209 protein-coding genes, 1 tRNA gene and 2 pseudogenes (2 of these 212 cut by a window edge) are annotated in these 227,568 nt (G+C 64.2%); 96 read left to right on the forward strand and 116 right to left on the reverse strand.

Features of this window, described 5'->3' with window-relative positions:
• Positions 1-477 carry the 5' portion of a transcriptional activator NhaR gene (gene nhaR, locus OEL49_RS08405; protein WP_014236254.1) on the reverse strand. The gene continues 444 nt to the left of window position 1, outside the view, so only the first 477 of its 921 coding nucleotides appear in the window; its start codon is at positions 475-477; its stop codon lies off the left edge, out of view.
• Positions 478-581: 104 nt separating this feature from the next.
• Here nhaR and OEL49_RS08410 point away from each other — a divergent pair, with 104 nt between their 5' ends.
• The 6 genes from OEL49_RS08410 to OEL49_RS08435 all read left to right on the forward strand — a co-directional run bounded on the left by OEL49_RS08410 (position 582) and on the right by OEL49_RS08435 (position 7,095).
• A complete protein-coding gene (locus OEL49_RS08410; RefSeq protein WP_014236253.1) occupies positions 582-965 on the forward strand; it encodes an HPF/RaiA family ribosome-associated protein in 384 nt (127 codons plus the stop codon).
• Between the two features lie 24 nt (positions 966-989).
• Positions 990-1,871, forward strand: a complete 882-nt coding sequence (htpX, locus tag OEL49_RS08415) for a protease HtpX (RefSeq protein WP_014236252.1) — start codon at positions 990-992, stop codon at positions 1,869-1,871.
• Between the two features lie 178 nt (positions 1,872-2,049).
• Positions 2,050-2,538 (forward strand): nickel-responsive transcriptional regulator NikR, encoded by a 489-nt coding sequence (gene nikR, locus OEL49_RS08420; protein ID WP_014236251.1) that lies wholly within the window; start codon positions 2,050-2,052, stop codon positions 2,536-2,538.
• Between the two features lie 10 nt (positions 2,539-2,548).
• A complete protein-coding gene (locus tag OEL49_RS08425; protein WP_014236250.1) occupies positions 2,549-3,922 on the forward strand; it encodes a sensor histidine kinase in 1,374 nt (457 codons plus the stop codon).
• Positions 3,923-4,114: 192 nt separating this feature from the next.
• Entirely contained in the window at positions 4,115-4,924 is an 810-nt protein-coding gene (locus OEL49_RS08430; RefSeq protein ID WP_287874407.1) for a nickel transporter, read from the forward strand.
• A 188-nt stretch (positions 4,925-5,112) separates the two neighbouring features.
• Positions 5,113-7,095 carry a TonB-dependent receptor gene (locus OEL49_RS08435; RefSeq protein WP_287874408.1) on the forward strand — a complete coding sequence of 661 codons (1,983 nt, stop codon included), beginning with the start codon at positions 5,113-5,115 and terminating at the stop codon, positions 7,093-7,095.
• A gap of 284 nt (positions 7,096-7,379) precedes the next feature.
• Here OEL49_RS08435 and OEL49_RS08445 read toward each other — a convergent pair whose 3' ends face one another.
• The 4 genes from OEL49_RS08445 to OEL49_RS08460 form a co-directional block, all read right to left on the reverse strand.
• Positions 7,380-8,021: a hypothetical protein gene (locus tag OEL49_RS08445; RefSeq protein ID WP_287874410.1), complete on the reverse strand. Its 642-nt coding sequence runs from the start codon at positions 8,019-8,021 to the stop codon at positions 7,380-7,382.
• 20 nt (positions 8,022-8,041) lie between these two features.
• Positions 8,042-9,370, reverse strand: coding sequence for a malonyl-CoA decarboxylase (locus tag OEL49_RS08450; protein WP_205231281.1), 1,329 nt, complete (start codon positions 9,368-9,370; stop codon positions 8,042-8,044).
• A gap of 61 nt (positions 9,371-9,431) precedes the next feature.
• Positions 9,432-10,217 carry a prolipoprotein diacylglyceryl transferase gene (lgt, locus tag OEL49_RS08455; RefSeq protein WP_014236227.1) on the reverse strand — a complete coding sequence of 262 codons (786 nt, stop codon included), beginning with the start codon at positions 10,215-10,217 and terminating at the stop codon, positions 9,432-9,434.
• Between the two features lie 49 nt (positions 10,218-10,266).
• Complete coding sequence (locus OEL49_RS08460) at positions 10,267-11,880, reverse strand: methyl-accepting chemotaxis protein (RefSeq protein WP_014236226.1); 1,614 nt, start codon at positions 11,878-11,880, stop codon at positions 10,267-10,269.
• A gap of 150 nt (positions 11,881-12,030) precedes the next feature.
• Here OEL49_RS08460 and ilvD point away from each other — a divergent pair, with 150 nt between their 5' ends.
• Positions 12,031-13,890, forward strand: coding sequence for a dihydroxy-acid dehydratase (gene ilvD, locus OEL49_RS08465; protein ID WP_287874411.1), 1,860 nt, complete (start codon positions 12,031-12,033; stop codon positions 13,888-13,890).
• Positions 13,891-14,085: 195 nt separating this feature from the next.
• The gene (gene rpoH / locus OEL49_RS08470; protein WP_014236224.1) at positions 14,086-14,943 is read left to right on the forward strand and encodes an RNA polymerase sigma factor RpoH; all 858 of its coding nucleotides are present in this window, start codon (positions 14,086-14,088) and stop codon (positions 14,941-14,943) included.
• 89 nt (positions 14,944-15,032) lie between these two features.
• Here the strand turns inward: rpoH and OEL49_RS08475 are convergent, their stop codons facing one another.
• The 3 genes from OEL49_RS08475 to OEL49_RS08485 are packed head-to-tail and all read right to left on the reverse strand — an operon-like array spanning position 15,033 to position 17,046.
• The gene (locus OEL49_RS08475) at positions 15,033-15,617 is read right to left on the reverse strand and encodes an SCO family protein (RefSeq protein ID WP_205231275.1); all 585 of its coding nucleotides are present in this window, start codon (positions 15,615-15,617) and stop codon (positions 15,033-15,035) included.
• Entirely contained in the window at positions 15,614-16,102 is a 489-nt protein-coding gene (locus OEL49_RS08480) for a glutathione peroxidase (protein WP_205231274.1), read from the reverse strand. Before OEL49_RS08480 ends, OEL49_RS08475 begins: the two co-directional genes overlap by 4 nt.
• Positions 16,103-16,149: 47 nt before the next feature.
• The gene (locus tag OEL49_RS08485) at positions 16,150-17,046 is read right to left on the reverse strand and encodes an AEC family transporter (RefSeq protein ID WP_205231273.1); all 897 of its coding nucleotides are present in this window, start codon (positions 17,044-17,046) and stop codon (positions 16,150-16,152) included.
• A gap of 123 nt (positions 17,047-17,169) precedes the next feature.
• Here OEL49_RS08485 and OEL49_RS08490 point away from each other — a divergent pair, with 123 nt between their 5' ends.
• The gene (locus OEL49_RS08490) at positions 17,170-17,586 is read left to right on the forward strand and encodes a bacteriohemerythrin (protein ID WP_205231272.1); all 417 of its coding nucleotides are present in this window, start codon (positions 17,170-17,172) and stop codon (positions 17,584-17,586) included.
• 78 nt (positions 17,587-17,664) lie between these two features.
• Here the strand turns inward: OEL49_RS08490 and OEL49_RS08495 are convergent, their stop codons facing one another.
• The 9 genes from OEL49_RS08495 to OEL49_RS08535 form a co-directional block, all read right to left on the reverse strand.
• Entirely contained in the window at positions 17,665-19,272 is a 1,608-nt protein-coding gene (locus OEL49_RS08495) for a methyl-accepting chemotaxis protein (protein ID WP_287874412.1), read from the reverse strand.
• A gap of 131 nt (positions 19,273-19,403) precedes the next feature.
• Positions 19,404-20,570: a CaiB/BaiF CoA transferase family protein gene (locus OEL49_RS08500; protein ID WP_287874413.1), complete on the reverse strand. Its 1,167-nt coding sequence runs from the start codon at positions 20,568-20,570 to the stop codon at positions 19,404-19,406.
• A 92-nt stretch (positions 20,571-20,662) separates the two neighbouring features.
• On the reverse strand, positions 20,663-21,895 hold the full coding sequence (locus tag OEL49_RS08505) for a phenylacetate--CoA ligase family protein (RefSeq protein WP_014236217.1): 1,233 nt from the start codon (positions 21,893-21,895) through the stop codon (positions 20,663-20,665).
• Positions 21,896-22,057: 162 nt separating this feature from the next.
• Positions 22,058-22,894: an ABC transporter ATP-binding protein gene (locus OEL49_RS08510; RefSeq protein WP_014236216.1), complete on the reverse strand. Its 837-nt coding sequence runs from the start codon at positions 22,892-22,894 to the stop codon at positions 22,058-22,060.
• Positions 22,895-22,971: 77 nt separating this feature from the next.
• Positions 22,972-24,300 carry an ABC transporter substrate-binding protein gene (locus OEL49_RS08515; protein ID WP_014236215.1) on the reverse strand — a complete coding sequence of 443 codons (1,329 nt, stop codon included), beginning with the start codon at positions 24,298-24,300 and terminating at the stop codon, positions 22,972-22,974.
• Between the two features lie 55 nt (positions 24,301-24,355).
• Positions 24,356-25,423, reverse strand: a complete 1,068-nt coding sequence (locus tag OEL49_RS08520; RefSeq protein WP_014236214.1) for a branched-chain amino acid ABC transporter permease — start codon at positions 25,421-25,423, stop codon at positions 24,356-24,358.
• 15 nt (positions 25,424-25,438) lie between these two features.
• Positions 25,439-26,332 carry a branched-chain amino acid ABC transporter permease gene (locus OEL49_RS08525; RefSeq protein ID WP_014236213.1) on the reverse strand — a complete coding sequence of 298 codons (894 nt, stop codon included), beginning with the start codon at positions 26,330-26,332 and terminating at the stop codon, positions 25,439-25,441.
• A gap of 15 nt (positions 26,333-26,347) precedes the next feature.
• On the reverse strand, positions 26,348-27,148 hold the full coding sequence (locus OEL49_RS08530) for an ABC transporter ATP-binding protein (protein ID WP_130459446.1): 801 nt from the start codon (positions 27,146-27,148) through the stop codon (positions 26,348-26,350).
• An 18-nt stretch (positions 27,149-27,166) separates the two neighbouring features.
• A complete protein-coding gene (locus tag OEL49_RS08535) occupies positions 27,167-29,146 on the reverse strand; it encodes an AMP-dependent synthetase/ligase (RefSeq protein WP_014236211.1) in 1,980 nt (659 codons plus the stop codon).
• A 254-nt stretch (positions 29,147-29,400) separates the two neighbouring features.
• Between OEL49_RS08535 and OEL49_RS08540 the strand changes: the two genes are divergently transcribed.
• Positions 29,401-30,075, forward strand: a complete 675-nt coding sequence (locus OEL49_RS08540) for a Crp/Fnr family transcriptional regulator (protein WP_014236210.1) — start codon at positions 29,401-29,403, stop codon at positions 30,073-30,075.
• A 38-nt stretch (positions 30,076-30,113) separates the two neighbouring features.
• Positions 30,114-30,806, forward strand: a complete 693-nt coding sequence (locus OEL49_RS08545; RefSeq protein WP_014236209.1) for a nitroreductase — start codon at positions 30,114-30,116, stop codon at positions 30,804-30,806.
• A 357-nt stretch (positions 30,807-31,163) separates the two neighbouring features.
• Here the strand turns inward: OEL49_RS08545 and icmF are convergent, their stop codons facing one another.
• Together icmF and OEL49_RS08555 are read right to left on the reverse strand one after the other, a co-directional pair.
• Positions 31,164-34,445, reverse strand: coding sequence for a fused isobutyryl-CoA mutase/GTPase IcmF (icmF, locus tag OEL49_RS08550; protein WP_014236208.1), 3,282 nt, complete (start codon positions 34,443-34,445; stop codon positions 31,164-31,166).
• 64 nt (positions 34,446-34,509) lie between these two features.
• A complete protein-coding gene (locus OEL49_RS08555; RefSeq protein ID WP_205231263.1) occupies positions 34,510-34,971 on the reverse strand; it encodes a PaaI family thioesterase in 462 nt (153 codons plus the stop codon).
• Positions 34,972-35,117: 146 nt separating this feature from the next.
• On the opposite strand from OEL49_RS08555, the gene OEL49_RS08560 reads away from it, so the two are divergent.
• Positions 35,118-36,203, forward strand: coding sequence for an AraC family transcriptional regulator (locus OEL49_RS08560; RefSeq protein ID WP_205231262.1), 1,086 nt, complete (start codon positions 35,118-35,120; stop codon positions 36,201-36,203).
• Here the strand turns inward: OEL49_RS08560 and OEL49_RS08565 are convergent.
• From OEL49_RS08565 to OEL49_RS08610, 10 genes are all read right to left on the reverse strand, one after another.
• Positions 36,194-37,201, reverse strand: a complete 1,008-nt coding sequence (locus OEL49_RS08565) for a hypothetical protein (RefSeq protein ID WP_205231261.1) — start codon at positions 37,199-37,201, stop codon at positions 36,194-36,196. The two genes, OEL49_RS08560 and OEL49_RS08565, sit on opposite strands and share 10 nt — an antisense overlap.
• A gap of 81 nt (positions 37,202-37,282) precedes the next feature.
• Positions 37,283-39,109 (reverse strand): glutamine--fructose-6-phosphate transaminase (isomerizing), encoded by a 1,827-nt coding sequence (glmS, locus tag OEL49_RS08570; RefSeq protein ID WP_205231260.1) that lies wholly within the window; start codon positions 39,107-39,109, stop codon positions 37,283-37,285.
• 3 nt (positions 39,110-39,112) lie between these two features.
• Positions 39,113-39,421 carry a hypothetical protein gene (locus OEL49_RS08575; RefSeq protein ID WP_014236203.1) on the reverse strand — a complete coding sequence of 103 codons (309 nt, stop codon included), beginning with the start codon at positions 39,419-39,421 and terminating at the stop codon, positions 39,113-39,115.
• Positions 39,422-39,430: 9 nt separating this feature from the next.
• Positions 39,431-40,789, reverse strand: coding sequence for a bifunctional UDP-N-acetylglucosamine diphosphorylase/glucosamine-1-phosphate N-acetyltransferase GlmU (gene glmU / locus OEL49_RS08580; RefSeq protein ID WP_152090019.1), 1,359 nt, complete (start codon positions 40,787-40,789; stop codon positions 39,431-39,433).
• A gap of 57 nt (positions 40,790-40,846) precedes the next feature.
• Entirely contained in the window at positions 40,847-41,536 is a 690-nt protein-coding gene (locus tag OEL49_RS08585; protein ID WP_235832447.1) for a YEATS-associated helix-containing protein, read from the reverse strand.
• Between the two features lie 132 nt (positions 41,537-41,668).
• The gene (locus OEL49_RS08590; protein WP_014236200.1) at positions 41,669-43,135 is read right to left on the reverse strand and encodes a glutamate synthase subunit beta; all 1,467 of its coding nucleotides are present in this window, start codon (positions 43,133-43,135) and stop codon (positions 41,669-41,671) included.
• The gene (locus tag OEL49_RS08595; RefSeq protein WP_130459456.1) at positions 43,136-47,833 is read right to left on the reverse strand and encodes a glutamate synthase-related protein; all 4,698 of its coding nucleotides are present in this window, start codon (positions 47,831-47,833) and stop codon (positions 43,136-43,138) included. It abuts the gene before it with no gap.
• A gap of 265 nt (positions 47,834-48,098) precedes the next feature.
• The gene (gene aroB / locus OEL49_RS08600; protein ID WP_014236198.1) at positions 48,099-49,193 is read right to left on the reverse strand and encodes a 3-dehydroquinate synthase; all 1,095 of its coding nucleotides are present in this window, start codon (positions 49,191-49,193) and stop codon (positions 48,099-48,101) included.
• Positions 49,190-49,762 (reverse strand): shikimate kinase, encoded by a 573-nt coding sequence (locus OEL49_RS08605; RefSeq protein WP_014236197.1) that lies wholly within the window; start codon positions 49,760-49,762, stop codon positions 49,190-49,192. Before OEL49_RS08605 ends, aroB begins: the two co-directional genes overlap by 4 nt.
• Entirely contained in the window at positions 49,759-50,103 is a 345-nt protein-coding gene (locus OEL49_RS08610) for a hypothetical protein (protein WP_014236196.1), read from the reverse strand. The genes OEL49_RS08605 and OEL49_RS08610 overlap by 4 nt, the downstream gene beginning before the upstream one ends.
• Positions 50,104-50,218: 115 nt before the next feature.
• On the opposite strand from OEL49_RS08610, the gene OEL49_RS08615 reads away from it, so the two are divergent.
• Both OEL49_RS08615 and OEL49_RS08620 read left to right on the forward strand, forming a co-directional pair.
• Positions 50,219-51,376: a UbiH/UbiF family hydroxylase gene (locus OEL49_RS08615; protein ID WP_014236195.1), complete on the forward strand. Its 1,158-nt coding sequence runs from the start codon at positions 50,219-50,221 to the stop codon at positions 51,374-51,376.
• 22 nt (positions 51,377-51,398) lie between these two features.
• Complete coding sequence (locus tag OEL49_RS08620) at positions 51,399-52,112, forward strand: DsbC family protein (RefSeq protein WP_014236194.1); 714 nt, start codon at positions 51,399-51,401, stop codon at positions 52,110-52,112.
• Positions 52,113-52,180: 68 nt separating this feature from the next.
• Here the strand turns inward: OEL49_RS08620 and OEL49_RS08625 are convergent, their stop codons facing one another.
• The 7 genes and pseudogenes from OEL49_RS08625 to OEL49_RS08650 all read right to left on the reverse strand — a co-directional run bounded on the left by OEL49_RS08625 (position 52,181) and on the right by OEL49_RS08650 (position 62,903).
• Entirely contained in the window at positions 52,181-54,322 is a 2,142-nt protein-coding gene (locus tag OEL49_RS08625; RefSeq protein ID WP_014236193.1) for a methyl-accepting chemotaxis protein, read from the reverse strand.
• 355 nt (positions 54,323-54,677) lie between these two features.
• Positions 54,678-56,159 (reverse strand): TnsD family Tn7-like transposition protein, encoded by a 1,482-nt coding sequence (locus OEL49_RS08630; RefSeq protein WP_014236192.1) that lies wholly within the window; start codon positions 56,157-56,159, stop codon positions 54,678-54,680.
• Between the two features lie 24 nt (positions 56,160-56,183).
• Positions 56,184-57,263, reverse strand: coding sequence for a hypothetical protein (locus OEL49_RS08635; protein ID WP_238526335.1), 1,080 nt, complete (start codon positions 57,261-57,263; stop codon positions 56,184-56,186).
• Positions 57,264-57,467: 204 nt separating this feature from the next.
• Positions 57,468-57,956, reverse strand: a pseudogene (locus OEL49_RS17405) (TniQ family protein); the annotation flags it as partial.
• Positions 57,957-57,981: 25 nt separating this feature from the next.
• The gene (locus OEL49_RS08640) at positions 57,982-59,481 is read right to left on the reverse strand and encodes an ATP-binding protein (protein WP_014236190.1); all 1,500 of its coding nucleotides are present in this window, start codon (positions 59,479-59,481) and stop codon (positions 57,982-57,984) included.
• A 3-nt stretch (positions 59,482-59,484) separates the two neighbouring features.
• Positions 59,485-61,524, reverse strand: coding sequence for a hypothetical protein (locus OEL49_RS08645; protein WP_157870588.1), 2,040 nt, complete (start codon positions 61,522-61,524; stop codon positions 59,485-59,487).
• A gap of 329 nt (positions 61,525-61,853) precedes the next feature.
• Positions 61,854-62,903: a TnsA endonuclease N-terminal domain-containing protein gene (locus tag OEL49_RS08650; RefSeq protein WP_287874414.1), complete on the reverse strand. Its 1,050-nt coding sequence runs from the start codon at positions 62,901-62,903 to the stop codon at positions 61,854-61,856.
• A gap of 268 nt (positions 62,904-63,171) precedes the next feature.
• Here OEL49_RS08650 and OEL49_RS08655 point away from each other — a divergent pair, with 268 nt between their 5' ends.
• Positions 63,172-63,465, forward strand: a complete 294-nt coding sequence (locus tag OEL49_RS08655; RefSeq protein ID WP_043797791.1) for a helix-turn-helix domain-containing protein — start codon at positions 63,172-63,174, stop codon at positions 63,463-63,465.
• 50 nt (positions 63,466-63,515) lie between these two features.
• Entirely contained in the window at positions 63,516-64,265 is a 750-nt protein-coding gene (locus tag OEL49_RS08660) for a phage Gp37/Gp68 family protein (protein ID WP_014236187.1), read from the forward strand.
• Here OEL49_RS08660 and OEL49_RS08665 read toward each other — a convergent pair.
• On the reverse strand, positions 64,262-65,083 hold the full coding sequence (locus tag OEL49_RS08665; protein WP_014236186.1) for a three-Cys-motif partner protein TcmP: 822 nt from the start codon (positions 65,081-65,083) through the stop codon (positions 64,262-64,264). The two genes, OEL49_RS08660 and OEL49_RS08665, sit on opposite strands and share 4 nt — an antisense overlap.
• 284 nt (positions 65,084-65,367) lie before the next feature.
• On the opposite strand from OEL49_RS08665, the gene OEL49_RS08670 reads away from it, so the two are divergent.
• Together OEL49_RS08670 and copK are read left to right on the forward strand one after the other, a co-directional pair.
• A complete protein-coding gene (locus OEL49_RS08670; RefSeq protein ID WP_014236185.1) occupies positions 65,368-65,760 on the forward strand; it encodes a CzcE family metal-binding protein in 393 nt (130 codons plus the stop codon).
• A 104-nt stretch (positions 65,761-65,864) separates the two neighbouring features.
• A complete protein-coding gene (gene copK, locus OEL49_RS08675) occupies positions 65,865-66,143 on the forward strand; it encodes a periplasmic Cu(I)/Cu(II)-binding protein CopK (RefSeq protein WP_014236184.1) in 279 nt (92 codons plus the stop codon).
• Positions 66,144-66,290: 147 nt separating this feature from the next.
• Here copK and flgB read toward each other — a convergent pair whose 3' ends face one another.
• The 13 genes from flgB to OEL49_RS08740 form a co-directional block, all read right to left on the reverse strand.
• Positions 66,291-66,806, reverse strand: a complete 516-nt coding sequence (flgB, locus tag OEL49_RS08680) for a flagellar basal body rod protein FlgB (protein WP_232058775.1) — start codon at positions 66,804-66,806, stop codon at positions 66,291-66,293.
• Between the two features lie 189 nt (positions 66,807-66,995).
• Positions 66,996-67,313, reverse strand: coding sequence for a hypothetical protein (locus OEL49_RS08685; RefSeq protein ID WP_157870587.1), 318 nt, complete (start codon positions 67,311-67,313; stop codon positions 66,996-66,998).
• A 146-nt stretch (positions 67,314-67,459) separates the two neighbouring features.
• Complete coding sequence (locus tag OEL49_RS08690; RefSeq protein WP_014236182.1) at positions 67,460-68,116, reverse strand: methyltransferase family protein; 657 nt, start codon at positions 68,114-68,116, stop codon at positions 67,460-67,462.
• A complete protein-coding gene (locus OEL49_RS08695; RefSeq protein WP_014236181.1) occupies positions 68,113-68,379 on the reverse strand; it encodes a DUF2933 domain-containing protein in 267 nt (88 codons plus the stop codon). The genes OEL49_RS08690 and OEL49_RS08695 overlap by 4 nt, the downstream gene beginning before the upstream one ends.
• A gap of 742 nt (positions 68,380-69,121) precedes the next feature.
• Entirely contained in the window at positions 69,122-69,376 is a 255-nt protein-coding gene (locus OEL49_RS08700) for a hypothetical protein (RefSeq protein WP_014236180.1), read from the reverse strand.
• 104 nt (positions 69,377-69,480) lie between these two features.
• A complete protein-coding gene (locus OEL49_RS08705; RefSeq protein ID WP_014236179.1) occupies positions 69,481-71,763 on the reverse strand; it encodes a heavy metal translocating P-type ATPase in 2,283 nt (760 codons plus the stop codon).
• A 66-nt stretch (positions 71,764-71,829) separates the two neighbouring features.
• Positions 71,830-72,231 (reverse strand): hypothetical protein, encoded by a 402-nt coding sequence (locus OEL49_RS08710; RefSeq protein ID WP_014236178.1) that lies wholly within the window; start codon positions 72,229-72,231, stop codon positions 71,830-71,832.
• Between the two features lie 19 nt (positions 72,232-72,250).
• The gene (locus OEL49_RS08715) at positions 72,251-75,385 is read right to left on the reverse strand and encodes an efflux RND transporter permease subunit (protein ID WP_014236177.1); all 3,135 of its coding nucleotides are present in this window, start codon (positions 75,383-75,385) and stop codon (positions 72,251-72,253) included.
• A 24-nt stretch (positions 75,386-75,409) separates the two neighbouring features.
• A complete protein-coding gene (locus OEL49_RS08720) occupies positions 75,410-76,996 on the reverse strand; it encodes an efflux RND transporter periplasmic adaptor subunit (RefSeq protein WP_014236176.1) in 1,587 nt (528 codons plus the stop codon).
• On the reverse strand, positions 76,993-78,264 hold the full coding sequence (locus OEL49_RS08725) for a TolC family protein (protein WP_014236175.1): 1,272 nt from the start codon (positions 78,262-78,264) through the stop codon (positions 76,993-76,995). The genes OEL49_RS08720 and OEL49_RS08725 overlap by 4 nt, the downstream gene beginning before the upstream one ends.
• 52 nt (positions 78,265-78,316) lie before the next feature.
• Entirely contained in the window at positions 78,317-78,658 is a 342-nt protein-coding gene (locus OEL49_RS08730; RefSeq protein WP_014236174.1) for a copper-binding protein, read from the reverse strand.
• A gap of 21 nt (positions 78,659-78,679) precedes the next feature.
• On the reverse strand, positions 78,680-79,126 hold the full coding sequence (locus tag OEL49_RS08735; protein WP_109040444.1) for a DUF411 domain-containing protein: 447 nt from the start codon (positions 79,124-79,126) through the stop codon (positions 78,680-78,682).
• Between the two features lie 84 nt (positions 79,127-79,210).
• Positions 79,211-79,765, reverse strand: a complete 555-nt coding sequence (locus OEL49_RS08740) for a c-type cytochrome (RefSeq protein ID WP_235609702.1) — start codon at positions 79,763-79,765, stop codon at positions 79,211-79,213.
• A gap of 218 nt (positions 79,766-79,983) precedes the next feature.
• Here OEL49_RS08740 and OEL49_RS08745 point away from each other — a divergent pair, with 218 nt between their 5' ends.
• Together OEL49_RS08745 and OEL49_RS08750 are read left to right on the forward strand one after the other, a co-directional pair.
• Positions 79,984-80,661, forward strand: coding sequence for a heavy metal response regulator transcription factor (locus OEL49_RS08745; protein ID WP_014236171.1), 678 nt, complete (start codon positions 79,984-79,986; stop codon positions 80,659-80,661).
• Positions 80,658-82,025, forward strand: a complete 1,368-nt coding sequence (locus tag OEL49_RS08750; protein WP_014236170.1) for a heavy metal sensor histidine kinase — start codon at positions 80,658-80,660, stop codon at positions 82,023-82,025. The genes OEL49_RS08745 and OEL49_RS08750 overlap by 4 nt, the downstream gene beginning before the upstream one ends.
• Before the next feature lie 15 nt (positions 82,026-82,040).
• On the opposite strand, the gene OEL49_RS08755 is transcribed toward OEL49_RS08750, so the two are convergent.
• Positions 82,041-82,250 (reverse strand): heavy-metal-associated domain-containing protein, encoded by a 210-nt coding sequence (locus OEL49_RS08755; RefSeq protein WP_014236169.1) that lies wholly within the window; start codon positions 82,248-82,250, stop codon positions 82,041-82,043.
• Between the two features lie 177 nt (positions 82,251-82,427).
• Between OEL49_RS08755 and OEL49_RS08760 the strand changes: the two genes are divergently transcribed.
• The 3 genes from OEL49_RS08760 (at position 82,428) to OEL49_RS08770 (ending at position 86,494) form a co-directional block, all read left to right on the forward strand.
• Positions 82,428-84,647 (forward strand): heavy metal translocating P-type ATPase, encoded by a 2,220-nt coding sequence (locus tag OEL49_RS08760; RefSeq protein ID WP_014236168.1) that lies wholly within the window; start codon positions 82,428-82,430, stop codon positions 84,645-84,647.
• The gene (gene cueR, locus OEL49_RS08765) at positions 84,592-85,095 is read left to right on the forward strand and encodes a Cu(I)-responsive transcriptional regulator (protein WP_232058772.1); all 504 of its coding nucleotides are present in this window, start codon (positions 84,592-84,594) and stop codon (positions 85,093-85,095) included. The genes OEL49_RS08760 and cueR overlap by 56 nt, the downstream gene beginning before the upstream one ends.
• A gap of 142 nt (positions 85,096-85,237) precedes the next feature.
• Positions 85,238-86,494: a hypothetical protein gene (locus tag OEL49_RS08770; RefSeq protein WP_014236166.1), complete on the forward strand. Its 1,257-nt coding sequence runs from the start codon at positions 85,238-85,240 to the stop codon at positions 86,492-86,494.
• 441 nt (positions 86,495-86,935) lie between these two features.
• Here OEL49_RS08770 and OEL49_RS08775 read toward each other — a convergent pair whose 3' ends face one another.
• Positions 86,936-88,141: an ammonium transporter gene (locus OEL49_RS08775; RefSeq protein ID WP_014236165.1), complete on the reverse strand. Its 1,206-nt coding sequence runs from the start codon at positions 88,139-88,141 to the stop codon at positions 86,936-86,938.
• Positions 88,142-88,323: 182 nt separating this feature from the next.
• Positions 88,324-89,562 (reverse strand): murein transglycosylase A, encoded by a 1,239-nt coding sequence (locus OEL49_RS08780; RefSeq protein ID WP_014236164.1) that lies wholly within the window; start codon positions 89,560-89,562, stop codon positions 88,324-88,326.
• A 60-nt stretch (positions 89,563-89,622) separates the two neighbouring features.
• Here OEL49_RS08780 and OEL49_RS08785 point away from each other — a divergent pair, with 60 nt between their 5' ends.
• The gene (locus OEL49_RS08785; RefSeq protein WP_014236163.1) at positions 89,623-90,546 is read left to right on the forward strand and encodes an ATP-binding protein; all 924 of its coding nucleotides are present in this window, start codon (positions 89,623-89,625) and stop codon (positions 90,544-90,546) included.
• A complete protein-coding gene (locus OEL49_RS08790) occupies positions 90,543-91,490 on the forward strand; it encodes a Nudix family hydrolase (protein ID WP_014236162.1) in 948 nt (315 codons plus the stop codon). The genes OEL49_RS08785 and OEL49_RS08790 overlap by 4 nt, the downstream gene beginning before the upstream one ends.
• A gap of 3 nt (positions 91,491-91,493) precedes the next feature.
• Here OEL49_RS08790 and OEL49_RS08795 read toward each other — a convergent pair whose 3' ends face one another.
• From OEL49_RS08795 to glnA, 11 genes are all read right to left on the reverse strand, one after another.
• Positions 91,494-91,703, reverse strand: coding sequence for a DNA gyrase inhibitor YacG (locus OEL49_RS08795; RefSeq protein ID WP_014236161.1), 210 nt, complete (start codon positions 91,701-91,703; stop codon positions 91,494-91,496).
• 214 nt (positions 91,704-91,917) lie between these two features.
• Positions 91,918-92,670: a cell division protein ZapD gene (gene zapD, locus OEL49_RS08800; RefSeq protein WP_014236160.1), complete on the reverse strand. Its 753-nt coding sequence runs from the start codon at positions 92,668-92,670 to the stop codon at positions 91,918-91,920.
• Positions 92,671-92,816: 146 nt separating this feature from the next.
• Positions 92,817-93,434, reverse strand: a complete 618-nt coding sequence (gene coaE, locus OEL49_RS08805; protein WP_014236159.1) for a dephospho-CoA kinase — start codon at positions 93,432-93,434, stop codon at positions 92,817-92,819.
• Position 93,435: 1 nt separating this feature from the next.
• On the reverse strand, positions 93,436-94,296 hold the full coding sequence (locus tag OEL49_RS08810) for an SPOR domain-containing protein (RefSeq protein WP_287874420.1): 861 nt from the start codon (positions 94,294-94,296) through the stop codon (positions 93,436-93,438).
• A 31-nt stretch (positions 94,297-94,327) separates the two neighbouring features.
• Complete coding sequence (locus OEL49_RS08815; protein ID WP_014236157.1) at positions 94,328-95,692, reverse strand: TrpB-like pyridoxal phosphate-dependent enzyme; 1,365 nt, start codon at positions 95,690-95,692, stop codon at positions 94,328-94,330.
• Between the two features lie 108 nt (positions 95,693-95,800).
• The gene (locus OEL49_RS08820) at positions 95,801-96,559 is read right to left on the reverse strand and encodes a type III pantothenate kinase (protein WP_014236156.1); all 759 of its coding nucleotides are present in this window, start codon (positions 96,557-96,559) and stop codon (positions 95,801-95,803) included.
• On the reverse strand, positions 96,556-97,359 hold the full coding sequence (locus OEL49_RS08825; RefSeq protein WP_287874421.1) for a biotin--[acetyl-CoA-carboxylase] ligase: 804 nt from the start codon (positions 97,357-97,359) through the stop codon (positions 96,556-96,558). Before OEL49_RS08825 ends, OEL49_RS08820 begins: the two co-directional genes overlap by 4 nt.
• Positions 97,360-97,491: 132 nt before the next feature.
• Positions 97,492-98,928: a nitrogen regulation protein NR(I) gene (gene ntrC / locus OEL49_RS08830; protein WP_014236154.1), complete on the reverse strand. Its 1,437-nt coding sequence runs from the start codon at positions 98,926-98,928 to the stop codon at positions 97,492-97,494.
• A 79-nt stretch (positions 98,929-99,007) separates the two neighbouring features.
• Positions 99,008-100,063: a nitrogen regulation protein NR(II) gene (gene glnL, locus OEL49_RS08835; protein ID WP_130459471.1), complete on the reverse strand. Its 1,056-nt coding sequence runs from the start codon at positions 100,061-100,063 to the stop codon at positions 99,008-99,010.
• 38 nt (positions 100,064-100,101) lie between these two features.
• Positions 100,102-100,602 (reverse strand): DUF4124 domain-containing protein, encoded by a 501-nt coding sequence (locus tag OEL49_RS08840; RefSeq protein ID WP_014236152.1) that lies wholly within the window; start codon positions 100,600-100,602, stop codon positions 100,102-100,104.
• Positions 100,603-100,772: 170 nt separating this feature from the next.
• Positions 100,773-102,185: a glutamate--ammonia ligase gene (gene glnA / locus OEL49_RS08845; protein WP_014236151.1), complete on the reverse strand. Its 1,413-nt coding sequence runs from the start codon at positions 102,183-102,185 to the stop codon at positions 100,773-100,775.
• 329 nt (positions 102,186-102,514) lie between these two features.
• Between glnA and OEL49_RS08850 the strand changes: the two genes are divergently transcribed.
• The gene (locus OEL49_RS08850) at positions 102,515-102,967 is read left to right on the forward strand and encodes a rhodanese-like domain-containing protein (RefSeq protein WP_287874423.1); all 453 of its coding nucleotides are present in this window, start codon (positions 102,515-102,517) and stop codon (positions 102,965-102,967) included.
• A 3-nt stretch (positions 102,968-102,970) separates the two neighbouring features.
• Here the strand turns inward: OEL49_RS08850 and OEL49_RS08855 are convergent, their stop codons facing one another.
• Genes OEL49_RS08855 through OEL49_RS08865 form a run of 3 tightly spaced genes read right to left on the reverse strand, consistent with a single transcriptional unit; the run spans position 102,971 to position 107,397 of the window.
• Entirely contained in the window at positions 102,971-103,789 is an 819-nt protein-coding gene (locus tag OEL49_RS08855; RefSeq protein ID WP_287874425.1) for a hypothetical protein, read from the reverse strand.
• Positions 103,790-103,793: 4 nt separating this feature from the next.
• Positions 103,794-104,210 carry a hypothetical protein gene (locus tag OEL49_RS08860; RefSeq protein WP_207222253.1) on the reverse strand — a complete coding sequence of 139 codons (417 nt, stop codon included), beginning with the start codon at positions 104,208-104,210 and terminating at the stop codon, positions 103,794-103,796.
• A 43-nt stretch (positions 104,211-104,253) separates the two neighbouring features.
• Entirely contained in the window at positions 104,254-107,397 is a 3,144-nt protein-coding gene (locus OEL49_RS08865; protein WP_287874427.1) for a CHAT domain-containing protein, read from the reverse strand.
• Positions 107,398-107,447: 50 nt separating this feature from the next.
• Here OEL49_RS08865 and nadA point away from each other — a divergent pair, with 50 nt between their 5' ends.
• From nadA to clsB, 3 genes are all read left to right on the forward strand, one after another.
• Positions 107,448-108,545 (forward strand): quinolinate synthase NadA, encoded by a 1,098-nt coding sequence (gene nadA / locus OEL49_RS08870; protein WP_014236146.1) that lies wholly within the window; start codon positions 107,448-107,450, stop codon positions 108,543-108,545.
• Positions 108,546-108,632: 87 nt separating this feature from the next.
• Positions 108,633-109,388, forward strand: coding sequence for an endonuclease/exonuclease/phosphatase family protein (locus OEL49_RS08875; RefSeq protein WP_014236145.1), 756 nt, complete (start codon positions 108,633-108,635; stop codon positions 109,386-109,388).
• A 5-nt stretch (positions 109,389-109,393) separates the two neighbouring features.
• Complete coding sequence (clsB, locus tag OEL49_RS08880; RefSeq protein ID WP_287874429.1) at positions 109,394-110,554, forward strand: cardiolipin synthase ClsB; 1,161 nt, start codon at positions 109,394-109,396, stop codon at positions 110,552-110,554.
• A 25-nt stretch (positions 110,555-110,579) separates the two neighbouring features.
• On the opposite strand, the gene gluQRS is transcribed toward clsB, so the two are convergent.
• The 9 genes from gluQRS to OEL49_RS08925 form a co-directional block, all read right to left on the reverse strand.
• On the reverse strand, positions 110,580-111,491 hold the full coding sequence (gene gluQRS, locus OEL49_RS08885; RefSeq protein ID WP_287874430.1) for a tRNA glutamyl-Q(34) synthetase GluQRS: 912 nt from the start codon (positions 111,489-111,491) through the stop codon (positions 110,580-110,582).
• An 82-nt stretch (positions 111,492-111,573) separates the two neighbouring features.
• Positions 111,574-112,665, reverse strand: coding sequence for a redox-regulated ATPase YchF (gene ychF / locus OEL49_RS08890; protein ID WP_014236142.1), 1,092 nt, complete (start codon positions 112,663-112,665; stop codon positions 111,574-111,576).
• Between the two features lie 13 nt (positions 112,666-112,678).
• Positions 112,679-113,257, reverse strand: a complete 579-nt coding sequence (gene pth, locus OEL49_RS08895) for an aminoacyl-tRNA hydrolase (RefSeq protein ID WP_014236141.1) — start codon at positions 113,255-113,257, stop codon at positions 112,679-112,681.
• Between the two features lie 75 nt (positions 113,258-113,332).
• The gene (locus tag OEL49_RS08900) at positions 113,333-113,935 is read right to left on the reverse strand and encodes a 50S ribosomal protein L25/general stress protein Ctc (protein ID WP_014236140.1); all 603 of its coding nucleotides are present in this window, start codon (positions 113,933-113,935) and stop codon (positions 113,333-113,335) included.
• A gap of 53 nt (positions 113,936-113,988) precedes the next feature.
• Positions 113,989-114,942: a ribose-phosphate pyrophosphokinase gene (locus OEL49_RS08905; protein WP_014236139.1), complete on the reverse strand. Its 954-nt coding sequence runs from the start codon at positions 114,940-114,942 to the stop codon at positions 113,989-113,991.
• Positions 114,943-115,003: 61 nt separating this feature from the next.
• Positions 115,004-115,080 (reverse strand) — tRNA-Gln (locus OEL49_RS08910).
• Between the two features lie 172 nt (positions 115,081-115,252).
• Positions 115,253-116,104, reverse strand: coding sequence for a 4-(cytidine 5'-diphospho)-2-C-methyl-D-erythritol kinase (gene ispE / locus OEL49_RS08915; RefSeq protein WP_287874432.1), 852 nt, complete (start codon positions 116,102-116,104; stop codon positions 115,253-115,255).
• Positions 116,101-116,676 (reverse strand): lipoprotein insertase outer membrane protein LolB, encoded by a 576-nt coding sequence (gene lolB / locus OEL49_RS08920; protein ID WP_152090043.1) that lies wholly within the window; start codon positions 116,674-116,676, stop codon positions 116,101-116,103. Before lolB ends, ispE begins: the two co-directional genes overlap by 4 nt.
• Before the next feature lie 3 nt (positions 116,677-116,679).
• A complete protein-coding gene (locus OEL49_RS08925) occupies positions 116,680-118,419 on the reverse strand; it encodes a tetratricopeptide repeat protein (RefSeq protein WP_014236136.1) in 1,740 nt (579 codons plus the stop codon).
• A 167-nt stretch (positions 118,420-118,586) separates the two neighbouring features.
• Between OEL49_RS08925 and mutM the strand changes: the two genes are divergently transcribed.
• The gene (gene mutM, locus OEL49_RS08930) at positions 118,587-119,414 is read left to right on the forward strand and encodes a bifunctional DNA-formamidopyrimidine glycosylase/DNA-(apurinic or apyrimidinic site) lyase (RefSeq protein WP_287874434.1); all 828 of its coding nucleotides are present in this window, start codon (positions 118,587-118,589) and stop codon (positions 119,412-119,414) included.
• A gap of 122 nt (positions 119,415-119,536) precedes the next feature.
• Positions 119,537-121,492 carry a dynamin family protein gene (locus tag OEL49_RS08935; RefSeq protein WP_014236134.1) on the forward strand — a complete coding sequence of 652 codons (1,956 nt, stop codon included), beginning with the start codon at positions 119,537-119,539 and terminating at the stop codon, positions 121,490-121,492.
• A 78-nt stretch (positions 121,493-121,570) separates the two neighbouring features.
• On the opposite strand, the gene OEL49_RS08940 is transcribed toward OEL49_RS08935, so the two are convergent.
• Genes OEL49_RS08940 through OEL49_RS08960 form a run of 5 tightly spaced genes read right to left on the reverse strand, consistent with a single transcriptional unit; the run spans position 121,571 to position 125,614 of the window.
• Positions 121,571-121,828: a YfhL family 4Fe-4S dicluster ferredoxin gene (locus OEL49_RS08940; RefSeq protein WP_014236133.1), complete on the reverse strand. Its 258-nt coding sequence runs from the start codon at positions 121,826-121,828 to the stop codon at positions 121,571-121,573.
• Between the two features lie 16 nt (positions 121,829-121,844).
• Positions 121,845-122,342 carry a pantetheine-phosphate adenylyltransferase gene (gene coaD, locus OEL49_RS08945; protein WP_014236132.1) on the reverse strand — a complete coding sequence of 166 codons (498 nt, stop codon included), beginning with the start codon at positions 122,340-122,342 and terminating at the stop codon, positions 121,845-121,847.
• Complete coding sequence (gene rsmD / locus OEL49_RS08950; RefSeq protein ID WP_014236131.1) at positions 122,332-122,940, reverse strand: 16S rRNA (guanine(966)-N(2))-methyltransferase RsmD; 609 nt, start codon at positions 122,938-122,940, stop codon at positions 122,332-122,334. The genes coaD and rsmD overlap by 11 nt, the downstream gene beginning before the upstream one ends.
• Entirely contained in the window at positions 122,940-124,235 is a 1,296-nt protein-coding gene (locus OEL49_RS08955) for a M16 family metallopeptidase (RefSeq protein WP_157870583.1), read from the reverse strand. Before OEL49_RS08955 ends, rsmD begins: the two co-directional genes overlap by 1 nt.
• 11 nt (positions 124,236-124,246) lie before the next feature.
• Entirely contained in the window at positions 124,247-125,614 is a 1,368-nt protein-coding gene (locus OEL49_RS08960) for a M16 family metallopeptidase (protein ID WP_287874437.1), read from the reverse strand.
• A gap of 170 nt (positions 125,615-125,784) precedes the next feature.
• Here OEL49_RS08960 and ftsY point away from each other — a divergent pair, with 170 nt between their 5' ends.
• The 4 genes from ftsY to OEL49_RS08980 all read left to right on the forward strand — a co-directional run bounded on the left by ftsY (position 125,785) and on the right by OEL49_RS08980 (position 129,928).
• Positions 125,785-126,789 carry a signal recognition particle-docking protein FtsY gene (gene ftsY / locus OEL49_RS08965; protein ID WP_287874439.1) on the forward strand — a complete coding sequence of 335 codons (1,005 nt, stop codon included), beginning with the start codon at positions 125,785-125,787 and terminating at the stop codon, positions 126,787-126,789.
• Positions 126,790-126,802: 13 nt separating this feature from the next.
• Positions 126,803-127,483, forward strand: coding sequence for a cell division ATP-binding protein FtsE (locus tag OEL49_RS08970; RefSeq protein WP_014236127.1), 681 nt, complete (start codon positions 126,803-126,805; stop codon positions 127,481-127,483).
• Positions 127,480-128,385: a permease-like cell division protein FtsX gene (gene ftsX / locus OEL49_RS08975; RefSeq protein WP_287874441.1), complete on the forward strand. Its 906-nt coding sequence runs from the start codon at positions 127,480-127,482 to the stop codon at positions 128,383-128,385. Before OEL49_RS08970 ends, ftsX begins: the two co-directional genes overlap by 4 nt.
• A gap of 208 nt (positions 128,386-128,593) precedes the next feature.
• Entirely contained in the window at positions 128,594-129,928 is a 1,335-nt protein-coding gene (locus tag OEL49_RS08980) for an FAD-dependent oxidoreductase (protein WP_287874443.1), read from the forward strand.
• 99 nt (positions 129,929-130,027) lie between these two features.
• Here OEL49_RS08980 and OEL49_RS08985 read toward each other — a convergent pair whose 3' ends face one another.
• Positions 130,028-130,378, reverse strand: a complete 351-nt coding sequence (locus tag OEL49_RS08985) for a hypothetical protein (protein WP_157870582.1) — start codon at positions 130,376-130,378, stop codon at positions 130,028-130,030.
• Between the two features lie 241 nt (positions 130,379-130,619).
• Between OEL49_RS08985 and OEL49_RS08990 the strand changes: the two genes are divergently transcribed.
• Positions 130,620-131,525, forward strand: coding sequence for an IS110 family transposase (locus OEL49_RS08990; RefSeq protein WP_238526334.1), 906 nt, complete (start codon positions 130,620-130,622; stop codon positions 131,523-131,525).
• On the opposite strand, the gene OEL49_RS17410 is transcribed toward OEL49_RS08990, so the two are convergent.
• The 8 genes from OEL49_RS17410 to thiS all read right to left on the reverse strand — a co-directional run bounded on the left by OEL49_RS17410 (position 131,496) and on the right by thiS (position 136,919).
• A complete protein-coding gene (locus OEL49_RS17410; protein WP_014236123.1) occupies positions 131,496-131,714 on the reverse strand; it encodes an SMI1/KNR4 family protein in 219 nt (72 codons plus the stop codon). The two genes, OEL49_RS08990 and OEL49_RS17410, sit on opposite strands and share 30 nt — an antisense overlap.
• A 138-nt stretch (positions 131,715-131,852) precedes the next feature.
• A complete protein-coding gene (locus tag OEL49_RS08995) occupies positions 131,853-132,143 on the reverse strand; it encodes a hypothetical protein (protein ID WP_287874444.1) in 291 nt (96 codons plus the stop codon).
• 159 nt (positions 132,144-132,302) lie between these two features.
• Positions 132,303-132,710, reverse strand: a complete 408-nt coding sequence (locus OEL49_RS09000; protein WP_014236122.1) for a hypothetical protein — start codon at positions 132,708-132,710, stop codon at positions 132,303-132,305.
• A 1-nt stretch (position 132,711) separates the two neighbouring features.
• Positions 132,712-133,344, reverse strand: coding sequence for a hypothetical protein (locus tag OEL49_RS09005; RefSeq protein WP_157870581.1), 633 nt, complete (start codon positions 133,342-133,344; stop codon positions 132,712-132,714).
• Between the two features lie 487 nt (positions 133,345-133,831).
• A complete protein-coding gene (gene trmB / locus OEL49_RS09010; RefSeq protein WP_014236121.1) occupies positions 133,832-134,587 on the reverse strand; it encodes a tRNA (guanosine(46)-N7)-methyltransferase TrmB in 756 nt (251 codons plus the stop codon).
• A gap of 17 nt (positions 134,588-134,604) precedes the next feature.
• Positions 134,605-135,852 carry a hypothetical protein gene (locus OEL49_RS09015; RefSeq protein ID WP_287874445.1) on the reverse strand — a complete coding sequence of 416 codons (1,248 nt, stop codon included), beginning with the start codon at positions 135,850-135,852 and terminating at the stop codon, positions 134,605-134,607.
• A 2-nt stretch (positions 135,853-135,854) separates the two neighbouring features.
• Positions 135,855-136,640, reverse strand: coding sequence for a thiazole synthase (locus tag OEL49_RS09020; RefSeq protein WP_014236119.1), 786 nt, complete (start codon positions 136,638-136,640; stop codon positions 135,855-135,857).
• Between the two features lie 69 nt (positions 136,641-136,709).
• Positions 136,710-136,919 carry a sulfur carrier protein ThiS gene (thiS, locus tag OEL49_RS09025; protein WP_014236118.1) on the reverse strand — a complete coding sequence of 70 codons (210 nt, stop codon included), beginning with the start codon at positions 136,917-136,919 and terminating at the stop codon, positions 136,710-136,712.
• An 87-nt stretch (positions 136,920-137,006) separates the two neighbouring features.
• Between thiS and OEL49_RS09030 the strand changes: the two genes are divergently transcribed.
• Positions 137,007-138,176 carry an ABC transporter substrate-binding protein gene (locus OEL49_RS09030; RefSeq protein WP_043798796.1) on the forward strand — a complete coding sequence of 390 codons (1,170 nt, stop codon included), beginning with the start codon at positions 137,007-137,009 and terminating at the stop codon, positions 138,174-138,176.
• Positions 138,177-138,311: 135 nt separating this feature from the next.
• A complete protein-coding gene (locus OEL49_RS09035) occupies positions 138,312-141,692 on the forward strand; it encodes a bifunctional diguanylate cyclase/phosphodiesterase (protein WP_014236116.1) in 3,381 nt (1,126 codons plus the stop codon).
• A 6-nt stretch (positions 141,693-141,698) separates the two neighbouring features.
• Here the strand turns inward: OEL49_RS09035 and OEL49_RS09040 are convergent, their stop codons facing one another.
• Entirely contained in the window at positions 141,699-142,802 is a 1,104-nt protein-coding gene (locus OEL49_RS09040; RefSeq protein ID WP_287874446.1) for an ABC transporter substrate-binding protein, read from the reverse strand.
• A gap of 141 nt (positions 142,803-142,943) precedes the next feature.
• Here OEL49_RS09040 and OEL49_RS09045 point away from each other — a divergent pair, with 141 nt between their 5' ends.
• Both OEL49_RS09045 and OEL49_RS09050 read left to right on the forward strand, forming a co-directional pair.
• The gene (locus OEL49_RS09045; RefSeq protein WP_287874447.1) at positions 142,944-146,789 is read left to right on the forward strand and encodes a PAS domain S-box protein; all 3,846 of its coding nucleotides are present in this window, start codon (positions 142,944-142,946) and stop codon (positions 146,787-146,789) included.
• Positions 146,790-146,910: 121 nt separating this feature from the next.
• Complete coding sequence (locus OEL49_RS09050) at positions 146,911-147,438, forward strand: DUF2242 domain-containing protein (protein WP_014236113.1); 528 nt, start codon at positions 146,911-146,913, stop codon at positions 147,436-147,438.
• A 63-nt stretch (positions 147,439-147,501) separates the two neighbouring features.
• Here OEL49_RS09050 and OEL49_RS09055 read toward each other — a convergent pair whose 3' ends face one another.
• The gene (locus OEL49_RS09055; protein ID WP_287874449.1) at positions 147,502-148,716 is read right to left on the reverse strand and encodes an MFS transporter; all 1,215 of its coding nucleotides are present in this window, start codon (positions 148,714-148,716) and stop codon (positions 147,502-147,504) included.
• Between the two features lie 113 nt (positions 148,717-148,829).
• Here OEL49_RS09055 and OEL49_RS09060 point away from each other — a divergent pair, with 113 nt between their 5' ends.
• Complete coding sequence (locus OEL49_RS09060) at positions 148,830-149,750, forward strand: LysR family transcriptional regulator (RefSeq protein ID WP_014236111.1); 921 nt, start codon at positions 148,830-148,832, stop codon at positions 149,748-149,750.
• A gap of 840 nt (positions 149,751-150,590) precedes the next feature.
• Here the strand turns inward: OEL49_RS09060 and OEL49_RS09065 are convergent.
• The 6 genes from OEL49_RS09065 to OEL49_RS09090 all read right to left on the reverse strand — a co-directional run bounded on the left by OEL49_RS09065 (position 150,591) and on the right by OEL49_RS09090 (position 158,023).
• Positions 150,591-152,210, reverse strand: coding sequence for a hypothetical protein (locus OEL49_RS09065; RefSeq protein ID WP_287874450.1), 1,620 nt, complete (start codon positions 152,208-152,210; stop codon positions 150,591-150,593).
• A complete protein-coding gene (locus tag OEL49_RS09070; RefSeq protein WP_287874451.1) occupies positions 152,207-153,409 on the reverse strand; it encodes a restriction endonuclease subunit S in 1,203 nt (400 codons plus the stop codon). The genes OEL49_RS09065 and OEL49_RS09070 overlap by 4 nt, the downstream gene beginning before the upstream one ends.
• 218 nt (positions 153,410-153,627) lie before the next feature.
• A complete protein-coding gene (locus tag OEL49_RS09075) occupies positions 153,628-155,730 on the reverse strand; it encodes a restriction endonuclease subunit M (protein WP_287874452.1) in 2,103 nt (700 codons plus the stop codon).
• Between the two features lie 29 nt (positions 155,731-155,759).
• A complete protein-coding gene (locus tag OEL49_RS09080) occupies positions 155,760-155,981 on the reverse strand; it encodes a helix-turn-helix domain-containing protein (protein WP_287874453.1) in 222 nt (73 codons plus the stop codon).
• A 534-nt stretch (positions 155,982-156,515) separates the two neighbouring features.
• Positions 156,516-157,424, reverse strand: coding sequence for a LysR family transcriptional regulator (locus OEL49_RS09085; protein ID WP_054019079.1), 909 nt, complete (start codon positions 157,422-157,424; stop codon positions 156,516-156,518).
• Between the two features lie 320 nt (positions 157,425-157,744).
• Entirely contained in the window at positions 157,745-158,023 is a 279-nt protein-coding gene (locus tag OEL49_RS09090) for a hypothetical protein (RefSeq protein WP_211926124.1), read from the reverse strand.
• A gap of 226 nt (positions 158,024-158,249) precedes the next feature.
• Between OEL49_RS09090 and OEL49_RS09095 the strand changes: the two genes are divergently transcribed.
• From OEL49_RS09095 to OEL49_RS09170, 16 genes are all read left to right on the forward strand, one after another.
• Positions 158,250-159,161 (forward strand): LysR family transcriptional regulator, encoded by a 912-nt coding sequence (locus OEL49_RS09095; protein WP_034080694.1) that lies wholly within the window; start codon positions 158,250-158,252, stop codon positions 159,159-159,161.
• Between the two features lie 530 nt (positions 159,162-159,691).
• Positions 159,692-160,453, forward strand: a complete 762-nt coding sequence (locus OEL49_RS09100) for an ATP-binding protein (protein WP_166737322.1) — start codon at positions 159,692-159,694, stop codon at positions 160,451-160,453.
• Positions 160,454-160,571: 118 nt separating this feature from the next.
• Positions 160,572-160,790 carry an AlpA family transcriptional regulator gene (locus tag OEL49_RS09105; RefSeq protein WP_134240529.1) on the forward strand — a complete coding sequence of 73 codons (219 nt, stop codon included), beginning with the start codon at positions 160,572-160,574 and terminating at the stop codon, positions 160,788-160,790.
• Between the two features lie 40 nt (positions 160,791-160,830).
• A complete protein-coding gene (locus OEL49_RS09110) occupies positions 160,831-161,697 on the forward strand; it encodes a ParA family protein (RefSeq protein WP_034050658.1) in 867 nt (288 codons plus the stop codon).
• On the forward strand, positions 161,681-161,917 hold the full coding sequence (locus OEL49_RS09115) for a type II toxin-antitoxin system HicA family toxin (protein ID WP_013982111.1): 237 nt from the start codon (positions 161,681-161,683) through the stop codon (positions 161,915-161,917). The genes OEL49_RS09110 and OEL49_RS09115 overlap by 17 nt, the downstream gene beginning before the upstream one ends.
• The gene (locus OEL49_RS09120) at positions 161,910-163,568 is read left to right on the forward strand and encodes a ParB family protein (RefSeq protein WP_134240530.1); all 1,659 of its coding nucleotides are present in this window, start codon (positions 161,910-161,912) and stop codon (positions 163,566-163,568) included. The genes OEL49_RS09115 and OEL49_RS09120 overlap by 8 nt, the downstream gene beginning before the upstream one ends.
• Positions 163,569-163,587: 19 nt before the next feature.
• On the forward strand, positions 163,588-164,148 hold the full coding sequence (locus OEL49_RS09125; RefSeq protein WP_134240531.1) for a DUF2857 domain-containing protein: 561 nt from the start codon (positions 163,588-163,590) through the stop codon (positions 164,146-164,148).
• 3 nt (positions 164,149-164,151) lie between these two features.
• A complete protein-coding gene (locus OEL49_RS09130; RefSeq protein ID WP_134240532.1) occupies positions 164,152-165,345 on the forward strand; it encodes an STY4528 family pathogenicity island replication protein in 1,194 nt (397 codons plus the stop codon).
• A gap of 238 nt (positions 165,346-165,583) precedes the next feature.
• A complete protein-coding gene (locus OEL49_RS09135) occupies positions 165,584-166,336 on the forward strand; it encodes an OST-HTH/LOTUS domain-containing protein (RefSeq protein WP_166737323.1) in 753 nt (250 codons plus the stop codon).
• A gap of 188 nt (positions 166,337-166,524) precedes the next feature.
• On the forward strand, positions 166,525-167,313 hold the full coding sequence (locus tag OEL49_RS09140; RefSeq protein WP_023434593.1) for a PFL_4669 family integrating conjugative element protein: 789 nt from the start codon (positions 166,525-166,527) through the stop codon (positions 167,311-167,313).
• The gene (locus OEL49_RS09145) at positions 167,310-167,858 is read left to right on the forward strand and encodes a DUF3158 family protein (protein WP_134240534.1); all 549 of its coding nucleotides are present in this window, start codon (positions 167,310-167,312) and stop codon (positions 167,856-167,858) included. Before OEL49_RS09140 ends, OEL49_RS09145 begins: the two co-directional genes overlap by 4 nt.
• Complete coding sequence (locus tag OEL49_RS09150) at positions 167,855-168,238, forward strand: single-stranded DNA-binding protein (RefSeq protein ID WP_003141056.1); 384 nt, start codon at positions 167,855-167,857, stop codon at positions 168,236-168,238. Before OEL49_RS09145 ends, OEL49_RS09150 begins: the two co-directional genes overlap by 4 nt.
• A 294-nt stretch (positions 168,239-168,532) precedes the next feature.
• Positions 168,533-170,548 carry a DNA topoisomerase III gene (locus tag OEL49_RS09155; protein ID WP_134240535.1) on the forward strand — a complete coding sequence of 672 codons (2,016 nt, stop codon included), beginning with the start codon at positions 168,533-168,535 and terminating at the stop codon, positions 170,546-170,548.
• Positions 170,549-171,327: 779 nt separating this feature from the next.
• On the forward strand, positions 171,328-171,564 hold the full coding sequence (locus OEL49_RS09160; protein WP_134240536.1) for a hypothetical protein: 237 nt from the start codon (positions 171,328-171,330) through the stop codon (positions 171,562-171,564).
• A 26-nt stretch (positions 171,565-171,590) separates the two neighbouring features.
• Positions 171,591-171,983, forward strand: a complete 393-nt coding sequence (locus tag OEL49_RS09165) for a hypothetical protein (RefSeq protein WP_134240537.1) — start codon at positions 171,591-171,593, stop codon at positions 171,981-171,983.
• A 250-nt stretch (positions 171,984-172,233) separates the two neighbouring features.
• On the forward strand, positions 172,234-172,950 hold the full coding sequence (locus OEL49_RS09170) for an ABC transporter substrate-binding protein (protein ID WP_287874470.1): 717 nt from the start codon (positions 172,234-172,236) through the stop codon (positions 172,948-172,950).
• A 133-nt stretch (positions 172,951-173,083) separates the two neighbouring features.
• On the opposite strand, the gene merR is transcribed toward OEL49_RS09170, so the two are convergent.
• Positions 173,084-173,491, reverse strand: a complete 408-nt coding sequence (merR, locus tag OEL49_RS09175; RefSeq protein WP_134240539.1) for an Hg(II)-responsive transcriptional regulator — start codon at positions 173,489-173,491, stop codon at positions 173,084-173,086.
• A 72-nt stretch (positions 173,492-173,563) separates the two neighbouring features.
• On the opposite strand from merR, the gene merT reads away from it, so the two are divergent.
• The 4 genes from merT to merA are packed head-to-tail and all read left to right on the forward strand — an operon-like array spanning position 173,564 to position 176,356.
• A complete protein-coding gene (gene merT, locus OEL49_RS09180) occupies positions 173,564-173,914 on the forward strand; it encodes a mercuric ion transporter MerT (RefSeq protein ID WP_134240540.1) in 351 nt (116 codons plus the stop codon).
• 12 nt (positions 173,915-173,926) lie between these two features.
• On the forward strand, positions 173,927-174,205 hold the full coding sequence (gene merP, locus OEL49_RS09185) for a mercury resistance system periplasmic binding protein MerP (protein WP_134240541.1): 279 nt from the start codon (positions 173,927-173,929) through the stop codon (positions 174,203-174,205).
• Between the two features lie 15 nt (positions 174,206-174,220).
• Complete coding sequence (merC, locus tag OEL49_RS09190; RefSeq protein ID WP_134240542.1) at positions 174,221-174,643, forward strand: organomercurial transporter MerC; 423 nt, start codon at positions 174,221-174,223, stop codon at positions 174,641-174,643.
• A 27-nt stretch (positions 174,644-174,670) separates the two neighbouring features.
• Complete coding sequence (merA, locus tag OEL49_RS09195) at positions 174,671-176,356, forward strand: mercury(II) reductase (protein ID WP_134240543.1); 1,686 nt, start codon at positions 174,671-174,673, stop codon at positions 176,354-176,356.
• Here the strand turns inward: merA and OEL49_RS09200 are convergent.
• From OEL49_RS09200 to OEL49_RS09220, 5 genes are all read right to left on the reverse strand, one after another.
• The gene (locus OEL49_RS09200; protein ID WP_191985717.1) at positions 176,316-176,663 is read right to left on the reverse strand and encodes a hypothetical protein; all 348 of its coding nucleotides are present in this window, start codon (positions 176,661-176,663) and stop codon (positions 176,316-176,318) included. The genes merA and OEL49_RS09200 overlap by 41 nt on opposite strands.
• A 309-nt stretch (positions 176,664-176,972) precedes the next feature.
• The gene (locus tag OEL49_RS09205; RefSeq protein WP_134240544.1) at positions 176,973-177,950 is read right to left on the reverse strand and encodes an arsenic resistance protein; all 978 of its coding nucleotides are present in this window, start codon (positions 177,948-177,950) and stop codon (positions 176,973-176,975) included.
• Entirely contained in the window at positions 177,950-179,206 is a 1,257-nt protein-coding gene (locus OEL49_RS09210; protein WP_134240545.1) for an MFS transporter, read from the reverse strand. Before OEL49_RS09210 ends, OEL49_RS09205 begins: the two co-directional genes overlap by 1 nt.
• Positions 179,203-180,189: a CDF family Co(II)/Ni(II) efflux transporter DmeF gene (gene dmeF / locus OEL49_RS09215; protein ID WP_134240546.1), complete on the reverse strand. Its 987-nt coding sequence runs from the start codon at positions 180,187-180,189 to the stop codon at positions 179,203-179,205. Before dmeF ends, OEL49_RS09210 begins: the two co-directional genes overlap by 4 nt.
• A gap of 8 nt (positions 180,190-180,197) precedes the next feature.
• Positions 180,198-180,476, reverse strand: a complete 279-nt coding sequence (locus OEL49_RS09220; RefSeq protein WP_134240547.1) for a metal/formaldehyde-sensitive transcriptional repressor — start codon at positions 180,474-180,476, stop codon at positions 180,198-180,200.
• Between the two features lie 394 nt (positions 180,477-180,870).
• Between OEL49_RS09220 and OEL49_RS09225 the strand changes: the two genes are divergently transcribed.
• The 14 genes from OEL49_RS09225 to OEL49_RS09290 all read left to right on the forward strand — a co-directional run bounded on the left by OEL49_RS09225 (position 180,871) and on the right by OEL49_RS09290 (position 193,424).
• Positions 180,871-181,425, forward strand: a complete 555-nt coding sequence (locus OEL49_RS09225; protein ID WP_134240548.1) for an STY4534 family ICE replication protein — start codon at positions 180,871-180,873, stop codon at positions 181,423-181,425.
• Positions 181,426-181,480: 55 nt separating this feature from the next.
• On the forward strand, positions 181,481-182,092 hold the full coding sequence (locus tag OEL49_RS09230) for a DUF3275 family protein (RefSeq protein WP_134240549.1): 612 nt from the start codon (positions 181,481-181,483) through the stop codon (positions 182,090-182,092).
• An 89-nt stretch (positions 182,093-182,181) separates the two neighbouring features.
• Positions 182,182-182,547, forward strand: coding sequence for a hypothetical protein (locus tag OEL49_RS09235; RefSeq protein WP_134240550.1), 366 nt, complete (start codon positions 182,182-182,184; stop codon positions 182,545-182,547).
• A gap of 84 nt (positions 182,548-182,631) precedes the next feature.
• Complete coding sequence (locus OEL49_RS09240; protein ID WP_134240551.1) at positions 182,632-183,282, forward strand: hypothetical protein; 651 nt, start codon at positions 182,632-182,634, stop codon at positions 183,280-183,282.
• A 65-nt stretch (positions 183,283-183,347) separates the two neighbouring features.
• Positions 183,348-184,457: a DUF6094 domain-containing protein gene (locus OEL49_RS09245; protein WP_134240552.1), complete on the forward strand. Its 1,110-nt coding sequence runs from the start codon at positions 183,348-183,350 to the stop codon at positions 184,455-184,457.
• A gap of 101 nt (positions 184,458-184,558) precedes the next feature.
• Positions 184,559-184,864, forward strand: a complete 306-nt coding sequence (locus tag OEL49_RS09250) for a hypothetical protein (RefSeq protein ID WP_023124349.1) — start codon at positions 184,559-184,561, stop codon at positions 184,862-184,864.
• Between the two features lie 99 nt (positions 184,865-184,963).
• A complete protein-coding gene (locus OEL49_RS09255) occupies positions 184,964-187,237 on the forward strand; it encodes a helicase-related protein (protein WP_166737324.1) in 2,274 nt (757 codons plus the stop codon).
• A gap of 198 nt (positions 187,238-187,435) precedes the next feature.
• The gene (locus OEL49_RS09260) at positions 187,436-188,005 is read left to right on the forward strand and encodes a PilL N-terminal domain-containing protein (protein WP_166737325.1); all 570 of its coding nucleotides are present in this window, start codon (positions 187,436-187,438) and stop codon (positions 188,003-188,005) included.
• Positions 188,002-188,649 carry a hypothetical protein gene (locus OEL49_RS09265; RefSeq protein ID WP_134240555.1) on the forward strand — a complete coding sequence of 216 codons (648 nt, stop codon included), beginning with the start codon at positions 188,002-188,004 and terminating at the stop codon, positions 188,647-188,649. The genes OEL49_RS09260 and OEL49_RS09265 overlap by 4 nt, the downstream gene beginning before the upstream one ends.
• Positions 188,650-188,658: 9 nt before the next feature.
• Positions 188,659-189,378 (forward strand): TIGR03759 family integrating conjugative element protein, encoded by a 720-nt coding sequence (locus tag OEL49_RS09270; RefSeq protein WP_134300499.1) that lies wholly within the window; start codon positions 188,659-188,661, stop codon positions 189,376-189,378.
• Positions 189,363-189,983 (forward strand): lytic transglycosylase domain-containing protein, encoded by a 621-nt coding sequence (locus OEL49_RS09275; protein ID WP_134240557.1) that lies wholly within the window; start codon positions 189,363-189,365, stop codon positions 189,981-189,983. Before OEL49_RS09270 ends, OEL49_RS09275 begins: the two co-directional genes overlap by 16 nt.
• Positions 189,980-190,513 (forward strand): integrating conjugative element protein, encoded by a 534-nt coding sequence (locus tag OEL49_RS09280; RefSeq protein WP_054019004.1) that lies wholly within the window; start codon positions 189,980-189,982, stop codon positions 190,511-190,513. Before OEL49_RS09275 ends, OEL49_RS09280 begins: the two co-directional genes overlap by 4 nt.
• Before the next feature lie 8 nt (positions 190,514-190,521).
• Entirely contained in the window at positions 190,522-192,678 is a 2,157-nt protein-coding gene (gene traD, locus OEL49_RS09285) for a type IV conjugative transfer system coupling protein TraD (RefSeq protein ID WP_134240558.1), read from the forward strand.
• Complete coding sequence (locus OEL49_RS09290) at positions 192,675-193,424, forward strand: TIGR03747 family integrating conjugative element membrane protein (RefSeq protein WP_043496613.1); 750 nt, start codon at positions 192,675-192,677, stop codon at positions 193,422-193,424. Before traD ends, OEL49_RS09290 begins: the two co-directional genes overlap by 4 nt.
• 91 nt (positions 193,425-193,515) lie before the next feature.
• Here the strand turns inward: OEL49_RS09290 and OEL49_RS09295 are convergent, their stop codons facing one another.
• The 5 genes from OEL49_RS09295 to OEL49_RS09315 form a co-directional block, all read right to left on the reverse strand.
• Positions 193,516-196,143, reverse strand: coding sequence for an AAA family ATPase (locus OEL49_RS09295; protein WP_134240559.1), 2,628 nt, complete (start codon positions 196,141-196,143; stop codon positions 193,516-193,518).
• A 109-nt stretch (positions 196,144-196,252) separates the two neighbouring features.
• The gene (locus OEL49_RS09300) at positions 196,253-198,325 is read right to left on the reverse strand and encodes an AIPR family protein (protein WP_134240560.1); all 2,073 of its coding nucleotides are present in this window, start codon (positions 198,323-198,325) and stop codon (positions 196,253-196,255) included.
• Positions 198,325-199,290, reverse strand: coding sequence for a PD-(D/E)XK motif protein (locus OEL49_RS09305; protein ID WP_029133607.1), 966 nt, complete (start codon positions 199,288-199,290; stop codon positions 198,325-198,327). Before OEL49_RS09305 ends, OEL49_RS09300 begins: the two co-directional genes overlap by 1 nt.
• The gene (locus tag OEL49_RS09310; RefSeq protein ID WP_029133608.1) at positions 199,283-201,943 is read right to left on the reverse strand and encodes a Z1 domain-containing protein; all 2,661 of its coding nucleotides are present in this window, start codon (positions 201,941-201,943) and stop codon (positions 199,283-199,285) included. Before OEL49_RS09310 ends, OEL49_RS09305 begins: the two co-directional genes overlap by 8 nt.
• A complete protein-coding gene (locus OEL49_RS09315; RefSeq protein WP_029133609.1) occupies positions 201,940-203,418 on the reverse strand; it encodes an ATP-binding protein in 1,479 nt (492 codons plus the stop codon). Before OEL49_RS09315 ends, OEL49_RS09310 begins: the two co-directional genes overlap by 4 nt.
• A gap of 135 nt (positions 203,419-203,553) precedes the next feature.
• Here OEL49_RS09315 and OEL49_RS09320 point away from each other — a divergent pair, with 135 nt between their 5' ends.
• On the forward strand, positions 203,554-204,012 hold the full coding sequence (locus OEL49_RS09320) for a very short patch repair endonuclease (RefSeq protein WP_134240562.1): 459 nt from the start codon (positions 203,554-203,556) through the stop codon (positions 204,010-204,012).
• On the opposite strand, the gene OEL49_RS09325 is transcribed toward OEL49_RS09320, so the two are convergent.
• Complete coding sequence (locus OEL49_RS09325; protein WP_134240563.1) at positions 204,009-205,628, reverse strand: DNA cytosine methyltransferase; 1,620 nt, start codon at positions 205,626-205,628, stop codon at positions 204,009-204,011. The two genes, OEL49_RS09320 and OEL49_RS09325, sit on opposite strands and share 4 nt — an antisense overlap.
• Positions 205,629-205,689: 61 nt before the next feature.
• Positions 205,690-205,890, reverse strand: a complete 201-nt coding sequence (gene mads1 / locus OEL49_RS09330; RefSeq protein WP_009397209.1) for a methylation-associated defense system helix-turn-helix domain-containing protein MAD1 — start codon at positions 205,888-205,890, stop codon at positions 205,690-205,692.
• Between the two features lie 224 nt (positions 205,891-206,114).
• Here mads1 and OEL49_RS09335 point away from each other — a divergent pair, with 224 nt between their 5' ends.
• The 16 genes from OEL49_RS09335 to OEL49_RS09410 all read left to right on the forward strand — a co-directional run bounded on the left by OEL49_RS09335 (position 206,115) and on the right by OEL49_RS09410 (position 220,183).
• Positions 206,115-206,480 (forward strand): RAQPRD family integrative conjugative element protein, encoded by a 366-nt coding sequence (locus OEL49_RS09335; protein WP_029133612.1) that lies wholly within the window; start codon positions 206,115-206,117, stop codon positions 206,478-206,480.
• Complete coding sequence (locus OEL49_RS09340; RefSeq protein ID WP_010792128.1) at positions 206,477-206,716, forward strand: TIGR03758 family integrating conjugative element protein; 240 nt, start codon at positions 206,477-206,479, stop codon at positions 206,714-206,716. Before OEL49_RS09335 ends, OEL49_RS09340 begins: the two co-directional genes overlap by 4 nt.
• 22 nt (positions 206,717-206,738) lie before the next feature.
• Positions 206,739-207,113: a TIGR03745 family integrating conjugative element membrane protein gene (locus OEL49_RS09345; protein ID WP_108080580.1), complete on the forward strand. Its 375-nt coding sequence runs from the start codon at positions 206,739-206,741 to the stop codon at positions 207,111-207,113.
• A 12-nt stretch (positions 207,114-207,125) separates the two neighbouring features.
• Positions 207,126-207,536: a TIGR03750 family conjugal transfer protein gene (locus OEL49_RS09350; RefSeq protein ID WP_034005115.1), complete on the forward strand. Its 411-nt coding sequence runs from the start codon at positions 207,126-207,128 to the stop codon at positions 207,534-207,536.
• Positions 207,533-208,225 carry a PFL_4703 family integrating conjugative element protein gene (locus OEL49_RS09355; protein WP_134240564.1) on the forward strand — a complete coding sequence of 231 codons (693 nt, stop codon included), beginning with the start codon at positions 207,533-207,535 and terminating at the stop codon, positions 208,223-208,225. Before OEL49_RS09350 ends, OEL49_RS09355 begins: the two co-directional genes overlap by 4 nt.
• Entirely contained in the window at positions 208,222-209,136 is a 915-nt protein-coding gene (locus tag OEL49_RS09360) for a TIGR03749 family integrating conjugative element protein (protein WP_073672131.1), read from the forward strand. The genes OEL49_RS09355 and OEL49_RS09360 overlap by 4 nt, the downstream gene beginning before the upstream one ends.
• Entirely contained in the window at positions 209,126-210,559 is a 1,434-nt protein-coding gene (locus tag OEL49_RS09365; RefSeq protein ID WP_134240565.1) for a TIGR03752 family integrating conjugative element protein, read from the forward strand. Before OEL49_RS09360 ends, OEL49_RS09365 begins: the two co-directional genes overlap by 11 nt.
• Positions 210,540-210,974, forward strand: coding sequence for a TIGR03751 family conjugal transfer lipoprotein (locus OEL49_RS09370; RefSeq protein WP_012584734.1), 435 nt, complete (start codon positions 210,540-210,542; stop codon positions 210,972-210,974). The genes OEL49_RS09365 and OEL49_RS09370 overlap by 20 nt, the downstream gene beginning before the upstream one ends.
• Positions 210,974-213,862 carry a conjugative transfer ATPase gene (locus OEL49_RS09375; protein WP_134240566.1) on the forward strand — a complete coding sequence of 963 codons (2,889 nt, stop codon included), beginning with the start codon at positions 210,974-210,976 and terminating at the stop codon, positions 213,860-213,862. The genes OEL49_RS09370 and OEL49_RS09375 overlap by 1 nt, the downstream gene beginning before the upstream one ends.
• Before the next feature lie 13 nt (positions 213,863-213,875).
• Positions 213,876-214,619 carry a DsbA family protein gene (locus tag OEL49_RS09380; protein WP_132657242.1) on the forward strand — a complete coding sequence of 248 codons (744 nt, stop codon included), beginning with the start codon at positions 213,876-213,878 and terminating at the stop codon, positions 214,617-214,619.
• Positions 214,620-214,814: 195 nt separating this feature from the next.
• Entirely contained in the window at positions 214,815-215,309 is a 495-nt protein-coding gene (radC, locus tag OEL49_RS09385; RefSeq protein WP_003292123.1) for a RadC family protein, read from the forward strand.
• Positions 215,310-215,477: 168 nt separating this feature from the next.
• Complete coding sequence (locus OEL49_RS09390; RefSeq protein WP_134240567.1) at positions 215,478-215,927, forward strand: TIGR03757 family integrating conjugative element protein; 450 nt, start codon at positions 215,478-215,480, stop codon at positions 215,925-215,927.
• On the forward strand, positions 215,924-216,868 hold the full coding sequence (locus tag OEL49_RS09395) for a TIGR03756 family integrating conjugative element protein (protein ID WP_132657246.1): 945 nt from the start codon (positions 215,924-215,926) through the stop codon (positions 216,866-216,868). The genes OEL49_RS09390 and OEL49_RS09395 overlap by 4 nt, the downstream gene beginning before the upstream one ends.
• Positions 216,869-216,878: 10 nt before the next feature.
• Positions 216,879-218,285 (forward strand): integrating conjugative element protein, encoded by a 1,407-nt coding sequence (locus OEL49_RS09400; protein WP_132657248.1) that lies wholly within the window; start codon positions 216,879-216,881, stop codon positions 218,283-218,285.
• Positions 218,282-218,635, forward strand: coding sequence for a hypothetical protein (locus OEL49_RS09405; protein ID WP_003292115.1), 354 nt, complete (start codon positions 218,282-218,284; stop codon positions 218,633-218,635). The genes OEL49_RS09400 and OEL49_RS09405 overlap by 4 nt, the downstream gene beginning before the upstream one ends.
• A gap of 15 nt (positions 218,636-218,650) precedes the next feature.
• Entirely contained in the window at positions 218,651-220,183 is a 1,533-nt protein-coding gene (locus OEL49_RS09410) for a conjugal transfer protein TraG N-terminal domain-containing protein (RefSeq protein WP_019752936.1), read from the forward strand.
• A 28-nt stretch (positions 220,184-220,211) separates the two neighbouring features.
• Here OEL49_RS09410 and OEL49_RS09415 read toward each other — a convergent pair whose 3' ends face one another.
• Positions 220,212-220,580 (reverse strand): DUF3742 family protein, encoded by a 369-nt coding sequence (locus OEL49_RS09415; RefSeq protein ID WP_029133618.1) that lies wholly within the window; start codon positions 220,578-220,580, stop codon positions 220,212-220,214.
• A gap of 223 nt (positions 220,581-220,803) precedes the next feature.
• Here OEL49_RS09415 and OEL49_RS09420 point away from each other — a divergent pair, with 223 nt between their 5' ends.
• The 3 genes from OEL49_RS09420 to mobH all read left to right on the forward strand — a co-directional run bounded on the left by OEL49_RS09420 (position 220,804) and on the right by mobH (position 224,529).
• Positions 220,804-221,562 carry a type IV toxin-antitoxin system AbiEi family antitoxin domain-containing protein gene (locus tag OEL49_RS09420; protein ID WP_013721903.1) on the forward strand — a complete coding sequence of 253 codons (759 nt, stop codon included), beginning with the start codon at positions 220,804-220,806 and terminating at the stop codon, positions 221,560-221,562.
• Positions 221,555-222,475 (forward strand): nucleotidyl transferase AbiEii/AbiGii toxin family protein, encoded by a 921-nt coding sequence (locus tag OEL49_RS09425; RefSeq protein WP_013721904.1) that lies wholly within the window; start codon positions 221,555-221,557, stop codon positions 222,473-222,475. Before OEL49_RS09420 ends, OEL49_RS09425 begins: the two co-directional genes overlap by 8 nt.
• A 203-nt stretch (positions 222,476-222,678) precedes the next feature.
• Positions 222,679-224,529 carry a MobH family relaxase gene (mobH, locus tag OEL49_RS09430; RefSeq protein ID WP_054022056.1) on the forward strand — a complete coding sequence of 617 codons (1,851 nt, stop codon included), beginning with the start codon at positions 222,679-222,681 and terminating at the stop codon, positions 224,527-224,529.
• Positions 224,530-224,555: 26 nt separating this feature from the next.
• Here mobH and OEL49_RS09435 read toward each other — a convergent pair whose 3' ends face one another.
• A complete protein-coding gene (locus tag OEL49_RS09435; RefSeq protein ID WP_003282197.1) occupies positions 224,556-224,855 on the reverse strand; it encodes a helix-turn-helix domain-containing protein in 300 nt (99 codons plus the stop codon).
• 106 nt (positions 224,856-224,961) lie between these two features.
• On the opposite strand from OEL49_RS09435, the gene OEL49_RS09440 reads away from it, so the two are divergent.
• Positions 224,962-225,588: a substrate-binding domain-containing protein gene (locus tag OEL49_RS09440; RefSeq protein ID WP_025991876.1), complete on the forward strand. Its 627-nt coding sequence runs from the start codon at positions 224,962-224,964 to the stop codon at positions 225,586-225,588.
• Here the strand turns inward: OEL49_RS09440 and OEL49_RS09445 are convergent.
• The 3 genes and pseudogenes from OEL49_RS09445 to OEL49_RS09455 all read right to left on the reverse strand — a co-directional run.
• Positions 225,533-225,766: pseudogene (locus tag OEL49_RS09445) on the reverse strand (Tn3 family transposase); the annotation flags it as partial. The gene OEL49_RS09440 and the pseudogene OEL49_RS09445 sit on opposite strands and share 56 nt — an antisense overlap.
• Before the next feature lie 3 nt (positions 225,767-225,769).
• Positions 225,770-226,849 (reverse strand): signal peptidase II, encoded by a 1,080-nt coding sequence (gene lspA, locus OEL49_RS09450; RefSeq protein WP_013721907.1) that lies wholly within the window; start codon positions 226,847-226,849, stop codon positions 225,770-225,772.
• On the reverse strand, positions 226,846-227,568 hold the end of the coding sequence (locus OEL49_RS09455) for a heavy metal translocating P-type ATPase (protein WP_013721908.1). 1,680 nt of this gene lie beyond the right edge of the window; 723 of the gene's 2,403 nt are visible here — the last part of the coding sequence; the start codon falls outside the window, past its right edge; its stop codon occupies positions 226,846-226,848. Before OEL49_RS09455 ends, lspA begins: the two co-directional genes overlap by 4 nt.

The following is a 227,568-nucleotide window of genomic DNA, read 5'->3' on the forward strand; positions in this document are numbered from 1 at the left end:
GGGACGGTCGGTGAGCACCACGTCCAGCTTGTGCAGGGCCAGGTCGGCCAGCAGTTCGTCGAATTCCCCTTCATGGCAGACCAGGCGCACCGGCTGGGGCAGGTCGATGGCGGCCTGCAGCAGGCGGTAGGCGATGAGCTTGGGCAGGGCGTCGGAAATGCCCACGGTCAGCTTCAGGCTGGCGGCGGCGGACTGGAGCTGCAGGGCCTCCTGCAGCTGCTCGCCGAGGAGGAAAATCTGGTCGGCGTAATGCAGGGCGGTGCGGCCCGCCTCGGTCAGCACCAGGCGCCGCCCTTCCTGGGTGAACAGGGCGGTGCCGAGGGACTGTTCCAGTTCCTTCAGCTGGGCGCTGATGGTCTGCACCGCCACCCCCAGGCGCTCGGCGGCGCGACTGATGCCGCCTTCTTTGGCCACCACCCAGAAATAATGGAGATGGCGGTGGTTGAGACTGGCCGGGGAGGTGTTGGGGGCGCTCATGTTCAGTTTTTTACGAAGTAATGATTCGATTCTCTCTGCTTTTTCCTGACAACGAAAGCCCCTAAGCTGCGTTCTCGATTCGCTTTCTGCCACAGGAGGACGCCATGCAACCCACCATCATCGCCCGTCGCATCGACATCGGTGCCGAGATCCGCAGCTACGTCGCCCATCGCCTCGGCTTCGCCCTGGACCGCAGCCGCCATCGCATCCGCGCCGTCACCGTGCGCCTGATGGACCGCAACGGCCACCGCGGCGGCGTGGACAAGCTGTGCCGCATCCAGGTGGAAGTGGACGGCCAGGCCCCGCTGGTGGTCAGCGACGTGGCCGGCGACCTGCGGGCCGCCATCGACGGCGCCGCCCACCGGGCTGCCCAGGCCCTGGCCCGGACCCTGCGGCGCAGCGTCGCCCCCCTGCGCCGCCAGGGCCGTCTGGCCCGCCGCCTGCCCGCCGCCGAAGAGGCGGAGCTCAATCTGCAACCTGCCTTCTGATCCAGTCTTTACCGGAGCAATACCATGAAACGCGTTCTGATCTTCCTTGCCACCAACCTGGCCATCATGGTGGTCCTGGGCCTGGTCATCAATCTGCTGGGCCTCAACCGCTTCCTCACCGCCAACGGCCTCAACCTGCCCATGCTGCTGGGCTTCGCCGCGGTGATGGGCTTCGGCGGCTCCTTCATTTCCCTGTGGCTGTCCAAGCCCATGGCCAAGTGGAGCACCGGCGCCCAGGTCATCGAGCAGCCGCGCAACCCCACCGAAGCCTGGCTGGTGGACACTGTCGCCCGCCTGGCCAAGAACGCCGGCCTGCCCATGCCGGAAGTGGCCATCTACGAAGGCGAGGCCAACGCTTTCGCCACCGGCCCCAGCCGCAACAACTCCCTGGTGGCCGTGTCCACCGGCCTGCTGCAGTCCATGAGCAGGGAGGAAGTGGAGGCGGTGCTGGCCCACGAGGTGGCCCACGTGGCCAACGGCGACATGGTGACCCTGACCCTGATCCAGGGCGTGGTGAACACCTTCGTCTTCTTCCTGGCCCGGGTGGTCGGCTATCTGGTGGACAGCTTCCTGCGCAAGGACAACGAGGAATCCTCCGGCCCCGGGCTCGGCTACATGGTGACGGTGGTGGTGTGCGACATCGTCTTCGGCATCCTCGCTTCCATGATCGTCATGTACTTCTCCCGCCAGCGGGAATTCCGGGCCGATGCCGGCGCCGCCCGGCTCATGGGCAACAACCCGCGCCCCATGATGGCGGCCCTGCAGCGTCTCGGCGGCTTGTCCCCCGAGCCCCTGCCCGCCAATATGGCGGCCTCCGGCATCGCCGGCGGCAAGGGCTGGATGAGCCTCTTCTCCAGCCACCCGCCCATCGAGGAGCGCATCGCCGCCCTGCAGCAACGCGGCTGAGCATCGAGGCGCTGCCCATGGCGGCGCACCGCATCCCCAGGCCCGCTCCGGCGGGCCTTTTCTTTTGCGGCAAAGACCCCGGCGCCGCCGTGAAGCCCGGTGCCTTTTGGTAGACTGGCGGGCATTGCGCCGGCCTGCCGCATTCCGCGGCCTTCCGCCCGCCGGCGAGGGAGAACGCATGGAACGCATCACCATTTCCCTGGACGAGGACCTGGCCCGGGAATTCGACGCCCTCATCGCCGCCCGGGGCTACAGCAACCGCTCCGAGGCGGTGCGCGACATCCTCCGCTCCCAGCTGGAAACCTGGCGCCAGGCGCGCAAGGAATCGGACCACTGCGTGGCCAACCTTTCCTACGTCTACAACCACCACGAGCGGGAGCTGGCGGAGCGCCTCACTTCCATCCAGCACGACCACCACGACCTCACCGTGTCCACCCTGCACGCCCACCTGGACCACGAGCACTGCATCGAGAGCACCATCCTCAAGGGGCCGACGGAGGACGTGCGGGCCTTCGCCCAGGCCCTCATGGCGGAGCGCGGCGTGCGCCACGGCCAGCTCAACCTGGTCACCGTGGAACTGGACGAGAGCCAGAAGCAGCACAGCCACAAGCACAGCCATGCCCACGGCCACGGCTATCGCCACCTGCACCTGAAGCCCAGCCGCTAGTCCCGCCACCATGACCGCCAAGCGTCCCGCCCGCCCCCTGCTCGACGGCAGCCTGCTGCCCGAGCCGGCCCAGCTGCTGGAGGGGGTGAACGAGAAGGTGTGGATCGAGGTGATCCAGAAAATGGACGAGGTCTACAACGACCTGCTGCAGTACGAAGTGGCCCTGGAGCAGAACAACGCCGCCCTGGAGGAGTCCCACCGCTTCATCGCCAGCATCCTCGCCTCCATGTCCGACATCCTGGTGGTGTGCGACCGCCACGGTGCCATCGAGGAGGTGAACCCGGCCTTCCAGCGCTACACCGGACGAGACGAGCCGACCCTCAAGGGCACTTCCATCTTCGACCTCTTCGCCGACGACAAGGCCCGGGACAAGGCCCGCAGCTTCTTCGCCAGCCACAGCCACGACGGCGCCCAGGACGTGGAGCTGCCCCTGCAGGCCGAGGATGGCGGCGCCGTGCCCGTTTCCTTCAACTGGACGCCCCGCCTCTCCGGCACCGGCAAGCTGATCGGCATGGTGGTCACCGGCCGCCCGGTGGGGGAACTGCGCCGGGCCTACCGGGAACTGCGGCAGACCCACGAGGACTTGAAGCGCACCCAGCAGCAGCTGCTGCACTCGGAGAAGATGGCCTCCCTCGGCCGCCTGGTGGCCGGGGTGGCCCACGAGCTGAACAACCCCATCAGCTTCGTGCTGGGCAATGTGCTGGCCCTGAAGCGCTACGCCGGACGCCTGGAAACCTATCTGGAAGCGGTACACAACCGGGGCTGCGACTGCATCCCGGAACTGGAGGAACTGCGCAGCGAACTACGCATCGACCGCATCCTGGAAGACATGTCGCCCCTTATCGACGGCATGATCGAAGGGGCCGAGCGCACCCGGGACATCGTGGACGGCCTGAAGCGCTTCTCCGCCTTGGACCGGGAGGCGGCGGAACGTTTCAACCTGGCCGAGGTGGTGCAGCGGGCGGTGCGCTGGGTGGCCAAGAGTGCCCCGCCCAGCTTTACCGTGCGCACCGAGCTGCCGGCAGAGCTGCCCCTGCGGGGCTCCCCGGGGCAGCTGCAGCAGGTGGTGATGAACCTGGTGCAGAACGCCCTGCAGGCCACCGCCGCCCAGCCCGGGGGAGAGCTGCTGATCAGCGGCGAACTGGGGGACCGGGAACTGCGCCTGATCTTCCACGACAACGGCCCCGGCATTCCCGACGAAGCCCTGGGCCATCTCTTCGACCCCTTCTTCACCACCAAGCCGGTGGGGGAAGGCACGGGCCTGGGTCTCTCCATCTCCTACGGCATCGTCGAACGCCACGGCGGCCGCATCGTCGCCAGCAACCATCCCGAAGGCGGCGCCGTATTCCGCCTGACCCTGCCCCGGGACCTCCCCGCCGCCTGACCCCCCCCGGCGGCGCCCTGCCGCCGGCGCACCTGCATGGCCCCAATCCGGCCGGCCATGGAGCGGCTCGAGCCTGTCGCCCCGGATTTCCCTGCTGCTTTCTGATCCAGGTCAACCCCAATCGTGTGACGGAAAGTTTATTCTTCACACTTTCTAACCTTCTGCCGCCCGCCGGCGGCCCCCTCACGGCCCGTGGATACCCTGCCCGACAACTGGCTCGCCCTCGCTTCCCTGGTGTTGATCCTGGGCATGAAGCACGGCTTCGACGCCGACCACCTGGCCACCATCGACGGCCTCACCCGCTTCAACAGCCGGCGCAACCCGGGCCTGGCGCGCTACTGCGGCACCCTCTTTTCCCTCGGCCACGGCGCCATCGTCGTCGCCATCGCCCTGGCGGTCGGCACCCTGGCGGACGTGTGGCAGGTGCCCGAATGGTTCGAATGGGTGGGCGGCCTCATCTCCATCGCCTTCCTCACCCTGCTCGGCGCCGTGAACCTGCGAGCCGTGCTGGCCGCCGCTCCGGGCGAGATGGTGCGCCCCGCCGGCATCAAGGGCCGTTTCCTCGGCCGCCTCACCGAAGCCGGCCACCCCCTGCTGGTGGCCGCCGTCGGCGCCCTCTTCGCCCTCTCCTTCGACACCCTGTCCCAGGCCGCCCTCTTCGCCTTCACCGCCACCCGCCACGGCGGCTGGGAACACGCCCTGGGCCTTTCCCTGCTGTTCATGCTGGGCATGCTCATCACCGACGGCATCAACGGCCTGTGGATCTCCCGCCTCATCGCCCGGGCCGACACGGTGGCCCTGGTGGCCTCCCGGGTCATGGGCCTGGTGGTCTCCGCCGTCAGCCTGCTGGTGGCCGCCTTCGGCGCCGCCAAGATGCTCTCCCCCTCGGTGGAAGCCTGGAGCGACGGCAAGGAACTAGCCTTCGGCTTCGCCCTGGTGTGCATCATCGCCGCCAGCTTCCTGCTCGCCCTGCGCCTCGCCCGCCGGCCCCTGCCGGCCTGAACCGCCCGCCCTATCCTGCGCTGTCATCCAACCACCTGCCACTGCTCTCGCACCCGGATATGAAAAATAAAAATATCTTCACACCTGGCCAAAACCAACGCCTCCAGGCGGCAATAAGGACGGCCCTGCTGGTCGGCGCCCTGCCGGGAGCCACATTGCTATTGCCGCTCCAGGCAGGGGCCGCAGGCATGCCGACCCTGGACGTGATCGAAGTGAAGGCCGGCGCCCAGGACCTGATCGGCGTCGCCGACGCCGCCAGCGTCGGCACGGTGACGGCGAAGCAGCTGGAGAACCGCCCCCTGCTGCGCCCGGCGGAAGTGCTGGAAACCGTGCCCGGCCTCATCGTCACCCAGCACGCCGGCGACGGCAAAGCCAACCAGTACTTCCTGCGCGGCTTCAACCTGGACCACGGCACCGACTTCTCCGTCGCCATCGACGGCATGCCCATCAACCTGCCGACCCACGCCCACGGCCACGGCTACCTGGACCTCAACTTCCTCATCCCCGAGCTGGTGGAGCGCATCCAGTACAAGAAGGGCCCCTACGCTGCCGAGGATGGCGACTTCTCCTCCGCCGGCAGCGCCCGCATCGACTACCGCCGCGCCCTGCCGGAGGACTACGTCAGCATCGGCCTCGGCAGCAACGGCTACCGCCGCCTGCTCACCGCCGCCGACAAGGAAACCGCCGGCGGCGGCCGCTGGCTGGGCGCCGTGGAGGTGTTCCACAACGACGGCCCCTGGGAAGTGCCGGAGCACTACAAGCGTCTCAACGGCGTGCTGCGCTATTCGGAAGGCACGCGCAACAACGGCCACTCGGTGGCCTTCATGGCCTACGACGGCGACTGGACCTCCACCGACCAGCTGGCGCGACGGGCCGTGGACCAGGGTCTGGTGAACCGCTACGGCAGCCTGGACCCCACCGCCGGCGGCAACACCCGGCGCCTCTCCCTCTCCGGCCAGTGGGCACGGCAGGACGGGGCGGTGCAGACCCGGGCCAACGCCTATCTGGTGGACTACCGGCTCAACCTCTTCTCCAACTTCACCTACGCCATGGACGATCCGGTCAACGGCGACCAGTTCGAGCAGGCCGACCGGCGCCGTTACGGCGGCTTCGGCTGGAGCCGCAGCCAGCCGGTGCAGTGGCTGGGCAAGGAAGGGGACTTCACCTGGGGCGTGCAGGGCCGCCAGGACGACATCGACAACGTGGGCCTTTACCGCACCGCCGCCCGCCAGCGCCTGTCCACCGTGCGCAGCGACAGCGTGAACCAGGGCAGCCTGGGCCTCTACGGCGAGTGGGGCGCCCAGTGGAGCGACTGGCTGCGCAGCGTCGCCGGCCTGCGCCACGACCGCTACCGCTTCAAGGTGGATTCCAGCCTGGCCGCCAATTCCGGCAAGGAAAACGACGGCATCACCAGCCCCAAGCTGTCCCTCATTTTCGGCCCCTTCGCCAACCAGGAGTTCTATTACAACTGGGGCCAGGGCTTCCACAGCAACGATGCCCGCGGCACCACCATCCGCGTCGATCCTTCCAACCCGGGCGACCCCATGTCCCGGGTGCCGGCCCTGGTCAAATCCCGGGGCCAGGAAGTGGGCTGGCGCAGCGCCCCGGCCCCCGGCTGGAACACCAGCGTCGCCCTGTGGCGCCTGGACCTGGATTCGGAACTGCTCTTCGTCGGCGACGCCGGCACCACCGAAGCCGGCCGCCCCAGCCACCGCCAGGGCGTGGAATGGTCCAACTACTGGACGCCCCGGGACTGGCTGACCCTGGATGCAGACATCGCCCTCTCCAAGGCCCGCTTCCGCGATGACGATGCCGCCGGCAAGCACATCCCCGGCGCCGTCGAACGCACCGCCTCCGTCGGCGTCGCCGTGCACGACCTGGGCCCCTGGCGCGGCGGCCTGCGCCTGCGCTACCTGGGCCCCCGGGCCCTGATCGAAGACGACTCGGTGCGCTCCGGCAGCTCGGTGATGGTCAATCTCAACGTGGGCTACAAGCTGGCCGCCAAGAGCCAATTGACCCTGGAAGTGCTCAACCTCTTCAACCGCAAGGCCAGCGACATCGACTACTACTACGAGTCCCGACTGCGAGGCGAAGCGGCGGCCGTGCCCGACGTGCACAGCCACCCGGCAGAACCCCGCATCTGGCGCCTGACCTATACCCAGCGATTCTGACAGGAAGCAGTAGGGGCCCCGGGGCCTACACAGCCCCAAGCCCTCAAACGAGCAGCGTCAGCCTTGAGTGCGGCGTGCAGGAAATGCGCCAAGAGCGCCGCCCGCGCCATCGGCTCCCAAATCGGCCGGGAGATCATCCGCGGGGTGCTGGGGTCGATTCCTGGTGGGGGTAGCAGCCGGCGGCGCTGAACTGCTGGTTAGCCACAGAGGACACAGAGAAAAGCCCCGCACCGGGAACGGTATGGGGCTTTTTCTCATGCGAGGTAAACCTATACCTCATCCAATCAGGTCTCTCTTGGGATATGTAAGAGAACATAGCGAAATTGATCGCCAAGTCCCGTACCAAAAGAAGAGTAGTCAGACCAGTTCACCTGGTATGTGTGCCGCAAGGTGAGCACATCTTGGCGCTTGTCTGTAGTTCCATCGGCAGCTCCATCGCCCCAAGCAGCATGGCCTTGCAATACTCGCCCCTCATGAATGCGGAAAGCAGAATCCACTGCGTTGTGTTTCTTTGATGGATTCCAGTAGGTCTGGTCATTCGTCAAAAAGATCGCCACGCCGCTGGAGCCACGGTGAGCCTGGGTATAGACCTCCAGACGCCCAACATCTTTGATGAAGTCATATCGCCCCAAGTCCTGAGCGCTCTGATTCCGCAAAAGGAAATCCTCTCCTGCGTAGGTCAGATTCGACAGCCTTGTTTTGTACTTCAACTCTATCGCTAATTCTTCACCATCCGACTGGACCAGCAAATCCAAATGCACGCGCTTGCCACTTTCCGCCACCTGCTTCTCCAGCCGAATGCTTGCTGTTGGATCGTCTAGCTGCAACTCCCAAGCCAAGGCGTGCTGAAAATCAGCCTCGGAATGGAATACAGGATGCTTTTTGCCCAGCTTCGCAAGCGTGGCTCGTATCTTATTTATCGGCATAGGCACTCCAACCTATCCAATCACCCCTTCGCCGCATGCCTCACTGCCGCCACCGCCGCCAGGCGGCCTTCGCGGACGAAGGCGTCCACGTTGGCTTCCAGGTCGTCCGGTTCGTACAGGTAGTTGACCATCATGCCGTAGGACTGTTTGAAGCCCTTGGCGGCGGTGTCGGCGAGGAAGTTGAGGCGCTCCACCCGGGCGCCGTTGCCCAGGTGGAAGCGGGCCACCGGGTCGAAGGGCTTGTCGCCGGACTTGCCGGTGAGCAGGTAGCGGGCGGCCAGGCGCACCAGGCCCGGCTCGATGAGCCGCGCCAGACGGGCATCTGCAGCCCATTCGCCCTTGGGCAGCAGGGCCCGCAGGGCATCGGCGTCGGGTTCGATGCCGGCCTGCTTGGCGATCTTGGCCAGATCGGGCGCGAAGCAGGCAGCGAACGCTTCCGGGTTGCGGTCGGCCCACAGGCGCAGGGTGGGCAGGGGTGAAAGGGTGGCGAAGGTCTTGAGGCGAGGGAAGTCCCGCTTCAGGTCGTCGATCACCCGCTTCAGCAGGAAGTTGCCGAAGGAGACGCCGCGCAGGCCCACCTGGGTGTTGGAGATGGAATAGAAAATGGCGGTGTCGGCCCGGTGCGGGTCGGCGGTGGGGGCGTCCTCGTCCAGCAGGTGCTGCACCGAGTCGGAGAGCTTATTGACCAGGGCCACTTCGACGAAGATGAGGGGCTCCACCGGCATGCGCGGGTGGAAGAAGGCGTAGCAGCGCCGGTCCGAGTCGAGACGGTTTTTCAGGTCCTTCCAGGAACGGATCTCGTGCACCGCTTCGTACTGGATCAGCTTTTCCAGCAGGGCCGCCGGGGCCTGCCAGGTGAGGCGGGAAATTTCCAGGAAGCCGACGTCGAACCAGGAGGTGAGACGGTTCTCCAGCTCCCGGTCCAGGGCCTTCAGTTCCGGGTCCTTGTCGAGAAAGCGCAGCAGGTCGGCCCGCAGGTCCACCAGGAATTTCACGCCCTGGGGAATGGCATTGAACTGGGTCAGGATGCGGATGCGGGAAGAACGCATGGCAGCCCGCAAGGCGGCTTCCGCATCCCACTGGGCGGGGCTGCCGACGGCCTGCTGGTAGGCGCTGTGGGCGGAGGCGACGCGCTTGGGATCGGGGCCGAACTCCAGGGCGATGACACGCAGGAATTCGTGGCGGCCCCCATCGTCCAGACCGAGATAGGTTTCCGCCAATTGGGCGGCCCGGGCCCGGGCGGAGACTTCGCCGCCCAGGCTGGCGGCGCATTCCTTCAGTTGTTCGCGGATGCGGGCCAGCTGTTTGGCTGGCAGGGCGGCAGCGGTTTTGCTGGGGGCGGTGGCCATGGGGCTTCTCCTTGTTCTTCCGGCGGGGGTGTCCCCGATGGTAGAGAAGCCCCGCGGCAAGTCAAGGCTGGCGCCGGGCCCGCAGCAGGATGAAGACGCCGATGGCAACCATGGGCAGGGACAGCCACTGCCCCATGCTGATGGCGTAGCTGTGGCCGAAGATGCCGGCATCGGGCTCGCGGAAGTATTCGGCGATGAAGCGGAAGGCGCCGTAGCCGATGAGGAAGACGCCGGAGACGGCGCCTGTGGGCCGAGGCCTGGCGGAGTAGAGCCACAGCAGGACGAACAGGCACAGCCCTTCCAGCCCGGCCTGGTAGAGCTGGGAGGGATGGCGCGGCTGGCTGTCCACCTGGGGGAAGATCATGGCCCAGGGCAGGCTGGCGTCGGCCACCCGGCCCCACAGTTCGCCGTTGATGAAATTGCCGATGCGCCCGGCGGCAAGACCGAGGGGCACCAGGGGGGCGATGAAGTCGGTGACGGTGAAGAAGGACTTGCCGTGCTTGCGCCCCCACCAGGCCATGGCCACCAGCACGCCGAGGAAGCCGCCGTGGAAGGACATGCCGCCCTTCCACACCGCCAGGATTTCCGCCGGATTGGCGAAGTAGTAGCCCGGCTCGTAGAACAGCACCTGGCCCAGGCGCCCGCCCAGGACCACGCCGAGGACACCCCAGAAAAGCAGGTCGTCGAGCTGTTCCAGACTCCAGCCGCCGTCGGGCCGGCGCCGGATGCGCTGACGCCCGAGGAAATAGAAGGCGGCGAAAGCCACCAGGTACATGAGACCGTACCAGCGCACGGCCAGGGGGCCGAGGGATACGGCGATGGGATCGAACTGGGGATGGATGAGCATGGAAAGACCGGGAGGCGAGGCGTAAGGCCGCAAGCCTAGCAGTATCGGCTCAAACCTTGAAGCGTTCCGCCGTCTGCCGCATCTCCTGGGCCAGGGCCGCCAGATTGCCGGACAGCTGGGCGGTGTTCTCCGCGCCCCGGTTGTTTTCCTCGCTCATCTGGGCGATCTGCTCCACGTGGCCGGCGATCTGGTTGCTGGCTTCCCCCTGCTCCCGCAGGGCGCCGGAGATGGCATTCACCTCCTGCTCCACTTCCGCCGCCCCGGCGGTGATGCGGGTCACTGCACCGCCCGCCGTGTCGGCCAGGGTCACACCCTGCTCCACCAGGCCCACGGCCTGCTCCATGCCGGAGGAGGCATGGTCCACGCCGGACTGGATGGCGGCGATCTTGGCGGCGATGTCCTGGGTCGCCAGGGCGGTGCGCTCGGCCAGCTTGCGCACTTCGTCGGCCACCACGGCGAAGCCCCGGCCCTGCTCCCCGGCCCGGGCGGCTTCGATGGCGGCGTTGAGGGCCAGCAGATTGGTCTGGTCCGCCACCTCCTTGATCACCTGGACGATGCCGGAAATTTCCTGGGAGGCCACGCCCAGTTCCCGGATGGCGGCGGCCGTCTCCTCGATGCGGCGGGCGATGCCGCCCATGGAGTCCACCGCATTGGCGATGACGCCGCCCCCTTCCCGGGAGGCCTGGCCGGAGGCCTGGGCCAGCTCGAAGGCCCGGCTGGCGTTGTCCGCCACCTGGTTGATGCTCACCGTCAGCTGTTCCACCGTGGCCGCCATGGAGGATGCGGCCTCGGACTGGGCGCCGGAGCCGGCGGAAACCTGGCGCGAGGCCTCGGCCAGGCTGTCGGCGGCAGAGGCCACCTGGGCAATGCCGGCCAGCATGGATTGCAGGGCGGCGCGCACCGAAGCGGTTAGGTGGTTCACCGACTGGGCCGTTTCGCCGATTTCGTCGTGGCCATGGGCGTCGAGCTGGCGGGTAAAGTCGGCGCTCTGTTCGATGCCCAGCACTTCCTCGCGGATCTTCTGCAGGGGCCGGACGATGGAACCGTAGAGCCAGAAAGCCAGCACCGCACCGAGGGCCAGGGCCACCAGATTGATGCCGATGATCCACATCTGGCCGACCCGGGAAATGGTGCGGGCCTCCTGCTGGGCCTTTTCGGCGCCCTTCACGGTGTAGTCCACGATGGCGTCGATGGTGGGCCGCAGGGCGCGGATGGCCTTGCGCGAATCGCCCTCGAAATAGGCGATGCTTTCGTCCCGCCGCCCTTCCCGGGCCAGGGCCACCATCCGCTCGTGGGTCGCCAGATAGGCCTCAAGCTTTTCCCGATAGGCGGCATAGAGGGCTTTTTCTTCGTCGCCATGGATCAGGGACTGGAAGGCCTGGTCAAACTTGCGCAAGGCCTCGAGATTCTGGTTGCCGCGCTTTACCGCGTCGTCGATTTCCGCGCTGTTGCGGGCGATCAGCAGCTGGGTCTCCCGGTTGCGGAAGTCCAGGGACTCGGCATTGATGCCGGAAGCGGCCCGGATGCTGGGCTGCCAGACATCGGAAATCTCGGCCAGGGACTGCTCCAGCCGGTCAAAACGATTCAGGCCGACCACCCCGACCAGGGTGATCAGAACCTGCATGGCGACAAGGGAGAACACCAGTTTTCGGGAAATGCGCATGGCTTTTAACTCCGTCTTTTGCAGCAAAAACCGTGGAACGCCGCCGTTTTCGTCAAGCGGGCGTCCGATCATAACATGCTAGTATTTAGGCCCTGATTTTCAGCCGCCCGGACCGGTTCCGGGCAGCCTACGTTGTCTGGAGACCCGACTATGCCCGCCTATCGTTCCCGCACCTCCACCCACGGCCGCAACATGGCCGGCGCCCGCGCCCTGTGGCGCGCCACCGGCATGAAGGACGGCGATTTCGGCAAGCCCATCATTGCCGTGGTGAACTCCTTCACCCAGTTCGTGCCCGGCCACGTGCACCTGAAGGACCTGGGCCAGCTGGTGGCCCGGGAGATCGAGGCGGCCGGCGGCATCGCCAAGGAATTCAACACCATCGCCATCGACGACGGCATCGCCATGGGCCACGACGGCATGCTCTACAGCCTGCCCTCCCGGGACCTGATCGCCGACTCCGTGGAATACATGGTGAACGCCCACTGTGCCGACGCCATGGTGTGCATCTCCAACTGCGACAAGATCACCCCGGGCATGCTGATGGCCGCCATGCGGGTCAATATCCCCACCATCTTCGTCTCCGGCGGCCCCATGGAAGCCGGCAAGGTGAAGTGGGAAGGCAAGACCATCGCCGTCGATCTGATCGACGCCATGATCAAGGCCGGCGACAGCAACTGCTCCGACGCGGAAGTCGAGGAATTCGAGCGCTCCGCCTGCCCCACCTGCGGCTCCTGTTCCGGCATGTTCACCGCCAACTCCATGAACTGCCTGACCGAAGCCCTGGGTCTGTCCCTGCCCGGCAACGGCACCCTGGTGGCCACCCACGCCGACCGCAAGGGCCTCTTCCTCGAAGCCGGCCGCCGCATCGTGCGTCTGGCCCAGCGCTGGTACGAAGAGAACGACGCCTCCGTGTTGCCCCGCTCCATCGCCAACCAGAAGGCCTTCGAGAACGCCTTCGCCCTGGACGTGGCCATGGGCGGTTCCACCAACACCGTGCTGCACCTCCTGGCCACCGCCCAGGAAGCCGGTGTCACCTTCACCATGGCAGACATCGACGCCATCTCCCGCAAGGTGCCCTGCCTGTGCAAGGTGGCCCCGGCTACCCAGGACTACCACATCGAGGACGTGCACCGGGCCGGCGGCATCATGGCCATTCTGGGCGAACTGTCCCGCGGCGGCCTGATCCACCGCGACACCCCCACCGTGCACTGCCACACCCTGGGCGAAGCCATCGACACCTACGATGTGCAGCGCGCCGGCTCCCAGCGCACCCTGGAATTCTTCCGCGCCGCCCCTGGCGGCATCCCCACCCAGACCGCCTTCAGCCAGGACCGCCGCTACACCGAACTGGACCAGGACCGCAGCAACGGCTGCATCCGCAACGTGGCCCACGCCTACAGCAAGGAAGGCGGCCTGGCCGTCCTGCACGGCAACATTGCCCTCGACGGCTGCATCGTGAAGACCGCCGGCGTCGATGAATCTATCTGGAAATTCACCGGCAAGGCCAAGGTCTATGAGAGCCAGGATTCCGCCGTCACCGCCATCCTGGGCGGCGAAGTGGTGGCCGGCGACGTGGTGGTGATCCGCTACGAAGGCCCCAAGGGCGGCCCCGGCATGCAGGAAATGCTCTACCCCACCAGCTATCTCAAGTCCCGCGGCCTGGGCAAGGAATGCGCCCTGCTCACCGACGGCCGCTTCTCCGGCGGCACCTCCGGCCTCTCCATCGGCCACGCTTCCCCGGAAGCGGCCGAGGGCGGCGCCATCGGCCTGGTGCGCACCGGCGACACCATCGAGATCGACATCCCCGGTCGCCGCATCCATCTGGCGGTCTCCGATGCGGAGCTGGGAAAGCGCCGCGCCGAGGAAAACGCCAAGGGCGACAAGGCCTGGAAGCCCACGGAAGAACGGGGCCGCGTCGTTTCCAAGGCCCTGCAGGCCTACGCCCTGATGGCCACCTCCGCCGACAAGGGCGCCGTGCGCGACCTGGGCCAGCTGACCAAGTCCAAGTAAGCCCGCCCGCAGCGAGGCCACCGGAACCCGGCCCCAGGCACATGCCCGGGGCCGGGTTTTTCTTTGCCGGACCCAGGCCGGCAAGACGCCCAACACGTTGATTCTTATAATGGATGGCTGAACTTTTTGTCCTGTTAGCACTCTACTGATGTGAGTGCTAAACTGTGCACAAGAAGTTCAAGGAGGACCCACCCTATGACCCAAGCTTTGACCCTGTCTCATGGCCTGCCCTCTGCGGTAGGCAACCTGGATGCCTACATCCAGGCGGCTCGGCGCTTCCCGATGCTGAGCGAGGCTGAGGAATTCGCCCTGGCCCGCCGTCTCCGCGAGGAAGACGACGTGGATGCTGCACGTCAATTGGTGCTCTCCCATCTGCGTCTGGTCATCGCCATCGCCCGGGGCTACCTGGGTTACGGCCTGCCCCATGCGGACCTGATCCAGGAAGGCAACATCGGCCTGATGAAGGCGGTGAAGCGCTTCGACCCCAGCCGCGGCGTGCGTCTGGTGTCTTTCGCCATGCACTGGATCAAGGCTGAAATCCACGAATACATCCTGAAGAACTGGCGCCTGGTCAAAGTGGCCACCACCAAGGCCCAGCGCAAGCTGTTCTTCAACCTGCGCAGCCTCAAGGCCAGCAGCGACACCCTGACCCCGGCCGAAGTGGACGAGATCGCCTACAAGCTGGGGGTCAAGGCCGAGGAAGTGGTGGAAATGGAAACCCGCATGGGTGGCCGCGACCTGGCCCTGGACGGCTCGCCGGATGACGAGGACGACAACCGGGTGGCACCCATCGCCTACCTGGCCGACAGTGCCGCCGAGCCGACCCAGGTGCTGGAAGCCCGGGAATACGACCGGCTGCAGAGCGACGGCCTGCAACAGGCCCTGGCCGGCCTGGACGAGCGCAGCCGGCGCATCGTCGAAGCCCGCTGGCTGGACGAGGAAAACCCGGCCACCCTGCACGACCTGGCAGCCGAATTCGGCGTTTCCGCCGAGCGCATCCGCCAGATCGAGGTCAAGGCCCTGCAGAAGATGAAGGGCCTGCTGGCAGCCTGAACCGCCCGGCACCCCACGGCAAAAAGGCCGGCTCCCGTCAGGGGCCGGCCTTTTTCTTTGCCCGATCCTTTGCCCGATCCGGCGCCGGCTCAGTCCTCACGCAGCAGCCGGCGCAGGTCCGCCACCACGGCGGGCACCTGGGCGTTATCCGGAATGAGGAGCCGCAGCCGTCCCTGGGGATCGTAGACGTAGGCGCCGGCCGTGTGATCCAGGGTGTAGCCCAGGCCGCCGCCCACCTCCTGGCGCACCGCGGTGATGCGGAACTCGGCCACGGTCCGGGCCAGGGTTTCCCGGTCACCCCACAGGCCGAGGAAGGACGGGTCGAACCAGGTGACGTACTCGCCCAGGCGGGCCGGGCTGTCCCGCTCCGGGTCCAGGGTGACGAACAGCACCTGCAGCCGCTGCCGCTCCTCCCCCAGGGCCTCCCGCACCGCGGCGAAGCGGGCCAGGGCGGTGGGGCAGATATCGGGGCAGGAGGTGTAGCCGAAGAAGAGGATCACCACCCGGCCGCGGAAGTCCGCCAGACGCCGGGGCTGGCCGCCCTGGTCCGCCAGGGCGCGCGGGAACTCGGCGGCGAAGGTGGCACCGCTGAGATCAGTATGGTGAAAGGGCTGGGGCGGTGAGCAGGCCGTCAGGCCCCAGCACAGCGCCACCCAGAGGAGGAGGTGCTTCACGGCAGCGCCAGCCGGGCCTCGATGGCCCGGGCCAGGGCTTCCGGCTTGGTCATGGGCTCATAGCGCCCCACCGCCCGGCCCTGCCGGCCCACCAGGAACTTGGTGAAATTCCACTTGATCGCGGCCGTGCCGAGCCAGCCGGGCTGCTCCTGCTTGAGCCAGCGGAAGAGCGGATCGGCCTGGGGACCGTTGACCTCGAGACGGGCGAAGACGGGAAAGCTGACGTCGTAGTTGAGGGAGCAGAAACTGGCGATCTCCTCGGCGCTGCCCGGCTCCTGGGCGCCGAACTGGTTGCAGGGAAAGGCCAGCACCGTCAGGCCCTGCTCCCGGTAGCGCCGGTAAAGGGCCTCCAGGCCCGCGTACTGGGGCGTGAAACCGCAACGGCTGGCCGTATTGACGATGAGCAGCACCTGCCCCCGGTAATCGGCCAGGGACTGCTGGCTGCCGTCGGCACGGCGGACGGAAAAATCGAAGACGGTCGTCATGGCGCAAACCCCGGTGGAGAAGCCGCCACTTTACTCCAGCCCGCCCCTCAGCCCAGGAAGCGGCTCATCCAGAGGGGCATGGTCAGCATGGAGGCCAGGGTGGAGGCGGAGATGAGCCAGGCCACGCTCTGCCCGTCGCCCCCCATGCGCATGGCCAGGATGTAGGCCGAGGAGGCCGTGGGCAGGGCGGCGAAAAGGATGGCCACGTGGTAGTAGAGGCCGGACAGCCCCAGCAGGGGACCGGCGAAGATGGCCACCAGGGGCAGCAGCAGGAGCTTTACCCCCAGGATGTAGAAGGAGGCGGAACGCACCTCGGCCTGGCCCCGCAGGCGCAGGGCCGCCCCCACGGCCAGCAGACCCAGGGCGATGGAGGCGTCCCCCAGGCGGGAGAGAAACATCTGCAGGGGCGCCGGCGGCACGAAGCCGGCCAGGTTGAGCAGGAAGCCGGAGGCGGTGGCCCAGATCAGGGGATTGCGGGCCACCTCGCGCAGGGCACCGGCCTCGCCGTGGCGGGCCAGCATCCACACCGCCGACAGGTTGGCCAGGGGCACGGCAGCGCCGACGATGAGGCCCATGGTGGCGATGCCCGGGGTGCCGAAGAGCAGGCCCGCCGCCGCCAGGGCGATGTAGGAATTGAAGCGGAAGCCGCACTGGAACAGGGAGGCCAGCACCAGGGGCTTGAGGCGGAAACACTTGAGACCGGCCCAGCTCAGCACCATGCCCGCGCCCATGGAGAGCAGGGCGGTGGCCAGCAGGGGCGCCGCCGCCGCCAGGTCCAGGCGGGTCTTCAGCACCGCATTGACCAGCAGGGCGGGGAAGAGGATGAAATAGACCAGCTTCTCGATGCCGGCCCAGAAATGATCCCCCAGATGCATGTAGCGGCGCAGCAGCAATCCCAGGAGGATCAGGCAGAAATCGGGCAGGAGCAGGAGGGCGGTGGTCATGGCGACATTCTACCGAGGCCGGAGAAAGCACCCCTTGGCCTTTGCCGCATAGTGAATTCGGTCACGCCGAAGGCTGGTGCCGCCGTGGGAGAATGGCGCCAAACAACATTCAGGGAATCGATCATGCGCGACAACGCCATTGTCCAGTTTGGCCCCCAGTACCACGTGGGCATCCCCCAGGTGGACCAGGAGCACCAGCAGCTGTTCGCCATCGTCGCCCGCATCCAGCAGGCCCTGGAGCAGGACGGCGACACGGCCCAGAACGAAGCCCGCCGGGCGGTGGCCGAGCTGCTGGAATACACCCGCACCCACTTCGCCAGCGAGGAAGCCCTGATGGAGGCGGCCGCCTACCCTGCCCTGCCGGCCCACCGGGAACTGCACCGGGAACTGCTGCTGCAGGTGGGGGAAATGGAACTGCGGGTGGAAGTGGGCGAACCGTCGGCCAGCCTGGATCTTTCCCGCTTCCTGGCCAAGTGGCTGATCAACCACATCCAGGTGGCCGACCAGCGCTTTGGCGCCTTTGTCACAGAACGCAGCTAGGCCCCGGCCTGGCCGCCGTGGCGGCCACCCAGGAAAAAAGGCGCCCGCGGGCGCCTTTTTTGTCGCAGCAGTTCCGGCTTAGAGGCGGTACTGGGCCACCACCTGCTGCATCTCCTGGGCCAGGTGGGCCAGTTCGCCGGCGGTGTCGGAGGTGGATTGGGCGGCGGCGCTGTTCTCCTCGGACATCTGGGCAATCTTCTCCACCTGCTGGGCAATGGCGGTGCTGGCCATGCTCTGCTCCCGGATGGCATCGGAAATGTCGCCCACCATGTCCACCGTCTTGCGCGAACCCTCGCCGATTTCCTGGATCGCCTCGTTGGCCTGCTCGGCCCGGGAGACGCCCTCGTCCACCTTTTCCACCACGGCGTGGATGCCATGGACGGCAGCCTGGGCGCCTGCCTGCATCTCCAGGATGGTACTGGCGATTTCCTGGGTGGACTGGGTGGTGCGCTCGGCCAGCTTGCGCACTTCGTCGGCCACCACGGCGAAGCCGCGCCCCTGCTCGCCGGCACGGGCGGCCTCGATGGCGGCGTTGAGGGCCAGCAGGTTGGTCTGGTCGGCCACTTCCTTGATCACTGCCACCACGTTGTTGATGCGCTCGCTCTGCTGTTCCAGGCGGGCGATCTGCTCGGAGGCGTTGCGCACGGTTTCGGCAATGCCGTTGATGCCCTGCACCGTGTCGCCGATGATGCCCTCGCCCTTGTGGGCCAGTGCGCCGGAAGCGGAGGAAAGCTGGTTGGCCTCGCCGGCCCGGTCAGCCACATGGGTAATGCTGACGGTCATCTCCTCCACCGTGGCGGCCATGCTGGAAGCGGCCTCACTCTGGTGGCCGGAGGCGATGGACATCTGGTGGGAAGCGGTGGCCACCCGGTTGGCGGCATTGTTCACCGCATCGGTATGGTTGCTGATTTCCCGGAAACTGGCCTGCAGGCGGTCCAGCAGGCGGTTGAAGGCGGTGGAGGCCTGGGCCACTTCATCGGTGCCACGGACCTCCAGGCGACCGGTGAAATCCAGCTCCTTCTCGATGCGGGAGAACATGGAGACCATGTTGCCGAGGGAGCTGTCCACATGGCGGTAGACCATGAAACCGAGCCCGGCAACGCCGGCGGTACACAGCAGGATCACCACGATGGAGATCACCTTGCCGGTTTGATAGGCCTCGCCGGCCTTGCGCACTTCTTCTTCGGCCAGATGCTCGTTGTACTTGCTGTGGGCTTCGACGTTCTCTGCCAGGCTCTTGGACACCTCGCCGGCCTGGCCCATACCGTTCCTGGCTTTTTCCCCATGTCCGGCCTTGGTATCGGCGATGGCCGGGTCGATCAGGGCGTAGTACTCCTTCACCAGGGCCTTGCTGGTTTCCAGGTACTGGCGATCCTTGTCGTCGCTGATCAGCTTCTCGTAATCCTGCAGGGACTGGAGCAGATCCTTCTTGGCGCCTTCGATGCGCTGTTCCACCGCCGGCCGCTGCTCTTCCGTGCTGAGGAGAAACACCAGCATCTGGGTGCGCAGGCGCAGGAAATTGGATTCCATGCTGGCCACCTTGCGGATGCTGGGGATGGAGTTCTCGTGGGCATACTCCAGGTTGGCATTGATGGCCCCCATCTCTTTCAGGCCGAAACCGCCGACCACGATGAGGCCGGCCACCGCCAGCAGGATGAGGAGGGCGAGGCGTTTGGCGATCGTCATTTTTATCCCTTTTCCAATCAAACCATGCAATATGGCTATAACTTATCGCATATTACCTGCGATGAGGATAGGGATTATGTCCGCTTTTTGCCTGACCGCACCCTGACATTTCCTGTCATGCCGCCATCTCCTCAAACCACCCCCAGGTTCTGCAGGCGCTGCCATTCCTCCGCCGTCACCCCGAACTCGGCCAGGATGGCCTGGCCATGCTCCCCGGGCGCTGGCGCCGGCCGCACCGGCTCGGCCGGCATGTCGGAGAGGCGCACCGGCGGCCCGTACTGGGTGATGCCGTCAGCCTGGATGCCCATGCCCCGGGCCTGGAAGTGGGGATGGGCCAGGGCCTCGGCCACGCTCAGCACCGGCGTGACGCAGCAATCGACCCGGGCGAACTTTTCCACCCAGTAGGACTGGGGCTGGCTGGCGAACAGGGTCTCCAGCTCTGTCCGCATGGCCCTGGCCTCGGCCCCGGTGGCGCCATGGCGGGCCTTCCACCGGGGCTGGCCGAGGGTGTCGCAGAAGAGGTCCCAGAACTTGCGCTCCAGGGGCGCCACCGCCATGTAGCGGCCATCCGCCGTGGCGTAGACGCCGTAGCCCGCATCGCCGCCGCTGAGCATGTCCCGGCCCCGTTCCGGCACGCTCCCGCTGCCCTGCAGGGCGAACAGGGGAAAGAGGTTGTGGGCCAGAGCCGCATCGCTCATGGAGACGTCCACGAAACGCCCCTGGCCGCTGCGCCGGGCATCGAAGAGGGCCGCCAGGATACCCATCACGGCACTCATGGCGCCGCCCAGCAGATCGCCGATCTGCAGGTTGGGAATGGCCGGCTGGCCACCGTCCACGCCGATCTGGTCGAGGATGCCGGCGTAGCCGATGTAGTTGAGGTCGTGGCCCGCCGCCAGGGCCAGGGGACCGCTCTGGCCGTAGCCGGTGATGGCGCAGAACACCAGGCGGGGATTGAGGCTGCGCAGGGCCTCGTAGCCCACGCCCAGCTTGTCCATGACGCCGGGGCGGAAGCTCTCGACGACCACGTCGGCCTCCGCCGCCAGGCGCCGGAACAGGGCCGCCCCTTCGGGATTTTTCAGGTCCAGGCGCAGGCCCCGCTTGTTGCGGTTCACCGCCCGGTAGAAGACGCTGACCCCCTCGGGGCCGTCGCCCATGGTGCGGGCGTAATCGCCGGCGCCGTGGTCTTCGATCTTGATCACGTCGGCCCCCAGGTCGGCCAGATGCAGGGTGGCCACCGGGCCGGGCAGGAGGCGGGTCAGGTCGAGGATGCGGACACCTTGCAGGGGCTTGCTGGCCATGTTTGCTCGCTGGGACTGAAGACAATAAAACGGGGTGGCGCCGATCGGACGCCACCCCGTCGTTTTCCCGTGGGGTCGGGGTGGGTTTGTATTTATTCGTAGGTGCGGATGTCCTCGATGACCTTGCCGTCGTTGGGCAGGTCGCCGGGGCTGACGAATCTGACTTCGCCGCGCAGCTTGGTGACGTCCCGGATGCTGGCGACCACCGCGTCGCCGAGCACGTCGTCGCCGCGCCCGCTCTCGCAGTGCAGGACCATGCGGTCCTGGCCGAGGGCATTGTCCACCACCAGGCGGGCCTTGCCGATTTCCGGATGGCGCTTGACCACCGCCGCCACCTGGTGCGGATGGACGAACATGCCTTTGACCTTGGTGGTCTGGTCGGCCCGTCCCAGCCAGCCCTTGATGCGCACGTTGGTGCGGCCGCAGGGGGAGATGCCAGGCAGCACGGCGGAGAGGTCGCCGGTAGCAAAGCGAAGCAGGGGGTAGTCCAGGTTGAAGGTGGTGATGAGCACCTCCCCCACCTCGCCGTCGGCCACCGGATCGCCGGTGCCGGGACGGACGATTTCCATCAGCACGTCCTCGTCCAGGGTCAGCCCCTGCTGGGCCTCGGATTCGTAGGCGATCATGCCCAGGTCTGCCGTGGCGTAGCACTGGCGCACCGTGATGCCGCGGGCGTTGAGAGCCTGGCGCAGGGAAGGCGGCAGGGCCTCGCCGGAGACCAGGGCCTTGGTCAGGGACGTGGCGTCGGCCTTCAGCTCGTCCGCCTTCTCCAGGATGATCTTGAGGAAGGAGGGCGTGCCGACGTAGGCCGCCGGCTTCAGGTCGTTGATGGCCTGCACCTGCATCTCGGTCTGGCCGATGCCGGCGGGAAATACCGGGCAGCCCAGCTTGTGGGCAGCCCCTTCCAGCATGAAGCCGGCCGGGGTGAAGTGGTAGGAAAAGGTGTTGTGGATCAGCTCTCCGGCGCGGAAGCCGGCGCCGTGCAGGGCCCGGGCGAAACGCCACCAGTCCTGGCCCCGCCCTTCCGGATCGTAGATGGGCCCGGGGGAGGCATAGACCCGGGAGAGCCCGGAGAGAGGCGTCGCATTGATGCCGCCGAAGGGCGCCTGCTCCCGCTGCAGATGCACCAGGTCGCTCTTGCGCGTCACCGGCAGGCGGGCCAGGGCGGCACGGTTGTGGATGTCATTGGGATTGACCTCCGCCAGCAGCCGCGCGAAGTACGGCGAATGCAGCTTGGCGTGGGCCACCTGCCGCGGCAGCCGCTCCATCAGTGAGCGCTCCCGTTCCTCAGGATCGCGGGTTTCCAGGGAGTCGTAGTATTTCATCTGGCGTTCCTTAATCGACGCTCATCAATTCTGTTTTTGTTCCGACGCGAGACAGGTCCTGAGACGGCCAAGTAGCGCTGCAAGACTAGGCGCGCATCCGCGCCGTGTGCACCGGGCACATAAGCGGATAAGCAACGACGTATTGCAGCGCGCACGGCCTTCTCACGAGAGCCAGCGTTTGCGGCGGCGGTAGTGCTTGACGTCCTTGAAGCTCTTGCGCCCCGCCGACGACAGCCCCAGGTAGAACTCCTTCACGTCCTCGTTGGAGGCCAGTTCCTTGGCGTCCCCTTCCATCACCACCCGGCCGTTTTCCAGGATGTAGCCCAGGTCGGCGTAGCGCAGGGCCACCATGGTGTTCTGCTCGGCCAGGAGGAAACTGACGTTCTCCCGGGAGTTGAGGTCCTTCACGATCTCGAAGATTTCCTCGACGATCTGGGGCGCCAGGCCCATGGAGGGCTCGTCCAGCAGGATCATTTCCGGCTTGGCCATGAGGGCGCGGCCGATGGCGCACATCTGCTGTTCGCCGCCGGAGGTGTAGCCGGCCTGGGAAGTGCGCCGGGTCTTCAGGCGCGGGAAGTAGTGGTACACCATCTCCAGGTTCTGCTTCAGCTCGGCCCGGGAGTTGCCCCGGGTGTAGGCACCGGTGAGCAGATTTTCCTCGATGGAGAGGTGGGCGAAGCAGTGGCGTCCTTCCATGACCTGGATGACACCCCGCTTGACGAGTTCGTTGGGGGTCAGCTGATCCACCCGGGTGCCCTTGAACTCCACGCTGCCCTTGGTGACGTCGCCCCGTTCGGCGTGCAGCAGGTTGGAGATGGCTTTCAGGGTGGTGCTCTTGCCGGCGCCGTTGGCGCCCAGCAGGGCCACGATCTTGCCCTTGGGCACCGTCAGGGAGACGCCCTTCAGCACCAGGATCACGTGGTCGTAGATGACCTCGATGTTGTTGATGCTGAGGTAGTTCTCCGGGGCGGCCGGGGTGGCTTGAGTGGTCGTGTTCATAGGCTTAGTTTCCCTTCTCTTGGGGCGGGGGGACGGGGCCTGCCGGCCCCGTCCCGGGCTCAGGTCGCTAGGGCGCCTCAGCCTTCCTTGCTGCAGTCACGCGGGGTGATGCCCTTTTCCTTGGCGTACTTGCCGGCGGATTCCTCGATCATGGGACGGACCATGTCCTTGTCCGCATCGACCCAGTCGGAAACCACCTTCCAGGCCTTGCCGTCCCACTGCTGGAACTTCACCTTGCCGGAACCTTCGTGGTCGGCGCAGGTGATGGTCAGGTCGGGCATGAAGCCTTCGGCTCCCAGTTCCTTGAGGCGCTTGGCATCGATCTGCAGATGCTCGAAGCCCCAGCGGGCCTGCTCGGCGGTAAGGGGCTTGCCCTTGCCGAACTTCTCCTGGGCGACACGGATGGCTTCCACGGTGATGATGCCGTGCACCACGCCCCGGTTGTAATAGACGGAGCCGACCCGGGACTTGTCTTCCATGTTGCCCTTGTTCTTCTTGTAGACGTTGTCCTGGATCGCCTTCACCACCGGGTAGTTGGTGCCGGCCACGTTGAAGCCGGCGGCGGTGAAGCCCTTGGCGGCATCGCCGGCGGGCACGGTGTCTTCCTCGGCACCGGACCACCACACGCCCACCATCTTCTCCCGCGGGAAGCCGGTCTTGGCGGCGGCCTTGAGGGCTGTCGGGTTCATCACGCCCCAGCCCCACAGGATCACCCAGTCGGGACGCTCCTGGCGGATGGTCAGCCACTGGGACTGCTGCTCGTTGCCCGGGTGGGCCACGGGGATGGTCTTCAGGTTGAAGCCGTGCTTGGCGGCCTGCTTTTCCAGCACCGGGATGCCTTCCTTGCCGAAGGCGGAGTCGTGGTAGAGATAGACGATCTTCTTGCCCTTGAGCTTGTCCAGGCCGCCTTCCTTCTGGCCGATGTACTTGACCATGCCGGTGGCCTGGGACCAGTAGGTGGTGATCATGGGGAAGACCCAGGGGAAGACCCGGCCGTCAGCCGCGTCGGTACGGCCGTAGCCGATGGTCACCATGGGGATCTTGTCCTGGGCCACCTTGTCCAGCACCGAATAGGTGATGCCGGTGGACAGGGGCTGGAAGGTGGTGTTGCCGGTGGCGCCCTTCTTCTTCAGCCGCTCATAGCACTCCACGCCGCGGGCGTTGTTGTACTCGGTCTCGCATTCTTCCCAGGTCAGCTTGACGCCGTTGATGCCGCCGTCCCGCTCGTTGACCAGGGTCATGTAGTCGATCCAGCCGCCGTAGATGCCGGAGCCGCCGGCCGCATAGGGACCGACCCGGTAGGAAGGCAGGCCGATGAACTGTTCCTTGGCCTGGGCCAGGACGGAACCGGAAACCGCTGCGGAGGCTACCGCGGCAGCGAACAGGGCGATGGTTTTCACTTTCATTGTCTTGTCTCCTCTACTGATTATGTGGGTGCTGCTTTGACTTCCAATGCCTGGGTTAGTGGGGGAAAGGCCACAGACGCAGCTTTTCCTTGCCGATCTGCCACAGTCTCGCCAGGCCGTGGGGCTCGACGATGAGGAAGAAGATGATGAGCCCGCCGAAGACCATCAGCTGCAGGTTGGAGCTGATGCTGGGGGGCAGGAGGCCGGTGAGGAAATCCTGGATCAGCACGTCCAGGAAAATCGGCAGCAGCACGATGAAGGCCGCGCCGAGGAAGGAGCCCATGATGGAGCCCACCCCGCCGATGATGATCATGAACAGGATCTTGAAGGACAGGTCCAGGTTGAAACCTTCCGGCTCCACCGTGCCCAGGTAGGCATAGGCGTAGAGGGCGCCGGCGACACCGCAGTAGAAGGAGCTGATGGCGAAGGCCAGGAGCTTGGTGTGCATGATGCGGATGCCGATCACCTCGGCCGCCACGTCCATATCCCGCACCGCCATCCAGGCCCGGCCGACGGAGCTGCGCACCATGTTCTTGGCCGCCAGTGCCATCACCGCCACGATGGTCAGCACCAGCAGGTAGAGGGAAATGGGCGTGTCGAAGCGGTAGCCGAGAATCTGGATCTCCTGGGCGGTGATGACGCCGGAGGAGGAATCCATGGAGAACCAGCCAAACTTGGTCAGGGCCCAGACGATGAAGAACTGGGCCGCCAGGGTCGCCACCGCCAGGTAGAAGCCCTTGATGCGCAGGGACGGCAGGCCGAAGAGAATGCCCACGGCCGCCGCCGAGAGGCCGCCGCCAACGAAGGCCAGCAGCACCGGCATGCCCTCGATGCGGCCCATGAAGTTGTAGGCGGCGAAGGCCCCCACCGCCATGAAGGCGGCGGAGCCCAGGGACAGCTGGCCGGCGTAGCCGGTGAGGATGTTGAGGCCCAGGGCCGCCAGGGAAAAGATGAGGAAGGGGATCAGGATGGCCTTGATCCAGTATTCGCTCGCCACCATGGGCACCACCAGGGCCGCCACCACCAGGATCAGGCCGATGGCGATACGGTCCTGGCGGATGGGAAAGATCTGCTGGTCGGCAGCGTAGCTGGTCTTGAATTGTCCGGCTTCACGGTAAAGCATGGTTTTGTCCTCTCCTTAAACCCGGTCGATGTGCTTCTCGCCGAACAGGCCTTCGGGCCGGATCAGCAGGAAGGCGAGGGCCATCACATAGGGGAACCAGGAGTCGATGCCGCCGCCCACATAGCCCCCCAGATACACTTCCGCCAGCTTCTCGGTGGAACCGATGATGAGGCCGCCGACGATGGCGCCGGGGACCGAGGTGAAGCCGCCGAGAATCAATACCGGCAAGGCTTTCAGGGCGGTGAAGGTGAGCGCGAACTGGACCCCGTTGCGGGCGCCCCAGAGCAGGCCCGCCACCAGGGCGACGAAGCCGGCCACGGCCCAGACGATGCGCCAGATGTTCTGCAGCGGGATGCCGATGGAGAGGGCCGCCTGGTGGTCGTCCGCCACGGCCCGCAGGGCGCGGCCCACCCGGGTGTATTGGAAGAACAGGGCCAGCAGGGTGACCAGGGCCGCGGCAACGCCGGCGGCGAAGAGGTCGAAGCTGGAAACCAGGATGCCCGCCTTGTCCATGATCCACTCGATGGGCTCGTCCTGGATGCCCAGGTCCAGGCCGCGCACGGTGGAGCCCCAGATGCCCTGGGCCAGGCCTTCGACGAAGAAGGTGAGGCCGATGGTGGCCATGAACAGGGTGATGTGGGGCTGGTTCACCAGGGGCCGCAGGACGATGCGCTCGGTGGCGATGCCCAGCAGCACCATGGCGCCGAAGGCCAGGATCAGGGCCAGCCAGAAGGGCGCCCCCATTTCCTGGAAGCCGACGAAAGTCAGGGCGGCGAAGAAGACCATGGCGCCCTGGGCGAAATTGAAGACGCCGGATGCCTTGTAGATCATGACGAAGCCCAGGGCCACGAAGGAGTACATCACCCCCGAGAGCAGGCCGCCGATCAGCACTTCGAAAAAGAATTGCATATTCCGTTCCTCCTTTTAGTGGGCCACGCCCAGGTAGGCGGAAATCACCTCCTGGTTGTTGCGCACATCGTCAGGCGTGCCGTCGCCGATCTTCTTGCCGTAATCCAGGACCACCACCCGGTCGGAGATGTCCATCACCACGCCCATGTCGTGCTCGATGAGGACGATGGTGGTGCCGAACTGGTCGTTCACATCCAGGATGAAGCGGCACATGTCCTGTTTCTCTTCCACGTTCATGCCGGCCATGGGCTCGTCCAGCAGCAGCAGGGAAGGCTCGGCGGCCAGGGCCCGGCCCAGCTCTACCCGCTTCTGCAGGCCGTAGGGCAGGCGCCCCACCGGGGTCTTGCGGATGTGCTGGATTTCCAGGAAGTCGATGACCTCCTCCACCTTCTCCCGGTGGGCCAGCTCTTCCTTCTGAGCCCGGCCCAGGTACAGGGCCTGCTCCAGGAAGCCGCACTTCATCTTGGTGATGCGCCCGGTCATGATGTTGTCGAGCACGCTCATGCCCTTGAACAGGGCGATGTTCTGGAAGGTGCGGGCGATGCCCTGGGTGGCCGCCATGTGGGGCTCCATCTTCTTGCGCTCTTCGCCGTGGAAGACGATGCGGCCTTCCTGGGGGTGGTACACCCCGTTGATGACGTTGAGCATGGAGCTCTTGCCGGCGCCGTTGGGGCCGATGATGGCGCGGATCTCGTGTTCCTTCACGTTGAAGGAAATGTCGGTGAGGGCCTTCACCCCGCCGAAGCGCAGGGAGATGTTCTGCAGGTCGAGGATCACCTCGCCGACCCGGCGCCCATTCTGGTTTTGTTCGCTCATGAAACGCTCCGTTCGGGATTAGGCGGCCTGGCGCACCACGGGGAAGGTCTTGGCATCACGGATCACCAGATCCGCCGCCACCTTGCCGACGCGGCCGTCTTCGAATTTCACCTGGGTCTCGATGAACTGGGATGTCTTGCCTGCGTAGAAGGCGTCGATCAGCACCGCGTACTTTTCCGAGACGAAGTTGCGCCGCACCTTGCGGGTCCGGGTCAGTTCGTCGTCGTCCGGGTCCAGTTCCTTGTGCAGGATGAGGAAGCGGTGGATCTGGGAGTCGGCCAGCATGCCGTCGTGCACCAGCTGGGCATTGACCTCCTCGACGCACTCCTGGATCAGGTTGTACACGTCGGGCTTGGCGGCCAGGTCGGTGTAGCCGGAGTAGGAGATGCCGCGGCGCTCGGCCCAGTTGCCGACGGCGCCCATGTCGATGTTGATGAAGGCGCACACCTGCTCGCGGCCGTTGCCAAAGGCCACCGCCTCCTTCACGTACTGGAAGAACTTGAGCTTGTTCTCGATGTAGTTGGGGGCAAACATGGCGCCGTTGGCCATCTTGCCCACGTCCTTGGCCCGGTCGATGATCTTCAGGTGACCATCCTCGTCGAAGAAGCCCGCATCGCCGGTCATGAAGTAGCCCTCGCCGTTGATGGCCTCGGCGGTGGCATCGGGACGCTGGTAGTACTCCTTGAGCAGCATGGGCCCCTTGACCAGGATCTCGCCGTTGTCGGCGATCTTCACCTCCACCCCGGGAGCCGGCTTGCCAACGGAATCCAGCTTGATCTGGCCGTCGGGCTGCAGGCAGACGTAGGCGCAGGTCTCGGTCTGGCCGTAGAGCTGCTTCAGGTTCACGCCAATGGAGCGGTAGAAACGGAACAGGTCCGGACCGATGGCAGCGCCGGCGGTGTAGGCGACGCGGATGCGGCTCATGCCCAGGACGTTCTTGAGGGGCCCGATCACCAGCAGGTTGGCCACGGCGTAGGCCAGCCGGTCGCTGCCGGAAACGGGCTTGCCGTCCAGGATCTCGGCGCCGCAGCGCTTGGCCACGTCCATGGCCCAGGCGAACAGCTTGTGCTTGATGGCGCCGGCGTCCTCCATGCGGATCATCACCTGGGTCAGCAGGTTCTCGAACACCCGGGGCGGAGCGAAGTAGTAGGTGGGGCCGATCTCCCGCAGGTCGGTCATCACCGTGTCGCCGGACTCGGGACAGTTGATGGTGAAGCCGGCCACCAGAGCCTGGGCAAAGGAGAACAGGTGGTCGCCGACCCAGGCCATGGGCAGGTAGGAGAGGATATCCTCGTCCTGCGTCAGCTGGTCGAACTGGCATCCGCCTTTGGCGGCGGCGATGAAGGCTTGGTGGGCCAAGCAGACGCCCTTGGGCTTGCCGGTGGTACCCGAGGTGTAGAGCATGACACCGGTGTCGGTGGCGACGCCCTGCTCGATTTCCCGTTCGAGGAAATCGGGATGGTTCTGGTGGTGGATGCGGCCCATGGCCATGACGGCTTCGATGTCATGGATGAAGGGCTGGTTGTAGTGACGCATGCCCCGGGGATCGTCGTAGATGATGTGGTCCAGCTGGGGCAGCTGCTCCCGCACTTCGAGCAGCTTGTCCACCTGTTCCTGGTCCTCGACGATGGCGAAGCGGATGCCCGCATCCTGGAGCACGAACAGCATCTCGTTGGCCACCGCGTCCTGATACAGGGGCACCGGCACGCCGCCGAGGCTCTGCACCGCCGCCATGGTCATGTACAGGCGCGGACGGTTGTCGCCGATGATGGCCAGGTTGTCGCCGCGCTTGAAGCCCAGCTCGGCCAGGCCGCAAGCCAGGGCCCGGACGTTCTCGGCCACCTCGGCCCAGGTCCAGGTCTGCCAGATGCCGAGATGTTTCTCGCGCATGGCGGGGTGCTGGCCCCGCACCTGGGCATGGTGAAAGAGCAGGCGCGGGAAGGTCTCACCCGTCAGATTACGGGTGTGCGCCGCCTGGGAAGAAGCCACTTCCGGCATAACATCTCCTCCATTGTTATCCCCGCATAACCGATGCCGGCTTGCGGTTTTGTCCGGCCCTTCCCTGATGGGAAATTCCGGGTTCTGCTTCGGTGTTGGAACGGGGCTCCGGTCTTCCCGGTAACCCTGCTCCGGCTTGTCTCCTCCACCCTGGTCGAACACCTCATCGAGGAGGGTCGCCGGCTGGCATTTGGTCTCAATTTAGCGACGCGTCATGGCTATAATTGTCGTCGACCTGACAATTGGCTAAATAAATGCTGACGCTCTCCGAGTTGTTGCACAGCACCACCTGGGGCAGGGAACTGACTGGCGAGGAATTCGCCCGAATCGAGGCCGGCACTTTTGTGCGCCGCATTCCGGCGGGAGGATTCGTCTGTTACAAGGGTGAGCCCGTGGATTACTGGCTCGGGGTCATCGACGGCCTGGTGAAAATCGCCAGTCACGGCGTCACCGGCAAAACCGCCACCTTCACCGGGGTGCCCGCCGGCGGCTGGTTCGGCGAGGGCTCCATGCTCAAGAACGAACCCCGCCGCTACGACGTGGTGGCCCTGCGCGACTCCCAGGTGGCCTGTATGAGCCGCACCACTTTCCAGTGGCTGCTGGACCACAGCATTCCCTTCAACCGCTTCCTGCTCAACCAGCTCAACGAGCGTCTCGGCCAGTTCATCGGCCGGGTGGAAATGGACCGGCTGCTGGAAACCGACGCCCGCATCGCCCGCTGCGTCGCCTCCCTTTTCAATCCCGTGCTCTACCCGGGCATCGGGCCCCAGTTGCAGATTTCCCAGGAGGAAATCGGCTACCTGGCCGGAGTCTCCCGGCAGCGGGCCAACCAGGCCCTCAAGCTGCTGGAGGAGCACGGCCTGCTGCGGGTCGAGTATGGCGGCGTTACCGTCATCGACCTGGAAGGACTGCGCCGCTTCGGCGCCTGATTCGCTTCACCCCACACTGAGAGAGACAAGGAAAATTCATGACCACCGATCGCCAACGCCTCGTCGATGAAACCATCGATTCCCGTCGTTCCGTGCGGGCCTTCCTGCCCACGCCGGTGCCCCGGGAAACCCTGGAGGAGATCCTGCGCATCTCCTCCCGCGCTCCTTCCGGCACCAATGTGCAGCCGTGGAAGGTGTACGTGCTGACCGGCAACGCCAAGGACCAGCTGTCCCAGAAAATACTCGCCGCCTACAACGATCCGGAAGAGGCCCAGACCCATACCGAGGAATATCCCTACTACCCGGCCAAATGGGTCTCCCCCTACATCGACCGCCGGCGCAAGGTGGGCCTGGATCTCTACGGTCTGCTCGACATCAAGAAGGGCGACGCCGCCCGCATGCATGCTCAGCACGGTCGCAACTACACCTTCTTCGATGCGCCGGTGGGCCTCATCTTCACCATCGACCGCATCATGCAGCAGGGCAGCTGGTTCGATTACGGCATGTTCGTGCAGACCATCATGCTGGCCGCCCGGGCCCGGGGCCTGGACACCTGCCCCCAGGCCGCCTTCACCCAGTTCCACCGCATCATCGGCGAACAGCTGAACCTGCCGGAAAACGAGATGGTGGTGTGCGGCATGGCCCTGGGCTATGCGGACGAAAGCAAGCCGGAGAACAAACTGCGCACCGAGCGCGCGCCCCTGGAAGAGTGGGTGCGTTTCTGCGACTAAGGCAGAGCGCGGCGGCGGACTGACATCCCCGCCACAAGAAGGAAAGGACGCCGACCTGCAGGGCCCATGGCCCGGGGCCGGCGTTTTTGTTGCCACCTGGCAATGGCACCGCCATAGCCCAGTATCCGCCTGACTCTCAGGCCAGACAGGCTCAGAAATGCCGTCCCTTCTGCCTCCCGGCAGGGGCGAAAAAAAACCGGGCACCAGGCCCGGTTCGCAAACACAGCAGAGGTTCTTCTTGGAGCCGGCCTGCCCTGGGGCAATGCCGACGCTGTCTCCTTTTTCTCCTTTGGTTTATTCCTTGGACGAGGCCGGTACAGGCGGCCCGCCCGGGCCGCGGCTGCCCCGGCCGGGGCCTTACATGCTGCGCCGGTACTGGCCGCCCACCTCGTAGAGGGCACCGGTGATCTGGCCTAGGGAGCAGACCCGCACCGCCTCCACCAGCACGGCGAAGACGTTGCCGTTCTCGATCACCGTCTGCTTCAGCTTGGCCAGCATGGCCGGTGCCTTGTCGGCATTGCGCTGGTGGAAGTCCTTGAGGCGGGCGATCTGGGACTGCTTCTCCTCTTCGGTGGAACGGGCCAGCTCGATCTCCACCTGGGCGCTGCCCTTGGGATTCAAGAAGGTGTTTACGCCGATGATGGGGTAGGAGCCGTCGTGCTTCTTGTGCTCGTAGTAGAGCGACTCTTCCTGGATCTTGCCGCGCTGGTAGCCGGTTTCCATGGCACCGAGGACGCCGCCGCGGGAGGCGATGGCCTCGAACTCCTTGAGCACGGCCTCTTCCACCAGGTCGGTCAGCTCATCGATGATGAAGGCGCCCTGGTTGGGGTTCTCGTTCTTGGCGACACCCCATTCCCGGTTGATGATGAGCTGGATGGCCATGGCGCGGCGCACCGACTCTTCGGTCGGGGTGGTGATGGCCTCGTCGTAGGCGTTGGTGTGCAAGGAGTTGCAGTTGTCGTAGATGGCGATGAGGGCCTGCAGCGTGGTGCGGATGTCGTTGAAGTCCATCTCCTGGGCATGCAGGGAACGGCCGGAAGTCTGGATGTGGTACTTCAGCTTCTGGCTGCGCTCGTTGGCGCCGTACTTGTTCTTCATGGCCACGGCCCAGATGCGGCGCGCCACCCGGCCGATGACGGAGTATTCCGGGTCCATGCCGTTGGAGAAGAAGAAGGACAGGTTGGGCGCGAAGTCGTCGATGTGCATGCCCCGGGCCAGGTAGGACTCCACGTAGGTGAAGCCGTTGGCCAGGGTGAAGGCCAGCTGGGAGATAGGGTTCGCACCCGCTTCGGCGATGTGGTAACCGGAGATGGAGACCGAGTAGAAGTTCTGCACCTGGTTGTGCACGAAAAACTCCTGGATGTCGCCCATCATCTTCAGGGCGAACTCGGTTGAGAAGATGCAGGTGTTCTGGCCCTGGTCTTCCTTGAGGATGTCGGCCTGCACCGTGCCGCGCACGGAGGCCAGCACCCACTCGCGGATCTTCTCGGCTTCGTCTTCCGTGGGCTCGCGGCCGTTGTCGGCGCGGAACTTGTCCAGCTGCTGGTCGATGGCGGTGTTGAAGAAGCAGGCCAGGATGATGGGTGCCGGACCGTTGATGGTCATGGAGACGGAGGTGGTGGGGCAGACCAGGTCGAAGCCCGAGTACAGCACCTTCATGTCGTCCAGGGTGGCAATGGAAACGCCGGAGTTGCCGATCTTGCCGTAGATGTCGGGACGCACATCCGGGTCGCAGCCGTACAGGGTGACGGAGTCGAAGGCGGTGGACAGACGATGGGCCGGCATGCCTTCGGAGACCTTCTTGAAGCGGCGGTTGGTGCGGAAGGCATCGCCCTCGCCGGCAAACATGCGGGTGGGGTCCTCACCCTCGCGCTTGAAGGCAAAGACGCCGGCGGTGTAGGGGAAGGAGCCGGGGACGTTTTCCTTCATCAGGAAACGCAGGGTCTCGCCATCGTCGGTGAAGCGGGGCAGCACCACCTTCTTGATCTTGGTGCCGGAGAGGGACTCGGAGACCAGCTTGGTGCGGATTTCCTTGTCGCGGATTTTCACCACGTACTCGTCGCCGGAGTAGGCCTTGACCGTGTCGGGCCACATGTCGAGCAGTTTCTTGGCCTTGGCGTCCAGCTCGCTTTCCTTGCAGGCGATGAGCTCGTCGAACTTGGGCAGGGCGGCCTTGGCAGCCTCGTCGTAGCTGTTGAAGAGGTCCTTGGAAATGCGCAGGGACTGGCGCTCCCGGGCGATCTTCACCTGCTCTTCGGTATGCTTGTGGTAGGCGCGCAGGGTATCGGCGATCTCGGCCAGGTAACGGGTGCGCTCCACCGGCACGATGGCGCGGCCGCGGGAGGATTCCTTGACCGTCACCACGGGCAGCTTGCCGGCCTTGGCCTTGAGGCCGAACTCCACCAGCTTGGGCAGGATGGCCTGGTACAGGGCGGTGACGCCGTCGTCGTTGAAGCGGGCGGCCATGGTGCCGAACACGGGCATTTCGTCGGGAGACTGGGTGAACAGCTCCCGGTTGCGCTGGTACTGCTTGCGCACGTCGCGCAGGGCATCTTCGGCGCCCTTGCGGTCGAACTTGTTGATGGCGACGAAATCGGCGAAGTCCAGCATGTCGATCTTCTCGAGCTGGGAGGCAGCGCCGAACTCGGGAGTCATGACGTAGAGGGAGGCATCCACCAAAGGCACGATGGCGGCGTCGCCCTGGCCGATGCCGGAGGTCTCGACGATGATCAGGTCGAAGCCGGAAAGCTTGCAGGCGGCGATGACCTCGGGCAGGGCGGCGGAAATCTCGGAACCGGTCTCCCGGGTGGCCAGGGAGCGCATGAAGATGTTGGGATGCTCGATGGCATTCATGCGGATGCGGTCACCCAGCAGGGCGCCGCCGGTGCGCTTGCGGGAGGGGTCGATGGAGATGATGGCCAGCTTGAGCCCATCTTCCTGGTCCAGGCGGAAGCGGCGCACCAGCTCGTCGGTGAGGGAGGACTTGCCGGCACCGCCGGTGCCGGTGATGCCCAGGGTCGGGGTGGTGGCCACCAGGGCGGCGGCTTCGACGATCTGCTTGCGCAGGCCTTCGGGGTAGGCGCCGTTTTCCAGGGCGGAGACGATGCGGGCCAGGGCGCGGCGGTTGCCGGACTGCAGGGCCGCCATGACTTCCTCGGGCTTCTGGGGCGCCAGGGTGGTGAGGTTGTAGTCGGACTGCTCCACCACGTCGTTGATCATGCCCTGCAGGCCCAGGTGCTGGCCGTCTTCCGGCGAATAGATGCGGGTCACGCCGTATTCGTGCAGTTCCTTGATCTCGGAGGGCACGATGACGCCGCCGCCGCCGCCGAAGACCTTGATGTTCTCGCCGCCGTTTTCCTTCAGCAGGTCGATCATGTACTTGAAGAACTCGACGTGACCGCCCTGGTAGGAGGTGATGGCAATGCCCTGCACGTCTTCCTGCAGGGCCGCATTGACGATGTCGCCGACGGAACGGTTGTGGCCCAGGTGGATCACCTCGGAGCCGGTGGACTGCAGGATGCGCCGCATGATGTTGATGGAGGCGTCATGGCCGTCGAAGAGGGAGGCGGCGGTGATGAAGCGCACCTTGTTCTTCGGCTTGTAGGGGACGATTTTCTTGGCGATGGAGAGGTCGGTCATGATGTCGCTCCAATAGGCGGATGGGATGGAGCCGGCGTAACGGCCGGCGCAGGGTTCGGGAGTATCAGGCGCCGAAGTCGTCGGGCATCTGCAGGGCCACCACTTCGCCGCTGGCCGTGGCCACGCCTTCAGCATAGACGGTGGATTCGATCACCACCTTGCGGCCCTTGATTTCCTTGACGCGGCCGCGGATCTCCAGGGTCACGCCCAGGGGGGTGGGTTTCAGGTACTTGACCAGCAGGGAGCCGGTGACGAAGCGGAACGGGGGCAGGCTGTCCATTTCCCGGCCTTCGGCCCGGTACATGGCGGCCGCGGCGGTGCCGGTGCTGTGGCAGTCGATCAGGGAAGCCAGCAGGCCGCCATAGACGAAGCCGGGTACGGCGGTGTGGTAAGACTCGGGGGTGTAGCGGGTGACGCTCTCCTCCCCTTCCCAGAAAGTCTTGATGCGGTGGCCGTGGTCGTTGCGGCTGCCGCAGCCGTAGCAGTGGGCCACGCTCTCCGGGTAGTAATCCTGAAAGGCTTTCATGGGCAGACCGGCTTTCTCGACGTTTTTCTAAGAATGGCGACATCTTAAAAAGTCCGCCGGCCCAGGGCCATTGCCCGCCATGCCGCAAATCGTGCAAAATCCGCCAATATGGAATTTCAACCAATTCACGGTGTTGCAGGGCAGCAATGAGCAACCCTGACAAAATCGCCAGTCCCCTGCCCCGCCCCCGGGCCACCGTGGCCATGGGCTTCGTCCAGGGCATGCTGGCCGGGGTCACGGCCCGCGGCGGCGATGCCGGCCCCCTGCTGGAGCGGGCCGGCATCGGCCGGGAGGTGCTGCACCGGCCGGATGTGCGGGTGCCGGTCGAGCGTTACGCCGCCCTCTACAACCTGCTCATCGCCGAACTCGGCGACGAGGGTTTCGCCCTTTTTTCCACGCCCTTGCCGCCGGGCACCTTCGAATTCCTCTGCCGCAGCGTCATCAGCGCACCGACCCTGGGCGAGGCCCTGCAACGCAGCACCCGCTTCCTGGGGCTGGTGCTGCATGATCTGTCGGTGCATCTGGAAAGCGGGAGCGCCGGTCAGGCCCTGCTGCGCATCCGGGAGGAGCGCCCCCTGGCCGTCGGCCGGGTCTTTGCCTTTGAATGGCTGCTGCGCCTGCTGCACGGCCTGGCCTCCTGGCTGGCGGGACGCAGCATCGTCCTGGAGCGGGTCCAGTTCCCCTACCCGCGCCCGGCCCATGCGGACGACTATGCGCTGATCTACACCGCCCAGTCGGACTTTGCCGCCGATTCCCTGGCCGCCAGCTTCTCCGCCACCCTCCTGGACCTGCCCATCCGCCGCGACGAGGCGGCCCTGGCCAGCTTTCTTGAAGGCTCCCCGGGCAAGATCACCACCCTCTATCGGCGGGACCGGGAAATGGTGCTGCGGGTGCGCGACATCCTGCGCGCGGCCCTGCCGGAACTGCCCGATCTGGACGGCGTCGCCCGCCAGCTCAACCTGTCGCCCCGCACCCTGCACCGGCGCCTGGAGGAGGAGGGCTCCAGCTTCCGCGCCATCAAGGACGCCCTGCGCCGGGACCTGGCCCTGTCGCGCCTGACCAAGACCAGCCAGCCCCTGGGCCAGATTGCCGCCGACCTGGGCTTTGCCGATCCCTCGGCCTTCTTCCGCGCCTTCGTCTCCTGGACCGGCACCTCACCCAGCCAGTACCGCAAGCGCCTGCGGGCCCAGAAGGAGCGCCCCGGCAGCGGCCAGGAACCGACTCAGGCCTGAGTATTCAACGTGGCGCCGGCCACGGCGGCAACTGCGGCACCGGCATCACCCATGCCGCCCACGTCGATATAGACCTGGGGCACACTGGCGACGCTGTCGCCCCCCTGCCCCATCAACTGGTCCAGCTTGGCCATGCTTTCCTGGATGCTGCGCACATCCTTGTCCTGCTGTCCGAGTTTCTGCTTGAGCAGGGCGGCAACAGCCTTGAGCACCTTGCGCGCCTCTTCCAGGGCCTTGCGCAAAGCCTTGTCCGCATCGGACTGGCCGCCGCTCCTGACCCCTTCCGTGGCGCCCCGGCTTTCGCCGGCCCTCTTGTCTTCGGTCTTTTCCTCCGAATCGGCAGCTACCGCGGCCGCAGCTTCCGCTTCGGCTTCTGCACCGGCTCCGCTGGCTGCCGCGGCCGACGCATCGGCCGCCCCAGCCTCTGCGCTGTCGGCCTCATCACCGCCCGTATCGGCCTGGGCCTCTGCCGCAGTCGCCTGGGCCACGGCGCTCTGGGCCGATCCATCTGCCGTCCCCTGGGCCGCATCGCTGCCAACACTGGTGGTTTGACTGGCGGAACTGTCCGAACTGCTCACGGACAGATTGGCCGACGCACCCGAGCCGCCGCTGTTGCCGCCCAGATTGCCGGCCAGGGAAGCCAGTTCCTTGGCGATGCTGCGGACCTGCCGGGCCAGCGCCTTGGCCTGCTCCGGCGTCGCCCCGACCAGCATGGACTTGAGCATTTCCAGACGCTTCTTCAGCATCTCGGCCTTGTCGGCCGCCGCCTGCTTGCGGGTCGCCTGGGCCGACGGCATGGAGCGCAGCTGTTGCAGCAAACTGTTCATCTGCTGCGCCCGCTCTGATTGTCGCTTGGCCTGCTCGTCTTCCTTGGGCGAGAGGATGGACTGGGCCAGGGCTTTGGCACTTTCCCTCGCCTCGTCCGCCCCTCCCTGTCGTTCGCTGCGCTTGGCGGAAGCGGCAGACGCGGTCGTCCAGCTAAGGGAAGTGATTTTCATGGGATATCGCCGGCGAAGAACACATGGAATGTTAACGGCAATATGCCAGCCGACTTGACCCAAGCCGGCTGGCGGTGGGAATTACTCCACCGTCACCGACTTGGCCAGGTTGCGCGGCTTGTCCACATCGGTGCCCTTGACCAGGGCTGCGTGGTAGGACAGCAGTTGCAGGGGAATGACGTGGAGGATGGGGGAGAGGCGGCCGTAGTGTTCCGGCAGGCGCAGGATATGCACCCCTTCCGACTCGGCGATTTCCGAATCCGCATCGGCGAAAACGTACAGCTCGCCGCCCCGGGCCTTCACTTCCTGCAGGTTGGACTTGAGCTTCTCCAGCAGCACGTCATTGGGCGCCACGGCGATGACCGGCATGTCCTTGTCCACCAGGGCCAGGGGCCCGTGCTTCAGCTCACCGGCCGGATAGGCCTCGGCGTGGATGTAGGAAATTTCCTTGAGCTTGAGGGCCCCTTCCAGGGCGATGGGGTAATGGATGCCGCGACCGAGGAAAAGGGCATGCTGCTTCATGGCGAAGCGCTCGGCCCAGGCCTTGATCTGGGGCTCCAGCTCCAGGGCCCTGCCGATGGCGGCGGGCAGGTGGCGCAGGGCCTGCAGCTGGATAGCCTCCTCGGTATCGGAGAGACGACCCTTGAGCTTGGCCAGCACCAGGGTCAGCAGGAACAGGGCTGCCAGCTGGGTGGTGAAGGCCTTGGTGGAAGCCACGCCGATTTCCGGACCGGCACGGGTGATGAAACGCAGGGCGCATTCGCGCACGATGGCCGACTCGGGCACGTTGCACAGGGCCAGGGTGCGGTGGTGGCCCAGGGCCTTGGCGTGGCGCAAGGCGGCCAGGGTGTCCGCGGTCTCGCCGGACTGGGAAATGGCGATGACCAACTGGTCCGCCTGGGGCACGGATTCCCGGTAGCGGTATTCGCTGGCCGTTTCCACGGTGCAGGGAATGCCGGCCACGGCTTCGAGCCAGTAGCGGGCGGCCATGCCGGCGTGGCTGGAAGTGCCGCAGGCCAGGATCAGCACCGAGGTGGCACCGCCCAGCAGGGTTTCCGCTTCGGCCCCGAAGAGGCCGGCCTGCAGGCTCTTGGCGCCGCCCACCATTTCCAGGGTGTTGGCCAGGGCGTCGGGCTGCTCGAAGATTTCCTTCTGCATGTAGTGGCGGAAGCGGCCCAGTTCCACCGCGTCCGCCGACAGGCTGGAGAGGGCCACCGGCCGCTCCACCGGCGTGCCGTCGGCCCGGGCGACGCGCCAGCTTTCGGGACGCAGTTCGGCCACGTCGCCGTTTTCCAGATAGACGATGCGACGGGTCACCTGCAGCAGGGCGGAGGCATCCGAGGCCGCATAGTTGCCCTGCTCGCCGACACCCAGGAGCAGGGGCGAACCTTCCCGGGCAACGATGACCCGGCCCGGTTCGTCTTCCTTGACCACGGCGATGGCGTAGGCGCCCTGGAGGCGCTGCACCGTGCGGCAGACGGCTCGGAACAAATCAGGCTCGCTCTTCAGGGTGTCGTGGATCAGGTGGGCGATGGTTTCCGTATCGGTCTCGGAGGAGAAGCTATAGCCCAGGGCCGACAGTTCGGCGCGCAGGGACTCGTAGTTCTCGATGATGCCGTTGTGCACCACCGCCAGACCTTCGGAGATGTGGGGATGGGCGTTGCGCTCGGAAGGCACGCCATGGGTGGCCCAGCGGGTGTGGGCGATGCCGGTCTCGCTGGTGGCTCCGGTGCTGTCGGCCTGGGCCGCCAGTTCGGCCACCCGGCCGACGCTGCGCAGGCGTTGCAGGCCGCCGTTGAGGATGGCCAGGCCGGCAGAGTCGTAACCCCGGTACTCCAGCTTGCGCAGGCCTTCCAGGAGGACGGGGACGATATTGTTACGGGCTGCCGCCGCGACGATGCCGCACATGGCTCAGCTCCCCGCCATTTCCAGGGCCCGCTTGGCGAACCAGGGACCCAGGCCGTAGAGACCGCCCATGGCCAGGGCCATCAGCACGGTGCCGGCCACCAGTTGCTTGCCCGCCTTGGCGCAATCGGCCCAGTGCTTCCAGCAGAAATAGAGGGGCCCCAGCACCGGCACCAGCAGGGCACAGGCGCCCCAGCGCCAGCCGTGGGCGAAGGAGGCGGGAATGGTGTCGATGTAGCCCACTAGGAGCAGCATGCCGCCGCCGGCCACGGCCAGGGCGACGGTCAGTACGTAAAGGGTGAAATAGGCGTCCATGGAACTTCCTTACTTTTTGACTTTTTCGGGGCGCTTCCAGCCGGCCAGGCTGACCTGGCGGGCGCGGGAAACGGTGAGGGAATCGGCGGGGGCGTCCTTGGTCAGGGTGGTGCCGGCCCCCAGGGTGGCACCGCGGCCCACGGTGACCGGGGCCACCAGCTGGGAGTCGGAACCGATGAAGGCATCGTCCTCGATGACGGTGCGGTGCTTGTTGGCGCCGTCGTAGTTGCAGGTGATGGTGCCGGCACCGATGTTGACCCGCTGGCCCACGGTGGCATCGCCCACGTAGGCCAGGTGGTTGGCCTTGGAACCGGGGCCAAGAATGCTGTTCTTCAGTTCGACGAAATTGCCCACATGGGCCTCGGCCCCCAGCTCGGTACCCGGCCGCAGGCGGGCGTAGGGACCGACGATGGCATCGGGTCCGACGACGGCCCCTTCCAGGTGGCTGAAGGCAGCAATGCGGGCGCCGGCCTTGACCGTGACGTTCTTCAGGACGCAGTAGGGACCGATGTCCACGGCTTCCTCCAGCACCACCTCGCCTTCGAAGACGCAGCCCACGTCGATGGCCACGTCGCGGCCGCAGCGGAGCTGGCCGCGCACGTCGAGCCGGGCCGGGTCGGCCAGGCGCACGCCCTGCTCCAGCAGGCCGTGGGCCAGGCGCAACTGATAGACCCGCTCCAGCTCGGCCAGCTGCACCTTGCTATTGACCCCGGCCACCTCCCATTCGCCTTCCGGCTGGGCCGTATGCACCGGCACCCCGTCCGCCACCGCCAGGGCCACCACGTCGGTCAGGTAGTACTCGCCCTGGGCATTGTCGTTGGAGAGGCGGGACAGCCAGTCCTTAAGGCGGGCCGTGGGCAAAGCCATGATGCCCGTGTTGGTTTCCCGTACCAGGCGCTCGGCCGGAGTGGCGTCCTTTTCCTCGACAATGCGCTGCACCCGGCCGGCGCTGTCGCGGATGATGCGCCCGTAGCCCTTGGGATTTTCCAGATCCACCGTCAATACCGCCAGGCCGTCGCCGGCGGCCTGCACCAGCCGCTGCAGGGTGGCGGCCTGGATCAGGGGCACATCGCCGTAAAGCACCAGGGTCATGCCCTCGCCATCCAGCAGGGGCAGGGCCTGCATCACCGCGTGGCCGGTGCCCAGCTGGGGTTCCTGCACGGCACAGGCCACATCGGCTGCAGCCAGGGCGCTGCGCACCACTTCGCCGCCGTGGCCCACAACCAGGCAGATACGGGACTGGCCCAGATGGCGGGCGGTATCCAGGACGTGGGCAGCCAGGGCCTTGCCGGCAATGGGATGAAGCACCTTGGGCAGATGGGAATGCATGCGCTTTCCCTGGCCGGCGGCGAGGATGACGATATTCATGGGACTTTTCCGCGATACAGAAGCGACACGGCCGCCGGGGCGGCCATGGGGAGGGGATCAGGCGCTCTTCTTCTCTTCCTGGCCGGAGAGGATGTCGCCGAGGAGCTGTTTGCCCTTGTTGGAAACAAACCAGTGCAGCACGTTCTTTTCGTTGATGCGGGTTTCGATGATGCCGAGGTTTTTCAGCACGGTCAGACGCTGGCTGATCAGCTCCCGGCCCAGACCGGTCTTCTCGGCCAGGCCGGCCAGATTGCCGTACACGTAGTTCTCTTCGGCAATGGCGCGTACCAGTTCGACGTCGTTGTAGGACAGGGCTTCCTTCGGCAGTTCCTTGACCACGGCTTCCTGGGCTTCCGGGACCGCCTCCGGCTTGCGCTCCTGCAACTGGCGCACATCGTCCTTGACCAGGTCGAGCTGGGACAGCAGCTTGTTGGCCATGTTTTCGAACAGGCGGCGGGAAACCACCACATAGAGCAGGCAGAAGCCGGCCAGGACGAAGAAATCCACCGGACGGGTGCGGGCCCCCTCGAGCAGATTGCTGGAAATCATGTTGAGGAAAAGAGGCACGGTCAGGGCCGCCACCATGCCCAGCACCGGATACTTCAGCCACTCGCGCACCTCGGGTTCCACCTGGCGGTCGCGCAGGAAAAAGTTGGCGATACCACCGAGAATGCCGGCGACGACGAGGATGCCGAGGATGATCAGGAGATGCCCGTCGAGGGCACCGAAAGTTTGGCTTACTTGCATCGCTTTTTGCAGTTCCATGTCCATGGGGCCTCCCGTCCCGCGCAGACCGTAATATGCCACAGGGGAAGACCCCTGCAAAACAAAACCCCGCCACGGGGGCGGGGTTTTCTGTCGTGCCGTTTTCCGGATGCCTCAGCGGGGCAGTTCGGAAGCGCCGGTCAGGAAGGCATCGACCTCCCGCGCGGCCTGACGGCCTTCGCGGATGGCCCACACCACCAGGGACTGGCCGCGGCGCACGTCGCCGGCAGCGAAGACCTTGGGCACGTTGGTGGCGTAGCAGCCGGCACCGTCGGTGGTCGCCTTGGCGTTGCCGCGGGCATCCTTGTCCACACCGAAGGCTTCCAGCAGGCCGGCCACCGGATTGGTGAAGCCCATGGCCAGCAGCACCAGGTCGGCGGGAATCTCGAACTCGGAACCGGCCACTTCCACCATCTTGCCGTCCTTCCACTCCACGCGCACGGCCTTCAGGGCCTTGACGTTGCCGTTGCCGTCACCAATCAGCTCCTTGGTGGACACGGCGAAGTCCCGGGTGCAGCCTTCGTCGTGGGAGGAAGAGGTACGCAGCTTGAGCGGCCAGTAGGGCCAGGTCAGGGCCTTGTTCTCTTCCACCGGGGGCTTGGGCATCACTTCGAACTGGGTGATGGAAGCCGCACCGTGGCGGTTGGAGGTACCGACGCAGTCGGAGCCGGTGTCGCCGCCGCCGATGACGACGACGTGCTTGCCGTCGGCGCGGATGGGGTTCTTGCCGTCGCCGGCCACTTCCTTGTTCTGCGGAATGAGGAACTCCAGGGCGTAATGCACGCCCTTCAGTTCCCGGCCCGGCACGGGCAGGTCGCGCGGGACTTCGGAACCGCCGGTCAGCACCACGGCGTCGAATTCCTTGCTCAGCTGCTCGGCAGAAACCACGGTGGTGGCGTCATTGACGATGCCGGCCGGCAGGGTCTTGGTGCCGACGATGGTCTTGGTGCGGAAGGTCACACCCTCGGCCTGCATCTGTTCCATGCGGCGGTCGATCAGGCCCTTCTCCAGCTTGAAGTCGGGGATGCCGTAACGCAGCAGGCCGCCGACCCGGTCGTTCTTCTCGAACACGGTCACGTCGTGACCGGCACGGGCCAGCTGCTGGGCTGCAGCCAGGCCGGCGGGACCGCCGCCGACGATGGCAACCTTCTTGCCGGTCTTGACCTTGGCGGGCTGGGGCTTGACCCAACCGTTTTCCCAGGCCTTGTCGATGATGGCGTGCTCGATGGACTTGATGCCCACGGGCGCCTCGTTGATGCCCAGGGTGCAGGCAGCTTCGCAGGGCGCCGGGCAGATGCGGCCGGTGAACTCGGGGAAGTTGTTGGTCGAGTGCAGGACGGCGATGGCCTCTTCCCAGTTGCCGCGGTAAACCAGGTCATTCCAGTCGGGAATGATGTTGTTCACCGGGCAGCCGTTGTTGCAGAAGGGAATGCCGCAATCCATGCAGCGCGCCCCCTGGGTCTTGGCATCGGCGTCGGACAGGTGACCGACGAATTCCTTGTAGTGCTTGAGCCGCGCCTCGACAGGCTCGTAAGCCTCGGACAGACGCTGGAACTCCATGAAACCAGTAGGCTTGCCCATTTATGCGGCCTCCTTCTGCTTGCTGTTCTTGGCGGCGAGTTCCGCCAGAGCGCGGCGGTACTCGTTCGGCATGACCTTGACGAACTTGGCGCGGTAGGTGCTCCAGCCGTCCAGGATCTGCTTGGCCCGGGTGGAGCCGGTCATTTCCAGGTGGCGTTCGACCAGACCCTTGAGCAGGGCTTCGTCGGCCATGGCCAGATGGCGGATGTCCACCTTGCCGTGGCTGGTGACGTCGCCAAACTCGCCCAGTTTCTCGGAAGCAGCTTCTTCTTCCGGCACCGGCTCCAGGGCGACCTGGGCCAGGTTGCAGCGGGATTCGAAAGTGCCGTCCTCGTCCAGGACGTAGGCCACGCCGCCGGACATGCCGGCAGCGAAGTTGCGGCCGGTCTGGCCCAGCACGACGACGGTGCCGCCGGTCATGTATTCGCAACCGTGGTCGCCCACGCCTTCCACCACCGCGGTGGCACCGGAGTTGCGCACGCAGAAGCGTTCGCCGCCGACACCGTTGAAGAACACTTCACCTTCGATGGCACCGTACAGAACGGTGTTGCCGACGATGATGTTCTCGGCGGTGTTGCCGCGGAAGGCCTTGGGGGCCTTGATGACGATGCGGCCACCGGAGAGGCCCTTGCCCACGTAGTCGTTGCCTTCGCCAGTCAGCTCGAAGGTCACGCCCTTGGCCAGGAAGGCGCCAAAGCTCTGGCCGGCGGTACCGGTCAGGTTCACGTGGATGGTGTCATCCGGCAGACCGGCGTGACCGTAACGCTTGGCCACCTCACCGGCCAGCATGGCGCCGGCGGTGCGGTTCACGTTGATGATCTCGGTGTTGATCACCACCTTCTCGCCCTTTTCCAGGGCGGGCTTGGCCTGCTCGATCAGCTTGTGGTCGAGGGCCTTGCCCAGATTGTGATCCTGGGTCTCGCAGTGCAGACGGGCCACATCGGCACCCACGGGCGGCATGTAGAAGATCTTGGAGTAATCCAGGCCACGGGCCTTCCAGTGCTCCACACCGGCGCGCATGTCGAGCAGGTCGGCACGGCCGATCAGGTCGTCCAGCTTGCGGATGCCCATGGAGGCCATGATCTCGCGCACTTCTTCGGCAACGAAGAAGAAGTAGTTCACCACGTGCTCCGGCTGGCCGGAGAACTTGGCGCGCAGGGTCGGGTCCTGGGTGGCCACGCCCACCGGGCAGGTGTTGAGGTGGCACTTGCGCATCATGATGCAGCCTTCCACCACCAGCGGCGCGGTGGCGAAGCCGAACTCGTCGGCACCCAGCAGGGCGCCGATGACCACGTCGCGGCCGGTCTTCATCTGGCCGTCCACCTGGACGCGGATGCGGCCGCGCAGACGGTTCAGCACCAGGGTCTGCTGGGTTTCGGCCAGGCCGAGTTCCCAGGGAGTGCCGGCGTGCTTGATGGAGGACAGGGGGGATGCACCGGTACCGCCGTCATGGCCGGCGATCACCAGGTGATCGGCCTTGGCCTTGGAGACGCCGGCAGCCACGGTACCCACGCCCACTTCGGACACCAGCTTCACCGAGATGGAGGACACCGGATTCACGTTCTTCAGATCGTGGATCAGCTGGGCCAAGTCTTCGATGGAGTAGATGTCGTGGTGCGGCGGGGGGGAAATCAGGCCGACGCCGGGCACGGAGTGACGCAGGGCACCGATGTACTCGGAAACCTTGTGACCGGGCAGCTGACCGCCTTCACCGGGCTTGGCGCCCTGGGCCATCTTGATCTGGATCTGGTCCGCATTGGCCAGGTACTCGGCGGTAACGCCGAAGCGGCCGGAAGCCACCTGCTTGATGGCGGAACGCAGGGAGTCGCCTTCCTTCAGCTCCAGATCGCGGGCGATACGGCCGGCACCGATGATCTCGGACAGCTTCTGGCCAGCCTTCACCGGCTTGAAGCGGTTGGCATCCTCGCCACCTTCACCGGTGTTGGACTTGCCGCCGATGCGGTTCATGGCCACGGAAAGGGTGGTGTGGGCCTCGGTGGAGATGGAGCCCAGGGACATGGCGCCAGTCGCGAAGCGCTTGACGATTTCCTTGGCGGGTTCCACTTCTTCCAGGGGCACCGGAGCGCCGGCCGACTTGATCTCGAACAGACCGCGCAGCGTCAGGTGACGCTTGGACTGGTCGTTGATGATCTTGGCGTACTCCTTGTAGGTGTCCATCTTGCCGGAGCGGGTGGAGTGCTGCAGCTTGGCGATGGCATCCGGGGTCCACATGTGGTCTTCGCCGCGGATACGGAAGGCGTATTCGCCGCCGGTCTCCAGGCTCTCGGCCAGCACGGGGTCGCTGCTGAAAGCGGCACGGTGCACACGCAGGGCCTCTTCGGCCACCTGCAGGATGCCGATACCTTCCACCTGGGTGGCGGTGCCGGCGAAGTACTTCTTCACCAGTTCGGAGGAAAGGCCGATGGCTTCGAAGATCTGGGCGCCACAGTAGGACTGGTAGGTGGAAATGCCCATCTTGGACATGACCTTGTTCAGACCCTTGTTGACGGCCTTGATAAAGCGCTTCTGGGCGTCGTAGGCGGTGACGTTGCCCGGCAGGTTGCCGGCGATCTCGGCCAGGGTGTCCATGGTCAGCCAGGGACAGACGGCTTCGGCGCCATAACCGGCGAGCAGGGCGAAGTGGTGGGTTTCCCGGGCGGAACCGGTATCCACCACCAGGCCGGTGGAAGTGCGCAGACCTTTCTTCACCAGGTGGTGATGCACGGCGGAAGTGGCCAGCAGGGCGGGGATCGGCGCCTTCTCGGCACAGACGCTGCGATCGGACAGGATCAGCACGTTGTAGCCGTCGGCCACGCTCTTCTCGGCGGCGGCGCAGACAGCCTCCAGGGCCTTCTCGCAACCGGCAGCGCCTTCGGCGGCAGGCCAGGTGATGTCCAGCACCAGGGACTTGTAACGGCCCGAGGTGGAACGGTCGATGGCGCGCAGCTTGGCCAGGTCGGCGTTGGTCAGCACCGGCTGGTGCACTTCCAGACGCAGGGGCGGATTGGTTTCATCCACGCCCAGCAGGTTCGGCTTGGGACCGATGAAGCTGGTCAGGGACATGACGATCTCTTCCCGGATGGGGTCGATCGGCGGGTTGGTCACCTGGGCGAACAGCTGCTTGAAGTAGTTGTAGAGCGGCTTTTCCTTGTTGGAAAGCACGGTCAGGGGGCTGTCGTTACCCATGGAGCCGGTGGCTTCCTCACCCTGGGCAGCCATGGGCTGCAGGATGAACTTCACGTCTTCCTGGGTAAAGCCGAAAGCCTGCTGCTGGTCGAGCAGAGGCACGTCGGCCTTGGGCGCCTCGCTGCCGGCTTCCGGCAGGTCGCCGAGGAAGTAGCGGGATTCTTCAATCCACTTGCGGTAGGGCTTGGCGCCGGAAAGGGACTTCTTCAGCTCGGAGTCGTCGATGATGCGGCCCTGTTCCATGTCGATCAGGAACATCTTGCCGGGCTGCAGGCGCCACTTCTTGACGATTTTCTCTTGCGGGAAGGTCAGCACGCCCATTTCGGAGGCCATCAGCACCAGGTCGTCCTCGGTCACCAGATAGCGGGCGGGACGCAGACCGTTGCGGTCCAGGGTGGCACCGATCTGGCGGCCGTCGGTGAAAGCCACGGCGGCGGGGCCGTCCCACGGTTCCATCAGGGCGGCGTGGTACTCGTAGAAGGCGCGACGCTCTTCGTCCATGAGGGGATTGCCGGCCCAGGCTTCGGGGATCAGCATCATCATGGCCTGGGCCATGGAGTAACCACCCATGACCAGCAGTTCCAGCGCGTTGTCGAAACAGGCGGAGTCGGACTGGCCGTCCACGATCAGGGGCCACAGCTTGTCCAGGTCTTCCTTCAGCCACTTGGAGGACATGGCCTTCTGGCGGGCCTTCATCCAGTTCACGTTGCCGCGCACGGTGTTGATTTCACCGTTGTGGGCAATCATGCGGAAGGGGTGGGCCAGATCCCAGGTGGGGAAGGTGTTGGTGGAGAAGCGCTGGTGCACCAGGGCCAGGGCGGAGACGAGGCGCTCGTCCTGCAGGTCCAGGTAGTACTCGCCCACCTGATGGGCCAGCAGCATGCCCTTGTAGTTGATGGTGCGGGAGGACAGGGACGGAATGTAGAACTGCTTGCCGTCGTCCAGCTTCAGCTTGCGCACGGCATGCTCGACCCGCTTGCGGATGACGAACAGCTTGCGTTCGAAGGCGTCCTGGTCGCCGACGTTCTCGCCCTTGGCGATGAACACCTGGCGCATGACCGGCTCGATCTCGCGGGCAGCGGCAGCCAGGCCGGCATTGTCCCGGGGCACGTCGCGCCAGCCGAGGAAGGTCTGGCCTTCTTCGTGCACGATGCGGGCCACGGCGGATTCGGCGGCGGCACGACCGTTGGAGGACTGGGGCAGGAACACGATACCGCAGGCGTACTCGCCTTCCTTGGGCAGGTTGATGCCCAGTTTGGCGGCTTCGGCACGCAGGAAGGCATCGGGCATCTGAATCAGGATGCCGGCGCCATCACCCAGCAGCGGGTCATAACCGGTAGCGCCGCGGTGGTCGAGGTTTTTCAGGATCAACAGACCCTGTTCAACGATACCGTGGCTCTTCTTGTTCTTGATATGGGCAACGAAACCGACGCCGCAGGCATCCTTTTCGTTGGCCGGGTCGTACAGGCCCTGCCGCCCGGGAACGGCCCCACCAGGGACAACACTATCCATCACGCTAGAGTCCTTTTTATGAATTAAGACTGCCGCCTGGATAAACCGAACGGCGTCAAAAAAGCCGGTGCGGACGGCACCGGCCTTTTCTGTGCAAAAAGCAACACTATAGTGTAGCCCGAAAACCGTGAGCCATCAAGGCTTTGCCCAACAATGCCCCGATCGCCCGCCAGTACTCAAACCCGACCTGCACTCCTGGGAAGTCACACTAAAGTGATAGCCAGCTTTTGACCAACGCACCATACCCCATTTGGTGCACCGGATTTCAGGCGGCAGACACCCGGGCGGCAATGGCGGCGGCTATCTGCTCGTCGCTGGCCGCATCGCTCACCACCGCATCGCCGATGCCGCGGAACAGCACCAGGCGCAGCTTGCCCGCTTCCACCTTCTTGTCGTGGCGCATCAATTCCAGGTAACGCTCCACCCCCAGGTCCGGACCGCTGACGGGCAAGCCGGCCAGACGGAAGACGGACTCCACCCGGGCCACCTCGGCCGGACCGATCCAGCCGAGACGGGCCGACAGTTCCGCCGCCATCACCGTTCCGGCCGCCACGGCCTCGCCATGGAGCCAGACGCCGTAACCCAGGCCGGTCTCGATGGCATGGCCGAAGGTATGCCCCAGGTTGAGCAGGGCCCGCTCACCCGTTTCCCGCTCGTCCCGGGCCACCACCTCGGCCTTGTGGGCGCAGGAGCGATACACGGCCTCGGCCAGCAGGGCCTTGTCCCGTGCCAGCAGGCCGGGCAGGCTGGACTCGATCCAGCCCAGGAACTGGGGATCCCGGATCAGGCCGTACTTGATCACCTCGGCCAGGCCGGCCTTCAGTTCCCGTTCCGGCAGGGTGTCCAGGGTATCGATGTCGGCCAGCACCAGCTTGGGCTGGTAGAAGGCGCCGATCATGTTCTTGCCCAAGGGGTGATTGATGGCCGTCTTGCCGCCCACCGAAGAGTCCACCTGGGACAGCAGGGTGGTGGGCACCTGGATGAAGGGCATGCCGCGCTGGTAGCAGGCGGCGGCAAAACCGGTGGTGTCGCCGATGACCCCGCCGCCCAGGGCGATCAGGGTGGTGGAACGTTCGGCCCGGCTTTCCAGCAGGGCGTCGAAAATCCGGTTGAGGGTCGGCCAGTCCTTGAACTCCTCCCCATCGGGCAGCACCACCTGGGAAACGGCCACGCCATTGGCCCGCAGCAGGGCCGCCAGGGGCTCCAGATAAAGGGGCGCCACGGTCTCGTTGCTGACGATGACCGCCTTCTTGCGCCCCAGGTGGGGCAGGATCAGGTCGGCGCGCTGCAGCAGGCCGCTGCCGATGTGGATGGGATAGGAGCGGTCGCCCAGGGCGACCTGCAGGGTTTGCTGAGTCATGGCGTGGAAGGCGTTGGCGGTGCGGGAGCCGGCTCGACGCCCACCAGGGGCGCCGACTGGGTGACGCGCAGCAGGAGCTGCACCGAGGCGTTGGCGGAGTGGGAAGAGGCGTCGATGACCATGTCCGCCACCTCCCGGTAGAGGGGGTCCCGTTGCACATAGAGCTGGCGCAGCCGCCCCAGGGGATCGGCCACCTGCAGCAGGGGACGGTTACGGTCGTTGCGGGTGCGGGCATAGAGCAGCTCGGGCGGGGCGCAGAGATAGACGACGAAGCCGCCGGCCTTGATGGCCTCCCGGTTCTCGGGGCTGAGCACGACGCCGCCGCCGGTGGCCATGACCAGGCCGCTTTCCCGGGACAGGTCCTCGATCACCATGGACTCCCGCTTGCGGAAGCCGGCCTCGCCCTCGATCTCGAAAATCACCGGAATGGAAACGCCGGTACGGCTTTCCACCTCATGGTCGGAGTCGACAAAACGCTTCCCCAGGCGCTTGGCCAGGAGACGTCCGATGGTGGTCTTGCCGGCCCCCATGAGGCCCACCAGAATTATGTTGTCTTGCTTGGTTTTCACCCGGCCATTGTACCAGCAGGCGCCCCGGCCCAAATGCCCACCAGGGCCCGCCGGCCGCGCTTGGCCAACTTGCCGGCCCGGCGCAGGGCTTCCTTCGGCTCCCGGCAGGATTGCTCGACAAAGGCATTGCAGGCAGCCCAGCGCCCCTCCGCCAGGGGCAGCACCGCCACCGCCCGGCCGCCGTCCACCCAGGCCAGGAGACTGAGTTCCGGACGGTCCCAGGAGGCGGCCACCAGTTCCATGCACTCCTCCCGGGGCAGGCCCAGGGCCACCAGGGCATCGATGGGGGAATCGTGCTCGGAACGGAGCACGGCGGGGAAATACTGCAGTTCGCTATCCATGGGCCGCTTCTAACATGGGCCCGCCGCCCGTGGCAACGAGAGGACCGTAAGGGCACCCGTTCTTGTGCTGCCCCGGTGGGGCAGGCACAATCCGGGGCTTCTGGAGTCTCGTCCCATGAAATACGACATCGTTATCGTCGGCGGCGGCCTAGCCGGCCTGGCCTTCGCCTGCGCCCTCAAGGAATCCCGCCTGAAGATCGCCCTGGTGGAAGGCCGCGCCCCGAGCCGGCCCGAAGGCTGGGATGCGCGCATCTACGCCATCAGCCCGGCCAATGCCCGTTTCCTCGCCGACATCGGCGTGTGGAAGCACCTGGACGCCGGCCGCATGGCGCCGGTGCGGGCCATGGAAGTGTATGGCGACGGCGACAGCCGCCTCGACTTCTCCGCCTACCAGAGCGGCGTGCCAGAACTGGCCTGGATTCTCGAGTCCTGCCTGATGGCCCAGGAGCTGTGGGAGAACGTCAAGCGCCAGGGCAATGTGGACATCCTCTGCCCGGCCACGCCCCGGGAACTGGAATTCCGCGCCGACGCCACCCTGCTGCACCTGGAAGACGGCAGCAGCCTCTCCGCCCGTCTGCTGGTGGGGGCCGACGGCCGCGAATCCTGGGTGCGCAACCGGGCCGGCCTCGCCGCCCACTACAGCCCCTACGGCGAAAAGGGCCTGGTGGCCAACTTCAGCACCGAAAAGCCCCACGGCGACATCGCCTATCAGTGGTTCCGCGACGACGGCGTGCTGGCCTACCTGCCCCTGCCGGGCAACCGCATCTCCATCGTCTGGTCCACCCCGGACGCCCACGCCGACGCCCTCGCCGCCCTGCCTGCCGAAGAGCTGTGCGCCCGGGTGGCCGCCGCCGGCAACCACACCCTGGGCCAGCTGGAACTGCTGACGCCGGCCGCCGCCTTCGCCCTCAAGCTGATGCGGGTGCCCGAGCCGACGGCACCGCGCCTGGCCCTGATCGGCGACGCTGCCCACGGCATCCATCCCCTTTCCGGCCACGGCATCAACCTGGGCTACCGGGACGCCAAGACCCTGGCCGAGATCATTGCCGCTGCCGCGCCCTGGCAGGACATCGGCGACGCCCGCCTGCTGGCCCGCTACCGCCGCGCCCGCAAGGAGGAGGTGATGCTGCTGCAGACCACCACCGACGGCCTGCGCCGCCTCTTCCGCGAAGACCTGCCCGGCTTGAAGCCCCTGCGCAATCTGGGCCTCAACCTGGTGAACCGCCTCGGCCCCGTGAAAAGCGCCCTGGTGCGTTACGCCCTCGAATCCTGAAGTTTCCCCACCGGAGTCCTCCATGCGACAACTCAAATTCCTGGCCGCCCTGTTCTGCGCCGGCGCCCTCCTCTCCCTGCCGGCCGCCGCCGACGAAGCCTCGGTGAAAAAGGCCGTGGAAGACAAGATCAACGGCAAGGTGCAGAGCGTCACCAAGTCCGGCTATCTGGGCCTCTACGAGGTCTTCGCCGACGGCCAGGTGCTGTACACCGACGAGAAGGTCAGCGTGCTGCTGATCGGCACCCTGGTGGACGGCAAGACCATGCAGAACGTCACCGCCGAACGCCTGAAGAAACTGACCGCCGTGAAGTTCTCCGAACTGCCCCTGGAGCTGGCGGTGAAGCAGGTCAAGGGCAACGGCAAGCGCGTCCTGGTGACCTTCGAGGACCCCAACTGCGGCTACTGCAAGCGCCTCATCAAGGATCTGCAGAAGCTGGACAACATCACCATCTACACCTTCCTCTATCCCATCCTCTCGGCCGACTCCCTGGAGAAGTCCAAGCAGGTGTGGTGCGCCAGCGACCGGGCTGCCGCCTGGAGCACCATGATGACTTCCGCCAAGCCCTTCACCGGCCGCACCGACTGCGACACCGGCCCGGTGCAGAAGTCCTTTGAACTGGGTCGCCGCCTCAACATCACTGGCACCCCGACCCTGTTCTTCGCCGACGGCGAACGCATCCCCGGCGCCGTGCCCCTGGACGTCATCGAGAAAAAGCTGAACAGCCTGGGCCACTGAGCCCTCCGGCCAACGCCGGAAAGCACAAGGGCCGCTGATGCGGCCCTTGTCGTTTGCAGCCGCCGCCTTCAGGCGGCCGAGACCTTGAACTGACCCACCAGCTGATCCAGGGTACGTACTGCACCGCTGGTGAGGGCGGTGCTGCGGCTGGATTCATCCACCGACTGGCGCACCGCCTCGGCTGCCACGGCGATGGTCTCGATGCGGCCGCCGGTGGCGCGGGTAGCCGCCTCCAGCTCGTCGATGGTGGCGAACAGGTGCTCCAGGATGTCCTGCACTTCCTGCTTTTCCGAAGCCGCATCCGCCGCCAGGCGCAGTCCCTCTTCCAGTTCGCTCATGCCGGTGTCCATGCTCACCACCGCATCCTCGGCCCGGGACTGGACCCCGCCGATCATGGCGGCGATCTCCTTGGTAGCATCGGCAGTGCGCTCGGCCAGCTTGCGCACCTCGTCGGCCACCACGGCAAAGCCCCGGCCTGCCTCGCCGGCCCGGGCCGCCTCGATGGCGGCATTGAGGGCCAGCAGGTTGGTCTGGCTGGCGATCTCGTGGATCACCGTGCCGATGCGACCGATCTCCGCCGTGCTGCTTTCCAGGTCCCGGATGGTGCGGGTGGCGCCGCCCACGGACTCCAGGATGCCGGCGCTGCGGGACTGCACCAGTTCCATCTGGCGCCGGGCCTCGGCCGTCACCTGGGCGACCGCCTCGCGCATAGCCTCCACCTTCTGGCTGGCGGCGTTGATGTCCTCCACCTGGCCCCGGATGGATTCCTCGGTTTCCCGCATCTCCGCCGCCATCTGGGCCGACGCCAGGGCCGTGGCCCGGCTCTTTTCCTGCAGGGTGCCGTTGGTGCCGTCGATCTCGCCGGAGGTCTGGATCACCCGGCGGATGATCTGTTCCAGGTTGTCGATGAAGCTGTTGATCCACTGGGACATGACCGTGGTTTCGTCGCTGCCTCCCTCACTGGTGGGCAGACGCTGGCTGAGGTCGCCGCCGCCCTCGGCGATGGAGCGCAGCACGCTGCTGCTCTTGCGCAGGCGCTGGCTCAGGGGCTTCATGCCGAACAGGTTGAAGAAGAAGCCGCCGCCGATGACCAGGCCCAGCTCCAGCAGGCGGGCCGGCAGGCCGGACAGGCCCAACAGCTCCTGCACCCCGACGCCCAGGCCCCAGGCCAGGATCACCACCAGCCAGTACAGCTTCTGCAGCTTGTAGGCGATGCTGCGGTAGCGATAGACCTCCTCCAGGTCGGCCTCGCACATCATGCCCCAGCGGTCCGGCGAGCCGGGCAGGCTGAAGGTGACGCCCTTGCCGATCACCGGCACATGGCGGTAGTCGGAATAGCCCGGATAGGTGACGAACAGGTTCTGCCCCTTGCGGATGGTTTCCCGCACGCCGGGGTGCAGCTGGCCCGTGGCCGGGTCGTTGAACACCAGTTCCAGTTCCGTGTGCTCCCGCACCCGCACGGTGCCGTAGTCGGTGCGCACCCCCTGCTTCAGGTTGTCTCCCAGGGAGAAGGTGGCGTCCTCGAAACGGGAACGGGAGAGGGCCGTGCCCGGCTGGATGGACGGGTCGAACTCGGCCTTGACCATGAACAGGTAGTTGTCCCCCGAATCCCGGAAGATGTGCCCCGCCTCCCGCTGGATCAGGTCTCCCACCACGTCGTTGGGTACCCGGCCGCAGACCGCCCCGGCGAATTCCCCGGCCACGTTGATGGGCAGGTAGAACATCAGGGTCACTGCATCGTGGAAACGGGAAGAGGACGGCCCCAGAACCTTGGTCACCGGGTCCACATAGGGGCCGTGCAGGAAGCGTCCCTGGAGGCCGGCGGCGACGGCCCGGGCGGGCAGGTCCCGGGCGCCGACCCGGCTGCCCTGGGTGGATTCCAGCACCACCCCGTTGCTGTCGATGAGGAACAGCTCGGAGAAGTCCCGGGCGAAGCTCTTCTTCTCCTGGAACAGGCTGCGGGGCCGCTGGGGATGCAGGGCCTGGAGGTCCCCGGCCAGGGTTTCCAGGTGGTGCCAGCACTGCTCGGCCCAGCTTTGCAGGATGCGCACCCGGGTCGAGGCGAAGCCCTCGAAGGCCTGTTCCAGCACGGGGTAGCGGTCCCGGTTGAGGTAGGTGGCCCAGCCCATGGCGATCTTGCCGGTCTTGCCACCCAGAGGCAGCCAGCCTTTCTCGCGGCTGGACAGGGACATGGAAGGACTCTGCAGCATCTGTTCTCTCCGTATTTTTGTGTATTAGTTCACATTCTTTAGCAAGGGCGATGCCAACCCCGTACGGCGAAACGGGAAAATTCCTGCAGCCGCGTCCGCCGGACCCCGCAGGGGAAAAGGCCCCAAATGAAAAGGGGAGCCCGAGGCTCCCCTGCTGCACCGAAAGTGTCACCGCACAATATTTTCTTGAAATCGCGAAAATTCATATGGTTGAGTCATGGTTTCAAGCAATTGACTCACAGCCCCTAGATTACTCGGCTCGACAAAAAGATGTAAGTGCCTAATTTGTTAGCCTTTCAAACAACTATTGTTTTGAGGATGGCTGCGGAGGCCCGCGCGACAATCTCGTTTCAAGTTACCAAAGAGAAGGAGCGACTTCTGCGAGCCATTCCCGATCATGACGCTCCAACCACGCCAATCCATTTCCCTCTATCGACTTCAATGCCTTGATGGAAACCCCGTGCTGGGAATTAAACAACTCCATGGCACGAGCTCGATGGCTAGCACGAAGGCGCTCAAATCGCTGCGCTCTCCAGGAGTTCCGTAAAGAAGGTTCTGAGCCTGCGAATGCCCGGACAAGACTCTTTTTCAACCCAGTTATTTCAGCAATCTGCCCGTAATCGTTACCTGCTTCCAGCAGACTTCTAAGTTGCACCTTCATCTGGTCGTTTAGCACACGAGGCCGATGTTCGAACGGCACACCAACCGAATCCAGCCACCGACATGCCTGGCACAATGGTATCCTCATTGCTTTTGCAGCACGGGTCACTGACCACTTGTCAAACTCGACCAGCTGCCGCAATCCTTCACGCCAGTCGCCCACCATGGCGTCAAGCTCATTAGATATCTCGGCTGACATAGCGCTTCGATACGCGTCGAAAAAGTGTTCCCCTGAGTCAAATAGGAATGCAATCAACACAGCATGCTTTAAAGGGTGGTGCAGTCCGGGGAAGCGCCTGGTCAACAAGCCGACGACTCCTGTGCCACTCGGATCGAGGTCGGTATCGGCAAGAAAGCCGAATCCAGGCACGTTTTCGAGATCACCGAACTCGACCTTTAAGTGCTGTCTGATCAGCAATGTACGAAGCGACCCATCAAATGAGACCCATCCGCGGTCTCGCGCTCCCTGCCGATACACAATTCTCAGGCGGTCGTCATCAAATATCACCGACATTTGGGCAATACTTGCGCTTATGTCAGCAATGCGCACCAACTTGGTGATTGACGCTCCATTAAGGTGCGGCAGACTTTCCCAATCGTTGCAGGAGTGATCCTCTGGCAAAGTCCAATCCCGAAGTCCCCGTCGCTGAGCGCTGCTTTTCAAGCGACGAAGCAGAATACCGTGATGGCGACATACCCAGACGGACGGCCACTGATGCTCAAGAATCCAGCGCGAAAACCCTAATTCACCTAGGTCGTGCTGTATGCACTCAGGGCAAGCCTTCAAAGGATGCGAAGCGCCCACCCGACTGGCCATCAACCCAAGCAGGTGTTTTGGCTCTGCCGCTCGCTGATTACAAACCGCTGCCAATGCCTGTTGGTAGCGTGGTGGTGAGATGAAATTAGCGTAGTACCCCAGCAGTGTCCTTTCCAACGCCAAGGTTTCCGAGGTGCCTAAGCAGTTGCCCGTTCTCTTGCTAAACTCCGACAGATTCTTCGGGAAATCATGCTTTAGCAAGAGACGAGAGGTCCCGAATAGCTGAACACAGGAATAGCTAGCATTTACATTGCCACTTAATCGGTGATACCGCGCGCACCAGGAGTACAAGGTCTCACCGTCGACCAGCGATGGCAGGTTGATTGGATATCCGTCGAATAGACCGATATCGGTACTCATGGACTTTTCCACCAAGGCTTCCGCTCATGTCTGCCCAGCGAATTCCGGTGGTACATAAGCGGTTATTGCGCCGGTCTTTTGATAGCCGCGCCCCGCCTTTCGATACTCTTTTCCCGGGCAGGGACCTGACCAATCAAGATGGATTCCTTTAGCCTCAAGCTGTTTCTTAAACGGAGCAACGGGAATGACTGCCAACGAAACAAGGTAATGATAAACATCGCTAGCGCGGTGATGTTCAAGCCCGGCATCTTCGGTGATGAGACTTCGAGCGACGACCTTTCCATGGTGGCGAGCCATCGCCCACAGTACGCGCCGCGCATAGAAATGCCATTGAGACTCCTGGAATTCAATACACGCTGCACGAGTTAGGGGGAAGCAGATCGCATCCGGCCAGGCAGCTGGCTTGAACTCGGTGTTTCTAACTAACGACCCCATTGAAACTCGCATCGGCCGGTCAGAATCATTAAGAAGGCGAACGGCAGTTTTTTTGATTTCCTCAGCCCAATCAGCATCTCTCGGATGCACCTTGGCCGATGATCGCACCAGCTTCTTAGCCAGCTTAGAACTTCGCCTCTCTATCACCTTCTTCAAGGCTTCAATTCCCGCTTTCGACCCGGCGATAGCGATTCGCTTCATGGCTCCATAGTGATCACGCCATAAATCGCTAATATCGAGATTTTGGTCTATTGCAATTTTTGCCAGTCGATCAACGAGAAGACTCACTCCATCGGCGGTACGATTAACCGGAGTGGGAGCGTATGCGTTATCGGGAGGTACCTCATGTGCGACTACATAGGGGCCTTGAGCCTCAATATCGGCCAGCCTCTCCAGAAATGTCTCAGCGTCCTGAAACAGATAGTTTGCGAGCAATAGGTTCCTATTTAATGGCCCTTCAATTGCCCCCTTCGTTAAGCCGAGAAAGTGAAACCAATTCTCCGTCTTCCCCTTCGCATACGCTCGATCCAGTCGGGCAAGGAGCTCCGGCGAGTAGTAGGATTCCATCGCAGCTTGAAGACTCAACCGGTCGACTTTCTCAGCGCCCCAGCGAAATCCTCGCTCGAGCGCCCTTTCGCGGAGAACCCTGGGCAGGTTCTCGGCCAGCATTCTTTTCGGCACATGGGCCAATACAAGGTTTGCAAACCTTGCAATGTCCTTCTCTATACTGGATGCCACGTAGGCGGACGACTCTACCTCCGCCAGCTCAAACTGATATCCGCAACAACACCCCTGCCAGGGGGCGAGAGTCAGGTCTTTTGGTGATTCGATAGGGCAGCCGCATTCTGGGCAATTGTCCAGCAACCTCCACCCGTGCCTCCAACAGGCTGTGACAGTCGGGATTTGATGTGACCTGTGAAGATACGCAGTATCGAACTGAGCCACGTCTTCCTTAATGCATTCGAGGCAAATTCGCGTTGCGCCAGATTCGCCAACGCTTCTGCGGACATAATCAGCCGATGCCCAAGTCGCTGTGCTGGTGGTAAAGAGCCGAGTTATCGGGAGTAAGGTGCCTTCATGAATTAGCTTCTCCACGTTCACATTGAGGTCACCGGGCATTCTTTTTGCCAGGGCTTCAATTCGCGGCATGAACAAGTTGGACATAGCAAATGGTGATGAGCCGAATAGCTCCCGATACGTCTCAAGAGTTTTGGTATTTCCGCGCTCAATGTGAAAGCGACTGACACGAGATGCCAACGACTCATCAGGTAGTGATGCAGGGAAAAACGGCAGAATCTGACTCCTCTCCAGAATTACCGTGGCAGCAGACGCTGATTGATTAGCACTGCAGGCTGACTGCATACAAAGTCCCTTCTATGTGGGTGACTCAGGCGACGTCTCGGAATGCATCAAAGCCCTTGATGAGAAATTTTTTCAACCCCTCATTGCGGAGGTCATCGCCGTCACACTGGGCTTTTCCCTCAGCTCGCTTCTTCTCGGCGTTAGCTCGTTTAGCAGCTGTCTGCTTTGCGGCGGTCATCTCTCGCTCATGGGGACTCTTCTTCCGGCCAGCGGATTCCGGTGGTGCCATCTCCGACTCGGTGGTCAGAGGCGATTTGCTCCCGTATTGCTCGGCCATTGGCTCTTTGGAATTGTCTTTCGTCTGGCTCAGCAAGCCCCATTTGTTGGCATAGTGCTCGCAGCGAACGTCTTCAAAATCCAGGAGGCGAATAGGGTCGCGATGGACGAATCCTTCGATGAGGTCCCGATCCTTCTGCGAGAAATCGACCCCCTCATAAGCCTGCTGAAGATGCTCCACAGTGAGTGCTCGTTCATTCAAATCAAGCGCCAGTCGTTGGGCTGAATGACATATCCGGCATGCGTAGTCGCGAAATCCGCCGCTATATTGGAATAGGATTTTTCCTCCCGGATCGCTGAATGTCATAGGTTCAGGAAGCACGTAGTAGCGCCAAACGCCTGGCGCAATGCATTTGTGCCAGTCGAAGTCATCTAAACTGATGGGCTCAAAATCGAACGATCCAGCCGAACTCGTGCGTCTAACATCTTGAGAATAGCGATCCAACGCTCCTAGACCGAACGGATTGCCCATGAGGACCATCGGTATCCCGAAGTTCAGCAGACGGAGAAAGAACAGCGCAGCCAGACCGCCATGCGCCTTTCCAGAAAAATTGCGCTGCTGAATTTCATCAATTACCAGGACACCGACTGCATGGATTCTAAGAATAATGCCGACATGGACAGCGAGCTTCTCGTTGCTCAAACGGATGAGAGACGGTTGCGTCGAATAGCTTGTCCCGACTGCTTCGTCGATAGCGCAAAGGATATTTAGTAAGAGCCCACCGAGGGTTCCATCATGCGACATGGGTACATATAGCCACACTAGTTGGACCTGGTGTGACCAGCCAGCCGCCTTGTTTTCTGAGTGCACGATGCACTGGGGCAGCAGTCGTAATGCATTCTTAATCTCGTAGCTTTTTCCTGTTCCGGTTTCTCCGGATACACGGATACATTGGGCGTAGGCTGAAGATGATGGGAGCTCAGAAAGCTTCTTGCCGCTACATGCTGCCAACGCCATCGTTTCCTTTCGTATGCTTAACTGCCTTGGATCTCTCGATAGGTACCCCCGACGAATCATGCGGAATAGCCGCGTCGCCAGCTCCAAGGTAGTCGTCGTCGGCTCAAACAGCCGCTCCTGCATCAGATCAAGCAAGACGTGACGCTCACTATTGCTCAGGCTTGCTACATCAACTCCATCTAGCGGCGAATACCGGATGCGGGGCAAGATATCGTCGACCTGTAAAGCAGTAGCCAAGGGAGACAAGAACGGATGGCTCTCATCAGTAAGTTGTCCGAGTTCTATCGACATAGGTCAGCGCCCCGTATCCTGAAACTTAGTCAGTCGCTCGGTGAGCGCACTTTTTAGTTTCGATGATGAACTGATTGAAACAACGTTACTGGCTGCCGGCCCAACGGGATCGGAATGACCCTTGCGCCATTCCGTGGCTGGGGAAGTATTCTGGTTAGCAACCCGCCTTGTTGCTTGATCGAGCTGAGCAGCCTTTTCCTGCCGCTGGTTTTCCCGCACACGTTCCCGCTTAACCTTGGCCTCAGTGCGACGGCCTTCAGCTTCGGCGCTTTTTCGGTTTTCGCGGGCGTCATCGACCTCGGCAAGCCTGGACATCCGTTGATCAGATACTGCTTGATGGTCCTCAGACTGGGTTTCAACCCGATTCAAACGATTCGCTTCGTTGCTCGCGATCAAGTCGGCGACGTAATACTCACGTACGACGATCACGTCTCGGGAGATATTCGAAATGGGATGAATCCCCTGAGCATCAACCAGAAGAATCTCGGAAAGATCATCTGGATCGACCTTCACCTCTACATGCCGTAGCTCGTTGTGCGCAAAGTTGTGATACAGACATGACTGCTCAATGTACTCACTATTGAAAAGCGCATCTTTGAGCAGTTCAACGCGGTTCCCGGTGTCAGGCCGGTGAAGTACCAGCCCGTTCCTCTGCACACTCGCCGTGTAGGTGGGTAGTAGATTCGAACGCAGATATAGTTCGTCCACCGGTCGCTTGCTGACGTACCCCTCTCTCTCTGCCCATCGATAGATTTCAATCCGGGTGGGGTTGTAAGACCGCCCGGCCATCGCACGCTTCATCTCGGTAGGTACTAGATGCGGTACTCGTTGTTTGGTGTTTGCCCAATGCATCCATTGCCACAACAAGCGTTCGTACCCAAACAAAGATAAGAGCGCATTGCGGATTGGCAACACCTCTCCGCGCTTCGGCTTCCTCCCGTAGGTTGTTCCGGGAAGTTTATGATCGATTCCCGCGTGCCGTGCGTGATGCCCGCCTTCTGACGGTGAGTTTCTGTCGGCTCGCCCGCTTTCGACAAACTCGATTGAGACTCGGACCTTCTTCGCGCATGCTTCCATACCAGCGATGGCGCGAAGCTCACCGTTGTCAGATAACAGGCGAGTAAATAGAAAACTCGAAAAATCATCGGGGGAAATGTCAGACAGACCAAGACGAGCCAGTACCTTCTCCTTGCCAAGGGCTGCCCGTAGGATCGTGAGATTGGCATCTGCAGTACTAGGTCCACCAATCACGTTATGTGCTCCACACCAAAGCCCCAGAAGGGCTTCTCTGACGAAGAGACCACGCGGCACACCGATTGGACTGGTACTGTCGAAGCATGCCACCAGGTTCACATCGATCGGCGAGGCATCGATCGATCCGACCTGCCCGATTGCATGAATTCCGTCCCGGGCCGATCCAACAAGCGGGCGGTAGTTCTTTGCCCACTCTCCCTCCCCCATAATCCGAACCAAAGCCGTCTCACGGTCTGAACTGTTCGGTCCATGGAAGAAGAACTCACGCTCGGTGGGACGCTGATTCGCCGGCAGGAGTAGCGGAAGCTGGCGGCCATTCTCGTTCTTGTAACCATCGCTGTAGAAGGTCGAACTGAAGGCAATGAACTGTTCCTTTTGTGACACTCCAGGCCGGGCGAACATGAAAAAGCCGTCACGTATGTTTTGACGATCCTGCTCATCACAGATCTTCCCTTCCAGCTCCTTATTGCCCACTTTTTTCGCCTGATTGGGAGCGCCTAATCGAATGCCGTTCCGTCCAAAGCGAACGCTCCCCTTCCCCCCTCTATTGGGCGTATTTGGCAGCAATGCATCCTTGTTCTGACCGAAGGCATAGTAGCGATGCAGTGCGTCATAAATCTGGTTGGCGCCAATCTTGGCTGCCTTTGCTCGAGCAGGAACCAACGCATCTAATTCCGCGATACTGGACACCAACTTGGCTTCTGCCATAACGATCAACGGTTCGATCAACCGCCATTTCGCCTCCCGCGCAACTACCTCGGGAGTGGCCCATTCTTCACCAATTTGCACCCACCGCTTTCGTGGACATGCAGCGAGTAGTTCCGCATCTGACTTTCCCCACCAGGGAGGAATGGGCAATGTCTCGGACTGGAGGGCTTTCCGTTCATCTAGCAACTCATGCAGCGTATCAAGGCGTACGTATCTGAACCCCTTAGCGTAGTAGCTTGGCTGCCTCTTACCAGTCTCCCTAGGTGGCGGGGGCTCCGGAATTTGTATTACGACGAGAGGATTGTCTAGTCCATCATTCGCCCCCAATTCATCCACGACACGATAGAGACCGCGGCAGACGGTACAGTTGTCCTCCTGCACTCTGAAAATGAAGCCAACCCCGACGTTCGTCATTTCGCACTCCCTTCAAATAGGGAGCCCCGTAATTTCTCCCTAAGGACGCGACCATTCCTACGCGCAGGATAGGAGGTTAGAAGCGGGACAGAAAGATCGATGTCAATCGCCTGAGTCCAGGCACAGTGACGAAAGACCATCCAGCCTTCCTCGAGAGACATCTTCTGGCTCTCGGACGCACGGGCCACCGCATCGGAGACGGACAGATGTGGCAGCGCTGCAAATTCGTATGAGAACTCATCAACGCATTCGGCGAGGTGCGGCACATCGCTCAGACTGGCACGCTCCATACACCATTCCAGCTGACCGGCCATCAAAATTGGGACGAACCGCGAACTCATGATGAGATACCGGATTCCCATGCGTTCTGCGTAGCGTCGCTCAAGTTCCAGGCGTTCTAGCGTTCGCCACTTCACCTCCTGATCCGGATCCTCAATCGGCTTACAGGAGATTGCTACCAGTTCGAACTCGTTACCGTTCCGTACGGTGACGAGAAAGTCGATGGTGGCAACATAGGGAATATCAGCACCAGGAAAGTAGCCGTGGTCGATCCCAGCTTCCGCTGCAATGTCAAAGAGGCCAGTACAGTAGCCTAGCTGCAGCCCATCAGTTCCCGGAGTTCCATACAGGGGATGAGGATGCGCAATTGGCCAAAGGGGGTACTGCTCCCGCAGATCATGAATCTGCAGCCATAGAAGCAAAAGTGCGATCTGGTACTCGCCGCGGGAAAAGAAATACCCAACTCGATGCAGCGGATGTAAGTGTGCTGCGACTTGATTGGACTCACGAGATGAGTTCTTCCGCCGGAGGGTAAGCCATGGCTGATAGTCAGCGCCGTGTCCCATCCCGTATCCCTGCTGGACGCGCTCATTGAGCTTGTCCCATGTCATTACGCGGCGACGCTTTTTTTGCGTCCCGGTTGGCGAATTGATGCTGGCCAGCCACCGCTGTAGCTTTTCATTCCTCGCAGGACTGTCGAGTTCAACATGCCGATGCTTATCGACCAACTCACCGATATCCCGCTGGATCTGCTCAGCAAGTTCCATTCGCACACCTCCGAACATCCGGTTCGTCTGCCCAGACTTTGTTCAACGTCTAAGTTCGGGCGTAACTAGGTCTTTACTTAGCCAAACAACTAGCGTCAAACGAGTCTGAGAACGAAATAGCGCTCCGACTTCGGCACCGCCCCCTCATGGGGCATCACACATTCCCCCCGAGGTCTTAGCAAGCACATGCAGGCAACTCCACTTAGGGCATTAATATGCGCCAAATGCATATATAATGCAAAACATACATTATTCGTCACACGCCTCAATGATCACCAACATTCCCGAGTTAATCCGAAAAGCCCGTGATCGCAGGAGTCAGGCTGAATTCGCCAAGTTTCTTGGCGTTTCTCAATCGACGCTCTGTCGCTACGAAAGCGGAGAGGTCAATCCCAGAGCCGAAGTCATTGAGCAATGTATGCACCTGGTGCATGGAAACGACGATGACCAGGGATCCTCCATTGAAGAACTCGTGGCCAAGGTCCGGGGACGGTTAGGGCGAGCGGATCAGGCGCCTTTACGGACGGCCCTCTCCAAACTGATCGACGGCCTTGCAGTCTGATTAACTGGCCTAGTGAGATTAAGGACTACTGCTTGTAGGAAGGAGCTGCTATGACAACTCAAACCAGTATCGAGTGGACTGAACAAACCTGGAATCCCACAACCGGGTGCACCAAAATATCTCCCGGATGCAAGCATTGCTACGCTGAAGTTATGGCTCGTCGGTTGCATGCCATGGGGGCGCCAGGCTATGAAAATGGCTTCAAGTTGGCCATCCTGCCGGAACGGCTGAAGCAACCGCTGCAACGGAAAAAGCCGACCGTCTACTTCGTCAATTCCATGAGCGACCTCTTCCACGAGGACATTCCGGATACGTTCCTAGACCAAGTCTTTGACGTCATCCGCAATACCCCTCAGCACACTTACCAGATTCTGACCAAGCGGGCTGAGCGCCTACCTCAGTACTTCAGGGAGCGGGGATGCCCGAGTAATGTGTGGCTTGGGGTTTCGGTGGAAGACCGGAAATATGGTGTTCCCCGTATCGATTACCTGCGGCAGGTAGAGGCAAGTATCCGCTTTTTGTCGGTGGAGCCTTTGCTGGAAGATATCGGCGAGATCGACCTGACAGGGATTCACTGGGTCATTGTTGGCGGTGAATCGGGGCATCATGCCCGGCCCATGCAAGAGGACTGGGTAACCAACGTCCAGGAACAGGCAGATGCCGCCGGTTCTGCCTTCTTCTTTAAACAGTGGGGAGGATGGGGCGCAGATGGCGTTAAGCGCCACAAGAAAGCAAATGGACGAGTCTTCAAGGGCCGTACCTGGGATGCTTACCCTTCGGCCCAGCAAGTGGCCTACTAGAAAAGTCGTCCTTGGCCCTCCACATTTGCTGCCGTCTCCCAGAATTTGTGCGGCAGTTCGTGCTTGGCGGCCATGAGGAGCCAGTAAAGCGGCTGGTTTTTCGTTCCGGTAATCAGTTTCATCTCCGTTGAAGGCCATACACCAAGATTGGCCACCAATTCTCTCCAGTAATCCACCACTTGTCGGCGAACCTCAAGTTGGGTGGTGGTAGTACACACTCCTTGGCGCCAGCCGGGTGCGAATGCATCAAAGGCAGAGTGTTCTGCAGATAGATTGATCGCCAGGTTGCGTTGAAGATCCATCGCACTTAAGTGGATCAGAAGATCAATCCGTTTGAGCCTCGACAGGGCCTGGATTACCCGAAAATCTAATGCCTCCAGATTGTAGGGGTCGATAAATGCAAAGTGGAGTGCATATCCGCTAACCGCCTTGACCATTAGGTCTGCTGCTTGTGCAGCACTAGCGTGTATCGGATGCACTGGAGCTCCGAGTGCTTTTAGGCGACTGGTGCAGGCCTTCAGCCGTTCTTCGTCTAAATCCGAGATATGGAGGGCAGTGAAGGGGGCGCCTCCCTCGACACTGGTCTTCCAGGCAGCCACGACACCGCCATCAATCCATTCACCGGTATCTCGAACTTTCGAGCGGCCCGTCCCGCAGAAAAGGTCGAAATAAACAGCACCTCCCTTTCGTTCGCCTATGTACTTCCGACGAGTGGCTCGGGAAATATCCAAGTATCGAGTAAGGTACTTGTGCTTGTCTTTGGCCCAGATCCCCACTTCGTCAGCAGGGAGTCCATCATCCCCAACAATCAGCCCCATAAGGCGCGCCTCAATTCATCCAAATATCATTATTGGAAACGATAGCGCCAATGACTTTAATAGGGCAATAGACCATGAATAAAACTTACACGCATATAAGAAGGCCTGGCTACTACTTCTATAGCCTTTAATGTTTATGGAAGCATTCCTGACAATTCTTATCAAAATGCTTTCATAAACGTAACGCCTGGGTCAGCGTTCTGTTGGTTTACGACTCCTAAGATGGCATCACGGTTGGACGCGATAGTCCGCCTCAATTAACTAGATGTCACAAGGAGAAAACCATGAAGACGAAGATTTCCCAACTGATGGCAATCGCTGCTATGAGTCTAGCGGCTGTCGGTACGACTTATGCCCACGAAGACTACTCCGAGGCAGGTGCCATTCATTGGCTTAGCCATGTTGCAGAAAGCACGGGAAGCCCGACGGCAAATCAGCAAGCAGCATTTGGATACGCCGCCACCAAAAGTGCCGATCGAGAAATCACTGTGGATAGCGGTACCAAGCACGTAAATGTCACTCGCCTGGAAACCGTCAAGATCAATGTCGGAGGCAAGACTGTTGTCTGGACCTTTGATACGTTGGGAACTGCCGCGTTTCCTCTTTCGAAAATCATGCCTGGCGCAGATGGCATTACGGTCTATGTAGCTGAAAATCCGAGCTATCAGGGGGGCTAATGCACTGACACCGGGATGACACAATTGTCACCTTGGTGACGGCATTTTGTCAGGATGAAACCCCTAGTATCGGAACTGCAGTACACCTAAATAAGGAGATAAAAATGCTGAAGAAAGCACTAATCATTGCCGCCCTGAGTACCGCATGTGTATCCGCCTTCGCCGTCGACGCCTCTCAAGTTGAGAAATCGATCGAGTTGAAAGATGGCTCTACTCTCTACATCTTCAAAGATGGGAAAATGAGCATGGAAGACAAGTTCGGTCGTGCCACGCGCATGAAGAAGGACACCGTAATGGAAACCAAAGACGGCCAGAAGATCATGATGCATGGTGACGAGGTCATGCGCCTTGATAATCTGTTGCACAGCGGGCATCGCGGTTAATCAATTTTGATGTCCATCTGAACGGCTCCCTTTGGGAGCCGTTTTCGCTTCATACATTCCTATAAATTCTGCCTAACATAGTTGCTCGGCAACTTAGGTCTTTATCGGATATATCCCGGCGTATTTAGGGATAAAAAGCCGAACGCTTCATTTCAAATTTTGCAGCATCTCCATCATGTGCTTGAAATGGCCGCTGACCCGATCCAAGGAGAATTCATACATCGTCGAATTCTCTGCAAACTTTGCTCGCTCAACATCCATCTCTACTGTATTCCCATCAGCTGCTGGTTGATAGGGAACATGATATTTGAGGGGAAAAGGAGGGGGCTGCTTGCTTCCAGATAAGTGACCTTGCACAGTATTTGCCAACGGGAGAGATGCTGAAGCTCCTCGGACGATCTCAGCAGCCTGCTCAATATCAATATCAACGGCCTTATAGCCAGGGGTGTCAGCATTCGCGATGTTCGACGCAATGAGTTGCTGCCGGTAAGCACGCACCCCTAGCATTTTTTGCTGAAAATCGTGACTGCCATGCCCCCCTTGTCCGATCGGGAAATGCGCGGAGTGCCCCGCAGCATTATTGGATAGCATTCCAGATGAGTGCCCAATTCCTTGGCTATTACCACTGGACCCAACTCCACCATGAGCAGCATGGGTGCTCATGGGACTACCTGCTTGTTGCGCAATCGCCTGGCTAAAAGCCCCAGAAAAGGTTCCGCCTTCAGCATTCCCCCCCCCATTCCCATGCCCCTCATGCCCGCCTTGAGTCGGAGACATAGAGGCATTGGCTACAGAAGGAATTGACGATGCCCCAGCCATGAGAGTGATAGTTTGTCGGTATCAGGGGGTTATCTATTTTCCAGAATCTTCTTTCGCCGAATATGCGGTTAGAACCTGGGAAATCCGATACTGATATTCAAAGCAATCGATGGAATGTGTCTTCCAATAATCAATCGCAGAACAACTAAAACCCACTAGCCATTTCCCAGGCCGGTCATAGTCAAGAATAGCCAGCTCTGCTGGCTGGCGCAGAAATTCTTTGGCCGTAGAGAGATGATTTGAGAGTGCTTTGGCTGCGTACTCTAGATTTAAAATAGCCAGTTGACCGGCAAAATCCAGATGAGACTCAACCTGGGCTCTAGCGCTACTGAATGGGGTCACCTCAGACATGATTTCTCCCTCTAACATAAAGGCTCATTGCCTCATAGGGAGAGTTTGCCTGGGGTAACCTGTCTCCCCCATAACGGGGAAATTACAAACCGGTCACGTTTCGGTCAGATTCCATAGCAGTTGCCTAGACGGGAGAAGCCCCCCCTCTATGCGGAGTCACCAGTCTCTTCAACCCGGATTATGGGAATCCACCTTGGAGTGTGCTCAGCATAATCGCGCCATGCCTCACCAAACATAGCTTGGCCAACTTGCTCTTCCCGATGAGCTAGTTTGACGTAGGTCGTCACGAGAAGAGGGAACAATAGAAGGGTAATAATTGTTGGCCACTGCAACAGAAACCCAAACATGATCAGAATAAAGGCTAGGTATTGTGGGTGCCGAATCCGCCGATATGGTCCCTCCGTCGCCAGCGTACTGCTCCTTTGTGCTTTGTAGAGAACTGGCCAGGCATTCGCTAGCAGTAGGAAGCCCCCAAGAATGAATACGGTCGATAGCAAATGGAAGGGGCCAAAGTGCGGGTTACTTTTCCAACCGAACAGCATTTCCGGTAAATGACCTGCATCATGAGATAGCCAGTCGATCCCAGGGAAATACTTCGTCAACCATCCAGACAGCAGATAAATGGTCAGCGGAAATCCATACATCTCGGTAAAGAGCGCAACCAGAAAGGCTGAAAACATCCCGAGCGTCCGCCAATCCTGTTTCGTTTGGGGCTTAAAAAAGCTGACAGCAAAAAAAATGAAGAAGGCGGAGTTCAGGAATACGAGAGTCCAAAGTCCGTAACCGGATTGACCATGGTTCATAGCCCAGTCTCCTTCTTTTCACCTTGCTCGTTGTGATGTTCGCCCCTCTGCCCATGGTGTTCGTGATGACCATGGTGCATAAACAGATGCATAAAGGGGCAAGCCAGCAACAGCAAGTAGGGTAGAACGCCAAATAAATGGGCCTGGTGTTCGGACAGCAGATAGAACAAACCGGCTGCAGCAAAGAACCACCATCCCCACCATATTTTCCGCCCATGTCGTGCATGAGCAGAGTCCTCCTTCGTCTTGCTTTCATTTCGCATTTCGCGGCTCCTTATCCTGGCGTCTTAGCTGGTATGGGCCGGAGGACGATTACAACATCCTCTACTAATTGGATGGGCCGCATTCTGAATTTCATTGTCTTCAGTAAAGCGCCATATTGCTCGCATCCAACCATGAAATCCGCTGCACAGAACGAGCCCAGTGCCAGCGCAGGTTTTCTCCAGCTGGGCCAAGGTGACCTGGAACAGGTCATATTCGACCAACAGAGCATCTCCATCCGGAATGGCTGACCTGACCCCTTCCATCCCAAGAAGAAAGCCGCAAACCATACGGATTGCCTCCGGAACAGGAGATATGAAATGCAGTCGGCGCTTCTTGAAGACAGGTGCCAAGCCAAGGCGGCTTTTGACAATACATTCGCCATACGCCCCGTCAGAGGAAGACTGGGATGCAGTTCTCATCGTGGTACTCCTTATGGCGTTCCCCAACCAATCAGTTAGTCGTTGTGAATGAGGATGGCCTTGATGGAATCCATTTCTCCAAAATTCTTCCAATGGGAACTCTTAGGATCTGCCGGCGGTTGCACCCTCGTACAGCCGTGGTTGCATTGGATCTGCCAGCGTCGCATCAAGACATTCCGACAGAAGCCAAAGCGTATTTCCTTGGGATCACTACCAACTGCATCAGCCAAAAGACGGCATGAACAGAGATTACCGTGCCCCGGATTTTCATATGGCGACATAGGGAAGACGAGCCGGGATACCCGGCCCATACCTTAGTGACTTACTTGCCGTCACGCGGATGAAAGTGCTGCTTCTTGGCAACCTTCTTCTGACCTTCAGCAGGAGTGGCTTCCTTTTGATCCTTTGCAGGAGCGGTAACGCCAGTCTTCTCCTCCATGTGGGAATGGGGCTTGGTCTTGGTAGCCGTTGCTTCGGGAGCCGTTACCTTGTCGGAGTCCGCAGCAGCAAAAGCGCCATTAGAAAACAGAGCAACAGCAGCAACCAGGGTCGCAGCAAGAGTAATTTTGGTTTTCATGACAATCTCCTTGAACAGTTGAGTTGGGATCACGTCCGGTTGCCCCCGGATGATTTCCATCTTGCACCGGAAAAACCGTCAAAACCATTAACGCATCATTACTTTTATGTAAGGTTTGCCGCCTTAATGCCACGTAGTCGTAAGGCATTACTCACCACGCTGAGAGATGAAAGGCTCATGGCCGCCGCAGCGATAATCGGGGACAAGACCAAGCCGAATGCTGGATAGAGAATCCCTGCCGCTACCGGCACCCCCAAAGCGTTGTACAAGAAGGCAAAGGCAAGGTTTTGCCGCATATTACCCACCGTAGCAGCCGATAGCAGGCGGGCACGGGCGATACCACGCAAATCACCTTTTACAAGAGTCACCTGGGCGCTGTTCATTGCCACGTCCGTACCGGTTCCCATGGCAATCCCAACATCAGCCTTGGCCAGGGCAGGCGCATCGTTTATGCCGTCTCCAGCCATGGCGACTACCCTTCCTTCCCTCTGCAGGCGTTCAACCAAGGCCAACTTGTCTGCTGGCTTCACTTCTCCATGGACTTCACTGATCCCCAACCGTTGCCCAACCGCCCGGGCGGTGGTTTCACCGTCACCGGTAGCCATTACCACCCGGAGGCCCGCTGCCCGTAGGACCGCGAGTGCTTCCGGGGTGCTGGCCTTGACCGGGTCAGATACCGCCAGAACTCCTTGTAGACGGCCATTGACCGCCAGGTACATGACACTGGCCCCTCCTTGGCGTAGCGTCTCTGCTTGCCCTGCCATGGGGGCTACCTCCACACCATCCTGGGACATCAGGACCGTATTGCCCAAAGCCAGCTGCTTGCCGGCGAGCATACCTCTCACGCCAATGCCGCTGGCGGACTCGAAACCCTCAACCTTTTCCAGGTTGAGACTCTGATCCCGGGCTGCTTGAACAATCGCAACAGCCAAGGGATGTTCGCTCCCCTGGTCAAGACTGGCAGCTAAACGTAATACCTCCTGTTGATCGACACCGGGGGCACCAATGGCACACTCAAACGTAGGCTTGCCTTCTGTGAGAGTGCCGGTCTTGTCCACGATCAGCGTATCGATCTCCCGGAGCCGCTCAATAGCCGCGGCATCTCGAAACAATACCCCCTGGGTAGCGGCCTTACCCGTTGCCACCATGATGGACATGGGTGTCGCCAGCCCCAGGGCACAGGGGCAGGCAATAATCAGCACGGAGACACCATTGATTAGCCCAAAGAGCCAACCCTTCTCTCCGCCGAAGAAGCCCCACCCAAAGAAGCTCAGAAGGGCAATAGCGACAACAACAATTACGAAATAGCCAGCCACCACATCGGCCATGCGCTGCATTGGGGCCTTGGAACGCTGGGCCTGGGCAACCATCTGGACAATCTGGGCCAGCATTGTTTCGGAGCCGATCTTTTCGGAGCGAATAATGAGGCTGCCAGAGGTATTCATTGTGGCACCAATCACCTTGTCCCCAGGCCGCTTGGTCACCGGGATCGGCTCACCCGTCAGCATGGATTCATCCACCGCACTGGAGCCCTCGGTAACCTCACCATCCACCGGGACTTTTTCTCCCGGGCGAACTCGCAGAGTATCCCCCACGTGGACATAATTAAGGGGGATGTCCTCTTCAGTCCCGTCAGCATTGATCCGACGCGCCGTTTTGGGCGCCAGCCCCAGCAAGGACTTGATCGCTGCAGAGGTTTGGGAGCGGGCCCGTAATTCCAGCATTTGCCCCAACAGCGTCAGGGAAATAATCACCGCCGCCGCCTCGAAATACACCCCGATCCGGCCGTGAGCTTCAAACGAGGCCGGGAACAGTCCCGGGGCCAAGGCTGCCACCACGCTGTAGGAAAAGGCGGCGCCGGTACCGATTCCGATAAGCGTCCACATGTTGGGGGTCCGGTGGACCAGGGACTGCCAGCAACGGATGAAGAAAGGGGCTCCCGCCCAGAAAACGATGGGAACGGACAACACCATTTCCGCCCAGGTCCGTAGCTGTGGTGCCAGGAATTCGAGTTGATGCCCCGCCATCGCCAGCATTACTACCAAGAGCGTTAGCGGTAGGCTGCCCCAGAAGCGAAACCGGAAATCCCGATACTCCGAATTGCCTTCCTCTGCCTCCAGTTCCGGAATGATCGGCTCCAAAGCCATACCGCACTTGGGACAGGTTCCAGGCCCCAGCTGACGAACCTCCGGATGCATTGGGCAGGTGTACTCAGCACCGGTGGGCGCCTTTTCCTCCTGGCGGGGATGCAGATACTGCCGCGGATCAGCATCGAATTTTGCCTTGCACTTGCCGCTACAGAACCGGTAGTGCGTCCCCCCAAAATCAGACGCATGGGGGGAATCCGGCTTTACGGTCATTCCACATACGGGATCAATGTCACTCATTTCAGCTCCTCCCCACGGCTGCTAGTCGGGTATGCGCAACCTAAACAGTTCCTCTGCAGATAAAGATCAGTGCTTATCTGGCGCCATCATGCGCTTCATCATTTCCATATGATGCTCATGGTTACCGCCCGCAGGCAGGCCTCCCGACATTTCGTCCATCATCGGGCAGCCCTCCATTCCTCCAACCATACCTTCTGCCGTCTGCATGCTCTCGTGGAGGGTATGCATGTATTCAGTCAGCAGTCGCTTACGCTCCTGGTCGTCTTTGGCCTTTGCGATTTTCTGGACCTGCAAGCGGAGTCTGATGACATCAGACTTAAGCGTATTGATTCCCCCACTTTGCTGGAGGGGCGCCGGAGCTGAAGCTGGGGTTTGAGGCTTTTCCGGATGATGTTCGTCATTGGCAAAGGCTGCAGACGACAATCCCAGACACAGACAGAGGATCGGAAGGGATATCCTGGTTCTCATGATATTTCTCCTAATGCGCTTAACTCTCTTTCCCATTCTTCAACCGCCACTGCTTAATCAGGGCGTAGATCGCGGGAATCACTGCCAGAGTGAGGATTGTCGAGGAAATCATTCCACCAACCATGGGGGCTGCAATACGGCTCATGACTTCCGAGCCGGTACCGGTACCCCACATGATGGGCAGGAGGCCCGCCATGATGGCCACCACGGTCATCATCTTCGGACGGACTCGCTCTACTGCACCCTCCATAATCGCTTCGTACAAGTCGCCCAGGCTGGGCTCCTGGCCAGATGCCCGACGCTTGGTCTTGAGTTCTTCCCAGGCATGGTCGAGGTAGATCAACATGACTACCCCGGTCTCCGCAGCCACGCCGGCCAGTGCGATAAAGCCAACCGCCACTGCAACCGACAGGTTGTAGCCCAGCAGCCACATGAGCCAGACCCCTCCCACCAGGGCAAACGGGACTGACAGCATCACAATGAGCGTTTCGGTCAGACGTTTGAAATTGAGGTAGAGCAACAGGAAGATGATGAGCAGGGTGACAGGCACCACAACCTTCATCTTCTCGATAGCCCGTTCCATGGATTCAAATTGGCCGCTCCAGGTGGCGTAATAGCCGGGAGGGAACTTCACCTTTTCAGCAACGGCCTTCTTGGCATCTGCAACATAACCACCGATGTCCCGATCACGGATATCCACAAATATGTAAGCGGAAAGCAGTGCGTTTTCTGTTCGGATACCTGGCGTTCCCTTGGCTACTTGGACCTTGGCCAGTTGCCCAAGCGGAATCATGGCTCCATCCGCAGTTGGCACGAGTACCTGCTGGGCAATTTGCTGCGGATCGGAACGCAACTCCCGGGGATAGCGAACAGTCACACCGAAGCGCTCCCGTCCTTCAACGGTAGTGGTGACCATTTCACCGCCCAAGGCTTGGCCAATCACATCCTGCAATTCCCCAACAGCCAGCCCATACCGGGCAAGCTGGGTACGGTCGGGCTCGATGTTTAGGTAATAGCCGCCAGTGATTCGTTCCGCAAAGGCCGAGGTTGTCCCGGGAACTTCTTTCACAACAGTTTCGATTTCTCGGGCAAGGCTCTCCATCTCACTCAAATCTTTACCAAAGACCTTGATGCCGATGGGCGTACGGATCCCCGTAGAGAGCATGTCGATCCGAGCCTTGATCGGCATCGTCCAGGCATTAGATACACCAGGGAACTGCAGAGCCTTGTCCATTTCGGCTATGAGCTTGTCAGTTGTCATGCCCTGGCGCCATTCAGACTCCGGCTTAAGGTTGATTACGGTCTCAAACATCTCTGTCGGCGCCGGATCAGTCGCGGTATTGGCGCGACCAGCCTTGCCGTAGACCGAGGCAACTTCCGGGAAACTCTTAATGATTTTGTTCTGGGTTTGGAGAAGCTCTGCCGCCTTAGTAATGGACATCCCTGGCAGGGAAGCCGGCATGTAGAGCAAGGTCCCTTCGTTCAGTGTGGGCATGAACTCTGAGCCCAATTTGGAAGCGGGATAGATTGAGATCAGCATCGCCACAATCGCAGCGATGATGGTGGCAGTCTTCCGACGCATCACCCACGCAATAATCGGCCGGTATCCCCAGATGAGGAATCGATTCACCGGGTTTTTAGCTTCCGGCATGATCTTGCCGCGGATAAACAGCATCATCAGGACCGGAACTAACGTGACCGACAGGAGAGCAGCACCGGCCATGGAGAAGGTTTTGGTATAGGCAAGCGGGGAAAACAGCCGTCCTTCCTGGGCCTCCAGCGTGAATACAGGGAGGAAGGAGACAGTGATGATCAACAGCGAGAAGAACAACGCCGGCCCCACCTCCTTGCAAGCGGCAATCATTGCTTCCACCCGCTCAGAATGGCTGTGATTTTCGGGCAGCCGCTCAATGTGCTTATGAGCGTTCTCAATCATGACGATGGCGGCATCAATCATCGCCCCAATGGCGATGGCAATCCCCCCAAGACTCATGAGGTTGGAGTTCATCCCTAACAAACGCATGGAGATGAAGGAAATCAGGACGCCTACAGGCAGCATCAGAATTGCCACCAGGGCGCTACGTAGGTGCAGTAGAAACACAACACACACCAGAGCCACGATGACGCTTTCTTCCGCCAGGGTATGCTTTAGCGTGTCAATCGCCCGATGAATGAGTTCGGAGCGGTCATAGACCGTCTCAATGGTTACCCCCTCAGGAAGACCGGAGGAAATCTCGCCGATCTTCTCCTTGAGGTTATGGATGACCTCTAGGGCATTCTGGCCATAACGAGCCATTGCAATGCCGGAGACAACCTCTCCCTCTCCATTCAGCTCGGTCAACCCGCGACGCTCATCGGGCGCCAATTCGACTCGGGCAATGTCCCGAATCATGACGGGGGTTCCGCCTTGGGCCTTAACAACCAGATTCTCAATGTCTGCGGTGCCACGGAGATATCCTTTGCCGCGGACCATGTATTCGGTTTCAGCCATCTCAACGACACGCCCCCCCACATCGCGATTGGAATCCCGAATAACCTGGGAGACTTTGGACAGGGGGATGCCGTAAGACCGTAGCTTTACCGGATCTACGGTAACTTGGTAGGTCTGGACAAAGCCTCCGATGGAGGCAACCTCAGCCACACCATGCGCTTTGGTCAGCTGGTAGCGCAGGTACCAGTCCTGCAGGGTACGGAGTTCTGCCAGGGTCTTGTTCTTTGCCAAGACGGCATACTGATAAACCCAACCAACACCGGTGGCATCCGGACCAATTTGGGGCGTAACACCCTTGGGCATCCGGCCGGCGGCAAAGTTGAGATATTCCAGGACCCTGGACCGGGCCCAGTAGATATCCGTTCCGTCCTCAAAGATGATGTAAACAAAGGAGGCGCCAAAGAACGAGAAGCCTCTAACCACCTTGGACTTCGGTACAGAGAGCATTGCCGAAGTTAGCGGATAGGTAACCTGATCCTCCACCACCTGGGGAGCCTGCCCGGGATACTCGGTATAGACAATAACCTGTACATCCGACAGGTCAGGCAGGGCATCAAGCGGTGTCCGTACGACAGCAACGACACCGGCAACAATGATGAATAGCGTGGCTAACAAGACCAGGAAGCGATTCCGCCCTGACCATTCAATGATTTTTGCCAACATCGCGCTGGGCTCCTTTTATTTTTCTCAGTGACCAGCGTGAGGATTGGCCTGGACTGGGACAGCGGCAACGGGGCTAATGGTGGTTACAACCCATTCTCCCGGACTGCGCTCCACAAACTCAAATTTGATGGGGGTCCCAGGTTTGAGGTCTTTGAGCAGAGATTGATTGGCCACCTTGAACTCCATCGTCATGGCAGGCCACTTCAGGCTCGGGATTGCCCCGTGGGCAAGCATCACGGTCCCTGCTTTAGCATCAAGGTCTTCAACCTTGCCCTCTGCCTTGTAGCCAACGCCTACAGGCTTATCTTGGCCTGCACCAGGAGAGGAGCTGCCATGGCCGGAATGACCGAATCCACCGACTACAGCCTTGAGGTTACTTTCCGCATCAATGAGGAAGTTGGCTGCAACAACAACCTGCTCACCCTCCCGAACTCCTTCGATTACCTCCACCCGGTTCTCACTCCGGGCACCAAGCTTTACGTCACGCGGCTCAAATCGACCTTCCTTCGCCTGGATCAGAACAATTTGCCGGGTACCACTATCAATTACGGCCGAGTTCGGGATAGTGACTACAGCACCCTTGGCAATAGTGGGGAGTTCTACCTGGGCAAACATGCCGGGCTTCAGCAGATTGCCAGGGTTGGGGAGTTCGAGCCGAACCGGAATGGTCCGTGTATCTGCCTTCAAGGTCGGATACACATAGGAAACGGTCCCTTCGAAGGTCTTTTCAGGGTAAGCGTTGATTTTTACTTTCGCTTTGGCACCGGACTTCACCCATCCAATATCTTGCTCAAAGACATCAGCAATCACCCAGACGGTGCCCAAATCAGTAATTTGGTAGAGCACATCCCCTGGAGCAAAGCGCATTCCCTGAACCGCCTTCTTTTCAGCCACAATGCCATTAACAGGAGAACGAAAAATCAGCGTACGTTTGGCATCGCCAGATTTGGTCAAGGATTTGACTTGTTCCTCAGAAATATCCCAATTTCGCAAGCGAGTCAGACTGGAGTCGGCTAACTGACGCATGCCAGACTGGGCAGCGTCATCAGCAGATTTCATGCTCTCTAGCCCTTGGGAAGCAATTGCGTACTCCCGCTGTGCCGAGACCAGTTCAGGGCTATAGACCTCAAACAGTGGTTGTCCCTTGCCAACCGCCTGTCCGGTCGCATTCACATAGAGGCGTTCGACATAGCCTTCATATTTTGGAGAAATAGCGTAAGTGCGGCGTTCATCGGGTTCGATTCTGCCAGCAGCCCGAACCACCTTATCAAGACTCTCAAGGGTCGCCGCTTCGGTTCGAACACCCAGCTTCTGAATCTTTTCCGTGCTGATCTTGATCTGGTTTGCTGAGGCCGGCTCGTCGTCCTGCTCCCCCTCATATACCGGGATGTAGTCCATCCCCATGGGATCCTTTTTTGGTACCTGGGAGGTATCCGGCAAACCCATCGGATTGCGGTAATAGAGAATCTTCCGCTCTGCCTTCCCAGAGTCAGTGGGGCTAGCCACGGTGTCGTGGGCATGGGGAGCATTTCCACTATTCTGTCCTGCCCAATACCCACCACCTGCAGCCAGAACAGCAACTACGGCAACTGAAATGACTCCCTTGTTCATAGTTCTTCTCCGAGAATACGTTCTACCTCAGCCAGACGTACTTGAGCCTCGGCACGGGACTTAATCTGGTTGAGTTTGGCCTGTCTGATTTGGCGCTGGGCATCCAGCAACGTGGTGAAATCCACCTTGCCAGTCTCATAACCAGCGAGGGCGGCCTTAAATGTCAATTCAGCCTGTGGCAGTAGGTTGTCTGTCGACAAACGCTCCGTCCGTACCGCAGCCTCCAGCGCTGCCAAACTCTCAGAAAGATCCGAGAGCAGTTGGTTAGCAGTTGCTTCGCGTCGGGCACGACTAGCCGAAACCATTGCTTCTGCCTCACGCTCCTGGGCACGGCGGCTGGCTTGTTGTAATGGGATATTGATTTCGAACATCAAATCCCATTGCTTCACATCATTTCCCATCTGGTTGGGAACAAGACCCAGGGTGAAATCGGGATATCGATTTTTGTAAGCCAGATCTCGGCTCTTCTCGGCGGCTTTGATGCGATGCCCTTCAGCCGAGAGCATCGGGTTCTTGGCCTCGGCCCGCTCTACTAGACTGGCGTAATCCAATTTGGCCGGCGGAGGCAAAGGGCGCAGGATTTCGGGAGATGCCAGGGACGCCGATGCCGGCCGTCCGAGCAGAGCATTCATCCGGGTAGTAAGGTGGTGATGCTCAGTTTCCAGGGCAATGAGTTCATTGCGCATTGCAGTTTGCTCAACCTGAGCACGAATAACATCCTGCTGGGCAGCCAATCCGTTTGCGTAGCGAACTCGAGCTATGCGCTCCAAGCGAACCATAAGATCCAATATTTCTTGGGTCAGGGTTTCATTGCGAGCTAGATAGTACAGTTGGGCATAGGTCGTCTTGATTTTGGCAGAAACCTCGCTCCAGACCCCGTAAGCACGCCCTTTGGCCCCAGCAGCCTCTAGTTCTGCAATTTCACGTTTGAGATCGCGTTTGCCGAACCACGGAACATCCTGCATCAGGGTATAACGAGCCGTACCAACACGGTTGGGGGCAAGCGTTGGGCTCTGAGCCCCCCCCTTTGTGATATCCATCAACTCGGTACGCAGCCGGGGGTCGGGCAAGGCGCCTGCCGGAACTATCCGCTCTGCTGCGGCATCGGCTTCGTAGCGCATGCTGGCAAATTCAGGATTGTTCTCCCGAGCAATCGAGAGAAGGCTCTCCACCGTGCTGCCCGGTTGAACCTGGGCTCCGGCACTTATGCTCCAGGCTGCAATAAGCGCGGCGCACAGGATGTTGCGCGAGGTTTTTATTGATTTCATGTTTGGACCCTCGTGGAAGTTTCCGATTACACCGCGCTCAAACTAGAGTCACCTAGTTTTGAGGCTCCAGGCGAACGATGGTCATCGCACCATCAATGTTTTCTGAGGCAAAGCGGATTTTCTGCCCTTCCTTCACCTTGCCAAGCCAAGATGCATCTTTGACCAGGAACGCCATAGTCATAGGAGGCATTCCATTCGGCAAAGCACCATGCGATACCGTCAGTTTTCCACCTGCCTTATCCACCTTTTTGACGATGCCATCAATCAGGGCAGATTGAGTGGCTTCCATGTGCATTCCACCGTGGCTGCCATGATCATCATGGCCAGATGCTGCCATACCAATAGCGGGCCCCAGCAGAGCAACGGCAACAAACGGAACAATCATCTTTTTCATGTCAATCTCCTAATTATGAACTCAGTGCTTGGCAAAAACCTTGTAGCTACCGTCAGGCATGACGAGTAGGGTGTCATACGGCTGCGGGTGATTAGTCTCCATACCCGGAGAGCCTTGGGGCATCCCGGGGACAGCAAGGCCGATGGCTTTGGGCTTTTCTTTAAGAAGGCGCTGAACATCTGCAGCAGGAACATGGCCCTCAATGGCATAGCCGCCAACTTTGGCGGTATGACAGGACCCAAACTTTTCGGGCATTCCGGTTGCCTTGCGTGCAGCAGGAACGTCGGTCACATTCTGGGTTGTTACATCGAATCCTGCCTTACGCATGTGTTCAACCCACTCCTTGCAGCAACCGCAGTAAGGACTCTTGAAGACTTCGACATGAGTAGAGGTTTGCGCGTAAGCAGCACCGGAAGCCGCCACAGCGGCGACCATTAGCAACTGCCGAAATGTCATTTGTAGGGTCATAACTGTCTAGCTCCTGCGTTGTAAGTCCCCAGTTTGAGGACTCGTCCCCTACAGTTGGCTGACTCGCGGATTACATTTTTGTAATCAATGGCTATGTACGTGGCCTGGACTGTGTTCATCTACCGAATGGTGGCTGGGACCACCACTGGCACCATGGGCATCCGGAATTCCAGAATGAGAATGGCCGTTGCTGGCACTCACCAGTTGCTGGTAACTATCGGTAGATTGCGTGGGGAGGACATTCAGGAAAGCAACCAAATCCCAAATAGCTGCATCATCCATCCCTCCTTTTGCCCAGGCAGGCATGCCGGAGGCCTTGATGCCATGTTTGATGATCCAGAAGTCCCGGGCGTCAGAACTCGGGTCATGGGCGTTTTCTCGCACTACCGATAGATTGGGCGGAGTGGGATATAGCCCTTGGCGGATTTCGCTATTTCCAGCACTGGGGGATAGATGGCAGTCGACGCACATGGCCTCGTAATTCCCCGCACCACGGCGGACTCGTTCAGGAGAGCCTAGATCCGCAGGAACATCTACTCCTTTAACCTCTCGGCTTATGGAACGCTCTCTTGCATAAGTGATGAGAGATGTCACTAACTCAGAATGGGGCTCATCCGCGGCAAAGGAGGGAAACCCCATGCTGATGGATGCTCCGACCACGCTTACAAATACTGCAGCTACGCCTACGACGGTAAGAAAGGGCTTTTGCATTGGAATGCGGTTATTTAGGAGTAACCAGGATTCTGGTAGATGCCGCATAACGAGGGACTGACATCAACATTACATTTATGTAATGCGGATGCTTTCTGGGTGATTTCAGCCTCACAATGCACCTATTCGACCTTCAGGAGAGTGATGTGAAGATACTGGTCGTAGAAGACGAACCCAAAACAGGTGACTATCTGCATAAGGGGCTCTCAGAAGCCGGGTTTGTAGTGGACCTAGCTCGGGATGGGTTCGATGGACTACATCTGGCCCTAACTGAAGCCTATGACTTGGCCATTCTCGACGTAATGCTTCCCGGTATTGATGGATGGCAGGTATTGCAAGGAATCCGTAAGGCCGGCAAGGAAATCCCCGTACTTTTCCTTACTGCTCGCGACTCGGTGGATGACCGGGTCAAAGGCCTAGAACTGGGGGCGGATGATTACCTCGTAAAACCCTTCGCTTTTGCAGAACTGCTCGCAAGAGTTAGAACGCTTTTGCGCCGTGGTACAAAGGCCCGCGAGGATGATGTTTTGCGAATTGCAGATCTGGAACTGGATCTTCGCCGGCGTCGGGTCACTCGTGGAGGGAGAAAGATCGACCTGACATCCAAGGAATTTTCCTTACTGGAACTTTTGCTACGCCGACGTGGCGAGGTGCTGCCCCGATCCCTCATCGCATCCCAGGTCTGGGATATGAATTTCGACAGCGACACCAATATTATTGAGGTCGCCATTCGTCGCTTGCGGTCCAAAGTGGACGACGGATTCGAGCTAAAGCTGATCCGGACAGCACGAGGCATGGGGTATGTGCTGGAGGATGGGGAATGAAGCCCTTAGGCAAGAAGTCTATAACGCTTCGGCTAACACTACTTTTTACTGTTGTTTCCGCCCTGGTGCTGACAACACTTGGGCTAGCGGTTGGTGCTCTGGTTGAGCGCCACTTTGAAGAAATGGACACAGAACTGTTGGTGGGGAAGTTCGAGCTCGTCGGCCATGCTCTATGGGAGCACAGTCAGAGTGCCTTGAGTGACCGACTGGACGCAGCACTGGTTGGGCATCACGGACTGGCAGTAGCTATTTGGGATGCTTCCGGCAAGCCGATTTATTCCCATGGCAGTGTTGATTTTCCATCGATCATGAAGGTGCCAGGCACTGACCTTAGAACTCACCCTAAGCTCTGGCGAAATGAAGATGGGCAGCTTTTTCGAGGCATATCCGGCACTGTTACTGGAGGTGCCATCGTTGCAGTCTCCACTGAATTGCAAGTCCATGAACATTTCATGCACTCTTTCAATAAGACGTTCTGGGGTTTAGTCGCCTTGGCCGCGATAGCTAGTGGTCTATTCGGCTGGCTGGCTGCCAGAGGGGGGCTTTCCCCCTTACGGGAAATATGCCGCGATACTGCGGGGATTACGGCCGACCACTTAGACCGCCGGCTGACTGCAGAAGACTTCCCCATCGAACTTGCGGAAGTAGCTAGGACGCTAAATGAAATGCTCGGTCGCCTTGAGGCGTCCTTCCGTCGACTCTCCGAATTTTCCTCTGACCTTGCACACGAGTTGCGCACACCAGTTAGTAACCTCCTTACCCAGACACAAGTCACACTATCGAAAACTCGCACTGCCGAGGAATATCGAGAGGTATTGGTATCGAACTCCGAAGAATTCGAGCGGCTTTCCCGAACCATCGCAGATATGTTGTTTCTGGCTAAAGCTGAAAACGATCTAGTTGTGCCGGAACTTGGGCCGCTGAACTTGCGTGAGGAAACCGATGACTTACTGGAGTTTTATGAAGCTCTGGCGGATGAAAGGGGCGTAACCCTATCCATCAAAGGAGAGGCTTCCGTAGCAGGTGATAGGTTGATGCTCCGGCGAGCTATTGGCAACTTGCTATCCAATGCTTTCCGACACACCCCTAGGAGTGGCGTCATTGCCGTGTTGCTAACAAACGTCGATGGAATGGCAACTATCAGCATTAGCAATACAGGCCAAACTATCTCTCCGGAGCATCTTCCTCGATTATTTGACCGCTTTTATCGGGCCGATCCGTCAAGGCAACGGGACTCCGAAGGAGCGGGCTTAGGCCTCGCTATTACGCGATCTATCCTGCGCGCCCACGGAGGCAATGCGACGGTGCGCTCTGAGGATGGATTGACAACCTTTGAACTACGGCTGCCATCTATTCAGCAGTAAGCAGCCTGCCACTACTTAAGCATTCTCGACCCTGAGGGGCATATAGCCAGCTTCAGAAATTGCACCTTCCACCTCTTCAACACTAACGCTTACTGATTCAATAGATATCAGATGCTGTTCCAGAGTGATTGTGATCTTGGCATGTTTGTCCAGATCCCGAAGCGCCTGGGTGAGCTTGCTGACGCAATGGCCACAGGTCATGTCATCAACTTTGAAGGTAATCACGGTTTTCTCCTTTCATTTTTTGGGAAGTTACCCTGACCACTTTCTTCCTTCCTACAGGGGGAAGGTCAACTCCGTGATGTCGCTATTTGGATGAAGTCGATTTTTTTAGTTTGAACCGTTGACCTTCCCACCATGGGAATCTTCAGCATAGGCGCTATAACGCTTCTGGAGAGTTCCATGTCTGCCTTTACTTCAACTATTCGCACTACGAACCACACCCTTTTAGTCGACGGGATGAGTTGTGCCTCCTGTGTCGCCCGGGTGGAGAAAGCCCTTTTAAAGGTGCCTGGAGTGCAAGAGGCTTCAATAAATTTGGCCTCTGAAAAGGCGACGGTGATCACGTTGCCCGACGTATCGTTTGCCACGCTTGCCGCAGCCATTGGGAAAGCCGGGTATGCCGCCAGCCCCGAGACAGCTGGAGAAGTTCCCGCTGTGAAGCGACGTTTTCCGGAATGGTGGCCGGTCGCAGTTAGTATCGTCCTTACACTTCCGCTACTTGCACCGATGCTGCTTGAGCTCCTGGGGAAGGAATGGATGTTGGATGGCTGGTGGCAACTTGCCTTGGCAACCCCCGTTCAGTTCTGGCTGGGCTTACGGTTTTACCGGGCCGGGTGGAAGGCAGTTCGGGCCCGTGCCGGCAATATGGACCTATTGGTGGCCCTGGGAACTTCTGCTGCCTATGGCTTATCGGTGTATCTGCTTTGGAGAAATGCAGATACCAGAATGCCCCATCTTTATTTTGAGGCATCTGCGGCTGTCATCACTTTGGTGCTTCTGGGGAAATGGCTGGAAGCACGAGCCAAGCGACAAACTACCGACGCTATAAGGTCCCTTAACGCACTTCGCCCAACGGTGGCTCGCGTCCTGATAGAAGGGCAGGAAGTCTCTATTCCTGTCCAGCAAGTTGCAATCGGAGACAAGGTGGTGGTACGGCCAGGAGAGCGGATCCCAGTGGATGGGACTGTCATCAATGGACAAAGCCACGTCGATGAAGCTCTGATTACCGGAGAAAGCCTCCCTATCGCGAAGGCTCCTGGTGATCAGGTGACAGGCGGATCGGTGAATGGTGAAGGATTAATGGTTCTGCGAACCATCGCCATCGGTACAGAAACCACTCTAGCCCGCATCATCCGGATGGTGGAATCTGCGCAAGCAGCCAAAGCTCCGATTCAGCGTATCGTTGATCGAATCAGCGCTGTCTTCGTACCAGTAGTCCTTTCCATCGCCATACTGACATTTATCGTTTGGGTGCTACTCCTGGCGGACTGGGAGGTCGCATTGATCAATGCGGTAACAGTCTTAGTGATTGCCTGTCCATGCGCCCTTGGCCTTGCCACCCCTACCTCAATAATGGCGGGTACCGGTGTGGCGGCCCGACATGGCATCCTGATCAAAGACGCTGAAGCACTCGAAATTGCCCACTCGGTGACAGCCGTTGCTTTTGATAAGACGGGAACATTGACGGAGGGAAAGCCAATGCTGGTCGCTGTCGAGGCTGTTGAAGGCATGGACAAGAACAACATCCTTCAGTTGTCGGCTGCGCTGCAAAAGACCAGTGACCACCCCTTGGCCCATGCTGTCCTGGAAATGGCCAAATCACAACAACTAGCAGTACCCGACACGGTGAATGCCAAAGCCCTTCCTGGACGTGGAGTGCAAGGAGTAGTTGGTGGGGAAATCCTGATGCTGGGTAGCACCCGACTAATGTTGGAGTCTGGAACAGCCCCCGCTCGACTACTGGAACGTGCGGCTGCCCTTGAAAAGCAAGGGCGAACTATCTCCTGGCTACTTCGTAGCCGCGGAAATGAAACAGAGACATTGGGCCTTCTAGCTTTTGGTGATGCTGTGAAAGGTGCTTCTTACCAAGCGGTGGCCAACTTGCATAAGCTAGGCATCAAAACAGTGATGTTGACTGGGGATAATCAGGGAAGCGCCAACGCCGTTGCCGAGAATCTGGGTATTGATGAAGTCTGGGCTGGATTGTTGCCAGAGGATAAGGCCTCAATCATTCAGGACCTCCGTGACCGTGGATACGTTGTGGCAATGGTTGGAGATGGACTGAACGATGCTCCCAGTTTGGTCGCCGCTGATGTTGGGCTCAGCATGTCCACTGGGACCGATGTGGCGATGCAGGCAGCCGGAATCACCTTAATGCGAGGAGACCCCCGCCTGGTTGCCGATTCTCTCGATGTTTCTCGCCGCACTTACGGAAAAATCAAACAGGGTCTTTTTTGGGCTTTTGCTTACAACATCCTCGGTATTCCCCTCGCAGCTGCCGGAATGCTAAGTCCTGTTGTTGCAGGGGCAGCGATGGCATTCAGTAGTGTTAGCGTAGTAATGAATGCGCTATTACTTCGCCGCTGGCGTAGCGCCAGTGATATCAGACATCCTGATTGAATCTAGCCAGGGAGCTAAAATGAATATTGGAGAGGTAGCAAAGGCCGCCGGCATCTCGACCAAGATGATTCGTCATTATGAGAGTGTAGGGTTGTTGCCACCGGCCAGTAGGACTGCGGCGGGCTACCGCCAATACGGATTAGCTGACATCCGGACCCTGCAGTTTATTCGTCGATCTCGAGATCTCGGATTCTCCATTGATGAAATTCGGAATTTGCTAAGTCTTTGGCAGAACCGAGACCGTACCAGCCGCGAGGTAAAAGCCCTGGCCAAGGAGCATCTAGACGAGCTCGAAAATAAGCTCCAAGAGCTTCTTGCAATGAAAAAGGCGCTCCAGCATCTAGTCAGTTGTTGCCAAGGAAATCACCGGCCCGATTGCCCCATCCTGGAAGAACTGGCTGGCGATAGTAACCATCTTTCCATGACGGGTCTTAGTCTATCGCCGTAGCTTCAGAACGATTGAGGGAAATGCGCTGAGCCAAGGAATTGGTCAAATGCATGGAACTACGCCTAGGTAATTAGGGGAATGAGGCGTTCTGATTGCCTTTTGTACTAGCAAAAGTAATTCCGCCCTTTCATAATGCTTCGTCATGAAGCAACTTCTCCTGCCCATAGCGCAAGCCTATAAGGCTGACCCCGAGTCTGTTTACAACACTTGGTTTGTTAGTAGTGAAGATCGCCTCAAAGCGTTTCGAAGCATCCGGCGCGGTGTTGGTACGGTTGTCGAAGACATCAAGCAGAAGCGTTTCCCCAACGACTTCAAAGGATCATCGCTGGAATTTGTGCTGAGCTGTATTGCTGAGCAAAAGCAGGTGTTTGAAGGGGCGGCCCATCCCTTCTATTGGAAGCCTAAGCTTCGCATCCCGGATATCTACGAGAACGATGAAAATAAGGGGGCGTTCGGGGAATTTCTCTTCGCCTGCCTGGAAACCGCCGACATCCGGATTCTGGAAAGGGAAGTTTTGAAGCTTGCCGGCCGCAGCATCAAGGGCCTGGGGCCAGCGGTCGCCAATATCCTCTACTTTCTTCATCCCACACTGTTTCCGCCATTTAATACGGCGATGCTCAACGGTTTCAATGCCCTCTTTCAGGCCAAGAAGAAGTTAGGGTCTTGGGACAGCTACCTGGAAATGCGCGAGACGATCATCGAAGCCAATTCGACGCTTGGAACACTTTCCAAGGATCTTGGCGCGTTCAGTGGCATGTTGTTTGAGATCGGGGTAGGACGCTTGGCCCCCGATTCTAATGGCCAGCAGACTTTGGCTGCGGAGCAGGAAAAACTGGAGAAAAGTCGCCGCAAACGGCACGCACAGGTTGAACAGGATGTTGTGGAGGAACGGCTGCACACCAAGGTTCAGCACCAACTTTCTGAACTAGGGCGTACCCTGGGATATGACGTCTTGGTCGCACGCAATGACCGTAGTGCGCAATACCAAGGCCGCCCGCTGGGATTCCACTGCCTAGAGCACCTTCCAGACTTGGGATTGTCTCCGGAGGTGCACGCTACGGCGGAACTGATCGATGTCCTTTGGCTGTACAAGGGGAAGGCGCAGATTGCCGCCGCCTTTGAGGTTGAAAAAAGTACCTCCATCTATTCCGGAATATTGCGCCTCACCGATATGGCCCTTTCCATTCCGGGAAAGGAGGAACATCTTTATCTAGTGGCGCCAGCGGCCCGCGAGCGGGAGATTGTTGATCAACTGAAACGCCCGATGTTCCAGCGACCTGATGAGTTTTCCTTGGGATACATCCTTTTTGAAGAGCTCGATCGGCATTTTGAGTCCCTCTGCAAACTTGGCGATAACCATCATATCCTAGACAAGTTGGCCTGCCGCTGTTGCGTTTGAGCCGTCCAGTGGGGAATCCGGATACGCCTGACCAAGTGCAGTCTAGCCCCCAACATTCCACATCGTGGTCATCGGGCATACGTGCCAGTAAGCGAACGATCTCTCGACATAACTGCCACATGACCCCTTCCGGCTTTGTAGCCACATCATCGAAGCAATAATGCACTCATCACACATAAAGCAGCCGGAGCTAGTGAAGTAACGCAACCATAGTAGCCACATTGAAGCCTTTCACTCGGGGCGATATCGATTGAGCTATGGCAACCAAATGAAAAAGAGGCCACGCAATTGCGGGGCCTCTTTTCCATTGTTGTCCGGCCGACTTTATTTACTACCATCAGCTCATTTTTGCAGCAAAACGGCTATCTCCTTGTTTTTATTTAGTTTCAAGATTCTCCATTTCATTTCAAGAAACTATTGTCCGGAAACAGAAAGCGTGAATTACCAGAGGGTTTCCCGCTCGGCGGAGGCGGTGATCTTGTGGATGGAAAGGTCGGCGCCGTTGTATTCATCCTCCTGGTCCAGGCGGATGCCCACCAGCTGCTTGATGACGCCATAGACCAGGCCGCCGCCCACCAGGGCGATGACGATGGCCAGGCCGGTCATGAGCAGCTGGGACAGGAAGGAAACGCCGCCGGCGCCACCCAGGGCCTCCAGCCCGAAGATGCCGGCGGCGATGCCGCCCCAGGCGCCGCACAGGCCGTGCAGGGGCCAAACGCCGAGCACGTCGTCGATCTTCCAGCGGTTCTGGGTCAGGGTGAACATGACAACGAAAAGGGCACCGGCAACGCCGCCGGTGACCAGGGCACCAAGGGGGTGCATCAGGTCGGAGCCGGCGCAGACGGCCACCAGGCCGGCCAGGGGGCCGTTATGCACGAAGCCCGGGTCATTCTTGCCCAGCACCAGGGCCGCCAGGGTGCCGCCCACCATGGCCATGAGGGAGTTGAGGGCCACCAGGCCGGAAATCTTGTCCAGGCTCTGGGCGCTCATAACGTTGAAGCCGAACCAGCCGACGATGAGGATCCAGGCGCCCAGGGCCAGGAAGGGAATGGAGGACGGCGGATGGGCGCCGGCTATGCCGCCATCCTTGTGGTAGCGGCCGCGGCGGGCGCCGAGCAGGAGTACGGCGGGCAGGGCGATCCAGCCGCCCATGGCATGCACCACCACGGAGCCGGCGAAATCGTGGAACTCGGCGCCGAAGCTGGCCAGCAGCCATTCCTGGATGCCGAAGGCGTGGTTCCAGGCGATGCCTTCGAAGAAGGGATAGACGAAGCCCACCAGGCAGAAGGTGGCGGCCAGCTGGGGATTGAAGCGGGCCCGCTCGGCGATGCCGCCGGAGATGATGGCCGGGATGGCGGCGGCGAAAGTGAGCAGGAAGAAGAACTTGGTCAGGTCGTGGCCGCTGTTCTGCATCAGCGCCTGGGCGTCCTGGAAGAAATGCACGCCGTAGGCGATGCCGTAGCCGACGAAGAAGTAGGCCAGGGTGGACACGGCGAAGTCGGAAAGGATCTTAACCAGGGCATTGACCTGGTTCTTGCGGCGCACGGTGCCCAGTTCGAGGAAGGCAAAACCGGCGTGCATGGCGAGCACCATAATGGCGCCCAAGAGAACGAAAAGGGTGTCCGAGGCGGACTTGTAAGCTTCCATGGTGCCTCCAGCAAAAAGTTGGCACCACAAAAGCAAGCCCCGTTCCAGGGGCTTAGCACTGTTAAATCATTACCTTAGCCATAGGCGCCCGGCAGGTACGCACCGGCATTGTGCGTATTGCACCGGACATGCTGCCTATTGGTGCATTTTGCACCGTACCGGGGCGCCCGCCGTCCGGCCCCTTAGCGGGGTCCCAGACCGGGTGGCAGCAGCACCCACATCTGCCCCGTCTGCTTCATCCGCCCGGCCAGGGCGCCGGCCTCGGCGCCGTAGCCCCAGAAGTAGTCGGCCCGCACCACGCCCTTGATGGCGCCGCCCGTGTCTTGGGCCAGCACCAGGCGGCGCAGGGGTTTGCTGCTGTTGGGATGGCTCGCCGCCAGGAACACCGGTGCCCCCAGGGGCGTGCTGCGGGGATCGATGGCGATGCTGCGCTCCGGAGTCAGGGGCACGCCCAGGGCGCCGATGGGGCCTTCGCTGGCGGGCAGGTCCAGCTCCCGGAAAAAGACGTAGCTGGGATTGGCGTTGAGCAGGTCGTTGACCTTGGCCGGATTGGCCCGGGCCCAGGCCTGGATACCCTGCATGGAAGCCTGCTCCGGTTTCAGCTCGCCCCGCTCGATCAGCACCCGGCCGATGGACTGGTAGGGGTGGCCGTTCTGGTCGGCGTAACCGAGGCGAACGATGCTGCCGTCGGGCAGCCGGACCCGACCGGAGCCCTGGATCTGCAGGAAGAACAGCTCGATGGGATCGTCCACCCACAGCAGGGTGCGGGCCTTGAGGCTATCCTCCCTGGCCATCAGTTCGGCCCGGGACCAGTAGGGCACCACCTTGTTGCCCAGCAGGCGGCCCCGCAGGCGGTAGTTCTTGAGGTCCGGATACAGCTCGGAGAGGTCGATGGTGAGCAGATCGTCCGGCACCCCCAGCACGGCATAGCGGCCGGGACCGGTGGGCTTGCGGCTGCCTTTGAGCAGGGGCTCGTAATAGCCGGTGATCATGCCCTCGACGGTGCCTTCCGGATTGGTCAGCAGATAGGGCTGGAAGCGGGATTCGAAGAAGCGCCGCAGGCTGCCGTTGTCCGGCTTGCTCCCCAGGGTCTGGGCTTCATCGCAGGCGGGACGCCACAGGGGCCATTCCTTCTTGCCCACCAGGCCCTTGCAGGATTGCAGGAAGGCCGGCCAGGCTGCGCCCAGATCGTCCTCGCCCCAGCCGGGCAGGTCTTCCCAGCGGGCCGGCTGCAGGGGCTTGGCGGCGGGGGGCGGCGGCAGCTGGGCGCCGGCGGGCGGACACACCGGGGCGGCGCCGGGCGCCGGGCAGACGGGACAGGCCGGGCAGGCGCCGGCGGCGGTGGCCGCCGGCCGGGGCGCCGTGGCGCAGCCGGCCAGGAGGGCCAGGCTGGCGGCAAGCAGGAGCAGGCGGCGGGGCATTTGGCTTATGGGCATGATTGGGCTAAGGTCCGGACTTTTCCCCAGTATACCGGTAGCCCCATGCCCTCACCTGCCAAGACGCCCCGTACGGCAGCCGCCGTGGCCGATCCCCTGGAACGCCTGGTGCGCTTCCTCGACACGGCCGAAGCCCTGCTCGCCCGCCTCGAGCCCCTGCTGCCCGAAGCCCTGCCCCAGCCCGACTGGAAAGCCCCGGCCTACCGCTGGCGGCGCAAGAACGGCCGCGGCTTCCTGCAGGCCGTGGCCCAGCCCCACCCGATCCGTCTCAAGGACCTGCAGGACATCGACGACCAGAAGCAGCGCATCGTCGCCAACACCCGTCAGTTCCTCGCCGGCCGCCCGGCCAACAACGTGCTGCTGACCGGCACCCGGGGCTGCGGCAAGTCCTCCCTGGTGAAGGCCCTGCTCAACGAATACGCCAAGAAGGGCCTGCGCCTGATCGAGGTGGACAAGTCGGACCTGGTGGACCTGCCGGACATCGTGGATATGGTGGCGGGCCGCCCCGAGCATTTCATCATCTTCAGCGACGACCTCTCCTTCGAGGCCGGCGAGGACGGCTACAAGGCCCTGAAGTCGGTGCTGGACGGTTCCGTCACCAGCGTCCCGGACAACGTGCTGATCTACGCCACCTCCAACCGTCGCCACCTGATGCCCGAGTACCACGCGGAGAACCTGGAGACGAGCAAGGTGGGCGACGAAATCCACCCGGGGGAGGCCATCGAGGAAAAGATCTCCCTCTCCGAACGCTTCGGCCTGTGGATTTCCTTCTACCCCTTCAGCCAGGACGACTACCTCAACATCACCGCCCACTGGCTGGCCCACTTCGGCTGCGCCGCAGCGGCGCGCGAGAGCTGGGAGCGGGATGCCCTCAACTGGGCCCTGCAGCGCGGCTCCCGCAGCGGCCGGGTAGCCTGGCAGTTCGCCCGGGACTACGCCGGCAGCCACGCGCCGAAGGGTGGCAAATGAGCAAGGTGGTGGAAGTATCGGCAGCCGTCATTGAACGCAATGGCGGCCAGGAGTTTCTCCTCGCCTGCCGCCCAGAGGGCAAGGTCTACGCCGGCTACTGGGAGTTTCCCGGCGGCAAGGTGGAAGCCGGCGAGAGCCACCGCCAGGCCCTGGACCGGGAACTGCAGGAGGAGCTGGGCATCACCGTCACCGCCGCCACGCCCTGGATTTCCCGCCGCTTCGTCTATCCCCACGCCACGGTGCGCCTCAAGTTCTTCCGCGTCACCGCCTGGGAGGGGGAGATCGCCCCGATCGAGCACTCCGCCTTTGCCTGGGCCAGGATCGGCATGGATGCTGGCGTTGAGCCCATCCTGCCGGCCAACGGCCCCATTCTGCGGGCCCTGGCCCTGCCCCCCCTGTACGCCTTGACCCAGGCCGAGGAGCGGGGAGTGGAGGCTGAAATGGCACGTCTGGAGCGGGCCCTGGCCGGGGGGCTGAAGCTGGTGCAGGTCCGAGACAAGCAGCTGCCCCCTGCCGTCCGGGCCGATTTCGCCGCCCGGGTGGTGGCCCTGGCCCACGCCCACGGCGCCCGGGCCCTGCTCAACGCGCCGGACGAGGCCAGCGATACCCTCGCCCGCCGCCTCGGCGCCGACGGCATCCACCTGCCCGCCGCCCGCCTGCAGACCCTCACGGCCCGCCCCGACTTCCCCCTGGTGGCCGCCTCCTGCCATTCGCCGGAGGAACTGGCCCTGGCCGACCGGCTGGAGCTGGATTTCAGCGTCCTCGGCCCGGTCCGGCCCACCCCCAGCCATCCGGAGCAGGCCGGGCTGGGCTGGGACGTTTTCGGCGAGTGGGTGTTCGATTGCGCCCAGCCGGTCTACGCCCTGGGAGGCATGACCACGGCGGAGCTGGAAACGGCCCGCCGCCACGGCGCCCAGGGCATCGCCCTGATGCGCGGCTGGTAGGCCTCAGGCCTTGGGGAAGGGGCTGTCGGCAACGGCCCCGTCTTCCCCCGGGCCGGCCTCTTCCTGCACCGGCACCCGGTAGGACTCGGAAGCCCAGGCGCCCAGGTCGATCAGCTTGCAGCGCTTGGAGCAGAAGGGACGATAGGGATTGTCGGGGGACCAGAGGGAGTCGCCGCCGCACTGGGGGCAACGGACTTTACGGGGAGCGTTCATGGGCGATGGCAGCCAGGGACGGAATGGGCGAAAGGGAAAAGGTACGGCGGCGGCAGGAGCAATCCCGCAGCGCCACGGGCCGCATTAAAGCAGAATTTCCAGGCCGCCGCAGTCTTCCTAGGCGCAGACGTGGAAACCCGAGTCCGGAACGGGAAAAGGACATTCAGCAGCGGGATGGAAGGCGAAGCAGCGCGAGCGGCCGCCCCAATGACGCTCAGAGGTTGCAGAAGGTCATGTCGAAGGCGACCTCGCGGTCGCAGGCCCGGGGCTTGAGGTCGCCGTCCGGGCAGGTGAAGCGGATGTTCAGGGCGTATTTGTTGGCGCTGATTTCGGGAATGGCGGGGTCGCCGTCCCGCAGGGTGACCCGCACCATCTGGGCATTGCTGCCGCCGAGCATGAGTTGGAAACCGCCGGAGGGCGCCACCTGGGCCTTGGGCCGGCCGGAGGAGCGCAGTAGGCGCAGCACGATGGTGAGGCCGTCGCGCAGGGGCAGCAGGGGCTTGAGCCAGCCCATGAGGGCGGCCCGGCGCTGCTCGGCCGGGTGGTGCTGCCAGAAATGGTAGGAGGGCAGATCGAATTCGCAGACGCCGCCGGGAATGGCGGCCCGGCTCTTGATGCTCATCAGCCACTCATTGTCGCGCAGGTGCTGACCGATCTTGCCGGTCATGGCCAGCAGGGCGGCGGAGGCCTGCTCGATCTCGTAGAGGGCGCCGGAAAGGGCCTCTTCGGAAATGTCGGGGTTGTTGCGGAAGGCCAGCAGGGTCTGGCGCTGGCGCTCCAGTTCCTGGATCAGGTCCATTTTCAGGTCGGCCCGGGAAACTTCCAGGATTTCGAACAGGGTCAGCAGGACGACATGGTGTTCCAGGTGGCCTTCGGCCTGGAGATAGTAGGCGGCCTTGTCGAACAAATCCTCCAGCCGCAGCAGGGTGCGGATGCGCTCATTGAAGGGATATTCGTAGGTGATCACGCCAGGTTTCGCCAGGGTTTGCCAGTCAGGGTCCGGTAAGTGCGCTTACGGCGGGCATTATGTCGTCAAAGTGCGAGGATTCTGAACCATTCAGCCATAAACCTCAACACTAATAAGCCTTTGGGCATAAATTTGAATAATATGCATCAAGTTGGTGCATGAATTCCGGAAGCGGCCGCCAGATACTGGTGGTGCAGGCGCTCCACCTGGGGGACCAGGGCGGCCGCATCGCCGCCGTTGTCCACCACGTCGTCGGCCACCGCCAGGCGCTGCTGGCGGCTGGCCTGGGCCGCCAGGATGGCCTGCACCTCGGCCTCGCCCAGGCCGTTGCGGGCCATCACCCGGGCCACCTGGACCGCCTCGGGGCAATCCACCACCAGCACCCGCTGCACCCGTTCCCGGTAGCTGCCCGATTCCACCAGCAGGGGCACCGCCAGGATGACGTAGGGCGCCCGGGCCGCCTGGCAGCGGCGATCGCTCTCGGCGCGGATCAGGGGATGGAGAATGGCTTCCAGGCGCTGGCGCGCCGTGGCGTCGGCAAAGACCTGGCGGCGCATGGCGGCCCGGTCCAGGGCGCCCCGGGCGTCCACCACCGCCGGCCCGAAGGCCTCTGCGATGGCCGCCATGGCGGCGCCATGGGGCCCGGTCAGTTCGTGGGCGATGGCATCCGTATCCACCAGGGCGGCGCCCCGGGCGACGAAAAGGTCGGCCACGGTGCTCTTGCCGCTGCCGATTCCGCCGGTCAGCCCGACGACGTAGGGCATTTCAGGGCTTCTTCGCCGCCTTGGCCTCGCAGGCGGAGGGCGTGGCGGTGATGGCGGTGCCCGAATCCTTGAGGCCCTGGATCTGGGTCGGATCGCCCCGGGCTTCCACATGCACGGCGGTGGTCTTGCCGCCCCGCAGCCCCACCTTGGCCGAACGCACGCCCTTGGCCTTGAGGCTGTCCAGCTGGTCCTTGGCGCCCTGCTCGCTGGAGAAGATGCCGAGGGAAATGGCGTACTGGTTGGCGCCGGCTTCGGTGACGATGAAGAACTCTGTGACCCCCAGCTTCTTCAGCTCGCCGGCCTTGCGCTCGGCGTCGGCCTTGCTTGCCAGGGGCGGGATATACACCCAGTGGCTGCCGCCTTCGGCGGAGACCACGCTGCGGGAGAGGGTCAGGCTCGGGTAGCGCTTCTTGGCCAGGGCCACCAGGGCGTCGGCCTCGGCCGCCGGCAGGTCGGGCCAGGCCAGGCAGGCCTGGGCCTTCTTCTCCTCGGCTTTCTTGTCCTCGGCTTTCTTGTCCTCGGCCTTTTTCTCTTCCGGCTTCTTTTCCTCCGGCTTTTTCTCGTCGCCCTTCTTTTCGTCCGCCTTCTTATCGGTCGCCTGGGAGGCAGCAGGGACGGGCGTCTCCGCCACCCCATGGCTGGCAGGCGCGTCCTCCTTGGCTACGGGGGCAGGGGCCTCGGCGGTCGGCTTCTCACCTGCCTCCGCCGCCGGCTCGCCCTTGCTGACGATGACGATGCGCTCCGGCTGCAGCTGCTGGTGCAGCCGCTCCCCATCCGGGTTGTCGCCGCCGCCCAGATAGCCCCGGGCGAAGACGAAGAACAGCAGATTGGCCAGAACCAGCAGGAAGACCAGGACGCGCATGACGGAAATCTCCGGAAAAGGCCGGCTGGCCTCAGCCCACCTTGGGCAGATGTTCCAGGGAACGGGCGACCGCCTCGGCCGGGTAGTCGTAGTCCTCCAGCTTGCCGCTGAAGAAGCGCTCGTAGGAAGACATGTCGAAGTGGCCGTGGCCGGTGAGGTTGAACAGGATCACCTTGGGCTCGCCGGTCACCTTGGCCTTCAGGGCCTCGTCGATGGCGGCGCGGATGGCGTGGCAGGATTCGGGGGCGGGAATGATGCCCTCGGCCCGGGCGAACTGCACGCCGGCCTCGAAGGTGGCCAGCTGGGAGACGGCCACCGGCTCCACCAGGCCCTCATGCACCACCTGGGAAACCAGGGGCGAGGCGCCGTGGTAACGCAGGCCGCCGGCGTGGATACCGGGGGGCATGAAGTCGTGACCCAGGGTGTACATCTTCATCAAGGGGGTGAAGCCGGAGGCGTCGCCGAAGTCGTAGGCGTAGGCGCCCTTGGTCAGGGTCGGGCAGGAGGTGGGTTCCACCGCCAGGCAGCGCAGGTTTTCCGCCCGCTTGTCGCCGGCGGCCTTGTCGGCCAGGAAGGGGAAGGCGATGCCACCGAAGGAGGAGCCGCCGCCACAGGGCCCGATGACCACATCCGGGTATTCGCCGATCTTGTCGAACTGCTTCTTCGCTTCCAGGCCGACGATGGTCTGGTGCAGCAGTACGTGGTTGAGCACGGAGCCCAGGGTGTAGTTGGTGTCGGGGCGGGAGGCGGCCTCTTCCACCGCTTCGGAGATGGCCAGGCCCAGGGAGCCCTGGTTGTCAGGATTCTCCGCCAGGGCGGCACGGCCGGTCTGGGTCAGCTCGGAGGGGCTGGCGAAGACTTCGGCACCCCAGGTCTGCATCATCAGGCGGCGGTAGGGCTTCTGGTCGTAGCTGACCTTGACCATGTACACCCGCACCGGCAAGCCGAACATCTGGCCGGCGAAGGAGATGGAGGAGCCCCACTGGCCGGCGCCGGTTTCAGTGGTCAGGCGCTTGATGCCGGCCTGCTTGTTGTAGAAGGCCTGGGGCACGGCGGAGTTGGGCTTGTGGGAGCCGGCCGGGGAGACGCCTTCGTACTTGTAGTAAATCTTGGCGGTGGTGCCCAGGGCCTGCTCCAGGCGCACGGCCCGGACCAGGGGCGCGGGGCGCCACAGGCGGTAGATTTCGCGCACTTCCTGGGGAATGGGAATCCAGCGCTGGTCCGACATTTCCTGTTCGAGGATGGCGCCGGGGAAGATGACGCCCATCTGCTCCGGCGTCGCCGGCTGGCCGTCCGGACCCAGGGGCGGGACCGGCGGGGTCTTCAGGTCGGCCACGATGTTGTACCAGTGGGTCGGAATCTCGTTCTGCTCGAGCAGGATGCGGGTGTTCTCCATGATCTCCCTTTGTCTTTTAACGGTTCTGGCCGGCAGCAAGGCCGGCAGGCGAAGTATAACGCGGCCCCGCCCCGGCTTTCCGGCCGGGCGGGGCCGCCGCAGCGGCCGTCAGGCGACGGCCGTTAGATCGGCGACCCGGGCCAGTCCTTCCAGCACCAGGTAATCCACCCGGCGCACCGGCAGGGCCGGGTCCAGGCATTCGTCCAGCTGGGCGGCGCCGCCGCCGGAAAGCAGGCAGGGGGAGCCGGGCGGCAGCTGCCGGTAGAGCCGCTCCACGGCGCCGGCCTGGGCATGCAGGCAGCCGCTGACGATGGCCGCATCGGTGCTGCGCGGCAGCTCGGCGAAATCCCCCTCGGCCAGGGGCAGCTGGGCCGTGTGGCGGTTGAGGGCGCCCCGCATCAGGTCGAAGCCGGGCAGGATGCAGCCGCCGGCGAAATAGCCGTGACCGGGCCGCTCCGGGTCTTCCAGCAGCACATCGATGGTCAGGGCGGTTCCCGCATTGACCACCAGGCAAGGCCGTCGCTCCTGGTTCCAGGCGCCCACCAGGGCGGCCCAGCGGTCCGCCCCCAGCTGGGCCGGGCGGGCGTAGCCGTTGCGCACCCCGGCAGCTTCCGGCGTCGCCAGAAAATTCTCCAGCCCGGGGGACAGGGGCACCAGGGCCTGGGCCACGGCCGCCGCCACTTCCGGTCCGGCCACGTTGCAAAAGAGGATGCGCTGCAGGCCCTGCCCCGCCGGCAGGGCCTGGCGCAGGGCATGGGGCAGGTCGCCGATGCGCTCCCGTTCCAGGGCGCCCCGGGCACGCCAGGCGCCGGCCTGGCGCAGGCCCCACTTGAGGCGGGTGTTGCCGGCATCGAGCAGCAGGATCATAGGGGCCTCAGGGAAAGGTCGCCGGCCAGGTGGCGCAGCACGCCGTCCGGGCCCTCCAGCAGCAGGGCGCCGTCGCCGTCGGCGCCGCGGCACAGGCCGGAGGCCACCACCTTGCCTTCCTCCAGCAAATGCACCGGACAGTCCTGCCAGGCATGGCGCTGCTGCCAGTCGTCGGCGAGGGCGGCAAAGCCGCCGCGACTGAAGCGGTCCAGCACCGCCACCAGCTCCCGCAGCAGGGCCGCCAGCAGGTCGTGGCGCTCCGGCACCGCGCCCATCAGCGTCGCCAGACCGGCCGGGGCCAGCCCGCCGGGCGCACTCACCGCCGGTGCCCGCAAATTAATACCGATGCCGATGATGGCCTCGGTGCCGCTGCGGCTGGACGACAGTTCCACCAGGATGCCGGCCAGCTTGCCGAGGCCGCCCGGCACCGGGGCCAGCACGTCGTTGGGCCATTTCAGGACCACACCGGCGGCGCCGAGGGATTCGCAGGCCCGGGCGACGGCCACGCCAACGGCCAGGGACAGGCCGGCCACCTTGTCGAAGCCGCCGGCAAAACGCCACAACAGGGAAAAGGTGAGACTGTCCTCGGGGCTGGAAACCCAGTCCCGGCCGCGCCGCCCGCGGCCGGCGCTCTGCCGGTCGGCCACCACCACGCTGCCGGCCGGCGCCCCCCGGGCGGCCCGGCGCGACAGTTCGGAACTGGTGGAATCGCAGCTTTCCAGGCTGTCCACATCCACCCGGCCGACGATGGCGCCGAGGCGGGAAACGAGGAGGGCCGGGTCGATCAGGGATGCAGCCATGACAGCGCCAGAAGGAATGAAGGCACCATTATCGGGGATAAGGCCGGGAAGGAAAAACTTCTCTGGCCCCATGCTCTGGCCTCAGAGGCAGCCGCCGCCGGGAATCGAATCCCCCGGCGGGGCCGAAGCCGCTTATTCCGCCGCCGGTTCCTCGGCCGCAGCGGCGGCCTTGCCGCCCTCCAGGCCCAGCTCCTGGATCTTGCGGGTGATGGTGTTGCGGCCGATGCCCAGGGCCTGGGCCGCCTCGATGCGGCGGCCGCCGGTGTGGGCCAGAGCACGGGAGATGAGGATGCGCTCGAAGGTGTCGGAGAGCTTGCCGTGGATGTCCGGCACGCCCCGGGCCAGGAGCCGATCGGCCTCGGCCGCCAGGGCTTCCTCCCAGCCGCCGATGACGCCGGCGCCGCTGGCGGGGGAGGTTTCCCGCAGTTCCGGCGGCAGGTCCCCCACTTCCACCAGCTGGCCGGGAGCCATGACGGTGAGCCAATGGCAGAGGTTTTCCAGCTGCCGCACGTTGCCCTGGAAGTCGAGGGAAACGAGGAACTTCACCGCCCCGTCGGACAGGCGCTTGGGCTCCACCCCCAGCTCCTGGGCGCTCTTGGCGAGGAAGTGGCGGGCCAGCAGGGGAATGTCCTCACGCCGCTCGCGCAGGGCCGGCAGGCGGATACGGATGACGTTGAGGCGGTGGAACAGATCCTCCCGGAAGAGACCGTCCTTGACCCGGGTTTCCAGGTTCTGGTGGGTGGCGGCGATGACCCGCACATTGGCCTTCAACGGCTGGTGGCCGCCGACCCGGTAGTAGTGGCCGTCGGAGAGCACCCGCAGCAGGCGGGTCTGCAGTTCCGAGGGCATGTCGCCGATTTCGTCGAGGAACAGGGTGCCGCCTTCGGCCTGCTCGAAACGGCCCCGGCGCTGGGTGGCGGCGCCGGTGAAGGCGCCCCGCTCATGGCCGAACAGTTCGGATTCGAGCAGGTCCTTGGGAATGGCCGCGGTGTTGATGGCGATGAAGGGCTTGTCCGCCCTGGGGCTGTGGCGATGCAGGGCCCGAGCCACCAGCTCCTTGCCGGAACCGGATTCGCCGGTGATGAGCACGGTGGCGTGGCTCATGGCCAGACGGCCGATGGCGCGGAAGACTTCCTGCATGGCCGGAGCCTGACCGAGGATCTCCGGACTGATGCTGGTTTCCTCAACCGCACCATCCTGGTGCATCGACTCATCCAGGGCCCGGCGGATCAGTTCCAGGGCCTGGTCCACGTCGAAGGGTTTGGGCAGGTATTCGAAGGCCCCGCCCTGGAAGGCGGCGACGGCGCTCTCCAGGTCCGAGTAGGCGGTCATGATGATGACCGGCAGGGAGGGGATGTGGGACTTCACGTGCTGCAGCAGCTCCAGGCCGGACTGGCCGGGCATGCGGATGTCCGAAAGCAGGACCTGGGGCACCTCTCCGGCGTCCAGGGCGGCCAGGGCATCCACGGCGGAGGCGAAGCTCTTGTGGGCGATCTGTTCCCGGGCCAGGGCCTTTTCCAGGACCCAGCGGATGGAGCGGTCATCGTCGACAATCCAGACGGGTTTCATTGTGATCCCTTATTCGTTTTGCGCTGTGGCGAAATGGTCCACAGCACCGAGCAATTACTTTGCCAGCTTGGCGCCGGCCTCAGGCGTGTTCCAGGGGCAGGCGCACGATGAAGCAGGTGCGGCCCGGGCGGCTCTCGCATTCCACCGTGCCCTGGTGCTGCTGCACGAAGCTCTGGGCCAGGGTCAGACCAAGGCCGGAACCACCGTCCCGGCCGGAGACCAGGGGGTAGAACATGCGCTCCCGGATGTCTTCGGGAATACCGGGGCCGTTGTCGATCACCTGCAGTTCCAGGGCCAGGCGGAAGCGCTTCTTGGCCAGGGTCACCTGGCGCACGGCCCGGGTGCGCAGGACGATCTCACCCTTGCCTTCCATGGCCTGGGCGGCGTTGCGGGCGATGTTGAGGATGGCCTGGATCAGCTGCTCCCGGTCGCCGATGAGGTCCGGCAGGCTGGTGTCGTAGTCACGGCGGATCTTCAGCTGGCCGGGGAATTCGGCCAACAGCAGGCTGCGCACCCGTTCCAGGATTTCGTGGATGTTCACCGGCCCGGGCTGCATCGGCCGATGGGGCGAAAGCAGGCGCTGCATCAGGTCCTGCAGCCGGTCCGCTTCCTTGATGATGACCTGGGTGTATTCCCGCAGGCTGGGGTTGTTCAGTTCGAACTCCAGCAACTGGGCGGCGCCCCGGATGCCGCCGAGGGGATTCTTGATCTCGTGGGCCAGGTTGCGGATCAGTTCCCGGCTGGCCTGTTGTTGTTGCAGCAGGCGCTCTTCCCGGGAGGCGCGGATCTGCTGGTCGATGGGGCGCAGCTCCAGCAGCAGGCGGGCCTCCGGGGCATCCACCGGCGTCACGGTGCAGTTGATCTGCAGCACCTCGTCGTCTTCGCGGCGAATCTCGATGTTGTGGCCGGTATAGCTCCAGTCGTTGTCCAGAGCGCTGTCCAGGGCCTTCTGCAGGCCGGCCGAGGCCTGGATGATGTCCAGCAGGGAGCGTCCCACCACCACCCGGCCGCTGGTGGCCAGCAGGTTCTCCGCCGCCGGGTTCATGTGGCGGATGACAAGGCCGTCACCCAGGAGGATGACGGCAGACGAAAGCAGGTCGAGGCCGCTGAAGGGGCCGGGATTCAGATTAGGCATGGCTGGTTGGATAGCAGGAAGCGTACCAGCCGCGGCGCTCAACGCAGATTGCCGATTTCCTTGCGGATGGCTTCGATGTTGCGCTCATGCAGTTGCACCTTGTCCTTGTAGGGCTGCACCCGCTCGGCCACCTTGGCGCCGTTGATGCCGCCGCCGACGTTGCGGTCGGTCGGCTGGATGTTGGCCTCCTGATTGGCCAGCTCCTTCTTGGCGGCCTCCAGGTTCTTCTGCTCCGCCGCCAGTTCCTGTTCCAGGATGGTGCGGCGGTCGTTGTCGCGGCTGCGCTGGGTTTCGCTGCCCACCTTGGGGAAATCCGAAGGCGAAGGCGTGCTGACCTTGGCCGGGGCCCGGCTGCCGCCGCTGGGAGCCGAGTTGGTGGGATCGGTGATGATGCGCTTGCAGCCCTTGCCGGGGGCATTGGCATAGGTGATGTGACCGGCGTCGTCGGTACATTTGAAGATGTCGGCCCGGACCGGGCCGACAAACCCCAGGGCCAGCAGGCTGGCCAGCAGGGAGGCACGGGAAAGCTTGGTATTCATTGCCGCTCCTTGAGTTCGGGGCAAGTGTATTGGATCGATAGGGCTTTTACAAATGCCTTTGCCATTGCTCCGGGCAAGCCCGGACACGGCGTCGGAGGCCTCGCTCGGCGGCCTCGGGAGCAAAAAAAAGGGACGGCCGCGGCCGTCCCCTTTCTCGGTACTGCAGCCGCTTAGCAGCTGTAGTACAGGTCGAATTCCACCGGGTGGGTGGTCATGCGCAGCTTGTTCACTTCTTCCATCTTCAGGTCGATGAAGGAATCGATCCAGTCGTTGGAGAAGACGCCGCCGCGGGTCAGGAACTCGCGGTCCTTGTCCAGGTTGGCCAGGGCTTCGTCCAGGCTGGCGCAAACGGTCGGGATCTTGGCATCTTCTTCGGGCGGCAGGTCGTACAGATTCTTGTCGGCAGCGTCGCCGGGGTGAATCTTGTTCTGGATGCCGTCCAGGCCAGCCATCAGCAGTGCAGCGAAGCACAGGTAGGGGTTGGCGATGGGATCGGGGAAGCGGGTTTCGATACGGCGGGCCTTGGTGGATTGCACGAAGGGCACGCGGATGGAAGCGGAACGGTTCTTGGCGGAGTAGGCCAGCTTCACCGGAGCTTCGTAGTGGGGCACCAGACGCTTGTAGGAATTGGTACCGGGGTTGGTGATGGCGTTCAGGGCCTTGGCGTGCTTGATGATACCGCCGATGTAGTACAGGGCGGTTTCGGACAGGCCGGCGTAGCCGTTGCCGGCGAACAGGTTCTGGCCATCCTTCCAGATGGACTGGTGCACGTGCATGCCGGAACCGTTGTCGCCAACGATGGGCTTGGGCATGAAGGTGGCGGTCTTGCCGTACTGGTGAGCCACGTTGTGCACGATGTACTTCAGAATCTGGGTCTGGTCGGCGCGACGCACCAGGGTGTTGAAGACGGTGCCGATTTCGTTCTGGCCGGCGGTGGCGACTTCGTGGTGGTGCACTTCGACGGGCACGCCGCAGGCTTCCAGCAGCAGGCACATCTGGGCGCGCATGTCGTTGAAGGAATCAACGGGGGGCACGGGGAAGTAGCCGCCCTTGACCATCGGACGGTGGCCGGCGTTGCCGCCATCGAACTTCTCGGCGGTGGACCAGGCAGCCTCTTCGGAGAAGATCTTCACGTAGGTGCCGGACATGTCGGTCTTCCACTCCACGGAGTCGAAGATGAAGAATTCGGGTTCCGGACCGAAGAAGGCGGTGTCGCCGATGCCGGAGGACTTCAGGTAGGCTTCAGCGCGCTTGGCGATGGAGCGGGGGTCGCGGTCGTAGCCCTTGCCGTCGGCCGGTTCCACCACGTCACAGGTCAGGATCAGGGTGGTTTCGTCGAAGAAGGGGTCGATGTAGGCGGTGTTGGGGTCCGGCATCAGCAGCATGTCGGAGGCCTGGATACCCTTCCAGCCAGCGATGGAGGAACCGTCGAAAGCGTGGCCGGATTCGAACTTGTCTTCGTCGAAGGCGCTGACGGGCACGCCCACGTGTTGCTCTTTACCGCGGGTGTCGGTGAAACGGAAATCGACGAACTTGACGTCGTTTTCCTTGACCATCTTCATGATGTCTTGGGGGGTAGCCATACGCTAAGTCTCCTAACTGAACAGGTACCGGCCGGACCGGCAAAATCAAATAATTCGGTGCGCGACTTTCATAGCAGGTTCCATGCCAGCACTTCGCGCCGAGTAGGCCATTGTGCCATAAGCAAACTTCCCGACCGGGACTTTTTTGACGCACGCAAACGGTGCATTTTACAGGCTAACGCACCATTCTGGTGCGTTCGTGTATATCAGCGCCCCAAAGCTGCTCGTCCCCCCTCGCGACAACTCCGGCGCCAGGAAACCTGGATGGCTCCGCCGGCAGCGGCATCTGACTTATACTTTTCCCATCAACCAGCAGAAGGACAAGCGCCATGGGCAAGATTTCCGACATTCTGACCCTGGCCCAGGAACGGGCCCGGCAACTGGGCCTGCCCTATGGCGGCGCCCTGACGCCCCGGGAGGCCTACGAACTGCTGCAGTCCGCGCCGGGAGCCAAGCTGGTGGATGTGCGCACCCACGCCGAGTGGGACTGGGTCGGCCGCATTCCCGATGCCGTGGAAATCGAATGGATGCAGTATCCCGGCAACCAGCCCAATCCCCACTTTGCCGCCCAACTGGTGCATCAGGTGGATAAAGAGGCCCTGGTGATGTTCATCTGCCGCAGCGGCGCCCGCTCCCACAAGGCCGCCGAAACGGCGGTGCAGGCCGGTTACACCGAGGTGTACAACGTCCTCGAAGGCTTCGAGGGCGACAAGGATGCCAACGGCCAGCGCAACAAGGTGGGCGGCTGGCGCCATGCCGGCCTGCCCTGGCAGCAGGGCTGAGGATCAGCCGAGCAGGTCCTTCAGCCCGGTGTAGATGGACAGCACCGTGGTGCCGATGGCCACCAGGGAGCTGGAAACCTCGTTGATGCGGGATACCGCCTTCTGCAGCTTTTCCATGCTGGGCGGGCCGCTCACCAGGCGCCGCGCCAGGGCCATCTTCCAGCCCCCCTGCCCTGCCGCCGACTCCGCCGCCAAGTCCGCCGGCAGCGCGGAGACACGGCGGGCCAGCAGGCGCCCCAGCAGCATGCCGGTGAGGTAGCTGAAACCGATGCTGGCGGCGTACTCGGCGAATTCGCGCCACTCCACCCGCCCCTGGGGCAGCCAGGGCACCCCATCCACGTAGGCCACCAGACCACTCATGCCGAGCACCGCCAGGGCCGCCATGGCAAAGGCGGCAGCGCCGGCATGCCAGAGGGACCGCGGCCCCCGTTGCAGCAGCATAAAACCGAAGGGCAGGGGAATGAGCAGGGAAACGATGCGCAGATATAGCGTGTCGAGATCGAAGGCCAGCACAATCAGGCCGTGGGCCAGCAGCAACAACAGCAGGGGCAGCCCCCAGTACAGCAGCCAGCTGCCCCGCCCGCAGCCAGAACCGCCGGTCGCCGCGCCGGGCATGGTCCCGGTCGGGCTGCCGGCTTCCAGCAGGCGAATCCGCTCCTGCAGGGCCGACAGTTCCGGTACCGCCTCGCGGCTCTCCTGCAACTGGGCCTCCAGGTCCGCAATGCGGGCCAGGAGCGGCTTGAACAGGTAGAGGTCGCGGCGGCAGACGGGACACACCAGGGCTTCCCGGGAAATGTCGGAGGTGCAGTAGGGGCACTTCATGGGATCACTTCACCACATTGAGCTGCAGCACGGTGGAGGACTGACGCCCCTCGCTGTCCTGCACGGTGACGCGGATCTGGTGCTCCCCCGGCGGCACTTCGGCGCCCGCCAGCTCGATACCGCCCGCACTCAAGCCGGCCTTGACCCGGGGCAGCAGGTCCACCGGGGTCGCCTTCAGGTAGGTGACGGAGACGCTGGCCGGATCGATCCGGGCTCCGCCACGGGGTTCGAAGCTGACCTTCAGGTTGAAGGGGGATTTGACCGGGCCGGCCGCCGGATCGGGGGACAGCATCTTCACCCCCGGGCCCCGGGTGATGCCGCGGGTGACCAGCCCCGCCGCCGCTGCCGGCAGGCGGGCTTCCTCATCCTTGATCAGGGTCACTGCCGCGGCCGGGCCGCTGAGCAGGCCGAGCAAGGCCATCGTCGCAAAAAAACTCGTCACTCGCTGCATCGTCGCTCTCCTCTCAATCGCCCACCACCACGAAGGGGGCCCAAAACAGGGGATGGGCATAGCTGAACGCAGCCTTGCCCGTTTTCGCATCCACGCTGCCCGGCCCGGACAGCAGGGCCAGCATGGACTGGCGCAGGGCCTCGGCCTTGGCCAGCCCCGGCGTCTGCACCTGGCGGCGGAACAGGTCCGTCATGATGAGACGGGCCGCCACGGTTTCCACCGGCCAGTTGGAGACCAGCAGGGCCCGGGCGCCGGCGTAGAAAAAGGCCCGCCCCAGGCCTGACACAGCCTCGGCGCCGCTGCCCTCCCCCGCTGCCGTATTGCAGGCGGAGAGTACCACCCAATCCGCATTCAGCTTCAGGCCGAGAATCTCGTCCAGGGTCAGCAGGCCGTCGCCCTTGCCGCCGCTGAGCTGGGGCGCCGTGAGGGCCAGGGCAGGCTGGATCAGGCCGTCCAGGTCCCCGGGCACCAGGCCGTGGGTGGCGAACATCACCACCCGCCGGTTGCTCAGGTCCGCCTCCAGGACGGAGCGTTCGCTGGCCCGGGTCTGCAGGTAGATGTCGTCATCCCGTTCGGCCCCCAGAACCCGGGCGATTTCCCGGATTTCGCTGCCCGTGTCGGGCAGGCGCGGCAGCAAAGCCAGCTCGGCCGAATCGACGCCACCGGTGCGAGGCACGCTGCGCAGGTGCAGGGGCACTCCCCGGGTGGCCATGCCCTTGGGGGGCAACGCCGCCAGCCGGGCCTGCTCCTCGCTGAACAGGGGATCGCCGAAACCGATGAAGGGACGACGCCCGGCATCCCCCGGCTTGAGGGCCCGCAGGCTGCCCAGGGCCGTTACCGAGGGCAGCTGGGCGATGGCGACGCTGCGGGCCAGCCAGGGCACCTCCTTGTAGGCAGCGAAAGGCAGCGGGCTGCGGCCCGGCGCCGGCACCGCTTCTGTCACCAGGACGGAAAGGGGCAGCTGGCCCAGCTCGGCGTGGGGCACCGCCAGCAGGACCCGGGCACCCTGCCAGGCCGGCAGCACGGGCTGCAGCAGTTGCACGTAGAGATCATGGGCGGCGGCCACGTCGAAGGGGGGGATTTCCTCGATGCTGGTCACCCCCGGGTCCAGGGCGCGGCGCAGGCCGGCCACGGCCGCCGCCAGCCGGGCCCGGGACAGGGCGACGGGCGCCGAGCGGGCCTGGCCCTGGGCCGGTACCGCCCATACCTGGCCGCCCTCCTCACCGAAGTACCAGGCCACCAGCACCTCCCCCGGGTGCAGCCGACGCCGCGCCTCCTCCAGGGTCACCGGCCGGGGATCCACCAGCTGGGCGTAATCGGGGAAACGGCGGGCGATGTCCTTACGATAGCTTTCCCGTTGCTGGCGCAGGGCATCCACATCGCTGCGGATCTTCTGCTGCACCTGGGGCAGCTGCTGGTCCGCGGCAGCCGACAGCAGCTGGGTCAGCAGGGTGTTGAGGGAATTGATGCGGCGCTGGGCATCCTGTTCCTTGCGCGCCAGCTCGGCCAGGGCCGGATCGTCGATGCGGGCCCGGGCGGCACTGGCGGTAAGGGCCCGCTGTACGCTGCTGGAACGGGCGATGTCGGCCAGGCGGAAGGACTCGGCCACCACATCGAAGCCCTTGGGCAGGACCGGGCTGGAGGCGTCCAGGCGACCCAGCAGCTGCAGGTAGCTTTCCAGGATCAGCAGCAGGCGCTGCTGGCGTTTGCGGCTGCCGGTTTCCGCCTCGGCATCGTTGCGGGCCTGGTCCAGCAGGATCGGCACCGCCTGGGCAAAGGCCTGGAAGGCCTCCTCGGGGCGGCCGGCGGCGCCCAGGGTCATGGCCAGGAAGCCCCGTACTTCGGCACTGCGGGCGCTGCCGTCTCCGTAGCGCTGGCGGGCCCAGTCGTACATGGCCCGGGCCATCTGCTCGGCCCGCGTCACATTGCCGGTACGCAGCAGGGCCAGCACCCAATCCAGGTCGGCGGCACCGGTCTTGGCCAGCAGCTCGGGGGAAGCGGCGATGCCGGCCCGCAGCTCCTCGAATACCTGGAGGGCCTCGCCGTAACGGCGCTGGGCCACCAGCGCCGCCGCCAGGGCGCGGCGGGCATCCGAAAGCAGGCGGGATTCGGGCACGGCGCCGGCCTCGAGGAAAGTGTCCAGGGCCGCCCGGGCCAGCAGGGAGGACTCCTCCAGGCGCCCCTCCTCGGCCAGGATGGAGGCCAGGATGCGCAGGCCCTGGCCCACATCGATCGAATCCCGGCCGCCCCGCTCCAGGGAGTGGCGGATGGCCTGGCGGGCATAGATCTCGGCCTCCGCCGTCTTGCCCTGGGCCAGCAGGGTGGCCGCCAGGCTCCGTTCCAGCACCTCGGTGAAACGGCGGCTGCCATCCACGCTGCCGCCGTCGATGTTCCGCTCCTGCAGCCGGGGCAGCAGCGCCAGGTAGGCGTCGTTCTCCCGCAGGGCGCGGCGGTAGGCCGCTTCAGCTTCGATGAAGCGGCCCTCGACACGGAACAGCTCACCCCGGGCCCGCTCGTAGTTGGCCACCCAGGAATGGCCAAAGTTGTCCCAGTTGCGGCTCTGCTTCATGCGGGTCAGGATGGCCTCCAGGTCCCGCAGCCGGGCCCGGGCGCTGTCGAAATCGCCGATCAGGGTGTACTGGTAGGCGGCCAGCTGGTTGGTCCCCGTCAGCTGGCCCTGGGAATTGGCCGGAGTGGCGCGGATGGCCTCCTCGGCATAACGCACGGCCGCCAGCAGGTTGCCGCCGGAGGTTTCGGCGGAGGCCAGTTCCCGCAGGGCGCGGGAATAGCGGGCCGAACCGGCTTCGCCCAGGAGCCGGGCCTGGCCCAGGTCGGCGATCTGCTGCCGGACCCGACCGATGCGGCCGGCAGCCCGGGCCCGTTCCAGATAAAACTCGAACAGCACATTGCGGTCCGAGGTATCGGGTACCGGCTTTTCGGCTGCGGCGACGGCTTCGGCCGCCGCCTTGGGGTCCGGCTTGTACTGGGCCAGCAGGCGGGTTACGTCCTGGATGGTGCGGGGCGGCGGCGCCAGCAGCAGCTCCTCCGGCTCCGGCAACGCTTCCTCGCCGAACACCGGTGCAGCCCCCCCCGCCAGCAGCAGGCAAAGCAGCGAAAGGGGCCGGCCCCAGCGATGATAGAATTTCCGCTTTCCCAACATTGCTCCTCGCCCCCGGGCTCCCATTCCGTACGGGAACATACTAGCAAATGCAAGCCACCATTCAATTCGACCGTTTCAACCAGATGGCCGACGCCGACTGCCAGGAGCGCATCCGCGCCGCCCGGGCCAAGCTGGGCAAGAAGGCCGTCCTGCTCTGCCACCACTACCAGCGGGCCGACGTGTACCAGCACGCCGACCTCACCGGCGACTCCCTCAAGCTGTCCCGCCTGGCCTCCCAGACCGACGCCGAATACATCGTCTTCTGCGGCGTGCATTTCATGGCCGAGGTGGCGGACATCATGTCCAAGCCGGAGCAGATCGCCATCCTGCCGGACCTGGCGGCCGGCTGTTCCATGGCCGACATGGCCAACCTGGCCAAGGTGGAGCGCTGCTGGCGCGAACTGAACGAAGTGCTGGGCAATGCGGAATCCCTGGTCACCCCGGTCACCTACATCAACTCCGCCGCCGACCTGAAAGCCTTCTGCGGCGAACGGGGCGGCATCGTGTGCACCTCCTCCAACGCCGGCACCATCGCCAAGTGGGCCTTCGCCCAGCGGGAAAAGGTGCTGTTCTTCCCCGACCAGCACCTGGGTCGCTGGACCGGCCACAACATGGACATCCCCATGGAGCAGATGGTGGTGTGGGACCCGGACCAGGAATACGGCGGCCTCACTCCCCAGCAGATCAAGGAGGCCAAGATCCTGCTGTGGAAGGGCCACTGTTCGGTGCACCAGATGTTCCAGCCGGCCCACATCCAGCGCTTCCGCCAGGAGCATCCGGACGGCCTGGTGATCTCCCACCCGGAATGCTGCTTCGATGTCTGCAAGGCCTCCGACTACGTGGGCTCCACCGAACACATCGTCAAGACCATCAAGGAAGCCGCCCCCAACACCCGCTGGCTGGTGGGCACCGAGCTGAATCTGGTGAACCGCCTGGCCGAGGAAGTGAAGGCGGAAGGCAAGATCGTCCAGTTCATGGCCCCCACGGTGTGCATGTGTTCCACCATGCAGCGCATCGACCCCCAGCACCTGGCCTGGACCCTGGAAAACCTGGCCGAGGGCAACGTGGTGAACCGCATCAGCGTGCCCGCCCACGAAGCCCCCATGGCCAAGCTGGCCCTGGACCGGATGCTGGCCATTTCTTGAACACGGCGCAACAGAGAAGAAAGGGGCCGTCATGGCCCCTTTTTTTCGTCCCGGCGGAGCCCCTTTCCGCTGTGATACGCTTCAAGCATGAGCCGCCCGACCCTGCATATCACCACCTACAACATCCACAAGGGCTTTTCCCAGTTCAACCGCCGCATGATGGTGCATGAGCTGCGGGAACGCCTGCGGGCCCTGGGCCCGGACCTGGTCTTCCTGCAGGAGGTGCAGGGGCTGCACCTGGGCCATGCGGAACAGCACGAGCACTGGCCGGAGGAACCCCAGCACGAATTCCTCGCCGAGGACGTATGGCCCGACGCCGCCTACGGCCGCAATATGGTCTATGACCACGGCCACCACGGCAACGCCATCCTCTCCCGCTTTCCCATCCTCTCCAGCCACAACCAGGACGTCACCCATCTGCGCTTCGAACGCCGCGGCCTGCTCCATTGCGAAGTCCAGGTGCCGGGCTGGGAGCGCCACCTGCATTGCGTCTGCGTGCACCTGTCCCTGATCGGCCGCAGCCGGCGGCGGCAGATGGACGCCCTGGCCCAGCGCCTGGAGGGTCTGGTGCCCGAGGATGCGCCCCTCATCATCGCTGGCGATTTCAACGACTGGCGCAACCGGGCCGACGGCCTGCTGGCCGAGCGCCTGGGCCTGACCGAGGTCTTCCACGGCGCCCGGGGCCGCCCGGTGCGCAGCTATCCGGCCGGCCTGCCTTTGTTCCGCCTGGACCGCATCTACGCCCGGGGCTTTGCCGTCAGCGCCACCCAGGTCCATTTCGGCCGTCCCTGGTCGCGCATCTCGGACCACGCGGCCCTCTCCGCCCACCTCACCCCCGTCTAGGCACCATGGACGCGGCCTACCTGCCAGGCAACCGGGTCACCCTGCTCAACAGCGGCGACGAGTTCTTCCCCGCCCTGCTGGCCGCCATCGACGGGGCGGAGCGGGAGGTGCATCTGGAGACCTACATCTTCGAGGCCGACGAGACCGGCCAGGCTGTCGCCTCCGCCCTCTGCCGGGCCGCCCGGCGCGGCCTCAAGGTGCGGGTCCTGGCCGACGGCTTCGGCGCCCGGGACTTTCCCCGGACCCTGATGCCGGCCCTGGTGGCCGACGGCGTGCAGGTCCTCATCTACCGCCCGGAACTGCCCGACCTGGGCCTGCGACGGCATCGCCTGCGCCGCCTGCACCGCAAGATCACCGTGGTGGACAGCCGCCTGGCCTTCGTCGGCGGCATCAACATCATCGACGACCGCAACACGCCGCACCAGATTCCGCCCCGCTTCGATTACGCCGTCTGCGTCGAGGGCCCGTTGCTGGAACCGATCCAGCGCTCGGTGCGGCATGTCTGGGAAATCGTCGTCTGGGCCAGTTTCCGCCACCGCTTCCGCCTGCCACCGCCGGCCCCGGCCTGTTGTCAGCCGGTCGGCAAACAGACGGCCGCCTTCGTGGTGCGGGACAACATCCGCCACCGGCGCGACATCGAGGATGCCTACCTGCAGGCCATCGCTGCAGCCCGGGAGGAAGTGATCCTGGCCAACGCCTATTTCCTGCCGGGGCGCCGCTTCAAGGAAGCCCTGCGGGAAGCCGCCGCCCGGGGCGTGCGCGTCACCATCCTGCTGCAGGGGCGGGTGGAATACCGGCTGCTGCACTACGCCAGCCAGGCCCTCTACGGCAGCCTGCTGGAGGCCGGCATCCGCATCGTCGAATACCACCGCAGCTTCCTCCACGCCAAGGTGGCGGTGGTGGACCGGGACTGGGCCACCGTGGGCTCCAGCAACATCGATCCCTTCTCCCTGCTGCTGGCCCGGGAGGCCAATGTGGTGGTGCGGGACGCCACCTTCACCGCCCAGTTGCGGAGCAGCCTGCAGCAGGCCATGGCCGAGGGCGGACGGGAGCTGCTGCCGGGACGCTGGCGCCGCATTCCCTGGCATTCCCGCTGGCTGCGGCGCCTGGCCTATTCCCTGGTGCGGCTGATGATCGGATTGGCAGGCTACGGCGCCAGGCACTGAGGGCCTGGGAGCCAGCAAGCAAGCCCTATTCCAGGCTGACGGCCCGGCAACGGGGAACCAGCGCCAGGTTCCAGTGGGCCACTGCCCAGGCCCATACCTCGTCCCGGCTGGCGGCGCGCAGGGCCGGAGGCGGCCGCTGGCCAAGGAACTCCAGGGCATCCACCAGGGCCGGTACCGGCCGGCCGTCGTCCAGGGCCGGTGCCCGGGTCTGCTTGGACAGCTTCTCGCCCCGGGCATTGGTGGCCAGGGGCAGATGCACGTAGGCCGGCGTTGGCACACCCAGGCACTGCTGCAGCCAGATCTGGCGCGGCGTCGAATCCAGCAGGTCGGCCCCGCGCACCACGTGGGTGACGCCCTGGAAGGCATCGTCCACCACCACCGCCAGCTGGTAGGCGTACTGGCCGTCGGCCCGCAGCAGGACGATGTCCCCCACGTCCCGCTCCAGGTTGTGCCCCACCCAGCCCAGCAGGCCGTCCTCGAAGCTCACCTCCCGGTCCGGCAGACGCAGGCGCCAGGCCCGGGGCGACTGCCCGGGCTGCAAACCGCCGCGGCAGGTGCCGGCATAGCGGGGGGCGCCGTCAATGGAGCGGCCGCCGTGGCCCTCGGCGATCTCCTTGCGCGAACAGGCGCAGGGATAGGCCTGCCCCGCCGCCTGCAGGCGGGCCAGGGCGGCGGCATAGGCCTCGTGGCGCTGGCTCTGCCACAGCACGGGGCCGTCCCAGACGAAGCCGTAGGCTTCCAGGCTGCGCAGGATGGCATCCGCCGCGCCCGGCACCGTGCGCGGCCCATCCACATCCTCCATGCGCACCAGCCACTCGCCCTGGCGGCAACGGGCCTCCAGGCAACTGCCGAGGGCAGCCACCAGGGAACCGAAATGCAGGGGGCCGGAGGGCGAGGGGGCAAAGCGGCCGCGATAGGCGGAAGGGGAGCGGGTCATGGGCCGGAGTTTACCGGATCGGCACCAAGAAAAAGCCGGCCCGCTCTGACGAGGGGGCCGGCCGGCATGGGGCGGAAGGAAATCAGACGTTGAACAGGAAGTTCATGACGTCGCCGTCCTGCACCACGTATTCCTTGCCTTCGGAGCGCATCTTGCCGGCTTCCTTGGCACCCTGCTCGCCCTTGAAGGCGATGAAGTCGGCGTAGGCGATGGTCTGGGCCCGGATGAAGCCCTTCTCGAAGTCGGTGTGGATGACGCCGGCGGCCTGGGGGGCGGTGTCGCCCTTGTGGATGGTCCAGGCGCGCACTTCCTTGACCCCGGCGGTGAAGTAGGTCTGCAGGCCGAGCAGGTCGTAGCCGGCGCGGATGAGACGGTTGAGGCCCGGCTCCTCCAGACCCAGGTCGGCCAGGAAAGCCTGCTTGTCCTCGTCTTCCAGGTCGGCCAGTTCTTCTTCGATCTTGGCGCACACGGCCACCACGGGAGCGCCTTCCTTGGCGGCATGTTCGCGCAGGCGGTCCAGGTGGGGATTGTTCTCGAAGCCGTCTTCCATGACGTTGCCCACGTACATGGCGGGCTTCACGGTGAGCAGGCAGAGGGGCTTGACGATGAGCTTGTCGTCGTCGGACAGGCCGGCGGTGCGGGCGGGCTTGCCTTCGTTGAGGTGGGGCAGCAGCTTTTCCAGCACGGCCACCAGCTTCTGGGCTTCCTTGTCGCCGGACTTGGCCTTCTTGCCGTCCCGGGCGATGGTGCGCTCCACCACGGCCAGGTCGGCCAGGGCCAGCTCGGTGATGATGGTCTCGATGTCGGCGATGGGATCCACCTTGCCGGAGACATGCACCACATTGGGGTCGTCGAAACAGCGCACCACGTTCACGATGGCATCGGTTTCCCGGATGTTGGCCAGGAACTGGTTGCCCAGGCCCTCGCCCTTGGAGGCGCCAGCCACCAGGCCGGCGATGTCCACGAACTCGACGATGGCCGGCTGCATGCGCTGGGGTTTGACGATCTCGGCCAGGGCCGCCATGCGGGGATCGGGCACTTCAACGATGCCCACATTGGGCTCGATGGTGCAGAAGGGGTAGTTGGCCGCTTCGATGCCCGCCTTGGTCAGGGCGTTGAAGAGGGTGGATTTGCCGACGTTGGGCAGACCAACGATGCCGCATTTCAAGCTCATGGTGTTTTCCTTGCTAAACGGTTTTGCCGTGTAACTGTTGTTGGGCGGCGGCGAAATCGCCGGCGGCGATGCGGGGCCAGGCCAGCAGGCAGCGGTCGATGGCCTTGTCGATTTCCGTCTGCTCCTCGGCCCGGGGGCGATGCAGGACGAAATCGACGACTTCCTGCTTCAGGTTGAGGCTGCGGGGGTGGCCGATCCCCAGGCGCAGGCGCCAGAAATTGGGACTGCCGAGCTGGGCCTGGATGTCCTTGAGGCCGTTGTGGCCGCCGTTGCCGCCGCCCTGCTTGAGGCGGATGGCACCGGGCATCAGGTCCAGTTCGTCATGCACCACCAGCACCTCTTCCGGTTCGATCTTGTAGAAGCGGGCCAGGGCCGCCACCGCATGGCCGGAACGGTTCATGAAGGTGGTGGGCTGCAGCAGCCAGGTGTCACCGGCCCGGGCGGCCAGGCCGAGGAACTTGCTCTGGGGCGCCAGGCTGACCTTGAGGTCCCGGGCCAGGCGGTCCACCAGCCAGAAGCCCGCATTGTGCCGGGTATCTTCGTATTCCGCGCCGGGGTTGCCGAGGCCAACGATGAGACGGGGAGCGTTCACTGGAAAGACTCAAAAAATAAAGCCGCCGCGAGGGCTGAGCCCGGCGGCGGCTTCTTGCACGGTCAGACCGGAAGATTAAGCAGCAGGAGCCGCTTCTTCGGCTGCGGCAGCGCCGCGCACGGTCATGATGGTGGCGACCACGGGGTTGTCCTGGCCGTGCTGCACCAGAGCCACGCCCTTGGGCAGCTTGACGTCGGCGATGTGGATGGAGTGGCCAGCAGCCAGGTCCTTCAGGTCCACTTCGATGAACTCGGGCAGGTCGGCAGCCAGGCAGGTCACTTCCACTTCGTTCAGCACGTGGGAGACGATGCCGCCGCCCAGCTTGACGCCGGGAGCGATGTCAGCGTTCACGAAGTGCAGGGGCACCTTGGTGTGCAGCTTCTGGTTGGGATCGACGCGCTGGAAGTCCACGTGCAGCACGATGGCCTTGTAGGGGTGAGCCTGGTAGTCGCGCAGCAGAACGGATTCCTTCTTGCCGTCGATGTTCAGGTTGATCAGGGAAGAGTGGAATGCTTCCTTGCGCAGAGCCAGGTAGATGGCGTTGTGGTCCACCTCGATGGAGATGGGGGCAGCGGTACCACCGTAGACGATGCCCGGGACCTTGCCGGCACGACGCAGGCGGCGGCTCGCTCCGGTGCCCTGGTCGTTGCGCTTATCGGCGTTGAATTCAAAGATCATGATGACTCCAAAGTAAAGACCCCGACCGCGACCAGCCGGGGGGTTGAGAAAACTTATTCGATGAACAGGGAGGACACGGAGTCCTCGTTGCTGATGCGCCGGATGGTCTCGGCCAGCAGTTCGGCCACGGACAGCTGGCGGATGCGGGAACAGGCCATGGCATCGTCGCGCAGCGGAATGGTGTCGGTCACCACCAGTTCGTCCAGGTCGGAGGAATTGACCCGCTCCACGGCGGCGCCGGACAGCACCGGGTGGGTACAGTAGGCCACCACCTTCTGGGCACCGTTGGCCTTGAGGGCGGAGGCGGCCTTGCACAGGGTGCCGGCGGTATCGACGATGTCGTCCATGATGATGCAGGTGCGGCCGTCCACTTCGCCGATGATGTTCATCACCTCGGAGACGTTGGCCTTGGGGCGACGCTTGTCGATGATGGCCAGGTCGCACTCCAGGCGCTTGGCCAGGGAACGGGCGCGGACCACGCCGCCGTGGTCGGGGGAGACCACCAGCAGGTTTTCGTGGTTCTGCTTTTGGATGTCTTCCAGCAGGATCGGCAGGGCGTAGACGTTATCCACCGGGATATCGAAGAAGCCCTGGATCTGCTCGGCATGCAGGTCCATGGTGAGGACCCGGTCCACGCCGGCGGCGGTCAGCAGGTCGGCCACCAGCTTGGCGGCGATGGGCACCCGGGAAGAACGGGAGCGGCGATCCTGGCGGGCGTAGCCGAAATAGGGGATGGCGGCGGTGATGCGACCGGCGGAGGCGCGCTTCAGCGCATCCACCATCACCAGCAGTTCCATCAGGGTATCGTTGGAGGGGGCGCAGGTGGACTGCAGGATGAAGACGTCGTGACCACGCACGTGCTCTTCGATTTCCACGCTCACTTCCCCGTCGGAGAAGCGGCCTACGCTGGCACGTCCCAGGGGACGGCGGCCCAGGCGGGAAACCACGTCGGCAGCCAACTTGGGATTAGCGTTGCCGGTAAAGACCATCAGGCTATTGAAAGCCATAGGGGCGCCCCCAGAAATGCAATACGGGCAGGTATGTACCTGCCCGTTGTCTCGGAATTATTGGCTGGGGAGGAAGGATTCGAACCTTCGCATGCCGGAATCAAAATCCGGTGCCTTAACCAACTTGGCGACTCCCCAGTAACCGGTTTGGCGCTGCCGGACATCAGAACTGCTGCCGCCAGCGACTGGAAATCTGTGCCTGTCCCGCAACCTGCGTTGCGCTGCGTGACTAGCGAGGCGCGGATATTACACAAAAAATTTCGGGCGGGCAAATCTTTTGCCAAAAAACTTCGCCACCCACCCGGCCACCCTAGGGCAACAGTCCGTACAGGGGGTGGCTGTCCAGCCCGGGCGCCACCCAGCCCTGCATGTCGGGCGGCAGCTGGGCCAGGGCCGCCTCGGCCCCGGCCTGGTCCGGGAATTCGGCAAAGACGCAGGCCCCGGAGCCGCTCATGCGGGCCCGGCCGAAACGCTGCAGCCATGCCAGGTGCCGCGCCACCTCGGGAAAGCGGGCGCAGGCCACCGGCTCCAGATCGTTGCCGCCCAGGCCGGGCCGCCAATCGGCAGCCGCCATGGCCGGCGTGTCCCGCTTCAGTTCGGGAGCCCGGAAGATGTCCACGGTGGGCACAGCTACCGGCGGCTGCAGCACCAGATACCAGGCCGGCGCCGCCGGCACGGCCTGCAGCGCCTCGCCCACGCCCTCGGCGAAGGCGGTGCGGCCGAAGATGAAGACCGGCACATCGGCCCCCAGGGTCAGACCCAGGGCCTGCAACCGTTCCCGGGACAGGCCCAGTTGCCACAGGTGGTTGAGGGCCAGCAGCACGGTGGCGGCGTCGGAACTGCCGCCGCCCAGGCCGCCGCCCATGGGCAGCCGCTTTTCCAGGCGGATATCCGCCCCCCGGGTACAGTTGGCCGCCTGCTGCAGGAGACGGGCGGCCCGCACGGTCAGGTCGCTCTCCTCCGGCACCCCGGGCAGGGGATTGAGCAGGCGCACCTGGCCGTCCTCCCGGGGCGCGAAGTGCAGGGTGTCGCCGTAATCGACGAAACGGAACAGGGTCTGCAGCAGGTGATAGCCGTCGGCGCGGCGGCCCACCACATGCAGGAAAAGATTAAGCTTGGCCGGCGCCGGGTAGGCGCTGTCCCAGGTCCAGGCCGGGTTCATTGGGCGCTCCAGTCGTCGATGCGCAACTTCAGCTCCAGGGCTTCGCCCCGGCGGGCCGTCAGCCGCACCGGCAGGGCCTGGGGACTGGGGTTGTCGCCGTAGTCGTAGTCGATGCTCCAGCCGGCCTCCTGCAGGCGCAGCAGGCGGCCGGCGCCGTCGCGCTCCGCCGCCCCTGCCGGGGTGGCACGGGCCAGCAGCCATTCGCCCATGCCGGCCACCGGCAGGGGATAGCCCAGCACGTCGGCCACCAGCTGGTCCGCATCGGCAGCCTGGAATTCCTTCTGGTCGGCCGTCACCAGGCGGGCAACGCCGGGACGGCGGCTGATCTCCGCCGCGCCCTGGCCGAAAGGATTCATGAGGAAGATGTCGTCGCCTTCAGGGGCATGGCGCCAGGCGATCTTGCCGGAATAGCTGGCCTGTTCGTAGCGCAGGGAAAAACGCCCCTCGATCTGGAAGGACTGCAAGGTTTCCCGCGCCACGGCGGGCACGGCATAGCGCTCCGGCACGGTGCTGCAGGCGGCGAGCAGGGCCAGGAGCGCTCCGGCGCCTAAACGGAGAAATGCGGCAACCACGGATCAGGGCTGGAATTTCTTGACGGCGGCAGCCAGGGCTTCGTTGTCCGGGTCCTTCCTGGCGGCTTCGCGCAGCACGCGGCGGGCCTCGTCCTGGCGCCCCAGACCCCACAGCACCTCGCCCATGTGGGCGGCGATTTCCGGGTCCTGGCGCAGGCCGTAGGCCTTCTGCAGCTGGATCAGGGCGCCGGCCAGGTCGCCCTGGCGATAGAGCACCCAGCCCATGCTGTCGATGATGAAGGCGTCGTCCGGCAGCAGGGCCAGGGCCCGGGCCACCAGTTCCCGGGCTTCGTCCAGGCGCATGTTGCGCTCGGCGAAGGTGTAGCCCAGGGCGTTGTAGGCATGGGCGTTCTCGGGCTGCAGGGCGATCACCTGGCGCAGGCGCTCTTCCACCAGGGCCACCTTGTCGAGACGGTCGGCCACCAGGGCCGAGTCGTAGAGCAGCTCCGCATTGCCCGGATTGCTCTTGAGCAGGCGTTCCAGCACCTCCAGGGCCTCGGCGTAACGCTTGGCGTCGCGCAGCAGCTGGGCTTCGGACTGGCCCAGGGCAACCCGCTCGGTGGGATGCATGGTGGCGGTCTGCTGCAGCACCTGCCGCGCCTCGTCCAGCTTGCCGGCCCGGGCCAGCAGCATGGCCTGGCGGTTGCGAGCATTGAGGAAGGGCTCGCTGAGGCCGACCTGGCCGTAGTAGTCGATGGCAGCCGCCTCGTTCTTGCGCGCCTCCATGACCTGGCCCAGGTAGTAATTGACCAGGTTGCGGTCGCCGAACTCCAGTTCCAGCAGGTGTTTGAGCTGGGTCTCGGCGGTGTCCAGGTCATTCTGCTGCAGGGCCAGGATGGCCACCGGATAGACCACTTCGACGCTGTTGGGGAAGTCCCGCAGCAGGCGGCGGAACTCGGCGCTGGCATCGCTGAAGCGCTTGTCGCCCACATAGGCCCGGGCCAGGTGCAGGCGCACGTCCTTGGCGTTGGGATGGCGGCTCAGATAACGCTCCAGCAGGGGCACCACCTTGGCCGGCGCTTCGGCGGAGACGATCTGGGCCTCCAGCAGCACCGGCATTTCCCATTCGGGACGCAGCTCCTGGGCCCGGCGCACCGACTCCTGGGCCAGGGGGCGGTCGCCTGCGGCCAGGGCGGCCTGGGCCACGGCAAAATGGGCCTCGGCCACGCCCTGGTAGGGCTGGGTGACGCGCTGCACCAGCCGCAGCACGGCGCTCTTGTCCGGCTGGCGGACCAGCATGCGGTTGAGGCGGCTGAGGTTGTCGCCCAGGTTGTCCTTGTCCTGCTCCAGCAGCTTGCTCAGGTGGGGCACCAGGTCGTCCAGGCGGTTGAGGACGATCAGCACCCCCACCAGGGTCTGGCGGGCCGTCACCGACTCGGGTTCCGTTTCCACCCACAGCTGGGCCAGTTCATGGGCCAGGTCCATGCGCCGGGCAAAGCCCGCCACCTCGATGGCCCGGGCCAGCACCTGGGGGTCCCGGCTGCGCAGGGCCAGTTCCGCGTACACGGACAGGGCCAGGTCGCCGTAGCCCCGGCGCAGGGCGATTTCCGCCAGCAGCACCTGGTACGCCACCTGGCCGGCCGGAAGCTCGGCCGCAGAGGTGGGCACGGCCGCCGGGGCCCGGGGCGCCCGCTCGGCCTTGGCCGCCCGGGATTTGGCCACGGGGGCGGGGGCGGCATCGGCGGCAAGGGCACCATTGGCAGCCAGGGCGGCGACCAGGACAGCGAGGGGGATCATTTTCATGGCAGTGTCAGTCACCGGGGAGGAGACCGCGTTAGAAGCTTTCGCTTAAGATTAGTGCCGCATGTTAGGCAGTTTTCCAGGGCGCCACAAGCGGGCGGCCGTGCCGCTTACATCCGCTCGCAACACTTTACCAATCCATACATCCGCTCATTCATCCACTTTTCGCCATGCCCGAACTCCCCGAAGTCGAAGTCAGCCGCCTCGGCCTCCTGCCCTACCTGCCCGGCCAGGTGCTGCAGGGCGTCAGCCTGCGGGCTCCGCGCCTGCGTCACGAACTGTCGCCGGCCCTGGCCGAACGCCCCGTGGGCCGCTGCCTGAAGCGGGTGGAGCGGCGCGGCAAGTACCTGCTCTTCGACTTCGAGAGCGAAGGGGGCGGCGGCTGGATCATCCTGCACCTGGGCATGTCCGGCAGCCTGCGCCTGGTCCCGCCCGGCACGCCGCCGAGCAAGCACGATCACGTGGACCTGCATTTTCCCGGCCGCACCCTGCGCTACCGGGACCCGCGCCGCTTCGGCACCCTGCTGTGGGTGGACGGCCCCGTTGTGCTCGACCACCCCCTGCTGGCGCCCCTGGGCGTCGAGCCGCTTAGCGACGCCTTTGACGGCGCCTGGCTGCACCAGGCCCTGCGGCGGCGCCAGGCCCCCATCAAGCAGGTGCTGATGGACGCCCACTGCATCGTCGGCGTCGGCAACATCTATGCGGCGGAAAGCCTCTTCCGGTCCCGCATTTCGCCCCTGACGCCGGCCTGCCGCCTCAGCCGCCAGCGCTGCGACAGGCTGGCAGCCACGGTGCGGGAGGTGCTGGTGGAATCCATCGCCGCCGGCGGCAGCAGCGTGCGCGACTACGTGCACAGCGACGGCGGCGCCGGCAGCTTCCAGCTCATCGTCGCCGTCTACGACCGGGAAGGAGAGCCCTGCCAGGTCTGCGGCGGCCCCATCCGCCGCATCACCCAGGGCGGACGCAGCACTTTCTACTGCCCCCGCTGCCAGCGCTGACGGCCCCGGCGACCGTCCGTCGCCCCATTTCAACCAGTGCTGGCACAAGCGGCGCCAGCGCGTTGATTCCATTTGGCATTGTGGGGTAGAGTAGCCTCTCCCTTTTTGTCGCCGGTGTCGCCATGCCGAATACCCTTGCCCAGAACTTCGCCGCCTACAGCCAATGGCGGACGCAGCTGTCGGAGTGCATCGAGCACTTCCGCGCCTGGCTGGCGGACAATGAACTGGGCGATGCCCAGAGCGACCTGCGCCTGACCCAGCTGCTCGAGCGCCTCAAGGAAGACCGCCTCAACGTGGCCTTCGTCGCCGAATTCTCCCGGGGCAAGTCGGAACTGATCAACGCCATCTTCTTCGCCGACTACGGCAACCGCATGCTGCCCTCTTCCGCCGGCCGCACCACCATGTGCCCGACGGAACTGCTGTTCGATGCCGACAAGCCCTCCTGCATCGAGCTGCTGCCCATCCACACCCGGGCCACCAATGCCGGCATTTCCGAATACAAGCGCTTCCCCAACGAGTGGGAGACCGTGCCCCTCAACGTGGACTCCCCTGAAGCCATGCAGGACACCCTGCGCCACGTCAGCGAAGTGGTGCGGGTGGACCGGGACACGGCGGAGAAGCTGGGCTTTCCCGTCGGCGACGACGAGGCCGCCACCTACCGCATCGGCGAGGACGGCCTGGTGGAAATCCCCCGCTGGCGCCATGCCGTCATCAACTTCCCCCATCCCCTGCTGCAACAGGGCCTGGTGATCCTGGACACCCCGGGCCTCAACGCCATCGGCGCCGAGCCGGAACTGACCCTGTCCCTGCTGCCCAACGCCCATGCCGTGCTCTTCATCCTGGCCGCCGACACCGGCGTCACCCAGTCCGACCTGGCCATCTGGAAGGACAACATCGGCGCCGGCGGCAACCGTAAGCGGGGCCGCCTGGCGGTGCTCAACAAGATCGACGGCCTCTGGGACGAGCTCAAGAGCGAGGCCGAGATCCAGGCCGAAATTGCCCGCCAGGCCGACAGCTGCGCCTCCATCCTGGGCCTGCCCCAGGAGCAGGTATTCCCCGTCTCTGCCCAGAAGGCCCTGGTGGCCAAGATCAACGGCGACGACGCCCTGCTGCAGCGCTCCCGCCTGCCGGAACTGGAACGGGCCCTCTCCGAGGAACTGATCCCGGCCAAGCAGGACATCGTGCGCGACAACACCGAGGCCGAGTTCGGCGAGCTGCACGCCCGCATGCGCGCCCTGCTGGATTCCCGTATGCGGGGCCTGAAGGAACAGCTGACCGAACTGACCGAACTGAAGGGCAAGAACAAGGGCGTCGTGGAATACATGATGGCCAAGATCAAGACCGAGAAGGAAGAGTTCGAATCGGGCCTGCAGCGCTACTACGCCGTGCGCAGCGTTTTCTCCACCCTGACCAACAACCTCTTTGCCCATCTGGGCCTGGACGCCCTGCGCAGCCTCACCCACGAGACCCGGGACGCCATGCAGGCGGCCACCTTCTCCCGGGGTCTGTCCGCGGCCATGGACCGCTTCTTCCGCACCTCCAAGGAGAACGTGCAGAAGTCCGGCAAGGAGATCGGCGAAATCCTCTCCATGATGGAGGCCATCTACAAGAAGTTCAGCGTCGAGCACGGGCTCAAGCTGGGTTCGCCGACCCAGTTCAACCTGCTGCGCTATGAGAAGGAGCTGGAGCGTCTGGAGCAGTGGTGCAACACCCACCTCAACACCATGTTCCAGCTGCTGACCCACGAGAAGGGCAACGTCACCCAGAAGTTCTTCGAGGAAGTGGCGGTGCAGGTGCGCCGCGCCTTCGAGCACGCCAACCGGGACGTGGAAATCTGGCTGAAGGCAGTCATGGCCCCCATGGAGACCCAGGTGCGGGAACACCAGATCCAGCTGAAGCGCCGCCTGGAAAGCATCAAGCGCATCCACCAGGCCACCGACACCCTGGAAGACCGCATCGGCGAACTGAACCACATGGAAGCCGCCCTGCTGGCCCAGATCGACACCCTGCAGACCCTCGGCAACGATCTCCAGGCCCTGCTGCACCCCCAGGGGGAAGGCCTCCAGGCCGCCGCCTGACGCACGCCTCGCGGCCAATAAAAAAGCCACGGCATGCCGTGGCTTTTTTATTGGGGCCGTCACCGGCCCGGAGAAGACTCAGGCGCGCTTGTTGCCGGTCAGCTTCTCGTACTTGCTCCACAGCTGGTCTTCGCTTTCGACCACGTCCGGGTTCTTGGGGATGCAATCCACCGGGCACACTTCAACGCACTGGGGGGTGTCGTAGTGGCCGACGCACTCGGTGCACTTGCTGGGGTCGATCTGATAGATCTCTTCGCCCTGGGAGATGGCCTCGTTGGGGCACTCCGGCTCGCACACGTCACAGTTGATGCATTCGTCGGTAATCATCAAAGCCATAGCTGCTTTCCTTCATTCAAGATAGTTCGGAGACTTTTTTCGCCGCCAGCCGCTTCTCCACGACCGGCTGGACGAACTTGCTGACATCCCCCCCCAACCGGGCGATCTCGCGCACCATGGTGGCGGAAATGAACATGTACTGCTCCCCAGGCGTCAGGAATACTGTTTCGACCTCGGGATACAGATTACGGTTCATCCCCGCCATCTGGAATTCGTATTCAAAGTCGGACACCGCCCGCAAACCGCGGATGATGACCTTGGCGCCTTGCTGGTGGAGGAAATCCATCAGCAGGCAGGAAAAACCTTTCACTTCCACGTTGCCATAGGGCGCCAGGATTTCCTGGGCCATGGCGACCCGGTCTTCCAGGCCGAAGAACGGGCGTTTGTTCGGGCTGTCGGCCACGGCCACGATGACCCGGTCGAACAGGCTGGAGGCACGCCGGACCAGATCCTCGTGCCCCTTGGTCAGGGGGTCGAAGGTTCCCGGGTAGATCGCCAGTCGGTTATTCAGCATCGGCATTGTTCCGCGCCATAAGGTGGTAGAAGACCTGCCCGGCCTTGCCGCGCTTCACTGTGGCCCAGTCGCCCAGGCTTTCCAGGGGCTTTTCCGCTTCGGCGTAAATCACGCCGTCTTCCTTCAGCACCCGGGACAGGAGGGGTTCCAGTTTTTCCAGCCAACCGAGATGGTAGGGCGGATCGAGGAACACCAGATCGAAACGCAGCTCCGTAGAGGCGACGAATTTTAGCGCATCTTCCCGGATTATCTGCAAATTTTCCCCTTGCAGCAGGGCAGCGTTGTCTTTCAGGGCGGCAAAGGCCTTGGGCGAGCGCTCCACCAGGACGGAGCGGGCGGCTCCGCGGGAGGCCGCCTCGAAACCCAGGGCGCCGCTGCCGGCAAAGAGATCCAGGCAGTTCCAGCCCGTCAGGTCCTGGCCCAGCCAGTTGAAGAGAGTTTCCCGCACCCGGTCCGGCGTCGGCCGCAGGCCTTCGCCGTCAGGGAAGGAAAGCACCCGGCGGCGCCACTCACCGCCGATGATGCGCACCACGTTGTTGCCCGCCCGGGCCCGGGCGGCGCCGGCCCGGCCGGCCGGCTGCGGTCCGGGGCGGGCCATCAGTCAGCAGCCACCTTGACCGTCACCAGGTGCTGGGGCAGCACGTGGCGCTGGAAGGCGGCCTTGATGTCGGCGGCGCTGACCTTCTCCACCTTGGCGGCGTAGGTATCCAGGTAGTCCAGGGGCAGGCCGTAGAAGCCGATCACCGCCACGTTGTCGAGCAGCTTGCGGTTGCTGTCCAGGCGCAGGGGGAAGCTGCCGACCATGTTGTCCTTGGCCGCCTTCAGCTCCTTCTCGGTGACGCCCTTGGCGAGGAACTCCTGCAGCACCTCATTGACCACCTTGAGGGCATCGCCGGCCTGGGCCCGCTTGGTCTGCAGGCCGATCTGGAAGGGACCCCGGGCCACCATGGGGGCGAAATAGCTGTAGGTGCTGTAGGCGTAGCCCCGGGCATCGCGTACCTCCTTGAGCAGGCGGGAAACGAAGCCGCCGCCGCCAAGGACGTAGTTGCCCACCTGCAGGGCGTAGAAGTCCGGATCGCCCCGGGGAATGGCGGGCAGGCCGAGCAGGAGATGGGACTGGGTGGCCGGATGGGACACCGACACCACCCGCCCCTGGGGCAGGCTGGCCGCCGGGATGGGGGCAGCCGGGCCACCGGCGGGCAGACCGGCCGTCAGCTTCTCGGCAATGGCTTCGGCCTCGCTGCGGGAGAGGTCGCCCACCAGGGTGACGCTGGCCTTGGCGGCGTTGTAGTTGGCGCGCCAGAAGGCCTCCACATCGGCCCGGGTCAGGTTTTCCAGGGACTCAGGGGTGGATACCCGGCCATAGGGATGGTCCGGGTAGAGGGCCTGCCAGAAGGCCCGGCTGGCCAGCACTTCAGGCTTGGTCAGGGCGTCCCGCAGACCGGCCACGGCGCGCACCTGCTCCCGCTGCAGCACCGCCTCGGGGAAGCGGGGCTGCTGCAGCACCAGGCGCATGATCTCCAGGGCGCCATCCCGGGTTTCCCGGGCCGCCAGGGTGCGCAGGCTCAGGCTGGCCCGGTCCTGGTCGGCACCGCCGCCCAGGTTGGCGCCCAGGTCGGCCAGGCGGTTGGAAATGGCGGTCTCGTCCAGGTCGCCGGCACCGCCGTCGAGCAGGCCGTGGGTGAAGCCGGCCAGGCCCGACTTGCCGGCCGGGTCCCGGGAGCTGCCGGCGGCAAAGTCCACCTGCACGTCCACGATGGGCAGGGCATGGTTTTCGACGAAATAGACCCGAGCGCCGGAGGGGGCGACCCAGTGCTCGATGGTGACCCCGGCCTGGGCGGCAGAGCCCAGCAGGGCGGCGGCAAAAAGCAGGAAATTAGGCAGTCGCATCATGGTCTCCTCGATCAGTGGCGCACGCCGGCGGGAGCGCGGCGGCGGGGAGCATCGGCCAGGGGCTGGGGTTCCAGCAGGCCCACGGTGAGGCTGTCGTCGTTGAAATACTGCTTTGCCACCCGCTGCACGTCGGCAGCGGTGACGGCCTGGAGCTTTTCGATCATGCGCTCCACGGACTTGTAGGAGAGGCCGACGATTTCCATCTGACCGATCTCCATGGCCTGGGCGAACATGGAGTCCCGCTTGTACACCTGGCTCGCCACCAGCTGGGCGCGGGCCCGCTTCAGTTCTTTCTCGCTGACGCCGTCGGCGGCAATGCGCGCCACTTCAGCCTTGAGGGCGGCCTCCAGTTCGGCCGGGGTATGGCCCTCGGCGGGCGTGCCCAGCATGAGGAAGAGGGAGGGGCCGCGGCTGCTGTTGTCGTAACCCGAGCCCACGGACTGGGCCAGACGCTGGTCCTTCACCAGGTGCTGGGTGAGGCGGGCGCCGTCGTGGCCGTCCAGCACCGCACCGAGCATTTCCAGGGCGTAGGGGTCGCTGTCCTTGTTCACGTCGCGCAGGGTCGGCGCCTTCCAGGCCAGCAGCACCTGGGGCAGTTCCGCCGGGCCCTTCACGGTGACGCGGCGGATGCCCTTCTGGGGCGCCTCGGCAATGGGCTTGCGCGCCGGCAGGGCGCGGGGCTTAAGCTGGCCGTAGGTCTTTTCCGCCTGGCGGAAGACGGCCTCGTGGTCCACATCGCCCACCACCACCAGGGTGGCGTTGTTGGGCACGTACCACTGCTGGTACCAGTGGCGCAGGTCGGCGGCGGTCATCTGCTCCAGGTCCGCCATCCAGCCGATCACCGGCCGGCGATAGGGATGGGCGGAGTAGGCCACGGCGTTGAGGGCCTCGAACAGCAGGGACTGGGGATTGTCGTCGGTGCGCATGCGCCGCTCTTCCATGATCACCTGGATTTCCTTGGCGAATTCCTTCGGGTCCAGGGTCAGGTGGCCCATGCGGTCTGCCTCCAGGGCCATCATCTCGGGCAGTTTCTGCTTGGGAATCTGCTGGAAGTAGGCGGTGTAGTCGTAGTTGGTGAAGGCGTTGTCGCGGCCGCCGGCGGCCGCCACCCGTTTGTTGAACTCGCCCGGGCCGACCTTGGGCGTGCCCTTGAACATCATGTGCTCCAGGGCATGGGCAACGCCGGAGGTGCCGTCCACCTCGTCCATGCTGCCCACCTTGTACCAGACCATGTGCACCGCCGTGGGGGCACGCCGGTCTTCCTTGACGATGACCTTGAGGCCGTTCTTCAGGGTGGTTTCATAGGGATTGGCCAGGACTGCGCCAATGGGGAGCAGGCCCAGCAGCAGGGCCAGGAGTCTCGATTTTCTGGGGATCATGGTTCGCTTCCGAAATGAAATGCCCCGCAGGGCCATGAACGGGCGAATTCGGCAACGTCCTCGGGGGACGCTTGGGCTAAAATTCGGATTTTCCTGCGGCGCATCTTACCGAGCCGCCCTCCCCCTGTCAGCCCTGACAGCCCGGGAACGAACTTAGAACGGAACCCCGCATGTTTGGTTTCTTGAAAAAATCCGACAAAGACCAGGACACCACGCCCGCCACCGCAGCCGCCGTGGCGCCGGTGCCGGAGCCCCTGGACAAGCCCCTTTCCTGGCGCGAGCGCCTTTTTGCCGGCCTCTCCCGCACCCGCTCCCAGCTTGGCGGCAAGCTCAAGTCCGTCTTTGCCCGGGGCAAGGTGGACGACGAACTGCTGGAAGAACTGGAGACCCTGCTGCTGACCAGCGACGTGGGCATGGACGCCACCATGCACCTGCTCGACGAACTGAAGCGCCGCGCCAAGCAGGACAAGCTGGAAGGCGCCGCCGCCATCCAGCAGGCCCTGGCCGACACCCTGGCCCAGATGCTGGCGCCCCTGGAAGCGCCCCTGCAGGTGGATAGCCACAAGCCCTTCGTCATCATGATTGCCGGGGTCAACGGCGCCGGCAAGACCACCTCCATCGGCAAGCTGGCCAAGTACTTCCAGGGCCAGGGCAAGAGCGTGCTGCTGGCCGCCGGCGACACCTTCCGCGCCGCTGCCCGGGAACAGCTGATGACCTGGGGCGAGCGCAACAACGTCACGGTCATCGCCCAGGAATCCGGCGACCCGGCGGCCGTGGTCTTCGATGCCATCGCCGCCGCCAAGGCCCGGGGCATCGACGTGGTGCTGGCTGACACCGCCGGCCGCCTGCCCACCCAGCTGCACCTCATGGAAGAGATCGCCAAGGTACGCCGGGTGATCCAGAAGGCCGACCCCACCGGCCCCCACGAGGTGATGCTGGTGCTGGATGCCAACATCGGCCAGAACGCCCTGGCCCAGGTGAAGGCCTTCGACAAGTCCATCAACGTCACCGGCCTGGTGCTGACCAAGCTGGACGGCACCGCCAAGGGCGGCGTCATCGCCGCCATCGCCCGCCAGTGTCCCAAGCCGGTGCGCTTCATCGGCGTCGGCGAAGGCATCGACGACCTGCGCCCCTTCGTCGCCCGGGACTTCGTGGACGCCCTCTTCGGCGAGTAAGCTCAGGACCGTCATGATCTCCTTCTCCGCGGTACACAAGCGCTACCCCACCGGCTACGAAGCCCTGCGGGGCGTGAGTTTCGACATCGAGGCAGGGGAGCTGGTCTTCATCACCGGCCACTCCGGCGCCGGCAAGACCACCCTGTGCAAGCTGGCCGCCGCCATCGAGCGCCCCACCTCGGGCAGCGTGGTGGTGAACGGGCAGAACCTGGCAGCCCTGCGCAAGAGCGCCATTCCCTACGTGCGGCGCAATTTCGGCCTGGTCTTCCAGGACCAGAAGCTGCTCTTCGACCGCACCGTGCTCGACAACGTGCTGCTGCCCCTGGCCATCGTCGGCCTCTCTCCCAAGGAAGCCGGCAAGCGGGCCCGGGCGGCCCTGGACAAGGTGGGCCTGCTGGAACGGGAGAAAGCCAACCCCATCGCCCTCTCCGGCGGCGAACAGCAACGGCTGGCCATCGCCCGGGCGGTGGTTAACCGCCCCGCCATCCTCCTCGCCGACGAGCCCACGGCCAACCTGGACACGGATTCCGCCGGCGAAGTGATGGAGCTGTTCAAGGCCTTCCACCAGGTCGGCGTCACCGTCATCCTCGCCACCCACGACACCCAATGGGTGCGCCACCTGAATCCCCGGGTCCTGTGGGTCGAACACGGCCAGGTGCGGGCCCCCGGCGAACGCCCGGAAGGACAAGCATGAACGCCTGGCTCACCCAACACCTGTCGGCCCTCCAGGGCGCCTGGCAGCGGCTTGCCGCCTCGCCCCTCAACACCGTGCTGTCCCTGCTGGTGATCGGCATCGCCCTGACCCTGCCCGCCGCCGGCGTGGTGGTGCTGGACAACCTGCGCCAGGCCGCCGCCGGCGTCGCCAGCACCCAGCAGATCAGCGTCTTCCTCAGCCCCGAGGCCAGCCGCAAGGAGGCCACGGAGATGGAATCCCGCCTGCGCCAGGAGGTCTCCGGCAGCATTGTCTTCGTGCCCCGGGAGGACGCCCTGAAGCGCCTCCAGGGCACCGCCGGCATGGCCGAACTGGTGGCCAGCCTGCCGCGCAACCCCCTGCCCGACGCCTTTATCGTGGAACCGCGCAACGCCGCACCGGAACAGCTGGAAGCCCTGGCCAAGACCCTCTCGGCCTGGCCCAAGGTCGCCCACGTGCAGCTGGATTCGGCCTGGATCAAGCGTTTCGACGCCTTCCTGCGCCTCGGCCGGCTGGCCGTGCTGCTGCTGGCCGCCGCCTTCGCCGCCGCCCTGGTGGCCGTCACCTTCAACACCATCCGCCTGCAGATCCTAGCCCAGGCCGACGAAATCGAAGTGGCCAAGCTGATCGGCGCCACCGACGGTTTCATCCGCCGCCCCTACTACTACTTCGGCGCCCTCCAGGGCATCCTCGGCGGCCTCATCGCCATGCTCCTGGTCACCGCCGCCGTGGCCGTCCTCTCCGGGCCGGTCAGCCAGCTGGCCAGCCTCTACGCCACCGCCTTCCGCCTGCACGGCCTGGGCCTCGACCACTCCCTGCTGCTGCTCGGCGTCGGCGCCCTCCTCGGCTGGCTCGGCGCCCAGCTCTCGGTAGGCCTCTACCTGCGGCAGATCGAACCGAAGTAAGAGGCGGGAGGGCGCCGGCCACCGGCCGCCCTCCCCGCTTCGACCGCCGTCGGGCCAGCCCGTTTTCCCCTCCCCATTGCGACGCCGCCTCCCCGAGGCTATCCTCCGCCCCGGCGGTCGGTGTACCGCCACCATTTTTCAGCGGCCAGGCCGCTTTTAAGCTGCGGTGCCATCCCCATCGCGGCGGCTTTGTTTTGGGGAGTCTGTCATGTCCTTTTCCCGTCGTAACTTCCTGGCGACTGCCGGTGCCCTGGGCGCAGGTGTCGTCTCCCGGGCCCATGCCGGCAACCTGGTGTTGCCCTCCCTCGGCGCCGAATTGCTGCCGCCGCCCAAGGGCAAGCGCGTCGTCGTCTGCGGCGGCGGCTGGGGCGGCCTCACCGTGGCCCGCTACCTGCGCAAGCTGGACCCGTCGGTCGAAGTGGTGCTTATCGAACGCAACCCGGTGTTCTGGTCCTGTCCCATGAGCAACAAGTGGCTGGTGGACATCGTCGGCACCGACCTGCTGGTGCACGACTACCTGACCGTGGCGAAGAAATTCGGCTACCAGTTCCTGCAGTCCGAGATCGTCGGCATCGAGCGGGACAGGAAGAAGGTCATCACCGGCCAGGGCGCCATCGGCTACGACTACCTGGTGCTGGCCCCCGGCATCCGCTACCAGTACGAAGCCTGGTTCGGCGACGACCGCAAGACCATCAACTACACCAAGGCCAACTACCCGGCGGCCTACATCCCCAGCGCCGAGCACATCACCCTGAAGAAGAAGCTGCACAGCTTCAAGGGCGGCGACTTCGTCACCGTGCTGCCGCCCCCGCCCCACCGCTGCCCGCCCTCCCCCTACGAGCGGGTGTGCATGATGGCCTGGCACCTGAAGCAGCACAAGATTCCCGGCCGCATCGTCCTGCTCGACCCCAAGCCGGCTCCCGCGCCCATCGGTATCGGCTTCAAGCAGGCCTTCGACGAGCTGTACAAGGACCAGGTGCTGTACGTGCCCAACGCCACGGTGAAGGAGGTGGACCCCTACAACAAGCAGGTGAAGACCGCCGCCGGCGACTTCAAGTTCGAAGACGCTATCCTCATGGCGCCCCACCGGGCCGGCGACCTGGTATGGATGGCCGACCTCATCGGCCAGGACGACAAGGGCCAAGCCACCGGCTGGGCCGACCAGCACAACGTGGGCCTGCACAGCGCCAAGGACCCCAATGTGTGGATCATCGGCGACGCCGTGGGCAAGGCCTCGGAACTGTTCGGCTGGTACCCCAAGAGCGGCCACGTGGCCAACCGCCTGGGCCGCATCGCCGCCCGCCAGATCGTGAACCGTATGCAGGGCAAGGACTTCGACAAGCTGCTACCGGACAACCTGTGCTACATGTTCGTCAACGGCAACCCCATCGAGGCCATCCTGGTGGACTTCCAGTACAAGTTCAACGCCGAGGGCAAGATCGTGCAGACGGTGAAGGAATACCACGAGCACGACGTCAACCTGGCCAAGGAAGACTTCGTCTGGTTCGAAGGCATGGCGGAGGATTTCCTGGACCGGGGCTGACGCTCAGCCTGTTCGCAGCAACAAAAAAGGCGCGGATATCCGCGCCTTTTTTGTTGGAGACTTTGGGCGTGTTCCAGTTGAGCACTCTAACGTTGTAAATCACCGGACGCAGGCAAGCGCAGCTTGCCGTAGGTCCGGTGGATTGGAATGTTGGGCATCGTGGACACTCTGACTGTGATCGTTGGGAAATACTGGCCGCTGCCAGAAGTAAGGCCAGTCGTCGAAGTGCATGACTTCGTTGCCATCAATGAGAAGCGTGTAACACGGCTCGACCGGGAAGTCGTTGATGCGAACTTGCCACGTTTGACCACTGACCGCTGCCTCGAATACGACGTTCTCTTCGCCGGTAGCGGTTTTCCAGCCAGCCTCCATACATAATTCAGGGTGTTGAGACCAACCGTTGGCTACGTCAAAAGGGACTCTGCGCATAGTGTTGCCTTGTATGTTCATTCCACCGATTCCATAAAAGAATCGGAGTAATCGCCGGGGTTTATGCCCCGGCGGGTTTTGGGGCGTGGCAGCTCGTTGAAGCCTGGGGTCGTGAACCCGTACGTTAGCGTTGAGCGCCACGCCTGCTTGTCTTTTAACCCGAACAGTTGCTGGGGCCATGAGCCCGGATTTGCAAGGTAGGGTGGCTGACATGATAAATGAATCATTTGTAGGAATCGACGTATCGAAAGCCTGACTCGATGTGGGCTTCCTTGCTACCGGCAGTGCTGAACGGCTGGCGCATGACGAGGTGGGGATAGCGGGCTTGTGCCAACGCCTGTGCGAACAGCCTCCCACCTTAGTGGTGATGGAAGCGACGGGTGGGCTTGAGACAGCCCTGGCCAGCGCACTGGCGGCGGCCGGTGTGCCGGTAGCCGTGGTCAATCCTCGGCAAGTACGGGACTACGCCAAGGCGTGTGGGCGACTGGCCAAGACCGACCGGATTGATGCCCTGATTCTGGCTGCTTTTGCGCAAGCGATCCGGCCGCAGGTGCGAATTCTGAAGGATGAAGAGACACAAGCCCTGGCTGCGCTGCTGGCACGGCGGCGCCAGCTCATCGACATGCGTGTGCAGGAAAAGCTGCGGCTGGATCGGGCGGAGGTAGTGCAGCGGACGAGTTTGAAGGAACACATTGCCTGGCTCGATGAACGCATTGCTGCACTGGATATTGATCTGACGCATCGCCTGCGGACGAGCGAGGTCTGGCGCGAGAAAGACGATCTGCTGCAAGCCATTCCAGGGGTAGGCAAAGTGACGCGCATGACTTTGCTGGCGGAATTGTCCGAACTCGGAAAGCTGAACCGTAAGGAAATTGCAGCACTGGCGGGGCTCGCACCGTTCAATCGTGACAGCGCCAAACATCGTGGCGAGCGTGTGATCTGGGGTGGCAGGGCGCAGGTACGTCAGATGCTCTACATGGCGGCTTTGTCAGCTACGCGCAGCAACCCGCCAATCCGGGAGTTTTATCAGCGCCTCTGTGCTCAAGGCAAACCGAAGAAGGTGGCGCTGACCGCCTGCATGCGCAAACTGCTGACTGTGATCAATGCCGTAGTCAAAAACAACACCCCCTGGTGCGCTTCAGGGCTTGACCTTCAACACAGTTGCTAACGTGACCGTCACTGGCTCTTGGGTGCCGCACACCACATGGCCTGCACTTAGCTGCAACGCTACGAACTCCGCGGGGAGCTTGATACACAGTTCATGCTCCACTCGTACGATGTCCTCCAAAGTAGGCTTCGGCAGTGGCTTCGGGACCAGCTCGTTTCTCTCCAGCAACTGAGCAATGACCGTTTGCATGTGACCTCTAACGTGGAAGTGAGCGGCCTGCGCGGCTTTTCGCGCAGCTCCGCTCGACTGCAGGGTTAGAGCGCATTGGCCTTGCAACACGCGGCACAGACACTGGAGTAAGCGATGCGGTCGATTGGGATGAAGAGGTCAAAGCGCAACCCGTTTCTTTAGGTTGGTGATGACAACCTGGACCGAACGACTCTTGCGATTCACTCGCGCCGAACTGATAACGATCGCGTCTTTGGGTTTGTCGGCAGCTATGTATAGCTCAAAGATTCTGTCATCACCATCGAAGAACGTTCCGAGCGTGAGATTCACTTCCCATTCCTTAGGGATCGGTTCGTATTCTTCAAGCGCTTGACGTGTGGCGACACGAGCAAGCTCCTTGAGTTCGTCGAGTTCTTTCGGGGCAGCGCAGGTGCTATCAGCGGACGGCATGGGTTTGCGCTCTAACGTGCTAGCTCAGGGGCGACCGGAGGCCGCAGGCCGGAGGGAACCTGCCGGCGTAGCCGGCAGGACGTCCTCTGGAGCGGCGGGTTAGAGCGCAGGGCGCACGGCGAGACAAGATTCCGCTCTAGGCTCATAGGGCACGGGGTCTCAAAGTTGAAACTCGCCAGCAAAGCCGATCGGCCAAACAACCACGAATTTTTCGCTGGCCTTTAGGCGTTTGACGATCAGCGCTTTGTCTAATACGCCACGCAACTTTAGGAACGCCTGAACTCGCTCAATCACTGGGCCCCAGGAACCGGTGGGGAAAATGAAGATGTTGAATTTTCCTTCTCCAATATCGTGTCCATCGACCTCGGCGAATCTGTTTTGGGAAAAAGCCTGAATCAGTGTCTCTTCGACTTGAATGAGAGAGTCGAAGTCCGACGACTCCGTAACGGGTAATTGAACGATGAGCTGGTTCCGGGACATGTTGCGCTCTAACGTCGAAGGTAAGGGGCGCTGCGCGGCTTTATCGCGCAGCGTCCAGCGACCAAAGGGAGCGAGGTTGAGCGCCATGTTAGAACGCCTTAGCTGCTAAAAAGGTTTGAAGGACTTGAGTGGCTTTCGCCATCACCTGTTTTCTACTCGGAGCATTGAAGTACTGTGGTTCGACCACCCCGGGTATCCAACACAAATATTGCTGTACGTCTGAATCAAATGCCACACGGGCAATTTGTCCATCCACTTCTATCTTCACAACTCCTTCTCCGATGAAACTGCCGTACAAGTCTGGAGTTCTCGATGAATATCGGAAATTTCGGTCGGACCGGGGCTTCGACGGGCAATGACCAGACATCTCCCACGAGCCGATGTACCAGTCAAAGGTGTGTCCGCGTTTGGTACGTAATAATTCGTTATGCAGAGCTGCATGCCTTGCAGAACCGGGATTAAGTATTTCGACCTTGGCAATAGAAAGCGCAGCTGTCAAAAAACTGGACACTGCCGCGTGCACCTTCCGATCCCCTAGCGAGGATGACATTGCATAGCGTTTAGGAATTCCTGATTGCACTGGATGGTCCCAGATGAAGTAGTAATCAAGAACGGAAGCGATTCGCTCTCGAACTTCTGTGTCTGTCAACTCGTCGTGAGCTGCGGCAATCTCCTCTAGCTCATCCAATAACTCACGATATCTCGCCGAAAAGGTGTCCATAAGCGTTCTAACTAGTAGTAGACGACAAGTACGTCCAATAAAACGTCGGGGTATCCAATAAGCTGGGATACCGGACAGGCGGAAAGCCAATAACCATGCGGCGCTCCATTCCCTTATTACTTATTCGCATAATTCTCCTCACGTACAAACCGGACATTCCTGACAACAAAATCATACGTCATGCTCCGGTCTTTCCCCAAGCCGCCCATGCTCCCCATTAGTACCGCAGATAGGCAGCACCAGATCGGTGATCTCACTCCTGGAACAGATACAGAAGAGACCATGTGGAAAATCGGGGCGTGACTGCCCCGTTTCGCCGCCTGACAGGCGGCTGCGTCTAATAGACGAGCACGAGGAGAAATGCTGAGAGGAGGACTAGGGGAGCGAGAAGGAGACGGCGACACTGCCAAAACGGGGTTTGCCCAGGCACGTCGTCACGTGGTGCAGCTCCCGCCTGCCGAGGACCGGCAGGCGGAGAAGAACGGGCTTACTTCCTGCGGAAGATCACATCCCACACGCCATGACCGAGACGGATGCCGCGCTGTTCGAACTTGGTCAGGGGGCGGTAGTCGGGGCGGGGGGCGAAGCCGCCGTGGCTGTTGTCCACGGTATTTTCGAGAAGGGGTTCGGCGGAGAGGACTTCCAGCATCTGCACGGCGTATTCCTCCCAGTCGGTGGCGCAGTGCAGGTAACCGCCGGGGGCCAGGCGGGAGGCGAGCAGGGCGATCAGGGGCGGCTGCACCAGGCGGCGCTTGTGGTGGCGCTTCTTCGGCCAGGGGTCGGGGAAGTAGATGTGGGCGCCGGCCAGGGAGTTCTCGGAGATCATGTCCCGCAGCACTTCCACGGCGTCGTGCTGGATGATGCGGATATTGCCGAGGTTGCCTTCGGCCACCAGCTTGCACAGGCTGCCGACGCCGGGGGTGTGCACTTCCACTTCGATGAAATTGGTGTCGGGGCGCACGGCGGCGATCTTGGCCGAGGTCTCGCCCATGCCGAAGCCGATCTCGAACACGGTGGGGGCCTCGCGGCCGAAGGTGGCGGCGAAGTCGAGAAGCTGGGGACGGTGCTCGATGCCGATCTTCGGCATCATGTCGTCCAGGTAGCGCAGCTGGGCGCTGGAGACCCGGCCCTGGCGCAGGACGAAGCTGCGGATGTGGCGCTGGGCCAGGGGATTGTCCTGGTCCGCGGCGGAGTCGGCCGGGAGGTCAGCGCCGTCGATGGCGTCACGTTGCGGGTCTTGCATGGTCATCCTTCAGTGGATCATTCAGCGTCAAATGCGTGGTTCAGGGCGTGGACCTTGCCCGGCAGGGCATCGGCCAGGCCGGGACAGACCTCGGCGGCGCCGTAGGCGAGACGGCGGCCGACACCGCGGCGCAGCTCGTCCTGCCAGGTCTTCATCAGGGCTTCGCCGTCGGCGGGCTGGTCCGGCTGCTTGGGGTCCGGCAGGCTGGCCATGTCGGCCACCAGGCGCTGCCGGGCCTCGGCTTCGCTGGCGGCGTTGGCCTGTTCCCAGGCGGCGAGGGCGGCGTCGAGCCGTTCCACGGCCTCGGGAGCGGTCTGCTGGCGGCACTGGCTCACCAGTTCCCGGGTTTCCGTGGCCCGGCGCAGGCGCTCCACATCGCCCTTGAGCAGCCATTGGGCTTCCAGGTCGTAGCGGGGCTTGGCCAGGGCTTCGGGCAGGGTGGCGCAGGCGGCCTTCAGTTCGGGACCATCGGTGGACAGGCCCAGGTCGCTCTTCAGCTGCAGGGCCTGGATCAGGTCCAGGCGCCGCACTTCCTCGGCCGGCGGCGTGAAGTAGTAGCGGGCCAGCTCGTATTCGGCCTGCTCGATGCGCACCCGGTTCCTGGCTTCCCAGGCGCCGTAGGCTTCCCGGGCCAGTTCGCCCTCTTCCGGCAACAGGGAACAGGCCCGGGCCAGCAGGGAAATGCCGTGGGAGAGGCCGAACAGGGTTTGCTGGGCCAGGATGCGGGGATGGCCGAAGGCATAGCCCTGGCGCTCCGGGCGGAAGCGGGGCACCGCCGGGGCAGCTGCGACGGGGGCGGCCGGAGTCGCCGGGGCAGCGGCCTTGGCTGTGTCTTCCGGCGCCGCGGCGGGCGCCGTGGGAACGGCCGACGGCGCGCTGGCGGCCGGAGCCGGCAGCGGGGCCAGGGGCTGTTCCCTGAAGTCCGGCTCGCCCAGGGGCTGGGCCACGGTTTCCTCGCCGGCAGCGGCTTCCGGCAGGGCGGGCGGCGGCGCGGCGGCAGCCTCTTCCTCCGCCGGTGTCACCTTTTGCACCGGGCGTGGCTGGATCACCACGCCCCGGGGCGTGGTCCAGGGGTTGGCCGCATCCAGGCCGCCGTCCTCGCTCGGGGTGAACACCCGCTGCAGCAGCTCCAGCAGGGAAGGCTGGTTGGGGTCCGGCGGCGGCATGAGAATGCTGCTGCCTTCCTCGGCCCGGGCGGCCGGCAGAGCCAGCAGCAGGGCCAGGGAGAGCACCGCGAGGCGGGGACGGAAGGCAGGGGCGGCCATGCTCAGTTCTTGCCGATGAGCCCGGTGGTGGGGGAGCTGGGGTCGGCCGAGTAGAGCTTGCGCGGCATGCGGCCGGCGAGGAAGGCCTCGCGCCCGGCCTGCACCGCCTTGTTCATGGCGCTGGCCATGAGCACCGGATTGCCGGCGTGGGCGATGGCGGTGTTCATCAGCACCCCGTCGCAGCCCAGCTCCATGGCGATGGCGGCGTCGGAGGCGGTGCCCACGCCGGCGTCCACGATCACCGGCACCTTGGCGTTGTCGATGATGAGGCGCAGGTTCCAGGGATTGAGGATGCCCATGCCGGAGCCGATGAGAGAGGCCAGGGGCATCACCGCGGCACAGCCGATCTCTTCCAGCATCTTGGCCTGGATGGGGTCGTCGGCGCAGTACACCATGACCTGGAAGCCTTCCTTGACCAGCACTTCGGCGGCCTTGAGGGTTTCCGGCATGTTGGGGAACAGAGTGGTGGGATCGCCCAGCACTTCCAGCTTGACCAGGGCGTGGCCGTCCAGCAGCTCCCGGGCCAGGCGCAGGGTGCGCACGGCTTCGTCGGCGGTGTAGCAGCCGGCGGTGTTGGGCAGGATGGTGAACTGGCTGGGGGGCAGGGCATCCAGCAGGTTGGGCTGGTTCGGGTCCTGGCCGATGTTGGTGCGGCGGATGGCCACGGTCACCATTTCGGCGCCGGAGGCATCGATGGCCTGGCGGGTCTCGGCGAAATCCTTGTACTTGCCGGTGCCGACGATGAGGCGGGAGCGGTAGGTCTTGCCAGCGATGGTCAGTTGTTCCATGGGCTCGGTTCCAGGCGGGAAGGGGTTGGGCGAAGGATGACGGCGGGCAGCGCCGGCGGCGCGGCGGGCTTAGCCGCCGCCGACGGCGACGACGATCTCGATGCGGTCGCCGCCGGCCAGGGCGGTCTCGCCGTGCTGGCTGCGGGGCACGATGTCGCCGTTGCGCTCCACGGCGATACGCTTGCCGGCCAGGCCCAGTTCCGCCACCAGGGCGGCCACGGTGAAGGCGGCGTCGCGATCGGGAAATTGGCGGGTTTCGCCGTTGATGTGCAGTTCCATAAGGGGGCGGATTTTACCATGGCCGGCGGCCGCCTCCGGCACCGCTATAATCGGTCCTGCCACCCCATTTTCCCGGACCTGCCCGCCATGAAAGCCCGCCGCCCCGCCCCCTGCCGCCGCTTGCCGGCCGCCCTCCTGGCCGCCCTCTCCCTGATCGCCGGCCCGGCCCTGGCCCAGGTGAGGATCGGCGTCATCGCCTCCTCCACCGGCGTCACCGCCCAGGTGGGCATTCCCCAGAAGAACAGCGTGGCCCTGCTGCCGGCGGAAATCGGCGGGCAGAAGGTGGAATACTTCGTCCTCGACGACGCCTCCGACCCCACCAATGCGGTCACCGCGGTGAAGAAGCTGATCGGCGAGCACAAGGTGGATGCCCTGATCGGCCCCACCACCAGCCCCGCGGCCCTGGCCATGCTCGATTTCGTCGCCGAGGCCAAGACGCCCCTGGTCACCACCGTGGGTTCCTCGGCCATCGTCCAGCCCATGGACGAGAAGAAGATGTGGGTGTTCAAGACCACCCAGAACGACGACCTCATCGCCGAGGCGGTGATCGCCCACATGCAGGCCAGCGGCGTCAGGAGCGTGGGCTTCATCGGCTTCAACGACCCCTACGGCGAGAACTGGCACAAGGTCTTTGCCGCCCTGGCGGAGAAGGCGGGCATCCGCCTGGTGGCCAGCGAGCGCTTCGTGCGCACCGACCAGTCGGTGATCGGCCAGGCCTTGAAACTCATCAGCGCCAAACCGGATGCCATTTTCATCGCCGCCACCGGCGGCCCCGCCGTGCTGCCCCAGGCCACCCTGCTGGAGAAGGGCTACAAGGGCCGGCTCTACCAGACCCACGGCGTCGCCACCAACGACTTCATCAAGCTGGGCGGCAAGGCCGTGGAAGGCACCCTGATGGCCGGCGGTCCCCTGCTGGTGGCCGACGGCCTCAAGGACGGCAACCCGATCAAGGCCGTGGCCCAGGGCTACATCCGGGCCTACGAGGGCCGCTACGGCGCCGGCACCATGTCCACCTTCGGCGCCAATACCTACGATGCGGGCCTGCTGTTGCAGAAGGCCATTCCCCTGGCCCTGAAGAAGGGCCATCCGGGCACGGCGGAGTTCCGCACCGCCCTGCGCGACGCCCTGGAACAATCGAAGGAAGTGGTGGGCGCCCAGGGCGTCTTCAACATGACCCCGGCCAACCATAACGGCATGGACCAGCGGGCACGGCTGATGATGACGGTACAGAACGGCCGCTGGGTACCCCTGCACTAGAGACCTGGGGTATTCCCGGGGGGCCGGGGTAAATGGGCTTATATGTGACGAAAGTCATATATTGCCTGTGTAATCAGCGCTATAAACCCAGCATCGGGCCCAGTCGGGCATCAACCAGGGTGGAAGGGATAGTCAATGGCGAAAGTGAAGACGGGCGCGGCGTTCGGCGCCTCCTTTCGCCTGCTGGGAGCGGGCAGCTATGCCCTGCTGGCGGCAGTGCTGCTGGTGGGCAGCATCCTGGCCCTGCTCCTCGGCCAACTGGAGGTGGACCGCCGCACCAGCGAGGCCCGCACCCAGGCCACCGCCGAACTGGCCGCCGTGCGAGCCCGGCTGGAAGGCCAGATCATGGCCACCTTCAGCATCACTGAAGGCATCGTGCACCTGCTGCGCCACGACGGCAGCATCTCTCCCGAGCGCTTCGCCGGCATGGCCTCCCAGGCCATCGCCGCCGTACCCCACATCCGCAACATCGCCCTGGCACCGGATGACGTCATCCGCCAGGTCTATCCCCTGGCCGGCAACGAGCGGGCCCTGGGCTTCGCCTACAGCACCCGGCCGGAGCAGTTCGCCACGGTGCGCCGTGCCCGGGAACTGGGCGGCCCCCTCCTGGCCGGCCCGGTGGATCTGGTCCAGGGCGGCCGCGCCTTGATCCACCGGCGGCCGGTGTTCATCACCGACAAGGCCGGCGGCAGCCGCTATTGGGGCGTGGCCTCCATAGTGGCCGACGTGGATCGCCTGCTCAACGTCGGCGGCATCGGGCGGGAAGGCCCCCTCAACCTGGCCCTGCGCGGCCGGGACGGGGACGGCGCCGACGGCGGCATGATCTGGGGCGACAGTACGGTATTCGGCCAGCAGCCGGTGCTGATGAACGTCAGCGTGCCGGGCGGCACCTGGCAGCTGGCGGGCCTGCCCAAGGCGGGCTGGCCCAGCACCAATCTGCTGCACTCGCCCCTGTTCCTGGTGGCCCTGAGCAACACCCTGCTGCTGCTCTATTTCGTCGCCCAGCTGATGGGGCGCAACAGCTTCATCCGCGAGCGCAATGCGGAACTGTCCCGGGAAATTGCCGAGCGCAAGGAAATCCAGGCCTCCCTGGCCCAGAGCGAGGGGCGCTTCCGCACCCTCTTCGAACATTCCCCCGACCCCACCTGGATCGTCCGCCAGGGCTGCTTCTCCGAGGCCAATGCGGCGGCCCTGGAGATGTTCGGCTTCAAGGACTTTTCCCAGTTCCGGGGCATTTCCCCCATCGACCTGTCGCCGGCCCGGCAGCCCGACGGCCAGACCTCGGCGGAGAAGGCCAAGGCCATGATGGAAATCGCCGTGGCCCGGGGCCTGCACCGCTTCGAATGGACCCACCAGCGCTGCGACGGCAGCCTGTTCCCGGCGGAAGTGACCCTCAGCGCCATGCAGCTCAACGAGTTGCCGGTGCTCCATGCCGTGGTGCGCGACATCTCCGAGCGCAAGCAGGCCGAGGCAGAACTGGAGCGGCAGCGCAGCCTGCTCGGTGCCATCGTGGACCATGCCCCCTCCCTGATCTACATGTTCGACACGGAGGGCCGCCTGCGCCTGGGCAACCGCCTCTTCGAGAAGGTCATCGGCCGCCCCCGCGCCGCCGTGGAAGGACTGCTGCGGGAGAGCTTCATCTCCCCCGCCCTGGCCGTGCAGCACCGGCACAACGACGAACTGGTGATGCAGTCCGGCCAACCCATGCGCTTCGAAGAGCAGGCCTTCGACGGCGGCGTGCAACGCACCTACCTCACCACCAAATGCCCCCTACCGGGGCCGGACGGCAGCCTGCGGGGCGTCCTCGGCATTTCCACCGATATCACGGAAATCAAGCAGACCACGGAACAGCTGCGCCTGGCCGGAGTGGTCATGGAGAACACCGCCGACGGGGTCATGATCACCGACGCCCGGGGCGTCATCCTCTCGGTGAACAAGGCCTTCACCGACATCACCGGCTACACCGCCGCCGAAGCCCTGGGCCAGCTGCCCAGCCTGCTGCGTTCGGACCGCCAGGAACCGGAGTTCTACCGCCTGATGTGGGAGACCCTGGCCAGCACAGGCATCTGGCGCGGCGAGATCTGGAACCGGCGCAAGAACGGCGCCCTCTTCCCCGAGTGGCTGACCATCAATGCCGTGCTCGACCAGGAGGGCAAGCCGGTCAATTACGTCGGCGTCTTCTCCGACATTTCCGCCATCAAGCATTCCCAGGACGAACTGGAGCGGCTGGCCCATTTCGACCCCCTCACCGGCCTGCCCAACCGCACCCTCTTCCACGACCGCCTGCAGCACGCCCTGGAGCGGGCCCAGCGCTACGGCCAGGAGCTGGCGGTGCTGCTGCTGGACCTGGACGGCTTCAAGACGGTGAACGACAGCCTGGGCCACCCCACCGGCGACCTGCTGCTGCAGCAGGCGGCCCACCGCTTCAAGGAATGCGTGCGGGTGGAGGACACGGTGTCCCGCCTGGGAGGCGACGAGTTCGCCATCATCCTCAACAACCTGGCCCAGGGCACCGACGCCATCAGTGTGGTGAAGAAGCTGCTGCAGGCCCTGCAGGAACCCTTCGACCTGGACGGTACCGCCGCCCTGGTCACCACCAGCATCGGCATCGCCATCGCCCCTCTCGACGGCGACACGCCGGAAGCCCTGGTGCGCAATGCCGACACCGCCATGTACGGGGCCAAGGAAGGGGGCCGCAACAGCTACCGCTTCTACCAGGCCGACATGACCCGCCGCGCCCAGGAACGGCTGACTCAGGAACGCTCCCTGCGCCGGGCCCTGGAAGAAGGGGAATTCGAGGTCTGGTACCAGCCCAAGCTGGAACTGGCCGACGGCAGCCTGTGCGGCGCCGAGGCCCTGCTGCGCTGGCGCGACCCGGCCCGGGGTCTGGTGTCGCCGGCCGAGTTCATCCCCCTGGCCGAGCGCACCGGTCTGATCGTGCCCATCGGCGAACTGGTGCTCGACCAGGTCTGCCGCCAGGCCCGCCAGTGGGCGGACCGGGGCCTGCTGGCCGGGCGCATCGCCGTCAATGTGGCGGCCCTGCAGATCGAGCGCAGCGACTATGCGGCGACCCTGCGCCAGGCCCTGGAAAAGCACGGTCTGCCGGCCACTGCCCTGGAGGTGGAAGTGACCGAAAGCCTGATCATGGAAAGCCCCAACCATGCCCGGCAGGTGCTGTGCGACATCCAGACCCTGGGGGTGACCACGGCGGTGGACGACTTCGGCACCGGCTATTCCTCCCTGGCCTATCTCAAGGTGCTGCCCATCAACCACCTGAAGATCGACCGGGCCTTCGTCGCCGACCTGCCCCACAACGCCAACGACGTGGCCATCGCCCGCGCCATCATCGCCCTCGGCCACTCCCTGGGATTCCATATCACCGCCGAAGGCATCGAGACCCAGGAGCAGCTGGAATTCCTGCGCGGCGCCGGCTGCGACCAGGGCCAGGGCTATCTGTTCGGCCGGCCCATGCCGGCGGCGGACTTCACCGCCTGGATGCAGCAACGCCGCGCCTGAAGGGGATCAGCGCACCAGGACGAAGCGCCCCTGCTGGATCTCGGTGAAAAAGGCCTGCCGCGTGGTATCGCCGAAGGCGTCGAAACTGATCTGCTGCTGCAGGCCCTGGTAGGGGCCGTACTTGAGCACCGCCGCCTTGACGCTGTCGCCCCGCTGGCGCCGGCTGAGGGCGGTGAACAGCACCGTCGCCGCATCGTAGGCCGCCACCGCGCTGTAGCCCGGCAGGCGCTGGAAGCGCTGGGCAAAGGCGTCGCGGAAGGCCACGTAGCGGGGGGATTCGTCATAGCGGTTGTAGTTCTGCAGGATCAGCAGCCCTTCCACCAGGGAGCCCCCCAGTTCGGTCAGCTGTTCCGACGCCGCCCATTCCGAGGCGGCAATGGGCAGCCGGGGCGCCTGCCGGCGCGACTGCTGGGCCAGGCGGGCCACATCGATGGCACCGGCGATGTAGAGCAGGCCGTCCGGGTCGTTCCTGAGCAGGCGCCGCACCACCTGGGCGAAATCCGTGTCGGGCTGGGAGTCGTAGGCCGCTTCGGCGACGATGGTGCCGCCACCGCTAGTGAAGGCGCGGCGGAACTCCTCCAGCCAGGATTCGGAAAAGACCCGGTTGCGGGTGTCGTAGGCCACGGCGACGCGGCGCTGGCCCCGCTGGTAAAGCATGCGAGCGTAGTCGCCGGCATTGTCCCGGGTGCTGCGGTTGATGCGCACCAGGTTGTCGTCCTTGGCGTAAAAGGCCATGGCGCTGAGGGTCGGACTGATCAGCAGGGTGTCGCTGCGAGCCAGCACCGGCACGGCCGCCGCCGCCATGGCCGAGGTGAAGGGGCCGATCACCGCCTCCACCCGCGCCTGGCCCAGCTCCGCCGCCGCCCGGGCAGCAGTCTCGGCCTTCTGGGCATCGTCCCGGGCGATCAGCTCGATGGGGCGGCCCTGGATGCCGCCTTCCCGATTCCACTGCTCGACCGCCAGGATGACGCCGTTGCACCCGGCATCCCCCACATCCGTATTGCGGTCGGAAAGACCACCGAGAAAGCCGATGCGCACCGGCTCCGGTTCGCCGCAAGCGGCCAGCAGCAGGGTACCGAGGAGAATCAGGGCAGCCAGGGGCTTGCGCATGGGAAAGCTCCGCTTTGGTGGTTGGGACCATGCACTAATTCCACGCATGGTCGCCGAAAGATTCTGATAATACTAAGATAATAGACGGCAGATCATTCACCTAACCCCGGCGGCCGCCCGGCCGTCGCCCCGGTGCCCATCATGGCCTTGCACCCACACATCCTTTCCCGCTGGCAGCGGGCCTGGCGCCGCTCCCTGCACATCCGCCTGGTGGTGCTGGGCCTGGTGCCCATGCTCGTCACCCTGCCGGTGATCATGGCCGTGCTGGTGGTGGGCGGCCAGCGTTTCGACGAACTGCTGGAGGCCAATGCCCACGCCCATCTGATCAGCACCCGCAACTATCTGGAGCAGATCCGCAACCGCTCCGGCCAGCAGGTGCTGCAGCAGGCACTCTCCGAACGCCTGCCCCAGTTGCTCAAGGCCCACCGCGGCAACGACCCGACCCTGGGCAAGGTGCTCGACGTGTGGGCCGAATCGGCGGGCCTGGACTATCTCATCGTCGCCACCGAGGACGGCCAGATCATCGCCGCCAGCACCGATGCCATGCCCGGCACCCGCCTGCCCCGCTCCTTTGTCGTGCGCCAGGTGCTGACCGGACTGCCGGTATCGGCCTACGAGCGCTTCGATGCGGAACAGCTGGCCCGCCTCGGCTCCCGCTTTCCCGCCCGGGCCCGGGTCGAGGTGGCGGGGGCGCCGAAGGGCGAGGCGGAGACCCGGGGCCTGCTCATCAACGCCGCCGCCCACCTGCCCCTCAGCGGCGATTACGGAGATGCCATCCTCTTCGGCGGCATCCTGCTCAACAACAACCTGGCCCTGATCGACAACATCCGGGAGGTGGTTTTCCCGGTGGGCACCCTGCCGGGCGGCGACAGCGGCACCGCCACCCTGTTCCTCGACGACATCCGCGTCGCCACCAACGTGCAGCTGGCCAACGGCCAGCGGGCCCTGGGCACCCGGGCCAGTACCGAGGTCAATCAGGCGGTGCTGGAAGAAGGCAGCACCTGGGTGCGGCGGGCCCGGGTGGTGGACAGCTGGCAGATCGCCGGCTACCAGGCCCTGCTCGACGGCGAGGGGCGGCGCATCGGCATGATTTACTCCGGCTTTCCGGAAACCTACTACCAGAACGAGAAGCACCTGCTCCTGGGCGGCATTTCGCTGGTGCTGGGCCTGAGCATGTTGCTGCTCACCTATGTCTTCCTGAAGAAATCCCGCCGCCTCACCGACCGCCTGCAGCGCATCCGCGACGCCATGACCGACTTCGGCCAGGGCCACACCCTGGCCCGGGTCGGGCGCATGGAGGAAGAGGACGAGATCGGCCAGCTGGCCGGCCATTTCGACGCCCTGCTCGATGCCCTGGATGCCAAGGAGAAGGCCCGGGCCCATACCGAATGGGTGCTGCGCAAACGCATGCAGGAACTGGCCTGCCTCTACGAAATATCCCGGGTCACTGAAGACCCGGCCCTGGGCCTGGGGGAAATCCTGGAACGGGTGGTGGGCCTCATTCCGCCGGGCTGGCGCTGGCCCCGGCAGACCTTCGCCTGCATCGAGTTCGGCGGTGTCCGTTACGCCACCCCGGGCCACCCGGCCGCAACCGGCGGCCACCGGGTCACCTTCCGCACCCCGGGAGGCGACCAGGGCACCCTGACGGTGCTGTGCCAGCCCGACGGCGAGCACGACACGGCCCTGCTGCCGGAGGAGCGGACCCTGCAGGAAAGCATCGCCCAGCGCCTCGGTGACGCCATCGGCCGCCTGCAGACCCGCAGCGCCCTGCGCGAGCGGGAGGACATCTTCAGTGCCATCGCCGCCCAGGCGCCGGAGAGCATCTGCCTGATCGACGCCGAGAGCGGCCGCTTCATCGAATTCAACGACATGACCTGCGCCAGCCTGGGCTACACCCGGGAGGAACTGGCCGGACTCTCCATCGCCGACCTGGAGGCGGAGATGGACCCGCAGCAGGTCCGCCAGGCCCTGGCCGCCGTCATCCGGGACGGCCAGCACAGCACGGAAACCCGCCTGCGGCGCAAGGACGGCCAGGTGCGGGACTTCTGGGTCAGCAACCGGCGGGTGGAAATGGACGGGCGCCTCGGCTGCGCCTCCGTCTGGCGCGACATCACCGAGCGCAAGGAGCAGGCCCGGGCCATGGCCAGCGAGGTTTCCATGCGCCGGGCCCTGTTCGAGCACAGCCGGGACGGCCTGGTGCTGCTCACCGAGGACGGCGCCGTGGCCGAAGCCAATCCGGCCATGGCGGCCATGCTCGGCTACACGCCGGAGGAAATGGAACGGCTCCACGTGTGGGACTGGGACGCGGCGATTCCCCGGGAACAGATCACCGCCATGTTGCGGGCCCTGAGCAAGGGCGGCGAGTTCTTCCAGACCGTGCACCGCCACAAGGACGGCCGCACCTTCAACGTCGAAGTGAGCGCCAGCCGTGTCGAGTGGGAAGGCCAGGCCTATGTGCTGTGCCTGCACCGGGACATCACCTTCCGCCTGCGCCTGGAACAGGAGCTGGAACAGCACCGCCACCACCTGGAGGAGCTGGTGCACGCCCGCACCATGGAGCTGGCCGAAGCCCGGGACGAGGCGGAGAGCGCCAGCCGGGCCAAGAGCGCCTTCCTAGCCAACATGAGCCACGAGATCCGCACCCCCATGAACGCCATCCTCGGCCTCTCCCACCTGCTGGGGCGGGAGGTGGGCGATGCCCGGGCCCGGGAGCGGGTGGACAAGATCCACGGTGCCGCCACCCATCTGCTCAACATCATCAACGACATCCTGGACCTGTCCAAGATCGAGGCCGAGAAGCTGCATCTGGACCTGCAGGACTTCCCCCTGGCGCGCCTCTTCGACAATGCGGAAAACCTGCTGCGGCCCCAGCTGGAAGCCAAGGGCCTGCGCCTGGAGCGGCACCTCGACCCGGCCCTGCCCCCCGTCCTGCGGGGCGACGCCATGCGCCTGCAGCAGATCCTGGTGAACTTCCTCAGCAATGCGGTGAAGTTCTCCGACCAGGGCCACATCACCCTGGGCGCCCGCCTGCTCAGCCGCAGCCAGAGCCAGGTGGAGCTGCGCCTGGAGGTGGCGGACCAGGGCATCGGCATCGCCCCGGAGCAGCAGGCCGCCCTGTTCCAGGCCTTCGAGCAGGCCGACAACTCCACCACCCGCAAGTACGGCGGCACGGGCCTGGGCCTGGCCATCAGCAAGCGCCTGATCCGGCTCATGGGCGGCGACATCGGGGTGGACAGCAAGCCGGGCCAGGGCAGCATCTTCTGGATCAGCCTGCGCCTGGAGGTGGCGGACACCGCGGCCGGCACCACCGCCGCAACTGCGGAGCAGGAACTGCCGGCCCGCCTGCGCGCCCGCCACGGCGGCTGCCGCATCCTCCTGGCGGAAGACAACGCCCTCAACCAGGAGGTGGCCCAGGACCTGCTGCACGATGCCGGCCTGGCCGTCAGCGTGGCCGAGGACGGGCACCAGGCGGTGAGCCTGGCCCAGTCCGGCGGCTTCGACCTGGTGCTGATGGATGTGAACATGCCCCACCTGGACGGCCTGCAGGCCACCCGGGCCATCCGGGAGCTGCCCGGCTGCGCCGACCTGCCCATCCTGGCCATGACTGCCGGCGCCTTCGCCGAAGACCGGGCGCGTTGCCTGGAAGCCGGCATGAACGACTTCGTGGCCAAGCCGGTGGTCCCCGAGGTGCTCTACCAGGCCCTGCTGCGCTGGCTGCCGGCCCGCACCCCGGCAATAGTGCCGACGCCCGGCAACGGCGCCAACGGGGAACAGGCCCAACTGCTCAACCGGCTGCACACGCTGCTGGCCGGCGACGACATGCAGGCCAGCCTGCTCTGGCAGCAGTCCGCACACCTGCTGCTGCCCCTGCTCGGCGCCTGGGGCCCCCAGATCGACCAGGCCATCGAGTACTTCGATTTCGACCGGGCCCTGAGCCTGCTCGAGGCGGCCACCCGGGAGGCGGTCCAGCCGGCCGGCGCAGGCTAGGCGGCCCCGGCGCCAAAACATGTAAAGGAAGTTGTCGCAACGCCCCGAAACGGCCCGGATGATCTAAGATTCTGCCTTCGGCAACCGTTTCAGCAACCGTCTTTCCCGGCACCAGAACCCCATGCGTTTTTCTTTCCGCCCCCTTGTCTTACTCACCCTGAGCGGATTGCTGCTGGCGGGCTGCGCCTCCCGCCCCACGCCGGCCTACAAGCACGAGTCCTTCGACAGCAATTCCCCCTTCGAATACTGGAGCACCCGGGTTCCCGCCAACGCCTGCGAACTGGGGCGCCGGGCCCTGCTCAGCCAGGGCTACCAGGTGGAAGAGACCAAGCCGGAGAGCATCCGCGGCGAAAAACTGTTCCAGCCCGAGGCCGATTACGGCATGCGCCTTTCCATCAGCCTGGTATGCCTGCCCAGCAACGTCGGCACCGTCATCTACGCCAACGCCCGCCAGACCCGCTTCGCCCTCAAGGCCGGCAGCAGCAGCGCCGGCCTCAGCGTCACCGGCATCGGCTCCATCTCCCTGCCCTGGGTGGCGGACAAGGATTCCCTGGTCAAGGTGGGCGAGGAAACCATCGCCGACCCGGACTTCTACAAGCGCCTCTTCGCCCTCATCGACAGCCTGGACGGCGGCAGCAACAACAACTGAACGCGCCGCGCCAAAAACAAAGGCCAGCCTGCCGGGCTGGCCTTTGTGCTTTGCGGCGGTGACTCAGGCCGGCTGGGCCACGGGCTGCACCGGCTTTTCCCGGATCGGCAGGTTCACCAGGGCGGCGGCCGCAGCCAGGGCGATGTCGGCGTACCACATCCAGCCGTAGTCGCCGAAGCGGGTCAGGGTCAGCCCCCCCAGGTAGGCGCCGAGAAAGCCGCCGATCTGGTGCGAGAGCAGGGTCAGGCCGAACAGGGTGCCCAGGTAGCGAACGCCGAAAAGCTTGCCGACGATGGCCGCCGTCGGCGGCACCGTGGCCAGCCAGGTAAAGCCGAGGCCGGCGGCGAACAGGTAGTAGGTCCATTCCGTGCGCGGCATCATCAGGTACCAGATGATGAGCAGGGCGCGGGAGGCGTACATGGCCGCCAGGATGTACTTGCTGCGGTAGCGGGCCACACAGGAGCCGGCGTAGAGGCTGCCGAAGATGTTGGCCAGGCCGATGATGGCCAGGGACCAACTGGCCACCGAGGGCGGCAGTCCGCACAGGTTCACCTCGCCGGGCAGGTGGGTGACGAGGAAGGCGATGTGGAAGCCGCAGGTGAAAAAGCCGGCATGCAGCAGCAGGTAGCTGCGGTCGCCCATGGCCTCCTTCACCGCCTGGCCAAGACCGCCGCCAGTGGCCGCTGTCGGGGCATGGGCCGGCGGAGCCCCCGCCAGACGGCCCACCAGGGGCAGGGCCGCCAGGGTGGCAATGGCCATGGCCCACAGGGCGCCCATCCAGCCGACGCTCTGGATCAGGCGCTGCAGGATGGGGGCGAAGACGAACTGGCCGAAGGAGCCGCCGGCGTTGATGACCCCGGAGGCGGCGCCCCGGGCCTCCACCGGCAGGCGCTGGGCGGCGGCGCCGATGAGCACGGAAAAGCTGCCGGCACCGGCCCCCATGGCCGACAGCAGGCCGATGGAAAAGATCAGGCCCAGGCCCGAATCCATGAAGGGCGTCAGGGCACTGCCGACCGCGAGCACCAGCAGGCCGCCGATGAGCACCGCCCGGGCGCCGTAGCGGTCGGCCACGGCCCCCGCCACGGGCTGGATGGCGCCCCAGGTGAACTGGCCCACCGCCATGGCCAGGCTGATGCTGGCGATGCCCAGGCCGGTGTGGGTATTGAGGGGTGCGACGAAGAGGCCGAGGGACTGCCGGGCACCCATGGTCACCATGAGAATACCGGCCGCCGCCAGGGTGGTCACCAGCACTTCCGGCCGGCTCAGGGTACGAAACATGGCAATCCTTCCCGGCCCGTACGGACCAAATCAATCGGATTCCACTCTAGTCAGCAAATCGGCGACGAAACAGCCCATAATGCCCGCATCAACGTCAACGGATCATTGACACCATGGCCTGGCTTCCCAGTTGGCACAGTTTCCTCAAGGTCGTCGAAAGCGGCAGCATGGCTGCCGCCGCCCGGCAACTCGACTGCACCCGGGCCCAGGTCAGCAAGCAGATCGGCGACCTGGAACGATCCCTCGGCCAGCGCCTGTTCGAGCGGGCCACCCGCCGCCTCAGCCTGACCCCCGCCGGCGAAGTCTTCCTCCAGCATGCCCGCCGCGCCCTGGAAGCGGTGGACAGCGCCGAACTGGCCCTGCGCCACCTGGGCGAAACGCCTCAGGGCGTGCTGCGCATCAGCGCCACCCTGGCCTTCGGCCGCCGCTACATCGCCCCCCTGCTGCCGTCCATGGTCGAGAAATACCCGGGCCTGGAATGTGAGCTGGTACTCACCGACCAGCTGGTGGACCTGGTGGCCGACCGCATCGACCTGGCCCTGCGCCTGACCAAGGCCCCGCCCGAAGACGCCGTGGCCCGCCCCCTGCTGCAACTGGAACGCCACCTCTGCGCCGCCCCCGCCTACCTGGCCGCCCACGGCACGCCCCAGACGCCCCAGGACCTGCCCCTGCACCGCTGCTTCAGCTACCTGTTCACCGACGATGGCCACTGGCGCCTGACCGACCGGGAAGGAGCCGAGATCCGGGTGCCCATCCACAGCCCCCTGCGCTACAACAATCTGGAATGCCTGGAAGACGCCATCCTCGCCGGCCAGGGCATCGGCATCCTGCCCGACTTCCTGTGCGCCCCGGCCCTGGCCGACGGCCGCCTGATCCGGGTCCTGCCCGACCACGAACCCCAGGTCCGCTTCGGCCGCCACCTCTACGCCTGCTACACCCCCAGCCGCATCCGCCTGCCCAAGGTCAAGGTATTCCTGGCAGAACTGGAAGCAGCCCTGACGCCGGTACCGCCGTGGCGGCAGGGGTGGAAATGAAAAAGGCCTGTCTTTGGCGCGGTCAAGGTAGAGAGATGCAGGTAGATAGGGGTAGTACTCATGCTGTGCATCCTTTCGTGGCCCCATAAACAGAAAAGCCCGTGATCGCTGAGGATCACGGGCTTCTGCAGGGCGTTGGCGGGTAGGTCAGTTAGCGCTGGTGGGGTGCTCCCAAAGGGATGATATGGGCGTGAAACAGAGGACTCTAGCGCCTGCCTCTGTCGGGGAAAACCGGTAGTTACCGGCTTTGTCACCTAGAAGGACCACATGACCATCAACACCCTGCAACCCACTTCCTAGCTCACTAAACGGCTGGGCTTATCGGCTTCCACCATCGAGCGCCTGCGTGCCGGGGACGAAGGCCAATTGCCGCCGCACCTGGTGATCGGCCGGCACACGATCCGCTATGACGTTGCCACCGTTGAGGATTGGCTTGCGGCGCGGCAGCATGGCAGGGTGAGTGTGCCGGCAAGCCCCCCGGCAGTTGCTGCGCCGACGGCGGGCAAAACGCTTTTGCGTAAGCGCTTGATCAGCTCGCCTGTACCTGCAAAAGGTTGATTAGGCCCCTGCTCCAGAATCCCGCTTTCCCCCTTTGGGGGAAGGCGGGATTCTTATGAATTTTGATACGGCCTGCAGGATATCGGCCTAAGCCGACCTTAAGCCTCTAACAAAAATCGGACAGCCATATTCCAGTTACCTGCCGCCCAATCGATGACCGCTTTGCACACTCTGCCGGGAAGCCCCCTCTACTGTCGCTCGTTTTCCGATTTGAGCACTGGCCTTGCAGACGAAGGCTGCATAACGAAAGGTGACTGAAAGACAGGTAGGCCGCCTCAAGGATCAAGCACCGGCACCACACAATCCGTAGAATATTTCAATACTTTCAGTCAGTGCCTCTTCAAGCTGCCGCGTGCTTTCGAAGCGAAGTTGCTGCCAACTCTTAAGGTTGAAGCCAATATCGCTTTCAAGCTCTGAGCCGCGCGTCTTTTTGTCGGCGATCAGAATGAAGTTGTCGTGCGCCAGGCCCTTGCCTCGATTGAGGCCCATCAGGTAACCGATCTCGTGATAGACGTTGCGATTGCCGAACGTGAGGTCGGCGATCAGCAACCCGCAGCCTTCGATAACCTTGAGAATTTCATCGTCGATGGTGTAGCTGTGCCCTTTGCTGAACTGGTCGATACGAATCTCACGCAGGCGGATATCCAGTTGGCGCGTCTCATTGATCTGCTTGACCGTCTTCTTAATGGTCTCGAATGTTTCCTTGGTTTCCTCGCGGAATGCCATGGAGATGAAAATTTGCCGCTGTCTGGCGGTAAGCACGCTCTCGAATACGTCTACAAGACTGGCTGCATCTACTGCTTGTGTTCGACCTAGGTGGTAGTGGTAGCCTAAGCCGCGTGTCGTTGTCGCTGGGCTCAGGCGGTCTATGCGATTGCTTTCGATCCAGCGAGTGAAAGCGGGCAGTTGCCGCCCCTCGTTCTTGAGCGCGAAGTAAACGAAGGCAGTCAATACGCCGTGGCAAGCAGAATCCCGCAAGGGCTGCCCACTATGGGCCTCGTAGCCAATGTTTACCTCCTTCAGGGCAGCGCGAACACGTGGTAATTGGGCTTGTAGAGCGGCCGCATCTGCTTCAAGGGGAATCACTTGCTTGGCCATCAGGAACTGGGCGAGGCCCAGGGCGAGCGTGTGTTTGTTATCAAAGTGCTTTTTGAGACCGCTCAGGAATTCAGCGTTGAACTCCGGGAGTAGATACCGTGCCAGCCAATAGGCCGGGCCGAAACTGGCCTTAGTGAGCAGGTCCTCGTCGCTGAACAATGAGCCGTCACCTGTTTGCAGAATCAGGCGCAGGTTTTCCTCCGAGGTAAGCGGAATCTGCTTAGCATTGATGTTATGGAAGACCACCTTCTCGAAACGCTGCTTCTCGGTGGGGTCTTGATGCAGCACGATGCAAAAGGGGGTGTCGAGCTGATAAGTCGCATCACCTTGTTTCAGGTCTCGTGCCGCGCTTAACCGGTGGTTGCCGTCGATACGAAACAGGCGCAATCCGTCATCGTGCGCCAACTGGTCTTCGGGGATGTCGATAAAGGCTAGCGTGGGTGCTGCGCTACCACCTACTACTTCCAACCCCTTGGGTAGTTTGGTCTTGGCCACGCGCACTGCCAGTCCATCGACATTGGACGTGAAGCCCTTGCCTGTGAATAGGTCACCCAATGGCTGCACACTCTTGCCGCGTGCTTTGGCATAGTCAAAATTGAGCGAGGCCGACAGCACAACCTCGGGGAAGAACAGAAACTGGCGGTCGGCCAGAAACTGTTCGATTTCGCTGCGGTGGGTGTCGATCAGATTGCGCTGATAAGCAGAGTCAAAGCGCGAGCAGCGTGCTAGTTCGCCCAGCGGCGCGACGCCACGGATGACCGTGAACCCCCCCAGTGATGTGTGCAGAATTCCCGAGAGGATCATGCCACGCGCCCCTTCAATAGTTGTTGCTCAAAGCGCTCTCTCGCTGCATGCCAAGCCGCATCGGCGTGGGCTCGCAGCTGTACTGCTTGTTGTTTACGACTGCGGATGGCTTCGGCAATCTCGCGCTGTACCTTGAGGGCGGGAATGGGAATACGCAGGTTTCCCAGCGTAGCGGTGTTGATCCCAGCCTGGTTGTTGAAGAAGGTACTGAGTGCAGAAAAATAGCCAATGCCACGGAATGCATTGAGCAGAGCAGCTACGAAGTAGGGGTCGTTGCCAGCCCGTAGTGAAATGCGCGTCATGTGGTTGGAACAAGCACAAAGCTCCTCCAGATCAAACACTGCTGATTTCCCGACCCACTCTGCAGAATTAGTGTTGTTGAACAGGATTTCGCCGCGCTTGATGCAGTCACTTTCACCCACAGAAGTTGCGGGTACGCGCTTCGTTTCAACAATGGACAGTTCACCCCAAGCATTGAGGTTGAGTGGGCGCAAGTGTGGAACCCCTGCATCCTCACCGCGCGCCTGATCTTGACGACCGGCCGCAAAGCCGGACCGCATATACACCGCCGCCTCGGCCAGTCGACAAGTTGGGTACTTCGAAACTTCGATGGCTTGGCGAAGCCGTTGAAATCGTGGGCTATGGTAGTCAGCATCCAGTCGATTCCGCACTTCACCAAGTCGAACCGCGAACAGCCGGTGGTGCTCCTCTTCAGGATAGATGCTTAGGGCATCAAGTAAATAGCGGTCGAGTGACGACAGCAAGGCGTTGGCCTTTGCCAGCGCCTGATCCCGCTCGATACGGGTGGTGTCCAATTCTGACAATAAACGCCGCTGCTCTTCGATGGCAGGCAATGGGATCAGCAAATCTCGCAATTCCTCGGCATTCACGTTTGACATGCCTGCCACCTGCCGGCTGACCTGGTCGATTTGGATACGGCCGGCCGGCGAGTTCAGGAAGGCGGCGACAAAGCCAGGCAGTGCGCGCTGCGTGTCCAAGCGAACACGAATCAGATACGACGCGAAAACCCAATCGCCATCCTCGGCAAAGGCCTCGCATTTGCCGACCAACTCCTTCGAATTGGTGCGATTGAACAGAAGATCGCCCTTGAGCAAGCGGTAGCGATCCAGAAGCACACTATCCAGTTCGATGTGCTTTAGGTCGCGCAGGTCCCAGCCACTGGCTTGGAGGTTGTTCATACGGATCATCGGCACACCCAACCCCGAGGTGTTGGCTCGCTCCGAAATCCCGTACTGAACGAATGCCGCCAACTCGCCCAAGGGAACCAAGGCATACCGAGGGCTGGCGTAATTGGCACGCTTGCGTCTATCAAGCTCCTGGTACTGCGGATCCAGCCGTGTTTCTGCATCCCCCCGCCTCACCGCAAAGCAAATGGCTTGCCCTGCGGGGACGGGGGTCAGACGAAAAAATCTTCAGGCTGTTTCTTGAAGGCCTCGTACTGGCCCAACAGACCACTGCCATCGATCACCTTGCGGTGGCGCTCACTCCAGCGGCCGGGCTGTTTACCTTCGCCCGGTACCCAGTCGAACTCAACCCTCCAGTCAAACAGGTCGCATCGCTGGCGCTCTTCGCGGCGCTTTTTGGGAACTTCGTCCAGCACCTCGACTTGGTATGTGTTGCGGCCGGTTGCGTCGTAGCCAATGTTCTCAGCCATTGCCATAAAGATAGCCTCGTCGTCGCTTGCCAGGACATCAGGGTGCCGTTTCTCTAGGAATACGACGCTGGACTTCACACCTGCGCCGAAGTGAGCAAAGGCAAACTGCGGCAAGCTGACAACTGCCAGCACCTTGAACCGTTCCAGTAGCCAGTCGCGCACGCCCTGTAGGCTGGCGTTGGTAAGCAGGCCATCGGGCAGTACCACTGCAGCCTGGCCACCTGGCTTGAGTAGTTGCCAGATGCGTTCACAGTAGATGACCTCGGTCTTCACGCTCGCGCGTTGCTTAATGGACTTCTTGCCAGCCTTGGGGTCGGCGCTGTCGTCCTCGGCGTCATCCTCGTCTTTGCCGCCTTTGCCGATGTAGCGCGAAAGCTCGTAACTCTTCAAATAGGAATGCAGTTCCTCCTTGATGACAGCGCCAAAGGGAGGGTTGGTTGGGATCTTGCTGAAGCCTTTCTTCTCGTCGCGCTTGACCACTTCCTCGATCTTGCCGGTCTCGGGGTTGAACTCAGTCTCGCGGTAAATACCCATAACCTTGGCAAAGGCATCGTTCTTGAGGCCGATCACACCGAGCGGTTCGAGCGCATCGTTGCCGATTACATTGGTGTGGCCGTCGTCGTGAACAATCATGTTCATCTTGGCTACGCGGGCAATCTCTTCGTTGATCTCGATACCAAAGAGACGCTTCTCTGCAAAGCTGTGCCAGTAGTTGTGGTGACGGGCGCTTTCTTCTTTTCCGTCCCCACCACTTTCCCCCGGATAACGCTGATTTGCCAGTTTGCGAATGTGGTCAAGAGCATGTAGTAGAAAGCCACCTGAACCGCACGCCGGATCGATCACGTCATCCTCTGCCTTGATGTCCAGCATCTGGATGGCAAAGGCGATGATGTTCCGTGGCGTGAAGTACTGGCCAAAGTCGCCTTTGAAAAAGCCGTCCATGAACTGCTCGAAGGCCACGCCCTTGGTGTCCAGGTCAGTGGCTGTGAGGTTCACGCTTTCCAAGTGCAAGACGACGTTCTTGAGCGTTGTTTCGTCGATCTTAATGTCTTCATTGAAGACGTCGGGCTCGTTCTGCCGCTCAATGTCGTAAAGCGCCTTGATGCGGGCGGCCAGTCGCTTGTTGGTTTCGTTTGTCTTGATCTGGAAGGCGTAAGGTTCGCCAGGGGCTCGATATGCCTTTTCGTCGCGAGTTTTCAGGAAGATGAGCTTAGTCAGTTCGCCAAATGCCATTGGGGGCGACAGACGGCCACCGCCCCAAAGGGTTTGATGGCACTTGCGTATGGTCTTGATCAGGTCGTCGCGACTGACCGCGCCGATATCCGGCTTGTTGGGTGCCTTGTAGTAATACTTGAACTCTTCCGGTTTGCCATATTGCTCCGGCAGGTCGGCAATGACGTTTTCGTCACGTTCCAGCGCGCCATAGCGATCCGAGCAGTCGAAGAAGGCACGGGTTTGGCCCGCCACCACACCAACGTACTCGGCGCGAAATTTGTGAGCGTTTCCATTGCCAAAAGCCTGATCGATTGCCTGCTTGAATTCGTTGTCGGTAACGGCATCACGTTTGCACTCGATGACGGCATAAGGTTTGGTACGTGCCTTGTCACGAAATACGACGATGTCAGCGCGGTCGTAGGGCACGCGATCCGGCACGGTAATTTCCACTCCGATGCATTCCGGGTCGTAGCCATAGCGGTAGATCAGTTCGGCGTAGTAGGCCGCGCGAACCTTCTCTTCCGGGTCGGACCACTTTTCACAGTGGTTCACCGCGACATAGCGAATCTTTTCGGTTTTGCCGCTGGTGATGAGCTGGAGATGGCCATCATTGATGGCGCGTTGAATCATTTCAGTCGTTTCCATGTTGGAGCGAGCCCTTAGCTTTTTGGTTTGTCTGTTGTGATGGCTTCGTCCGCACCTCCGGCGCGCACCCATTCATCCACTTCGGATAGTTGGAATTTCCACAGTCGTCCGATCCGGTGCGCGGGCAGGCCCTTGCGCTCCCGCCAGCGGTAAATGGTGTCCTTGACGACGCCCAAATGAGCGGCCACCTGTTCGGCAGTCACCCACGGCTTTGTGTTCGCGGTATCGGCACCCATCTGAACTGGCTCATAGTCGGATAAACAAGTCTGCAATCTATCAGGAATGGCGAGCATGACCAACCGTGGTCCCTCATTCGATAATGACTGTCATGCCTTCAAAGCCAGCAAAACAGGTTAGAGGCCCAAGGTCAGCTTTGGTCGACGACCTACCAATTTGACTACGCTGTATGCACGTTGATGTCGCCCGACCCAGCTCTGACCAGATATCGACCAGACAACAAAAAAGCCAACCGCTGCCGGTTGGCTTTTTCTTTTGCAGATAAACGACCTGCCTGAATTTGGTGGAGCGGGCGATGGGAACAGCACCCGGTTTCTAGCTCGTTGATTACGCACGTCTTTTCCGATCCGGGCGTCACGGAATGGACTCGATTGTGGACTCAAATCTTCGGCCTGGTCAACGCAGGCCGTTGCGGGTGATCCAAAGCGAGCCAAGCACATCCATCGACAGCCAGAGCATCGGATTCATTCTGAAGTTTATCTGTCCTCTGGCACACCACGCCACAGGTCGCAACGGACAGGCGAGCTGCGTCCTCAAAGGACTGGCTCATCATCGACCGGCGCAGCCCCGTCTTTCACCCGCTCGATGAACCGCTTCATGGGCTCGGAGGGGTCGCCATGGCGGCGCAGCAGGTAGGTAGAGAGCATCGGTGGGGTGCCGGCCAGGGGACGAATGGAGATGTCCGGGCGCTGTAGCGTCTGCACCTGCGAGGCGATGGCGAAACCGATGCCGTAGCCGGCGCCGACCAAGGTCAGCATCACGCCCAGGCTGGTCACTTCATCGACCAGCTTGAGGGGCGTGCCTGCGTCCTGCAGCAGCGCTTGAATCTGATGGCGGCAGCCCGATCCCGATTCGGGATGGCACAGAACCAGCGGGAACTTCAAGGCTTCGGCCAGCGGCACCTGCACGTGTGCCAGCAAGGGGTGGCGTGCGGGCACGATCACCGACAGCGGATCGGTCCACACCGGCTCGGCGACGAGGCCATCATGCACCGCGTTTGACAAGCCAAAGCCGATGTCCAGAAGATCGTTGTGCAGCATCTTGAGTTGCTGCGCGAACGGCAGCTCGAAGACGCGAATCTCCAGCTCGGGCTCGTCCTCGCGGCTGCGTGCCAGTAAGGTGGCGATGCGGGGCTGCGCCAGGCTGTCGCAGATGGCGATGCGCAGGTGGCCCTGGTAGCCCTGCGCCGCCGCCTTGGCGCTCTTGACTGCCTGCTCCACGGTGGCCAGCACGCGCCGGCATTCGCCGAGGAACACCTGGCCGGCCCAGGTCAGCCGCGTCAGGCGTGTGCTGCGGTCGAACAGCTGCACGCCAAGCTGGCTTTCCAGGTCGCGCATCGCACGCGACACAGGCGATTGCTCGATGCCCAGACGCTCGGCTGCACGGGCCAGATGCAGTTCTTCCGCAACTGCGACGAAGTAACGCAGCAATCTGAAATCCAAGGCCACCTCCTGTTTGTCTTCTTCTGGTTCGGCCTCTTGGGCGCCAGCATCTCGATCCGCATCCCGTCAGCACCTCCTTCGATGGCATCGCTTCGAAGCACTCATGCCTGTCTGGAACAGTCCCGTCGCCGACACGCGCGGAACAGGCCGGCGCACACAGCCCGGGCATGGAATGCTGATGGTCAGTGTGCTGCGTCCGCAACGCTGGTAAATCAGCCAGTGTGCCGGGCACGCGCGCAGGCGCGCACGCGGGCTGGTGTCCGTGATCGGTGCAGCCGACGACGACACGCCGGCGTCAGGGCGGGCGTGCCGATGCAGTTTCATGGGGGTGTCTTTCGGCTCACCCCGGTCATGGCCTGGTCGGTCACGAAGCTCAGCTCCAACACCCCAGACTTCTGCGTAGCCGCCATCCCCTGGGCGACGCGCTCGTAGATCCACCAGGCGGTCGCCGCGGATGAAGTCCTCGGGCTGCGGGTGACGCGGCGCGGAGGCCTGCAGCCGCTGCGCGAGCTGCTCGTCGCCCATGCGTTCGTCGTCCAGGACACGCTGCCGTGGGTGGTGACGGACAGGTTCGCCACGTCGGGCTTGATCGGCTTCACTCCATTCAGACACAGATGCTAATGAGAATTATTATTGATTGTCCGTGGTTTTGTGTGATATGGCAACACCAATGGAATAACCCGGCTTTCAGACGCCGCCTCGTGCCGGCGACTGAAGGCCGGATGGCGGCAACTGGAAGCCTCTGTGACCGGCATCGCCACCGGGAAGCACTCATGCGGTTCCCTGCGGCCAGAGGAATGGACTCCACTTTCTGGGGGGAAGTACATGAACTTACGCCATCTTCGCTGTTTCATAGCCGTGGCCGAAGAGTTGCACTTTGGCCGGGCGGCGCGGCGGCTGCATGTGGAGCAGTCGCCCCTGTCGCGCACGATCCGCCAACTGGAGGCCGACCTGGGCGTGACGCTGCTGGAGCGCACGCCGCGCGGGGTGCGCCTGACCCCGGCCGGGCAGGTGTTCCTGGAGGAGGCCCGGCGCGTGCTGCTGACCCTTGAGCAAGCCCAGACCAAGGCGCGGGCGGTGGCGGCGGGACACCGGGGCACCCTGCGTATCGCCTTGGCCGGCGGCGTCGGGCGGACCCGGCTGTCGGCACTGCTCGCGCTGTGCCGGGAGGAGGCGCCGGAAGTGGGCATCCGGCTGTTCGAGGCGCCGCTGTCGCAGGTGGTGGGCGGGCTGGGCAACGACCTGTACGACGCGGCCTTTGCGATGGCCGGCGAGATGGAGGCCGGGGTGATCGCCATGCCGGTGTGGCAAGACCCACTGGTGGTGGCCATACCCGCGAGGCACCCCTTGCTGGCGCACAAGCGGGTGCCGCTGGAAGAGGTGGTGGGCTACCCGCTGGTGCTGTGCCACCCGCAGGTGTGTGAGGAGTGCAGCCGGCAATGCGAGCGCCTGCTACGCCTGGTGGAGACACCGCCGATCGTGGCCGAGTACGTGACGACCCACTCGCTGATGCTGGCCCTGGTGGCGGCCGGCTATGGCGTGGGATTTTCCACCGCGGCGCACGCGGTGGCATGCCGGCAGGCGGACGTGATCGTCCGGCCGCTGGATGAAGACTCGGCGGCGTTGACGACCTACCTGCTACATGCCGAGGGCGCGATGTCGGAGCCGCTGCGCCACTTCATCGACCGTGCGCAGCGTGTCGGCCATATGCCGTTGGATGCGCAACGGCTCGCATGAGGCTGCCTCAGGCAGGTTGACCGATTCCATTTTGGTCAAAGCGCCAGACCTGTTTTGCCACAGCGGGATTCCATTGCAGCGGTGCACGGGCGCGCTGCACTCAGGCGTTGCTCGCGGTTGCGGTTGGCATCCTGCGTGAAACTCGCATGCCCAGCGTGGCGCGTCACAGCGAAGACGCGCGGCGCAACAGTGCTTGCCGTATGCGCATCGGCTCTGGCGTGTTGAGGTGATCGCGCTTTACTGGGCCTTTTTCCCTGCAAAGACTTTGGCCTGGTTATCCGGGTCAAGCATGGTGCCCGCGAATGACGCTGGTGACAGCATGTTTCGCGGCTTGCGAATTGTGAGTGATGGCGCCATGCGCGGCAAGTCGCACATCTCGCAACGAAACCGGCGGCATCGTCGATGCCACGGTCTTCGCCGCTTCGCCACTTGCTCGTTTCGCCCGGAGATTCCTGGACAGCCACGCACGCCGCCTGTACGGCGGGTGCGCGTGCTTGGACTCGGTGCGAAGACGAATGGAGGCGCGCGATATGCCGAAGTCGAGCAGCCTGGCCGATGGCGCCAAGACCTACTACCGCCCGATCGAGGCGGCAATCCGCTGGAGCGGATTGCTGCGCTTCGAGCGGCGCATCCTGGCGACCTTGGGACAGCGGCCTCTGCCGGAGGCAACGGAGTTTCCGCGCTGGCCGATGCTGCGATTGAACGCCGAAAGAATCTTCGATGCGCTGGCTCACGGCGAGATGCCGTATGGCAAGGAGGGCTTGGTGCGGGACACGCAGGGCCTGGCGATGGACGACCCGTCGCTGACGGTGCGGCACGTCGACCTGAAATCCTGGATGGCGCACCACTACCCCGGCGAGAGACCGGCGTTTCTGTTCGATGAGATCGAGCGTGCGCTTCACCCAGCGATCAGTCTGGACACAGTGGGCGCATTGCTGGCCGAGCGGGAAGCGATCAAGGCGCGGCTGGCGGAACACCTGGGCGTGCACGAGACGCTGCGCGCCGAGCACGAGGCGCTGCTAAAAATGCACGCCGCCTGCGCGGCCGACGCGGAGCGTGCGAACACGCCGGGGCCGCGCAGTGAATCGACCTACCTGAACATCGTGGGCGGGTTGCTGACGCTGCTGCTGGGCAAGTCGCCCAGCGGCATGCCGTATTCCAGCTTCCTGACGCAGGAGGCCATCATCAGCGCGATGGTGGCGCACCACGGCAACGCGATGGGCATCACCGAGCGCACCCTGCAGGCCAAGTTCGCACTGGCTCGGCGCAATCTGCAGAGCACAACTTCCTGAGCGATGCCAGGCCGTATCTGCGGTCGCGGAAACCGCATTTGCGGTGTCTTTCTTCAACGCGCCGTTCTTAATTCGAGTCACGCCAATCAGCGCCACTGAGCGTTAAGGAGTGACCCTCATGTCTTCGCAGACCGCCGCCACGGCAGCACCGACCGAACACCGCATCCTGCGCCGCGCCGAGGTGGAAGCCAAGACCGGCTTCAAGCGCGCTCACATCTACAGCCTGATGAAGGAAGGCAAGTTCCCCAAGGCGCTGCGCCTGGGCGTGCGCGCGGTGGGCTGGGACTCGGTGGAGATCGAACAGTGGATCGCCGATCGCCTCAATGAACGCGCCTGACGCTTCTTCTCGGTTCATGCCATTCGACGAGGAGAAGCCCATGCAGGTGGTGTCCATCATTTCGACCAAGGGCGGCGTGGGCAAGACCACGACGGCGGCCAACCTGGGTGGCTTCATTGCCGATGCCGGGCTACGCGTGCTGCTGCTGGACCTGGACGTGCAGCCCACGCTGTCGAGCTACTTCACGCTGGACGTGCGCGCGCCCGGCGGCATCTACGAGATGCTGGCCTTCAACGAGCGGCGCATCGAGCAACTGGTGTCGCGCACCGCGATCGCGGGCCTGGACCTAGTGCTCTCCAACGACGACCGCGGCGAACTGAACACGCTGCTGCTGCACGCTCCGGATGGGCGCCTGCGACTGCGCCATCTGCTTCCCGTCTTCCGCACGCACTATGACTTGCTGTTGATCGACACGCAGGGCGCGCGCAGCGTGCTGCTGGAGATGGCGGTGCTGGCGTCCGACCTGGCGCTGTCACCGGTGACGCCGGAGATTCTGGCCGCGCGCGAACTGCGCCGCGGCACACTGCAACTGATCGAGGACATCGCGCCGTATCGCCACCTGGGCATCGAGCCGCCGCCGCTGCGCCTGCTCATCAACCGTGTGCATCCGGTGTCGTCGAACGCGCGGCTGGTCCAGCAGGCGCTGCGACAGGTGTTCCAGGAACAGGCCGGCGTGCAGGTGCTGGACACCGACGTGCCGGCCATCGAAGCCTATCCGCGCGCTGCGACACGAGGATTGCCGGTGCACCGGGTGGAGTACCGGCGGCCGGCTGGGCGCACGGCGCCCGCGGCGCTGGACACCATGCGCACGCTGGCCGGCGAGCTGTTCCCCGCGTGGCGGGAGCGCTTCGCGCTGGTCACCGGCCGGGCCGATGCGGGAGGGGCCAGCCATGGCGAGCGCACATGAACTGGCGCGCGGCCGTGAACGGCTGCGCGCGCTGATCGAGTTCGCGCTGGGCGAAGGCTGGCGCGTGGTGCGCACGTCCGGCGGGCACCTGAAATTCACGAAACCAGGCTGCGCGTCGATCTACACCAGTTCGACTGCGAGCGACCACCGTGCCGACCGCAATGCCCGCGCGCAACTTCGCCGCGCCGACCGGCAGGCGCAGGAGAACGGCCGTGGCTGAGCTGACGCCGCAGGACATGGCTGCCAAGCTGCTGGCCACCGGCTTCGAGCGCAGCGGCCCTTCGGCCGCGACCTTGAGCGACCCCATCGCCGACACGCCGATGGTGGTGACGCTGGACCAGTTGCGGCCCTACGACCACGACCCGCGCGTGACGCGCAACCCGGCCTATGCGGAGATCAAGGCGTCCATCCGCGAACGCGGGCTGGACGCGCCCCCCGCGATCACGCGCAGGCCGGGCGAGGCGCACTACATCATTCGCAACGGCGGCAACACGCGGCTGGCGATCCTGCGCGAGTTGTGGAGCGAGACCAAGGAGGAACGCTTCTTCCGCATTGCGTGCCTGTTCCGCCCGTGGCCGGCGCGCGGCGAAATCGTGGCGCTGACCGGGCATCTGGCCGAGAACGAGCTGCGCGGCGGGCTGACCTTCATCGAGCGGGCCTTGGGCATCGAGAAGGCGCGCGAGTTCTACGAGCAGGAAAGCGGCCAGGCGCTGTCGCAGAGCGAACTCGCGCGGCGGCTGACTGCCGACGGCTATCCGGTGCCGCAGTCACACATCAGCCGCATGAACGATGCGGTGCGCTATCTGCTGCCGGCGATCCCGACGCTGTTGTACGGCGGTTTGGGCCGGCATCAGGTGGACCGGCTCGCGGTGCTGCGCAAGGCGTGCGAGCGCACCTGGGAGCGGCGTGCACTGGGCCGCACCGTGACCGTGGACTTCGCCACCTTGTTTCAGGACGTGCTGACGCAGTTCGACACACAGCCGGACGACTTCTCGCCGCAGCGGGTGCAGGACGAGCTGGTCGGTCAGATGGCCGAGCTGCTGGAGGCGGACTACGACACGCTGGCGCTGGAGATCAACGACAGCGAAAGCCGCCAGCGTGCGCTGACCAGCGAACCGGCAGCGCCGATGCCCCCGGCAGCGCCTGTCTTGCCTGCTGCACCGCCCTCGCCGGTCTCCGCGCCTCGGCAGCCACCCGCCTCGTCTGTGCCGCGCGACACCACGCCGGTCGTGCCTCCAGCGCCAGCAGCAACACCGCCTGCACAGCTTAAAGCGCCGGAGGAGCAGCACGGTCAACGCGACGAGCGCCTGCAAGGGCACATCGTGACACCGGCACCGACCACCGAGCGCCTGCTGTCCATCCAACGGATGGTCGCGGACCAGCTCGGCGACAAGCTGCCCGACTTCGAGGCCGACGCGCTGCGTGCGATCCCCGTGCAGGCTGGCGGGCTCTATCCCATCTCGGACGTCTGGTACATCGAGCCGGGGCTGGACGCGCCGGATCGCCTGCGCGTGCACATCGCGCAGTTCGCGCGCGAGATCGCCGGGGACGCGGCGGTGGCCGACCACATCGAGGCCATCGACGGCGGCATCGGCTTCGTCTGCGTGGCGCCGGCCGTGGGCCAGGCGAAAGCGCTGCCGGCGTTCGTGCGGGCGGTGCTCACCCTGCTGCATGCGCTGAGTGCGGCGCCGCCCGCCGCGAACGGCTTGGACCGCGCGCGGCTGGCCGACGAGCTGGCGGCGCTGTTCCATGGCCACGGCGGCTCTGCCACACGCCTGAGCGATGCTGCGCTGGTGAAGCTGTTCCGTCTGCTGCGCCTGGCGCGCCGGCTGCAGGACCTGCAGGCCGGCGAAGCGGGCCAGGCATCCTGAGCGCGCAGGAGGCTCTCGCATGTCGGCACCGCACCCGCTCAACCAGGCCGTGATCGCCCAGGCCCTGCATGACCTGCGCAACGGCCAGTTGCGCCGCTGCAAGGCCATGGGCTTCGGCGAGGAGGAGCTGGATGCGCTGAAGCACCCCGAACTCGTGAGCATGCTGGTGAATGCCACGGTGTCGTGGTGTTCGGTGTCGGTGAACCGGGAGGTATTGAAGCGGCTCCTGAGCCAGGTGCACGACGTGGAGCGGGAGATCGCCACGGTGGACCGCATGCTGCGCCTGGGGGCGAGCACGGAGATGGTCAGCAAGTTCTACGGCCTCACGCATCAGGAAGTGGCGCTGCGCCGTGACATCCTCGGGCTGCCCAAGCGCAAGGGCCGGCATCCGGTGCTCGATGAGGCGCAGGACGTGGCCTTGTGGGAGCGCTGGAAGGCCGGCGTCACCGAGCGCCATATCGCCCTGACCGACGACATGGCGATGCTGGCGCTGACCATGGATCTGGCCGAGGCCATGACCCTGCCCATGTCGGTGATCTGGTCGGCGATACGGAACTGGGTCGACCAGGGGCTGGTGTAGGCCATGACCACGGGTGGCGCACCACGGCGCGAAGGCCCGGTTGCGCTGTCGGCGTTGTTCGACGAGGCGCTGCGGCACCTTGAGCCAAAGGAACCGGCGCAGGGCGCGGCGCCGAGCCAGGACGGCTTTCTCTACAGCGGCAACCGGCACGAGAGCGTCCCGCGCGCGCTGTTCCTCGACCGACGCCTGACGCCGCTGGAGCGCAATGCCTGGCAGGTGTTCCGCCTGCAGCTCAACGACGACGGCGTGACCGCCTTTCCTACCTACGACCAGCTCCGCCCCTATCTGGCGTCCATGCCCTGTGCGTCGCAAGCCTCGCACGAGACCGTGGCGCGCGCCTTGACGCTGCTGCGGCTGACGCGCTGGCTCAGCCTGGTGCGGCGGCGGCGCGATCCCAGGACCGGCCGTATCCAAGGCAACCTCTACGTGCTGCACGACGAACCGCTGTCGCCCTTCGAGGCGATGCAGCTCGACCCGGACTACCTGGGCTTGGTGAGTCAGGCGCTCACGCACGCGGCGAAGGCGGTGCAGGTCGTGGGCATGAACACGCTGCGGGAGATCGCCGAAGACCCGCTGCTCAGCGGGCGCACGCTGCCGACCCGTCTGCAAGTGCTGGCGCAACGCATGGCGCGGCATGGCTGGACGACGCCGGGTTATCCACAGGAGGGTGCGGACCACGAATCCGAAGAAGGCCAGGAAGCCCTTCTTCGGAATGCTGCGCGCCTGTCTTCGGAATCCGAAGCAGGGCCGAAACCCGCGCCGGACGGCTCTCTTCGGATTCCGAAGGAGGACCGTACAGTACGTAAGGATCGTATAAATGAAGTACGTACAGTACCGCGCGCGAGGGCCTTGCAGAACCTGCGGCTGCCCGAGCGTTTCCTGCGCTTGAAGGACGAGCAGCAGGCCGGCGCGCTGATGGCGCTGCAGCAGGTGGACGAGGCGCAGAGGCAGGCCGTTCTCGACGAGTGGGCGGCACGCTGCCACAACAGCGCGGTACGCAACCCGGCCGGCTACCTGTTTGGCATCATCCAGAAGGCGATTCGCGGGGAGTTCAAGGCCTGGGCCGGAGAAAGTGCATCGGCACCGCCAGCGCCCCCGTCACCTGCGCCCTCGTCACCGCCGGCATCCCGTGCGGCTGACCCCGAGGTCGCACGAGCCTACCTGGCTCAGCTCCGAGAAGCCTTGCGTGATCGCTGATGTTGACTATCCCCAGGGGATAGCTGGAACAGACATCTTTCCGCCGCGCTCGATTGTCGCCCGCCGAACGACAGGCGAAACTGTCGCCTGTGAATCAGACGAGGACAGCCACGCACGAGCCCGGCCGACGATGGACATGACGACTTCCCCCGCCACAAACGCACTGCAACCACTACAGCAAGACGTTCAGCGCTTGCTGGGCAGATGCCTGTTGCGCCTTCAACAATACGAGCGCCTCATGAAAGCCATCGTGGCCCACCACGAGATTTCAGGCCCGGCGCATTCGCTGGAGGCCATTCGCGCAGCGCGGATTGAAGATGCCGCGACCAAGACCCTGGGCACGTTGGTCGGACAACTGTTTGGTTCGTATGTCGTCACCGATGGAAATGGCGGCGAGGAACGCGACGACGCTCTTCCCGGCGACGTGATTTCCTTTCGCACGCGCGTGCAACTGAGCCTGTCTGCGCAGGACTACGCCAACACCCAGGCCGACCTCAAAGACCTGGTATCGCTGCGCAACACCCTGGTGCACCACTTCATCGATCAGCACGATCTATGGACCGTGGACGGGTGCCGCGTTGCACAGGACGAACTCGGTTCCGCCTACACGCGCATCGATCAACACTTCGAGCAGCTGCGCGGCTGGGCCGAGCACATGGATCAGGCGCGGCGCCTGGCAGCGGAGTTCGTCCAGTCGGATGTGTTCCACGACCTGGTGGTCAATGGCATCGCGCCGGACGGCACGGTGGACTGGCCGGCCGCCGGCATCGTCCGCGCGCTGCGCGAGGCCGCCGCGCAGTTGGCCGTCGAGGGCTGGACACCCATTGCCGCCGCTGGCCGCTGGATCGCGGACCGGCATCCCGAGCAGCTTCCAGCCAAGTACGGCTGCAGCAGTTGGCGGCAGGTGGTGCACGAGTGCCGCCTGTTCGAGCTTCGCTACCGTGAGGTGGAGGGGCAACGGGCCGCCTGGTACAGACCTCGCGAGGCATAGCCCCGCAACGCGGTCTCACCTCCGCGCGAGCCGCGAACGACTCCGCCGAGCTATCCCCAGGGGATAGCCGGCACACACAGCCTTCCGTGCGGAACAAACCGGGCGCGCATGGGCTGCGGTTTGTTGACTGACAGCCTTCCGGCCGATGCCGATGCTGGCGACTCGCCAATTCACCGCGAGTCGCTCCCATGGCCAACGAACGCACAGAACCCCTGCAACTGAATCTCGGATCGCTGCGCAGCGCGATGTCTCTGACGCTGCACACGCACCACGCTTCGCGCATCTGGCACGGCCGTGCGCCGACCGAGGGGCGCCCCGGCATCATCGGTCTCAACGGCTTCATCGGCGCCATGAACAAGATGAAGCGCGGCGCCGAGCAGGACGACCCGTACTCGGACTGGTGGATGTTGCGGATCGAGGACAAGCTCGCCGACACCAAGACCCGTCTGCAGACCCTGCGCGAACAGGTGGATCAGGCCTTGGCCGACGTGCCAGCGGCGCTGTCCCTGGGCGAGAACATGAACGTGCAGCCGGTGAAGCTGCCGCTGTTCGTGAACGCCCAGCTCGGTTTCATGGCGGTGTATCTGCTGGCCGACTACGACGACCTGGCACGCAAGCTCATCCTGGCGCACCACACGGCGCTGATCGACCGCAGCACCTTGGAGCGCTGGCTCAATGATGGTGCGCACGCGCTGCGCAGCCTGTTCTCGCTGGCCCAGCAGTACCGCTACTCGGGCACGACGCGCGACGACTTCGCGGCGAAGAACGCGGCGGCGCGAGCGGCGCTGGAGAAGTTCGGCGAGTTGCCGCAGGACGTGCTGGAAGGCACGCGCCGCTCGCGCTTCGCGCCACCCATCGCGCGGCGGTCGAACAAGCCCGGCACGCCGCCTGCTGCGCCTGCCATCGTGCCCGATGCGCAGGCTCCCACGGGTGGCGCAGCCGATGGTGCCGCGGGCGATGAGGGTGCTGGCGCATGACAGCATCGCCCCCTATCAGCCACTCCACGCGCTTCGTGGCGCTGGAACAGGCGGACTTCCAGCGGCTGGAACACGCAGGCTACCTAAAAGGCCTTTTACAGCCTTTTAAGGGTAAGGGGAGTCTGGAGACCTGGGCCAGCCAGTGCGCAGCGCTGCGCGACGACGTGATTGGCCTGGCGCAGCGGCGCGTGCTGCCCCAGGCGCGCGCCTATCCATTCAGTCTGCTCGACGTGCAACTGGCTCAGCAGGCCACTGGCGCAGGGACGACCTTCCTGCGCTGGCGCAACCTCGACCGTTCCTCCATGGGCGTGGCGTTGTGGGAGGCCCTGCTGGCCAACCCCGCGACGCCGGCCTCGCTGATCGACGAGCTGTACGCGATCGAACTGCAGCGCATCGTGCTGAACATGCAGATCAGCCTGACCCACAGCATCGCCCGCCAAGCCCTGGAATGCGCCAACAAGGCCGCGCAGGCCGAAGCGGCTTACCTGCGGCGCGTCCACGGGCATGCCGCGTCCGTTCCACCCACCACCAAGGAGTCTCCATGAGCACGCACTTCGTCGGCGAGGGCAACATCGGTTCTGCGCCGGACTACCGCGAATTTCCGAACGGCAACGACGAGCCGCGCCGGCTGCTTCGCCTGAACGTCTACTTCGACAACCCGATCCCGAAGAAGGACGGCGAGTACGAAGATCGCGGCGGATTCTGGGCGCCCGTGGAGCTGTGGCACCGCGACGCCGAGCACTGGAAGACGCTGTACCAGAAAGGCATGCGGGTGCTGGTCGAGGGCCGCACCGTGCGCGACGAATGGGAGGACGCCGACGAGAACGAGCGCGTGACGTTCAAGGTCGAGGCGCGGCGCGTGGGCATCCTGCCGTACCGCATCGAGTCGGTGGCGCTCAGCACCAAGCCGGCCGGCGGACAGTAATTCGCCCATCGCCGTTCCCCCGAGGGCGACTGTATCAACCGTCATACGCCCGCGATGCACCAGCGAGCTATCCCCAGGGGATAGCTCCAAGGTCGTCCACGGAGTTCCAGCCGCCCTCCCGAAACGACGCTCTTGCTGTGCCAGCTCCTACGATCTATGCACACCGCTGCGGCAACGAACCGCCTGCCGATCACAAAGCGGTGTCTGCATCAATCGACTTCCTTGCTGCCGGCATCTCCTGGCCCCGCCAAGCTGACGCCCATCCGATGAACCGCACATTTCCAAGGAGGCTTCATGCGCGTTTTCCTGTGCGAGAAGCCGTCCCAGGGCAAGGACATCGCCCGTGTGCTGGGTGCCGGTCAACGCGGCAACGGCTGCTACAGCGGCGCGGGTGTCGTCGTGACCTGGTGCATCGGTCATCTGGTGGAGGCGGTTCCGCCCGAAGGCTACGGCGAGCAATACAAGCGCTGGGCCATCGAGCAACTGCCCATTCTTCCTGAGCGTTGGCGTGTCGAGCCCAAGGCGGCGACCGCAGCGCAATTCAAGGTCGTGCAGCAGATCGTCGCCAAGGCGGGCGAGCTGGTGATTGCGACCGACGCCGACCGCGAGGGCGAGATGATCGCCCGCGAGATCATCGACCTATGCGGCTACCGCGGGCCGATTCAGCGCCTGTGGCTGTCGGCGCTCAACGATGCGTCGATCCGCAAAGCGCTGGGTACGCTCAAGCCGTCCGCCGAGACGCTGCCGCTGTATTTCTCCGCACTCGCCCGATCGCGCGCCGACTGGCTGATCGGGATGAACTTGAGCCGCTTGTTCACACTGCTGGGGCGCCAGGCCGGCTATACGGGCGTGCTGTCGGTGGGGCGCGTGCAGACGCCGACGCTGAAGTTGGTCGTGGATCGTGATCGCGAGATCGCGCGCTTCGTCTCCATGCCGTATTGGGCCGTGGATGTGCTGCTATCCCATGCCGGCCAATCCTTCACCGCGAGCTGGATACCGCCCGAAGGCAGCACGGATGCAGCGGGTCGCTGCCTTCAGCAGCCGGTGGCGCAGCAGGCTGCGGATCGCATTCGCGCGGCACGCGATGCGCAGGTCGTGTCGGTAGAAACCGAGCGCGTTCGCGAAGGGCCGCCGCTGCCGTTCGACCTGGGCACGCTGCAGGAGGTGTGCTCCAAGCAGTTGGGCCTCGACGTGCAGGAGACGCTGGACATTGCCCAGGCGCTGTATGAGACGCACAAGGCGACAACGTACCCGCGCTCGGATTCGGGCTACCTGCCCGAGAGCATGCTGGCCGAGGTACCGACCGTACTCGACAGCCTGGTCAAGACCGACCCCAGCCTGCGGCCGCTGATCGAGCGCCTGGATCGCAACCAGCGTTCGCGTGCGTGGAACGACGGCAAGGTGTCGGCTCACCACGGCATCATCCCGACGCTGGAGCCCGCCAACCTGTCGGCCATGAACGAGAAGGAACTGGCCGTCTACCGGCTGATCCGCGCTCATTACCTCGCGCAGTTCCTCCCGCACCATGAGTTCGACCGGACGGTAGCGCAGTTCTCGTGCGGCAGTCAGTCGCTGGCGGCCGTGGGCAAGCAGATTGCCGTCATCGGCTGGCGTGAGGTGCTGGCGACGCCGGGGCCGGACGATGCCGGTGGCGAGGATGCGCAGCACAGCCAGGTGCTGCCCGCCCTGCATGCGGGCCTGTCCTGCCCGGTCGGAAAGGTGGATCTCAAGGCGCTGAAGACGCTGCCGCCCAAACCCTACACGCAGGGCGAGCTGATCAAGGCCATGAAGACCGTCGCCAAGTTCGTGACCGACCCGCGCCTGAAACAGAAGCTGCGAGATACCACCGGCATCGGCACCGAGGCGACACGCGCCAACATCATCAACGGTCTGATCGGTCGCGGCTACCTGGTCAAGAAAGGCCGCGCCGTCCGCGCTTCCGACGCGGCATTCACGCTCATCGACGCGGTGCCCTCGGCCATCGCCGACCCCGGCACCACGGCGGTGTGGGAGCAGGCGCTCGACATGATCGAGGCCGGCCAGATGGCGCTGGACACCTTCATCGAGAAGCAGTCCGTGTGGGTCGGCCAGCTCGTGCAGCAGTACCGCGGCGCGACGCTCTCGCTCAAGCTGCCGCCGGCGCCGGCCTGCCCGCAGTGCGGCGCACCGATGCAGCAGCGCACGGGCAAGAGCGGCGCGTTCTGGTCCTGCTCGCGCTACCCGGACTGCAACGGCACGTTGCCGATCGAGTCCCCGACGGGCCGGCGCAGCGCACCGCGCAAGCGGCGCGCTGCCTCCAGGGCGTCCTGATCCTCGCTTCCCCCTGCCGCGCCGGCCCTTCACTGGCGGCGAGGCAAACGTCCCGCACCGCGCGGGACTCCAAAGCGCGCGTCTCCTTCTGCAACGGTGTGCGCGCCCCGTCTGCCCGCCATCGGGCGACGGGGCGAGAAGGTCATTGCTCCACGAATCGCGCCCGCCGCCATTCCCTTGATCGGTGTGCCTTGCCTCGGTCACGAGGGGCTTCCTGACGCCTTGCCGCCGCGCGAGCCGTGAGGAGGCCCCTTGGGCCGAGGGTATTCCGTGCCGGTGCCCGCCGGCGAAACATCGGGCTCCCTTTGTGTGTGGATGCACGCCAGAGGTTTCCGGCCCCAGCCACGAAACGGGCCGGGTGCGATTGCTGACGCAGCGAACGGCTTTGACGACGGCCTGCGCTGACGCAGCCCACAGGTGGTTTTCCTTCCTCTCCAGCCGAAGGCCCGCGTGGCCTTCGGCGCCCTGGTCTTGCCTTGTCCCGTGACGCGGGCCATTGCCCTAAAGCGGGCCGTCCGCGATTCGGTTTTCCCTGCGACGGCAGCCATGCTTCGCGCCCATCCTCACACCATGCGTTGCTGACAGTCGTCAGCGGCATGCCCTGGCAGTCCCGGTCTTCAAGACTGCAACGCGGTTCGCCGCGTTGACCGATCCAGTCCGCTTCGCATCGCCCACCGCGGACGCTCGCCGGCCTGGCGACGATGCACTTTTCTCAACCACCCGAGGGGAACCCCATCCCCTGCGGGATGCGTGCTCCCCGCCCCACCAAGGAGCACGGCATGTATGAACCTTCCGCATCTTCCTCTGCAACCGCAGTACGCAGTGGTGCGCTGGCGCTGGCCTGGACCGGCAAGCGTCTGCCGCTACAGGTGCTGCGCAGCGCGGCCGGCCACTACATCGGCACGCAAGACGACGAAGGCCCGGTATCGCGGGAGTCCGTCGAGTATTTCCCGACCTACCTCGCAGCACAGCGCGCCCTGGATACCCATGCCTGGACGCAGCGCGCCCACCCCTGATTCCCCACCCTTCAAGGAGTTCTCTCATGAATCTGTCTTTGCCCGAAGACGTGCTCGATCAGATGGCGCTGGAACAGGCGCACTTCGACGCTGCACCGCAGGCCTTCTTCGAGGCCTGGAAGCGCGGCGCGCAGATCGCCGGCCACGAGTGGTTCGGCGACGGCACACGCGAAGGTCTGCAGCGTGCCACCACCAAGTGGGACCTGCGGCCCAACATGCTGATGCTCAACGACGCCCTGGGCGTGCTGAGCAGCGGTCAACGCATGTTCCTGTCCGCGATGGTGAGCTTCTACAACGCCCGCGAGGGCGGTGCGATGCTCAAGCGTTGCGGCTTCGAGGGGCTGTCGGACTTCGGCGGTCTCGACCTGGAGCGGCGCAAGGTCATCGCCGACCTCACGCTGCACTACAACGGCTGGTGAGCCGCGCCTGGCAACCCACCGTCTTTTCATCCCACCCCACGAGGAACATGCGTCCCCGTTCGGGGCCATGTCCCTCCTTCTTTTCGCAGGAGCGGCCATGTCCCGAATCAGCATCTTCCACTGACCTGCACCGCCCGCCACCAGGGCGGTCCGACGCCGCGGCCGGCTGACCGGCTGCCACTTCATCCACCCGCTGGGGTTCAATCCCCGGCAGGGGATTGCCTCGGCCATCCTCTGCTGGAGGAATCCCATGTCCCATTCCAACAACCCCTTCGTCCGCGGCTACGATGGCCTGTCCGTGCAACGGCTGCTGGCGATTTCCTACGACGACGACTGCCCGCTGAGCTATCTGCCGTTGCACGTCTCGCAGTCGCACCTGCCGGACAGCCAGGTCGAGCGCCACGCCTGCGTCTTCTGCGACGACTTCGCGCTGATCACGGAAGGCCAGAACGTGCCGCCCGAGCTGGACGCGCAGTGCCCCAGCCACGGCATCGCCCGAAACCTCGTCTACGCCGTCATGGCCGAAGAAGCCGGCCAGCCGCTGCACGTCGGCGATATCTACTCCGAGGAAGCCGCGCGCGAGGTGGTGCGGCGCCTGCGCTTCGAGACCGGCTTCTACAGCCGTGCCTGGGAAATCAGTTCGGCGCACATCACCGAGGAGGCCGGCCGCTATCTGGCCAACCTGGCCGACATCGACACGCCGACCCGTTTCCTGTTCGTTGCCTTCCGCATTCCCTACAGCCCCGCGGTCGGCGTGAAGCTGATCGCCACGCCCTGGACGGACGAGAACCTGCAACGGGTCGAAGGCATCACCGCCGAGCGGTTGCGGCGGGCGCATCGCCGGAAAGGCATGCCGGAGTCCCTCGTCGAGGTGCTCCACCTGGCCGCGCTCGCCGAAGTGCGCCTGCTGATCTTCGATGCCGACGCGCCCGTGCTGGACGGGCTGACGCTCTACGACGACGAGTAACCCGCAACCCATTCGAGCCCCCATGTCGGGGCTCTTCCTTTTCACGGAAGGCGGTGGCGGCTGCCGTGTTCAGAAAACGATTGCCCGCAATGCCCGAAATCCATGACGTCTGATGCCCAGGCCAATCCGTGAACTATCGGCAATGCAAGGCGGCGATCAGCGGACAGGACACATTGCCTTGATGCGCGTGGCATTCACCGACCAGCTTGGACAAGGCTGCCTCGATCCGGGTCAGGTCGGCCAGCTTGGCTTGCACGTCGTCCAGCCGCTGCGACGCCAGTTCCGCTGCCTCGCTGCAATGGGTGCCATCCTCCAGCCTCAGGAGCTGCCCGATCTCGTCCAGGTTGAAGCCCAGACGCTGGGCGGCCTTCACGAACCTCACCCGCGCCACATCAGCGCCGCTGTAGCGGCGGATGCTGCCGTAGGGCCGGTCCGGTGTCGCCAGTAGCCCCTTGAGCTGATAGAAGCGGATTGTCTCGACATTGACCCCGGCCGCCTTGGCGAAGGCGCCGATGGTCAGGCTATCCGGTTCGGTGTTCATCGCGCTTGACTCCGTAGTTAACTACGGAAGTAACGTTACAGCATCAAGCGAAACCTCGAAAGGAGAAACCTCATGTCGGAACCGCAATCCGGGCGCGGTGCCTTGGCCGCCGGCGGCCTCGCCGCCATCCTTGCCTCGACCTGCTGCCTCGGCCCGCTGGTGCTGGCCGCGCTCGGCTTTTCCGGCGCCTGGATCGGCAACCTCACCGTGTTGGAACCGTACCGGCCGGTCTTCATCGGTGCAGCGCTCGTCGCGCTGTTCTTCGCCTGGCGCCGCATCTTCCGGCCGGCCAACGCCTGCAAGCCGGGCGAGGTCTGCGCGATTCCGCAGGTTCGCACGACCTACAAGCTCATTTTCTGGATCGTGGCTGCCCTGGTGGTGGTCGCGCTCGCCTTTCCCTACGTCCTTCCGCTGTTCTACTGACAGGAGATCATCATGAAGAAACTTGCCGCACTCGTGGCCCTGGCCGCCACCCTTGCCACACCCGCCTGGGCCGCCGTCCAGACCGTCACGCTGTCCGTGCCCGGCATGACCTGCGCGGCCTGCCCGATCACGGTGAAGAAGGCGCTCTCCAAGGTCGAGGGCGTCAACCAGGTCGACGTGAGTTTCGACAAGCGTGAAGCGGTCGTGACCTTCGACGACGCCAAGACCACCGTCCAGAAGCTGACCGAGGCCACCACCAACGCCGGCTATCCGTCCAGCATCAAGCGCTGAACATGGAGTGACGCTATGACACCGATTGCGCGTATCGCCGACAAGGCCGGGGCATTGGGTACCGTCGTTTCCGCGATGGGCTGCGCGGCCTGCTTTCCCGCGCTCGCCAGTCTGGGTGCAGCCATCGGGCTGGGCTTCCTCCAGCAGTACGAAGGCCTGTTCATTTCCCGGCTGCTGCCGCTGTTCGCCGCCCTGGCGCTGGTGGCGAACGCGCTGGGTTGGCTGCGCCACCGGCAATGGCACCGCAGTCTGCTCGGCATGGTCGGCCCAGCCATCGTCATCGTCGGCACGGTCTGGCTGCTTGCCACCGCGTGGATGCGGCCCCTGGTCTACACGGGAATCGCCTTGATGGTCGGTGTGTCGATCTGGGATCTGGTGTCACCGGCCAACCGCCGCTGCGGGTCGGAAGAGTGCGCACTCCCCCCGAAACACGGATGAAGCGGTCACGACAAGAGGAATGAGACCATGACACAACTGAGAATCACCGGCATGACCTGCGAATCGTGCGCGGCCCATGTCAAGGAAGCGCTGGAGCGGGTGCCCGGCGTGCGTTCGGCCGAGGTGTCTTACGCCAAGGGCAATGCGACCCTGGCCATGACCGCAGAGACTTCGACCAACGCTCTACTCGCCGCCGTCGTCGGGCTCGGATATCGGGCCGCGCTGGCTGACGCACCAAGCGCGCCGCCGCGCGGCGGGCTGCTCGACCGCGTGCGCGAATGGGTTGGTGGCGGAAGCCAAGCCGGTCACGGCAACGGCAAGCTGCACATCGCCGTCATCGGCAGCGGCGGGGCGGCGATGGCCGCTGCGCTCAAGGCCGTCGAACAGGGTGCGCGCGTCACGCTGATCGAGCGCGGCACCATCGGCGGCACCTGCGTGAATGTCGGCTGCATCCCGTCCAAGATCATGATCCGTGCCGCCCACATCGCCCATCTGCGCACGGCGAGCCCGTTCGACGACGGCATCGCAGCGGCAACGCCGGCCATCCTTCGCGAGCGGCTGCTTGCCCAGCAGCAAGCGCGCGTCGAGGAACTGCGCCACGCCAAGTACGAAAGCATTCTGGACAGCAATCCAGTCATCACGCGGCTGGCGGGCGAGGCCCGGTTCAAGGACGCGCGCACGCTGACCGTGGCGACCGCAGACGGCGGCACGCGCGAAGTGAGTTTCGACCGCTGCCTGATCGCGACCGGCGCAAGTCCGGCGATCCCGCCGATCCCCGGCCTGAAGGACACGCCGTACTGGACCTCGACCGAGGCGCTGGCGAGCGACACGATCCCTGTGCGGCTGGCGGTGATCGGCTCGTCGGTGGTGGCCGTTGAACTGGCGCAAGCCTTCGCCCGGCTGGGCAGCCAGGTCACGGTCCTGGCGCGCAGCACGCTGTTCTTCCGCGAGGACCCGGCCATCGGCGCGGCTGTGACCGATGCCTTCCGCGCCGAAGGGATAGCCGTGCTGGAGCATACCCAGGCGAGTCAGGTGGCTTATCAGGACGGTGAATTCGTGCTCACGACCGCCCAAGGTGAGCTGCGTGCCGACAAGTTGCTGATCGCCACCGGCCGCAGCCCGAACACGCGCAGCCTGAATCTCGAAGCCGCCGGCGTGACGGTGAACCCGCAAGGCGCCATCGTCGTCGATGACGGCCTACGCACGAGCGCGCCGGACATCTATGCTGCCGGCGACTGCACCGACCAGCCGCAGTTCGTTTACGTCGCGGCGGCCGGCGGCACGCGCGCGGCCGTCAACATGACCGGCGGCGAGGCGGCGCTTGATCTCACCGCAATGCCGGCCGTGGTCTTCACCGACCCGCAGGTCGCCACCGTCGGGCTGTCCGAAGCCGAGGCCCACCTCAAAGGAATCGAGACCGACAGCCGCACGCTCACGCTCGACAACGTGCCGCGTGCCCTCGCCAACTTTGACACGCGCGGCTTCATCAAGCTGGTGATCGAAGAAGGCTCACGTCGCTTGATCGGCGTGCAGGCGGTCACGCCAGAGGCGGGCGAACTGATCCAGGCGGCCGCGCTGGCGATCCGTGCCCGCATGACGGTGGAAGAACTTGCCGACCAGTTGTTCCCTTACCTAACGATGGTCGAGGGGCTCAAGCTCGCGGCGCAGACCTTCAAGAAGGACGTGAAGGCGTTGTCCTGCTGCGCCGGGTAACGGAAAGGAGGAAGCGATGGACGGTTACACCATTTCCAGGCTCGCCGGCGTGGCCGGTGAGCGAGCGGAACCGCCGCAGCAACGCTAGGCAGGTCAGATTGGCGATCAGGGCAATGCTGCCGAAGGTCAGCATCAGGGTGCTGGACGGCGTTACGCCATGCAGGAGCTTCTGAACGATCTCGGCCACGATCACGCCGAAGAAGCCCAGGATGATTACGCCCTTTGCGAGTGCCGCGCCGGCTTCCCACTTCGCACCGCGGTGCAAGGCAAAGAGGCTCAATCCGTAGACCAGCGCGTCGCCGAGCATGTCGACCGAATCCCCCATGAGAGCGGAGGGAGTGGGAAACGAGGCCGGCGCTGAACTCGACCAGAAACATCACCGCGTTGATGGCGAGGACCACCATCAGCACGCGGTGCGTTGGCTGGCCTTGTCCGCCAGGGCGGCCAGCTCGGCGCCTTTGTTGGTGCAGCACTCGTCCATGTCAAGCCTCCTGGGACGCGGTTTCGCCCTTTTCTTCACTTGCGACCGGCACCCCGATGGGACGGGCAATGGCCTCGCTCAGCGTCAGCGCCTTGAGGTGGTCCCACTTGGAAGCACGATATCGCTTTGACCTGCTCATGCCCCAGCCTTCATCGGTTCCCGGAACAGATGACGCGGCAGCCACCAGAGGTAGAACACCATCCCGAACAGCTCCACCAACGACTGGAACACGATCACCACCACGGTGGTGTCCCAGCCGGCAGGCAAGGCCAGCGCGAACGGTAGCACGACGAAGGAATTGCGGGTGCCGAAGCTGAAGGCCAGCGTGCGGCCGGTGTCCATCGGCAGCCGCAACCACCGGGTGAGACCGCGCGCCAGCAGCGCGGCAACCAGCAGGAAGCCGACGAACACCGGCAGCACCATCAGCAGCACGGGCCCGGCATCGAGCACCGTACCGACCTGCGCACCGGCGATCAGGAACACCACTACCGCCAGCAAGGGCACCGGCCACCAGCCGAGTCGCTCGCGCCAGATGGCCCGCCCTGTCCGCGCCTCGACCCAGCGTTCGCTGAGCGCGGCGGCCACGAGGGGCAGCCCGATCAGCGCGAGTGCAGCGGGCAGCATCTCTTCGGTCTTCAGCGCCGCGCTGAAATCGGCCACCGGCAGCATCAGCCAGAGGTAGACCGGCAACAGCAACAGCTGTGCCAGCAGATTGAGCGGCGTGACGGCGATGGCTCGTGCCGGCGTGCCGCGGCCGAGTTGGGTGAAGGTGATGAACCAGTCAGTGCACGGCACCAACAAGACCAGCAGCACGCCGAGGCGCAGGGCCGGGTCGCCCGGCAGCCACTGGAGTGCCAGCCACAGCACCAGCGGGATCAGCACGAAGTTCCCGAGCAGGATGGCCAGCACGAAGCGCCGGTCCCGGAAGGCGTCGCGTACATGGAGCAACGGCACCTGCACGAAGGTCGTGTAGAGCAGCGCGGCCGGCACCGACCACAACAAGACCTCGAAGCGCGGCCCGATCTCGGGCGCAACGGTGCCCAGCACCAGGCCGCCTGCGATGGCGGCAAGGTAGATCCAGACCTGGCGGCGTTCGAGGGTCAGTCGGTCCATCAGTCGCGCACCCGCAGGATGGCGAGCGTGCCGGCCAGCATGAAGGTGGCCGCCAAGGCAAACGCCAACACCGGCGAGACCGCCGTCCACACCACGCCGACCGTGGCGCTGGAGAGAAACTTGGCCGTGCCGTTGACGGTGCCCAGCGCGCCCATGCTCATGGTCATGGTCTCGGCCGGCACCATTTCGGCAGTCACGGTGGATTCCAGCGCCTCCTGCACGGCGACATACAGACCGGCGATGCAGAAGATTCCCGCGAGCAGCGCCACGCTGTCGAGGTCAGACCAGAAGGCCAGCGCGGTCAGCACCGCCGTGGCAACACCCAGGCCGTAGCCCGCCACCAGCACGGGCAGGTGGCCGACGCGATCGGCGAGCCAACCCACCGGCCACGACGCGGCCACTTGCACGACATTGCGCCACACATAGAGCAGCCCGGCCACCTGCGCGGCCTGCACCACGCCCATCGACGGGGTGAGCAGCGTGGTGGCGGCGAGGATCAACAAGGTGTGGGAGAAATCACCGACGCCGAACAGTCCGACAGCGCCGAGATAGCGCTTGAACCGGGACGGCAGCCCGCGCAGCGAGCCGAAGAACTTGAGCGCCGGATTCGGCGAATGCTGCGGGTCCTGCACCAATGCGAGGAAGGCCAGCAGCGCCAGCAGGCCGGGAATGAGCGAGAGCCACAGCACGAAGCGGAAGGGGCCGGCGTCGTCGCTCCAGTGCCAGCCCTGAGCGAGCCCCAGCAAGACCACGCCCAACAGCGGGCCGAACACTGCGCCGACGGTGTCCGCCGCGCGATGAAAACCGAAGGCGCGCCCGCGCGTCGCGGGGCTGACCGCCTGGATCACGATGGCGTCGCGTAACGGGCCGCGCAGGCCCTTGCCGAACCAGGACACCATGCGCCCGAGCAGGATCAGCGGCCAGCCCGCGGCCAGGGCGATCAGGGCCTGGCCCAGCGGGGTGAGCCCGTAACCGACCAGCACCAGAAGCTTGCGGTGGCCCAGTTTGTCGGCGATGTACCCCGACACCATCTTGGTGAAGCTCGCCACCGCATCCGCAATGCCCTCGATGATGCCCAGCGCGGCGGCCGGAATGCCCAGCACGGCCAGGAAGCCGGGCAGGATCACGGTGGTGGTCTCGTAGCAGAAATCGCCGAGCGCGCTGGTGATCCCGGCGCCGGCGACGGTGCGGTTCAGCCACCCGTTCCCCTGGACCGAGTTGTCATTGTTGGTGATGTTTTCTGTCACGGTCTTCATGCCGTCGCCCGGACTGCATCTGTCGGCGCATCGGGACAGTGGTGGATCTCGATGGTCGAATGGACGATCTCCTCGTGCACCGACAGGCGCTCACGCACGACGTCCGGCGTCAGCGCGCTGTCGTGGGTCACCACGGTCAGGGCGCACGAATAGACCTGCTTGCCCACGCGCCAGACGTGCAGGTCGGTGATTCGCGCGTCACCGGCGTCCGGCCCGGTTTCCACCACCTCCCGAATCTCATCGACCACGGGGTGATCCATCTCGCGGTCGAGCAGCACCTTGCCCGTATCGGTGATGAGACCCTTGGCCCAGACGGCAACCAACACGGCACCGACGATGCCCATGACCGGGTCCAGCCAGGACCAGCCGTAGATCCACCCACCGACCAGGGCCACGATGGCGAGGACCGATGTGGCGGCGTCGGCGATGACGTGCAGGTAGGCCGACTTCAGGTTGAGATCGTGATGGTCGCCGTGGTGATGCACATGGCCATGATCGTGCCCATGAGAATGACCATGGTCATGATGGTGCGCCTTGCCGAGAATCAATGCGCAAATGACATTCACCGCCAACCCGAGGACGGCGATCACAATCGCTTCCTGGTACTGGATGGGCTGCGGCGAGACGATCCGCTCCACCGAGCCCACCACCATCATCACGGCCCCGCCCAGTAGGAAGATGGCGCTGGCGAAGCCCCCCAGGATTTCGATTTTCCAGGTACCGAATGCGAAGCGCGGGTCCTTCGCATAGCGCCGGGCGGTGGCATAGGCCATCGCGGACAGACCGATCGCGACGGCGTGGGAACTCATGTGCCAGCCGTCGGCCAGCAGAGCCATCGAGTTGAACCACCAGCCCGCAGCGATCTCGACCACCATCATCACGGCCGTGATCCACATCACCACCCGCGTGCTGCGCTCGGCGGCGTCGTTACCGGTATCGAAGACGTGGCCGTGCATCCAGTTGGACAGGTTTTCGGTATGCATGGCGGTTCTCACTTGATGTAGGCGCGCAGTACGTCGATCAATTCTTTGGCCCCCTGCGTTCGCTCGGCGTCGCTGCTGATCGACGGGTCGGCGATATGCGTGCGAACGTGCTCCTCCAGGACTTCTGTCATCAGTCCATTGATGGCCCCCCGCACCGCGGCGATCTGGTGCAGGACTTCGGCGCACCCTTTTTCGGCGTCCAGCGCGCGTTCCAGCGCCTCCACCTGGCCGCGTATGCGGCGCACGCGGCCCAGCAACTTGGATTTTTCGCGGATGGTGTGGCTCACGGCGCGCTCTCGGAGTATGGCATAGGGGGGTATGGTATCAGGAGCGCGTGTCGAAGGCACTTCGCTCAGGCGCGCATCGTCACTGAGGCCCCACCAATGCGGGCATTGGCGAATGCCGATATCCGCTCGGCCCGTCGCTTTCTTCGTGCCACGCTTCCGGCCATGTTCCGCTGACGTCCGTCAGCGACATGCCCAGGCAGCCACGATCTTCAAGGCTGCGACGCGGTTCCGACCGCGTTGATCACCCCAGTTCGCACCGGCATCCATGCGCGAACGGCCATCGGTTCTCGATGGCGATGCCACCAAGCTGTTCCATCAACCCACGCGGGGGTTCCACACCTTCCCCGCCTTGGGTCGGGTGTGTCTCCGCCTCATTGTTCTCAGGAGATTCACCATGACCACTTCCAACGAAAAATCCTACTTCGATCTGCACATCACCGGCCTCGGGTATCTCAATCGCATCCGCGAAGTGAAGCCCAAGAAAGGCGATTCCTTCCTGGCCTGCGACATCGCAGCGCTCAATGGTCCCAGCGATGACGTCTCGTATGTGCGCTTCGACACGCGCGTATCGGGATCGGAAGCGCAGCACCTGGTGCGCCGCTGCATTCAGGCGGTCGACGCCGAGAAGAAGGTGATGATCGGGTTCCGCCTGGGCGACCTGTGGACCGACACCTTCACCTACTCCAAGGGCAAGCGTGCCGGCGAGCAGGGGGTGAGCCTCAAGGCCCGCCTGCTGTTCGTCAGTTGGATCAAGGTCGACGGCCAGCTCGTCTACAAGGCCGAGCCCAAGCCGACCGAGACCGACGAGCGGGACCTGGAAGTCCCTGTGACGTCCGACGCTCAGCAAGCCTCGGCACCGGAGCCTTCCAAGCCCGTCGCCGATGCTGCCGACGACGCTGCCGACGACGCTGCCGATGCCCCCGCATTGGCCGTTGCCGAGTCGTTCTGATCCGCAAGGCCCCATCCCCGGGGCCTTGTCCTCTCTTCGTCCGCAGGAGACCTTCATGATCACCATTCCCGGCCAACTGGCCATCAAGACCATCCACGGCAGGAACGGCGACTTCAACGTCGGCCGCCTGGCGACCTCGATCGGCGAGTTCGTCGTGAAGAACGCCGAACTCGATCAGTACCGCGAGGGCAAGTACGACGGTGATTTCGTCATCGTCGAGATTCGCCCCTCCACGTACAACGCCAACGGCCGCATGGTCATCGAGATCCGCGCCCATCTGGGCGGGATGACGCTGTCCAACATCGACGCCCTGAGCCGCGACGAAGCCCGCCGGCTGAGTCCGCAGGAAGTCGATCCGATCGACGAGGAAGCGCAGGCGCCCGCGCCGGCATCGCCCCCGGCCAAGCCGAAGGCGAAGCCGCACAGTCCGCGCGATCCCCTGGTCGATACCACGCCGTTCGGCAGCGAACCGGCTCCCGTGTCCGCTGCGGCCTCGGCCGAGGCAGACGACGGGGCGCTGTTTGGTGCCTTGTGGCCCCTGGGCGAGACCGTGAAGCTCGATGCGACCGTGGATCGTCGTGTGCTGCGTCAGCAGCGCGACCGTCTCGACAAGCTCGGCTACGAGTTCGCTCCGTTGTCCCAGGACTGGCATCTCAAAGCTGCCTGATCCATCCGCCGCTTTGCGCGGCATACCGCCACCCGCCGGGGTTCTCCCCCGACGGGGAGGGCTCCGGCCATTTCTTCAAGGAGACCCTCATGGGCTGGACCTTCGTACGTCAGACGCGCGATCAGTTGATCCGCGAGCTGCTTGCTCCGCAGGCGTCCGAACGCGCTTGCTGCGAAGTCATCGACCACACGCTGGACGGCGACGTTCTGTGGACCGTGGTTCGCGTCACCGCCAGGCAGGCGGGCGTCATGGGCCTCGCGGCCGGTGAATCCGTCTGCTACATCGGCTGCCATCTGCTGGAAAGCGCGGGCCTTGAGTGGGGCTACAAGTCCCTCGACGAGTCCGTGCATCCGTACTACTACTCGTGCCCGCTGCGCTATCTCGACATGGCGCCGGTGCAAAGCCCCGAGTGGCGCGAGCGGGTTCACCGCTTCCACGCGGGCCGCGCTGTCTAGCGACACGCATCTTCCTTCACCCAACCGGGGCGAGCATGGCCCCACGGGCTGTGGTTGCTCCTTCTTTTCCAAGAGGACATCACCATGCCTGCACCTTCTTCCGCGAAACCGCTGTACCGCATCGACGAATGCCCCGATCTCATGGCCGACGGTTGCGTCGGTGACGAGCAGGGCAATCTCGTCTTTCTCTCGATCTGGGCGCGCGACACCGCCGTTCAGGAGTTCCTCGCCCGCCTGGCCCTCGGCCGGGATGAACAGGGGCTCGACCAGTTCCACGTCATCACCGAGCAGGGCGCATCCATCCCGGTCTTCGTCGGCAACGTCGAGAACCTGGAAAAGCGCATCACCCGCGCCTATCGGCGGACGCTGTTCGGTTCGCTGACGAATGTGTGGCTGTTCGACCGTCGCTGCGTGAAGCCAGACAAGGCCAATGCCAGCGCGCTGGCGCTTCTGCCCAGGGATTCCGCTCACCGGCTCGACCGGCTGTGGACGCTGGTGCAGGACACCTGCCCGCTGCCACTGCTCGACCACTGGCGCGACACCGTGCTGGAGCTGTTGCAGACACGGCGGATGCTGACCGGTCTTCCCTTGGCCCTCGGGCCGCTGGAAGGCCATCGGCTGGCCCTCGATGTCCCGGCGCTGACGAAGGCGCTGGGCGAGCTGATCCGCAACGGCACCCTCGGTGCCACGCAGTACGAACTGGCCGCGAACGCACCGCTTCGGCGTGTGGCGTGAGCCATCCCCACGGGCATGCGCGCCGCGCGTGCCCGCCTTCCCTCATCCATCACCAGGAGAAATCCATGGCACTCATGTTTCCGCGCCTGGCGCGCAATTTCATTCGTAACGGCTACTTCCCCACCGATGAGCCGACGCTGGAGCGGGCCTTGTCCGCACTGGCGCCGTCTCCCGGCTCCATGTCCATCCTCGATCCCTGCGCCGGCGAAGGCGTGGCGATTGCCGAAGCCGCCCACGCTCTCGGGCGCGAGCAGGTCCAGGCCTTCGCCGTCGAGTACGACGCCGAGCGTGCCCGCCACGCACGGCAACTGGTCGATCGCTGCATCCACGGTGACCTGATGGACTCGCTGATCTCGCGGCAGTCCTTCGGGCTGCTGTGGCTGAACCCGCCGTATGGCGACCTGAGCAAGGACGTGAACGGCAACATCGGCTATCAGGGCCAGGGCCGTGCGCGGCTGGAAAAGCTGTTCTATCAGCGCGCGCTGCCGCTGCTGCAGTACGACGGCGTGCTGATCTTCATCGTGCCGTCCTACGTGCTCGACCCCGAGCTGGTCGGATGGCTGACGCGCCACTTCGCCGACCTGCGCATCTACCGTGCGGTGGAAACGCAGTTCAAGCAGGTGGTGATCTTCGGCCGCAGGATTCGTCAGCGCGACCAGGCGTCGGAGTCGGTCAAGGCCGTGCGTGGTCTGCTGCTGCAGATCGGACAGGGCGACGCCGAAGCCGAGGAGCTGCCGCTCGAATGGCCGTTCCTGCCGTACACCGTCCCTGCCAGCCCGGCCGAGCCGGAGCACTTCTATCGCGTGACGATGGAGCCCGAGCAGTTCGCCGATGAAGTCGGCCGGCTGCAAGGTCTCTGGCCGGCGCTCGATACGCACCTGGGCGCCGCGCAGCAATCGCTGCGTCCGCCCGCGCGGGCCTTGTCGCACTGGCATCTCGCCTTGGCCTTGGCCGCAGGCGCGATCTCTGGCGTAGTGAAGTCCAAGAGCGGGCGCGTGCTCGTCGTCAAAGGTGATACCCACAAGGAGAAGACCCTCCAGACGGAATACACCGAACGCGACGACGGCTCCGTGGCCGAGACGCGCATCCTCACCGACAAGTTCGTGCCGGTCATTCGTGCATGGGACTTGACGCTGGGCTCGCCTACGTGGGGCGAAGTGCTGACCATCCGCTGATCGCTGTTCCCTGACGGTTCGCCGTCGCTTTCATCCACCCACCGGGGTCACGTTGCCCCGATGGGGTGCCGTGGCCCCTTCTTCCAGAAGGAGAAACCACCATGGCACTCGCAGTCCTCAACCTCGCGTCACAAGCACGCTTTTCGCCAGGGCAGGTGGTCATGACCGCCGGCGTCGACGAGCTGGTCCGACAGGGCCGGCTCAACCCCTCGCCGTACCTGCGCCGCCATCTTCATGGCGATTGGGGCGACCTGGACGACAGCGATCGACGGCAGAACGACGCCGCGCTGAAGTCCGGTGAGGATCGTCTGTTCTCGTCCTACCAGGTCACGCGCGACCTGAAGCTCTGGATCATCACCGAATGGGATCGCAGCGTCACCACACTGCTGTTGCCCAGCGAATACTGATCCGCATCCAGCGGCCTCGCGCCGCTTCTTTCTTCCCGCCCAGGGGCATGTCACCGCCCCGTGGGGGAGGTGCATGCCCCATTGCTTTGGAGCATCACCATGTCCCTCGATCTCGAAACCGTTCCCGAAACCGCTGTGCAGGGCTACCTGCTCGAAGCGGCCGCTTCACCCCTCACGCTCAGCCTGCAGGACTTCGTGTCCGAGTTCGGCGACGAGCTGCTCGACTCGCTCAACCGCGCCAATCCTCCGGTCTACACCGGCCAGGTGCGGGGGCATCGGCAACTGACCCTCGCCACGCTCAAGCGCAAGCTGTTCCCGGCGCAAGCCGATGTGGTCCATGCCGTCACCGAGCTGTTGGTAGACCGCGGCGAACGCGCCGCGATCGTCAATGGCGAGATGGGTTGCGGCAAGACGACCGTCGGCATCGCCACGGCCGCCGTGCTCAACGCCGAGGGCTACCGCCGCACCCTGGTGCTCTCGCCACCCCACTTGGTCTACAAGTGGCGGCGCGAAATCCAGGAGACGGTGGCCGGTGCCAAGGTCTGGGTGCTCAACGGCCCGGACACGCTGGTCAAGCTGCTGAAACTGCGCGGGCAGTTGGGCGTGCCGACTCAGGGCCAGGAGTTCTTCGTCCTGGGCCGCGTGCGGATGCGGATGGGGTTCCACTGGAAACCTGTCTTCGTTCGCCGGCGCACGCCTCATGGCGACGTGGGGGCCTGCCCGGATTGCGGGCATGTCATCACCGACCTCGACGGCGAGCCGATCAATCCGGTCGAGCTGGAAGCCGAGGAGTCCCGCCGCAAGTGCAGCCACTGCCGTGCACCGCTGTGGTCGTTGATCCGTCCCAGAGGCCTGTCCGCCAGCGACCAGTCCTCGACCGTGCTCAAGGCACTGAAGCGTATTCCAACCATCGGGGAAGTCACCGCGCAGAAGCTGATGCAGAAGTTCGGTGACGCCTTCCTCGCGTCGATGCTCGGGGACAACATCCACGAGTTCATCAACCTGATGGATGGCAACGGCGAGCTGGTCTTCTCGGACCGGCAAGCCCATCGGATGGAACGTGCGATGGCCAACATGGAGTTCGGCTTCGGCGAGGGCGGCTACCAGCCGTCCGAGTTCATCAAGAGGCAGCTTCCCCAAGGCACGTTCGACCTGCTCATCGCCGACGAGGCGCACGAGTACAAGAACGGCGGCTCCGCACAGGGCCAGGCCATGGGGGTGTTGGCGGCCAAGGCGCGCAAGACGCTATTGCTCACCGGCACGCTGATGGGCGGCTACGGCGACGACCTGTTCCACCTGCTGTTCCGAGCCCTGCCGGGGCGGATGATCGAAGACGGCTACCGGCCGACGAAGAGCGGCAGCATGACGTCGGCCGCGATGGCGTTCATGCGCGATCACGGTGTCTTGAAGGACATCTATTCCGAGAGCACTGGCACGGCGCACAAGACGGCCAAGGGCACCAAGGTATCGGTGCGCACGGTCAAGGCGCCGGGCTTCGGTCCGAAGGGCGTGCTGCGTTGCGTCCTGCCGTTCACGGTCTTCCTCAAGTTGAAGGACATCGGTGGCAACGTGCTGCCGCCCTACGACGAGGAGTTCCGCGAAGTCGCGATGGACACGGCGCAGGCCGCGGCCTACCGCGATCTGGCGGGTCGGCTGACCCAGGAGCTGAAGCAGGCCCTGGCGAAGCGCGACACGACGCTGCTCGGTGTAGTCCTCAATGTGCTGCTGGCCTGGCCGGACTGCTGCTTCCGGTCGGAAACGGTGGTGCATCCGCGCACACGCAACACCTTGGCGTTCGTGCCGGCTCAGTTCAACGAGCTGGAGGTGATGCCCAAGGAACGCGAGCTGATCGAGATCTGCAAGCAGGAGAAGGCGGAAGGTCGCAAGACCCTGGTCTATTCGGTCTACACCGGCACGCGCGACACCACGTCGCGCCTGAAGGTGCTGCTGGAGCAGGAGGGCTTCAAGGTGGCGGTACTGCGCGCGAGCGTGGATGCCTCCCGCCGGGAAGACTGGATCGCCGAGCAGTTGGACCGTGGCATCGACGTGCTCATCACCAATCCCGAGCTGGTGAAAACCGGCCTGGACCTGCTGGAGTTCCCGACCATCGTGTTCCTCCAGTCGGGCTACAACGTGTATTCGCTGCAGCAGGCCGCCCGGCGCTCATGGCGCATCGGCCAGAAGCAGCCGGTGCGCGTGATCTACCTGGGCTATGCCAACTCCTCGCAGATGACCTGCCTGGGGTTGATGGCCAGGAAGATCATGGTCTCGCAAAGCACGTCGGGAGACGTACCCGAGTCGGGCCTGGATGTTCTGAACCAGGATGGTGATTCCGTCGAGGTCGCACTGGCCCGGCAGCTTGTCACGGTCTGATCCATGTGCCCATGCCGGTGGCCCCTCGGGGTCGCCGGCTTCTTTCCACGGCCCTTCGGGGCCGTTTTTCTTGGGCGTATGACAGTCCATGGCGCTGCCCAGCCATGTATTCGGGCGGGCGTCAGTGCGTTTTGTTTGCTGCCCGCAGGCCAAGCGGCGGCGATGGTGAGCGCTCCGTGTTCCAGGGAAGCGCCCTCCATGCAACCATCCATCCGCGCTGTTCACCGCCTGGCCCTCGCCGCTGGCTTGCTGGCCGGCAGCCTGTTGGCCGCCGGCTGCGCCACGACCGCCGCGTCGTCTGCGCCAGCGGTGCCGGCCGCATCGCCAACCGCCGTCGCGCCGGAGCCGGGTTTCGTTCCGGTGGCCCGCTACGGCCGCTACACCCTGGTCGAGCTGGTGCCGGAACCTGCGCAGCGTGATCTCTTGCAGCAGGCGGTGGAGGTCTCGATTCCGCCCATGCTCGATGCCAGCGTGGGCGATGCCATGCGCCATGTGCTCCTGCGCTCGGGCTACCGGCTCTGCGATGCGGTCGAAGCCGCCACGCTCTACGCGCTGCCGCTGCCTGCCGCACACCTGCGCCTGGGCCCGCTGATGCTGCGCGATGCCTTGCTGACCCTTGCCGGCCCCGCCTGGGAGCTGTCGGTCGATGACTTGACCCGCCAGGTCTGCTTCAGCCGGCACGGTGCTCCCGCCTTCCTTTCCGCCAACCCGCCCGGCACCGCCACGCCCGTGCCGGACGCCGACCGGCCCGAGGAGCTGCAGCCATGACCTTTCCCCAAGCGCCATCCGAGCGCAATTCCCGCACGCGCTGGCTCAAGGTCGCCGCGGCCTTCTGGCTGCTGCTCATCAGTGCCGTGGCACTCATCAACAGCGTCGGCCTGTCGCGGCTCGCCGAACAGACCCAGAGCAGCGCACAGGATGCGCAGGTCAACGCGCTGGGCCTGCGCGTGGCCGATCTCGAACGACAGGCCGATGCGGACAAGCGCCGGCCGGTGCCGATCAGCCAGGCAGAATTCGCCACCGCGCGGCAGGCGCTGGACGAGCGGATGGCGCGCCTCGAAGAGGCCGACGAGACGAGGGCCCTGGCCGTCGACCTGCAGACGCTGCAGGCGCGCGTGAACGGAATCGAGACCCGCCTGGAGAGGACCCGGCAGGTGGCATCCGCCGCTCGCCCGCGCGCTCCGGTTGCGACGAAGCCCAAGGTGCCGGAGCCGCCGTTCCGGGTGCTCGGCGTGGAGCTGCGTGGAGGCGAGCGCTTTCTGTCGATCACCTCCACCGCCGCGGCCTCGCTTGCGGGCGCCCGGCTGCTGCGCGAGGGCGATGCCGAGGGCGGCTGGCAACTGCAGTCCATCGAGGCGCAGGCGGGCGTGTTCCAGGTGAACGGCCAGACGCAGCGCGTCGCGGTGCCGTAGGAGGTCGCCATGATCCTGCGGTCGTTGCTCGCTGCCGTCGTCCTGTTCGCCGCTTTCGGCGCATCCGCCCAGCCGGCCCCGGTGACGAACTCGCGCATGGTGCCCGCCCAGGTGCAGCCGGGCACTGATGCCGCGCTCGACGAGAGGCAGGCGCGGGAATGGGGGCTTCAGCCCGAGGAGTGGGCGCGTTACCGGCAACTGATGCAGGGGCCGCTCGGGGTCTATTCGCCCCTGCTCGATCCGCTCACGGCGCTGGGCATCGAGGCCCGCAGCGAGGAGGAGCGCAGGCGCTACGCCGAGTTGCAGGTGCAGGCCGAGGCCCGGCGCGTCGGCAAGACGCTGGCCTACCAGCGGGCCTACGACGCGGCGTGGCAGCGCCTGTTTCCCGGCCAGCCGCGCGTGAGCCTGCCCGGCGCCAAGGCGCAGGGTGCCGGCAACACCGGCTCCGGGCGCCTGGCGGTCTTCGTCAAGGCCGACTGCGCACCGTGCGCGCAGCGCGTGCAGCAGTTGCAGGCGGCCGGCACGGCCTTCGACCTCTACATGGTCGGCAGCCGTCAGGACGACGCGCGCATCCGGCAGTGGGCCACCCAGGCGGGCATCGACCCGGCCAGGGTGCGCGCCCGCACCATCACGCTCAACCACGATGCGGGGCGCTGGCTGTCGCTCGGCCTCCCCGGCGATCTGCCGGCCGTGGTGCGCGAGGTGAACGGCCAATGGCAGCGGCAATAGGTACTCCGGGCCGGGAGCGTCGGCCATCCCGCGTCGCCATCCGCTGTACCGGCGCCGTGCTGCTGCTCGCCACCGGCGGCTGGGCGTTGGCCGCCCTGGCGCGGGAAGGGCCGCCGCCGGCCTATCAACTGGCGGCGCATCGTGCAGACGTGCCGGCGGCGGTGCTGTACGCGGTGGCCTTGCAGGAGAGCGGCGCCATGCTGCGCGGGCGCCTGATCCCCTGGCCGTGGTCGCTCAACGTCGCCGGCACGCCGCAGCGCTATGCCACCCGCGCCGAGGCCTGCGCGGGGCTGCACCGTGCGCTCGCCCACACGCCGGCCAATCGCATCGACGCCGGTCTCGGCCAGGTCAATCTCGGCTACCACGCGCATCGCTACACGCAGCCCTGCGAGCTGCTGGACCCGTACCGCAATCTCGCCGTCGCCGCGGAAATCCTGCGCGAACAGCACACGCCGGGCGAGGACTGGCTGCTTGCCATCGGCCGCTACCACCGGCCCGCCGGCGGGGCACCCGCAGCGCGCTACCGGCGCAGTGTGCATCGGCACCTGACCCGCGTGATCGACCCCGGCGTTCCCGTTCCAACCCTTCAGGTCACCACGCCATGAACCACATCGTCCTCATCGGCGCCATCGCGCTGCTGCCCACGACCACGGTCTTCGCCCAGATCGCCTCCGCGCCGCTGATCGTCGTCGAAGACCGCGGCGGCGACTCCGCGCTGCCGTACTACCAGTCGCTGAATCCTCAGCCGGACCAGGCCACGCCGCCGGCCCCGATGCCAGCCCCGCGCGTGGGCAACGCGGCCGACGCCGAAGCCGCCATGCTGCCGGTGCGCTCGACGCAACTGTCGCCGGGCGAGGTGCAGCGCCGCGTCATCCGGGCGCCGGGCCTGACGGCGCTGTTCCTGGTCGGCGACGACGAGCGGTCGCGTGCCTGGCTGCGGCAGCGGCAGGCGGCGCTGCGCGAGCTGCAGGCCGTGGGCCTGGTGGTCAACGTGGAGTCGATGGCCGCGCTGACGGCGCTGCGCAGGCTGGCTCCTGGCCTGACCCTCTCGCCGGTCTCCGGCGACGACCTGGCCCAGCGCCTGGGCCTGCGCCACTACCCGGTGCTCATCACGTCCACCGGCGTCGAGCAGTAGGTGCGCAAATGGCCCAACCGCATGCGGTCGAGGTGCTGCTGCGGCCAGCGGTGGAGCTTTATACCGTGGCGGTCTGCACCGGCGCCGCGATTCTGTGCCTGGTGGCACCGTGGTCGCTCGCGCTGAACCCGCTGCTCGGCCTGGGCTCGGCGCTGGCCTTCCTGACCTTCGGCGCGATTCGCCTGCGCGATGCCTGGGCGATCCTGCGCCATCGCCGCAACATCCGCCGCCTGCCGCGCTACGTGATGACCAGCCGCGACGTGCCGGTGAGTCAGCAACGCTTGTTCGTCGGCCGGGGCTTTCGCTGGGAGCAGCGGCACACGCACCGGCTGATGCAGACCTACCGGCCGGAGTTCCGCCGCTACGTCGAGCCGACGGCGATCTACCGGGCCGCTCGCCGGCTGGAGGAGCGGCTAGAGTTCGCGCCGTTTCCCGTCTCGACGCTGGCGCGCGCGCTGGCCTGGGACAGCCCGCTCAACCCGGCGCGGCCGCTGCCGCCGGTCGGCGGACTGCCGCGCCTGCATGGCATCGAGCCGCACGAGGTCGACGTCACCCTGCCGCTGGGCGAGCGCGTCGGCCATACCCTGGTGCTGGGTACCACGCGCGTTGGCAAGACGCGGCTGGCCGAGCTGTTCATCACCCAGGACATCCGCCGCAAGGTCCGCGGCGAGCACGAGGTGGTGATCGTCTTCGACCCCAAGGGCGATGCCGACCTGTTGAAGCGCATGTACGTCGAGGCCAAGCGCGCCGGGCGCGAAGGCGAGTTCTACGTCTTCCATCTGGGCTGGCCGGACATCTCGGCGCGCTACAACGCCGTGGGCCGGTTCGGGCGGATCTCCGAGGTGGCCACGCGCATCGCCGGACAGCTCTCGGGCGAAGGCAACAGCGCCGCGTTCCGCGAATTCGCCTGGCGCTTCGTCAACATCATCGCGCGCGCCCTTGTCGAGTTGGGGCAGCGGCCGGACTACCTGCTGATCCAGCGCCATGTCATCAACATCGACGCGCTGTTCATCGAGTACGCCCAGCACTACTTCGCCAGGAACGAGCCGAAGGCCTGGGAGGTCATCGTCCAGCTCGAAGCGAAGCTGAACGACAAGAACATCCCGCGCAACATGATCGGGCGCGAGAAGCGCGTGGTGGCCCTCGAACAGTACCTGTCCCAGGTGCGCATCTATGACCCGGTGCTCGACGGCCTGCGCAGCGCCGTGCGCTACGACCGGACGTACTTCGACAAGATCGTCGCTTCGCTGCTGCCGCTGCTGGAGAAGCTCACCACCGGCAAGATCGCGCAACTGCTCGCACCGAACTATTCCGACCTGTCCGACCCGCGGCCGATCTTCGACTGGATGCAGGTCATCCGCAAACGCGCGGTAGTCTACGTGGGGCTGGATGCACTGTCCGACGCCGAAGTCGCAGCGGCGGTGGGCAACTCGATGTTCAGCGATCTGGTCTCGGTCGCCGGCCACATCTACAAGTTCGGCATCGACGATGGGCTGCCCGGCGCCGCGGCGGGCACAAAGATTCCGATCAACGTCCACGCCGACGAATTCAATGAACTCATGGGCGACGAGTTCATCCCGATGGTCAACAAGGGCGGCGGTGCCGGCGTGCAGGTGACGGCCTACACGCAGACCTTGAGCGACATCGAGGCCCGCATTGGCAACCGAGCCAAGGCCGGTCAGGTGGTCGGCAACTTCAACAACCTGTTCATGCTGCGCGTGCGCGAGACCGCCACCGCCGAGCTGCTGACGCGGCAACTGCCCAAGGTCGAGGTCTATGCCACGGCACTGATGAGCGGCGCCACCGACAGCTCCGACCCGCACGGCAATACCGCGTTCACGTCCAACACCCAGGACCGCATCAGCACGACCAGCGTGCCATTGATCGAGCCCGCGCATGTGGTGGCGCTGCCCAAGGGGCAATGCTTCGCGCTGATCGAGGGCGGCAACCTCTGGAAAGTCCGCATGCCGCTGCCGGCACCCGATCCCGACGAAGCCATGCCGAAGGATCTGCAGGAGCTGGCCGGCTACATGCGGCAGCACTACGTCGAGGCAGGAGACTGGTGGGAGAACCAGGGCATCCCCGGCCTGCAGGACAAGGCGCTGCCCGACGACCTGCTGGACGACTTCAAGCAGATGGCCGCCGCTGAAGAGGCCGAAGCATGAGCGACCCGGCCGTCGCGGCCCAACGCCAGCAGCAACGACAGCAAGGCCTGATCGCCGGCCTGGTCACGCTGCCGTTCCGCTTCTTCGGCGTGCTCTGCGGCGCGCTGCTGCTGTGCATCCTGATCGAGTGCGTCGGCATGCACTTCTTCTGGCCCGATCAGGGCTGGCGCCACGCGCAGGGCATGCTGCACTATGAGCTGGATCAGCTCTCCACGCATTTCACGCGCAGCGCACTCGTGCAGGAGCCGGGGCGCACGGCGCACCGGCTGGTCGAGCAGGGCTACGACTGGCTGTTCGTGAAAAGCGGTCTGCTGGACTGGATACGCGACGCCTCGACGCAGGCCAGCGCCGGCAGCCATCGCCCGACCAAGGATTTCCGCTACTACATCGGCTTGGTCTACGTGAACGTGGAGAGCTACCTGATCGCGGCGGCCTACACGACGCTGGTCTTTCTCGTGCGGCTGCTGGTGCTGTGCCTGACCCTGCCACTGTTCCTGATGGCCGCCTTCGTCGGGCTGGTGGACGGCCTGGTGCGCCGGGACATCCGCCGCTTCGGCGCGGGACGCGAGTCGGGGTTCATCTATCACCGCGCCAGGGCCAGCCTGATCCCGCTGGCCGTACTGCCGTGGGTGACTTACCTGGCACTGCCGGTCAGCGTGAACCCGTTGCTGATCCTGCTGCCCAGCGCCGCATTGCTCGGCGTGGCGGTGTGCATTGCGGCGGCAACGTTCAAGAAGTACCTGTAGCTGCAGCCCTGCGCCAGGTCAGATAAACGATGCCATAGTTTCGGTGCTCTGCTTCGTCAAGAACGTCAGCATTGGCGCGAACAAACACGTTTCAAGCAATCTTCTTCTGCCTGTCTCGCAGAGACGCGGCCCAGTCCTTCAAAGCCTGGATGTCCTGAAAGAGATCAGTAGGTGGTGGCGGCGCGGCATTCCTACCGCTGGACGGATCGTGTGCGTCAACAATGTCGCAGCACTTCTTGAATCCGGCGGCGAAAGCATCGCAGTCAGCCTCGTTGAGCGCACTGACCTTCTTCAGGTCCTTGGCGTTGATGTAGTCCCTGTGGCGTTGAATAACGCGGACGAAAGCGATGTCCTCCAGGCCGCGCTCCCATGTGGCGCGCAGCGAGTTGTAGAGCTTTGCCACCTCGACCGCGTACTCGTCTTCCTGGTTGTTGTCATGCAGCAGCTTTGCCGCACGCGCCGCCTTCTCCAGCTTGTCGATGCGATCTTCGACGCTCTGGGCCTTCCAGGGCAGGCCGTCGGCCACCATACCGGCTCCCGCGGCGCCACGACTGAGCGTCGTGAGCCGCACGGCCTGCCCGGTCTTCGTCGCGTGGTCATTCAGATCGTTCACGAACACCAGATCATGCGTGAAGACGATGACCTGGCGGTTCTCCGCTTCTTCCACGAGACGCTTGGCCACCTGCCCGCGCCAGCGATGGTCCAATGAGGACACCGGGTCATCGAAGACCAGAGCAGAGCGGTGCATCGCGGTGGCAAGCTCGGTCATGAAGGCGGCCAGCGCCACGCAGGTCTTTTCCCCTTCGCTCAGGATTTCGTGGACCTTGGCATCCGGCTTGGCGAAGAGGCGCACCTGATACTGCGGTGAGCCGTACTTGCCGCCGGAGCGCACGATTTCGACGCGAACCTTCGAGGCCGCAAGCCTGACAATCTCTTCCTGAAATCTGTCGCGCAGCCGAGGCGTAATCACGGTGTCGGCAATGTCGTTGCCCATCTTGGTGATGGTGTTCGTCGCCGTGTCGCCCGCACACTCGGTCAGAAACTGGATTGTCTTCAGCCGCTGGATTTCGTCAGTAACGACCGGCAGCATGCCGGCGAGCAGCGCCCGGTCGCTCAGCTCGGCGAAATCGGCTTCGAGCTTCTTGCGTTCATCCGCGTCAGCGGACTTGCGCAGCTCGGCGGCGTAGTTGCGGATCGTGGTCTGAAGCTGGCCGAGATCAGGCAGCGGCGACAGTGGAACGGGCGGGAGCTGTACCTCGCCGTTTCCGCCCAGGGCTTTGAGCAGAACGTGGCGCCGCAGCCGGGCTGCGGCGATGAAGCGGCGCGTCTGCTGCTGCAGCACCTCATTCTGGAGGCCCAGCTCGTCAAGACTGGCCTTCACCGCCCGCGTGCCGATTGCCCCGGCAGCTATGGTCTGCCGTGCGGTCTGAGCTGCCTTCTCTGCCTCGCGTGCCAGCTGTTCCGTGTCCTTCTGGATGAAATCCTCGAAGCGTGCCATCCGTGCACGTGCCTCAGCTTCCAATGGCTGCTGGCAAAGCATGCAATGCGCGTCTTCGGCCGACGGCGGGAACGGCTGTCCGGGGTATGCGATTTCCGTCGAGTAGCGCCGCGCGGAATCCCAAAGCACCCGCCATGCCTCGCCGCCGACCCCGGCAAGGGGTTCGCCCGTGAAGGCCTTCTCCGCGGCAAGACGTGCAGCACCCCGTTTCGACCGTGCGTCCCTGGCGAGGGCAGCGGCTGCCAGCAGCTCCTCATCGGTGGTTCTGGCTGCAACGCTGTTCACCACGGTAATCAGCCGCATGACGTTGTCGGCTTTGACGGTCTGTTCCGCCGCTGCCTTGGTCGGATTCTTCGACAGGTCTTCCCGCAGACGCTCAAGACGGGCGCTTTCGTCTGCCGAGAGTGCCGCCAGGGCTTCGATCTTCTTTGCGTCTGTGTTGGCGTTCAGCGCGGCAAGCGCCTTCCCCACGGCCGTGGCGGCCTTCCAGGTCGGCGCCGCAAAGATCGGATTGCGGGCCTTCTCAAGCTGCTTCTGTTCAGCTGCGAGGGCATCCTTCACCGCCTGACAGGCTGCAGCAAGCTCATCCGGCACGTCCAGACCAAAGGGCCGGAATGCAACTTCGTTCTTCTCGCGGATATGCACTGAGGCGCAGTCGCTATCGAACACGCTCACTGCAGACAGCGTTGCATGCGGATTTGCTCCGTTCTGCCACTGCTCGACCGGCTGCGGCACACCGCCGACCCCGTACGCGATGTTCGCGCCGACGCGCTTCGGGGGCTGATCGGCATACACATTGGGTTCGATTTTTCCGGCATGCCTTGCACGACATGCGCGCTTCAGGATCCGTGCGTAGCCGGACTTGCCCGCACCGTTGTCGCCGTAGATGATCGTGATTCCATTCGGCTCGAAGCTGAGGGTCTGGCCGGCGGCAAGGTTGTTCACGCCGGTCACGTCGGCGATCGACAGAAGCGATACCGCGGCGGTCTGACCGGGGTTGGCCGGAAGGTGGGCCTTCTCCAGCGGTACCGCTTTCAGCGCGCCTACGGGTGGACCTTTGCCCTGTTTGCAAAGGTCCACGAGTTCGCCGATATCGGCGTCCGTCAGACGGCCGTTTGCGATGATGCGGCGCAGGGCGTCACGCTGCCAGAGTGGACGATCCTTTGACCAGTCCAGAATCGTCTCCAGGACGGTCTTTTGCGGTGCGGCGGGTTTCTGCATTTCTTGTTCCTCCGTCGCGCTCCAGGATGATGGCAAAGCGCCGCTCGGTGTCCGAATCGAACTTCTCGGCGGGGCGCTTCAAGAACTTGTGACCGCCAATCTTGGGCGCTCAGGGTTCGCTCACAACCACGCCTTCGAGACGCCCCTTGTCGAGAATATCCAGCAACACCACACTCTGCTTTTCTGTCGGGAGCTTGGAGGGAATCTGCATGGCAACCCTAAGCACGCCGTCTTCCTTTGGCGTGAGCAGATCCTTCTCAAGCAGCGACTGATGGATGCGAGCCCATTCCGCAGCGGGAACAGCCAGCACTTTTTGCTGCGCCTCGATGCCGTTGTCGATCCTCTGCGTCTGCTTCGCAGTCTTCACGATCGCTGCCTGATCATCCTGCGGAACAAGTCGATCGTAGAACTCGGGCGGGAGAAGATTGGCAATGGCGTCGGTACGAGCCTGTATCCTCGTCCAGCACGCCTCCTTCTTGCACCACTCGGAAATGTTGGAAATGCCTTGCGGTGGTCTGATGATGTCGTCGTTCACGACCCCCGACACGACAGCGATGGCACTTTCGAGCACTGGGTCGACCTTCTGTGCGTTCCAGATGCCCAGAAAGTCGATGCTCTCCTTCCTGCGCTTCGTGATGTCACCGAGTACCGCCAGCGTGTAGGCCACGATGTTTGCTCGGTACCCGCCGTTGTACCAAGGCTGCGCAGAAACGATGCGCTCCGTGGCGCGGAAGATCAGACCACGTGCGACAGCCCTCTTGAAGTAGAACTCGTTGAACGCGTCGGATGATTTCTCCCACTCGCTGCCGATTCGGGCGGCGTAGCGCGCAAAGTTCTTCTGGGAGCCAAGATTCACCCACCTGGGGTGGTCATCCCAGACATTCTCGAACTTCGCGAGGTCCGTCTTCGTGAACATCTGTGGCTTGGGATGCTCCGCCTTGAAGCGACGCTGCTCCGCGGGTGTGAGCTTCGACTGTGCATCGGCATACTGGCCGCGTGCGCGCTCATAGAACCACTTCGTCTCGCGCTGGGCGCCCTTCTGCGCGGGTGCCCAGATCCGTCGGGAAAACCCTTCCATCCGCACATGGAACGGGTGGTTCGAGAAGAAGTCGGCGGCATTCACCCGATTCTGGGTGTTCGCATACTCCGATATCCTTGGAACGACCGTTTCGCTCTGCAGGCTGTCGATGACGGACAGCTTCAACTGGACGAATATCTGGGAAAGATCGGCCTTGTCCCGCTTCCGTGTGTGGAACAGCGATGCTGTGGTCTGGCCACCATTGACGATCTGGAGATCGACAACCCTCGTGATCGCCAGACCGGAATCCGTCATCCCTGTCTCGACACTCTGTGCAGTAGCCGTGATCCCGTTGTTGTAGGCAAAGAACATCCCAGGTTCGTTCAGGATCGTCGCCCTTATTCCCTGGTTCACATTGCCGCGCGCCTGCAGGAACGTACGGACGTTCTGCTCAAGCAATCGTGCTCCGAATCTTTCGTACAGGGTCGCCAGCACCTCGGCAGGCATGACCATGAGATAGGATTGATAGGCATCGGTCCCCAGGTGTGCGGGAAGGCAGGCGATGCCCTTGCCGAACATCTGCTCGAAGTCGAGGTCGAGTGGCTCCTTGTGGCTGCGAGAGCTTCGCTGACGATGAAGTCGTGAGATGTCCCAGATGTGGTGAGCAACCGGAACACCTGCCACTTCCGTATCGGGAAGTGCCTGGATTTTCTCGCTGAGCGTGCGCTCGGAGAAGAGAACCAGGTTGACCTGCCGAATGGCGTCCTTGCGATCCGCAATCTGCCTGGCAAGGCCGTACTCCGGCGATGTGACCTCCAGTTCGCCGGCCAGGCCCTTGTTGGCGCTGGCCTCGAAGAAGTTGGCAACACGCTTGAATGCCGCGGCCACTTCCGTTCTGGTGAGCGATGCCAGCTCGTTTCGGGAGTCGAAGTCCGCGATGAAGAGGTCCAGAACTCCTTCGTCATTGAACCAGTAGCCGTCCACGCGCATACCACGCTGCGCCCGGAAATGGCAGAGTTCGAACCCTTCCGTGAAGCCTGTCTCGACAAGGTCGTTCGCGATGGCCTCCATGAATTCGGAGAGCTGGAAGCTGCCATTGGCCTCGGCGCCCGCCAAAAGTTCCTGTCGGAAGTCATGGAAGAATTCTTCGCCGGTCTGCTCCATCAATCCTCTCCGAAGATGGCTGCTTCGTCACACTCGTACGGAGCAATCGTTTCCAGCCTGATGTCGTAGGCCACGTTGGCAATCCCTGGCGGCAGTTGCGACCGCATCAGCCGCGGAAATCCGTCACCAACACGATAGCTGCGCACGTCGCTGACGACAAAGCGAGGCTCATCGTAGTCAGGGAGCGGCGCATAGCCGTGCGCAACCAGCTTCCGGTCAAAGGCCTCGACGGCGTCCGCCTCGCCGAGCCGTGCCTGGACTGCAGTGACGATCTCGTTGAGCGATCGAGCTCCTGCCGCGTCGGCCAGACTGCTCAGCCGGTACACGCGCAGGAACAGCGCATCGTTCAGGGATTCGAGCTGGTCTTCCGATGAAATGCGGACGCTGCTCCGCTCTGCGCCAGAGAGCGATTTGACCTCGACGGCTGTGTTGCCAAAGATGAAATCCTGATGTGATCGTTCCGGACCGAGCCAGGCTTCGACGGCGTCACTGCTCGACATCTGCCGATCGATCAGTTCCGTCAGAAAGACGATTTCGGCGAAGAGACCGCGGACTTCCTCGATGGACAGGTGCTGACTCCGGCCTGACAGGAAGGTCTTCCAACGGCGGATGTGTGCCAGAGAGACCGCGAGAGAACTCGCCGAGTCGGTGGCGTGCTCCAGCGAGGATGCAAGGGTGCGGCACAGTCCTTCGAAGAGATCGCGGTCGACCTGCCTTTCAAGGGCGAGGACCAAGTGCTGCTGCCCCTGATCTCCGGCACGAAGATCGACATCGATGCCGTTCACCGTGACCGCGTTCTTCCGGTACTGGGCTGCGTGGTCGCCATGAAGCTCCACGATGAACAGGCAGGCGCCACCGGCATCGCGTCCCCAGAAACAGGGCACGGCCGTTCCCACCGCAACCTGGCGGACATTGAAGTCCGCTCCCGGAACGGCGATGTCATCCCACGGGGAGGACTCAGGCATCGTAGTCATCCTCCTCGTCAGGATCGTCGGCGTAACCCTGCATCTGCTGGAGCCAGACCTTGTTCACGACGACATTGATGGTCGTCGAATAGTCCCCGTAGGGAAAACTGACGCCGAAGGCGGCGATCGGTCCCGTCACGGCCTCGCCCTTGGGCTCCAGGCTGTGAATCATGAGGAGCGGCTTGTTCCGAACCATGCGGTAATGTGTGTCGGATACCGCTCCTGAGCCATCTTCGCCGCCTGCCAGCGTCCTGGCCTCATTGCGTTGTGCGTCGCTGAGCCCAAGCTTCTCGTCGCCACGCGAGGCAACCCTGTCCTTGTTCAGGCGCCACGAAGTGCCGTTCGGCTGATCCTTCCCGACGACGCGCACCTGATTCCTCAGGGTGAACGGGTTTTCACCGCCTGAGCCACCCGAAGGGGAAATCAGCAGAACATCGGCCAGCGGGCGCTTCGTCGCAATCCGTTCGAGATAGCTCACCACGTCCGACTTCTGTCCAGAAAAGGTCGAGTGGCATTCGAACCGGGTGAGGAAGTCGTCGATTACCTCGACGGGCACGTCCCTGAAGATGACGCCCTTTTCGGTGGACTCCTCCGGTCGCCCGCCGAATCCACTTCGCCAGTGATCGCCGATCAGCGCAAGGTTCCTAGCATTCACGTCAGGGTCGGTGGAGACAATGTAGCTCTCCCGCAATCGCCCACTGAAACTCTGCTCGACCGTGACCTCCTGGCCGGATCGCATCTTGTTCGCCGCCGTGATCAGCAGGCTGTCCGGATGCGAGCGGACGTACAGGCCAAAATCCTTCGGGCTAAGGCGATCGCGCCGCATGCGCTTGACCTGCTGTACAAGCTCTTCGGCGGCATCGGCGATGTGGGAGTACCAGTTGATCGAATCGCGTGAGAGATGGACGCGGCAGAGGTCCTCGAAGCCCGGCCGGTAGCCGAACCAGCGGCCCATCTGCATGAGGGTGTCGTACATCTTCGTGTTGCGGTACATGTAGCTGACGGTCAACCCCTCGATGGTCAGGCCTCGGGAGAGGCTCAGACCACCGACCGCGACCGCGGTCAACCCGACTCCTTCCTTCGCGTAGCGGGCGTAGTCGAGCACCTCGTCACTCTTGCTGTTGATGACATAGAGGTGGAGGTGCTCGAAGACGCCGCTGAGGGCAGCCTTCACCTCCGCCCAAGTAAACCCAGCATCGGCATACTCAGCATCGAAGGCGTGCTTCAGGCCCTGCATGTACGCGTTTCTTGCGGAAACCTCTTCCGGCATCGCGTAGTTGGCGAGAACCGCTTCCCTGATCTTCTTCTCCCTGAGACTCAGGAAGTCACGCACGGCCTTCTGAACGGGCACGAAGCGCGACACATTGACCATCATTGAGCAATGCTTGCCGGTCTGCCCACGCAGGTTCCGGATGGCGCGGGCGACGATGAATTCGTCGAGTGCGCGATAGAGGCTGGGGGGCAACTCGGGGACAGGATCGTCACGCTTGTGGGCGTACGGGATGAGATTCTCGCAATCGTCGATCGGCCTCACGATCGATTGACTGGTCGCCTCGTCGAGGAACACCTTCTCGGCACCGAAGTACGTCGTTGGCGCGTCCAGGCAATAGATGAAGTCGCGCGGGAACAGCTCCTCACGCACATCATCGCCATAGGCGTCGGGGTTGATGAAGATGTTGGCGAACGGTGTCGCCGTGTAGCCGACATAGCACGATTTCGCGAACAGCCCGAGGATGCGCCGGATCATCGCATTCGTTCGGGTCGGATCCAGATCCTCCTTGTTCGTGTTGATCGACGCGTTGTCGGCCTCGTCGTCAATCAGCAGCATCGGCACGTCGGAAATCCGGCCATCGCCCTCGGCGTTCAGCTCCTTCAGCCACTTGTGAAGAGCCGTGAGCGTCGTGACGTTCTTCTTGATGACCAGAATGATCGGCTTGCTGAAGTCGTTGATCTTCCAGCCGCTCTTTTCCGCCGTGTTCTTGTTGAAGTCCTCGTTGATGTTGGTGAGGGTAGCCGGATGCGGATAGCCCGGCGCGAGGCCGACACCGATGTTGCGACGATCCTCGGGATCGCTGGACCGGCCGATGAAGGCCTCATCGATGCGCTGCTGCGTCTGCTTGCGCAGATTGTTGTGAATGCCGGCGACAACGATGATGAACTTGTAGCCGGCGTCGGCGGCGCGTGCTATCAGGCCGGTGTAGTTGGCCGTCTTGCCCGACTGCACATGACCGATGACAAGGCCGCGACGGTTCCAGGTTGTGCCCTCGCTTAACGGATCCTGCAGGTGGCCGAGAATGCGGGTCGTCACATCGCTCAGCGACTGGACCATCTGCGGTGGCCAACTTTCCTTGAGAAGAAAGTTTCCATAGGATTCCGCATACGTCCAGGCGACATCCTCACGCTTGTGGACCCACTGATCGTCATGCTTCGCAGTGACATCCACCAGCGAAACACCGGCCCCCATGCGCGTGTCGACCGAGATCATCGCCTCGGTGACGATATTACGGAGATCACCCGTATAGCCGAAGATCGCGGCGATCTGTCTCGCCTTCTCCTCCACCTGCTCGCGCGTCGGCGTCTCGGCCATGTTGGCAAGGCCTGAGATGAGCGCGTTGGCAATGTTCCGTTCTTCCGTGATGACTGTGAGGCTCATGCAAAGGTCTCGCTGATGAATTTTTCGGCCAGTTCGATCTGGCCATCGAAAAGGTGCGTCGAGCGCACGATCTGGAGAAAGGCATTCGGATCGCCCGGCCCGTCGCCGTAGAGCACCTTCCTGAGACTCTTCAGGCGCTCCAGAGTCTGGCTTTCATCCACCGCCCTCTGGTTGATCTCGCGCGGATGGGTCGAGTAATCCGAATAGATCATCTCCACCGGTAGGGAGGCGGCAATCGAATCCAGCAGGACACGAAGCAGATCCACATCCTCGGACGAAAGTCTTGTGCCCAGGGATGCGATGAGCGGGTGCTGCTCGTTGATTGCGAAACGGATGCCGCCGTGATCGGCGTAGCGCTCCCAGAACGGGGCTTGACTCTCCTGAAAGAGCTTCTGCCCACGCCCCCTATGCACCGTTACGCTGCGGGCAGTGATCCTGTTGATGATCTGACGCAGCCGCTCCCGCACCCCATGCGGCGGGCGGGCACGGGATTTCTTGATGTCGATGGTCCAGGCTTCGTCCAGGCTGTTGGGAAAGTCGATCTGTACCCGCGCCAACTTGGTGGCCTCGCCCTTCGGCACGAGTCTGAACCAGTCGCCCCAGGCCATCAGGCGGCCGTTTCGATAGACGTAGCCCCCCTGATTGGAGATGAAGTCACTGCGATCCTGGTAGTAGTCGTACTCGGACGCGGACAGACGACTGTGGTGTGGAAGCACGTAAGGCTGCAGGCGCACCTCGGCCTCGCCGATGCGGACGATCTCCTCCGGAAGCACCTGGGTGGCAGGATTCTTCCTGCAGAAGGGATCGAATGCCGTAATCGGACGACCATTGACGGTGAGAGAAATCCTGGCATGTCCCTTGATCTCACCCGAGAGAAACCGGTGGAAGACAAGTGACAGATGTCTGCCTACTGCCTCAAGCTTCTCATTGACGATCTCGTCTCGACGATCCCCGGCCTCGTCCTCCATCAATCGGTCGAGCTCTCGCCAGATAACGGCCGTGCCCCGGGCGCCGAGCCGTTCGACATAAGGCAGCCCATGGATGTCCGCATCGTCCAGGATGGAAAGAATCCAGTCGTCGGCAGCATCGATGCGATCCAGATTCCATTCGGCTCCGCAGACAGTTCCATCGCGTGTGCTCACAACGGTCAGCGAGCGACATTGGGAAAACGAGGCTGTCTTCAGGCCAAGGCCGAAGCGCCCAAGATCCTTCGGCGACCGATGCTGCCTGGGGTTGCCGGTCCCATGACGCATCGCATCGAGCAGCTCGTCTTCCGTCATCCCCCTGCCGTTGTCGAGGATGACCATCACAGGATGCTCACCGGACACATCGCAAATGATGTCGATGGTGTCCGCGCCAGCGGAAATGCTGTTGTCGATCAGATCGGCAATCGCAGTTTCGAGCGAGTACCCAAGGTCCCGCATCGATTCGGAAAGGCAGGCCGCGCTCGGCGGATGACTGCGATCACGAGCCATCGGCTTCCTCTTGCGTCTTCTCGTGAGTCACGTGCATGGTAAGCTCCGAATTGCTGCTTCGGGTGTCGTCTTCATCCGTTCGCATTGCCAAGCGGAAGCGCGGAGCTGCCATTTCTGCAGACATTCAGGCGGAAGATGCTCAAGACCATGCGCGTTCCTACCACTCCGCAGCGCAGCCGCATGATGTCGAGCATTCGCGGAAAGAACACCGGGCCGGAACGGATACTTCGCTCCCTCCTTTTCGCCAGGGGTTTTCGATATCGACTTCATGTGCGGGGGCTGCCCGGCTCCCCCGACCTTGTGTTCCCGAAGCGCAAAGCAGTGGTGTTCGTCCATGGCTGCTTCTGGCACCGACATGAAGGCTGCCGCTACACAACCACTCCCAGGACCAATGAAGATTTCTGGCGGCAGAAATTCCAGGGAAATGTCGCTCGCGACAGGCGCCATGCGGAGATGCTCCATGCTCTCGGCTGGCGCGTGGCGGTCGTCTGGGAGTGCGCCTTGAAGCACTCGGTCGAGGAGACTACGCAAGCGGTTGAGGAGTGGCTGCATGGCGATGAGGATGTCCTGGTGATTGGTCAGAGCATTGGCTAGCCCGCTTCGGCAAGCACCGGAAGCTGTTCTGGCAGGTTTCGCGGCACGCTTCCCGCCGGCCTCTTCTGTACGGCATCACCAGCCTGCCTCCGCCTCCTCCTGCTCATCTCGTTCAGAAGGCTACGAACGATCCTGGCCAGCTTGTGAGCAAGCAACGGAGGCACCGCATTGCCTACCTGGGTGTACTGCTCAGTGCGGTTGCCCGCGAAGACGTAGTTGTCGGGAAACGTCTGGAGCCGTGCTGCTTCCCTGACCGTGAGACTTCTGCATTGGGAGGGGTCGTAGTGGATGTAGTAGTGCCCGTCCTTGGCAATGTGAGCCACCACCGTGGTGGACGGTTCGTTCCTGCACTGCACGCGGAACCGATCCTTGAACGGGATCGTTTCGGATTCCCGATCGACATGCACATTGATGTGATCGGGAAGCAGCTTGGGAGGGAACACATCCAGCCGTGGGCAATATCCCCATAAATGAGCGAAGCTGGCCGAGAAAAGATAGCGAGCAAGATCGGATGCCATGTGCGCGCGCGCTTCATGCTGACAGACACCACCCAGGCTTCGGTCGTGAAGCCATTGCTGAAGCTCGGTCGGCTTCTTCGGCCTTCTGTAGCCTCGTGAAATGAAGGCGCCACCGGTCGTGGTGCTGGTTGCCGCAGCGGCAAAGGCACGCATTGTCCCGATCATGACGGACTCGTTTTCTGTCCTCCATCCCTTGACGTAAGAGGGGCCAGCCTGAACAGCCTTGCGCCATGCCTCCACTGAATCGCCACGCGACAGCTTGCTGCGGATTCGGGGAAGATCGTCAATGGCCTGTTTGACCGTGACAGGCCTCGCTACTGGTGCCAGCAACTGGTGTTGAGGCATGTCCAGCCCCTTTCTCACTCCGAGCAGAATCACGCGATGCCTGCTTTGCGGGATCCCATGGCGCTCAGAATGGATAAGGTAGTCGGTGGGTTCCAGCGAACTGCCGTCGCCCTTCTTGGTGAAGGATCGGATCTCATATTCGAGCCCCTCGGTCGGCATCGAAAGATCCGCAATGATCTTCTCGAACATTGGGTCGCCGGAGTGCTTCGAGGAAAGCAGACCCTTGACATTTTCCATCACGAAGATGGTGGGCTTGTGCACTTGGATGATTCTCAGGTATTCCCTGTAGAGGAAGTGCTTTTCATCCTTGTGAAAGTCCTTGTCGTTGGCGCGTCTGGAGCGCCCCGCCAGCGAATACGCCTGGCAGGGCGGGCCGCCGATCAGCACCCAGGTTTCCTGCCCCTTCAGTGCAGCGCGAATTTCCCTATCAATACTGGCTTCGTCGGACTTGCCAAGCTCTAGGCACCTCGCTTCGGCGGCAGCATGCTCGAAGGCGCTGGCCACGGCAGGGATCCTGCGGAAAGCGGCCTCATCGATCTCGCCTCGTATGTAGCTGTAGTAGTGCTTGACGTCCTTGGTGCCACGCAAACGCCTGAACACTGCCCTGAGCGTCAGCGTGCGATGTGCGACAGCATCCTTTTCAATGGAAAGGGCGATCTCGAAGAATGGCTGCCGTTTGTGGCCCTGCAGGGAAGCAAATCCTTCCCCGAGCCCTCCTGGGCCAGCAAAAAGATCAATTATGGGAACTGGCACGCCAGCAATCCTCCCCTTGGTTCTTTCCCGAATGTGATTCGGTTGCTGATTTGGTGCACGCTCACTCTGCCTCCGGCTTCTTCTTGCTGATGCTTTCGGCGATCCACCGATCCAGCTCCGAGCGGCGAAAGCGCCAGGTTCCCCCAAGCTTGAACGCCGGAATCTCGCCTTTCTGGGCAAGGCGATAGACCGTCCGTTTCCCGGCTTTGAGGTAGGCCGCGACCTCCTCAAGCGTGAGGATCTCGCTCTCGACTTCAGTCATCCGGAAACCATCCGATCTGGCCTTTCGTTGATTACGATTGCCAAGTTTAGCCAATTCTACCAAGCTGCGGTAGGTGCTGGCCAACTCCACAATCCCGGGAGCATTGGACGGTTGATCGCCAGCTCGCCCCGGAAATCCGGTCATGCCGTAGTTCCCATTCCCTGCGGCGCAAAGCGAGAGCGCGCCACAGCATCTGGCCATCCGCTTCAACGGGGAATGGCACGATGGGACAGACCAACCGCCGCGCATCCGCATGGCCTTCGCTGGCCGTGCTGTTGGCCGTGTTGCTCTCGGCCATGCAACCCGCCATCGCCGACGACACCCCGGAGCGTGAGCAGCTCGCCGCGCTCGCCCGCCAACTCGACCTGATCGACCGCCTCGCCGAGCACGCCGCCCATACCGCTCCGCAGGAACGCGCCCGCTACCACTTCGACTACGCCCGGCTGCGCGCGGACCTGAAGCGCGTTCGCGCCGGCCTGCAGGACTACCTCGTGCCCCAGCGTGCCCAGCCGCGCGATCCCGTCCCGCTGGTCGGCGATTACGTCCGCCGTGACCGCGCCGACGACGAGGACGAGGAGCCATCGCCATGACGCCCTCTGCCGATCAGGTCGCCGCCTTCCAGGCCAACGGCGGCTTTGCGCCTTCGGCCGTCTCTGCCGTGGTGCTGGGCTTCGTGTTCGCCGTGTTGCTGCTGTGGGGCGTGTGGGCCATGCGCACCGCCTACGTCGGCTGGGCCGAGCACCGCATCACCGAACGTCAGTTCCTCGCCGTCGTCGTGCGCTTCGTGGCGATGTACCTGGTGCTGACCTTCTTCCTCCTCTCCTGACCGTCACGAAAGGCCATACGCCATGAACACTCCAACGACATCCCATCGCATTCCGTCCCGCATCGCCGCTCCGCTGCTGCCGCTGACGCTCGCGCTCGCGGGCCTGCCGCTGTCGGCCTTCGCGCAGGGCCTGCCGACCATGGAAGACCCATCGCGCGGCCAGGGCAGCGGCATCCTGCAGACCTTGCAGAACTACGGCTACGACATCGTGCTGCTGATCGCGCTGCTCGTGGTCGCCTCGATGTTCGTCGGTGTCTGCTATCACGCCTACACGCGCTACTCGGAGATCCACACCGGCCGCGCCACCTGGGGCCAGTTCGGCCTGACGGTCGCCGTGGGCGCGATCCTGCTGGTGGTCGGCATCTGGCTGCTCACCAAGGCCACCGGCGTGCTGTGAGGGCGGCAAGCGATGGCCGTCCCTTCGGAGACCCCGCGCGACACGCTGGTGACCTTCCTGCCGCACCGGCTGAATCGCCAGCCGGTGGTCGTGCGCGGGCTGACCGCCGACGAGTTGTGGATCTGCGCCGGCCTGTCGGCCGCCGCCGGGTTCGCGCTCGGCCTGCCCTTGGCCTGGCTCACGCACAGCATCGCCATGGTGCCCACGCTGATCGTCGCCGGCATCGCGTTGGGCGTCTTTGTCGGCGGAGGCTTCCTGCGCGCGCAGAAGCGCGGCCGGCCCGACACCTGGCTGTACCGGCAGCTCCAATGGCGGTTGGCCCTGCGGCATCCGGCGCTGGCGGCGCTCCTGGGCGGGCAGCGCCTCATCACCCGCTCGGGCTACTGGACTACCCGGCGCAACACCGATCGAGGGGCGCCATGAGCCGTTTCAAGAACGAGGTTGCGCACCTGCAGGCGCACGTGAAGACGTTGCGTCTGGGGGCCGGCGCGCTGTTCGTGGTGGCGCTGCTGCTCGGCTTCGGTTGGTGGAGTGCGCCGAAGAGTCTCACCATCCATGTGCCGCCGGATCTGCGCTCGGGCAGCACGCGCAAGTGGTGGGACGTGCCGCCCGAGAGTGTGTATGCCTTCTCGTTCTACATCTGGCAGCAGGTGCAGCGCTGGCCCACGAACGGCGAAGAAGACTATCCACGCAACCTGCGCGCGCTGTCGGCCTACCTGACGCCGAGCTGCCGGGCCTTTCTGCAACAGGACTACGAGTACCGGCGCGCCAGTGGCGAGCTGCGTCAGCGCGTGCGCGGCATCTACGAGATTCCCGGCCGCGGCTACGGCGATGATCCGGCCACGCGCGTCAAGGTGGTTTCCGACCGCGATTGGATCGTCACGCTCGACGTGAGCGCGGACGAATACTACGGCTCCGAGCAGGTCAAGCGCGCTCTGGTGCGCTACCCCATCAAGGTCGTCCGGCTGGACATCGACCCGGAGCACAACCCCTTCGGCCTGGCGCTGGACTGCTACGCCGGCGCACCCCAGCGCATCGAACCGCCGCCGACGCCGACCCAGGCCGGCGCGCCCGCCAACGCCTCCAGCCATCTGCAGGGAGACTCCCCATGAAGCCCATTGCCTTGTCGGCCCTGGCCGGCGTCCTGCTGATCCTCGGTGTCGTGCCGGCCAGCCAGGCCGTGGAAATCCTGCGCTGGGAGCGCCTGCCCCTGCCGGTGCCGCTGGTGGTCGGCCAGGAGCGCGTGGTCTTCATCGACCGCAATGTGCGCGTCGGCGTGCCGGCCAGCGTCGGCGATCACCTGCGCGTGCAGAGTGCCGGCGGCGCGATCTACCTGCGGGCGAGCGAGCCGATTCCGCCCACGCGGCTGCAACTGCAGGACGTGGAATCCGGCGCGCTGATCCTGCTCGACATCGCCGCCGAGCCGGCGAAGGACGGTCAGGCGCCGCTGGAGCCGGTGCGCATCGTGGAAGCGGAAGCCCCCGCGAAGCGCTACGGCGGCGGTGCGGCAAGCGGCGCGGACGAGCAGGCCGACGCGCCCGCAGACAAATCCGTTCCCCGGCGCGAGACGCCGGTACCGGTCGTGCTGACGCGCCATGCCGCACAGAACCTGTACGCGCCGCTGCGCACCGTCGAGCCGGTCGCCGGCATCGGGCGCGTGAACCTGCGCCGTGGCCTCGCACTGGACACCTTGCTGCCGACGCTGCCGGTGCACGCGCGGGCATTGGCCGCGTGGCGCCTGGAAGACCAGTGGGTGACGGCCGTGCGCCTCACCAACACCTCGGCGCGTTGGCTCGACCTCGACCCGCGCGCCCTGCAGGGGAACTTCGTGGCGGCGACCTTCCAGCATCCGAACCTGGGGCCGGCCGGCACCCCGTCCGACACCACGGTGCTCTACCTGGTCACGCGCGGCCACGGCCTGGCCGAGTCGCTGCTGCCGGCGCTGAGCCCGATCGATGCCACCGCGAACCTGCCGCCGGCCGCCGCGGCCGGCTCGACCGGAGGAGCGCGCGATGAAAAGTAATCCGCTGCTCAAGTGGCTGCTGATCCCGATGGCGCTGCTGCTGGTGTTCGTCGGCGTCAAACTGTTCTCCGGCGCCCCCGGCGGCCAGCCCGCCCCCAAGGGCGCGGCCAGTACGCTCACGCCCGAGGAGATGAAAGCCCTGGGCATCGCAGGCGACACGCCGCGCGATACCGTCGCCACGCTGGTGGCCCAGGTGAAGCAGTTGCGCACCGAGCTGCAGAGCGCGCTCGGCGACAACAAGCAGCACAAGGCCGAGAACGAGCGCCTGCGTGCCCGGGAAAGCGCGATCGACCAACGCATCCAGAGCGCGCTGGAAGGCGAACGCAGCCGCCTGGAGCAGGAGCGCAATCAGGTGGCCAGCGACAGGCAGCAGACCCAGGGGCTGCTGCAGGATCTGCAGCGGCAACTGGACGGCCTTTCCGGCAAGGGTGGCCGGTCCGATCTGCCCGTCGGGCTGGGGCTGGAAGAGGGTGACGGCCAGCGCTTCAACCGCGGCGTCGGTGGCACGCAGTGGGTCGAGCCCGACGATGCCAAGGTCGACGCCAAGAACGCCAGCAAGGAGCCGAGCTTTCCCCTGAGCTTCGGGCCGGCCCAGAAAAGCCTGTCGGCCGCAGTGGAATCCGTCGCCGACGTCGGCAGCCGCGCGGTGGGCGCATCCACGAAGGCGGTCTACACCGTGCCGTCGAACTCGACGCTCATGGGGTCGATTGCCATGACGGCGCTGATCGGGCGCGTGCCGATCGACGGAACCGTCAACGACCCGTACCCGTTCAAGGTGTTGATCGGCCTGGACAACCTCACGGCCAACGGCATCGACATCCCCGACGTGGCCGGCGCCGTGGTCAGCGGCACGGCCTCGGGCGACTGGACGCTCTCGTGCGTGCGCGGGCAAATCCGCTCAGTCACGTTCGTGTTCCAGGACGGCACCATCCGCACGGTGCCGGAGGACAGCAGCAAGGGCGGCAGCAGCGGCGGCAACGCGGGTCACAACGGCGCCAGCATCCAAGGCGGCCTGGGCTGGATCAGCGACCCCTACGGCATTCCCTGCGTCAGCGGCGAGCGGCGCAGCAACGCCCAGCAGTACCTGGGCAGCCAGGCGCTCATCACCGCGGCCGGCGCCGGCGCGGCCTCGCTCATCAAGTCCGACAACGGCAGCGTGGCCGTGGTCGCCAACAGCAACGGCTCGCTGGGCACCGTCGGCATCAGCGGCAACGAAGCGATGGGCCGCATCCTCGCGGGCGGCGTGCGCGACATGGCCGATTGGGTCAACAAGCTCTACGGCCAGGCCTTCGCGGCGGTCTACGTGCAGCCCGGCGCCAGGGTGGCCGTGCATCTGGAGCAGCCGCTCGACATCGACTACGACGCCAAGGGGCGTCGGGTCCACCACCGCACCGGAGAAACCCATGCCTCGGATCTGGATTGACGCGGCCGCCGTGCTGCTGGCGGCCACCCTGCTCGGCGGCTGCGCCACCAGCAAGGAGAAGCTGCTGCCGCACGGCGACAACACCATGCTCGACATCTGGCATCAGGAGACCGGCGGCAGCGCGGGCGGCGGCCAGGCCGCCCGGCAACTGCTCGATGCGCGCCAGGGCCTGCGCCGGCCGCTGGTCGAGGCCGATGTACAGGCGGCGCCCGGCGTGCAGGCGCGCTACACCCGAACCGCGCAGAACGAGATTTACCGCCAGTTCCACCGCCTGCCGAACCCCGACCTGGTGATGTACGTGTTCCCGCACCTGGCGGGCACCGACCCGGTTCCGGTGCCCGGCTACAGCACGGTCTTCCCGCTCTACCAGCGCGTGCAGTACGCGATGCCGGGCGAGCGCGTGGAGGACTATTGATGGCCTGGTCGCTGCCGTGGTCACGCAAGCCCGACGCATCGCCTGTTGACGCCGCGGATACGACCGATGATGCCTGGGCACGGCACGTAACGGCCTTGGCGGCACAGGGTGTCGCCGAGCCGGGCAGCGCGCTCGGCCGGGGCCGGCGCAGACCGGCCACCCAGGCCGACCACGATGCGCTCTATGGCGTCGCGCCGTCGTTCGCGGACTTGCTGCCCTGGGTCGAGTACCTGCCCGACACCAAGTGCATGTTGCTGGAAGACGGCCAGTCGGTGGCGGCCTTCTTCGAGCTGGCGCCGGTCGGCACCGAGGGCCGCGAGATGGCCTGGCTGTGGCAGGCGCGCGATGCGCTGGAGAACGCCCTGCAGGATTCCTTCGACGAGTTGGACGACAACCCCTGGGTGGTGCAGCTCTACGCCCAGGACGAGGCCGACTGGGACAACTATCGGCGCTCCCTGGCGAACTATCTGCAGCCGCGTGCACAGGGCAGCGCGTTCAGCGACTTCTACCTGCGCTTCTTCGCCCATCACCTGCGGGCCATCGCCAAGCCGGGTGGCCTGTTCGAGGACACCACGGTGACGCGCCTGCCGTGGCGCGGCCAAGTCCGGCGCGTGCGCATGGTGGTCTACCGCCGCACGTCCGCGGCCCAGACCTCGCGGCGCGGCCAGTCGCCCGAGCAGGCGCTGACCACGATCTGCGACCGCCTCGCCGGCGGGCTGGCCAATGCCGGCGTGAAAGCCCGGCGTCTCGGCGCGGCGGACATCCATGCCTGGCTCCTGCGTTGGTTCAACCCGAATCCGACCTTGCTCGGCGCCACTGCCGAAGATCGGGAACGCTTCTATGCGCTGAGCCGCTACCCGGAAGAGCGGGAGGAGGGCGAGATCGAACTCGCCAGCGGCACCGATTTCGCGCAGCGCCTGTTCTTCGGCCAGCCCCGCTCGGAGGTGCCCAACGGCCTGTGGTTCTTCGACGGCATGCCGCATCGGGTGATCGTGATGGATCGCCTGCGCACGCCGCCCGTGACGGGCCATCTGACGGGCGAGACGCGCAAAGGCGGCGATGCCATGAACGCGCTGTTCGACCAGATGCCCGAGGACACGGTGATGTGCCTGACGCTGGTCGCCACACCCCAGGACGTGCTGGAGGCGCACCTCAACCACCTCGCCAGGAAGGCCGTCGGCGAGACCCTGGCCTCGGAGCAGACCCGGCAGGACGTGCAGCAGGCGCGCGGGCTGATCGGCAGCGCGCACAAGCTCTACCGTGGCGCGCTGGCGTTCTACCTGCGCGGCCGCGACCTGGCCCAGCTCGATGCGCGCGGCCTGCAGCTCGTCAACGTGATGCTCAACGCCGGCCTGCAACCGGTACGCGAAGAGGACGAGGTGGCGCCGCTGAACAGCTATCTACGCTGGCTGCCGTGCGTGTTCGATCCGGCGGCCGACAAGCGCCAGTGGTACACCCAGCTCATGTTCGCGCAACATGCGGCGAACCTGGCGCCGGTCTGGGGCCGCAGTCAGGGCACGGGGCATCCGGGCATCACGTTCTTCAACCGCGGCGGCGGCCCGATCACCTTCGATCCGTTGAACCGCCTCGACCGGCAGATGAACGCGCATCTATTCCTGTTCGGCCCCACGGGTTCGGGCAAGAGCGCGACGCTCAACAACATCCTGAACCAGGTGACGGCGATCTACCGGCCGCGCCTGTTCATCGTCGAGGCGGGCAACAGCTTCGGCCTGTTCGGCGACTTCGCGGCACGGCTGGGCCTCACCGTGCATCGGGTGAAGCTCGCGCCGGGCGCGGGCGTCAGTCTGGCTCCGTTCGCCGACGCCTGGCGCCTGGTCGATACGCCGAGCCAGGTACAGACGCTGGACGCCGATGCGCTCGACGAAGACCAGACCGATGCCGGCATGGCCGTGGAAGGCGACGAGCAGCGCGACGTGCTCGGCGAGCTGGAGATCACTGCACGGCTGATGATTACCGGCGGCGAGGACAAGGAAGAAGCGCGCATGACGCGCGCCGACCGCAGCCTGATCCGCCAGTGCATTCTCGATGCGGCCCAGCATTGCGTGGCGGACAGACGCACGGTGCTCACGCGCGATGTGCGCGACGCGCTGCGCGAGCGCGCCCGCGACGCCACGCTGCCGGAGATGCGGCGCGCACGGCTGCTGGAGATGGCCGACGCCATGGATATGTTCTGCCAGGACGTGGACGGCGAGATGTTCGACCGGTCCGGCACGCCGTGGCCCGAGGCGGACATCACCATCGTGGACCTGGCCACCTTCGCGCGCGAGGGCTACAACGCCCAACTCTCGATTGCCTACATCTCGCTCATCAACACCGTCAACAACATCGCCGAGCGCGACCAGTTCCTGGGCCGTCCGATCATCAACGTGACGGACGAAGGCCACATCATCACCAAGAACCCGCTGCTCGCGCCCTACGTGGTCAAGATCACCAAGATGTGGCGCAAGCTCGGCGCCTGGTTCTGGCTCGCCACGCAGAACCTCGACGACTTGCCGAAGGCGGCCGAGCCCATGCTCAACATGATCGAGTGGTGGATCTGCCTGTCGATGCCACCCGATGAAGTGGAGAAGATCGCGCGCTTCCGCGAACTCAACGCTTCGCAGAAGGCGCTGATGCTCTCGGCGCGCAAGGAGGCCGGCAAGTTCAGCGAGGGCGTCATCCTGTCCAAGTCGATGGAAGTGCTGTTCCGCGCTGTGCCGCCCAGCCTCTACCTGGCGATGGCGATGACCGAGCCCGAGGAGAAGGCCGAACGCTTCCAGTTGATGCAGCAGCACGGCATCAGCGAATTGGATGCCGCCTTCCGCGTGGCCGAGAAGATCGACCGTGCGCGGGGCATCGAACCCCTGGCGCTGGGCACGTTGGCCTGACGGGAGCGACACGATGCGCATGCCTTCATTCGCCCGCCGTCATCCCTGGATCGGTCTGCTGATCGTGGTGACGATTGGGGTTGCCTCGTGGATGCTGCTGCTCGCGCCGCATCCGGCGACCGAGCCCGTGTCCCTGGCCGCCGTCGGGTCCGAAGCGTCGAAACCGGCCGGCCCGCCCTGGCTGTATGGCCGTGCCGATGCGCGCTTCACGGTGGTCGGGTACGCCGACCTGGAGTGCCCGTACTGCCGGGCCTACTTCCCCGCGCTCAAGCGCTGGATCGACGCCCATCCCGAGGTGAACTGGCAGTGGCACCACCTGCCGCTGTCCATGCACGAGCCAGCCGCGACTGCCGAGGCACGCCTGGCCGAGTGCGCGGGCGAGACGGGCGGACATGCCACGTTCTGGCAGGCCGTGGCGTGGCTCTACTCGAACACCCGTGGCGACGGCCAGGGCCTGCCGGAGGGCCTGCGCTATCCCGACCTCACGCCAGCCATGCAGGGTTGTCTCGACAGCGAGCGCCCCGATGCGGTCATCCGTGCCCAGGCGGTGGAAGCCGCACAGCAGGGCATCGCGGCCACGCCGGCCCTGCAACTGCGCGACCGCGAGTCCGGCAAGACCCTCCTGCTGCACGGTCCCGTCGAAGGCGATGCCTTGCTGTCGGCCATCGACCTGCTCGCCGCCGGCAACACGACCGTGGCCGAACCCGCCCATTCCCCAGACATGCCCGCCGGCGTCGCCGGTGACATGCCCAGGTAGCCATCGATCTTCAAGGCTGCGGCGCGGCTCGTCCGCGTTGATCGAAACCCGTTCGCATCGCATCCCTTGACGCGAACAGCCACCGCATCCGCGGTGGTGGATGCCCGCTCGTCACCTGTTCCATCCCCATCGTCCCCAGGAGGGTTTGCCCTCCAGGGGCAGGCGCCCTCCTATCTCATCCATTGGAGGTTCGCCATGTCTCTCGTCATCGCCGACTCCCGCCCGGAGTCGCTCACCCTGATCGCCGCCCAGCACGAAGACTGGATCATCCGGCAGGCCATCACCCTGCTGGAGAACCGCGTGTTCAAGGCCGGTCCGGCGCTGGGCAGTCCCGCCGCCGTGCGCGACTACCTGCGCCTGAAACTGGTCGCGGAGCCGAACGAAATCTTCGCCGTCGTGTTTCTCGACAACCAGCACCAGGTGCTCGCCTTCGAGCCGCTGTTCAAGGGCACGGTCGACCAGACTTCGGTGTATCCGAGGGTGGTGGTCCAGCGTGCGCTGGCGCTCAACGCTTCGGCGCTGATCCTGGCGCATCAGCACCCCTCGGGGAACACCGAGCCCTCGGCCGCTGATCGTGCGATCACCGAGCGGCTGAAGAGTGCCCTGGCCACCGTCGATGTCCGGGTGCTGGATCACTTCATCGTCGGCAAGGGCAGCCCGTACTCGTTCGCCGAAGCCGGCTTGCTGTAGCAGCACCAGCGGACGCGCATTCATGTCATCACCACGGGAGCCATTGGCTCCCGTTTCCTTTCGCCGACCCGCCGAGAAATCGGGACTGACCGGTTTCGGTTTCTTTGTCGTCCCCTGATCTGCGTTGCGCTCGACTACGAGTCTGCATCGACTCCGCGGAGGCGCGACATGCCGGCTCATTCCCTCAACCTTCCTGCCGCTTCGCGGCGCCCCCTGGCCACGAGGCTGGCCGCTGGACTGTGCGCCGCGCTGCTCGGTCCCATCGCGGCGGCCGCCGATGTGCTCATCGTCATCGACAGCCGTCATCCGGTGCAGGCCCCGGCCGGCGTGCGGATCATCGAGCTGGACCAGGCCACGCGCATCGAGGTCGAACTCGCCGCGCACCTGCCGGCCGACCCGCAACAGGCCGCGGCCCTGGTGCGGCAGCGGTTGCATGACGGCGGCGAGGCCCTGCAGCACCGCATCGGCCATGCCTACCAAGGTGTCGCGGATGCCTGGGGGCTGGGCATCGCCAAGATTCCCGCCGTGGTGGTCGATCGACGCTACGTGGTCTACGGCGAGCCCGACGTGTCCCGCGCCGTCGCGCGCATCAACGCCTACCGGAGCACGCAGCCATGAGCCTCCTGCTGGCATCCCGACGCTTGCGCGCCACCGCCGCCTCGTTGCTGCTGAGCGCGGCCACGTCGACGTTCGCCCTGGACACCGCCACCATCGTCTCGTCGGCGCTGTCCCCCGACTGCCTCGAATACCGCGTGGTCGGAATCTGCTACTGGCTGTACTGCACGCCCTTCGGCTGCTCGGTTCGCACCTCCGTCAAGGTGCGCCACTACGTCCCCGATGCGGTGGTGTCGAGCTACTCGAACACCGGAGAAAACCCGTGGCAGGAAGTCAGGGCGATGAGCATGCCCAACCCGACCGCCAAGGCTGGCGGTGACGGCACGACCAATCACGACAACGAGAACAACCTCGCCAAGTTCAAGAACGCCGATGTCATCGGCCATCCGGCCGGGATGGTGTTCAGCCAGTTCGCCAGCGCCTCCGGCTACACCTGCGAAGGCGCTGGCACGGCCTTCATGCCGTATCTGCTGAGCACGCTCGACACGATCGCCTGGCGCTACAACATCCCGGAAGCGTTCTACCCCGAAGCGCTCATCCCCGGCCGGCGCGAAATCGGTACGCGCACCGGCCTGAACCTCTGGGGCAACGTGTATCCCCGCGGTGGCTTCCTGCACCAGACCGACGATCACAAGAGCGGCGCCGTGGTCGCGCAGCGCGCGGGCGACATCGTGACGCGCCGCAACCAGATTCACGTGTACCAGCCTCTGCTGGCCAGCGCCCGCGACGGCTACTGGCCGGCCGGCGCGCTGATGGAGACCGACGCCTCGACGGGCAAGTGGCAGGAGCTGACGCCCACGCCCTCGAACAGTTGCGTGGTCTTCCCGCATAGCCGCACCCGCGTGCAGGCCCAGCAAGGCGACTACGCCTGGGCGCTGTGGCGGCCGTACTCCTGCTGCCAGCGCCGGGGGCAGGTCTTCCTCGGCAGCGTCGATTTCATGTGAGGAACCCACGATGAACGCATCCCTCCCTGACTTCCTGCGCCGCGCGAAGTTGCACCTGCGGGCCACGCTGTTCGTGGCGGCCATCACGCTGGTCGTCGGCGTCACCTGGGCGCAGACCCGCATCGACCCCAATGGCGTGAACGCCAGCGGCAGCGTGATCGGCGACGACGTGCTCTACAGCATCGGCGGCGGCCGGGCCGTGTCGATGGGTGGTGCCGGCAACATGCAGAGCATCGGCGTGGGAATCGGCTGGAACAGCAACCTGATCTGCGGCGACATGAGCATCACCACGACGCTGCAGAACCAGCTCAACGGCATCACCAACGGCTTCCAGACGATCATGAGCAACGTGATCCAGAACGCCACCAGCGCCGTGGCCTCGCTGCCGGCCCTGATCATCCAGCGCGCCGACCCGGGGCTCTACAACCTGCTGACCAACGGCATCCTCCAGGCGCGCCTGGACTTCGACCGCTCGAAGATGACCTGCCGGGCCATCGCCAATCGGATGGCGGACATGGCCGGCGGCCAAGCCGGCTGGGATCAGCTCGCCGAGGGGATGGCGCTGCGGGATGCGGTCAGCAGCACCGATGCCGTCTCCGCCATCGAGCAGGCCGAGTCCAACAAAGGAAACAACGGCGTGCCATGGGTCGGCGGCGGCAACGCGGGCGGCTCCGGTCAGAGTTCGATCAAGGTGGTCGGCGACGTGACGCGCGCGGGCTACAACCTGCTCAACGGGCGCAGCGCCACCGATACCTCGTCGATCGCGCGCAGCGCCTGCGGCAACCGCCTGACCTGCCAAACCTGGTCCTCGCCCCAGGCGGCCGCGGACTGGGCGACCCGCGTGTTGGGCGAACGCGAGCAGCGCACCTGCGAAAACTGCACGAAGACCCAGACCACGCCTGGCGTCGGGCTGACGCCAATGATCCAGGAAGAGTACGAGACCAAGCTGCAGGCGCTGCAGGAACTGGTGACGGGCGCCCGGCCGACGACGCTGGCCAATCTCGACGCAGCCGGCAGCAGCTCGCTGCCGATCACGCGCGGCGTGATCGAGGCCCTGCGTGACGAACCCGACCAGGACGTGCTGGGCCGGCGCCTCGCGTCCGAGGCTGCGCTGTCCAGCGTGCTGGAGAAGGCCCTGCTGCTGCAACGCACGTTGCTGACCGGCAAGAAGGAGCCGAACGTCGCCGCCAACGAGCTGGCCGTGCGGGCGGTCGACCAGGAGAACAGCGCGCTGGAGCAGGAGATCAACAACCTCAAGACCGAACTGGAGCTGCGCCGCACGCTGGCCGGCAACTCGGCGATGGCGATCATCCAGCGCCACAGCACCCGCGCTGCCGGTTCGCGCGGCGTCTTCGAGGGCGACACCACGCGCGACCGTCTGCGGGAAGTCCAGAAGCCGCGGAGCGGTACGCCATGAGCCGGCTGGCCTGGCTGCGGCTGCCATGGCTGTTCAACCGCCGCGTCGGCGTGGCGCTGCTGTGGACCTTGCTGGTGGTGGCCGCCGCGGTGGCGGTGAACATCGCCGGCATCCACGTGGTCGGCGGCGTCGAGGGCTGGCAGCACTGGCTGCAGGCGCACGCCGGCCACTTCTTCGTGTGGCGGCTGTGCCTCTACGGAGCGACGGCTTACGGCTGGTGGTGGATGCGTCGGCGCCTGTTGCGGCGGGAGCCGTCACGCGAGACGCATCAGCGCCTGCTGCGCACGGAGATCGCTGCCGTGATCGCCGTGGTCGCGCTGGAAGCCAGCCAATTGTTGCGGCACGGCTGAGACCGGGAGGCAGGCATGACGCTCTACACCACGGACTACCTGGAGTATTACCTGACCCTGGTGGCTTGGGTGGTCAACAACGGCATCTGGAGCATTCTCGTGGCCAGCGGCGTGTTCGCGCTGCCGTTCGTGGCCATCGTGATCCAGGAATGGCTCAAGGCCCGCAGCGAGGGTGCGGACGAAGGCAACAAGGGCGTGCTGTCGTCGATGCGCATCGAGAACCGGGTGTGGGTGGCGATCGTGGTCATCATGTTCGCCGGCATCCCGTTCATCCCGGTGGATCTCGCCACGATCAAGTTCGACACCACGCGCTCCGCGCAATGCCAGGTCAACGTCCCGTTGCCCAACGACACGGGCTGGTCCAACGTCTACACGGCGCTCAACGACCAGAGCGCGCTGGTGCCGGTGTGGTGGTTCTTCATGCACGCCATCTCGAAGGCGGTCACCGGCGCCGCGGTGGCGGCGATTCCCTGCGGCACGGACCTGCGTCAGATTCGCATGGATGTGGATGCCACGCGCATCGACGATCCGGTGCTGGCACAGGAGGTCGCCGACTTCACGCACGACTGCTACGGGCCGTCGCGCGCCAAGCTGTTCATGAACCGGCCGACGCTCTCCGACGAGCAGATGAACGACGTCACCTGGATCGGGTCGAGTTACTTCCTCGACACGCCCGGCTTCTATGACACCTATCGCGCCAAGACCCCACGCACGGCCTGGCCCTACGACGCGACCCGCGATGCGGGGCTGGCACAGGTGGACAGCGGCGGCGGCTATCCGTCCTGCCGGCAGTGGTGGGCCGATGGCGGCCAGGGACTGCACAGCCGGCTGCTGGCACAGGTGGACCCGGACCTGCTGACCCGCATCGGGCGCTGGGTGGGCTTCCTGTCGTCGAGCGAGGTCAATGACTCCGTGATCCGCGCCGTGGTCTCACCGAGGCAGCAGAAGATGAACCAGGGCGCCGTCTACACCGACTACGGCGGCCAGATCGACAAGACGCTGCCGAACGTCGTCACGCGCGGCGCGAGCGACCTGGGGCTGACCGTCGGCTCACTGGGCTTTTTTCCGGCGATGGACGTGGTGCGCCAGGCGCTGCCGATGGTGCTGACGATGCTCAAGATGGCGCTCGTCATCTGCATCCCGCTGGTGCTGCTGATCGGCACCTACGACCTGAAGACGGTGGTGACGGTGAGCTGCGTCCAGTTCGCGCTGTTCTTCGTGGACTTCTGGTTCCAGCTCGCGCGCTGGATCGACAGCACGATCCTGGACGCGCTCTACGGCTGGGGGTTTGGCGCGGACAGGCCGCACACGAACTTCGATCCGCTGATCGGCTTGAACAACGCCTTTGGCGACATGCTGCTCAACTTCGTCATGGCGATGATGTTCATCGTGCTGCCGACGTTTTGGGTGATGGCACTGGCCTGGGCTGGTGTACGGGCAGGCAATATTCTTGGAGCGCTTACCGTCGCTACCGGCGACGCAAAGGCGGCTGGAGGTAGTGGCTCTCGCCTTGCGATGACGGCTGCGTCGAAAGGCGGCGCGAAGTAAGGCGCATCCTTTCGCACCGATGGGGCAGCTACGACTCGTCAGAGTCGCCCATGTCGTGGCGCCACTCGTTCTTGTCGTACAGACCATGGCCGGAGTGTCCTTCACGCCACTCTGGCTGGTTCTCATCATCCGCATCGGCGTTCCGCGCGAGCCATGCGGCGACCACCGCAAAGGCAAGCAGCAGGACGAGCCAGGATACGGTGTAGAGCAGCACGCCAAGTACGGCCAGCTTGACGATCCAGAGCACCGCCGTGATCGCGCCCGCAGGCACCCCGCGCGTCACCAGCCAGCCGGCTACACGCTGCTCGCGGCGCAGGTATCCACGCCAGGCACGGCCAGCCCCCCGGCCCAGCCGGTGGCTCCAGCGCCCGTTGTGCGTGTTGGTGGTCATGCTCATATGCCTCGGCTTCAGTGGTGCCTCACCTCGCGGAGCGGCCGGTCGTGGCCTGCCCTCCAGCATAGACCGCGATCAGGAGGGCGGGTTGCGGCCGGCAGAGCCGGGTTGGCTCGGGCCGCAGGTCGATTAGATTCTGCACGATAAATCAAACCTAATGCTACTTTCCATGCACGTTCTTGCAATGGCTCTAGGGGTCGATTGGATTTTGTGTTATTTTTATAACATGGATGGAAATTCTCGGCACCAGGTAATCAAGCGACTGCAGGCGGGACTCCCCCGCGGGGCGCCGTTCGACCTTGCCACCCTGAGCCAGTTCGGGGTGTCGCCCCAGCTCGCCGCCCACTATGCCGACGGCGGGTGGCTCGTGCGCCTGGCCCATGGCGTCTATGCCTTCCCGAACGATGAGTTCGGGGTCTACGGTGCGCTGAAGTTCCTGCAACAGCGCGTGCCCGGCCTGCACGTCGGCGGCAAGAGCGCCCTGGCCCTGCAGGGGGTGCGGCACAACCTGGGCAGCCGGGAGGCGCTGGTGCTGTGGGGCGACGGTCGTTTCGCGTTGCCGGCCTGGTTCACTTCGCGCTTTCCGGCCCGCTATGTCCACGCCCGCCTGTTCGACTGGCCGGACACGGCGCTGGCCGGCAAGACCCTGACCACGCCGCCTGGCCTGCCCGAGGATCTGCGGGTGGCAGCCCCCGAGCGTGCCGTTCTGGAGCTGCTGTACGAAGCCGGCGTCAAGCAGAGCCTCGAAGAGGCCCGCAACCTCTTCGATGGACTGCGTTCCCCCCGCAAGGACTTGCTCGGGCAACTGCTGTCTTGCTGCGCCAGCGTGAAGGCCGTGCGCCTGTTCCTCACCTGGGCGCGCGAGACCAGCCTCGTGGATGTCGATGCCCTGCTGGAGCAGTACCCGGTTCGCACCGGCAGCAACACGCGCTGGATGAGCCGGCTCGATGACGGCACCTTGCTGAGCCTGAGACCTCATGGATAAGACCTACGCGGACACCGTTCGCCTGCTGCTGGCCGTCGCGCCCGACGTGTTCGCCAACGACATCTTCGCCATGAAGGGCGGCACGGCCATCAACCTCTTCGTGCGGGACATGCCGCGCCTTTCGGTGGACATCGACGTGGTGTACCTCCCGTGGCAGACGCCGCGCGACGAAGCGCTGCAAGCCATCAACCAGGAGCTGGCCGCCATCGCCACGCGCGTTGCGCCACTGGGCGTGCAGACACGCCTGGTTCGCGCCAAGGACCTGGGAGACACCAAGCTGATCGTCGAGAACGACGCCAGCCAGGTGAAGATCGAGGTCAACGTCGTGTTCCGAGGCAGCGTGCTGCCCGTCGAGCGGCGGCCGCTGAGCGCAAAGACCAGCGATCTGTTCGGCGTCGAGTTCGAGCTGCCGGTTCTGGCACCGGACGAGCTGTACGCCAGCAAGCTGGTGGCCGCGCTGGATCGGCAGCACCCCCGCGACCTGTTCGACGTGTGGCAGCTCTACGAATCGGGCGACATCAGCGACGGCATGGTCGAGTGCTTCGTGATCTATCTGGCGGGCCACAACCGGCCGCCCCACGAAGTGCTGTTCGGCAACGACAAGGACATCGCCGGCGAGTACGAGCGGGCCTTTGTCGGCATGACCGAAGTGGGCTGCTCCCTGGAGACACTGCTCGACGCTCGCGCCAGGGTGCGGCGCGAGCTGCCACAGCGACTGAGCACCGCGCACAAGCAGTTTCTGAGCGGGCTGGCGCGCGCAGAACCGGACTGGTCGCTGGTGCAATGCCAGCACGCCGCGCAACTGCCGGCACTGCGCTGGAAGCTCGCCAATCTCGAAACCTTCCGCAAGCGCCGTCCCGACGACTTCGCAGCGCAATCCGCCGCCCTCGACACCGGCTTGGGCCAGAGCTGACGAACATCCCGCAGCTTCCGGCTTGCCGGGATTGCCCCATGCCGCATTCATCGTGGCACCCGCGCAGCAGCGGCCCTATACCCAAAAGCTTCCGACAAAGGCCAAAGGGCTGGGAAGGGGCAAAGGAAGGGCGCCAAGGGGAAAGGCCCTATCCTGAAAAGGCCAAAAGGCGCCCCCGAGCAGCCCGTCATCCGGGGTTCGCCATGCTCTCGCTGTTCCAGCGCAAAAGGGTGCCACCCACCGCCGGCACGCCGCCCACCTCCGCCATCGAAACTCCGAAAGGGTCGATGCGGCCGGAGTCGGCCGCATCGCTGCTGGCCACGCCGCGCCGGCAGAAACTGCTGGAACACATCTGGCAGCGCACATCGCTCTCGCGCCGGCAGTTCGCCACGCTCTACCTCGCCCCACTGGAGCGCTACGCCGAGCTGGTCCAGCAGTTCCCGGCCTCCGAGAACCACCACCATGCCTATCCGGGCGGCATGCTGGACCACGGCCTGGAGATCGTCGCCTATGCGCTGAAGCTGCGGCAGTCATACCTGCTGCCTGCGGGCGTCACGCCGGAGGCACAGGCGGCCCAGGCCGAGGCCTGGACCGCAGGCACGGCCTACGCGGCCCTGCTGCACGACATCGGCAAGATTGCGGTCGATCTGCACGTCGAGCATGCCGACGGCAGCGTCTGGCATCCCTGGCACGGCCCACTGCGAAAGCCCTACCGCTTCCGTTACCGAAAGGAGCGTGAGTACCGCCTGCACAGCGCCGCCACCGGGCTGCTCTACGCGCGCCTTCTCGATCGGGACATCTTCGACTGGCTCAGCGGCTATCCCGACCTCTGGGCCGCGCTGCTGTACGTGCTGGCCGGCCAGTACGAGCACTCCGGCACGCTCGGCGAGCTGGTCGTGCAGGCCGACCAGGCATCGGTCGCCCAGGAACTCGGCGGCGATCCCAGCAAGGCGCTGGCGGCGCCCAAGCATGCGCTGCAACGCAAATTGCTCGACGGCTTGCGCTACCTGCTCAAGGAAGCGTTCAAGTTGAACCAGGCCGGCCCGGCGGACGGTTGGCTGACCCAAGACGCCTTGTGGCTGGTGAGCAAGACTGTCTCCGACAAGCTGCGCGCACATCTGCTGTCACAGGGCATCGACGGCATCCCGGCCAGCAATACGGCGGTGTTCAACGTGCTGCAGGATCACGGCATCGTGCAACCGACGCCGGATGGCAAGGCGATCTGGAAGGCTACCGTCACCAGCGACGCCGGCTGGTCGCACGCCTTCACCTTCCTGAAGCTCTCGCCGGCGATGATCTGGGATGCCGCCGACCGGCCGGCGCCGTTCGCAGGCCGTGTGCAGGTCGAAGAGGAACAAGCGGAGCCGACGCCGCAGGCGCCGGCGGTGGCTGATGGGCCGCGCGTGGAAGGCACCGAAGCTGCACCCGCGAGCGCGGCGCCGATCGCATCCGCAGCCATGGACACCGGCGTCGCAGCGCTGCTCGACCTGCTGGGCGACACCGCTCCACCCACCGCGCCGGAGACCCCGAGTTCCCCTGTTGCCGAGCCCAAGCCGGCCCCTTCGACCATGCCCCCGCCGCAGATGAGCCTCGCGCCTTCCCAGGATCGCGCGGAGCCCTCTGGGGCGCACTTCATGGCCTGGCTGCGTCAGAGCGTCCAGACGCGCAAGCTCATCATCAACGACGCCAAGGCCCTGGTGCATACCGTCGCCGGTACGACCTATCTCGTCAGCCCCGGCGTGTTCCAGCGCTACGCGCAGGAGTACCTTCAAGTCGCCGCGCTGGCCAAGCAGGAGAAGCTGGAGGGGTGGCAGTGGGTGCAGAAGCGCTTCGAGAAGTTGGGACAGCACCGCAAGCAGCCGAGCGGGCTGAACATCTGGACCTGCGAAGTCACGGGGCCGCGCAAGTCGCGCCGGCTGCACGGCTACCTGCTCGTCAGCCCGGATGCGCTGTTCCAGGAGACGCCGCCAGACAACCCATACCTGCGGCTCCTCAACGAGGCCGCAAAGCGCGAAGATTCAGCCCTTGGGGCCAAGGACGACGATCAGGCGTAGGCATGCGACCGCTGTGCGGGCCGGCTTCAATCTGCGGATGGGGCCGACTCCGCCAGCTTGGCTTCGGTCAGAGTCATCAAGTGGGCGGAACTGCATTTCAGCGCACGGGCAATCTTGAGGATGAGAGGGAGCGTGGGGACATGCTCGCCGCGCTCGATCTTGCCCATGTGCGACCGTTCGATGCCGGCCATGTGGGCCAGCGTTTCCTGAGCGATGCCCTGGTTGGTTCTTTCTTCCCGCACGGCAGCCCCAAACGCGATGGCTGGTTCCGCTTCGTAGGTAGTGGTGCCGGTGGGGCGGCCCCTTTGGATCGAACGCTTTGGCATTGCCAAGAGCGTCGAACACGGTCACGATTTAAACCACGTTAAACTTAACTCATTCAACGACTTCGAGATCAGTTGCCACGACTTCACCGCCTGGGGGGAGCTGGACGTGGAATCGAGTGACATCACCGCCGAAATTCGCATGGCCGTCCTCGGCGAATGGGTGCCTCCCCAGCTCGCCGACGTGCTCGCCCTGCAGCGCGCCGAAGAGCCGGAGACTCATGCCGTCCTGGCCGGATGGACAGATCCCGGTCGAGGCGCGGAGCTGCCGGGCGACGGCTTCGACTTCGCCTTGTCTGCGGCTGCCCGGCAGTGGCCTGGCTGGATATGCGAGCCGCTGTGGCATGACACGCTGGCGGTCGCCGTGGCCAAGCGCTCCCACCTGCTGGCCTACCGTGAAGTGCCGTGCGAGGAAGTGCTCAAGCAGCCCTTGATCTGCTCGCAGTCCACGGCCGATGAACCATGGCGCGTGACCGTGCAGCGCGTGTTCGAAAACGCGCTGCAGGAGCGGGAGCAAACGGTGGAGACATTCGATGTGGCGATGACGCTGGTTGCTGCCGGGTACGGGATCGCCATTGCGCCTGCCGCGAGACTGGCGAGCTACCTACGCCGAGGCATCGCCGTACGGCCGCTGGCCGGCGCACCAATGATCGTGATGGCTTACCTGCTCCGCCGCAACGCTACCTTGTCGGACACCCAGGCAAGATTCGCCCGCCGCGCGCGCTTGGTGTCCTGACTGATGCGCTGGCCTTCCCATTGATGCGTAACGGCCGGAACTGCACGTCTTCGGCCCTCCGGCTCTGCCGCCATACGTAGTCGCCGATCAAATTGATGTGCTCCCAGCCCAGCGGCGACAGGTATTGCAGCAACCCGTCGTCGATCCCGTTGCCGGAGTCGCGCAGCGCCTGCGTCGCAGCTCATCCTGACAACAATCTACCCTTGTTACCCTTGTCTCGAATTTCAAGGAACCTAGCGATCAAACAGCCGACTCCGATGGAGATCGCAACATCGGCGAGGTTGAACGCGGGCCAGTGCATGCCCTGCCAGTGGAAGTCGAGGAAGTCCACAACCTGACCGCGCAGCAGGCGATCCACCACGTTGCCAAGTGCCCCGCCAAGAATGAGGCTGTAGCCGACGGCTTCGAAGCGCGGCAGCGTCTGCTTCAGTTGTCGGATGAGCCAGACCGCGACGAGCAGTCCTAACGTGATGAAGAAGTAACGTTGCCAGCCACTCGCTCCGGCCAAAAAGCTGAACGCGGCGCCCGGATTGAGCACATGCACGAGGTTGAAGAACGGCGTGATCTCGACCTGTTTGCCATAGACGAACGCCCGTTCGATCGAGAGCTTGGCTGCCTGATCAGCAGCAACCGCTGCCGCAGCCACCCCGTACCACGGCAAGGCCGGCGCGAGCAGCCCCTTTGCGCGCGCCGCAGTGGCGAACGAGATCAGCCACCGCGAGAGCACGGTGCAGCCCAAGCCCAGCCCCCAGCCTGCCAGCACGTCGCCCGGGAAGTGCATACCTGCCGCCATGCGTGACCAGCCAACCAGGGCGGCATACATCAACAGGCAACCGCGACCGCGCCAGGCCAGCAGCGGCCACAACGCAGCGGCCACCAGCGCCGCGTAGGTCGCGTGCCCGCTGGGCAGGCTGTAATGCAGCTCCACAGCGCCGATGACATGCACCGCTGCGCCCAGCACCGCATGCGGGCGCGGAAAGTCGAGCCACCACTTCAAGGCCGACGCCGCCGCCAAGGCCAGCAAGAACGCGACGCCGAAGTGCAACAAACGGCTCCGCACTAGCCGAACGCGGGCCGGATCGGAAGATGCCTTTGACCATGCCCATAGGCCCAGTACGGTTAGGGGCGCGGTCCAGTAGCTGCCGATTAGGCTGAAGAGCGACGCCAGCGGCCACAGCACTGCGGGCGTCCCAGCATTGATCGCTTGAAATAGCGCGAGATTCAGACCGGCCCAGTCATACAGCACGAATTTCCAACTCATCGGCGCAGCAGCCTCAAGCCATTGCCCACCACCAGCAGGCTAGCTCCCATGTCGGCGAACACCGCCATCCACATGGTCGCGTGGCCGGTGAAGGTGAGCACCAGGAACACGGCCTTGATGCCCAGCGCAAGCGCGATGTTCTGTGTGAGCACCTGTGCCGTGGTGCGGGACAGCCGCACGAAGGTCGGAATCTTGCGCAGGTCATCGTCCATCAGCGCCACGTCGGCCGTCTCGATGGCCGTGTCGGTGCCCGCCGCGCCCATCGCGAAGCCAATGTCGGCACGAGCCAACGCCGGAGCGTCGTTGATTCCATCACCGACCATGCCGACCCCGCCGGACTGGGCAAGCGCTTCGATCTCGCGCAGTTTGTCATCGGGGAGCAGGTTGCCTTGTGCGCGGTCGATCCCGGCCTGTGTGGCAATCGCCTTGGCGGTGTGTGGGTTGTCGCCGGTCAGCATCATGGTCTGGATGCCCAGCGCGTGCAGTTCGGCCACGGCGCTCCGGCTGCTGTCCTTGATGGTGTCGGCCACTGCCATGAGCGCCTGCACGCCCTCGGGCTCCACCAGCATCACCGCCGTCTTACCCTCGGCTTCCAGTGCGGTGATGCGTTGTTCCATTGCGGGGGAGCAATGTCCCAGCTCGTCGAGCATCCGATGGTTGCCGAGGTGATAGGCCACTCCGTCGATCACGCCGCGCACGCCTCGGCCGGGCAATGCGGC

The sequence above is a fragment of the Azospira sp. genome (genome assembly GCF_030247495.1).
Lineage (GTDB): Bacteria > Pseudomonadota > Gammaproteobacteria > Burkholderiales > Rhodocyclaceae > Azospira > Azospira oryzae.

Coding starts and splice junctions, on each gene's coding strand:
- OEL49_RS08410 (WP_014236253.1), top strand. CDS start 582: ATGCAACCCACCATCATCGCCCGTCGCATCGACATCGGTGCCGAGATC.
- htpX (WP_014236252.1), top strand. CDS start 990: ATGAAACGCGTTCTGATCTTCCTTGCCACCAACCTGGCCATCATGGTG.
- nikR (WP_014236251.1), top strand. CDS start 2,050: ATGGAACGCATCACCATTTCCCTGGACGAGGACCTGGCCCGGGAATTC.
- OEL49_RS08425 (WP_014236250.1), top strand. CDS start 2,549: ATGACCGCCAAGCGTCCCGCCCGCCCCCTGCTCGACGGCAGCCTGCTG.
- OEL49_RS08435 (WP_287874408.1), top strand. CDS start 5,113: ATGCCGACCCTGGACGTGATCGAAGTGAAGGCCGGCGCCCAGGACCTG.
- OEL49_RS08445 (WP_287874410.1), bottom strand. CDS start 8,021: ATGCCGATAAATAAGATACGAGCCACGCTTGCGAAGCTGGGCAAAAAG.
- OEL49_RS08450 (WP_205231281.1), bottom strand. CDS start 9,370: ATGGCCACCGCCCCCAGCAAAACCGCTGCCGCCCTGCCAGCCAAACAG.
- lgt (WP_014236227.1), bottom strand. CDS start 10,217: ATGCTCATCCATCCCCAGTTCGATCCCATCGCCGTATCCCTCGGCCCC.
- OEL49_RS08460 (WP_014236226.1), bottom strand. CDS start 11,880: ATGCGCATTTCCCGAAAACTGGTGTTCTCCCTTGTCGCCATGCAGGTT.
- ilvD (WP_287874411.1), top strand. CDS start 12,031: ATGCCCGCCTATCGTTCCCGCACCTCCACCCACGGCCGCAACATGGCC.
- rpoH (WP_014236224.1), top strand. CDS start 14,086: ATGACCCAAGCTTTGACCCTGTCTCATGGCCTGCCCTCTGCGGTAGGC.
- OEL49_RS08480 (WP_205231274.1), bottom strand. CDS start 16,102: ATGACGACCGTCTTCGATTTTTCCGTCCGCCGTGCCGACGGCAGCCAG.
- OEL49_RS08485 (WP_205231273.1), bottom strand. CDS start 17,046: ATGACCACCGCCCTCCTGCTCCTGCCCGATTTCTGCCTGATCCTCCTG.
- OEL49_RS08490 (WP_205231272.1), top strand. CDS start 17,170: ATGCGCGACAACGCCATTGTCCAGTTTGGCCCCCAGTACCACGTGGGC.
- OEL49_RS08495 (WP_287874412.1), bottom strand. CDS start 19,272: ATGACGATCGCCAAACGCCTCGCCCTCCTCATCCTGCTGGCGGTGGCC.
- OEL49_RS08500 (WP_287874413.1), bottom strand. CDS start 20,570: ATGGCCAGCAAGCCCCTGCAAGGTGTCCGCATCCTCGACCTGACCCGC.
- OEL49_RS08505 (WP_014236217.1), bottom strand. CDS start 21,895: ATGAAATACTACGACTCCCTGGAAACCCGCGATCCTGAGGAACGGGAG.
- OEL49_RS08510 (WP_014236216.1), bottom strand. CDS start 22,894: ATGAACACGACCACTCAAGCCACCCCGGCCGCCCCGGAGAACTACCTC.
- OEL49_RS08515 (WP_014236215.1), bottom strand. CDS start 24,300: ATGAAAGTGAAAACCATCGCCCTGTTCGCTGCCGCGGTAGCCTCCGCA.
- OEL49_RS08520 (WP_014236214.1), bottom strand. CDS start 25,423: ATGCTTTACCGTGAAGCCGGACAATTCAAGACCAGCTACGCTGCCGAC.
- OEL49_RS08525 (WP_014236213.1), bottom strand. CDS start 26,332: ATGCAATTCTTTTTCGAAGTGCTGATCGGCGGCCTGCTCTCGGGGGTG.
- OEL49_RS08530 (WP_130459446.1), bottom strand. CDS start 27,148: ATGAGCGAACAAAACCAGAATGGGCGCCGGGTCGGCGAGGTGATCCTC.
- OEL49_RS08535 (WP_014236211.1), bottom strand. CDS start 29,146: ATGCCGGAAGTGGCTTCTTCCCAGGCGGCGCACACCCGTAATCTGACG.
- OEL49_RS08540 (WP_014236210.1), top strand. CDS start 29,401: ATGCTGACGCTCTCCGAGTTGTTGCACAGCACCACCTGGGGCAGGGAA.
- OEL49_RS08545 (WP_014236209.1), top strand. CDS start 30,114: ATGACCACCGATCGCCAACGCCTCGTCGATGAAACCATCGATTCCCGT.
- icmF (WP_014236208.1), bottom strand. CDS start 34,445: ATGACCGACCTCTCCATCGCCAAGAAAATCGTCCCCTACAAGCCGAAG.
- OEL49_RS08555 (WP_205231263.1), bottom strand. CDS start 34,971: ATGAAAGCCTTTCAGGATTACTACCCGGAGAGCGTGGCCCACTGCTAC.
- OEL49_RS08560 (WP_205231262.1), top strand. CDS start 35,118: ATGAGCAACCCTGACAAAATCGCCAGTCCCCTGCCCCGCCCCCGGGCC.
- OEL49_RS08565 (WP_205231261.1), bottom strand. CDS start 37,201: ATGAAAATCACTTCCCTTAGCTGGACGACCGCGTCTGCCGCTTCCGCC.
- glmS (WP_205231260.1), bottom strand. CDS start 39,109: ATGTGCGGCATCGTCGCGGCGGCAGCCCGTAACAATATCGTCCCCGTC.
- OEL49_RS08575 (WP_014236203.1), bottom strand. CDS start 39,421: ATGGACGCCTATTTCACCCTTTACGTACTGACCGTCGCCCTGGCCGTG.
- glmU (WP_152090019.1), bottom strand. CDS start 40,789: ATGAATATCGTCATCCTCGCCGCCGGCCAGGGAAAGCGCATGCATTCC.
- OEL49_RS08585 (WP_235832447.1), bottom strand. CDS start 41,536: ATGCAAGTAAGCCAAACTTTCGGTGCCCTCGACGGGCATCTCCTGATC.
- OEL49_RS08590 (WP_014236200.1), bottom strand. CDS start 43,135: ATGGGCAAGCCTACTGGTTTCATGGAGTTCCAGCGTCTGTCCGAGGCT.
- OEL49_RS08595 (WP_130459456.1), bottom strand. CDS start 47,833: ATGGATAGTGTTGTCCCTGGTGGGGCCGTTCCCGGGCGGCAGGGCCTG.
- aroB (WP_014236198.1), bottom strand. CDS start 49,193: ATGACTCAGCAAACCCTGCAGGTCGCCCTGGGCGACCGCTCCTATCCC.
- OEL49_RS08610 (WP_014236196.1), bottom strand. CDS start 50,103: ATGGATAGCGAACTGCAGTATTTCCCCGCCGTGCTCCGTTCCGAGCAC.
- OEL49_RS08615 (WP_014236195.1), top strand. CDS start 50,219: ATGAAATACGACATCGTTATCGTCGGCGGCGGCCTAGCCGGCCTGGCC.
- OEL49_RS08620 (WP_014236194.1), top strand. CDS start 51,399: ATGCGACAACTCAAATTCCTGGCCGCCCTGTTCTGCGCCGGCGCCCTC.
- OEL49_RS08625 (WP_014236193.1), bottom strand. CDS start 54,322: ATGCTGCAGAGTCCTTCCATGTCCCTGTCCAGCCGCGAGAAAGGCTGG.
- OEL49_RS08630 (WP_014236192.1), bottom strand. CDS start 56,159: ATGAGTACCGATATCGGTCTATTCGACGGATATCCAATCAACCTGCCA.
- OEL49_RS08635 (WP_238526335.1), bottom strand. CDS start 57,263: ATGCTGGCCGAGAACCTGCCCAGGGTTCTCCGCGAAAGGGCGCTCGAG.
- OEL49_RS08640 (WP_014236190.1), bottom strand. CDS start 59,481: ATGTCGATAGAACTCGGACAACTTACTGATGAGAGCCATCCGTTCTTG.
- OEL49_RS08650 (WP_287874414.1), bottom strand. CDS start 62,903: ATGGAACTTGCTGAGCAGATCCAGCGGGATATCGGTGAGTTGGTCGAT.
- OEL49_RS08655 (WP_043797791.1), top strand. CDS start 63,172: ATGATCACCAACATTCCCGAGTTAATCCGAAAAGCCCGTGATCGCAGG.
- OEL49_RS08660 (WP_014236187.1), top strand. CDS start 63,516: ATGACAACTCAAACCAGTATCGAGTGGACTGAACAAACCTGGAATCCC.
- OEL49_RS08665 (WP_014236186.1), bottom strand. CDS start 65,083: ATGGGGCTGATTGTTGGGGATGATGGACTCCCTGCTGACGAAGTGGGG.
- OEL49_RS08670 (WP_014236185.1), top strand. CDS start 65,368: ATGAAGACGAAGATTTCCCAACTGATGGCAATCGCTGCTATGAGTCTA.
- copK (WP_014236184.1), top strand. CDS start 65,865: ATGCTGAAGAAAGCACTAATCATTGCCGCCCTGAGTACCGCATGTGTA.
- flgB (WP_232058775.1), bottom strand. CDS start 66,806: ATGAGCACCCATGCTGCTCATGGTGGAGTTGGGTCCAGTGGTAATAGC.
- OEL49_RS08685 (WP_157870587.1), bottom strand. CDS start 67,313: ATGTCTGAGGTGACCCCATTCAGTAGCGCTAGAGCCCAGGTTGAGTCT.
- OEL49_RS08690 (WP_014236182.1), bottom strand. CDS start 68,116: ATGAACCATGGTCAATCCGGTTACGGACTTTGGACTCTCGTATTCCTG.
- OEL49_RS08695 (WP_014236181.1), bottom strand. CDS start 68,379: ATGCGAAATGAAAGCAAGACGAAGGAGGACTCTGCTCATGCACGACAT.
- OEL49_RS08700 (WP_014236180.1), bottom strand. CDS start 69,376: ATGAAAACCAAAATTACTCTTGCTGCGACCCTGGTTGCTGCTGTTGCT.
- OEL49_RS08705 (WP_014236179.1), bottom strand. CDS start 71,763: ATGAGTGACATTGATCCCGTATGTGGAATGACCGTAAAGCCGGATTCC.
- OEL49_RS08710 (WP_014236178.1), bottom strand. CDS start 72,231: ATGAGAACCAGGATATCCCTTCCGATCCTCTGTCTGTGTCTGGGATTG.
- OEL49_RS08715 (WP_014236177.1), bottom strand. CDS start 75,385: ATGTTGGCAAAAATCATTGAATGGTCAGGGCGGAATCGCTTCCTGGTC.
- OEL49_RS08720 (WP_014236176.1), bottom strand. CDS start 76,996: ATGAACAAGGGAGTCATTTCAGTTGCCGTAGTTGCTGTTCTGGCTGCA.
- OEL49_RS08725 (WP_014236175.1), bottom strand. CDS start 78,264: ATGAAATCAATAAAAACCTCGCGCAACATCCTGTGCGCCGCGCTTATT.
- OEL49_RS08730 (WP_014236174.1), bottom strand. CDS start 78,658: ATGAAAAAGATGATTGTTCCGTTTGTTGCCGTTGCTCTGCTGGGGCCC.
- OEL49_RS08735 (WP_109040444.1), bottom strand. CDS start 79,126: ATGACCCTACAAATGACATTTCGGCAGTTGCTAATGGTCGCCGCTGTG.
- OEL49_RS08740 (WP_235609702.1), bottom strand. CDS start 79,765: ATGGGGTTTCCCTCCTTTGCCGCGGATGAGCCCCATTCTGAGTTAGTG.
- OEL49_RS08750 (WP_014236170.1), top strand. CDS start 80,658: ATGAAGCCCTTAGGCAAGAAGTCTATAACGCTTCGGCTAACACTACTT.
- OEL49_RS08760 (WP_014236168.1), top strand. CDS start 82,428: ATGTCTGCCTTTACTTCAACTATTCGCACTACGAACCACACCCTTTTA.
- cueR (WP_232058772.1), top strand. CDS start 84,592: ATGCGCTATTACTTCGCCGCTGGCGTAGCGCCAGTGATATCAGACATC.
- OEL49_RS08770 (WP_014236166.1), top strand. CDS start 85,238: ATGAAGCAACTTCTCCTGCCCATAGCGCAAGCCTATAAGGCTGACCCC.
- OEL49_RS08775 (WP_014236165.1), bottom strand. CDS start 88,141: ATGGAAGCTTACAAGTCCGCCTCGGACACCCTTTTCGTTCTCTTGGGC.
- OEL49_RS08780 (WP_014236164.1), bottom strand. CDS start 89,562: ATGCCCCGCCGCCTGCTCCTGCTTGCCGCCAGCCTGGCCCTCCTGGCC.
- OEL49_RS08785 (WP_014236163.1), top strand. CDS start 89,623: ATGCCCTCACCTGCCAAGACGCCCCGTACGGCAGCCGCCGTGGCCGAT.
- OEL49_RS08790 (WP_014236162.1), top strand. CDS start 90,543: ATGAGCAAGGTGGTGGAAGTATCGGCAGCCGTCATTGAACGCAATGGC.
- OEL49_RS08795 (WP_014236161.1), bottom strand. CDS start 91,703: ATGAACGCTCCCCGTAAAGTCCGTTGCCCCCAGTGCGGCGGCGACTCC.
- coaE (WP_014236159.1), bottom strand. CDS start 93,434: ATGCCCTACGTCGTCGGGCTGACCGGCGGAATCGGCAGCGGCAAGAGC.
- OEL49_RS08810 (WP_287874420.1), bottom strand. CDS start 94,296: ATGCGCGTCCTGGTCTTCCTGCTGGTTCTGGCCAATCTGCTGTTCTTC.
- OEL49_RS08815 (WP_014236157.1), bottom strand. CDS start 95,692: ATGGAGAACACCCGCATCCTGCTCGAGCAGAACGAGATTCCGACCCAC.
- OEL49_RS08820 (WP_014236156.1), bottom strand. CDS start 96,559: ATGATCCTGCTGCTCGATGCCGGCAACACCCGCCTCAAGTGGGGCCTG.
- OEL49_RS08825 (WP_287874421.1), bottom strand. CDS start 97,359: ATGGCTGCATCCCTGATCGACCCGGCCCTCCTCGTTTCCCGCCTCGGC.
- ntrC (WP_014236154.1), bottom strand. CDS start 98,928: ATGAAACCCGTCTGGATTGTCGACGATGACCGCTCCATCCGCTGGGTC.
- glnL (WP_130459471.1), bottom strand. CDS start 100,063: ATGCCTAATCTGAATCCCGGCCCCTTCAGCGGCCTCGACCTGCTTTCG.
- OEL49_RS08840 (WP_014236152.1), bottom strand. CDS start 100,602: ATGAATACCAAGCTTTCCCGTGCCTCCCTGCTGGCCAGCCTGCTGGCC.
- glnA (WP_014236151.1), bottom strand. CDS start 102,185: ATGGCTACCCCCCAAGACATCATGAAGATGGTCAAGGAAAACGACGTC.
- OEL49_RS08850 (WP_287874423.1), top strand. CDS start 102,515: ATGGGCAAGATTTCCGACATTCTGACCCTGGCCCAGGAACGGGCCCGG.
- OEL49_RS08855 (WP_287874425.1), bottom strand. CDS start 103,789: ATGAAGTGCCCCTACTGCACCTCCGACATTTCCCGGGAAGCCCTGGTG.
- OEL49_RS08860 (WP_207222253.1), bottom strand. CDS start 104,210: ATGGCCTTGCTCGGCCTGCTCAGCGGCCCGGCCGCGGCAGTGACCCTG.
- nadA (WP_014236146.1), top strand. CDS start 107,448: ATGCAAGCCACCATTCAATTCGACCGTTTCAACCAGATGGCCGACGCC.
- OEL49_RS08875 (WP_014236145.1), top strand. CDS start 108,633: ATGAGCCGCCCGACCCTGCATATCACCACCTACAACATCCACAAGGGC.
- clsB (WP_287874429.1), top strand. CDS start 109,394: ATGGACGCGGCCTACCTGCCAGGCAACCGGGTCACCCTGCTCAACAGC.
- gluQRS (WP_287874430.1), bottom strand. CDS start 111,491: ATGACCCGCTCCCCTTCCGCCTATCGCGGCCGCTTTGCCCCCTCGCCC.
- ychF (WP_014236142.1), bottom strand. CDS start 112,665: ATGAGCTTGAAATGCGGCATCGTTGGTCTGCCCAACGTCGGCAAATCC.
- OEL49_RS08900 (WP_014236140.1), bottom strand. CDS start 113,935: ATGATCTTTGAATTCAACGCCGATAAGCGCAACGACCAGGGCACCGGA.
- OEL49_RS08905 (WP_014236139.1), bottom strand. CDS start 114,942: ATGGCTTTCAATAGCCTGATGGTCTTTACCGGCAACGCTAATCCCAAG.
- ispE (WP_287874432.1), bottom strand. CDS start 116,104: ATGAACCCGGCCTGGACCTGGGACAGCGCCTACCCGGCGCCGGCCAAG.
- OEL49_RS08925 (WP_014236136.1), bottom strand. CDS start 118,419: ATGAAAATGATCCCCCTCGCTGTCCTGGTCGCCGCCCTGGCTGCCAAT.
- mutM (WP_287874434.1), top strand. CDS start 118,587: ATGCCCGAACTCCCCGAAGTCGAAGTCAGCCGCCTCGGCCTCCTGCCC.
- OEL49_RS08935 (WP_014236134.1), top strand. CDS start 119,537: ATGCCGAATACCCTTGCCCAGAACTTCGCCGCCTACAGCCAATGGCGG.
- OEL49_RS08940 (WP_014236133.1), bottom strand. CDS start 121,828: ATGGCTTTGATGATTACCGACGAATGCATCAACTGTGACGTGTGCGAG.
- coaD (WP_014236132.1), bottom strand. CDS start 122,342: ATGCTGAATAACCGACTGGCGATCTACCCGGGAACCTTCGACCCCCTG.
- rsmD (WP_014236131.1), bottom strand. CDS start 122,940: ATGGCCCGCCCCGGACCGCAGCCGGCCGGCCGGGCCGGCGCCGCCCGG.
- OEL49_RS08955 (WP_157870583.1), bottom strand. CDS start 124,235: ATGATGCGACTGCCTAATTTCCTGCTTTTTGCCGCCGCCCTGCTGGGC.
- OEL49_RS08960 (WP_287874437.1), bottom strand. CDS start 125,614: ATGATCCCCAGAAAATCGAGACTCCTGGCCCTGCTGCTGGGCCTGCTC.
- ftsY (WP_287874439.1), top strand. CDS start 125,785: ATGTTTGGTTTCTTGAAAAAATCCGACAAAGACCAGGACACCACGCCC.
- OEL49_RS08970 (WP_014236127.1), top strand. CDS start 126,803: ATGATCTCCTTCTCCGCGGTACACAAGCGCTACCCCACCGGCTACGAA.
- ftsX (WP_287874441.1), top strand. CDS start 127,480: ATGAACGCCTGGCTCACCCAACACCTGTCGGCCCTCCAGGGCGCCTGG.
- OEL49_RS08980 (WP_287874443.1), top strand. CDS start 128,594: ATGTCCTTTTCCCGTCGTAACTTCCTGGCGACTGCCGGTGCCCTGGGC.
- OEL49_RS08985 (WP_157870582.1), bottom strand. CDS start 130,378: ATGAACATACAAGGCAACACTATGCGCAGAGTCCCTTTTGACGTAGCC.
- OEL49_RS17410 (WP_014236123.1), bottom strand. CDS start 131,714: ATGCAAACGGTCATTGCTCAGTTGCTGGAGAGAAACGAGCTGGTCCCG.
- OEL49_RS08995 (WP_287874444.1), bottom strand. CDS start 132,143: ATGCCGTCCGCTGATAGCACCTGCGCTGCCCCGAAAGAACTCGACGAA.
- OEL49_RS09000 (WP_014236122.1), bottom strand. CDS start 132,710: ATGGCGCTCAACCTCGCTCCCTTTGGTCGCTGGACGCTGCGCGATAAA.
- OEL49_RS09005 (WP_157870581.1), bottom strand. CDS start 133,344: ATGGACACCTTTTCGGCGAGATATCGTGAGTTATTGGATGAGCTAGAG.
- trmB (WP_014236121.1), bottom strand. CDS start 134,587: ATGCAAGACCCGCAACGTGACGCCATCGACGGCGCTGACCTCCCGGCC.
- OEL49_RS09015 (WP_287874445.1), bottom strand. CDS start 135,852: ATGGCCGCCCCTGCCTTCCGTCCCCGCCTCGCGGTGCTCTCCCTGGCC.
- OEL49_RS09020 (WP_014236119.1), bottom strand. CDS start 136,640: ATGGAACAACTGACCATCGCTGGCAAGACCTACCGCTCCCGCCTCATC.
- thiS (WP_014236118.1), bottom strand. CDS start 136,919: ATGGAACTGCACATCAACGGCGAAACCCGCCAATTTCCCGATCGCGAC.
- OEL49_RS09030 (WP_043798796.1), top strand. CDS start 137,007: ATGAAAGCCCGCCGCCCCGCCCCCTGCCGCCGCTTGCCGGCCGCCCTC.
- OEL49_RS09035 (WP_014236116.1), top strand. CDS start 138,312: ATGGCGAAAGTGAAGACGGGCGCGGCGTTCGGCGCCTCCTTTCGCCTG.
- OEL49_RS09040 (WP_287874446.1), bottom strand. CDS start 142,802: ATGCGCAAGCCCCTGGCTGCCCTGATTCTCCTCGGTACCCTGCTGCTG.
- OEL49_RS09045 (WP_287874447.1), top strand. CDS start 142,944: ATGGCCTTGCACCCACACATCCTTTCCCGCTGGCAGCGGGCCTGGCGC.
- OEL49_RS09050 (WP_014236113.1), top strand. CDS start 146,911: ATGCGTTTTTCTTTCCGCCCCCTTGTCTTACTCACCCTGAGCGGATTG.
- OEL49_RS09055 (WP_287874449.1), bottom strand. CDS start 148,716: ATGTTTCGTACCCTGAGCCGGCCGGAAGTGCTGGTGACCACCCTGGCG.
- OEL49_RS09060 (WP_014236111.1), top strand. CDS start 148,830: ATGGCCTGGCTTCCCAGTTGGCACAGTTTCCTCAAGGTCGTCGAAAGC.
- OEL49_RS09065 (WP_287874450.1), bottom strand. CDS start 152,210: ATGATCCTCTCGGGAATTCTGCACACATCACTGGGGGGGTTCACGGTC.
- OEL49_RS09070 (WP_287874451.1), bottom strand. CDS start 153,409: ATGAACAACCTCCAAGCCAGTGGCTGGGACCTGCGCGACCTAAAGCAC.
- OEL49_RS09075 (WP_287874452.1), bottom strand. CDS start 155,730: ATGATTCAACGCGCCATCAATGATGGCCATCTCCAGCTCATCACCAGC.
- OEL49_RS09080 (WP_287874453.1), bottom strand. CDS start 155,981: ATGGGTGCCGATACCGCGAACACAAAGCCGTGGGTGACTGCCGAACAG.
- OEL49_RS09095 (WP_034080694.1), top strand. CDS start 158,250: ATGAACTTACGCCATCTTCGCTGTTTCATAGCCGTGGCCGAAGAGTTG.
- OEL49_RS09100 (WP_166737322.1), top strand. CDS start 159,692: ATGCCGAAGTCGAGCAGCCTGGCCGATGGCGCCAAGACCTACTACCGC.
- OEL49_RS09105 (WP_134240529.1), top strand. CDS start 160,572: ATGTCTTCGCAGACCGCCGCCACGGCAGCACCGACCGAACACCGCATC.
- OEL49_RS09110 (WP_034050658.1), top strand. CDS start 160,831: ATGCAGGTGGTGTCCATCATTTCGACCAAGGGCGGCGTGGGCAAGACC.
- OEL49_RS09115 (WP_013982111.1), top strand. CDS start 161,681: ATGGCGAGCGCACATGAACTGGCGCGCGGCCGTGAACGGCTGCGCGCG.
- OEL49_RS09125 (WP_134240531.1), top strand. CDS start 163,588: ATGTCGGCACCGCACCCGCTCAACCAGGCCGTGATCGCCCAGGCCCTG.
- OEL49_RS09130 (WP_134240532.1), top strand. CDS start 164,152: ATGACCACGGGTGGCGCACCACGGCGCGAAGGCCCGGTTGCGCTGTCG.
- OEL49_RS09135 (WP_166737323.1), top strand. CDS start 165,584: ATGAAAGCCATCGTGGCCCACCACGAGATTTCAGGCCCGGCGCATTCG.
- OEL49_RS09140 (WP_023434593.1), top strand. CDS start 166,525: ATGGCCAACGAACGCACAGAACCCCTGCAACTGAATCTCGGATCGCTG.
- OEL49_RS09145 (WP_134240534.1), top strand. CDS start 167,310: ATGACAGCATCGCCCCCTATCAGCCACTCCACGCGCTTCGTGGCGCTG.
- OEL49_RS09150 (WP_003141056.1), top strand. CDS start 167,855: ATGAGCACGCACTTCGTCGGCGAGGGCAACATCGGTTCTGCGCCGGAC.
- OEL49_RS09155 (WP_134240535.1), top strand. CDS start 168,533: ATGCGCGTTTTCCTGTGCGAGAAGCCGTCCCAGGGCAAGGACATCGCC.
- OEL49_RS09160 (WP_134240536.1), top strand. CDS start 171,328: ATGTATGAACCTTCCGCATCTTCCTCTGCAACCGCAGTACGCAGTGGT.
- OEL49_RS09165 (WP_134240537.1), top strand. CDS start 171,591: ATGAATCTGTCTTTGCCCGAAGACGTGCTCGATCAGATGGCGCTGGAA.
- OEL49_RS09170 (WP_287874470.1), top strand. CDS start 172,234: ATGTCCCATTCCAACAACCCCTTCGTCCGCGGCTACGATGGCCTGTCC.
- merR (WP_134240539.1), bottom strand. CDS start 173,491: ATGAACACCGAACCGGATAGCCTGACCATCGGCGCCTTCGCCAAGGCG.
- merT (WP_134240540.1), top strand. CDS start 173,564: ATGTCGGAACCGCAATCCGGGCGCGGTGCCTTGGCCGCCGGCGGCCTC.
- merP (WP_134240541.1), top strand. CDS start 173,927: ATGAAGAAACTTGCCGCACTCGTGGCCCTGGCCGCCACCCTTGCCACA.
- merC (WP_134240542.1), top strand. CDS start 174,221: ATGACACCGATTGCGCGTATCGCCGACAAGGCCGGGGCATTGGGTACC.
- merA (WP_134240543.1), top strand. CDS start 174,671: ATGACACAACTGAGAATCACCGGCATGACCTGCGAATCGTGCGCGGCC.
- OEL49_RS09200 (WP_191985717.1), bottom strand. CDS start 176,663: ATGCTCGGCGACGCGCTGGTCTACGGATTGAGCCTCTTTGCCTTGCAC.
- OEL49_RS09205 (WP_134240544.1), bottom strand. CDS start 177,950: ATGGACCGACTGACCCTCGAACGCCGCCAGGTCTGGATCTACCTTGCC.
- OEL49_RS09210 (WP_134240545.1), bottom strand. CDS start 179,206: ATGAAGACCGTGACAGAAAACATCACCAACAATGACAACTCGGTCCAG.
- dmeF (WP_134240546.1), bottom strand. CDS start 180,189: ATGCATACCGAAAACCTGTCCAACTGGATGCACGGCCACGTCTTCGAT.
- OEL49_RS09225 (WP_134240548.1), top strand. CDS start 180,871: ATGACCACTTCCAACGAAAAATCCTACTTCGATCTGCACATCACCGGC.
- OEL49_RS09230 (WP_134240549.1), top strand. CDS start 181,481: ATGATCACCATTCCCGGCCAACTGGCCATCAAGACCATCCACGGCAGG.
- OEL49_RS09235 (WP_134240550.1), top strand. CDS start 182,182: ATGGGCTGGACCTTCGTACGTCAGACGCGCGATCAGTTGATCCGCGAG.
- OEL49_RS09240 (WP_134240551.1), top strand. CDS start 182,632: ATGCCTGCACCTTCTTCCGCGAAACCGCTGTACCGCATCGACGAATGC.
- OEL49_RS09245 (WP_134240552.1), top strand. CDS start 183,348: ATGGCACTCATGTTTCCGCGCCTGGCGCGCAATTTCATTCGTAACGGC.
- OEL49_RS09250 (WP_023124349.1), top strand. CDS start 184,559: ATGGCACTCGCAGTCCTCAACCTCGCGTCACAAGCACGCTTTTCGCCA.
- OEL49_RS09255 (WP_166737324.1), top strand. CDS start 184,964: ATGTCCCTCGATCTCGAAACCGTTCCCGAAACCGCTGTGCAGGGCTAC.
- OEL49_RS09260 (WP_166737325.1), top strand. CDS start 187,436: ATGCAACCATCCATCCGCGCTGTTCACCGCCTGGCCCTCGCCGCTGGC.
- OEL49_RS09265 (WP_134240555.1), top strand. CDS start 188,002: ATGACCTTTCCCCAAGCGCCATCCGAGCGCAATTCCCGCACGCGCTGG.
- OEL49_RS09270 (WP_134300499.1), top strand. CDS start 188,659: ATGATCCTGCGGTCGTTGCTCGCTGCCGTCGTCCTGTTCGCCGCTTTC.
- OEL49_RS09275 (WP_134240557.1), top strand. CDS start 189,363: ATGGCAGCGGCAATAGGTACTCCGGGCCGGGAGCGTCGGCCATCCCGC.
- OEL49_RS09280 (WP_054019004.1), top strand. CDS start 189,980: ATGAACCACATCGTCCTCATCGGCGCCATCGCGCTGCTGCCCACGACC.
- traD (WP_134240558.1), top strand. CDS start 190,522: ATGGCCCAACCGCATGCGGTCGAGGTGCTGCTGCGGCCAGCGGTGGAG.
- OEL49_RS09290 (WP_043496613.1), top strand. CDS start 192,675: ATGAGCGACCCGGCCGTCGCGGCCCAACGCCAGCAGCAACGACAGCAA.
- OEL49_RS09295 (WP_134240559.1), bottom strand. CDS start 196,143: ATGCAGAAACCCGCCGCACCGCAAAAGACCGTCCTGGAGACGATTCTG.
- OEL49_RS09300 (WP_134240560.1), bottom strand. CDS start 198,325: ATGGAGCAGACCGGCGAAGAATTCTTCCATGACTTCCGACAGGAACTT.
- OEL49_RS09305 (WP_029133607.1), bottom strand. CDS start 199,290: ATGCCTGAGTCCTCCCCGTGGGATGACATCGCCGTTCCGGGAGCGGAC.
- OEL49_RS09310 (WP_029133608.1), bottom strand. CDS start 201,943: ATGAGCCTCACAGTCATCACGGAAGAACGGAACATTGCCAACGCGCTC.
- OEL49_RS09315 (WP_029133609.1), bottom strand. CDS start 203,418: ATGGCTCGTGATCGCAGTCATCCGCCGAGCGCGGCCTGCCTTTCCGAA.
- OEL49_RS09320 (WP_134240562.1), top strand. CDS start 203,554: ATGCTCAAGACCATGCGCGTTCCTACCACTCCGCAGCGCAGCCGCATG.
- mads1 (WP_009397209.1), bottom strand. CDS start 205,890: ATGACTGAAGTCGAGAGCGAGATCCTCACGCTTGAGGAGGTCGCGGCC.
- OEL49_RS09335 (WP_029133612.1), top strand. CDS start 206,115: ATGGGACAGACCAACCGCCGCGCATCCGCATGGCCTTCGCTGGCCGTG.
- OEL49_RS09340 (WP_010792128.1), top strand. CDS start 206,477: ATGACGCCCTCTGCCGATCAGGTCGCCGCCTTCCAGGCCAACGGCGGC.
- OEL49_RS09345 (WP_108080580.1), top strand. CDS start 206,739: ATGAACACTCCAACGACATCCCATCGCATTCCGTCCCGCATCGCCGCT.
- OEL49_RS09350 (WP_034005115.1), top strand. CDS start 207,126: ATGGCCGTCCCTTCGGAGACCCCGCGCGACACGCTGGTGACCTTCCTG.
- OEL49_RS09355 (WP_134240564.1), top strand. CDS start 207,533: ATGAGCCGTTTCAAGAACGAGGTTGCGCACCTGCAGGCGCACGTGAAG.
- OEL49_RS09360 (WP_073672131.1), top strand. CDS start 208,222: ATGAAGCCCATTGCCTTGTCGGCCCTGGCCGGCGTCCTGCTGATCCTC.
- OEL49_RS09365 (WP_134240565.1), top strand. CDS start 209,126: ATGAAAAGTAATCCGCTGCTCAAGTGGCTGCTGATCCCGATGGCGCTG.
- OEL49_RS09370 (WP_012584734.1), top strand. CDS start 210,540: ATGCCTCGGATCTGGATTGACGCGGCCGCCGTGCTGCTGGCGGCCACC.
- OEL49_RS09375 (WP_134240566.1), top strand. CDS start 210,974: ATGGCCTGGTCGCTGCCGTGGTCACGCAAGCCCGACGCATCGCCTGTT.
- OEL49_RS09380 (WP_132657242.1), top strand. CDS start 213,876: ATGCGCATGCCTTCATTCGCCCGCCGTCATCCCTGGATCGGTCTGCTG.
- radC (WP_003292123.1), top strand. CDS start 214,815: ATGTCTCTCGTCATCGCCGACTCCCGCCCGGAGTCGCTCACCCTGATC.
- OEL49_RS09390 (WP_134240567.1), top strand. CDS start 215,478: ATGCCGGCTCATTCCCTCAACCTTCCTGCCGCTTCGCGGCGCCCCCTG.
- OEL49_RS09395 (WP_132657246.1), top strand. CDS start 215,924: ATGAGCCTCCTGCTGGCATCCCGACGCTTGCGCGCCACCGCCGCCTCG.
- OEL49_RS09400 (WP_132657248.1), top strand. CDS start 216,879: ATGAACGCATCCCTCCCTGACTTCCTGCGCCGCGCGAAGTTGCACCTG.
- OEL49_RS09405 (WP_003292115.1), top strand. CDS start 218,282: ATGAGCCGGCTGGCCTGGCTGCGGCTGCCATGGCTGTTCAACCGCCGC.
- OEL49_RS09410 (WP_019752936.1), top strand. CDS start 218,651: ATGACGCTCTACACCACGGACTACCTGGAGTATTACCTGACCCTGGTG.
- OEL49_RS09415 (WP_029133618.1), bottom strand. CDS start 220,580: ATGAGCATGACCACCAACACGCACAACGGGCGCTGGAGCCACCGGCTG.
- OEL49_RS09420 (WP_013721903.1), top strand. CDS start 220,804: ATGGATGGAAATTCTCGGCACCAGGTAATCAAGCGACTGCAGGCGGGA.
- OEL49_RS09425 (WP_013721904.1), top strand. CDS start 221,555: ATGGATAAGACCTACGCGGACACCGTTCGCCTGCTGCTGGCCGTCGCG.
- mobH (WP_054022056.1), top strand. CDS start 222,679: ATGCTCTCGCTGTTCCAGCGCAAAAGGGTGCCACCCACCGCCGGCACG.
- OEL49_RS09435 (WP_003282197.1), bottom strand. CDS start 224,855: ATGCCAAAGCGTTCGATCCAAAGGGGCCGCCCCACCGGCACCACTACC.
- lspA (WP_013721907.1), bottom strand. CDS start 226,849: ATGAGTTGGAAATTCGTGCTGTATGACTGGGCCGGTCTGAATCTCGCG.